The following is a 230,686-nucleotide window of genomic DNA, read 5'->3' as shown; positions in this document are numbered from 1 at the left end:
GCTGCGACGCAGCGGGGGCACCGGCGAGGCGGCGGACGTGGCATCGCGGGTGTTGTGGATCCGCCGCCTGGCGATCCTGTTCCTGGCGCTGATCGCCTATACGTACTACCGCAGCAGCGGCAACGACAACTCGCTGGCGTCCTATGGCTTGATGGCGTTCGCGGCGGTGGCGCAGTTCGCGCCCGGGCTGATCGGTGGGTTGTACTGGCGAGGGGCCAGCCGCCGCGGCGTGGAAACCGGCATCGTGCTGGGCTTCGCCACCTGGATCTACACCCTGCTGTTGCCCGCGCTTACCCAGTCCGGCCTGATGGATGCGGCGTGGTTGAGCGACGGGCCGTTCGGCGTGGCATGGCTGCGGCCGCAGCAGCTGTTCGGCATGAACGGGTGGGATCCGCTGACCCACGGCACGTTCTGGTCGCTGCTGGTGAACGCAGCGACGATGATGCTGGTGTCGGCACGCTGGCGGCCCAGCGTCGACGAGCGCCTGCGCGCGGCACCGTTCCTGGATCCGTATGCGCAGCGGCCGTCGGTGGCCAGTGGCTGGCCGGGCCACGTGCACGTGGGCGACCTGCTGGCGCTGGCATCGCGGGTGGTGGGCGAGCGCCACGCGCGCCGGTCGTTCTTCGAACAGGCGCAGTCGTTGGGGCGCGAACTGCAGACCCAGGTGCCGGCGGATCGGCCCTGGGTACAGTTCACCGAACGCCTGCTTGCCGCCTCCATCGGTGCCGCGTCGGCCCGCCTGCTGCTGACCAGCCTGCTGCGCGGTTCGGGCATGGACCTGGGCGAGGTGGTGGCGGTACTGGATGAAGCCGGCCAGGAGCTGCGTTTCAATCGGGAAATCCTGTCCACCACGCTGGAGAACATCAGTGCCGGGGTCAGCGTGGTCGACCCGGACATGCGGCTGACCGCATGGAACCGGCGCTACCAGGACATGTTCGGCTATCCGGACGGCATGCTGTACGTGGGCCGCCCGGTGGCCGACCTGATCCGCTACAACGCCGAACGCGGTGAACTGGGCGAGGGCGACATCGAACGCCAGATCAGCCGTCGCATCCGCTACATGCGCGCCGGTTCGCCGCATGTGTTTGAACGTACGCGCAGCGATGGGAAGGTGATCGAGATGCGCGGACAGGCGTTGCCCGGCGGCGGCTACGTCACCAGCTACAACGACATCACCGACTACAAACACGCTGAAAAAGCGCTGCTGGAAGCCAATGAGACACTGGAGCAACGCGTGGCCGAGCGCTCCAATGCTGCCGAGGCGGCGCAACAGTCCAAGACCCGCTTCCTGGCGGCGATCAGCCACGACGTGCTGCAGCCGCTGAATGCGGCGCGGCTGTTCGCCTCGGCGCTGCGCGAAAGCCACCACAACAACGAAGAGCAGCGCCATCTGGCCGAGCGCGTGGACGCCTCGCTGCGTGCCGCAGAGGAACTGCTCGATGGCCTGCTGGACGTTTCGCGACTGGACGCTGGTGGCCTGCATCCAGTGATCGGCGAGTTCGATGCCAGCGCCCTGATGCGCGAGCTGGCGGCGCAGTATTCGCCGGTCGCCGCAGGCCGCGGATTGCGCCTGGACCTGTTCGCGCGTCCGGCCTGGGTACGCAGTGACCGCCGGCTGTTGCGGCGGGTGATGCAGAACTTCCTGGCCAATGCGCTGCGTTACACCCGGCAGGGCCGCATCGTGCTGGCCGTGCGCCTGCGTGGCGAGGAAGTGGAACTGCAGGTGTGGGATACCGGTCCCGGCATTCCCGAACACCACATGCAGCAGATATTCGATGAGTTCCATCGCTACCAGCAGCCCTTCGACTGGGGCGAACAGGGGCTGGGGCTGGGCTTGTCCATCTGCCAGCGCATCTCACGCCTGCTCGACCATCGACTGAATGCACGCAGCCGGGTGGGTAGCGGGTCGATGTTCTCCATCACCCTGCCACGGGTAGCGGCGACCCCGGGTGCCAGCGAACAGGAACTGATGGCCGCGGCGGCGCCGGCTTCGCGTCCGGATTCACTGGCCGGCATGCGCGTGCTGTGCGTGGACAACGATGAGGAGATCCTGGATGGCATGCGCGCGCTGCTCGGACGCTGGCAGGTGCAGGTGATCACCGCCAGCACCGTGGACCAGGCGCTGGAGAAAATCAACGCGCACCCCGACGTGATGCTCGTCGATTACCACCTGCATGACCGCCTGGATGGCCTGGACACGCTGGTCGCGCTGCGCGAGGCGGCTGGCAGCGACCTGCCCGGTGCCCTGCTCACGGCTGATGGCCGTGATGAGCTGAAGCGGATGGCACGCGACCGCGGCTATCGGGTGCTGACCAAGCCGATCAAGCCAGCATCGCTGCGTGCCTTCCTGGCCGCTTACGCACGTTCGGACAACTGAGTCGCCGCCATCGAAGCGTTGCGCGCTTGGTGGTGGCAGCCAGGCTGGCTGGCCGGTATACAGAGCGTTTCTGCGGCGGACGATAGACCATGCATGTGTCCTCAACCGGGCCTGTGCCGAGCGTATCGGTGACCACGTCCCGGTTATCCACGGCACCGACATCACCATCGCTGCGCGGTGCGCTGCAGGGTGTGCTGAACACTCCCGTGGATTCGCCGCGCGCACCCGTCTTGGCGGTGGCGCTGGGTGGGGGCGCAGGTGCGGGCCTTTCGCTGCTCTGCAACGGCAGCAGCCGGCTGCTGGGGGACACCGTTTTCAGCGCTGTACTGGGCCTGATATATCACCAGTTCTCGCGCGACCGCTACCTTGATGACACGGCCCACCAGCAGCGGTGGAGGGTACTCAACGAGTTCCCGAAGATGCGAGCATGGCTGCAACACAACAATGTCCGCTTCAGTGACCGGGCCGAGGTCAAGCAGCTGCACGCCTGCATGCAGCGGTTGGCGCAGGGCATGGTGGATCACTACCGCGCTTACTGCGTGCAGCACGGCCTGTTCTGCGATCCGCAGGCGATCCACGCCATCACCCGATTCTGCATGGCGCAGTGCCTGGACCGGGGACCGTTCATGGCGCTGCAGCCGCACCAGGGCCATTACTATCTGGCGGCAATCGACGAGGCGTCGGCAGACGCGCTCACCCGGGAGCTGAAAGCAGGCCGCCCCGCCTGCCTGGCGTTCCGCCAGCGCGGCTGCATCTTCATGCAAGGAGAGCTGGCATCGGCTCCGAGTCCGGATCGCAGACCCGCGCAGCGGGTGTTGCCTGCCGCCGAACGCGATATCCGCCCGCCGGCGGACTGTTACCGGCCCACCGTGGAATCGGTGGTGACCATCCGTCATCGACGCACCAGCAACCTCCCCTTGGATGGAACCCCACGCCGGCCAGGCCGCTGGTGGGAAGGGTGAACCGCGCGGTGCCGGTCACGCAGCGCCGCTGAGGTGCTCGTACAGGATGGTGGCGCCGATGATCATCAGGATCACCCCGCCGATGATCTCCGCGCGCTTGCCGACCATGTCGCCGAGTACGCGGCCAAGCATGATGCCTGCGGTGACCATGACCAGCGTGCACAGGCCGATGACCGCCGCCACCACGCCGATATGCACATCCATGAAAGCCAGTCCGACGCCCACGGCCATGGCGTCGATGCTGGTGGCCAAACCGGTGACCGCCAGCTGCCAGAAGCCATGGTGGCGCTGCGGGTCTTCGTCGGCATCATCGTGCTGCGGACGCAGGCCGTTGACGATCATGTGCAGCCCCAGGGCGATCAGCAGGCCGAAGGCGATCCAGTGGTCGAAGGCCTCCACGTACTCCAGTGCCGCGCGCCCGAGCATCCAGCCGATCACCGGGGTGATCGCTTCGATGGCGCCAAAGATGAGGCCGGCGCGCAGTGCATCGCGGAACACCGGCCTGCGCATGGCGGCGCCCTTGCCGATCGCCGCAGCGAAGGCATCGGTGGACATGGCAAAGCCGATCAGGAGGATCGAAAGAGGGGACATGAAGTTCACGACAGGTCGGGCGAAGACGGACGCACGGCCCACGTTCGCGCCCAACCTCTCGTTGCGCACGCGGGCCGCTGGTCTCGCCAACCAAGATGGTTGCCCGCACCACGGCGCACTGGCCGAGCATGTTGATACGGGCGTTTCCTGCAGCAGGAAACCGGCTACTCCCCAAGGGGACGCGAAGCTTAGCACCGGGGTCCCGGTCTGTGGCGTCACCCTGCGATTGCGCAGGTGAAGCTGGTTTTCATAGCTGTGGCTATAACCGGCGGCGTACAGTGCCGCGGGCATGGCTCGGCGCTACCGGAGGCGGCTCAATCCTCTTCCGGCGGCAACACGATCTGCTCGTCGTCGATGGCCAGCTTGCCGGCCATCAGCACGGCCTGGGTGCGGTTGGTCACGCCCAGCTTGCGCAGGATGGCGGTGACGTGCGCTTTGATGGTGGCCTCGGACACATTCAGGTCGTAGGCGATCTGCTTGTTCAAGCGCCCCGCGCCCAGCATCTGCAGTACGCGGAACTGCTGCGGGGTGAGTTCGCGCAGGCGTTGGCCGACCTCGCGCTCTTCGCGGCCGGTGGGTGGCTCGTTGTGCGCCTCCGGCGGTGCCCACGTTTCGCCGTCCAGGATCATTCCCAGCGCATGGCCGATGGTGTCCGAATCAGCCGATTTGGGGATGAAGCCGAACGCGCCATGATCAAGCGCACGGCGCATCACCTTGGGTTCCTCGCGCGCGGACACCACCACCACCGGCAGGTGCGGGTGCAGCGATCGCATGTGCACCAGTGCATTGAATCCCTGGGCACCGGGCATGTTGAGATCCATCAGGACAAGGTCGGCATCGTTGTGCTGGTCGGCCAGCGCGTACAGCGCTTCCACGCTGTCGGCTTCGAACAGCTGGACGCCGGGGATGACGCGCTTCACGGCGCCCCGCAGGGCCTCGCGGAACAGGGGATGGTCGTCGGCAATCAGGAGGGTGGGCATGGGATCAGCTTACGGAAAACAGGAGGGCAGGGGCGGACACAGCGCGCTTCGCCACGCGAAAGCAGCTGGATCCAACGTGCGGACCGGGCCCTCCTCCCGGTCCGCCGCGTGGCGCATTACTTGACCTTGCGTTCGTCCACCAGCGAGGCCACCACCGACGGATCGGCCAGGGTAGAGGTGTCGCCCAGCTGATCCGGCGCGTTCTCGGCGATCTTGCGCAGGATGCGGCGCATGATCTTGCCCGAACGCGTCTTCGGCAGGCCGGGGGCCCACTGCAGGTGGTCCGGCGTGGCGATCGGGCCGATTTCCTTGCGCACCCACGCCACCAGTTCCTTGTGCAGTTCGTCGCTGGGCGCCTCATCGGCGATCAGGGTGACATAGGCATAGATGCCCTGGCCCTTCACCTCGTGCGGGAAGCCGACGACGGCGGCTTCGGCCACCTTCGGATGCGATACCAGCGCGCTTTCCACTTCGGCGGTGCCGATGCGGTGGCCGGATACGTTGATGACATCGTCGACGCGGCCGGTGATCCAGTAGTAGCCGTCCTCGTCGCGACGGCAGCCGTCGCCGGTGAAATAGGCGCCCGGATAGGTGCGGAAGTAGGTATCGATGAAGCGCTGGTCGTCGCCGTACACGGTGCGCATCTGGCCCGGCCACGAATCGCGGATGATCAGGTTGCCTTCGGTGGCGCCGTCCTTGATCTCGCCATCGGCATTGACCAGGGCCGGCTGCACGCCGAAGAAGGGCAGGCTGGCCGAGCCCGGCTTCAGGTCCACCGCACCGGGCAGAGGGGAGATCAGGATGCCGCCGGTTTCGGTCTGCCACCAGGTATCGACGATCGGGCAGCGGCTGTCGCCGACCACCTCGTAGTACCAGCGCCAGGCCTCCGGATTGATCGGCTCGCCGACGCTGCCGAGCAGGCGCAGCGACGCGCGCGAGGTGCGCTTGACCGGCTCTTCGCCTTCGCGCATCAGCGCGCGGATGGCGGTCGGTGCGGTGTAGAAGAGGCTGACTTTGTGCTTGTCGATCACTTCCCAGAAGCGCGAGGTGCTGGGGAAGTTCGGCACGCCTTCGAACATCAGCGAGGTGGCGCCATTGGCCAGTGGCCCGTAGACGATGTAACTGTGGCCGGTGACCCAGCCGACGTCGGCGGTGCACCAGTAGATGTCATCTTCGCGCAGGTCGAACACTGCCTCATGGGTGTAGGCCGCATACAGCAGATAGCCACCGGTGGTATGCAGCACGCCCTTCGGCTTGCCGGTGGAACCGGAGGTGTAGAGGATGAACAGCGGATCCTCGGCGTTCATGCGCTCTGGCTCGCACTCGGCCGGTTGGCTGTCCACCACGTCATGGAACCAGCGGTCGCGCGGGGCCTGCATGTCCACCGCGCCGCCGGTATGGCGCACCACCAGTACGGTTTCCACCGTGTTGGTGCCGGGCAGCTTGAGCGCCGCATCGACGTTGGCCTTCAGCGGAATCTTCTTGCCACCGCGCAGGCCTTCATCGGCGGTGATGATCAGTTTGCTGGCGCAGTCGCTGACGCGATCGGCAATCGAGTTCGGCGCGAACCCGCCGAACACCACCGAGTGGATCGCACCAATACGCGCGCAGGCCAGCATGGCCACGGCCGCATCGACAATCATCGGCAGGTAGATGGTGACGCGGTCGCCTTTCTTGACCCCGAGGTTGCGCAGCGCGTTGCCGAGGCGGCAGGTGCGCTCGTACAACTCGCGGTAAGTGACGTGCTGGGCCGACACATCCGGACTGTCCGGTTCGAACAGCAGGGCGGTCTTGTCGCCGCGCGTGTCGAGCTGGCGATCCAGGCAGTTCACGCTGGCATTGAGCTCACCATCTTCGAACCACTTGATGTGGAAGTCGGCCAGGTCATAGCTGACATTCTTGATGATGCTGGGTTGCTTGAACCACTGCAGCCGCTGCGCCGCTTCGCCCCAGAACGCATCCGGATCGGCGATCGAGGCCTGGTACTGCTGCTGGTAGGTGGTTTTGTCGATCCGCGCGTTCTTGGCGAACTGCGGGTCGACGGGATAGAGATCAGCCATGGCGCCCTCACTTGCACGTGGACTTTGATGTGCGGTTGCAGCATGCGGCGCAACCGTTGCCATCCAGTTTGCCCGATCTATCCCCGCCCGCGACACCGCCGTGCTTAGACGATGGTCGCAGGCCGACAGGCGCAGAGGCCGTGCCCGGTGAACACGGCCCGGCCCGCCGCAGCAGGTACGACTAATGGCCAATAGCCGCCGTGCGTCAACCGGTCGCACCCTCGGCTTCGACCGTGCCCCACGCGCGTCTTTCGATTTGCCACTTGGGAGAGAGGGCAACATGAACCACCGTACGTTGAAGACGCTGCGCAAGCCGCTGGCTGCCTGCATGCTGGTCGCACTGGCTGCACCGGGCATGGCCTTGGCCGAAACCGCGAGAGAAAAGGCCCTGGAAGCACGCGTGGGCGAGCTGGAGCGCCAGGTTCAGCTGCTGCTGTCATCGCAGCAACAGCAGCAGAGCCAGATCAGCCAGACCCAGCAGGCCGTGACCGAAGTGAGGACGGTGCAGGCCGAGCAGAAACCCGCAGTGCCGGCAGGCAAGCAGCCGATCCAGGTCACCACCATCACCCCCGGCGCCGCGCCGGGCACCACGGTCAAGATCGGCGGCTTCATCAAGGCCGATTTCCTGGCCACCCAGACCGGCGATGGCCAGCTGGCCGACGATGCGACCGGCCGCGCGCTGTACCTGCCGGGCCAGACTCCGGTGGCTGGCGCCGGCGGCACCGGTGAGCGTTCGGACGTGGACTTCAACGCCCACGCGAAGTTCTCGCGCTTCAACCTGGGCATCGACAACGTCAGCGAAAACGGCAACAAGGCCGGTGCGTTCTTCGAGATGGATTTCTTCGGCAATTCGCTGGGCAACCAGACCGCCACCAATACCTATGGCGTGACCCTGCGGCACGCTTACATGTACTGGAACAAGTGGACGGCCGGCCAGACCTGGACCAACTTCATGGACGCGGCCTCGCTTCCCGAAGCCGCCGATTTCGTCGGTCCCACCGACGGCGTGGTGTTCGTGCGCCAGGCACAGATCCGCTACACCACCGGCGGCCTGAGCGTTGCGCTGGAAAACCCGGAAACCACCACGTTGACCGGCGTGCGCAACCCGGTGACCGGGGCGTGGACCAACGCCAGCGCCAACTCCGATCGTGGCAGCCTGCCCGACCTGACCGTGCGTTATGCCTGGAAGGGCGATTGGGGCACCTTCGGCGTGGCCGGCCTGGTCCGCCAGCTGAAGGTCGACAACCAGACCACCGGCGCGGATGCGGACAAGATCGCCGGAGGCCTGACGCTGGGCGGCAAATGGGTGATGGCCGACTCGGACACCCTGCATTATCAGTTGACCGGTGGCGAGGGTATTTCGCGCTACATCGGCCTGGGTATCACCGCCGATACCGCTTATGACGTCGCGCGCGACGAGCTGGCGACTACCGGCGTGCTGGCCGGTTACGTGGGCTGGCGGCATGCGTTCACCCCCAAGCTGCGCACCAACCTGATCTACGCGCGCAGTGACTACGACAACGACGGAACGCTGGGCCCGCTGGTCACAAAGAGCGTGCAGAGCATCCGCGGCAATGTGTTCTATACGCCGATGCCGAAGGTCGATATCGGTGCGGAATACATGTACGGCGTGCGCGAAATCGAAGACGGTCGCAAGGGCGACATCAACCGCGTGCAGTTCACCACCAAGTACAGCTTCTAACTGAGTGCCGACCCAGGTCGGCACCCACTGTCACCATGCTTCGGAGGGGAAGCTTCCCATGTCAACAACACCTGCAACAGCACAACTCACCAAGGGTCACAAGAAGGTCATCTTCGCCTCGAGCCTTGGCACCGTCTTCGAGTGGTACGACTTCTTCCTGTACGGCTCACTCGCCGCCATCATCGCCAAGCAGTTCTTCAGCGGGGTCAATGAAACCACGGGCATGATCTTCGCCCTGCTGGCCTTCGCGGCCGGCTTCTTCGTGCGTCCGTTCGGCGCGGCGTTCTTCGGCAGCCTCGGCGACCGTATCGGCCGCAAATACACCTTCCTGGTCACGATCCTGATCATGGGCATCTCGACCTTCCTGGTCGGCGTGCTGCCCAACTACGCCTCGATTGGTTTCGCCGCACCGGTGATCCTGATCATCCTGCGGCTGGCCCAGGGCCTGGCGATGGGCGGTGAGTACGGCGGCGCGGCCACCTACGTGGCCGAACATGCCCCGGCCAACAAGCGTGGCCTGTACACCAGCTTCATCCAGTGCACCGCCACGCTGGGTCTGTTCATGTCGTTGCTGATCATCCTCGCCTGCCGCTACTTCCTGGGCAACGAAGCCTTCGAAGACTGGGGCTGGCGCATTCCCTTCCTGGTGTCGATCCTGCTGCTGGGTGTCTCGGTGTGGATCCGCCTGCAGCTGAGCGAATCCCCGCTGTTCCAGCAGATGAAGGCCGAAGGCAAGGGCTCCAAGACCCCCTTCCGTGACAGCCTGAAGGACGGCAACCTGAAGCTGATGCTGCTGGTCCTGCTGGGTGCTGCGGCCGGCCAGGCAGTGGTGTGGTACGGCGGCCAGTTCTACGCGCTGTTCTTCCTCAGCAGCATGCTGAAGGTCGACGCCACCACGTCCTACCTGCTGATCGCCGCGGCGCTGGCGCTGGGCGTGCCGTTCTTCATCTTCTTCGGCTGGCTGTCCGACCGCATCGGTCGCAAGTGGATCATCCTGGCCGGCTGCCTGCTGGCCGCGGTCACCTACATCCCGGTGTTCAAGGGCCTGACCCACTTCGCCAACCCGGCCATCGAAGAAGCACGCACCAATTCGCCGGCGCTGGTCGTCGCCGATCCGAACACCTGCTCGTTCCAGTTCGATCCGGTGGGCCTGCGCAAGTTCACCAGCTCCTGCGACGTGGCGACCGCCGCGCTGACCAAGGCCGGTGTGCCGTATGACGTGCAGCCGGCACCGGCCGGTTCGCTGGCGGTGGTGAATGTCGGCGCGTCCAAGGTGAGCTCGTATGAAGCGGCTGGCCTGACCAAGGAAGACGGCAAGGCCAAGGCCGATGCCTTCGGTACCGAGCTGAAGGCCGCGCTGGTGGACGCAGGCTATCCGGCCAAGGCGGACAACGCGCGCATCAACATCCCCGGCACGATCTTCATGCTGTGGATCCTGGTGCTGTACGTGACCATGGTCTACGGCCCGATCGCCGCCTACCTGGTGGAACTGTTCCCGACCCGCATCCGCTACACCTCGATGTCGCTGCCGTATCACATCGGCAACGGCTGGTTCGGTGGCTTCCTGCCGGCGATTTCCTTCGCGCTGGTGGCCGGCACCGGCAACCTCTACTACGGCCTGTGGTACCCGATCGCCATCGCGTTGATGACGGTGGTCATCGGTGGCCTGTTCCTGCGCGATACCAGGAACGTGGACATCACCAAGTAACGGTGATCGACACGAAGTGAACCGGGGGCCGCGGCGAAATCCGCGGCCCCTTCGCGTTTGCGCCCCACACGCACGGCCGCCGGCCCCGGTAGTGACGGCCGCTGGCCGTCCTGTTTCGACCGCCGGTGGGTGACGACCGTTGGTCGTCACGCCGCTGCCCCTGCCGTGCCGCTGCGCTCGCCGAGCATGGCTCCGGCGCTACCTCCCGTTCAGCCTGTTCAGGCACAATCGCGGAAACCTTATCCGGTACTCCGCCATGCGCTTCCTGCTGATCTCCACCCTGCTGCTCGCCACCACTGCCTGCACCTGGGTACCGATCGAGTCGTCCGGCAAGACCGTGCGCGTGCTGGCCCCCGGCGCGGTCCCGGCCGGTTGCCAGACCAAGGGCGAGGTGGTGGTGACCGTGAAGAGCAAGGTCGGCTTCTATAACCGCAACCCGCTGCGCGTGCAGGAAGAGCTGGAAACCCTGGCCCGCAACGAGGCGCCCAGCGCCGGCGCCAACGCCGTGCAGGCCGCCGCGCCGCCGGCCGATGGCAGCCAGCGCTTCGCCGCCTTCCAGTGCCCGCCGCGCTGAAACGCACCATACGGTAAAGCTGAATCGGTAAAGGTGCGGTCAGGCCAAGAGGGTTATAGAATGACGCCCCCTTTGCCTGAGCCTTGGCGCTAACTCGATGCTCTTCAAGAATGTCTCGATCGCCGGCCTGGCGCATGTCGACGCGCCCCACACGCTAACGACCAAGGAAATCAACGAACGCCTGCAGCCCACCCTGGACCGCCTCGGTATCCGTACCGACGTGCTGGGTGACGTTGCCGGGATCCATGCGCGCCGTCTGTGGGACGAGGGCACGCTGGCTTCCGACGCCGCCACCATGGCGGCCCGCAAGGCGCTGGAAGACGCGAACATCGGTCCGGCCGACGTCGGCCTGGTGATCAACACCTCGGTCAGCCGCGACTACCTGGAGCCGTCCACCGCCAGCATCGTGTCCGGCAACCTGGGCGTGGGCGAGGAATGCGTGACCTTCGACGTGGCCAATGCCTGTCTTGCCTTCATCAATGGCATGGACATCGCCGCGCGGATGATCGAGCGTGGCGAGTTGAACTACGCGCTGGTCGTCGACGGCGAAACCGCGAACCTGGTGTACGAGAAGACCCTGGAGCGGATGACTGCCCCGGGCGTCACCGCCGAAGATTTCCGCAACGAGCTGGCGGCGCTGACCACCGGGTCGGGCGCGGCGGCGATGGTCATGGCCCGTTCGGAGCTGGTCCCCGATGCCCCGCGCTACAAGGGCGGCGTCACCCGTTCGGCCACCGAATGGAACCAGCTGTGCCTGGGCAACCTGGACCGCATGGTCACCGATACCCGCCTGCTGCTGATCGAAGGCATCAAGCTGGCCCAGAAGACTTTCGCCGCAGCGAAGATCGCGCTGGGCTGGGCGGTGGAGGAGCTGGACCAGTTCGTCATCCACCAGGTCAGCCAGCCGCACACCGCCGCATTCATCAAGAACTTCGGCATCGATCCGAAGAAGGTGATGACCATCTTCGGCGAGCACGGCAACATCGGCCCGGCCTCGGTGCCGATCGTGCTGAGCAAGCTGAAGCAGCTGGGCAAGCTGAAAAAGGGCGATCGCATCGCACTGCTCGGCATCGGCTCGGGGCTGAACTGCTCGATGGCTGAAGTGGTCTGGTGAGCCAGGCCCGGTAACGTCTTCCCAAGGGCCGGTACTACCGGCCCTTTTTACAGGTGCACCGCATGCGCGATCTTCCCGGCTACCCGTCCACTCCCCATCGGTTCGAGGTCCGTCCGGGCCTGTCGATGAACTACCTCGACGAAGGCCCGCGCGATGGCGAGGTGGTGGTGATGGTCCACGGCAATCCGTCGTGGAGCTATTACTGGCGCACGCTGGTGGCCGGCCTGTCCGACCGCTACCGCTGCATCGTGCCGGACCACATCGGCATGGGCCTGTCGGACAAGCCGGCCGACGACCGCTACGAATACACCCTGCAGTCGCGCGTGGATGACCTGGACGCGCTGCTGGCGCACCTGGGCATCACCGGTCCGGTGACCCTGGCCGTGCACGATTGGGGCGGCATGATCGGCTTCGGCTGGGCGCTGTCCCACCACGCCCAGGTCAAGCGCCTGGTGGTGTTGAACACCGCGGCGTTCCCGATGCCGGCGGCGAAGAAAATGCCGTGGCAGATCGCACTGGGGCGGCACTGGAAGATCGGCGAGTGGATCATCCGCACCTTCAATGCGTTCTCCTCCGGTGCGTCGTGGCTGGGCGTGGAGCGGAAGATGCCGGCCGATGTGCGCCGCGCCTACGTGTCGCCGTACGACAGCTATGCCAACCGCATCAGCACGATCCGCTTCATGCAGGACATCCCGCTGTCGCCGGCCGACAAGGCGTGGCCGCTGCTGGAGCGCTCCGGCCAGGTGCTGCCGTCCTTCGCCGACCGGCCCGCCTTCATCGGCTGGGGCCTGCGTGATTTCGTCTTCGACCACCACTTCCTGAAGGGCTTCCAGGCGGCGTTGCCGCAGGCGGAAGTGCACGCGTTCGAGGATGCCGGCCACTACGTGCTGGAAGACAAGCATGAAGTGCTGGTGCCGCGGATCCGCGCGTTCCTGGATGCGCATCCGCTCGGCTGAGCGGGCTGCGAACGGCGGAGCCCCTCGCGGGTGGGCTCTGAAAGCAGGCATCGTGCTTGGCGTCGGGCGGTGGGGCTGGGCGGGGGACGGCAAAAGCCGCTCCTGCGGGCCTCGTTTCGCGCCACCCATGGCGCTCAACGCCCCCGCCCAGCCCCACTGCCCGCCCCCGACAGTCGGCGCTACTCAGGCCGCGATCGGGGCCTGCGGCGAGCCGTTGTCATCCGGGTGGTCGTCATCGTTGCCGGCGGCGTCGCGCCAGCGCCAGTCGGCCGGCGTCAGCGGGTCCAGGCCGTAGGCGATGCGGGCTTTCTCGCACTGCGCGCTGGGCTTGCCGTATTCCCATGAAGCGTCCACCTCGCGGCACACGCTGGGCCGGTTGGGATGGATCGTGCACCGCGAATACACGCCGATCTGGGCGTCGAGCGCCACGCAACGAACCGGCGCCGAATGGGTGCCCTGCATGCACAGGCGATGCGGGTCCAGCACTTCGGTCAGCTGGTGCGGCACGCCGCCGGGGGTGACTTCATCCGATTCCATCCAGTGGAATGCCACGCGGTACTGGGTGCAGCAGGCGCCGCAGGTCATGCAGGGGTGTTGCATGGGCAGGGCGCCTCGGGCGGCCGTTAGCGACATGAAAAGAGAGTGCGGATTTTCCATGATGCGGGCCGGCGCGCAAGAATTTCCGTATCCGGCGACAATGAACGGATGAACCTATACAGCAACATCGCCGCACGATTGCCCGAACTGGCGCGTGAACGCCCCGACCAGATCGCCATCCGCTGCCCCGGACGGCGCGGTCCGGGCAATGGCATGGCGGCCTATGACGTGACCCTGGATTACCGTCAGCTGGATGCGCGCAGCGATGCCATGGCCGCCGGCCTGGCCGCCTACGGCATCGGCCGCGGCGTACGTGCGGTGGTGATGGTGCGGCCTTCGCCCGAGTTTTTCCTGCTGATGTTCGCGCTGTTCAAGCTGGGTGCGGTGCCGGTGCTGGTGGATCCGGGCATCGACAAGCGCGCGCTGAAACAGTGCCTGGACGAGGCGCAGCCGCAGGCCTTCATTGGCATTGCGCTGGCCCACGTGGCCCGGCTTGCGCTGCGCTGGGCGCCGTCGGCCACGCTGCTGGTGACCGTCGGCCGCCGGCTGGGCTGGGGCGGCACCACACTGGCCGCGCTGGAGCGGGCCGGCGCCGGTACGCCGCCGATGCTGGCCGCCACCGATGGCGAAGATACCGCTGCGATCCTGTTCACCAGCGGCTCCACCGGCGTGCCAAAGGGCGTGGTCTACCGCCACCGCCATTTCGTCGGCCAGGTCGAGCTGCTGCGTTCGGCGTTCGGGATGGAACCGGGCGGGGTGGACCTGCCGACCTTCCCGCCGTTCGCCCTGTTCGACCCGGCACTGGGGCTGACGTCGGTGATTCCGGACATGGACCCGACGCGCCCGGCCAGCGCCGATCCGCGCCGCCTGCACGATGCGATCAAACGCCACGGCGTCACCCAGTTGTTCGGCTCGCCGGCATTGATGCGGGTGCTGGCCGACCATGGCCAGCCGCTGCCGGGGGTCAAGCGGGTGACCTCGGCGGGGGCGCCGGTGCCGCCGGACGTGGTGGCCAGGATCCGCCGGCTGTTGCCGCCCGATGCCCAGTTCTGGACGCCGTATGGCGCCACCGAATGCCTGCCGGTCGCGGTGATCGAAGGGCGCGCGCTGGAAAACACCCGCGCGGCCACTGAAGGCGGTGCCGGGACCTGCGTGGGCGGGGTGGTGGCACCGAACCAGGTGCGCATCATCGCCATCGACGACGCGCCGCTGCCGGACTGGTCGCAGGTGCGTGAGCTGGCGGTGGGTGAAGTGGGCGAGATCACCGTGGCCGGACCCACTGCGACAGACAGCTATTTCAACCGTCCGCAGGCCACCGCGGCGGCGAAGATCAACGAGACGCTGGCCGATGGGAGCACCCGCGTGGTGCACCGCATGGGCGATGTCGGCTACTTCGATGCGCAGGGCCAGCTGTGGTTCTGTGGGCGCAAGACCCAGCGCGTGGAAACCGCGCAGGGGCCGCTGTACACCGAACAGGTCGAGCCGGTGTTCAACACCGTGGCCGGCGTGGCGCGCACTGCGCTGGTCGGCGTCGGTGCGCCGGGTGCGCAGGTGCCGGTGCTGTGCGTGGAGCTGCTGCGCGGGCATTCCGATTCCGCCGCCCTGCAGGAAGCGCTGCGCACCAAGGCGGCCGTGCGCCTGCCCGAGGCGCGACTGCAGGACTTCCTGGTCCATCCGGGGTTCCCGGTGGATATCCGCCACAACGCCAAGATCGGCCGCGAGAAGCTGGCGATCTGGGCCGCTTCGCAACGGGAAAAACACGCATGAAGATCCTTGTTACCGGCGGCGGTGGATTCCTCGGCCAGGCGCTGTGCGCTGGCCTTGCCGAACGCGGGCACCAGGTCCTCAGCTTCAATCGCGGTCATTACCCGGCGCTGCAGGCCATGGGCGTGGGCCAGATCCAGGGGGATCTCGCCGATGCGCAGGCGGTGCTGCACGCCGTGACGGGCATGGACGCGGTGCTGCACAACGCGGCCAAGGCAGGAGCGTGGGGCAGCTATGACAGCTACCACCGGGCCAATGTCGTCGGCACCGACAACGTCATCGCCGCCTGCCGTGCGCAGGGGGTTTCGAAACTGGTCTACACCTCCACGCCCAGCGTGACCCATCGGGCTACGCATCCGGTGGAAGGGCTGGGTGCGGACGAGGTGCCGTATGGCGAAGACTTCCAGGCGCCGTATGCCGCGACCAAGGCGATTGCCGAACAACGCGTGCTGGCGGCCAACGATGCCACGCTGGCCACCGTGGCGCTGCGCCCCCGGTTGATCTGGGGGCCAGGCGATCTGCAGCTGGTGCCGCGGCTGGCGCAGCGTTCGCGCGCTGGACGCCTGCGTCTGGTCGGCGATGGCAGCAACCTGGTCGATACCACCTACATCGACAACGCCGCACTGGCGCATTTCCTGGCGCTGGATGCATTGGCACCCGGTGCGGCGTGCGCGGGCAAGGCGTACTTCATTTCCAACGGCGAACCGCTGCCGATGCGCGAGCTGCTAAACAAGCTGCTGGCTGCGGTAGGCGCGCCCCCGGTGACGAAGTCGGTAAGCTTCAAGACCGCATATCGCATCGGTGCGGTGGCCGAAAAACTGTGGCCGCTGCTGCGCCTGCCGGGTGAGCCGCCGCTTACCCGTTTCCTTGCCGAACAGCTGTGCACCGCGCACTGGTACAGCATGGAACCGGCGCGCCGTGACTTCGGTTATGTGCCCGTGGTGAGCATTGACGAAGGGCTCACGCGGCTGAAAGCTTCATCAATCGGCGAGATTTCCATCACCAGATGAACACCGCTGGCACGTGAGTATGGTCCCCAACGCCACCCCGGCACGTTAACCGCGAGGAACGCCATGCTGCATTACGCCGTCATCTTTTTCGTCATCGCCCTGATTGCCGCAGTGCTTGGCTTCTCCGGTATTGCCGGTGCCGCCAGCAACATCGCCTGGATCCTGTTCGTGGTCTTCCTGGTGCTGGCCATCATCTCGATGTTCCGCAAGCGAACCTGACCTCCGGTCGGGTTGCTTGAAATACAAAGCCGGGCATTGCCCGGCTTTGTTGTTTCTGCACGATCACGGCCAGCGGCCGTCACTACCGGAATGGCGGTAGCGCCGAGCCATGCTCGGCGAGCGCAGCGGGAACAGCGTGACGACCAACGGTCGTCACCCACCACAGCGGGCGTCACTACCTCATCAGGCAGGTAGAATGCCCGCCATGCCTCTTTCCCTGCTCAAGTCGCTCAAGCCGGTTGCCGGCCGCGCCCTGCAAGCCGCGCTCAACCGCGCGCTTGCGCTGGACCCTGATACCCGCCAGGCGCTGACCGCACTGGATGGCCGCCATATCGACCTGACCCTGGAAGCGCCCGCGCTGGCGATGCGCATCAGCGTGCACGGCGAGGCGCTGGAAGTGGGGCCGGTTGACCATCGCGAAGCCGACCTGGCCGTGCGCAGCAGCCTGTCCGGGGTGTTGGCACAGCTGCCGCTGCTGGCAAGATCACGCGGCGCCCAGGCCAACACGGCCGGGCGCGTGCGGGTGGCCGGCGATGCAGAACTGGCGCGCCGCCTGCAGCAGCTGGCCAAGGGCTTCGATCCGGACTGGCAGCTGCCCTTCGTGCGCGTGTTCGGCGAAGTGCTGGGCGTGCAGGTGGCCAATACCCTGCGCAGTGCCCTGCAGCAAGCACGCCGCGGCGCGTCCGACCTCGCGCATACGGCCGCCGAGTTCGTCACCGAGGAATCGCGTGACGTGGTGCCGCGCGGCGAGCTGGATGCCTTCCATGACGACGTGGACGTGCTGCGCGACGACGTCGAGCGCATCGCCGCGCGCGTGCAGCGCCTGCGGGGTGCCGCGTGAAGGCGCTGCTGCGGGCCAGCCGCATCGGCCGCATCATCCTGCGCTACCGGCTGGACGACCTGCTGCAGGGCACCCCGGCCGAGCGCTGGCTGCGGCTGGCCAAACCCTTCGTGCCACGCGCATCGGCGGACATCGCCGCGCAGTCCCGCGGTGCGCGGCTGCGCTTGGCGCTGCAGGACCTCGGCCCGATCTTCGTCAAGTTCGGACAGATCCTCTCCACCCGCCGCGACCTGGTGCCGCCGGATGTAGCCGTCGAACTGACCTTGCTGCAGGATCGGGTCAAGCCGTTCGACGGTGATACCGCACGGCGCATCGTCGAACAGGCGCTGGGCATGCCGGTCAGTGCGGCGTTCGCCAGTTTCGATACCGAGCCGCTGGCCTCGGCATCGATCGCCCAGGTGCACGCCGCCACGCTCGGCGATGGCCGGCAGGTGGTGGTGAAGGTACTGCGCCCGGACATCGAAAAGCAGATCGTCGCCGACATCGCCCTGCTCAACTCGCTGGCGACGCTGGTCGAGCGCACCCATCCGCGCGCCGACAAGATCCGCCCGCGCGAAGTGGTGGCCGAGATCGAAAACACGCTTTCGGCAGAACTGGACCTGCAGCGCGAAGGGGCCAATGCGAGCGTGCTGCGCCGGTTCTGGGAGAACTCCGACGACCTGTACGTGCCCGAGGTGATCTGGAGCCACACGGCCGAACGCGCGCTGACCCTGGAACGCGTGTGGGGCATCCCCTCGGACGACATCGAAGCGCTGGACCGCGCCGGCATCGACCGCGTCGCGCTGGCGGCCAAGGGCGTGCGGGTGTTCTACACCCAGGTGTTCCGCGACAACTTCTTCCACGCCGACGCGCACGCCGGCAACATCTGGGTCGATATCGATCCGCAGCGCCGCGCCAATCCGCGCTTCATCGCGCTGGATTTCGGCATCATGGGGCAGCTCTCGCAGGAGGACCAGTACTACCTCGCCGAGAACTTCATGGCCATCTTCAACCGCGATTACCGGCGCATCGCCGAACTACATGTGCAGGCCCGGTGGATGCCCGACCACGTGCGCATCGACGAGCTGGAGTCGGCGGTGCGTTCGGTGTGCGAGCCGTACTTCACCCGCCCGCTGTCGCAGATTTCGCTGGCGGAAGTGCTGATGAAGCTGTTCCGCGTGGCGCAGCGCTACCAGCTGACCCTGCAGCCGCAGCTGATCCTGCTGCAGAAGACCCTGCTCAACATCGAAGGGGTGGGGCGCCAGCTGGATCCGCAGATCGATATCTGGGCGGTGGCCAAGCCGGTGCTGGCGAAGATCCTGCGTGCGCGCTACAGCCCGCGCCGGGTGCTGCGCGAGATCGGCAAGCGGGTGCCGGAAATCATGACCCATGCGCCGGACATGCCGCGGCTGGTGCACGCCTGGCTGAGCCAGCAGGTGGAAGGACGGCATGAGCTGTCGATGCGCTCGCGCGATTTGGCCGCACTGGATGCCAGCCTGCGACGGCTGCAGAAGCGCGCCGTGGGCGCAATCACCGGTGTCGGACTGTTGGCGATCGCCGCGCTGATGTACGTGCTGCAGCCGCCGGGCCTGTACTTCGGTGACATGCCGATCTGGAGCGCGGTGTCCGGCGTGCTGGGTGGGTTGGCGCTGGCGCGGGCGTGGTGGCGATGACGGGGGGCGGGACGGTGATCGAGGAAACGATCCAGGACGATGCGGCGGCCGTCGCGGCAGCGGAACCGCTGCAGCTGCTGCACCAGGACGAACGCCTGGCAGTGGTCGACAAACCCGCCGGGCTGATGGTCCACGACAGCAAGCTGGCGCGCGGCGAGGATGATTTCCTGGCCGATCGGCTCCGCGAGCAGCTGGGCCGGCAGATCTTCCTGGTGCACCGGCTGGACCGTGCCACCAGCGGCTGCCTGCTGCTGGCCTTCGACCGCGATACCGCCAGCGCGCTGGGCAAGTCGCTGATGGGCGGGGAGGTACAGAAGGATTACCTCACCGTGTGCCGTGGGTGGCCGGCAGAGGAAAGCTGGCAGGTCGACCATGACCTGGACGGCGGCCCCGGCAAGCCGGTGAAGAAGCGGGCGGTGACGGATTTGCAGCGCCTGGCGACCGGCGAGCTGGCGGTGCCGAGTGGTGAGTTCAACACCTCGCGCTATGCGTTGCTGCGCTGCCAGCCGCAGACCGGGCGCTTCCGCCAGATCCGCCGCCACCTCAAGCACCTGTCGCACCACATGATTGGTGACACCAGCCATGGCGATGGGCGGCACAACCGCATCTTCCGCATGCAGGGCGTGCACCGCATGCTGTTGCATGCCGAGCGCCTGCGTTTCCCGCATCCGGACGGTGGCACGGTGGTTGTGCGCGCACCGGTCGACGCCGCATTCCAGAAGGCGCTGGATCTGTTCGGCTGGGACGTCCCGCCGGCCTGAAGGCGGGTAGCGCCGAGCCATGCTCGGCGGAACATATCCGTAGTCTTCGGCAAAGAGCCGCCGAGCATGGCTCGGCGCTACCGGGCCGCACCACCGGGCGGGCTACAATCCCCGCCATGAAAATCGCCTCGTGGAACGTCAATTCCCTCAACGTCCGCCTGCCGCACCTGGAGCAGTGGCTCAAGGACTTCGGCCCGGATATCGTCGGCATCCAGGAAACCAAGCTGGAAGACCACAAGTTCCCGGATTCGGCGCTGATCGCCGCCGGCTACCGCAGCGTGTTCGCTGGCCAGAAGACCTACAACGGCGTGGCACTGCTGTCGCGCGAGCCGGCCCAGGACGTGCAGATCGGCATCCCCGGCTTTGAAGACGAGCAGAAGCGCGTCATCGCCGGTACCTTCGGCGAGCTGCGGGTGATCAACCTGTACGTGGTCAACGGCCAGGACGTGGGCACCGACAAATACGCCTACAAACTGCGCTGGCTGGAGGCCGTGCACGCCTGGATCGCCAGTGAACTGCAGCGCTACCCGAAGCTGATCGTGATGGGCGATTTCAACATCGCCCCGGACGAACGTGACGTCAACGACCCGCTGGTCTGGAACGAAAACCACATCCTGACCTCCACCGCCGAACGTGGCGCGCTCAACAAGCTGCTGCAGCTGGGCCTGCACGATGCGTTCCGCCTGCACAGTGACGAGGCCGGGGTGTTCAGCTGGTGGGATTACCGCGCCGCCGGCTTCCGCCGCAACCTGGGGCTGCGCATCGACCTGACCCTGGTATCGGACGCGCTGAAGGCGTCGGCAGTGGCCTCGGGCGTCGATCGCGAACCGCGCACCTGGGAGCGCCCCAGCGACCATGCCCCGGCGTGGGTGCAGCTGGCTTGAAACAACGAGGCCCGGCAGTGACCGGGCCCCGTCGTGTTGCTCCATCCGGCCAGCGGCCGGTACCAGCGCGGCGTCAGCGTATGCTCTTGCGGGTGAACAGGTTGACGATCGCCAGCAGGATCACCGCGCCGATCAACGAGTACAGGAAGGTGCGCAGCGTGATCGCGTCGTTGATCCCGCCACCGAACAGAAAACCGGCAATGAGCGCGCCGACGATGCCGACCACCACGTTGAGGATGATGCCCTGCTGGCCATCACGCCTCATGATGAGGCTGGCCAGCCAGCCTACGATGCCGCCTACGATCAACCAGATGATGATGCCCATCGCCGCACCTCCACGTCCCAAGGGACTTCAGTTGACGCGCCCGGCCGTGAACCGCTTGTGCAGTCGTGCTGGCAGGAGCGCATCGTGACCCCGCAGCTGCCCCTCGATGGCCCGTGGCAGTTCGGTCCGGTGACGGTCTGGCGCCGTCCCCACGTGCCCGGACAACGCGGCGAACCGCAGGCGCGACAGGTGCTGGCAGAGGCGTTGGGGGGCGATCCGCTGGCGCTGCCGCTGGTCCGTGACCCGCGTGGCCGCCCGGAACTGTCTGCCGCGTTGTCCGGCTACGGCACCGGCTGGAGCCACAGCGGCGAGCTGCTGCTGGTGGCGCTGGGCGAAGGCGTGCGGCTGGGGGTGGACCTGGAACTGCTGCGGCCGCGGCCGCGGCTGCTGGAAATCGTCCGCCGCTTCTTCCATCCGGCGGAAATCGAATGGCTGGAAAGCCTGTCCGAGGCTGATCGCGAACACTGGTTCTTCCGTGTCTGGTGTGCCAAGGAGGCCATGCTGAAGGCAGACGGGCAGGGTATCTCCTTCGGCCTGCATCGCCTGCAGTTCGCCCCCGCCCGCGACGGCAGCCTGCAGCTGCACTGGTGCGATCCGGCACTCGGACCGGCCGCACGCTGGCACCTGCACGAGTGGCAGGCGCGCGCCGATTTCCGCGCTGCGCTGGCCTGGCACGCGGCCTGAAGCGCTCGTGGCCGGGTGAAACCGGCGATAATGCCGGCATGAGCGAACACAACCTTCCGCCTGCCGTCGCCGACACGCTGCAGCGTGGCCTGGCCGACATGGGCCTGGCCGCCGAGCTGGCGCCGCCGCTGCTGCGTTACCTGGCCCTGCTGCATCGCTGGAACCAGACCTACAACCTCACCGCCGTGCGCGATCCGCAGGAGATGGTCACCCGCCACCTGCTGGATTCGCTGGCGATGCAGCCGCACGTAACCGAGGGCACCTTGGCCGACCTCGGCACCGGTCCGGGGCTGCCTGGCATTCCGCTGGCCATCGCTTGTCCCGGCCTGCAGGTCACCCTGGTGGAAAGCAACGGCAAGAAGGCGCGCTTCATGCGCGAAGCCGTGCGCCAACTACAGCTGGGCAATGCGCGGGTCGCCGAATCGCGTGCCGAAGCGCTGGACGAGCCCGGCCGGTACGACCAGATCACCGCGCGTGCGATGGACACGCTGGAAGGTATCGTGCGCGTGGGTGGCCACCTGCTGCGCCCGGGCGGGGTGCTGCTGGCCATGAAAGGCCTCCATCCGCACGATGAAATCGCCGCACTGCCGGCGGGCTGGACCGTGCGCGAGGTGGTGCCGCTGCAGGTTCCCGGGCTGTCCGGCGAGCGCCATCTGGTGACCATTACCGGTCCTTGAACGGCTGCGCCGGTCCTTGTTCGGCAAGGCCCTGGCGCATCCCGATTTCCGCCCGGGGCTGGTTGTACGCATAATGACCAGCCCCAGCAACCGTCGACGAGGCTCACCCGCATGGCCCGCATCATCGCCATCGCCAACCAGAAGGGTGGCGTCGGCAAGACCACGACCGCCGTCAACCTGTCCGCCGCCCTGGCCCACGCCCCCAAGCGCGTCCTGCTGGTGGACCTGGATTCGCAGGGCAACGCGACGATGGGCAGCGGCGTGGAAAAACGCGATCTGGTCTCGTCCACCTATGACCTGCTGCTGGGCGAAAGCACCGCGGCGGAAGTGCGGGTGAAATCGGCCGAAGGCTATGACCTGCTGCCCGGCAACATCGACCTGACCGCCGCCGAGATCCAGCTGATGGGCCAGGGCGAGCGCGAACAGCGCCTGAAGCGCGCACTGGCACCGATCCGCGATGAGTACGATTACATCCTGATCGACTGTCCGCCGGCGCTTTCGCTGCTGACCTTGAATGCCCTGGCCGCCGCCGATTCGGTGCTGGTGCCGATGCAGTGCGAGTACTACGCCCTGGAAGGCCTGAGCGCGCTGGTGGAAACCATCGAAGCGCTGCGCGGCAACCTCAATCCGGCCCTGGAAATCGAAGGCGTGCTGCGCACCATGTTCGACGTGCGCAACAACCTGGCCAACGCGGTGTCCGGCGAGCTCACCGAACACTTCGGCGACCTGGTGTTCCGCACCATCGTACCGCGCAACGTGCGCCTGGCCGAAGCGCCCAGCCATGGCCAGAGCATCGTCGGCTACGACCGTGGCTCGCGCGGTGGCGTGGCCTACCTCGGCCTGGCCGGGGAGATCATCCGTCGCAACAACGATCGCAACAAGGCCGCCAAGGCCGTGGAGACTGCCTGATGACCACCAAGCCCGCCGCAGGGAAGAAGCGTGGCCTCGGCCGCGGCCTGGATGCCCTGCTGGGACCGAAGGCTTCGGTGAGCCAGGTGCAGGCCACGGCGGTGATCGAACCGCTGCCTGGTGAGGTGCTGCGCAGGCTGCCGATCGGCCAGCTGCAGCCGGGCAAGTACCAGCCGCGGCGCGAAATGGACCAGGCCAAGCTCGCCGAACTGGCTGATTCCATCCGGTCGCAGGGCGTGATCCAGCCGATCCTGGCGCGCCAGCTGCCGGGCGGCAACTACGAGATCGTCGCCGGCGAACGCCGCTGGCGTGCGTCGCAGCTGGCCGGCCTGGACGAAGTGCCGGTGGTGGTGCGTGAGCTGGAAGACCGCACCGTCATCGCGATGGCGCTGATCGAGAACATCCAGCGCGAAGACCTCAACCCGCTGGAAGAAGCCGAAGCGCTGCATCGGCTGATCAGCGAGTTCACCCTGACCCACGCCGAAGCCGCCGAAGCGGTGGGCCGTTCGCGTGCATCGGTGTCCAACCTGCTGCGCCTGCTGGAACTGCCGATCGCGATCCGCGTGCTGCTGGAATCGCGCCGCCTGGAAATGGGCCACGCCCGCGCGCTGCTGACGCTGGCCCCGGAACTGGCCGGCAAGCTGGCCCAGGAAGCGGCCGATGAAGGCTGGTCGGTGCGTGAAGTGGAGCGCCGCGCGCAGGCGTTCGCCGCCGGCAAGGTGCCGGGCAACCGCCCGCAGCCGGCGCCGCGCAGCGCGCCCCAGGCGGATATCGCCTCGCTGGAAACCGAGCTGAGCGAATCGCTCGGTGCCAAGGTGGCGATCAACCACGGCCGCGGCGGCAAAGGCAAGCTGGTCATCCACTACACCGATCTGGACACGCTGGATGGCGTGCTGGAACGGTTGCGGGCCCAGCGCGGCTGAGCGACCGCATGAAGATCCTGCTTACCGGTGCTGCGGGATTCATCGGGGCCTACACCGCGCAGGCGCTGCTGCAGGCCGGCCAGCCGATGGTCGGCCTGGACAATTTCAATGATTACTACGATCCCCAGCTGAAGCGCGACCGCGTAGCGGCGCTGTGCCCGCAGCTGGACCTGCGCACGCTGGATCTGACCGACCGCAACGGCCTGGCTGCGCTGTTCGAAGAGGTCCAGCCGCAGGCGGTGATCCACCTGGCGGCGCAGGCCGGCGTGCGTTATTCGCTGGAAAATCCGCAGGCCTACGTCGACAGCAACCTCAGTGGCTTCGTCAACATCCTGGAAGCCTGCCGCCACCACCGCGTGGAGCATCTGGTGTATGCCAGCAGCAGTTCGGTGTATGGCGATTCGGCCACCCCGCCGTTCTCCGAAGACCAGCGCGTGGACCAGCCGCGCTCGCTGTACGCAGCCACCAAGGTCGCCAACGAATTGATGGCGTACAGCTATGCGCAGCTGTATGGCCTGCGCGCCACCGGTCTGCGCTTCTTCACCGTGTACGGCCCCTGGGGGCGGCCGGACATGGCGCCGCTGCTGTTCGCCCGCGCGGTGCTGGCCGGGAGGCCGATCGAGGTGTTCAACGAAGGCCGGATGCAGCGCGATTTCACACATGTTTCCGACATCGTGGCGGGCATCCTTGGTGCGCTCGCGCATTCCAGCACCGAGCCGGTGCCGCACCGCGTGTTCAACCTGGGCAACCACACCCCGGTGGAGCTGGAGCGGTTCATCGAGGTGATCGAGCAAGCCGCCGCTCGCCCTGCACGCAAGGTCTACAAACCGATGCAGGCCGGCGACATGGTGCGCACGATGGCTGACACCCGCCGTGCCCATGACGCGTTCGGCTATTCACCGTCCCTGCCGATCGAACAGGGTCTGCCGCCGGTGGTGGCGTGGTGCCGGGACTATTTCGGCGAACGCGCCTGAAGCGAGGATGCTGGGCAGCCGGGTTCATCTTCGGATAACCTCGGCAGCGGAGAATGCGCGCTGTTTTACTTTCCCTTGGCCGAGTTCCCGATGAGTCATCCCGAGCTTTCCGTCGTCGTCCCGGTATTCAACGAACGCGACAACGTCGCCCCGCTGGTGGCTGAAATCACCGCAGCGCTGCGCGGCCGCGTAGCGTTCGAGATCGTCTACGTGGACGATCATTCGCAGGACGACACGCTGGCGGTGCTGCAGGCCCTGAAGGCCAGCACCCCGGAGCTGCGCGTGCTGCACCATGTCAGCCAGAGCGGCCAGAGCACGGCGGTGCGGACCGGCGTCAAGCATGCCCGCGGCGCATGGATCGCCACGCTGGACGGCGATGGCCAGAACGATCCCGCCGATATCCCCAAGCTGCTCGATGCGCGCAGGGCGGCGGACGCCCAGGTCAAGCTGTTCGCAGGCTGGCGGGTCAACCGCAAGGACAGCGGCAGCAAACGCTGGGCCAGCCGCTGGGCCAACGCGATCCGCGCACGCGCGCTGCACGACGCCACCCCCGATACCGGCTGCGGCATCAAGCTGTTCGAGCGCGACGCCTTCCTGGACCTGCCTTACTTCGACCACATGCACCGCTATCTGCCCGCGCTGATGCAGCGTGCCGGCTGGACCACGCAGTGCGTGGCGGTCAACCACCGCCCGCGTACCGCCGGAGTGTCCAAGTACAACAACCTGCAGCGGGCGCTGGTCGGCCTGCGCGACCTGCGCGGGGTGGCGTGGCTGATCACGCGCAGCCGCCGCACCGCCGTGGAAGAACGCTGATGGACCTTCCCCTGCTGGACCAGCCGCTGACCTGGCTGTACTGGACCGGGCTGCACGTCACCGGCTGGAAGCTGATCGGCTACACCGGCGCGCTGATGTTCGGCGGCCGCTGGCTGGTGCAGTTCGTCGCTTCGCGGCGCGCCGGCAAGCCGGTGATCCCGCGGTTGTTCTGGTACATGAGCGTGGTCGGCAGCCTGATGACGCTGAGTTACTTCCTGTTTTCCGCAAAACAGGACTCGGTCGGCGTGCTGCAGAACCTTTTCCCTGCGTTCACTGCGCTGTACAGCCTGAAGCTGGATATCGCCCACCGCGGCTGGAAGCGCGACAAGGCCGCTCACTAGTCCGCGGGCAGGACGTTCGACCCATGTAGCGGGGCAGCATCGGTGCCATCATCGAAGGCCTGCCTCCCCGGGAATCCTGCGCTCGTGAAAACCCGCCTTGCCGTTGCCCTGCTGCTCGCCCTGTCCGCTCCCTTGCTCGCCCACGCGGCCCCGCCGGTCGCCACGGCGGCGCCGGCCAGCGTTGCCAATGAAAGTGCCGCCGACGCCGCGTTCCGCGCGATCTATGAAAAGGAATGGGCGTGGCGCCAGGCCGGTGGAGGTGAAGCCAGCGAAGACGGCGACGCCCCGGAGAGCGCCGCGCGCATGCCCGATGTAGGCCCGGCCGCACAGCAGGCGCGGCTTGCGGTCTGGGACGGCGTGCTCAAGCAACTGGATGGGCTGGATGCCAAGGCCCTGTCAGCGGTGAACCAGGTCAACCTGGCGATCTACCGCGACCAGGTGTTCAACCTGGCCGAGGACGTGCGCCTGCGCACCTACGAGATGCCGTTCAATTCGGATTCCTCGTTCTGGTCGAACCTGTCCTTCATGGCCCGTCGCGAAATGAAGACCGCGCAGGACCATCGCAACTACATCGCGCGCCTCAACGACGTGCCGCGTTATTTCACCCAGCAGACCGACAACATGCGTGCCGGCCTGGCGCGTGGTTTCAGCGTGCCGCGCGCCGTGCTGGATGGCCGCGAAGTGGCGATCTCCAACGTCGCCGACCTCACCGACCCGACCCGGTCACCGTTGTACGCGCCGTTCAAGAAACTGCCTGCCAGCATCCCCGCCGCCGAGCAGGCCCAGCTGCAGGCGCAGGCGCGCGAGGCGATCGCCGGCAAGGTCATCCCAGCGTTCCAGCAGCTGCGCCGCTTCTTCCTGCAGGAGTACGTGCCACAGGCGCGCACCACGCTGGCCGCCGAAGCGATGCCGGACGGCAAGGCGTTCTACAAACAGCAGATCCACGAATACACCACCCTGGACCTGGGCCCGGATGAGATCCACACGATCGGCCTGGCCGAGGTGGCACGCATCCAGGCCGAGATGAACGCCATCATCAAGCAGGTCGGTTTCAAGGGCAGCTTCGGCGAGTTCCTGACCTTCCTGCGTACCGATCCGCAGTTCTACGCCAGGACACCCGATGAACTGCTGCATCGCGCGGCGTGGATCTCCAAGCGGGTGGACGGAGTGATCGGTAAATACATGACGCTGCCGCGCGCACGCTTCACCATCGTGCCGGTGCCGCCGGACATCGCCCCGTTCTGGACCGCCGGCCGCGGTGGCATGGGCACCTATTGGCTCAACACCTACAACCTGCCGGCGCGACCGCTGTACAACCTGCCCGCGTTGACCCTGCACGAGTCCGATCCGGGCCATGCGCTGCAGGGCGCGCTGGCGGCCGAGCAGGGCGAGCTGCCGGAGTTCCGTCGCAACAGCTACATCTCCGCCTACGGCGAAGGCTGGGGCCTGTACTGCGAAAAGCTTGGCGTGGAGATGGGCATCTACGAGACCCCGTACGAAGACTTCGGCCGGCTGACCTACGAAATGTGGCGTGCGGCGCGGCTGGTGATCGATACCGGCTTGCACAGCAAGGGCTGGAGCCGCGAGCAGGCACTGGCCTATCTGCGCGACCACACCGCGTTGAGCGAACACGAAGTCACCACCGAAGTGGATCGCTACATCTCCTGGCCGGGCCAGGCACTCAGTTACAAGCTCGGCGAGATCGCCATCGTGCGGCTGCGCGCGCAGGCGGAGAAGGAACTGGGCGACTCATTCGACATCAAGGCGTTCCACGACGCCGTACTGCAGCAGGGATCGGTGCCGCTGCCGGTGCTGGAACAGCAGATCCAGGCCTTCATCGCAGAGCGCCGCAAAGGCTGATTGCTGGTAGCGGATTTTCTGCAGCAGGGCAGGCTTGTCTGGTCCAACAGACAGGCCTGCCGCATGCTCCCCTCCCTGCAAGACAGTCCCGCCACGCCGGTTGCAACCGCGAACCGCGACGTGCCGCCAACGCTGCCTCCGCGCCCATCGAGCGTGCCCCGCGCGATGGCCAACGCGCCGGATGCCTCCGGCATCATCTGGATGGTGGGCATGCCGTGCTACGGCGAGCATGCACCGCCAGGCATCGCCCACGTGCTGGCGGCTGCGGAACGCGCCGTCATCAAGGACGATTACAGCCGGCATCGCGGTTATCTCAACAAGCCCGATTACGTGTTCAACATCGATGCCTGCAAGGCGACGGCCCACGTAGCCTATCGGGTGTTGTGTACGGAGTTCGAGCGGCCCGGCCGCTACGCCATACGGCATGCGGAGCAGGGCGCCTTCATGCTGGTGCATCGCTCGCAGCGGACACCGCAGCTGGTGCGCACCGCGCTGGAGCATTCGGCCAGTGGCTGGCATCTGGACGTCGCCGATACCGCGAACAGCGGCTGGAACGGCGTACGCGGCAGGCATTTCGCGACACTGGACGCGCTGAAAGCTGCCTTGCCGCCCGGCATGCACGAAGTCACTGGCGCTTCCCTGCACGATCTGGAGACCCCCCTCTAGCACCGGTCGCCTGCGCTGCGATTGTGTAACGCCTCGTGCGGCCGCTACCCTGACGATGATGATCCGTACTGTCCGCCGACGCCCGCTGTTCCTGATCCGCCTGCTGATGCTGGTGGTGGTGGCGCTTGGCACGGCCGGTGGCGCGTTGGCGTCGGCGCTGGGTGACCTGCATGAGTTGTCCCATGCCGATCATCCCGCCGCGCCGCATGGCGATGCCGGAATGGAGACCGGCCACGATGATGACGATACCGGCGCACGCCTGCTGCATGCACTCGTGCATTGCGGCCACTGTCATGGCCAGGGCGGCGTGCTGCCCTTTGCATACGCAGGCTGGGAACTGATCACTGCACCGACCGGCGTGCGCCACGCTCCGCATGACGCGACCTGGCGTCCCGCGCCACAGGACAGCCCGCTGCGTCCCCCGATCCAGGCCTGATCCGCGGTCCGCACGCAGCGGACGACCCGATCCTGTCCTGAGATTGCTGGAGAAATCCCATGTGGAAACGCCTGGCCGCGCTTGCGGCCCTGGCGATGGCACCGTGCGCAGGCGCACAGGTGACATCGCCCGCCGTCCCGTTGACGCTCGATGCTGCCATCGAACGTGTTTCGCGCACCCACCCCGACCTGCGACTGCTGCCCCTGCAGCAGCAGGCCGCCCGCGCCCGCTACGACGCCGCCGGGCTGGCACCGCCGCTGGTGTTCGGGGTGGACATCGAGAACGCGCTTGGCAGCGGCAACAGCCGCGGCATCGACGCGCTGGAAACCACCGTGTCGCTGGCCGGTGTCCTGGAACGTGGCGGCAAGCTGGATGCCCGCCGCGCCCTGGCCCAGGCCAACATCGACGCCCTGGCACCACAGCGCGAGATCATCCGGCTGGACATGATGGCCGAAGTGGCCCGTCGCTACCTTGCGATCACCGTCGCCAGTGGCCGTCAGCGCATCGCGCTGGATGACATCGAGCAGCGCCGTCGCGCGGTCGACGCAGCGCGCCGGCGGCTCAGCGCTGGCGCATCACCGTCCTCGACCCTGATGACCGCGCAGGCGGCGATGGCCCAGGCCGAGCTGGATCTAGATCGTGCCCTGCAGGAAGGCAGCACTGCGCGCCTTTCGCTGGCGGCGCTGTGGAACGCGCGCAGCGTGGATTTCGATGTAGCCAGTGGTGATCCCCTGCGCTTGCCCGCCTTGCAGGACTTCGCCGGGCTGGCCGATCTGCTCGAGCGGACCCCGGAGCTGGCGATGATCGCCGGTGAGCAGCGCGTGCGCGAAGCGCAGGTGCAACTGGCCCGCAGCCAACAGCGCAGCGATGTGTCCTGGCAGTTCGGGCTGCGCAATGACCGCGCCAGCCGCGATTCCTCGCTGGTGGCGGGCTTCAGCGTGCCACTTGGCAGTGTGCGGCGCGCCGATGCGGACATCCGCGCGGCACGCAGCGAACTGCAGATGAGTGCCGTGGAGCGGCAGGCGCGCGCCCTGCAGTTGCATGCCACCTTGGCCGAAGCGCATGGGCGCTACGAAAACGCGCGTCTGGAGGTGACCCGCATGGACCGTGATGTCCTGCCGCAGCTGCGCCGTGCGGAGAAGGCTGCCGAAACCGCGTGGCGCGCCGGCGCCATCAGTTACCTGGAATGGGCCCAGCTGCAGGCGATGCGCATCCAAGCGCGGCAGCGCCAGCTGGATGCAGCGGTGTCCGCGCAGAGTGCCCTGATCGAGATCCAGCGGCTGACCGGACAGCCACTGGTCGCCAATGCAACCCAAGGAGCTGCACCATGACCCCCATCATCGTGGCCACGCGCCGCACGCTCGCGATCCTGTTGCTGTCTGCCCTGCTGGCGGGCTGCGTTGGCAAGGCCGAGGACTCCGCCGAAGACGCACACGCGCACGCAGAAGGTGAATCGCACGATGATGAAGCGCCCGCCGACAGCACCCGTATCAGCGACGCACAAGCCCGCGCCGCCGGCATCGTCAGCGCAGCCGCAGGCCCGGGCACCATCGCCGACGAGCACGAAGTGCAGGGCCTGCTGGCGCCTGTCGATGGCCGCAGCGCACAGGTGACGGCGCGCTTCCCCGGACCGGTGCGTGCACTGCGCGCCAATGTCGGTGACCGGGTGCGCGCCGGCCAGCCGCTGGCCAGCATCGAGAGCAACCTCAGCCTGACTCTCTACAGCATCGCCGCGCCGATCTCCGGCGTGGTGTTGTCGCGGCAGGTGCAACTGGGCGCAGTCGCAGCCGAAGGCCAGGTATTGTTCGACATCGGTGACCTGTCGCAGCTGTGGGTGGACCTGCATATCTTCGGTGCCGATACCCAGCACATCACTGCAGGGGTGCCGGTCACCATCACCCGCATGACCGATGGCGTCGCGCAGACCGTAACCCTCGAACGCGTGCTGCCGGGCACCGCCACCGCCAGCCAGAGCACCGTTGCCCGGGCCACCATCGACAACGCCGATGGCCTGTGGCGACCCGGTGCGGCGGTGCGCGCACGGATCGTCGTCGCCAGTACGCCGGCGCCGCTGGCGGTACCGCTGAGCGCGCTGCAGACCCTGGAGGGCAAGGACGTGGTCTTCGTCCGCGACGGCGACGCTTATCAGGCACGCGAGGTCCAGCTGGGTGCACGCGACGCACGCCAGGTTGCGGTCATCGGCGGGCTGCGGGCGGGCGAACAGGTGGTGGTGGAGCAGAGCTATACGGTGAAGGCGGACATCGGCAAGGCGGGGGCAGCGCATGAGCACTGAAACGATGGCCGGACGCGCCACGCCTGGCGTGCTGGAACGTCTGATCAGCGGCGCCATTGCCCAGCGCTGGCTGATGATGGCGCTGACCGTGGTGCTGGTGCTGGTGGGTGCGTGGAGCTTCGGCCGGCTGCCCATCGATGCCACGCCGGACATCACCAACGTGCAGGTGCAGATCAATACCGCGGCACCCGGTTACTCGCCGCTGGAGAGCGAACAACGGATTACTTATGCGGTGGAAACCGTGATGGCCGGGCTGCCGGCACTGGAGCAGGTCCGTTCGCTGTCGCGCTATGGGTTGTCACAAGTGACGGTGGTGTTCGAAGACGGCACGGACCTGTACTTCGCCCGCCAGCAGGTGGCCGAACGTCTGCAGCAGGTCCGCTCGCAGCTGCCTGACGGCCTGGATCCGCAGCTCGGGCCGATCGCCACCGGCCTGGGCGAGATCTTCATGTACACCGTCGACGCCGCGCCCGGAGCGCGCAAGCCCGATGGCACGGCCTACACCGCCACCGACCTGCGCACGCTGCAGGACTGGGTGATCCGCCCGCAGCTGCGCAACGTGCCCGGGGTCACCGAGGTCAATACCATCGGCGGCTTCCAGCGCCAGGTCCATATCACGCCGGACCCGGCACGGCTGCGCGCGCTGGGCTTCACACTCGAGGATGTGGCGGCCGCGGTGGAAGCCAACAACCAGAACGTGGGCGCCGGCTACATCGAGCGCAACGGGCAGCAGTTCCTGGTGCGCATACCCGGCCAGGTGGCCAACCTGGAAGAGATCGGCAACATCGTGCTGGACCGCCGCGAAGGGGTGCCGATCCACGTGCACGATGTGGCCGAGGTGGCCGAAGGGGCGGAGCTGCGCAGCGGCGCGGCCACCCAGGACGGTCATGAGGTGGTGATGGGCACGGTGGTGATGCTGGTCGGCGCCAACAGCCGCGAGGTGGCCCAGGCTGCTGCCGCGAAACTGGCGCAGGCACAGCGCAGCCTGCCGGAAGGGGTCACCGCCACCGCCAGCTACGACCGCACCGCGCTGGTGGACCGCACCATCACCACCGTGGCCAGGAACCTGCTGGAGGGCGCGCTGCTGGTGGTCGTGGTCCTGTTCCTGCTGCTGGGCAACGTGCGTGCCGCGCTGATCACCGCGGCGGTGATCCCACTGGCGATGCTGTTCACCTTGACCGGCATGGCACGCGGTGGGGTGTCGGCCAACCTGATGAGCCTGGGCGCGCTGGATTTCGGCCTGATCGTCGATGGCGCGGTGATCATCATCGAGAACTGCCTGCGCCGCTTCGGTGAGCGCCAGCATGCGCTGGGCCGCGACATGAGTGCCGCCGAACGCTTCGCCGAAACCGCCAGCGCGACCGCCGAAGTGATCCGTCCGAGCCTGTTCGGCCTGGGCATCATCACTGCGGTCTACCTGCCGATCTTCGCGTTGACCGGGGTGGAAGGAAAGATGTTCCACCCGATGGCAATCACCGTGGTGCTGGCGCTGACCGGCGCGATGCTGCTGTGCCTGACCTTCGTGCCGGCCGCCATCGCGCTGTTCCTGGGTGGACGGGTGCAGGAGAAGGAAAACCGGGTGATGGCCTGGCTGCGCCGGCGCTACCAGCCGCTGCTGGGCTTCGTGCTGCGGCGTGGGCGCTGGGCAGTGGCCGCCGCGCTGGTGCTGGTGGTGGGCTGCGGCGTGCTGGCCAGCCGCCTCGGCAGCGAGTTCGTTCCCAGCCTGGACGAGGGTGACGTGGCGATGCACGCCATGCGCATTCCGGGAACCAGCCTGGGCCAGTCGGTACGGATGCAGACGCAGATTGAAACGCGCCTGCTGCAGTTCCCCGAGGTAGCCAAGGTGTTCTCCAAGATCGGCACGCCGGAAGTGGCGTCTGATCCGATGCCGCCATCGGTGGCCGACACCTTCGTGATGATGAAGGATCGGCGCGACTGGCCCGATCCGCGCAAGCCGCGCGGCGTGGTGCTGGACGAGCTGGAAGCGGCGGTGGAGCAGCTGCCGGGCAACAACTACGAGTTCACCCAGCCGATCCAGATGCGCATGAACGAACTGATCTCCGGTGTGCGTGCGGATGTGGCGGTGGTGGTGTACGGCGATGACCTGGATACCCTGGCGCAGATCGGCCGGCAGGTGGAACAGGTGGTTTCCGCCGTGCCCGGCGCCGCCGATGTGCGACTGGAGGAAACCAGCGGCCTGCCGCTGCTGACGGTGCGGCCTGATCGCCAGGCATTGGCCGGCTACGGGCTCAATCCGGGGCAGGTGCAGTCGACCGTGGCCACCGCCGTCGGCGGCACGGTGGCGGGGCAGCTGTTCGAAGGCGATCGCCGCTTCGACATCGTGGTGCGCCTGCCCGAAGCCCTGCGCCAGGACCCGGCGGCGTTGGCGGACCTGCCGGTGTCGCTGGAACCGGCGCTTGCCAGTGGCGACGCCGATGAGCTGAGCCGTGGCGACAGCGCGGCCAGTGGCGGCCCGCGCACGGTGCCGCTGCGCGAACTGGCCCGCATTGAAACCAGCGAAGGGCCGAACCAGGTGAACCGTGAAAACGGCAAGCGGCGCATCGTGGTCACCGCCAACGTGCGTGACCGTGACCTCGGCGGTTTCGTCGCTGACCTGCAGTCAGCGGTGGGCACGCAGGTGGAGGTCCCCGCCGGTTACTGGATCGACTACGGCGGCAGCTTCGAACAGCTGATTTCAGCCAGCGAGCGGCTGGCGGTGGTGGTGCCGGTCACCCTGGTGCTGATCTTCGCGCTGCTGTTCTGGGCCTTCGGCTCCAGTCGGGACGCGCTGGTGGTGTTCAGTGGCGTGCCGCTGGCATTGACCGGTGGCGTGCTGGCGCTGGCGCTGCGCGGCATGCCGCTGTCGATCTCCGCCGGAGTGGGTTTCATCGCGCTGTCCGGCGTTGCGGTGCTCAACGGGCTGGTGATGATCAGCTTCATCCGCCAACTGCGCGGGCAGGGACTGGCGCTGCCGGACGCGGTGCGCGACGGTGCGCTCGGCCGGCTGCGGCCGGTGCTGATGACCGCGCTGGTAGCCTCGCTGGGCTTCGTGCCGATGGCGTTCAATGTCGGTGCGGGTTCGGAAGTGCAGCGGCCGCTGGCAACGGTGGTGATCGGCGGCATCGTGTCGTCCACGCTGTTGACCCTGCTGCTGTTGCCGGTGCTGTACCGCTGGCTGCACCGCCGCGAACACTGACGACCGCTCTGGTGGGTGACGACCGTTGGTCGTCACCGCTTCTGCTTTCCCATGGCCGCTGGAAGGGCGTGACGACCAACGGTCGTCACCCACCCACCTGCGCCGGCAGCTTGGCGATCACCTTGATCTCGAACTGGAATCCATACAGCCAGGTCACGCCGATGCCGGTCAGGGTGGGGTGGGGCGCCTCCCCCCAGTACTCCGGCACGATCGCCCAGGCCTTCTCGAAGTTCTTCTCCGGGTCGACGATGAACACCGTCACGTCGACCACGTCATCGAAGCTGCAGCCGGCTGCGTCCAGCACTGCGTTGAGGTTGTCGAAGGCGCGGCGGACCTGCGCATCCAGTTCGGGCTCGGGCGAGCCGTCTTCACGACTGCCGACCTGGCCGGATACGAACAGGAAGCCGTTGGCGCGCACCGCCGGGGAGTAGCGGTTGCGCTCATACAGGGCCTGGCGGCCAGCGGGAAACACGACGTCACGGTTCATGGGATTGCTCCGTCAGGGGCCCGGCAGGCTGCCGCAGCACGAGATTCATACTGGACCGGCTGGTCTGCTGGATAAACCGACCCAGAGCGCCTAGATTGTTCGGCATATCCAACAAATAGGGGCCCGGCATGGACCGCTTCGACGCAATGCGCGCGTTCGTGCGGGTGGTGGAGACCGGCAGCTTCACCCGCGCGGCGCAGACCCTGCAGCTGGGCCGGACCGGGGTGACCGAACGGGTGCAGCAGCTGGAAGCGCACCTGCGCGTGCGCCTGCTCAACCGCACCACCCGACAGGTCAACCTGACCGCGGAAGGGGAGGTCTACTATCCGCGCGTGGTGCGCCTGCTGGCCGAACTGGAAGACACCGAAGCCAGCCTTTCCACTGCCATCGCCGCCCCGCGTGGCCGCCTGCGCATCGACGTGCCCAGCCCGTTCGCACGCCTGCTGCTGGTGCCGGCGCTGCCCGACTTCCATGCGCGCTATCCGGACATCGAGCTGCAGATCGGCGTCAGCGATCGCGAGGTCGACCTCATCGGGGACAGCGTGGACTGCGTCATCCGCGGCGGTGCGCCGGTCGAACAGTCGCTGGTGGCGCGTCATATCGGTGACCTCGGCTTCGGCATTCATGCATCGCCTGGTTACCTGCAGCGCCATGGCAGGCCCGCCCATCCAGACGAACTGGAAGGGCCGCATCAGCTCACGGTTGGTTTCCTGCGACCGCGTACCGGCCGCACGCGCCGCTTCGTGATGCAGCGTGGCGCAGAGCAGATCGACCTGCAGGGACGCCACGTGATCGCCGTCGACGATGGCGACGCCTATCTCGCCGCTGGCCTGGCCGGGCTCGGCATTGTCTGCGTGCCGGACTACATGGCCGCCGCGCCTGCTGCGCGCGGCGAACTGGTGCGCCTGTTCGAGGACTGGCAGATCGAGTCGATGCCGATGCACCTGATGTTTCCACCGAACCGGCACGTGAACCAGCGCCTGCGGGTGTTCATCGACTGGGTGACCGCGCTGATGCAGTCCTGAACTGACCCGGTTGCCTCTGGCGGCCGCCAGCGCGCCGCACCTACGCTGGGTACGAGGCGCGCGGCCGGCGTCGAAGGGGTTGCCACCTTGCATGTAGACGCCATCCGCATCCAGCACCTGCGTGCCTTCAGCGACGCACGGATCGACTTCGCGGCGGCCGACGATCCTGGCGTGCCCGGCGCACTTTCCAACATCCATGTGCTGCTCGGCGGCAACGGTACGGGCAAATCCACCGTGCTGCGTGCCATTGCGTTGGGTGTACTGGCGCCGGTGATCGAGCGCGATCCCACCCTGGAGGGCACCGCCTGGGTACGCAGGGCACCACGCGCCGGCGCAGGCAGGGACCGGATGGCTGCCGACTTCGCCTTGATCGATATCGACCTGCGGCTGCACGGCCAGGACCTGCTGCGGTGCGCCGGGCAGCCTCCACGCATGTTGCCGATGCAGGCGCGGATCGAGCGTGTCGGCGAGCTCGACCTGATCGACTGGCATCGCCCGCAGGATCACGTACTGGCACGTGAGCTGCGCCTGATCCAGCAGGTGCGCGAACCCAGTGCGTTCTTCCTGGTGGCTTACGGCGCCTCGCGTTGGGTCGATCACGCGCAGGCAGGGACGAGCACAGCATCGATGCCGCTGGCGACACAGCGACGGCAGCGCGTGGCCAGCCTGTTCGACAACCGCGGCCTGTTGCCGCTGGCTGCCTGGTTGCCTGCGTTCGCGCTGCAGAACCCGGGCCGCTACCGGCAGGTGGTCACCCTGATGGATCGCCTGCTACCGGCGGGATGCCGTCTGGCGGCGGCCCCCCCCGGTGAGGCTACCCGGTTCGATATGGAGGGTATCCTGCTTCCGTTCGAAGGCTTGTCCGACGGCTACCAGGCGTATGTGGGCTGGATCGGCGACCTGCTACATCAGCTGTGCATGGGCGCACCGTCTGGGCGCAGGCTGGTGGACAATCAGGGCGTTGTGCTGGTCGATGAGATCGACCTGCACCTGCATCCGGCATGGCAGCGCGTGCTGCTGTCCACCCTGTCGCAGGCGCTGCCGAACCTGCAGTTCATCGTGACCACCCACAGTCCGCTGGTGGTGGGCGCGCTGCAGCCGTCGAACCTGCTGGTGCTCGAACACGCGGGCAGCGAGGGCACCCAGTGCCGCCGCCTGCCCGAACGGATACACGGCCAAAGTGCCGACCAGGTGCTGCTCAGCCCGTACTTCGGATTGGCCACCACCCGACCCGCGGAGGTGGGTGAGGCGCTGGACAGATTGCGGTTGGCCAGCGAGCGGGGCGATCCCGCTGCGGCAGCAGCGTATCTGCAGTTGCTTGCCTGCGGGGAGGGCCTGGCATGATCCGCATCCCGGTGACCGAAGCCGAACTGGTTGCCCTCATCGCTGCCCACGATGGCCGCTGGCTGGAAAAGGCGCGGCAGCGCACCGCCGAATACCGAGGCCAGGGTCACTACCTGGAAGGCAGGGAATTCTGGGGCGACATCAAGCAGGTCTACATCGAACTCCAGCATGAAAAATGCGCCTACTGCGAGAGCCGTCTCGCTGGCCGCGCGCTGGCCAGCAAGGTCCACGAAGTCGAGCACTTCCGGCCCAAATCGAAAGTGGGGGCGTGGCCGCCCGCCACCGGCAGGGGGGCCGTCGGCTTCATTCCGCCGTGCCCGGTCGGCAGGCCCAGCACGCGCGGCTATTACCTGCTTGCCTACCATCCCCTGAACTATGTCATCGCCTGCACCCGCTGCAATTCGACGTTGAAAGCGGACTACTTCCCGGTGCGGGGCAGGCGCCGCACGCGCGCGTCCACGCCGCAGTCGGCACGGAGCGAAGATCCGCTGCTGGTCTATCCGCTCGGCACCCTGGACACCGATCCGGCACGGATCATCCGCTTTGACGGCGTGCTGGCCGTGCCGCGCCGCAAGCGCGGCCGCGACCACGAACGTGCGCGGGTGACGATCGAATTCTTCCAGCTCAACCACCAGGACCTCACCAGCCGGCGCGCGCGCTTGCTGGGGGCGCTCTGGCTTGCGTTGCGCGCCCTGCAGTTGCCGGGAGTGCCGGATGACCTGCGGCAGCTGCAGCAGCAGTCGATCGCGCAGGCGCAGTCCGATCAGGCCGAGTTCGCCGCCTGTGCGCGCGACTTCATCGTGCTTCATGGGTCTGATCGGGAACGCGCGGACGTGCTCGGCGGCATGGCACTGCAGCTGGCCGTCGGCTGAGAGAGCAGCTGCGCCACCGCCGCCACACCGGTGGCCACACCGTCTTCCGTCGCCATCCGCCGACCCAGTGCCGTCGCGCGCGCATGCACGTCCGGATGCTCGGCGATGGCCAGTGCGGCCGACAGTCGCCGGCTGTCCAGCCGCCGGGGCGAAAGGGGCCGCGGCGCCACGCCGAGCCGATGCAGGCGGTCGGCCCAGAAGAACTGATCGGCCGCGAACGGCATCACCATCGAGGGCACGCCGGCGCGGCAGGCCGAGTGCGTGGTACCGCTGCCGCCATGGTGGATGACCAGCGAGGTAAGCGGGAACAAGGCTTCATGCGGCACCGCCCCCACCACATGTACGTTGCCGGGAAGGGCCAATGCCGGCGTGCCGGACCATCCGGGCGACAACAGCACGCGGCGTCCTTCCAGCATGCGCAGCAGGGCCGACAGCACCGCGTCGCGGTCGAAGCCGGTCATGCTGCCGAAGCCCACGTAGACCGGTGGTGGGCCGGCATCCAGGAACCCCTGCAGGGCGGGCGCCGGCGACCAGTCGGTGCTGTCGGGCAGTCGCCACTGGCCACACACTCGATGGTCGGCCGGCCAGTCCGCGGGCGTGGCGACCAGGCTCGGCGACACCCCGTACAGCATCGGCGCATCGATCCACGGCGTGGTGGCCGGCGGCAGGCCCAGCACGGCGCGGCGGGCCTGGTTGATCGGCCCGCGGAACTGTTGCCAGATCAATCGGGTCACCAGCCGGTGGCTGAGCCGGTTCAGGGGAGCCGGCGTCCAGCCGGGCGGCAGGAACGGCGAGGGGAAGGCGCGGGTCGGGGTGATCGGGATCATCCCGGTACCGATCACAGGAATGCGGTGGCGTTCGGCCACGCTCATGCCGACGAAGGCGGCCAGGCCACCGGCCAGCACCGCATCGCAGCCTGCCGCGGCGTGGTCGGCCTGGCGCATCCAGTCGGCCACGTGGCGGCGCGCCATCCGGGCCAGTCCGCTGCTGGCGGCCCGTGGGCTGTTGCCGCGCGACAGCAGCGCCACCACCTCTTCGTGGATGTCGCCCTGCAGGGCGGCATGGGGGACATCCAGGTCCCGCGCGCTGCCCAGCGTGCCGCCGTCGGCGAGCAGCAGCACCTGGTGCCCGGCGTCGATCAGCCCGCGGCAGAGCAGGGTCAGTGGGCGGGTGTCGCCTTCGGTGCCGTAGGTCAGCGCGAGGAGTCTCATGTGCCCTGTGTAGCAGGGACCGGGCGAGGGCTCCGTAAACCGGCGCCCGCTGCCGGGCAGGCTTGCAGGTTTCCCCGCTTCGCGGCATAATTCGCGGCTCGCTGTGTCCGGTCAACCCCGGATGGCGGTGCCGGGAATACGTCCTCCGGTGCGCCTAGGACAGCGTAACCCTTTGATTCTCTTGACGTGTGGTGGGCAACCATCGAGGCCGCCGTCGCCCGGGCTACGGGCTGACAACATGTGCGGATCCTTCCGCAGAAGCTCGGCCTTCCCTGGCCGGACTTTCAATACAAACTTATCGAGGTGCGCAATGTCCCGCGTATGCCAAGTTTCCGGCAAGCGAGTGCAGACGGGTAACAACGTCTCGCACGCAAACAACAAGACCCGTCGTCGTTTCCTGCCCAACCTGCACGAGCGCCGCTTCTGGGTCGCCAGCGAAAACCGCTGGGTCAAGCTTCGTGTTTCCGCGCATGCACTGCGCACCATCGACAAGAACGGCATCGACTCCGTTCTGGCTGAGCTGCGTTCGCGCGGCGAAAAGGTCTGAGGAGTAAATCATGGCAGGCAAGCGCGACAAGATCCGTCTGATTTCGACGGCCGGTACCGGCCACTTCTACACGACGGACAAGAACAAGAAGAACACCCCCGGGAAGATGGAATTCCTGAAGTACGATCCGGTCGTGCGCAAGCATGTCCCGTACAAGGAAGGCAAGATCAAGTAATCCGCCAGGATGCTTGAGCTTCCCGAATGAAGAAACCCGCCGCGAGGCGGGTTTCTTTTTTGCCGTGGCCCAGCCCGTGGCAGAATGCGGCTTCCTTCGGGCAGGTGGCGCGATGCTCTTCGAGTGGATGCTGGGATCATGGCTGCTGCTGCTGGACTGGCTGATCCGGCTGGCCGCGCTGTTGTGGATCCCCGCCCGCACCACGCCCGGCGCCGCACGCAGCTGGCTGCTGCTGGTCGGCTTCGTGCCCTTGCTGGGCCTGCCGCTCTATCTGTTGTTCGGCCATCCGTGGCTGTCGGCCGAGCGCCTGCGCCGCCAGGCCGAAGCCTCGCAGGTGATCCGCGAAGAACAGGCGCTGCAGGCGGCCCTGCGCTGGCAGCCGGACGCGGACACCACCGTCGCCGAAATGGTGCCACTGGTGGAACGGCAGGGCGATTTCATGCCGGTGCACGGCAACGCGCTGGACCTGCTGACGGGTTACGACGACTCGCTGGCCCACCTGATCGCCGACATCGACCAGGCCGAAGAGCGCGTCCACCTGCTGTATTACCTGATGTTCGACGACGCAGTGGGCGATGCCATCGTGGAGGCGCTGCAGCGTGCCGCCGCGCGCGGCGTGCACTGCCGCCTGCTGCTGGATGCGGTGGGCGCCAAGCGCGGCCTGCGCGCCTACCGCAAGCGCCTGCTGGCGCGCGATATCGATGTCCGCGCGATGCTGCCCGGTGGATTGCGCTGGCGCCGCAGTGGGCGCATGGACCTGCGCAACCACCGCAAGATCGCCGTCATCGACAACAAGGTCGGCTATATCGGCTCGCAGAACCTGGCCGATGCCGGTTTCGTGCGCGGCCGTCCGAACCGCGAGCTGGTGGCGCGGGTGCGCGGCCCGGCCGTGGCCCACCTGGAAGCGGTGTTCGCCAGCGACTGGTACATGGAAACCGGCCAGCGGCTGGAGGTGATGGCCGATGTGCCGGTGTGCAGCGAAGACGTGGCCACCCAGCTGCTGCCCAGTGGCCCGGCCTACCCCTTCAGCAACGCGCGCGATGCGGTCAATGCGTTGATCCACCTCGCGCGCCGGCGCATCGTGCTGGTCACCCCGTACTTCGTGCCCGACGAGGCTACCCTGAGCGCACTGCGCATTGCGGCCCTGTCCGGGGTGGATGTGCAGCTGATCGTATCGGCCACCAGCAACGCACGGCTGACCGCGTGGGCGCAGGAAGCCTACTACGATGAACTGCTGCGCAGCGGCGTGCGCATCGCCTTGTACGAACCCCATTTCCTGCATGCCAAGCACCTCAGCGTGGACGAGGACATCGCCCTGTTGGGATCGATCAACCTGGATATCCGTTCGTTCGCGCTGAATGCCGAAATCGGCCTGCTCTGCTATGACCGGAAGATCGTGCGCCAGTTGCTGGATATCGAGGACAATTACCTGCGCAACTCGCGGCCCTTGGAGCTTTCGCAGTGGCGCAAGCGCCCCACCTGGCGGCGCAGCCGCGAAGGCATCGCGCGGCTGGCCGATGCGCTGATGTAAAGGCGCTGGCCGATCCATCGCCTACAATCAACGCATGAACGATACAGCGACTCCGCACCGCATCGACCTGGCCATCATCGGCGGCGGCGCCGCCGGTGTGCTGACCGCCCTGCACGTGCTGCGCACTGCGCGGATGCCCCTGCAGGTACGTCTGTTCGAGCCGGCATCGACCTTGGCCGAGGGCATCGCCTATGCCACGCCGGCACCGCAACACCTGCTCAACGTGCCGGCCGGGCGGATGAGCGCGCTGCCGGACCAGCCCACCGATTTCACCGGCTACCTGCGCCAGGTCGACGCCTTTCCGCAGGATGACGATGCGACGTTGGCGGGCCGCTTCGTGCCGCGCCGGCATTACGCTGCCTACCTGCGCCAGCGGCTGGCCGAAGCCGAGCAGGCCAGCAGCGCGCAGCTGCAGGTGGTCGCGCAGGCGGTGCTGTCGCTGCGCCAGCAGGACGACATGGCACGGCTGCAGCTGGCCGACGGCAGCGCCGTCGATGCCCGCCAGGTGGTGCTGGCCTGCGGCAACAGCGTACGGCCGATTCCGCTGGCTGGCGCCGATGCCCTGCCGCACGAGTCGATCGCCGAGGCCTGGGATTACGATGGGGTACGGCTGCTGGCGGGTGACCAGGCGATCGGCATCATCGGCTCCGGGCTGAGCATGGTGGACAGCGTGGTGGCATTGTTCGCGGCGGGCCAGAGCGGCGTGCTGCACGTGTTTTCGCGTCACGCGCTGATGCCGTTGCCGCATGCCCACGGCGCGCCCGCCACGTATGATCCGCAACCGCTGCTGGCGATGGGGCTGCGTGCGCGGCTGCACACGCTGCGCCGGCATGCCCGCGAGGCGGCCACGCACGGCATTCCCTGGCAGAGCGTGATGGAGCGCATCCGCCCGCTGGGCAAGGCCCTGTGGCAGACCCTCGATGAGGCTGACCAGCGGCGTTTCCTGCGCCACGTGGTACGGCATTGGGACGTGCACCGGCACCGTATCGCTGAAGAGGTCCATGTGCAGCTGCGCGATGCGCTGGCCGATGGCCGCCTGCAGCTGCACCGCGTGCGCCTGCAGGGTGTCGTGGAAACCGAGGCGGGCCTGCGCCTGGCCGCTTTGTCGCACGGCGCAGCGGTGCAGTGGGACCTCGGCGCGCTGGTCAATGCCACCGGCGTGGAGACGCGTGCGCAGGGCCTGCGCAATCCCTTGCTGAGGCAATTGCTGGCTGAAGGCATCGCGCGCCCGGGGCCGCATGGCCTCGGCCTGGACAGCGAGGCTGCAGGTGACCGGTTGATCGATGCCGACGGCACCGCGCATGGCGCCATCGGCGTGCTGGGCAGCCTGCGCATCGGCACGCTGTGGGAGAGCCTGGCCGTGCCTGAACTGCGTCAGCAGGCCGAAGATGCGGCACGCCACGCGGTGCGGGAGCTCGAAGCAGCGATGCCGTAAAATGGGGGCATGGATGTCTCCCACCTGCTTGATGGCCTGAACCCGGCCCAGCGCGATGCCGTGTCCGCCCCCCCTGGCCACCACCTGGTGCTGGCCGGCGCGGGCTCTGGCAAGACCCGCGTACTGACCCACCGCATCGCCTGGCTGCACGAAGTGTTCGGCGTGCCGACCCATGGCATTTTCGCGGTCACCTTCACCAACAAGGCGGCCGGCGAGATGCGCCACCGGATCGACGCGCAGCTGCCCAATGGCAGCCGTGGCGCCTGGATCGGCACCTTCCACGGGCTGGCCAACCGGCTGCTGCGCCTGCACTGGGCCGAAGCCAGGCTGCCCGATTCCTTCCAGGTGATGGACTCCGACGACCAGCTGCGGCTGGTCAAGCGCGTGGTGCAGGCACTGGAGCTGGACGACGGCAAGTATCCACCCAAGCAGATCGCCTGGTGGATCAACGAACAGAAGGACGAGGGCCGCCGGCCGCAGCACATCCAGCCCGAGCCGAATGACGCCTGGCTGGACACCATGCGCCAGGCCTACACCGAATACCAGGCGCGCTGCGACCGCGCCGGCCTGGTCGACTTCGCCGAACTGCTGCTGCGCGCGCATGAACTGCTGCGCGACAACCCGGCCCTGCTGGCGCATTACCGTGCCCGCTTCCGCGAGATCCTGGTCGACGAATTCCAGGACACCAACTCCATCCAGTACGCCTTCGTGCGCGTGCTGGCCGGCGATACCGGGCATGTGTTCGTGGTCGGCGACGATGACCAGGCCATCTATGGCTGGCGCGGCGCGAAGGTGGAGAACGTGCAGGGCTTCCTGCGTGATTTCCCCGGGGCGCAGACCATCCGCCTGGAACAGAATTACCGTTCCACCGCCAACATCCTCGGCGCGGCCAACGCGGTCATTTCGCACAATCCGGACCGCATCGGCAAGGAGCTGTGGACCGACAGCGGCGACGGCGATCCGATCGACCTGTACGCGGCCTACAACGAGATGGACGAGGCGCGTTACATCGTCGAACGTGCGCGCCAGTGGGTGCGCGACGGCGGCAGCCATGGCGAAGTGGCGGTGCTCTACCGCAGCAACGCGCAGTCGCGCGCGCTGGAAGAAGTGCTGCTGAGCGAGCAGGTACCGTATCGCGTCTACGGCGGCATGCGCTTCTTCGAACGCGCCGAAATCAAGGATGCGCTGGCCTACCTGCGGCTGCTGTCCAACCGCAACGACGATGCGGCCTTCGAGCGTGCGGTCAATACCCCGACCCGTGGCATCGGCGACCGTACCCTGGACGAGGTGCGCCGGGAGGCGCGCGCACAGGGCATTTCGCTGTGGGAAGCCACCATGCTGGTCACCCAGGGCAACGCGCTGGCGGCACGCGCGCGCAATGCGCTGGCCGGCTTCCTGGTGCTGGTCAACGAGCTGCAGGCGCAGACCGTGCACATGACCCTGGCCGAGCGCATCGACCACGTGCTGGCGCGCTCGCTGCTGCGCGAGCACTGGAGCAAGGAAAGCCGCAACGCGCTGGACTCCGAATCGCGCACCGACAACCTCGACGAACTGGTGTCGGTAGCCTCGCGCTTCGTGCGCCGGGCCGACGATGTCGAAGAAGTGGAGGACATGGACGAGCTGGTCGCCTTCCTCGCCTATGCCGCACTGGAAGCGGGCGAAGGACAGGCCCAGGCCAACGAAGACGGGGTGCAGTTGATGACCCTGCATTCGGCCAAGGGCCTGGAGTTTCCGCTGGTGTTCCTGGCCGGCATGGAAGACGGGCTGTTCCCGAGCGCACGTTCGCTGGAAGAAAGCGGGCGGCTGGAGGAAGAACGCCGACTGGCCTACGTCGGCATCACCCGCGCCCGGCAGAAGCTGGTGCTGTGCTACGCCGAATCACGGCGCATCCATGGCCAGGACAACTACGGGGTGCCGTCGCGCTTCCTGCGCGAGATCCCGCGCGAGCTGCTGCATGAAGTGCGGCCGAAGGTTCAGGTGTCGCGGCCGGCATCGCTGGGCGCCAGCCGCGGCGGCGGGCATGCCGCGCTGGAAGCACCGCCGCTGAAGCTCGGGACGATGGTCACCCATCCGAAGTTCGGCGAAGGCATGGTCACCGATTACGAAGGCAGCGGCGCGCATGCACGCGTGCAGGTGGAGTTCGCCGATGCCGGCAGCAAGTGGCTGGTGATGGCCTACGCCAACCTGACCGCGCTGTAAGCTCGGCGGCCGCGCATTGACCCGCCACGTGCTGTTCCTGTGCAGCCAGAACCGCCTGCGCAGCCCGACGGCCGAGCAGGTGTTCGCCGACTGGCCCGGTGTTGAAACCGCGTCGGCCGGGCTGCTGGCCGATGCGGACGAACTGCTGGGGCCTGAGCTGCTGGAATGGGCCGATCTGGTGTTCGTGATGGAGCGCGCGCACCGCACGCGGCTGTCGGCACGCTTCGCCCCCTGGTTGAACGGCAAGCGCGTGGTGTGCCTGGATATCCCGGATGACTACGACTACATGGACCCGGTGCTGGTCGAACTGCTCAAGCGCAAGGTCAGTCCGCACCTGCGCTGAGTGGCCGGCGTGGACGCATCGTGTCTCCATCTCCCCGGGCGGGTGACGGTGTCATCTGACCAGCGCCGCATTTATGAAAGCTTGCGCCTATGGCTAGAGGCAGTATTTGCTTCTTGTTCATGGAAGGAAGGCGTATGCCCGTGGGTGGCACCTCGTCGCAGACAACGCCCGCAGTGATTCGAGACGGGCGCCATCCAGCCGATCCTCTGCAGGAGCGCGCTGCGGGGAACGCAATCAGCGACGTGCATGTCCGCAATGCGGCACCCGTCCGCCCCCGCCATTGGTCTGCGCCCACCGCCACTGGACGGGTCTCGGCGGAACGCCGCCTGCCTGTTGCCGGATCACCCGATGCGATGCGCCAGTCGACCACCCTGGGCATGTTCCATCGTGCGATGGACGCGGTGCGCCAGGCATTGCAGATGGGAGATGCAGCGGCGAGCGGGCGTGCCGCGGCGGCACTGCTGGACAATGGCGTGCATCGGCGGCTGATGCTCGACCTGGAGCTGTCTTCCGCCACGCCGGAGTTCCGGCAAGCCGGCGTGGACGCCAACCAGTACTTGCTCCAGACCGTGACGGGCCTGGTAAGGGAACAGGTGCTTCCGGCAGGCAAAGTGGTCGACTATCTACTGGATCCGGCACCGGATGGACGCAGTGCACCCTCCACCAGGCGCTATCTCCGTGATCCGGAACTTGGCGCGGCCTACGTCGCGTTGCTCGATACGCTGCATGAAAGAGACACTGGCAACGCCGCCCTGACTGCCCTGCGCACGCGCGCGCGCGGCAACCTGGTGCCAGCGGCGCCGACGGACCCGCCCCGGCGTGCTTTGGACGAGACGCTGCAGCAGGCCTGCGAGGCAACCTGTCCGGTACGCCTGGCAACGCTGGAGTCTTCGCTGCTGCGGCGTAGCGTGGACGCCAACATGCCAGCGCTCATCACTGCTTCCGAAGCAGAGTGGGTAGGCCGCATGGTGTCGATGGAGTTCCAGCGCGGCGGGCCCGGCGGTCTGCGCGACAGCCCGTTCTTCCAGTCCACGCCATCACGGGCGCACTCGCTGGAATCGCAGAGGCGCGATGCCCTGGCCACCTACACGCGAGAAATAGGTGGCCTGCGACGCGTGCAGGGAAACCTGCTGCTTGCCGATATCCAGAACGAATATGTAGCTGCTGTCGCCGGGTCGGGCCCTTCGCTGTCCAGCATCCAGCGCGGTGCGCTGCTGCGGCAGCTTTCCGGAGAAGCCGTGCAGGGAGTCGACCAGCTGGTTCATCTGTTCCATCCCGATGCAGATTCCGATGCGAAAGGTGACGGCCAAGGCCCGGCAGCGGCCCGCGCATGGACCGGCGCCGGCAGTCGTCCCGCCGCGCTGGTTTTCCTCGATGGCGCAGACTGGAGGGTGAAGGAAACCGGGGACACCGGGCTCAGTGCGATGGAGGCCAGCCTGTCCCGCGTGTTCCAGCTTACCGGCCTGGTCGCGCCGGACGCGCGCGTGATGGCAGCGGACGCCTCGCTGCCGGGTGACAGCCTGCGCTTTGCTTCGCGTTACGAACCCAGCTTCAAGGATCTTGGCAGCTACCTTGACTCGCCTTCCGCCGAAGCGCTGGCCGCCGCAGGCGATGAAGGTGCCCGGCTGCGTTATGCGCAGCTGCGTGGCGACCATGCAGCGGCTGTTTCCGCCTGCGATGCGGTGCTGCAGCGCGCCGGGGTCGCGCATTTCTGGCAGGTGCAGGACGCTGGACTGCAGGCCGAGCACGCAGCGGCCGACAGGCAACGATTCGATGCGCTGGAGGCGATGAACCGCTTGTTGCCGACCGCGGTGCGCAGCGACCAGGTCCGCCATTTCATCGCCTCGCGATGGCTCGGCAACTGGGATCATCTCAACGTCCGGATGGAGAATTTCGGCTACGCCGAGCGCGATGGACAGCCCGTGGCGATGACCGTGGATTTCGGTTCGTGCGGGCCGCTTGGATTTGCCACGCTCGATGCGCGCAGGGTGATGCTGCCCAAGCAGGTCAGTGGCGATATCGCCATGCTGCAGCGGCCCGCCTCGCTGTTTCCGATACCGGATGCCTTCGTTGAGAACGCTGCGGATTTCGATGCCATGGCGGCAGATCCCGGCCGGTTGCATGACACGCTGGGCTGGCCCTATGGATTCCAGTCGGAGAGCGTCGCCGAGCTCATGCGTGCGCCTGCCGTGCCCGACCCGGCCATTGCCGATGCGATGGCTGAAATGGGTTATCGGCTCGCGCTGGTTCCTGCAATGACCGTGCATGCGGTCGTCGGCGCAGGATGGCAGGTTCCCGCTGGCGCGCCGGAAGGCCACTGGCCAGACGCCGCACGGATGGCCGGCACCCTGGTGCAGCGCCGGCAGGCCCTGCTGGCACAGTATGCGCCCGCGCAGATCCGCGACTGGATCAGCGCCGACCCCGAGCGCGCCGCGCGGGTCCGGCAGCAGATGCTGGACGGCATCGGTGCTGCCTTGGGCGGTGATGCCGACCCCATGGCCCTGCAGGAACACATCAACGCCCTGCACGCCGGGCATCAGATGCTGCTGGACGGCGATCTTGCCCCGGTGATGGGTGACGCCACGGCGCACGCGCCCAATGCCACGACGGCACGGATCAGGACGCTGCAGCAGCTGCATGACTGCAATCGAAGACTGGCGGCCGCGCTGGACACCAACGAGGAGACGGACATCCGTGCAATCGGCGAAGAACTTTTGTCCCCATTGGTGTTCGGGCAGCTGTTGAGGGACCTGGAACTGGGTCCGGGCTCGGATGCTCTCGGGCACGCCAGCTTCGAGGCAAACCGCGATTGGCTGTTGCTGGTGACCCGCCTGGTGGACGCGGATCACCTCGATGCCACGCGGGTCACGCGCTGCCTGTTGGAGCCGTTCGAAGGATCCGCCTATCCGCCCAACGTCGGCGCGCACGCCCATCGTGACCCCGCGCTCGGGATGGCCTTCATCGAGCTGCTGGAGACCCTGATGGCCAGATCGGCGGAGATCACCCCGACGATGCTGCGCGAGGGGCTGCTGACGGCGAAGGAGAAGGGCTATCCCAACTATTACGCCGCGTTGGCGGCATCAGGCGCATCGATCGCGTGGGATCGTCGCCTGCAACAGGCCGAGCTGTTGCCGGGAAACGCGGAGTACATCCGACTGCGGTCGTGGCGCAGCTGGGCGGCGAAGAAGCTGTCCTACGAGCCGCGCCGCAGTGACGAACCGATCAGGGTCGCAGCGGACGCAGGAGCGCTCCGCGTTACCGCTGCGCGCCCTCGTGCAGCATGTCGAAGGCGCGTATGGTGTCCGCCGCATGATCGAACTGGAGCTGCCCGTCATGCGCGGAAACCTGCACACGAAGCTGACCAGCCATGCCGAGGACGAGGCGTTGCAGGCGTTTGTCCAGGAAAGCGTGGAAAGCGCCTGGACGGAGGCGCTGGAAAAAAACCGGCTTCCACGCAACGCCCCCGTGCCGCCCGGGATGATCGAAAAGCTCAAGGGCGAAGCACTGGACGACTACCGGATTCGAATGAGAAACCTGCGCAAAGCCGACGCCGAGCTACGGGTGCAGGCTGGTGAGCGGCGCTACACGGACGCGGTGCTGGCGCAGCCGGGACTGTCGCTGCCGGACAGGCGTCAGTTGCTCAAACAGTGTGCCGCGGAGATCGAGGTCGACATCCGCAACATGGTGCGTGACGCTGGCGGCACCGGCAATGAGGCCCTGGATGCAGTGGGCATCGGCCAACGCGCGCAGCAGCACGCAGCTGCCACCGCAGGCGACATGGCAGCCCGTGCAGTGGCCCAGGCGCAGCGGGATACGCAGGTACAGGCCGAACAGCAGGCGCGCAGCAAGGTCAGGGAATCGGCTCAGCGGGCATCCGCCCGTGCTGCTGGAAGCGCTACCCGCGCTGCGGCTCTTGCCGCCTCCTCGCAGGCAAATGCGCAGGCCAGTGCGCAGGCCCAGGCCACCGCGCACAAAGAGGCCGAGCGTCGCGCAGGTGCAAAGGCCGCCAGCGAAGCCTCGGCCCGCGCCACGCGTGATGCGATCGTCCAAAGCCGCGGATTCAAGAACGAGGTTGAAACACGCCTTGCAATGCTGCGCAGTCCGGATGTTGCCGGCGGCTCCGCGTCCTCTGTCAGGCACACCGATGCGCAGCTTGAAAGGCGCCTGCGGGCGCTGCGGGAAGACAGCGCCACGGCCAGGCTGGAACAACGATTGCGGGCGCTCAGGGAAGGCTCTCCACGCGCAGAGGCGGCGCCTGGCTCCCGCCCCGGGCGGCAACGCACCCGGCAATACGTGGACCCTCACAGCGGCGCGTCGGGCAGCGCGACCCGATGACCCGCACGCTGCCGTCAGCAGTGCGGGGACGCTCCGCTGGCGTAGGCCAGTCCCCGCCGCAGCATCGCGCGCACATCGGGATCGGCGTACACCGCCGCATCGTGGCCGAAGCCGGTATACCAGCTTCGGCCGCGGCCCATCGGCCGGCACCAGGTGATGGGATGGTCATCGCCCATCGTGCCGCCTTCGTATCCGGCTTCATCCACCGTGGCCAGCACCTGCACCCACGGACGTGGATTGCGGCGATAGTTGTAGATCTCATCGGTGATCGACCACTGCACGCCCTCATGGCCCTGGCCGTGCAGCGTCACCCGCGCAGATTGCAGGCCGGGTGGATGCTTGTGGAACCAGGCACCGACCAGTTCGCCATAGAACGGCCAGTCGTACTCGGTGTCGGCCGCCGAATGCAGGCCGAGGAAACCCCCGCCCCCTTCGATGAAGGCCTGGAGCGCGGCCTGCTGCGGCTCATCCAGCACGTCGCCGGTGGTATTGGCGAACACCACGGCGCGAAAGGCTGACAGCCCTTCAGCAGTGAATACGCCGCTGTCTTCGCCGTGCACCACCCGCAGTCCCTGCTCGGCGGCCAGCGATGCCAGCGTATCCACGGCTACCGGGATGGAGTCATGGCGGAACTTCGCGGTCCGGGTGAAAACCAGGACCGCATCGTCGGCATAGGCCGGCCAAGGGAGCAGCAACAGGGCCAGGCAGCAGGAGATGAGGGTGCGCATGCGACCGATTCTGGCACGCACCGCCCGCTGCGCCATGCTGCACTGCATTGATCGTGCTCAAGGCGTGGCCTGCACGCGGGGTATGTAATGCTCCTGTTCCCACACGGCGGACTACCAAGGAGCCTGGCCATGTACAAGCGCATCCTGATTGCCACCGACGGGTCCGAACTGTCGGAAAAAGGCCTGATGAAGGGTCTGGAGCTGGCCAAGGACCTGGACGCGGAGGTCGATATCGTTACCGTATCCGAGCCTTGGGCCGTTGGCATGTATGACGCCATGGGCTGGAGCGTCGGCTACATGAACAGCCCGGAATACAAGGCCGACCGCGAAGAGACGGCGCAGAAGATCCTGCAGCCCGCGCTGGCTACCGCGCAGGCGCAGGGCGTGCGGGCCAACGGCGTGCACGTGCTGGACCGCTATGCGGCCGACGGTGTGATCGACGTGGCCGGCGAGCGCAGCTCGGACCTTATCGTGATGACCTCGCATGGCCGGCGCGGTATGACCCGCGTGCTGCTGGGCAGCCAGACCGCCGAAGTGCTCGCGCGCAGCAGCATACCGGTGCTGGTCATCCGCTGAGACAGCGTTCCCCGGGGAGGGGACCCGGCGTCGGTCGCAGGAAGCGGCCGGCGCCGTTCTGCTGCCTTGTGGGTGGCGCCCGGCGCGGTGGTGGGTGACGACCATTGGTCGTGGTGGTTGACGACCGTTGGTCGTCACGCTGTTGCCAGCCGCGCCACGCTCAGTCGCGCAGCTTCAGGGTCTGTGATTCGTCCAGGCTGCCATCGGACTGCAGCACCACGTAGCGCTCGCCAGTGCGGTCGAACAGCACTGGGATCGGATCGCGGAACAGCGGCCGCCGCACGAAGCGCAGCTGCCAGCCGAAATGTTCCAGGGTCTGCACGGCGGACAGCTGCTCGGCCGTCAGCCCCTGGCGAAGGGCGGCCTGGTCGATCGGCAGGTTACGGCGTTCTACGTTGCTCATCTCGAAAGAACGTGCATCACCAGCTGTAGAGCTTCCAGTACACCGGCGACACGCCGTCCTTGGAATCATCCATGCGGCCATCGCCGTTCTGGTCGTACATGAAATAGGGGGCACCGCGCAGCGGGGTCACCTTGACCATGCGCAGCTGGCCCGCCACGCGGTACTCCTCCAGCACGTCGCCGTTGTCCAGCGTGCGCTTGGCGATGTCGGCACCGGCCACGTCGACCGGCGGTGCACCGGCGCCACCAGAGGTCGCGCAGCCGGCCAGCAGCAGGGCCAGCAGCAGCGGCGCGGCGAGCATCATGGGTTTCATGGGCAGGAGTCCTTGGCCGGGTGTGTAGGGGATTATGCCCCAGCCGGCGTGACCGACGTGCAGGCGCGGGGCGCGTAGAATCGTCGCATGAGCAGATTAGTCCTTATCGACGGGTCCAGTTACCTGTATCGCGCGTTCCACGCGCTGCCGCCGCTGTCCAATCCGCAGGGTGAACCGACCGGCGCTTTGTTCGGCGTGGTCAACATGCTTCGCGCAACGCTGAAGGAGCGCCCCGCCTACGTGGCGTTCGTGGTCGATGCGCCGGGCAGGACCTTCCGCGACGACCTGTACGCCCAGTACAAGGCCAACCGCCCGCCGATGCCGGACGAGCTGCGCAGCCAGGTCGAACCGATGTGCCGCATCGTCGACGCGCTGGGTATCAGCATCCTGCGCATCTCCGGCGTGGAAGCGGACGATGTGATCGGCACGCTGGCCCTGCAGGGCGTGGCGCGCGAGCTCAGCGTGACCATCTCCACCGGGGACAAGGACTTCGCCCAGCTGGTGCGCCCGGGCATCGAACTGGTCAACACCATGACCGGCAGCCGGATGGATTCAGACGCTGCGGTGATGGAAAAGTTCGGCGTGCGCGCCGACCAGATCGTCGACCTCCTGGCCTTGATGGGCGACGCGGTGGACAACGTGCCCGGCGTCGAGAAATGTGGCCCCAAGACCGCCGCCAAGTGGCTGGGCGAGTATCAGCACCTGGACGGGGTGATCGCCGCCGCGCCGACCATGAAAGGCAAGATCGGCGAGAACCTGCGCGCGGCGCTGGAACGGCTGCCGCTGAACCGCGAGCTGGTCACCATCCGTACCGACGTGGCGCTGGAAGCCGGGCCGCAGGACCTGCCGCTGCGCGAGCGCAACGTCGAGGAACTGCGCGAACTGTACGCGCGGTACGGCTTCACCCAGGCGCTGAAGGAACTGGAAGGCAGCGCGGGCTTGGCACCGTCGCTGGCCAGCGAGACGGTGCCGAGTCTGCGCGGCACCGCGGCTGGATTCGCCCGGGGTGGCGGCGAAGATGCGCCGGTGGCTGATCTGGACCCGTCGCTGTCGTTGCCGGGCGAGTACGAGACCGTGCTGGAGCCGGCCCAGCTGCAGGCCTGGATCGAGCGATTGCAACAGGCCGACCTGGTCAGTTTCGATACCGAAACCGACGCCCTGGATGCGATGCGTGCACGGCTGGTGGGCATCAGCCTGGCGGTGGAGCCGGGCAAGGCGGCCTATATCCCACTCAACCATGACTACCCCGGCGCGCCGGCCCAGCTGCCGATGCAGCAGGTGCTGGATGCGCTGCGCCCGGTGCTGGAAGACCCGGCGAAGAAGAAGCTCGGCCAGCACGGCAAGTACGACCTGCACGTGCTGCGCCGGCATGGCATCGAGGTGCGTGGATACCACGACGACACCATGCTGGAAAGCTTCGTGCTGAACTCCACGGCAACCCGGCATGACATGGATTCGCTGGCGCAGCGCTACCTCGGCTACACCACGATCAAGTTCGAGGACGTGGCCGGCAAGGGCGCCAAGCAGATTTCCTTCTCCCAGGTGGGCATCGACGAGGCCAGCCGCTACGCTGCCGAAGATGCCGATGTGACCCTGCGGCTGCATCGCGCGCTGGCGCCCCAGTTGCTGGCGCTGCCGTCGCTGGACCAGGTGTACCGGGAAATCGAAATGCCGTTGGTACCGGTGCTGGCCAGCATCGAAGCCAATGGCGTGCAGGTGGACGTGGCCGAACTGCGCCGCCAGAGCCAGGACCTGTCCACCCGCATGCTGGCCGCGCAGCAGAAGGCCACCGAACTGGCCGGGCGCAGCTTCAACCTGGATTCGCCCAAGCAGCTGCAGGCGGTGTTGTTCGACGAACTCAAGCTGCCGGCCCTGGTGAAGACGCCGAAGGGCCAGCCGAGCACCAACGAAGAAGCCCTCGAAGCGATCGCCGAACAGCACGAGCTGCCGCGGGTGATCCTGGACTACCGTGGGCTGGCCAAGCTGCGCAGCACCTACACCGACAAGCTGCCGGAGATGGTCAACGCCGATACCGGCCGGGTGCACACCAGTTACCACCAGTCCGGCGCGGCCACCGGGCGGCTGTCCTCGTCCGATCCGAACCTGCAGAACATCCCGATCCGCACCGACGACGGCCGCCGCATCCGCCGTGCCTTCGTCGCACCGGAGGGCAAGCTGCTGCTGGCCGCAGACTACTCGCAGATCGAACTGCGGATCATGGCCCACCTGTCCGAAGACCCGGGGCTGGTACGGGCCTTCGAACAGGGCGCGGACGTGCACCGCGCCACCGCCGCAGAAGTGTTCGGGCGCAGCCTGGAGGAAGTGACCAGCAACGAACGTCGCGCCGCCAAGGCGATCAACTTCGGCCTGATGTACGGCATGAGTGCGTTCGGCCTGGCCCGCAACCTTGGCATCGACCGCGGCCAGGCTCAGGATTACGTCGCGCTGTATTTCAGCCGCTATCCGGGCGTGCGCGATTTCATGGAACGCATGCGCCAGCAGGCACGCGAGCAGGGCTACGTGGAAACCCTGTTCGGCCGGCGCCTGTACCTGAACGACATCAACGCGCGCAACCAGGGCCTGCGTGCCGGTGCCGAACGGGCGGCCATCAACGCACCGATGCAGGGCACCGCCGCCGACATCATCAAGCGGGCGATGGTACACGTGGACGGCTGGCTGAAGGCGTCTGCGGCGCCGGCCAGGATGATCCTGCAGGTGCACGATGAACTGGTGTTCGAGTGCGAAGCCGGATTCATCGACGAGCTGCGTACGGCGGTGGTTCTCCATATGTCGCAAGCGGCACAGCTGAAGGTGCCGCTGGTGGTCGATACCGGACACGGTCACAACTGGGACGAAGCCCATTGAGTCGTGTTCAGCGCCTTATGCCGCTGAATGGGTTAATCGACGTGATTTAGCTGACTAAATGATGAATATTCTGGTGGGGGAGGTCGGCTAAATGGGCCGCCTTCACGATTCATCAATGTTCGAAGTGCTTCCATAGGCTCCAACAGGCGCAACGCCTGTTGTGGATCTCTCCCATCCCCTGGAGCAGATCTCGGAACGGGGGCTCCTCCCCAAGCACCCGTTCCCCGGCCCCGTTGACCTCCCCCTGGTCAGCGGGGCTTTTTATTTGGGGCGTCTGCAGGGCCTCGCCGTTACAGCCAGTCGCGCGGCACCAGGTAGTCGGCCAGTCGCGCTTCGGCGCTGCCGGATTCGGGCTGGAAGCCATACTCCCAGCGCACGCGTGGCGGCAGGCTCATCAGGATGCTTTCGCTGCGGCCGCCGCTCTGCAGGCCGAACAGGGTGCCGCGGTCGTAGACCAGGTTGAACTCCACGTAGCGGCCGCGCCGGTACAGCTGGAACTCGCGCTCGGCCTCGCCGTACGGGGCATCCTTGCGCCGCGCCACGATCGGCAGGTAGGCGTCCAGGAAGCCATCGCCGACCGCGCGCAGGTAATCGAAGTCGCGCTCGAAATCGCCATGCAGGTCATCGAAGAACAACCCGCCCACGCCGCGCGTCTCGTTGCGGTGGCGCAGGAAGAAGTACTCATCGCACCAGCGCTTGTGCGCCGGATAACGCTCGGCGCCGAACGGCGCGCACAGGTCATGCGCGGTCTGGTGCCAGTGCCGCACGTCTTCATCGACGGGGTAGAACGGGGTCAGGTCGAAGCCGCCGCCGAACCAGCTGGCCACCACCCGGCCGTCCCGTTCGGCCTGGAAGAAGCGCACGTTGGCATGGGTGGTGGGCACCCGCGGATTGAGCGGGTGGAACACCAGGGAGACGCCGGTGGCGCGCCACGAGGCGCCGGCCAGCTCCGGCCGGTTGGCCGAGGCCGAAGGCGGCAGGCGGCTGCCGGCCACGTCGGAAAAGCCGATGCCTGCCTGCTCGAACACGGCGCCATCGCGCAGGATGCGGGTGCGCCCGCCGCCGCCTTCGGCGCGCTGCCACAGGTCTTCCTGGAAGCGGGCCTGGCCGTCGACGCCTTCGATGGCGGCGCAGATGCGGTCCTGCAGGTCGGTAAGGTAAGCGCGGACGCGGTCGAACTCGTTCATGCGTGCAGTTTAGCCGGTGCCCGCCGCCCGCTGCAGCGCTGGCAGCGCCGAGCCACGCTCGGCCGATGCCATCAGCGCTTGTGGTTGCGCGTGCGCGACGGTGCCGGCGCGTCGTCCTTGCTGCTCTCCTCGGCGGCGTCCTGCAGCGCCCGGCCCAGTTCCATCAGTGTCCAGTTGCGCGTGGCCACGACATCGCAGGCCACGTGACGGCCGCTGCGGTCGGCCTCGCACAGCTGCTGCAACTGCTCCCGCGCATCCACCTCGGCGCTGTTTTCCTGTGCACTGGCCAGGTTCTCGCAGCCTTCGCGCACGCCCGCGCGGCATACCTGCAGGTAGCTGCCGGCGGCCTTTACCCAATCACCGGCCAGGGCCTGCTGGTTGCCCAGTGTGTTGCAACCCTGCAGGCTGCCGGCCTTGCAGCAGGCTGCGGCGCCGTCCCCGCTGGCGGCCTGCGGGCAGTCCCTTGGCAGCGGCACGACGTTGAACACGACCGCTTCGGCACACTGCGCCTTGCCACCGGTACGCTGGAAAACCCGCATCCGGGTCCACTCGTCCATGCCGACCAGCCGGCCGCCGGGCAGGGTCTGGAACACGAAGTCCCCGCCCTTGTCGTGGCGCAGCCGGATCGCGCCGTCTTCCAGCCGCGCGCGCGCCTGTGCGCCCAACCCCAGTCCAACCAGGCCGCCGTCGCCGAAGTCCAGCGTGTCCAGCAGGCCGCCCTCGCTGCGATACTCGCCGCACGGCACGGTGGTGGCCGGCTGCGGCCGCGCCGCGCCACCGAGCGCCTGCAGTGGGGCATGCAGCTCGCAGCCGCGCTCATCGCCGCTGCGGCAGCTGAGCTGCAGCGCCGCCACGGCCTGCGCGAAGCCACCGGCTTTCCACTGTTCTTCGGCGACCTCGCGGCAGAAGTCGCCATGCGGATGCGCCACGCAGAACGACTGCAGCGCCTCCAGCCGGGCCGTCGGCAACACGATCTCACGCTGGTCGAACACTCCGGTCAGCGCCATGCCCATCGCCTTGGACAGCGCCGCCTTGGCCGCCACCTCGCAGGCCTGCTCGTCGTAGGCGGGGTCGGCTTCCTTGCACACTGCCGGTTCCTGCAGGTCCGGGTCGTCGTTGGGGGCGCGGGTGTCGGCCTGCCGCGCCTCGCTGGCCCATTCGCGCAGCAGGCCGCTGCAGGCCACGCCGGTGCCCTGCTCGCACCATTGCTGCAGGCGCGTTGCATCGGCGCTGTACAGCTGGTTGCCACAGGTGGCCTCATCGTAGACAGCACAGTCCTGTGCGCTGGCCACGGCAGTGGCGGACAGAAGGAAAAGCGCGGTGATCGCGCGCAGCGGCAACGTCATCACTGACATGCAGACTCCGGGGGAAAGGAAAGAAGGAAGAGGGGAGGTCAGTAGCGCGAACGGATGTCCGGGCGCATCAGCCGCCATGCCAGCCAGCCCTGCAGCACCGCGAACAGCACGCAGCTGCCGAGCACGGTGGCAGTGAACAGGATGCGCTGGGCATTCAGCGCCTCGACCACGTCGGCCTCGCCGAGCATGCCGATCAACACGGCGGCGACGCGATCCATCCACCACGCCACGCCGATGTTGCCGATACCGGTGATCACCAGCAGCCAGACGAAGCTCAGCAGTCCCCAGCGGGTGCCCTTGTACAGGCCCCAGCTGGAGACCAGTGACGGCACGCAGGCCGCGCCCAGCAACAGGCTGGTGGCCACCGGGTGGGCCAGCATCCAGCGCAGGCTGGGTGGCCACCCGCTTTCCTCGGCCAGTTCCACCAGCATCTGCCAGGGCTGGCTGGCGCCGATCGGCCAGGCCACCAGTGCCTGCAGCAGGAACCACACGATCATGGCCATGCAGACCAGCAGGGTGGTCAACGCGATGGGGCGCACGAAGTCCGTGCGCGGGGGTGTGCCATGGCCCGGCGTGGCCAGGGAAGGGGGGCGCTGTGACATCCGGTGTCCTTGCAGGGGGAGACGACGCCAGCCGGGTCGTGCCGATCGCAACCGGCACGACCCGCTGGATTACTTCACGTTTTCGTTGAACAGCTTGAGGATGCGCTTGTACTGGTCCAGCCAGGAATCGGCACGGGTGTAGCCATGGCGTTCCAGCGGGTACGGCGCGATGGTCCAGTTGTCCTTGTGCAGTTCGATCAGGCGCTGGGTCAGGTTGACCGAATCCTGGAAGAACACGTTGTCGTCCATCATGCCGTGGCCGATCATCAGGTGGTCCTGCAGGTTCTGCGCGTACTCGATGGGCGAAGAAACGCGGTAGGCCTCCGGGTCGATGTCCGGCGTATTGAGGATGTTGGCGGTGTAGGCGTGGTTGTAGTTGTGCCAGTCCACCACCGGACGCAGTGCAGCGCCGGCCTTGAACGTACCCGGCGAACGGAACAGCGCCATGAAGGTCATGAAGCCGCCGTAGGAACCGCCGTAGATGCCGGCGCGGTCGCGGTCGCCCTGCTGGGTTTCGGCCAGCCAGTCCAGCCCATCCTTGTAGTCTTCCAGCTCCGGGTGGCCCATGTTGCGGTAGATCGCGGTACGCCAGTGGCGGCCGTAGCCCTCGCTGCCGCGGTAGTCCATGTCCAGCACGATGTAGCCCTGCTGGACCAGCAGGTTGTGGAACATCTGTTCGCGGAAATAGGCCGGATAGCGCTGGTGGACGTTCTGCAGGTAGCCGGCGCCGTGCACGAACATCACGATCGGATACTTCTTGCCGGGTTCCTTGTTTTCCGGCTCGTAGTACTTGGCCCAGACCACGCCGGCACCGTGCTTGGACGGCACCGCCACCAGCTTCGGCTGGATCCATTCGCGTGCCTTGAATTCGGTGCTGCGGGTGTCGGTCAGCACGCGCGCCTGCCCGCCTGCGGTCGGCACCACGGCCAGCTGGGCCGGCAGATAGGCACCGGAGTAGCGCACCAGCAACTGCTGGCCATCCGGGGAGACGGTGAAATCCTCCACGCCGTTGAGGCTGGTCAGCTCGCGTACCTGGCGGCTGGCCACGTCGACGCTGCACACTTCATAGTCGTGCGGGGCCTGCTGGTTGCACAGGAAGTAGAAGCCCTTGCCATCGGCCGACAGTGCCGGCGCGGAGGTCTCCCACTTGCCGCTGGTCAGCGCCTGCGGCTTGCCGGTGCCGGCCTGGGTGTACAGGTGCGAGAAACCGGATTCCTCGGACAGCAGCCACAGCGTGCGGCCGTCGGCCATCCAGCCGTAATCGTTGAAGCCCCAGTTGATCCAGGCCGCATCGGTGAGCCGGTGGCGGCTCTGCAGGCGGCCATCGGCCGCGCCCACGCTGACGATCCAGCGGTCCTTGTTGTCGTTGGCGCGCAACATGATCGCGGCCTGCTGGCCATCGGCGCTCCAGCGGATGCCGCCGCCCATGAAGTCGCTCATCAGTTCCAGCGGGCGGTTGCCCTTCAGCGCGTCCTTGCCGGCCTGCCTGCGCAGGCTGGCCAGCGGATCGGTGCCGATACCCGGCAGGGTATCCAGCGAGACCTTGTCGACCTTGCCGGTGCGTGCATTGACCAGCCAGAAGGTATGCGGTTCCGGCTCATTGCGGCCGACGCGGGTGCGGGTGTCTTCGGTTTCTTCGTAACCGGATTCGGTCACGTACAGCGGCATCTTGCTGGTGCGACCTTCTTCGAAGCCCTTCGGCTTGGTCACCACCACCAGGTGCACGCCATCGGGCGACAGCACGCTGTCGACGATCTCCACATCGGCACCGAGGAACACCGGGCCCGGCGCGCGGGTCGGGTCGGTCTCGCGCCAGCGTTGGTCCTGTTCCTTCAGGGCTTCGCGCTGTTCGCGGTCGCGGCGCAGGGTTTCCAGCGTGCGCAGCTGCTGTTCGCGCAGGGTATCGGCCTTGGGCGCGTCGGACGGATTCTTCTCCGCCTTCAGGCTGGCCACCTGGGCCACGCCCTTCGCGGCGGTCCAATGGAACCAGTTCTGTCCGTTGCGCCAGATCACCCCGCCGTCGGTGGCGAAGTTGATGCCGCTGGAACGTTCGTTGCCGCGGGTGAGCTGGGTCAGCGCGCCGCTGCGCAGGTCGCGCACGAACACATCGCCGTTGCGGGCGAAGGCCATGCGGCTGCGGCTGCTGTCATAGACCGGATCGGCCACGTCCAGGCTGCCGCGCTGGTCGTCGGCCACCTGGGCGGCGACGCCCCCGCTGAGCGGCTGGCGGAACGTGTCGCGGACCGGGCTGCCCTTGCGCTTGAGCTGGTATTCAACCTGCTGGCTGTTCCAGGACCACCAGGCGCGTTCCACCGGCGGCCCGATCCAATCGGGGTCGGCCATGGCCTGTTCGATGGTGATCGGGGTCGGCGCGGCCTGAACGGCCGGAGCGGCCAGCAGGGCGGACAACAACAGGGACAGCGGCAGCACTCGGGACATGGACGGGACGCACCGTGGAGGAGAAAACCGGCCAAGGGTAGCAGCCCCTCCCCGGCAGGGGCTGGCCCACAGGTCATGCAAGGGCTGGTTTGCTCTGGGACGGCGACGGGCGGGTGGGCTGTCCGGGACACGCCGCAAGTACGTCCTTGTAGGCTACTGTTCGGCTCCTGCCTCACAGTGTCCCCGACAGCCCACCCGCCCGTCGCTCTGACAGTTCCCGTGGCCGCCAGCAAGCAAGCGGTAGCGCCGACCCATGGTCGGCGGAGACCATCAGATCCTGTTCCCCCAACGATCCGCCGACCATGGGTCGGCGCTACCAGAGCCGCATGTTCCAAGGCTGCCATGGACCTGTCGAAGGTGGGGCGGGGTGGGTTGGCGGGGGCGTTGAGCGCCATGGATGGCGCGAAACGAGGCCCGCAGGATGCGGTTGTTGCCGTCCCCCGCCAACCCACCCCGCTCCACCAACACGCAGCCCTGCACGCTTTTGATGCTGCTGGCACCCCGCGACAAAGTGAAGCAGCGCGTCACCCGGTCGCATCCCTTCTTCACGCAAATCCACCCAGACTGGTCCGGTATCCCCACCCGCGCCCGGCAGGAGGACGTCCCCTTGGACGCATTGCTGTTGTCCCGTTTCCAGTTCGGCTTCGTGGTCAGTTTCCACGTGCTGTTCCCCGCCTTCACCATCGGCACCGCCAGCTGGCTGGCGTTCGTGGAATGGCGCTGGCTGCGTACCCGCAACCCGATCTGGCGCGAGCTGTTCTTCTTCTGGCAGAAGATCTTCGCCGTGTCTTTCGGCATGGGCGTGGTCAGCGGTATCGTCATGGCCTTCCAGTTCGGCACCAACTGGCCGCGCCTGATCCAGGTGGCCGGGTCGGTGATCGGCCCGCTGCTCACCTATGAAGTACTGACCGCCTTCTTCCTGGAGGCCAGTTTCCTCGGCGTGATGATGTTCGGCTGGGGCCGGGTGTCGCCGCGGCTGCACTTCCTGTCCACCTGCATGGTGGCCCTGGGCACGCTGGTGTCCACCTTCTGGATCCTGGCCTCCAACAGCTGGCTGCATACCCCCGCCGGCTATGAAATGGTCAACGGCATCGTGCATCCGGTCGACTGGTGGAAGGTGGTGTTCAACCCGTCTTTCCCGTATCGCCTGACCCACATGGCGCTGGGCTCGTTCATCACCACCTGCTTCGTGATCGGCGGCATCGGCGCGTACTACCTGCGCCGCGGCGTGCACGTGGAAGCGGGCCGCCGCATGCTGACCGCCGCCGTGATTTTCGCCGCGATCACCGTGCCCGCGCAGATCTTCGTCGGCGACATGCACGGCCTGAACACCCTCAAGCACCAGCCGATGAAGATCGCGGCGGTGGAGGCGCACTGGCATGACACCGCGCCAGGGGAGGGGGTGCCGCTGGTGGTGTTCGCGCTGCCCAACGAGGAACAGGAACGCAATGATTTCGAGGTCGCCATCCCCACGCTCGGCAGCCTCATCCTGACCCATTCGCGCGAGGGAACCATCGCGCCGCTGACCTCCGTGCCGGCCAGCGAGCGGCCGCCGGTCACCCCCGTCTTCTTCGCCTTCCGGATCATGGTCGGGCTGGGCACGCTGATGCTGCTGCTGGCGCTGGTGTCGGTCATCGCCCTGTTGCGTGGCAGGCTGCTGCAGTCGCGCTGGTTGCTGCGTGGCTGGAACTGGATGTTGCCCAGTGGCTTCATCGCGCTGGTGTCGGGCTGGTTCGTGACCGAAATGGGGCGCCAGCCATGGGTGGTGTACGGCCTGCTGCGCACCGCCGATGCGGTCGGGCCGCAGAGCGCATGGATGACCGCGCTGTCGCTGGGCGTCTACGTGGTCGGCTATGCCTTCGTGTTCGGCTGGGGCATCTGGTATCTGGTGAAGATCCTGCGGCAGGGCCCCAGACCGCATGAAGACGGCCCCTCGCTGGATGGCGGCCACCACACCCCGGCGCGTCCATTGTCCGGCGCGGATGAACCCCTGGAGGAGCGCTGACATGGACCTGATGACCTGGCTGCCGGTGGCGTGGTTCGCGGTGATCGGCTTCGGCGTGCTGATGTACGTGGTGCTGGACGGTTTCGTGCTGGGGATCGGCATCCTGGCCCCGTTCGCCCATAGCGAAGAAGAACTGGACCAGATGATGAACACCGCCGCGCCGATCTGGGACGGCAACGAGACCTGGCTGGTGCTGGGCGGTGCGGGCCTGCTGGCGGCCTTCCCGAAGGCGTACGCCGCGCTGCTGTCGGCGCTGTACCTGCCGGTGCTGCTGCTGGTGATGGCGCTGGTGTTCCGCGGCGTGGCCTTCGAATTCCGCTTCAAGGCGCATCGCTCCAAGCGGCTGTGGAGCGTGGCGTTCGGGCTGGGTTCGCTGCTGGCCACCTTCGCCCAGGGAATCATCCTGGGTGCGTTGGTGCAGGGCCTGCCGATCGTCGACGGGGTCTATACCGGCGGTGCGCTCGGCTGGTTCAGCCCGTTCGCGATGCTGACCGGTGCCTCGCTGGTGGCCGGCTACGCCTTGCTCGGCAGCACCTGGCTGATCCTCAAGACCACCGGCCCGGTGCAGGTGCTGGCCCGGCAGGTGACCCGGCCGCTGGTGGTGGCGGTGATCGTGGCGATGGGGCTGGTCAGCAGCTGGCTGCCGTTCCTGCAGTCGCACCTGATGCAGCGCTGGTTCTCCGACGGCAATTTCTGGTGGCTGTCGCCGGTGCCGATCCTGACCCTGGCGGTGGCCGCCGCGCTGTGGCGCAGCGCCGTCCATCCCAAGCGCGATCTGCCGCCGTTCCTGCTCACCCTGGCGCTGTTCGTGCTTGGTTTCGCCGGGCTGGTGCTGGGCATGTGGCCCTACCTCCTGCCGCCCACCATGACCCTGTGGGATGCGGCGGCGCCGGCGTCGTCGCTGGGCTTCAGCCTGGTCGGCCTGGTGGTGCTGCTGCCGGTGATCCTGGGTTACACGGCGTGGTCGTACCGGGTATTCCGCGGCAAGGTGGAAGCCGACGCCGGCTATCACTAGGCGCGATGAGTGACGACCGTTGTCGTGGTGGGTTTGGACGTTCTTCGTCACGCTCTCCGCCCCGGCCGTGCTAGCGTGCGGCGCTCCGCGCAACCGCAGCAGTTGTTCCGCAATGATCGAGTTTTCCGTTGTCGACTGGGCCGCCTGGGCGCCCGGGCTGGCCACCCGCAGCGCCTGGCAGGACTGGGCGCAGGCACCTTGGCTGCCCGAAGGCGAGGACACGCCCGGGCTGCCGGAGGTACCGGCCATGCAGCGTCGCCGGATCGAGCGGCTGGGCCGCATGGCGATCCAGGCCGCCTGCTGGTGCGAAGCCGGCGAGGGGGCGGACAGCCGCGTGCCACTGGTGTTCGCCAGCCGCCATGGCGATGTCGCCCGTTCGATGGAGCTGCTGGCCGCGCTGGTGGCCGAACAAGCGCTTTCACCCACCACCTTCGGCCTGTCGGTGCACAACGCGATCGGCGCGCTGTACTCCATCACCCGTGGCCACCGCGGCAACAACCTGGCATTGGCGGCGGGCAAGGCCACGGCCGAAGCAGCCTGCCTGGAAGCGGCCGGGCTGCTCGCCGATGGCGCCGAGGAAGTCCGCATCGTGGTCTACGACCCGCCGTTGCCGGCACTGTATGCGGAGTTCATCGATGAGCCGGCTCCGTTCCACGCCTGGTGCTGGCGCGTCCGGCGCCCCGATGCTCCGGGCATGCGCCTGCAGCTGGGCTGGCAGGCCACCGGGCAGGCCGATGATCTGCCCGGGCTGCTGCCGCATGCGCTGGACCTGCAGCGTTTCCTGCTGTCCGCGCAGCCGTCCTGCGAGCGGGTGATCGACGGCCAGCGCTGGACCTGGAAGCGTGTCCGCTGAGGCGCTGCTGCGCGGTCTGGACCGGGCCTGGCGGGTGTTGGCCACCGGCCTGAGCTTTGCGGCGTTCGGGCTGGGCGGGCTGGTTGCCGGTGTAGTCGTGGCGCCGTTGATGCTGGTCCTGGTGCGCGACCCCGCGCGCCGCCGCCGGCTCGCGCGCCGGGGCGTCCAACGGGGATTCGCCCTGCAGGTGGCGATCATGCGCCGCCTCGGCGTGCTCACGGTTTCGGTCAGCGGCGCGGCACGGCTGCAGCGCGAAGGCCTGCTGGTGCTGGCCAATCATCCGACCCTGATCGACGTGGTGCTGCTGGTCGCGCTGCTGCCGGATGCGGACTGCGTGGTCAAACGCGCGGTGGCCCGCAATCCATTCATGCGCGCCACCGTCCGGGCCGCCGGCTACATCGTCAACGATGACGGGCCGGCGCTGGTGGAAGCGGGCATCGCCACGGTACGCGGCGGAGGCTGCCTGGTGATCTTCCCCGAGGGCACCCGCAGCGAGCCCGGCCAGCCGCTGAAACTGCGCCGCGGCGCGGCCAACATCGCCGTGCGCGGCCGGCGGGACATCACCCCGGTACGGATACGCTGCACTCCGCCGACGCTGGAAAAGGGGCGGAAATGGTATCGTGTGCCCCCGCGACGCTTCCACGTTTCGCTGGAGGTCGGTGAGGACATTCCGATCGGCACGTTCATCGACGAAGACGCAGCGGCAGGAGGGGAAGCCCTGGCCGCGCGGCGCGTCACCGACCATCTCACCCGATACTTCCAACCCTGTGGAGAGCTGCCCCGTGCAGGAACTTGAGCACGAGATCAAGGAGCTGATCATTTCGGCGTTGTCGCTGGAAGACATCTCCGCCGCCGAAATCGATGCCACCGCGCCCTTGTTCGGCGAAGGCCTAGGCCTGGATTCAATCGATGCACTGGAGCTGGGCCTGGCCCTGCAGAAGCAATACGGCGTGAGCCTGTCCGCGGATTCGGAAGAAACCCGCCGCCATTTCGGCAGCGTGCAGGCGCTGGCGGCCTTCGTCGCCGGCAGCCGCGCGTGAGTGACCTCAACGCCATGACCAAGACCGACCTGTTCGACCACATCGCCCGCCTGCTGACGACCAGCTTCGAGATCGATCCGGCCCTGATCGTGCCTGGCGCGCGGCTGCATGCCGACCTGGACATCGACAGCATCGATGCGGTGGACCTGATCGTGCAGTTGAAGCCGCTGCTGGGCCGCAACCTGCAGCCGGATGCCTTCAAGACGGTGCGCACCGTGCAGGACGTGGTCGATGTGGTGCATGGGCTGCTGCCCGACCCGGCCGCTGCCTGACCGCGCGCGCCGGACCTCCCTCGTGTCCCATCCGCGCAGGCTGGCTTTGGTGCTGCTGTCGCTGGCCTATCCGCCGCTGATGTACCTGGCGATGGGCCGGTTCGAGCCGCGCTGGCTGTCGCTGCTGTTGTTCGCGGTGGCGCTGCTGCGCGCGCTGGGCACGCGCGAACGGCTGTGGATCTGGTCGGCGGCCGGCACCGGCGTGTTGGCCGTGGTGGCCCTGCTGGGCAATGAAGCGCTGCCGCTGAAACTGTATCCGGCGCTGGTCAATGCGGTGCTGCTGGTGTTCTTCCTGGTCAGCCTGCGCCATCCCCCGACCGTGGTCGAGCGCTTCGCACGCCTGCAGGATCCACAGTTGCCGCCGTTCGCCATCGTCTACACGCGCCAGGTCACCCAGGTCTGGTGTGGCTTCTTCGTGCTCAATGGCAGCCTGGCGCTGGCCACTGCGCTGTGGGCCTCAGATGCTACGTGGGCGCTGTACAACGGCCTGCTGGCCTATCTGCTGATGGGCCTGCTGCATGCCGGGGAATGGACCGTGCGGCGCCGGGTGAAGGCAGCGCATGGCCATGTCTGAGTGGATCCCGCTGCACCTGCTGCTGCAGTCCGCACGGCCTGGCCGCACGGTCGGCGCGCTCGACGGCGCAGCGCTGGACCACGCCGGGCTGCTGGCACGGGCACGCCGCTGGCAGGCTGCGTTCGCGGCCGCCGAAGGGCGTGACTGGGCGCTCTACTTCAACGACAGCCTGGCCTTCGCCGCCGCGTTGCTGGGGGCGTGGGCGGCCGGCAAGCGGGTCCACCTGCCGGGCGACGACCTGCCCGGTACGTTGCAGGCGCTGCGACCGCATGTGGACGGCTTCGTCGGCGATGTCGATGCGTGCTGGCAGCCTCTGCACGCGGCACTGCCCACTGACATTCCCCCCACCGGCGTCGTGCTGGATCCACACGCCTGCCGGCTGGTGGTGTTCACCTCCGGCAGCACCGGCCAGCCGGCCGCGATCGAAAAACGCCTGGACCAGCTGGCCAGCGAAGTCGAGGCACTGCAGCAGGCCTTCGGCGCGCTGCTGGCCGGTGCGCAGGTGCAGGGAACGGTCTCCCACCAGCACATCTACGGCCTGCTGTTCCGCGTGCTGTGGCCGCTGGCAGCGGGCCGGGCGATCCAGCCACGGCGTTTCTTCCATGAAGACCTGGTAGCCGCGCTGGCCGCCGCACCCAGTGTGCTGGTGGCCACGCCGGCGCACCTGAAACGACTGCCGCCGCAGCTGGACTGGGCCGCCGCGCGCGGCCAGTTGCGCGCGGTGTTTTCCTCCGGCGGGCCGCTGCCGGCACAGGCCGCCGCGGACGTGCGCGAGATGCTCGGCATCGCGCCGATCGAAGTGTTCGGCAGCAGCGAAACCGGTGGCATCGCCTGGCGCCGTTGCGCGGATGACGCCCCCGCGTGGCAGCCGTTGCCCGGCGTACAGTGGCGCATCGACGACGGCCAGCTGGCGGTGGCATCGGCCCATCTTGCGCAGGGCGGCTGGTGGCGCAGCGAAGACCGTGCCGAAGCCAGTGCTGGCGGCGGCTTCCGCCTGCTCGGGCGGGCCGACCGCATCGTCAAGATCGAAGAGCGCCGGGTTTCGCTGGGGGCGCTGGAGCAGGCCCTGTGCCGCGATGCGGGCGTGGCCGAAGCGCAGGTGCTGGTGCTGCCGGGTACGCGCGAGCAGCTGGCCGCGGTGATCGTGCCGGGTGACCCGGCGTTGGCGCACGCCGGTGATGCCGAGCGGCGTGCTTTCATCGGTCGTCTCACCGCGTTGTTGGCACAGGGCCATGACGCGGTGACCCGGCCGCGGCGCTGGCGGCTGGTTGCCGCACTGCCCGTCAATGCCCAGGGCAAACCGACCCAGGCACTGCTGCAGGCGCTGTTCCAGAAAACGCTTCCGTCACCGCAGTGGCTTGCGCGCGATGCCGCCACGGCACGGGTGCAGCTTGTACTGGAGCCCGACCTGGGCGCCTTCGAGGGTCATTTCCCCGAAGTCGCCGTGCTGCCGGGCGTGGCCCAGCTGGACTGGGCGATCCGCCTGGGCCGCGAGGCATTCGACTTGCCACCCCGCTTCCTGCGCATGGATGCGCTGAAGTTCCACCACGTTGCGCGCCCGCACGACGTGCTCATGCTGCAGCTGGACTGGGACGCGGCGCGCGGCGTGCTGGGATTTCGGTTCAGCTCCGATCACGGCATCCACGCCAGTGGCAAAGTACTGTTCGCCGATGCCGATTGATTCCCTGGTTCCCGCCGCCGAGTACGCCCTGCTGGTCGTGGTACCGGTCTATGACCATGAGCACGCCATCGCCGAGGTGGTCGCCGGAATCCGCGCTGCGGGACTGCCGTGCCTGCTGGTGGACGACGGATCGCACGCGGACTGCGCGGCCGCGCTGGCCGGGCTGGCACGGCAGCCGGGCGTCGGCCTGCTGCGGCTGCAACACAACCAGGGCAAGGGCGGGGCGATGCTGGCCGGCTTCAGCGAAGCCGCGCGCCTGGGCTACACCCACGTGCTGCAGATCGACGCCGATGGCCAGCATGACACCACCGAGCTGGGCCGTTTCGCCGCGCTGTCGCGCGAGTGTCCGGATGCGGTCATCTGCGGTATCCCGGCCTACGATGAAACCGTGCCGAAGATCCGCCTCTACGGCCGCTATGGCACCCATGTGTGGGTCTGGATCAACACCCTGTCGCTGCACCTGCGCGACTCGATGTGCGGCTTCCGGGTCTATCCGTTGGCACCGGTGCTGCAGGTGATGGCCGAGGAAACCATCGGCCGGCGAATGGATTTCGACACCGAGATCCTGGTGCGTCTGTACTGGCGCGAGGTGCCGGTGCATCACCTCGCCACGCCGGTCACGTACCCGAAGGACGGCGTCTCGCACTTCGATGTGTGGCGCGACAACCTGCGCATCAGCGGCATGCACGCGCGGCTGTTCGGGGGAATGCTGCGGCGAGCTCCTCGATTGCTGCGGCGGCGCCTGCGGGGGCTGCCCTGATGGCCGCCCGTCCCGGCCCTGCCGCGCCGCACTGGGCGGACATCGGCGAGCGCACGTCGGTACGCGGCGTACTGGTCCTGTGCTGGATCCACCGCTGGTTCGGGCGCTGGCCGTACCGGGTGTGCGCCTGGCCGGCGGTGGCCTGCCACTGGCTGGGCAACGGCCTGGCGCGCCGCGCCTCGCTGCAGTACCTGCAGCGGTTGCAGGCGCACAGCGGGGCACTGGGGCGCGCGCCGAACTGGCTGGACAGCCTGCGTCACTTCGCGCTGTTCGGTGACACCATGCTGGACAAGCTGCTGGCGCTGGGACGGCGCTACCCGCCGCAGCGCCTGCAGCTGCACGACAACGACGCGTTGCAGCGCATTGGTCGCGCGCAGGGCGGGGTGTTCCTGACCGCACATGTCGGCTGCCTGGAGCTGTGCCAGGTGCTGGCGGAAAAAGTCCCGGGCCTGCATCTCACCGTGCTGGTCCACACCAAGCACGCGCAGCGCTTCAACAGCCTGCTGGCACGGCTGGATCCGCTGGCGTCGGTGGAGCTGGTGCAGGTGACCGAGGTAGGGCCGGCGATGGCGATGACGCTCGGCCAGCGGGTTGCCGCTGGCGGCTTCGTGGCGATCGTCGGCGACCGCGTGCCGGTGCACAGCGAGCGCGTGGTGCATGCCGGTTTCCTCGGCCATCGCGCGCCGTTCCCGGTGGGCGGCTATGTGCTCGCCGCCGCGCTGGCCTGCCCGGTGTACACGCTGTCCTGCCTGCACCAGGGCGACGGTTACCGGGTCCGCTTCGATCTGTTCGACGAACGCATCGTGCTGCCACGCGGTGCCCGCGAGGGCGCCCTGCAGGACTGCGCGCAACGCTATGCCGCATGGCTGGAACAGCAGGTGACTCAATCGCCGCTGGACTGGTTCAACTTCTTTCCGTTCTGGGACCAGGCCGCCGATGCCGAATGACCCGCTTCCCCCCTGCCGCTTCGGCGCCGGTCCGCTGAGCATCGAAGATGTCGTCGCGCTGTCCGACCGCCGCGCGCTGGCCGTGCTTGACGATGCGCCGGCGTTCCGCGCCCGCATCCAGCGCGGCGCGGATTTCCTTGACCGCCTGCTGCGCGAAGACGGCGTGGTCTACGGGGTGACCACCGGTTACGGGGATTCCTGCACCACGGTGATCCCGCCTTCGCTGGTAGCCGAACTGCCGCACCATCTGTACACCTACCATGGCTGCGGGCTGGGTCGTTTCCTCGATGCACAGGAAACGCGCGCGGTGCTGGCGGCGCGGCTGGCCTCGTTGTCGCAGGGCATGTCCGGCACCAGCGTAGCGCTGCTCGAAGGCCTCGCCACCCTGCTGCAGCATGACGTGCTGCCGCGCATCCCGGCGGAGGGCTCGGTGGGTGCAAGCGGCGACCTGACCCCGCTGTCCTATGTGGCGGCGGTGCTGTGCGGTGAGCGCGAGGTGCTGTTCGAAGGCAGTGTGCAGTCCGCCGCCGAGGTGCTGCCGCGGGTAGGCATGCAGCCGTTGCGGCTGCGGCCGAAGGAAGGCCTGGCGCTGATGAATGGCACGGCGGTGATGACCGGCCTGGCCTCCCTGGCCTGGCAGCGCGCGGATTACCTGTGCCGCCTGGCCACGCGCCTGACCGCCTTCAACGTGCTGGCCAGCGATGGCAACGCGCACCATTTCGACGAAACGCTGTTCGCCGCCAAGCCGCACCCGGGCCAGGCGCGCATCGCCGCGCGGCTGCGTGCCGACCTGCACAGCGATCGCCCGCCGCGCAACGAACAGCGCCTGCAGGATCGTTACTCGCTGCGCTGCGCCCCGCATGTCATCGGCGTACTGGAAGACACCCTGCCGTTCCTGCGCCAGTTGATCGAGACCGAGCTCAACAGCGCCAACGACAACCCGCTCATCGACCCGGACGAAGAACGCGTCCTGCACGGCGGGCACTTCTACGGCGGGCATATCGCACTGGCCATGGACACGCTGAAGAATACCGTGGCCAACCTGGCCGACCTGTTGGATCGCCAGCTGGCGCTGCTGGTGGATGCGCGCTACAGCCACGGCCTGCCGGCCAACCTGTCCGCTGCGACCGGTTCGCGCGCGGCCATCAACCACGGCCTGAAGGCGCTGCAGATCAGCGTCTCGGCGTGGACCGCCGAGGCGCTGAAGAACACCCTGCCGGCGTCGGTGTTCTCGCGTTCCACCGAATGCCACAACCAGGACAAGGTCAGCATGGGCACCATCGCCGCGCGTGACTGCCTGCGGGTGATCGAACTTACCGAACAGGTGGTTGCCGGCATGCTGATCGCCGCGCGCCAGGCGGTGGCCCTGCGCCAGCGCGTGGGCCTGCAGGCGCAGCTGCAGGGCGGGCTGGCCACGATGCACGATGACATCAGCCAGCGCATCGCACTGATCGAGGAAGACCGCGCGCTGGATGGCGAGCTGCGGCAACTGCTGCAGGACATCCGCAGCCGTCAGTGGGAGCTGTATCCCGATGCATGAGATGGTCGAAGAGATCACCCTGGCGCCCGCCTTCCACGACTGCGACCCGATGCAGGTGGTCTGGCATGGAAACTATTTCAAGTACTTCGAGATCGCGCGCTGCGCGCTGCTGCAGCGTTACGGCTACGACTATCCGCAGATGCAGGAATCGGGCTATCTGTGGCCGGTGGTGGATGCACGGGTCAAGTACGTGCGCCCGCTGCGTTTCCAGCAGCAGGTGCGGGTGGTGGCGCGCATCGTCGAATGGGAAAATCGTTTGAAGATCAGCTACGAAATCTTCGACGTCGGCAGCGGTGAGCGGCTGACCCGTGCGCACACCGTGCAGGTGGCCGTCGATGCCGCCAGCGGTGAAATGCAGTACCTGTGCCCGCCGATCCTGTGGCAGAAACTCGGAGTTCCCGCGCCATGAAATCCCGCCATGTCCTGCGCCTGCTGGCGCTGTCCGGCCTGCTGGTCGTTTCGTTCGTTGCCAGCGCCGCCGAGGACGCGGTGCAGGCGATCGCCCGCGATGTCGCACGGCCGGCGGTGCTGCGCGGCGAGTTCAGCCAGGAAAAGCAGGTCGCCGGCTTCCGCAACCCGCTGCGTTCGCAGGGCCGCTTCGTGGTGGCGCGCGAGCGCGGGGTGATCTGGACCACGCTGAAACCGTTCCCGTCGGAGATGGTGATCACTGCCGAGCGCATCCTCAGCCGACAGCCCGACGGCAGTACCCGGGTCGAACTGGATGCACGCGAACAGCCTGCCATGCGCTCGGTCAACGCGATCCTGTTCGCGCTGATGAGCGGCGACGTGCAGGCGCTGTCCGGCCAGTTCACGGTGGATGCGCAACGCGATGCGAAGGGCTGGACCCTGTCGCTGACACCCAGGTCGCCGATGCTGGCCAAGGCGTTCAGCGCGCTGCAGCTGCGGGGTGACCGCTACGTCCGCCAGGTCGACATCGTGGAGGCCAGCAAGGACCGCACCCGCCTCACCTTCAGCGCCCTCACCGAGGCACCGCCCACGCTGGCGGCGGACGAGGCGGCACGCCTTGACTGATCGCGGACCGTTGGCTGATACCCCCCATCGCGGCTGGCGCTGGCTGGCCCTTGTCTGGCTGCTGGTGTTGCTGGGGCTGGGCGTGCAGCAGGCCCTGCAGTGGCGGCAGCATGCGCCGATCGATACCGATATCCTCGCGCTGCTGCCGCAGGACGCGCAGGACCGTCTGCTGTCCGATGTAACCCGGCGCATCGCCGATGCGAACTCGCGTGACGTGGTGGTGCTGCTGGGCAGTGCGGAGGCGGCCGCCACGCTGCGCGCGCAGGCGGCCTTCGCCGATGCGATGGCAGGCGATACCGATGCCGCGCTGCTGCAGCCGGCCGCTGCACTCGACGGATGGTTCGATGAGGCACGCACGTTCTACGCGCCGTACCGTGACCGCCTGTTGACCCCCGCACAGCGCGACACGCTGCAGCACACCGCGCCGGATACGTTGGCGCAACAGGCGTTGGCCCAGTTGTACGGCCCCATGGGCGGACCACGGCTGACCGCCTGGCTGCAGGATCCGCTGGGCCTGTGGCCGGCATGGTGGCAGCAGCAGGCGAAGGCGGCGGGGTTGCGACTGGGCGAAGACGGCCTGCTGCAGGCGGAAGGAAAGCAGTGGGCGGTGCTGCGCTTCGATACCCGCGATTCGGCCTTCAAGCTCGATGGCGAGGCGCACATCGGCGCGCTGCTGGAACGCGCGGGGCAGGCCGCGACGAACGCCACACCGGGGGTGGAGATCCTGCAGGCAGGCGTGCCGCTGCATGCCGAAGCCGCGGCCGTGCAGGCCAACCGCGAGATCAACACCATTGGCTGGGGCTCGTTGGCCGCGGTGCTGCTGCTGGTGTGGCTGGCATTCCGTTCGCTGCGCCCGATCCTGCTGGTGGCGATGTCGCTGCTGGTCGGCTGTGGCGTGGCGTTGGCCGTGACCGTGCTGGTGTTCGGCAAGGTGCATCTGTTGACGCTTGTCTTCGGTGCCTCGCTGGTGGGCGTGGCCGAAGACTATGGCATCCACTGGTTCGCCTCGCGCCAGGCAGCGCCGCGGCAGAGTCGCTGGTCCCTGCTGCGCCATCTGCTGCCCGGCCTGTGGCTGGCGCTTCTGACCAGCGCCCTGGCCTATCTGGCGCTGGCCATCACCCCGTTCCCCGGGCTGCGCCAGATGGCACTGTTCTCGGTGGTTGGGCTGGCAGCCGCGTTCGTCACCGTGATCCTGTGGTTCCCGTGGCTGGATGGTGGAACGGTGCGACAGACCCGCTTCTCGCACTGGCTGGGCAACACGCTGCAGCGTTGGCCGCGGCTGCGCGGCCGGTCGCTGGGCGGTGTGATCGCGGCCCTGCTGCTGTTCTCCGCAGGCGGCATGCTGTTCCTGCACGTGGACGACGACCTGCGCAGCCTGCAGTCTTCGCCACCGGCGCTGATGGAACAGCAGATCCGCGTTTCGCGCCTGCTCGGCATGCCCAGCCCGGCGCAGTTCTTCCTGGTGCAGGGCGCCGATGCCGGCCAGCTGCTGCAGCGCGAAGAAGCCTTGACCGCGCGGCTTCGCGCACTGGAGGGCGAGGGCCGCATCGGCAGCCACCGCGCGCTGAGTGACTGGTTGCCGTCTCCGGCGCAGCAGGATGCCGATGCCCGGCTGGCCGCGCAGGCCGAGTCGGCCGTGCTGCAGGCGGTCGGCGCGGTCAGTGGCGAGGTGCTGCAGCGACCGGCATTCGCCAGCACCCCGATCGACCTGCAGGCCTTCCTCGCTTCGCCGGCCTCGGCACCGTTCCGTCCGTTGTGGATCGGTGCACTGGGCGAGGGCGTGGCCAGCGTGGTGCTGGTCGATGACCTGTCACAGCCACGTGCGTTGGCCGACCTCGACCAGGCCGGCGCCGGTCTGCCCGGCGTGCGCTGGGTCGACCGCACCGCCGATTTCTCGCGCCTGCTGGGGCATTACCGCAAGCTGATGAGCGGCATGCTGCTGGCAGGTATCGCGCTGGTGTTCGCCGCGTTGTGGTGGCGCTACCGCCGTGATGCCTGGCGGGTGATCGTGCCGACCCTGCTGGCCGGCAGCCTGACCCTCGCGGTGCTGGCCCTGCTTGGCTATCCGTTGCAGTTGTTCAACGTGCTGGCGCTCATGCTGCTGCTGGGCATGGGCATCGACTACGGCATCTTCCTGCTGGAACACCGCGGCGACCCCAGCGCCTGGGTCGCAGTGTGCGTGGGTGCGGCCAGTACCTGGCTCTCGTTCGGCCTGCTCGGCCTGTCCGATACGCCGGCGCTGCGGGCCTTCGGCATGACCCTGCTGCTCGGCATCGGGCTGGTATGGCTGCTGTCGCCGCTGTTCCGCCCCGCGCCCCCTTCAACGACAGGAACCCCGTGACATGAGCCGTCTCCTGCCCGTGATCCTGCTCACCTTGCTACTTGCCGCCTGTGCCGGCCGGCCGGCGCGGACCGATGCGGCGCTACCGCCGCTGCGCCTGTCACCGGCCAGCCTGCAGGGAACGCTCGCTTTGCAGCAGCATCTGCATTTCCGCTTCGGTCGCGCCGAACGCGACCTGGATGCGCTGCTTGAAGCCGATGCCGACCGGGTGCAGCTGCTGGTGCAGGCAATGGGCCAGACCGGCTTCCGCGTGCAGTGGGATGGCCGGAACCTGCAGGAGCAGCGCGCTGCCTGGTTGCCCAGGCAGGTACGTGCCGACCGCGTGCTGGACGATCTGCAGTTCGCGCTGTGGCCGACCACGGCGATCGCCGCGGTGCTGACCGACGGATGGCAGGTGGTCGACGATGGCCGCGTGCGCCGGCTGCAGCGTGGCGGGGTCGAGGCTCTGCGGCTGCAGCGCAACGACGATGGCAGCCTGCAGCTGGACAACCGCATCGAAGGCTATTCGCTGACCATCCGTTCGGTGCCCACCGGCGAGGAAGCCCCGTGAGCGCGCCGATTTTCCTCAACGACATGGGCATCGTCTGCGCGCTCGGCGCCGGCCGCGCGCCCGTCGCCGCCGGCCTGTTCGCCGACCACCCCGGTGGGCTGAGCGACTGCGACGACGTGCTGCCCGGACGCACCCTGGCGCTGGGTCGGGTGCACGCCACGCTGCCGGATCTGTCCGCGCTGCCCACCGCGCTGCGGGGCCGCAACAATGCCTTGCTGGACCTTGCGCTGGAACAGATCGCCCCCGCCGTACAGTCCGCCATCGAGCGTTACGGTGCCGGGCGGGTCGCGGTGGTGATCGGCACCAGCACCTCCGGCATCGGCGAAACCGAGCCGGCCCTGCGTGCGCGCGAGGAGAGCGGTCGCTGGCCGGACAGCTTCGCCTATGGCCAGCAGGAAATGGGCAGCGCGGCGGCATTCGTACGGCATCGCAGCGGTGCAACGGGACCGGCGTGGACGCTGTCCACTGCCTGCTCTTCAGGTGCCAAGGCGATGGCTTCGGCGGCGCGCCTGCTGCGCGCCGGCATCGTGGACGCGGTGATCGCCGGCGGTGCCGATTCGCTGTGCCGCTTCACCGTGGCCGGTTTCAATGCGCTGGAATCGATCTCCACCACCCGCTGCCTGCCGTTCTCGGCAACGCGGGCGGGCATCAACATCGGCGAAGGGGCCGCGCTGTTCCTGCTGACCCGCGAGCCGGGCCCGGTACAGCTCGCCGGCTGGGGCGAAAGCTCGGACGCCCACCACATGTCCGCCCCTGAACCGAGCGGTGCCGGTGCCATCGCCGCCATGCGCGAGGCGCTGCAGCGCGCCGGCTGGGCAGCGACGGACGTGGACTACATCAACCTGCATGGCACGGCCACCCGCCACAACGATGCGATGGAATCGCGTGCGGTGCATGCCGTGCTGGGCGGGCAGGTGGCGGCCAGTTCCACCAAGCCGTTGACCGGCCACGCACTGGGCGCGTCCGGGGCGATCGAAGCGGCGCTGTGCTGGATCGCGCTCGCCGAAAATCCGGCAGGCCGCCTGCCGCCGCACTGGTGGGATGGCCAGCCTGATCCGGAGCTGCCCGCGCTGGCCCTGGTGGCCCCGGGCACGGTGGCGGTCGCCTCCCTGCAGCGCGTCCTCAGCAGCTCGTTCGCCTTTGGTGGCAGCAATGCCGTGCTGGCCCTGCAGCGGACGCCCGGCGCATGAGGATCCATCCGATCGAAAACGTGGTGCCGCACCGTGGCAGCGCCCTGCTGCTGGACCAGGTGCTGCGCTGGGACGAGGACAGCATCGAGGTGGCGCTGGTGGTGCCGGCCTCGGGCCTGTTCAACCAGGCAGGCGGCGTGCCTGCGTGGATCGGCATCGAGTACATGGCGCAGGCCATCGCGGCGTGGGCGGGCTGCCGTGCGCGGCGTGACGGGCGCCCGCCGCAGATCGGTTTCCTGCTTGGCAGTCGCCGCTACAGCAGCCAGGTTTCCGTGTTCCCGGCGGGTACCGCGCTGGTGGTCCACGCGCGGCGCGAGCTGATGGGTGACAATGGCCTGGGCCTGTTCGCCTGCCGTATCAGTGCAGGCAGCGAAACATGGGTGGACGCCAACGTTTCGGTGTTCGAACCGGCCGATGCGCAGGCTTACCTGGAGAGTGGAAACGCATGACAGCCAATCTTGCCGTGCTGGTGACCGGTGCAAGCCGCGGCATCGGCCGCGCGATCGCCCTGCGCGCGGCCCGCGACGGCTTCGACGTGGCGGTGCACTGCCGAAGCCGCATCGACGAAGCGCAGGCCGTGGTCGCGGAGATCATCGCGATGGGCCGGCAGTCGCGCGTACTCGCCTTCGACATCAGGGACCGCGCCGCCGCGCGCACCGCGCTGGAAGTGGACGTGGCCGCCCATGGCGCGTACTACGGCGTGGTGTGCAATGCCGGCATCGCCCGCGACGGCGCCTTCCCGGCGCTCAGCGAAGCGGACTGGGACCAGGTGCTGCATACCAACCTGGATGGGTTCTACAACGTGCTGCACCCGCTGGTGATGCCGATGGTGCGGCGCCGCCAGCCGGGGCGCATCGTCACCCTGGCCTCCGTGTCCGGGCTGATCGGCAACCGCGGCCAGGTCAACTACAGCGCCGCCAAGGCCGGCATCATCGGCGCCACCAAGGCGCTGGCGCTGGAACTGGCCAGTCGCCGGATCACCGTCAACTGCGTAGCCCCCGGGCTGGTCGATACCGAGATGCTGGACGCTGCGGTGGTCGAGCACGCGCTCAAGCTGGTCCCCGCCGGCCGTGTCGGCACGCCGGATGAAGTGGCCGCGGCGGTATCGTTCCTGCTGTCGGCCGATGCCGGTTACATCACCCGCCAGGTGATATCGGTCAACGGAGGCCTGGCCTGATGCAGCGCGAAGGACGCCGCGTGGTGGTGACCGGTGCAGCGGCGATCAGCCCGCTGGGCCAGGACTGGCCCAGCATCCACGCGCGCCTGCGTTCGTTGCGCAACGCCGTGCGCGCGATGCCGGAATGGGATGTCTACGAAGGGCTGAACACCCGGCTGGCCGCGCCCGCCGAAGCCTTCGAGCTGCCTGCGCACTACAACCGCAAGACCACCCGTTCGATGGGGCGCGTGGCGCTGATGGCCGTGCGTGCCAGCGAACTGGCGCTGCAGCAGGCCGGCCTGCTCGACCATCCGGTGCTGCACGGTGGACGCACCGGGGTGTCCTATGGGTCGTCCGCAGGCAGCCACGAGGCGATCAGTGAGTTCGGCCGCATGCTCAACAGCTTCACCACCGCCGGCATCACCGCCACCACCTACCTGAAGATGATGAGCCATACCGCACCGGTCAACATCGGGGTGTTCTTCGGCCTGAGCGGGCGCATCCACACGACCTCCAGCGCGTGCACGTCCGGCAGCCAGGGCATCGGCGAAGCCTACGAAACGATCCGCGCCGGCCGGCAGACGGTGATGCTGGCCGGTGGCGCCGAGCAGCTGGACGCCACGGCGGCCGCCGTGTTCGACACCCTGTATGCCACCAGCGTGCGCAATGACGCGCCGCAGACCACGCCGCGCCCGTTCGATGCCGGCCGCGATGGGCTGGTGCTGGGTGAAGGTGCCTGCACCCTGGTGCTGGAAGAGCGCCAGCATGCGCTGGAGCGCGGAGCGCCTATCCTGGCCGAAGTACGCGGCTACGGCAGCAACAGCGACGGCCAGCACGTGACCCAGCCGAGCAGCCCGACCATGGCGCGCGCCATGCAGCTGGCGCTGGAAGACGCCGGTCTGGCGCCGTCGCAGATCGGTTACATCAACGCCCATGGCACGGCCACCGACCATGGTGACATCGCTGAAAGCCAGGCCACGGCCGCGGTGTTCGGGGCCGGCGTGCCGATCAGTTCGCTGAAGGGCTACGTCGGCCACATGCTGGGTGCCTGCGGCGCGTTCGAAGCCTGGCTGAGCATTGAGATGATGCGCGCGGGCTGGTTCGCCCCCACCTTGAACCTGGACCAGGTGGACCCGCGCTGCGCTCCGTTGGACCATGTCCGCGGACAAGGACGCATGCTGCAGGTCGACCATGTGATGAGCAACAATTTCGCCTTCGGCGGGATCAACACTTCGCTCGTGTTTGCCCGTCATCCGCTGGCGGAAGACTGAACCGCGTCCTGACATTGATGAACTTCGTGTCGGGAAACAACGCGTGGCGGGGCTTTGCCTGGCCTGACGCCTTCCGCCGGTGACGGGTTTCCGACACAATCATGCCTTAAAGGGTAAACCTGAAAGCATGCAAGCCTACGTCTACAAGAGCCAACGCAAAGACGATACCTACGTCTACCTCGCCGAACGGGATGGCTTCGGCGTGCTGCCCGGGCCGTTGGCCGAATCCCTGGGCCGGCTGCAGCTGGTGCTGGAAGTGGAACTGACCGAGGGCCGGCAGCTGGCGCGTGCGGATGCCGCGCAGGTGCGCGGCGAGCTGGCCAGCCGTGGGTTCTACCTGCAGGTGCCCCCGAGCATCACCAGCATGATGCCGCGCCACAATGACTGAGCCGCAGCCGCGCATGGTGCCTGCCGCACTGGCCCTGGGCGCGCTGCTCGCTGCGGCTTCGGCGATCGGCGGCCTGCCCGGCGCGCTGCTGGCCGCGCTGGCGCAGCCGGCCTTCGCGCTGGGCGTGTCCTGGCTGCGTCGAAGCCGTGTCCTGCGTCCACTGCCGCAGGTGGTGCGCGAAGAACTGCCTGCGCTGCTGGCCTTGTGGCTGGCCGGTCCAGCGGTGCTTGCGCTGCTGATGGCCTGGCCGCTTGCCGCCCTGCGCGAAAGCGGCAGCCTGGCCGCGGCGCTGGGCCTGGCGGTATTGCTGGGCGTCGGCTTGCTGGCGGTATGGCGCACATGGCCGCTGTGGAGTGATGTGGAACGCCTGGCCGGTGGGCTGCAGCGCCACGCCGCGGGGCTGGCCGGGCGCGAACTTGGCGCCTGGCGTGGACTGGCCGTCGCCGCGCTGGTGCTGGCGCTGTGCGCGCTGGTGGTGATGCCGGCCTGGCCGGAGCTGCTGCCGGCAGGCCTGCGTTGGCCAGCGGTGGGCGCCACCGTGCTGCTGTCGCCGCTGCTGCACCTGCTGCTGCAGCGTGTCGCCCCGGCGGGCACCACGCATCCCGCGCCGGCCCACGGCATGCAGGAGCTGCGCAGTGCCTGGCAGGCGCGCGAGCAGTCCGACGCCGATCCGGCACCGGTCGCACTTGAAGCCATGCCGGCCGACGCGCTGGCGCCGGCACTGTACGAAGCGGCGCGCCACGGCCGGATCGACCGCGCGCTGCAGCTGTTGCAGGCCGGTGCCGACCCGCACGCCACGCCGGATCCGCAATGGCGCGACCAGCGCAACCTGCCCGTGCTCGCCGCGGTGCTGCCGGACCTGCGCCTGCTGCGCGAACTGATCGCGCGCGGCGTGGATGTGAACGCCCCGCACAAGGGCATGACGCCGCTGCTGGCGGCCACCCGTGACAGCTGGCATGGGCGCCCGGAAGCGGTGATGACCCTGCTCGCCAACGGTGCCGATTCGCGTGCCACTGACGCCGACGGCAATACGCCGCTGCACCACGCAGCGCGCAGTTCCGACCCCGGCGTCGCCGCGCTGCTGCGCGATGCCGCCGCCGAAATCGACGCGCTCAACAACGAAGGTTGGTCGCCGCTGGCGGTGGCCTGCCAGGTCGGCAACTGGCGCCTGGCGCGGTTCCTGCTGGAGCGCGGCGCCCGTACCGAACCGGCCGAAGGCATTCCGGTGCTGTTGGCCGCCGCGGCAACCGAAGATGATGATCCGGCCGGCGTGCAGCTGCTGCTGAAGCACAAGGCGCGTGCCGATGCGCGTGATCGCCAGCGCCGCAGTGCGCTGCACGAAGCCGCCCTGGCCGGGCACACCGCGATCCTGGACGCCCTGCTTGCCGCCGGTGCCAACCTGGAAGCGCGCGATGCGCTCGGCCGGACCCCGCTGCTGGAGGCCGCCGCCGGTGGGCGCGCGGCGGTCATCGAGCACCTTCTGCGCCACAACCCCGATGTAGCGGCGGTCGATGCCGACGGCCGCAACGCCCTGCTGCTGGCCGCCATGGCGACCGATGTGCCGCCGTTGGTGGTGAAGCGGCTGCTGGAGCTGGGGCTGGTTGCCGACCTGGACGATCCGTTGGCGCGGCGCGCGGTGGACAGCGCGGCCGAAGCCGGGCGCTGGGCCATCGTGGCCATGCTGGATCCTGCCTACCCGTTGCCCGCCGCAGTCAGCGACGGTCTGGTGGCGGCCAGCGAAGGCAGCGACGTGGCGACGTCGCTGTTGCCGGACCGGCCACCGCTCGAGCTGCTGCGCGAATCGCTGCGCTTTGGCAACCTGGACGGGATGGAATCGATGGCGCGCCTGTGCCGTGCCGAAGAACTGGGCAGCCTGTTGCACGAACCGGAACTGGCGCTGGAGCCGCGCGCCATCGGTTGGCTGCTGCAGCAGGGCGCGTCGCACGACGTACTGGATGCCTGCACTGATACGCCGATGTTCGCGCTGCTGGCACGCGGCGTGGATGCGGTGCCGGCGCTGCAGGTGATGCTGGAGCAGGGCGTTTCGCCTGCCGGCAGTGGTGGTCTGGCGCGCTTCCTCGCCGCCTGCGCGCAGCATGACCAGGCCAGTCGCGGGCTGGAGCAGCTGGCGCTGGAACTGCTGGAGCGCGGCGCCGATCCGTTCGCTGCATCGCCCGCCGGCGATCCGCCGCTGGCCTTGGCCGTGCGCTTGGGCTGGCTGCGCCTGCAGCAGTCGCTGCTGGGTCTGGGCGTGGATCGCGAGGCACGCGACAGCCATGGCATGACCGCCCTGCACCTGGCCACTGCGCTGGGACGCGAAGCCGCGCTCAAGCTGCTGGTGCGCCACGGCGCCTCGCCGGAAGCGCGTGCGGCTGATGGACAGACGCCGCTGGGTGTGGCGCTGTCCAGCGGCCGTCGTGACCTGGCGGATTGGCTGGACTGGCGCGTCTGGTCGTTGCCACGACGGACACTGCGCGAATCCGACCTGGCCGCTGCCGCCACGGCCGGTGACGTGGATGCCGTGCGCCGGCTGATCGATCTTGGCTTCGCCGTGGACAGCGTCGACGCGCAGGGCTGCACCGCCCTGCTGCGTGCGGCCGGTGGTGGGCACCTTGCGGTGGTGGACCTGCTGCTGGCGCGCAATGCCGATCCGCAGCATGCCTCGGCCAGTGGCGCCACGCCGCTGTCGGCGGCAGTCAGCATGCGCCAGATGGATATCGTCTCCGCGTTGTTGGATGCCGGTGCACAGCTGGAACACCGCCTGCCCGGCGGGGTCACGGTGCTGATGCTGGCCTCGGCGCTGGGCCTTCCGGATATCGTGGCGCGGCTGTTGAGCGCCAGTGCCGACGTCCATGCGAGCGACGCGCAGCAGCTGGCCGCGCTGCATTGCGCTGCGCTGTACGGGTTCTCCGCTCGTGACCGCTCGCGCCTGCTGGCGCTGCTGGATACCCTGCTGCTGGCCGGCGCGGAGCCGGACAAGGCGGCTGCCGGCGAGGTGACGCCGTTGCTGCTGCTGCTCGGCGCGCGTGCCGAACCGGGGACCGCCTGCGACGAACAGGTGGTACTGGCCGGTGTTGAACGTCTGTTGGATGAAGACGTTTCGCTGGAGGTGCGTGATCCGCGCGGCTTCGGCCCGCTGCACCTGGCGGCGTTGCACGGACTGCCGCTGCTCGTGCAGCGCCTGCTGCGTGCCGGTGCCGATCCAGAGGCACGCGACACGCTCAACCGCAGCCCCCGCGAAATCGCCGTGATGCGCGGCTTCATCGACGTGGCCGCCGAGTTCCAGCCACGCGTGCCCGGCGTGTCCTCGATGGCGCGGTTCCTGCGCGAATGAATCTGCGGTAGTGACGGCCCCGGTGGGTGACGACCGTTGGTCGTCACGCTCTTCGGCTACCGCTCCGGCGGCGCGTCCTTTCCGCTTCCCGCATCCGCTTCAAACAGGTGCATCAGGTCATTGCGTGCATCGCGCGAGGTCTGGATCACTGCCGCCTCGTCGTCATACACCAGGTATTGATCGCGCAGCAGCTTCTCATCATGTTCGCGGAACCGCTGCACATGCCGGCGGGCCGTCTCCTCGGACACCCCCAGCAGCTTCAGCACCTGTTCGCTGAGTTCCAGGCTGGTGCCGAACACCTCGCGGAACGGCTCGGCCCCCATGTCCATCAGCCGCCACGCATGCTGGCGGTTGCGTGCCCGCGCCAGCACCCGCGCGTCCGGATACAACCGCCGGATCATCCGCGTCGCGCGCAGGTTGGTTTCCGGATCATCCATGGTCACCACGAACACCGCGATCTCCGCCCCGCCGGCCGCACGCAGCATCTCCGGCCGGGTCGGATCGCCGTAGTACAGCTGGTTGCCGAAGCGGCGCAGGTCGGCCACGGTATCCGGATTGACCTCCAGCGCGACGAACGGCACTTTCTGCGCGGTCAGCAGTCGCGCCACCACCTGGCCGAAGCGCCCCACCCCGGCGATCAGCACCTTCGGACGCTGGTCCGGGTTCACCTCATCGGCCGGGGCGGCGTCGGGCTTGGCCACGGTCTCGCGGCCGATCAGCCGCAGCAGTGCGATCAGCAGCAGCGGGGTCAGCCCCATCGACAGGCCGACGATGGCCACCAGCCGGTCATGGTTGGCACTGCCCAGCAGCAGCGCACGCTGGGCTTCGTTGAACACCACGAAGGCGAACTCACCGCCCAGCCACAGCACGCTGCCCAGCATCAGTGCCTGGCGCGCGCCGAGCCGGGCCAGCCGTCCAATCGCATACAACAGGCCGAACTTCACCACCAGCAGCACGCCCACGCCGGCGGCGATCATGCCCGGTTCGGCGGCGATGCGGTCCAGGTCGATGCCCATGCCCACGGCGATGAAGAACAGGCCCAGGAACAAGCCCTTGAAGGGTTCGATCTGCGCTTCCAGTTCATGCCGGAACTCCGAATCGGACAACAGCACACCGGCCAGGAACGCGCCCAGGCTGGGGCTCAGGCCGGCCTCCTGCAGGAACCAGGCGGTGCCCAGCACCACCAGCAGGGCGGTGGCGGTGAACATTTCCGGGCTGCGCGTGCGCGCGACCATGCCGAACACGCGGCGCAGCAGCGGCCGGCCACACAGGATCACCACCGCCAGTGCGCCGACGGCCACCGCCACGTCCTGCCAGTGCAGGGTCTGGTTGCGCGCACCCCCCAGCAGTGGAATGGCGGCCAGCAGCGGGATGGCGATCAGGTCCTGGAACAGCAGGATCGCGAACGCCAGCCGGCCATGATCGCTGTTGAGCGCCTTGTGTTCGGACAGCAGCTGCAGGCCCACCGCGGTGGAGGACAGCGCCAGCGCCACACCGACCACCAGCGCGCTCTTCCAGTGGAAATGATCCAGCATCAACAGGCCGCCCAGCACCAGCGCGCAGGTCGCCACCTGCAGCGCCCCGGCACCGAACACCGAACGCCGCATCACCTTCAAGCGCGATGGCGACAGCTCCAGCCCGATCACGAACAGCAGCATCACCACGCCGATTTCGGCCGCGCCCAGGATCCGGTCCGTATCCTGCACGAAGCCCAGCCCATCCGGCCCCAGCACCACGCCGGCGGCCAGGTAACCAAGCACTGCGCCGAAGCCCAGCCGGCGAAACACCGGCACCGCGATGACGGCCGCAAGCAGCAGGACCAGGGCAAGTTCGAGCACGCCGCTATGCATGGGAAGTCGAGGTCATGGCCGCAGGAGGAAGGGCACGCCGGGTGACGGCCGGCCCTTGCGCGACATTATGCGCCGCCCGCCGCCGCCCGCACGGTGGTGCAGCTGAGCCACGCCAAACCCGGCCGCCACACCGGGGTTGACCCATGCTGCCCACGGGTTCATCCTGCCCCCCGCCACGGCCTGCCCGCTGGCACCACCCTTCCGGAATCCAACCCCCATGTCCAGCGACAGTAGAAGTCGACCTCGTTCGACGCCAGCGACGGCGACCGCCTGACAGGGACGGTTCGCCTGCGTTGGCGTTGCAGCTGCAACGACGAAAGGCGAACCACGATGAACCAGAAGCAGATGCTGCGTCCCGCCACCGACGCCGCCACCACGGCCGCACCGCTGGCCAACTTCAACACCGCCGACGCGGTGGAATACCTCAACCCGCTGCCCATCGCCGCGGCGGTCGACCTGCTTGCCGCACTGCCGCTGCCGCGTGCGGTGAAGCTGCTTGAAGCGCCCGAACTGCAGCGTGCCGGCGCGCTGGTGGCGGCCTTGCCGCCGGCGCGGGCGGCCGCGCTGCTGGGGCTGATGGCTGACGACCGCGCCACCGATATCGTCCACGAACTGGACCAGGACGAGCGCGCGCGGCTGGTGCCGCTGATCGGCGCCGAGGCGCGCCAGGTCATCCAGACCCTGCTCAGCTATCCGCCGGATACTGCCGGCGCATTGATGACCACCGAGTTCGTCAGCGTGCCGGCCAACTGGACGGTGGGCCAGACCCTGCAGCACATCCGCGAAGTGGAGCGCACGCGCGAGACCGTCTATGCCATCTACGTGCTCGACCCGACCAGCCGCCAGTTGCGCCAGGTGGTGACCATGCGCCGGCTGATCACCGGCCTGCCTGACGCATCGATCCTGGACGTGGCGCAGGTCAACGCACCGGTGACGGTGGACGTGGCGATGGACCAGGAAGAAGTGGCGCAGCTGATCCGCCGCCACGACCTGCTGGCGATCCCGGTGGTGGATGCCGGCATGCAGATGCTCGGCATCGTCACCGTGGATGACATCCTGGACGCGTTGATCGAGGAATCCACCGAAGACGCGCACAAGTTCGGCGGCATGGAAGCGCTGGAAAAGCCCTACATGCAGATCAGCTTCCTGGAAATGCTGCGCAAGCGCGGTGGCTGGCTGAGCGTGCTGTTCCTCGGTGAGATGCTGACTGCCAGTGCGATGCAGCATTACGAAGATGAGCTGGCGCGCGCGGTGGTGCTGACCCTGTTCATCCCGCTGATCATGAGCTCCGGCGGCAACTCCGGTTCGCAGGCCACCTCGTTGCTGATCCGCAGCCTGGCACTGCGCGAACTGCGGCTGCGTGACTGGTGGAGGGTCGCCCTGCGCGAACTGCCGACCGGCATCGTGCTGGGCACGATCCTGGGCAGCCTGGCGATGACCCGCATCGTCATCTGGCAGCTGGGCGGCCTGCACGATTACGGCGAACACTGGCTGCTGCTGGCGCTCACCGTGGCGGCCGCACTGGTCGGCATCGTCACCTTCGGGTCGCTGTCCGGATCGATGCTGCCGTTCGCGCTCAAGCGCCTCGGCTTCGACCCGGCCAGTGCCTCGGCCCCATTCGTGGCCACTCTGGTCGATGTGACCGGCCTGGTGATCTACTTCAGCATCGCCGCCAGCATCCTCCACGGCACCCTGCTGTAACCCCTTTTTTGCTCTACTAGCGGCATGAGCACTTACAACCTGCAGTCCGTGTTCCGCCCGCAGTCGGTCGCCGTGATCGGCGGCAGTCCGCGTGATCGCTCGGCCGGTCGGGCGGTGATGCGCAACCTGCGCGGGGCGGGATTCGCCGGCAAGGTCGCCTGGGTCAATCCGCGCCACGCGGAGATCGATGGCACCCGCACCATCAAGCGGCTCAAGGACCTGGACTGGGTACCGGAGCTGGTGGTGGTGACCGCCCCGGCCAGCATCGTGCCGCAGGTGATCGCCGATGCCGCCGCGCTGGGCGTGGCGGCGGCGATCATCCTCACCGCGCACCTGGGCGAGGGGCCCGGCTCGCTGGCCGCGCAGGTGGAAGCCAGTGCCCGCGGCAAGGGCCTGCGCATCCTCGGGCCGCATTGCCTGGGCGTCATCGCCCCGCATGCGCGTTTGAATGCCAGCATTGCCGCCCACGTTCCCCAGGCAGGCGACCTGGCGCTGATTTCCGAGTCCAGCGCGATCGCCGCCGCGCTGGTGGAATGGGGCGTCGCGCGTTCGGTGGGCTTCTCGGCGGTGGTGTCGCTGGGCGACACGATGGACGTGGACTTCGGCGATCTGCTGGACTACTTCGCCACCGACTACCGCACGCGCGCCATCCTGTTGTACGTGGAACAGATCAAGGATGCGCGCAAGTTCATGTCGGCCGCACGTGCCGCCGCGCGCTCAAAGCCGGTGATGGTGGTCAAGTCCGGCCGGGCCGAGCGCATCATGCCGGGCAACGATACCCACGTGCAGGCGCTGGCGCGCGCCGATGATGTCTACGGTGCGGCGTTCAACCGCGCCGGCCTGCTGCGCGTGAGCGCGCTGGACGAGCTGTTCACCGCTGCCGAAACACTGGGGCGGCTGGGCTCTTTCCCGGGACGCAGGCTGGCCATCCTCAGCAACGGCGGCGGCGTCGGGCGGCTGGCGGTGGACCAGCTGGCGGCGCTGCGCGGCACCCTTGCCACGCTGTCGGAGAGCACCGTGCAGCAGCTCGATGCGGTGTTGCCGCAGGGCTGGTCACGTTCCAATCCGGTGGACATCGTGGTCGACGCCGATGGCGAGCGCTATGCCGCCGCCATCGAAGCGCTGCTGGCTGACAACGAAAACGACGCGCTGCTGGTGGTCAACGTGCCGACCGCTTTCACGTCCTCCGCAGATGCGGCGCAGGCGCTCACCCGCACCCTGGGCCTGCGTCCGCGGCACCAGCGTGACAAGCCGGTGTTCGCGGTGTGGCTGGGCAACGACGAGCGCGCAACGGCAACCCTCAACGCCGCGCGCGTGCCGACCTACCCCACCGAAGCCGAAGCAGTGCGTGGCTTCCAGCACCTGGTCCGCTACCGCGATGCGCAGAGCGCACTGATGGAGACCCCGCCCAGCCTGCCACAGGATTTCGTGGTCGACGCAGGGGCCGCGCGCGCGATCGTCGACGCGGCCCTGGCGGCCGGCCAGCGTTGGCTGGACCCGCTGGCCACGCATGCGCTGCTGAAGGCGTACGGCATTCCTTCGGCGCCGGTGCTGCATGCCCGCGACGCGCATGAAGCGATGGACCTGGCCCAGCCGCTGCTGGAACAGGGCGCCAGCGTGGCGCTGAAGATCCTCTCGCCGGACATCCCGCACAAATCCGAAGTGGACGGCGTGCGCCTCAACCTGTCCACGCTGGCAGCGGTACAGGCAGCAGCCACCAGCATCCTGGCGCGTGCGCGCGAACTGCGCCCCGATGCGCGCATCGATGGCCTGCTGGTGCAGCCGACCATCGTGCGGCCGAAGTCGCGCGAGTTGATCGCCGGTATCGCCGATGACGCGACGTTCGGCCCGGTGATCGTGTTCGGCCGTGGCGGCACCGCAGTGGAAGTGATCAACGACAAGGCGCTGGCATTGCCACCGCTGGACCTGCGGTTGGCGCACGAGCTGATCGGCCGCACCCGGGTCTCGCGCATCCTCAAGCCGTACAGCGATTTCCCGGCCGCCGATGAGCGCGCCGTCGCCCTGGTGCTGGTCAAGCTGGCGCAGCTGGCGGCCGACATTCCCGAAGTACGTACGCTGGACATCAATCCGCTGTTGGCCGATCGGGACGGCATCCTGGCGCTGGATGCGCGGGTCGCCATCGCGCCCTCGCGCATCCTGCACAAAGGCCGCGGCCACCCGCGTTTCGCGGTATTTCCGTATCCGAAGGAGTGGGAGCGTACGTTGCAGCTGTCCGATGGCAGCAACGCCTTCGTGCGGCCGGTGCGGCCGGAAGACGACGCGCTGTTCCGCGCGTTCTTCGCCCGCGTCAGCGATGAAGACCTGCGCCTGCGCTTCTTCCAGTCGGTCAAGCATTTCAGCCACGAGTTCATTGCCCGCCTGACCCAGCTGGACTACGCGCGCTCCATCGCGCTGGTGGCGATCGATCCGCGCAGCGGTGACATGCTGGGTGCCGTCCGCCTGCATGCAGACGCCGACTACCATCGCGGCGAGTACGGCATCCTGATCCGTTCGGACCTGAAGGGCCACGGCATCGGCTGGCGGCTGATGACGATCATGATCGAGTACGCGAAATGGCTGGGGCTGGACGTGGTGGAAGGGCAGGTACTGCGCGAGAACAGCACGATGATCGCGATGTGCCAGAGCCTGGGCTTCAGCACCCGGTTGGATCCGGATGATTCGACGGTGATGATGGTGAGCCTGCCGGTGCAGCAGGTGGCCGCGCAGCTGCTGGAATGATCCCGCCGCGCTTGGTAGTGACGGCCGCTGGCCGTCAGGCTTGAGCCCTGCCGCTGCGCTCGCCGGGCATGGCTCGGCGCTACCTGTCGCCCTCTTACAATGGCAGCATGAAAGAACGCATTCCCCTGCTGCTGCTTCCCGGCCTGCTCAACGATGCCGAGTTGTGGCGCGGCCAACTGGCCGACCTGGCCGATATCGCCGATCCGACCGTCGGTGACCTTACCGCTGGCGACACGATGCAGGCGGTGGCCGATGCCGTGCTGGCGCAGGCGCCGCCCCGCTTCGCGCTGGCCGGTTTCTCACTGGGCGGCTTCGTGGCCCAGCAGATCCTGCGCACCGCACCGCAGCGCGTGCTGCGGCTGGCCCTGATCGATACCTCCATCCACGCCGATTCGCCGCAGCGTGCCGCACAGCGCGCCACGCAGATCGCCAGCGTCCGGCTGCCCGGCCGGTTCCACGGCTTCGGCGACACGCTGATGCGCAGTTATATCGACGCTTCGCGGTTGGACGATCACGAACTGGTACAGCGCGTGCGCGAGATGACCGCACGGCTCGGTGCCGAGGTGTTCCTGCGGCAAAGTGGACTGGACCGCGAGGATGGCCATGCGGTACTTGCGGCCTACCGCGACCCGATGCTGATCGTCTGCGGTGAGAACGATCGCATCACGCCGCTGCCGATAAGCCAGGAGATGCAGGCGCTGGCGCCGCACGCCATGCTGGTGGTGGTGCCCGACTGCGGGCACCTGTCACCGATGGAAAAGCCGGCAGAGGTCAGTGCGGCGATGCGCGGATGGTTGTTGAGGGATTGATCCTGCGGCGGCACTCCGCCGAGCATGGCTCGGCGCTACCCCGGGTCCGTCAATCCCAGGCGGGGGCGATGCCGTCCGGGTTGGCCAGTCGATGGCCGCGATCGAGCGTGGCGATCTGGGCGAGGTCTTCGTCGGTCAGGCGCAGGCGGGCCGCTTCCAGGTTGCTGGCCAGGTTCTCGCGCCGGGTGGAAGAGGGAATGACCGCCAAGCCCTGCTGCAGTGCCCAGGCCAGCGCGACCTGCGCCGGGGTGGCCTGGTGGCGGCCGGCGATCGCCTGGATCACCGGATCCTTGATCACCTCGCCGTAGGCCAGGCTCATGTACGCGGTGATGTGGATGCCCTGTTCCTGCAGGAACGGCACCAGCAGGCGGTTCTGCAGGTACGGATGGATCTCCACCTGGTTGGTGGCGATTTCAGTCGCGCCCAGGATGCCGATCGCGCGGCGGGTCTGGGCGATGGTGAAGTTGGAGATGCCGATCTCGCGCGTAAGACCCTGCGCCTTGGCCTCGGCCAAGGCCGACAGGTACTCCTCCATCGGCACCGCATCATCCGGCGACGGCCAGTGGATCAGGGTCAGCTCGACGCGGTCGGTGCGCAGTTTCTCCAGGCTGCCCTGCAGGCTGGCCAGCAGCGCATCGCGCTTGAATTCGCTGATCCAGATCTTGGTGGTGAGATGGATGTCATCGCGTGGCACGCCGGATTCGGCGATCGCCTTGCCGACCTCGGCTTCGTTGCCGTAGATCTGCGCGGTATCGATGGCGCGGTAGCCGACGTCGAGCGCGTTGCGTACCGAATCGATCACCGCCTGTTCTTTCAGGCGGAACGTACCAAGGCCAAAAGCAGGAACGGTCATGGGGATACTCCAGTGGGGGACGGACAGAGGGTAGGGCAGGGAACGTATGCATGCGGGCAACGCGGCGTGGCGACCCCGTGCGCCAGCGGAGGCATCAATGCGCCGCCACGCTGATGCCTTCGGCGCGGTCGTCGATGCCATCGCGGCGGTCCAGCCGGCCACTCAGCGCGGTAAGGGCGAAGGCACCCACCACCACCAGCGCGCCCAGCCATGGGGTGTGCATCAGGCCGATGTGTTCGACCACCAGCCCACCCAGCGAGGCGCCGAGGGCGATGCCGATGTTGAACGCGGCGATGTTCAGTCCCGATGCCACGTCCGTTGCCTGCGGTGCATGGCGCTGCGCCTGCTTGACCACATAGACCTGCAGGCCGGGTACGTTGCCGAAGGCCACCGCGCCCAGCGCCAGCACCGTCAGCAGCACCAGCCAGGTGTTGTAGGCGGTAAAGGTCAGCACCAGCAGCACCAGCGCCAGCAGCGCGAAGATCCGCTTCAGTGCGGGGATCGGCCCGAGCCGGTCGGCCAGGCGGCCGCCCCACACGTTGCCGAACGCCACCGAGATGCCATATACCAGCAGCATGCCGCTGACCGCATTGGCGGACAAACCGGTGACCTCCTGCAGGATCGGCGCAAGGTAGGTGAAGGACAGGAAGGTGCCGCCGTAGCCCAGCGCGGTCATCGCATACACCATCAACAGCCGCGGCTGCGCCAGCACGCCGAGCTGCTGGCGGAAGGTGGCCGGCGCGCTCTGCGCCAGGTTGCGCGGTACGAAGGCCAGGCTGCCCAGCAGCGCCACCACGCCCAGCCCGGACACCGCCAGGAAGGTTGCGCGCCAGCCCAGGTGCTGGCCGATGAAGGTGCCCAGCGGCACGCCGGTCACCAGCGCGACGGTCAGGCCGGTGAACATGATGGCGATCGCGCTGGCGGCCTTTTCCTTCGGCACCACCGAGGTGGCGATGATCGAACCAATGGAGAAGAACACGCCATGGGCCAGGCCGGTCAGGATCCGTGCGACGATCAGCGCGTTGTAGCCAGGGGCCAGGAAGGCGACCAGGTTGCCGATGGTGAACACCAGCATCAGCGCCACCAGCAGGGTCTTGCGCGGCACGCGCCCGGTCAGCGCGGTCAGCACCGGTGCGCCCACCGCCACGGCAAGGGCGTACAGGGAGACCAGCAGGCCAGCGGAGGGCAGGCTGACCTGCAGGTCGGCGGCGATGGTGGGAAGCAGCCCGACGATGACGAACTCTGTGGTGCCGATGGCGAAGGCACCGAGGGTCAACGCCAACAGGGCGAGAGGAATGCCACGGGTCATGACAGGGTCCGGCAGGAAAGGAAGGAGCGCAGTCTGCGCCGCTGACCTTTGCTGAAAAACCAGCCTTCACGCCAATCACTCTTGCCTGGTGGTCAATAATGCAGCCATGAAAATCACCCTGGACGAAATGCAGGCGCTGCTGGCCGTCATCGACAGCGGCACCATCAGCGCGGCGGCCGAACAACTGGGCCAGACCCCCTCAGGGGTCAGCCGGGCCCTGGGCCGGCTGGAAGAAAAGCTGGGCACCACGCTGCTGACCCGCACCACCCGCCGCCTGCACCTGACTGCCGAAGGCGAGGCGTTCGTCCGCCAGGCGCGGCAGATCGTGGAGGCAGTGGAGACCGCGGAAGAACAGATGGCGCTGCGTCGTCAACGCCCGGCCGGTCGCCTGCGCGTCGATGCGGCGATGCCGTTCGTGCTGCATGTGATCGCCCCGCTGGTGGCGCGCTATCGGCAGCAGTTCCCGGAGGTGGCGCTGGAAGTGAACAGCTCCGAGCGCTACATCGACCTGCTGGAGCGGCGCACCGACCTGGCCATCCGCATCGGTCCGCTGGCCGATTCCACCCTGCATGCACGCCTGCTGGGCCGCTGCCGCCTGCAGCTGGTGGCCAGCCCGGACTACCTGCGCCAGCACGGTACGCCGGACGGCATCGCTGCCTTGTCGGCGCACACGCTGCTGAGCTTCAATGAGCCCGAATCGCTTAACCGCTGGCCGCTGCCCGGTGACGACGACGGGCAGCTGCGGATACACCCGGACATCGCGGCGTCCAGCGGCGAAACCCTGCGCCGGCTGGCAGTGGAAGGGGTGGGCATCACCTGCCTGTCCGATTTCCTGACCCACGGTGACCGGGCCAGCGGTGCGCTGGTGCCGGTGCTGGCTGCGCAGACCCTGGATGTCTACCAGCCGATCCACGCGGTGTACTACCGCAACACGGCCGTGTCGGCGCGCGTGCGTTCCTTCGTGGATGTGTTGGCCGAAGGCATGCAGCGCGAGCCTTTCGTGGTGTAGGCCGGATCGTGACGACCCGCGGTCGTCACCCACCAACAGCAGCAGCCGTCACTACCGGAGCAGGTAGCGCCGAGCCATGCTCGGCGAGCGCAGCGGCAGAACGCAACGCGTGACGACCAACGGTCGTCACCCACCGATAGCAGCGGTCGTCACCCACCACGGGGCAGGCCTTCAGGCCAGGGTGAACACGCCCACAGATTCGACCAAGCGGGCGGCCTGCTGTTCCATGCTGCGCGCGGCAGCAGAGGCTTCTTCCACCAGCGCGGCATTCTGCTGGGTGGCGCCATCCATCTGCACCACGGTCTGGTTGACCTGTTCGATGCCTGCGCTCTGTTCCTGCGAAGCGGCGGAGATCTCGGCCATGATGTCGGTCACGCGCTGCACCGAGGCAACGATCTCGCCCATCGTGCTGCCCGCCTGACGTACCAGCGCGGAGCCATCGGCCACCTTCTCCACCGATTCATCGATCAGCCCCTTGATCTCCTTTGCAGCCGCCGCCGAACGCTGTGCGAGCGTGCGCACTTCACTGGCCACCACGGCGAAGCCGCGGCCCTGGTCGCCTGCGCGCGCGGCTTCCACGGCCGCGTTCAGGGCCAGGATGTTGGTCTGGAAGGCGATGCCGTCGATCACCGTGATGATGTCGGCGATGCGCCGCGAAGACGTTTCGATACCGCCCATTGTCGCCACCACCTGGCGCACCACCTCGCCGCCCTGCGATGCCACGCTCGCCGCGCTGTGGGCCAGGTCGTTGGCGGTGCGTGCATGCTCTGCGTTCTGGCGCACGGTGGAGGTAAGCTCCTCCATCGAAGCGGCGGTTTCTTCCAGGTTGGCGGCCTGCTGTTCGGTGCGCTGGGACAGGTCGCTGTTGCCGCTGGCGATCTCCATCGCGGCTTCGCGGACGCCGCCGGCCACCTGCTTGATGTCGGCGACGATCGTCGCCAGTTGCGCCGCCGTGGTATTGGCGTCGCCGGCGATACGCGCGAACACGCCATGGAATTCACCTTCCATGCGCGCACGCAGGTCGCCATCGGCGATCGCGCGCAGCATGCTCGACACTTGTGCCAGGTTGCCGTCGGTGACCTGCATCAACCGGTTGAGGCCACCTACCATGTCAGCGAAGTCGAACTGGAAGCGTGCCACGTCGCCGCGACGACTGAAATCACCGGCAGCCGCAGCAGCTGCAAGCTGCTTGATCTCGGCGTTGATCGCACCAAGGTTGGCCTTGGCGGCATCCAGCGCATCGGTGATGACGCGCTTCTCGCCCGGCAGGCGGTCCATGTCTTCGGAAAGATCACCGACTGCGTAACGGCCCATGACGGCGATGGCACGCATCTTCACCTGTATGTGCGCTGCGACCAAGGCATTGCAGTCGGCCACCATCCGCCCGTAGGCACCGGGGAAGGCATCGGCGTCCATGCGGTGGCTGATCTGACCCGCTTCGTGGGTGCGGGCCATCTCCGCCTGTGCCGCCAGCACACCGCGCAGCGTTCCCTGCACGTCCTGCATGGCCTTGGCCAGGCGGCCGATCTCATCCCGCCCTTGCACCTGCACGCGGTACTCCAGGTCGCCGGCGGCCACGGCGCGCGCAGCGGCTTCCACCGCCACCACCGGCCGCACGACAGCGCGGCGCAGCCACCATGACAGCGCAAGCAACAGCAGCACGGCGGTGATGACCGTCACTACGGCACTGGTCACCAGCAGTTCGCGTGCATGGCTTGAGCGGCGCGAGATGGCCGCATCCGCGACCTGCGCGGTATGCGCGGCCAGGCCATCCAGCGCCTGGGCCAGCGGGCGGTCGCGTCCGCGCACCGGCGCATCGCCGGCGGCCGGGTCGTAACCCGATGCGATATAGGCCTGCAGCGCAGTCTGGTAGTCACGCTGCAGCGCGGCCTGGTCGGTCATGAACGCTGCGACCAGCTCACGCGTCCGGCCATCCTCGGCACGGCCGACCCTGGCAGCCAGTTCCGCTACCTTGCGTCCCTCTTCGGTCAAGGCGGCTGCGTGCTTTTCGCGCAGCGCATCATCGGCGCCCCGCAGCAGCAGGTTCTTCCACTCCTGCACCTGCAGGCGGAACTCCCGTTGCAGCTGTTCGGCATCGCGGCTGACCGCATAGGACGCCGGCATCGCCGCACCCAGGTCGAACCAGGCCGACGCCAGGCCGGCCAAGGCGCTGGCCACCAGCAACAGCACGCCGAGCGAGGTGGCGCCGATGAGTTTGAACTGGATGCCACGAGCAGGTGGGGGAGAAGCGGGCGAGGCGTTCCGCATGAGCGCATGGTTCCGGGAAGGGGAGACTTCCTTATCGGGTGCGTCCTTCAATGCTTAAGTGCGAAGCGCGTCACGGTTATCGTTCCATTCAACGACGTGAAAGCTGTGTGATTCCCGCTATTGGCCAACATTGGAACGATGCGCAGCGTATGGGCTCGCCATGCAAGATATTCGAAAGTGCGCGTAGAACGGCCTCCGCACACTAAAGTCAGGTTCTTCCACGCCTCGTCCCATCCGCCCGCCGCTGCCATTGCGTGCAACGCAGCAGCCTCTCCCTTGCCACGATGACGCCTCTCCATCACCTTTCCGCAGCCGCAGCCGCAGCCGCCTTTGGTGGGAACGGGGCTGGCAGGACATGATTGCCGCGGCCGTGCCGGCGTCCGACCCGACAACGTCGACGGCGTGCGGCACGCCCGGTTCCTTGAACGTGGCCCGCATGCTGGCCGACTTCGTGTCGCCATTGCTGCCCGGCAACCTGCGTCCGCTAGTTCGCAACCGGCCGCTGCCGTCGCCCTGCGAGCCTGGGGCGGGGCGCAGGCGGCCTCTCGTCCGTGAAGCCGGCGCGATCATCGATGGCGCATGCTGCGAGATGATCGGCTGGGGGGCCGCGATCGGCTTCTCGCGGCTGCTGGCCGTGGCTGAGCAGGTATCGCCGGGCCTCTCCTTTCCATGGACCACATGGCAGTGTTTCTGCGCCCTGTCCGATGCGGCGCGTGGCAACCTGCTGTGTGCCCTGCAGGGACTGCCGCTTGGTGCAGTGCTGCCGGCCGCGCTGCGTCAAGCAGTGGGGCGGGCGCTCCAGGGCGTGGTTCCCTCCGGCCTTGGCAGCGTCCGCGGGCACCAGGATCTGGTCATCGGGATCGCATGCTGCGCGGTGCTGTACGAGCTGGCCCGGCAGCGGCCGGTGGAAGCCGTGGGTTCGGCCGCCGGTCGAGCGCTGCTGCATCGGTTGCGCCAGTTGCGTGCCGTGCTCAACATCGCAGGTGGTCTGCAGCACCCCGCTGTCCCTACAACCACCGGCGATCGCGCGTTGGCGGCGGTGCCGCAGCCTGCGGTCCTGCGACCAATCCATTGCAGCCGGTTGGGGACGTGGAAGGGTCGGGATGACGAGGCGCAGCTGCGCCTGCCGATGAGCGGTAGCTGGCTGCTTCCCGGTGCCCTCGCCAAGTCAGGCAAGGGCAAGGCCGGGCCACCCGGGAAGCCGCCGCCGCCCAAGCCCGTGTCAGGGAAAGGGGGGCGCCGGCCCACGTTGGCCAAGCCTGCCTCACCTGTCCAGCGCGCCCGCCCGGCGAAGGGCGTTGTAGCCGGTGTAGGGGCCGCCGCGGGTGGCAGCGGTGGCGGTGCCGAATCCGGTGCGGCGGCGGGGTCGGCTTCGGCCTCGGCCTCGGCTGCTGCAAGCAGCAGCGCGGGCGGCGCGGCTGCAGGCGATGCGAACAAGGAGGTGTTGTTCGCGGTGATGCCGGCTAAGGCCGAAAAACCACCCACTGCTCCGCTCTTCGGCGGCCAGGCCTCCCTCAGGCCGCCGTCGCCGCCGTCGCCGTCGCCGTCGCCAGGAACGGCCAAGGTGGGGCGCGCATCGCACGGCGGCACCGTGCTGCATGTATCGCCCATGCCCACCGCACGCCTGTTTCCGTCCTGCGTTCGTTTCCATCATGTCGGCGAGGCAGCCAGGCAGGTGAAGAAGGCACGATTCGACGTGCCCACGCCGCGGTTCTGCGTCCACTACCGGGCGCGTCCTCTCTTCGAGTCCCAGTTCGACACAGCTACCGATCCCGTAGCACGCCAGGACGACTGGATCGTCGGGTTGCCGATCCGCGAGCGCTATGCGAACCCGCTGCGCCAGGCCGAAATCAGGAAATACAGCGGGCTCGGCCAATTGGACAGGCAGGCGCCGCAGGCTCCGGTCGTCCTGGGCGACGACGAAATCCATGTGGTGGCCAGTATCTCGGTGGTGCCCGACCACGCCTTGCAGCGACATCGGCCTAGCGTGGCGCAGCTGCTTGAACCGGACACCTTCCGACTTCTCGAGCATATCCAGCTGGACGGTCTCCGAAGGTTGTTCCTGGCCTACGTCGTCCGCGCTTGCGCGCAAGCCATGCCCCCCGTCCACGCTGGACTGCTTGAAATCGAGCAAGGTCCCCAGGGGTTGCTCATCCACGACCCCGGCTCCGGTTTCACCTTGCAGGACGACAGCCTGGCGAACCTGGTGATCGGCATCGAGCGGGTCTCCGGCTTGCGCTTCCATCCGGATGCGGATGCGCTGACGGCGATGGATGCGGGAGGCGACGCGGTCCCTGTCGGGCTGCCGGCGTCATTGAGTCTGTTCGTCCGCAAGGAAGCGATGGCGAGCGCCAGCCCCTGCAGCGCCAAGACACGTCTGCAGCGCAGGTCGCAGTTCTTCGAACCGATAACGTTCGGCCGCCCGGCTGCTGGCCATCGCTTGTTGCGCAACTGCTTCAGTGTGGTGGACGCCATGATCATCGCAGTGGATGCGGAGGGACTGCTGCATACGCTGGTATTCACACCCTCAGATGCTGATGCAGGCGTAGTCAGGCTCAACGCCCAGCGCGGCGTCGGACGCGAATTCCTGCACACGCTGGGATTGCAGCCGGGCCAGCCCTGTACGCTGAAGGAAGTGGGCGTTGTGCTGCGGGCACATGGACTCAGCGAAGTACGTGGCGATGCTGCGGCGCACCGGTCCGGCAGCGGCTTCCAGGTGTACCGCAGCGATGGCGCGACCGGGCAGTCGGTGGATCCGCCCGCCGAGCAGCCGGCAGGATTGCCGCCGGGACAGGACGTCGAGGTAATCGAGCATCCGGTGCCGTCCACCTTCCGCCTCCACGGTGACCGCATCCAGTACGTTGACCACGAAGCCGGATCCGGCGTGCTGTTGCTGAGCCGACAAGGCCCCGCTCCTTTCCGTTGGTTGCTTGCAGCTGACAACCCCCCGGCTGCGCTGCTGTTCGCACGCAGCAATGGCATCCAGCCCGGGATGCCCTATACGCCGGAAGAGCTGACCTGGCTGTTATACGGCAATGGCTTCGTGCAGCAAGCCCACTGAGGACAGCCCGTCGTGCGGGTGCAGGCAGTGCGGCTAGGCGCTGGCTTCGTCCAGCTCGGCAATGTCCTGCGCCGACAGCGCCAACGTCGCCGCTGCCAGGATCTCGCGCAGCTGCTCGACGCTGGTGGCGCTGACGATCGGCGCGGTGATCGAAGGACGCGCGACCAGCCAGGCCAGCGCAACCTGGGGCGCGGTCGCGGCATGCTTGCCGGCAATGTCATCCAGTGCCCCGAGGATGCGGTGGCCGCGCGGGTTGAGGTACTTCGCCACCACGGCCTGGCCCCGTGCGGGGCTCCTAACCGCGTCCTCGCTGCGGCGGTACTTCCCGCTCAGGAAACCACTGGCCAGCGAGTAATAGCTGATCACGCCAAGCTGCTCTCGCTGCACCAAGGCCTCCAGGCCGGCCTCATAAGCGGAACGGTCGTAGAGGTTGTATTCCGGCTGCAGCGTTTCATACCGCGGCAGCCGGTAGTCGGCCGATATTTTCAGCGCGTCAGCCAGCCGCTCGGCACTGTAATTGGAGGCCCCGATGGCGCGGACCTTGCCCTGTTCGACCAGCCGCGCGAAGGCCCCCAGCGTCGTTTCCAGCGGCGTGGATTCGTCATCCTCATGCGCCTGGTAGAGGTCGATGACGTCGGTCTGCAGGCGACGCAACGAGCCTTCCACCGCTGCGGTGATGTTGTCTGCCGACAGGCCGGGCTGTTCCGACCACTTCGCCACCTTGGTGGCCAGGACCACCTTGTCGCGTTTGCCGCTACGTGCGAACCATCTGCCGATCAGGGTCTCCGATTCACCGCCCTGGTTGCCCGGGACCCACGCCGAATAGGCATCGGCGGTATCGACCAGGTTGAAGCCGGCATCGACAAAGGCGTCGAGCAGGGCGAAGGTGGTTTTCTCGTCCGCACTCCAGCCGAAGACATTGCCACCGAAGGCGATGGGATGCACCTGCAGGCCTGAACGGCCGAGTTCGCGGGTTGCTGTCATGCGGAGTCTCCTTGTATAGCCATGCCAGCAGCATAAGGGGAGGGAGATGACGCTGCTGCGGCACCGGCCGCAAAACTGTGTTCCGGAGCGCCACGCGGCGCTAACGCTTTGTGAACACCGAAGCGGTGCGGGCTGCTAGTCTGCGCCCACCATCCAAGGGAGCCCGCCATGAAGAACCTGCTCACTGTGTCTGCCTGTTGCCTCGCCGTGGCAGCGGCGCTGTCCGCATCGCCGCTGTATGCCCGCTCGCCGGTGGCCGCCAGCGCGGCGTCGCAGGTACAGGTCAGCCCGGCGATCGAGGCGGCGATCAAGTCCGCAAACCGCGACCCGGCCAATGTCACCCGCGACGGCTTCCGTCATCCGGCACAGACGCTCTCGTTCTTCAAGCTGACCCCGACCAGCACGGTCATCGAGATCACTCCCGGCAATGGCTGGTATTCGGAAATCCTGGCACCGCTGGTGCGCCAGCAGGGCCACTACATTGCCGCGGTGGTGGATCCGGCGTCCGTGCCGGAAGGGCGTGGGCGCGATTACCAGCAGCGCAGCCGCGATGGCCTGCAGAAGAAGTTCGCCGCCTCGCCCGCGCAGTTCGACAAGGCCGAACAAGTGGCCTACGACCCCGCTGCGCCGGTATTCGGCAAGCCCGCTTCGGCCGATGTGGTGCTGACTTTCCGCAATGTGCACAACTGGCGCAAGTCCGGCCAGGCGCCGGGCATGTTCAAGGGCTTTTACGACGTGCTGAAGCCGGGCGGCGTGCTGGGCGTGGTCGAACATCGCGCCAAGGCCGATGTCGGCGACGACGACGGGTCCGGCTATGTCGGCGAGCAGCAGGTGATCGCGATGGCCGAAGCGGCCGGGTTCACACTGGATGGCAGCAGTGAAGTCAACGCCAATCCGCGTGATACCAAGGATCATCCCAACGGCGTGTGGACGCTGCCGCCGTCCAACAACCACGACGCGGCCGATGCGGCGAAGTACAGGGCCATCGGCGAAAGTGACCGGATGACGCTGCGCTTCATCAAGGCGGCACGCTGATCCCTTTCGCACGGGGGGTCTGCTGCGGTCAGCGGGGCGCCCCGGCGTCTTCCGCTGGCTGTTTCGGGGCCTGGGAGAGTGCGCTCCGCAGTAAGACGACGGGATGCGTGTCTGAGTTGTCCGGGTCCGGAAGAACGGTGTTGAACAACACGGTGACATAGCCGGTGGCGGCCAGCTCGGCGGGAGGGCCTGTCAACGGCAGCTGGGCGATGAATCCGCGCGCCGCACTGTTGGGAGTACGCCGTGCCAGGGTGGGCTGGCCGAGCGCGTCCGCATGGCGGATCACCCATTCGCCGAAGGCCACCAGACGACCCTGCGCAGAGGGCATGGCGACGTGACCTCAGCGACCATGGGCCTCATCGCGGTGGCGCGTATCAGGTTTGTGTAATGCGCATCCCGTGCCTCGGCGACGCCGCTGCCTGGCCCGGCATTGCTGGCTGCGGGCGCGGACATGGACTGCACGTGCAGGGGGCGGTTCCCGATGCGACCTGGTCCCGGTATGGCCGACGTGCTGGCCCCGGGCGCTGGCGCCGGTGGAGGTGTCTGGGTCTGGGGTGGCGGGCCGTTTGCAGCGACGGGTGCGGGCATGGGGTGCTCCTGATGTTTCTTGTTGCTGTGACGAACGGCACGGCATGCGTCAGACTTGGCACACCCGCTTTCCCCCAGCCTGTCCCGCCGACGCGCGGTCCACCATGGCCATCTGCGTCAGATCCCCGAATAGGACAGAAAACTGCAACCATGTCCTTGATCCTGTTCAACAAACCCTTCAACGTGCTGTGCCAGTTCACTGACCGCAGCGTGCCGCCCCGTCCCACGCTGTCCGGTTTCGGCCTCCCGCCGCAGGTCTATGCGGCGGGGCGGCTGGACCATGACAGCGAGGGGCTGCTGCTGCTCACCGATGACGGTGGCCTGGCGCACCGGCTGACCGATCCACGGCACAAAGCGGACAAAACCTACTGGGTGCAGGTGGAGGGCGAACCGACGCCGGAAAGGCTCGATCAGCTGCGCCGTGGCGTGCTGCTCAACGACGGGCCCACCCTGCCTGCCGGAATCGAGCAGATCGATCCGCCTGCCCTGTGGGCGCGTGATCCGCCGGTGCGTTTCCGCAAGACGGTGCCCGATGCGTGGCTGGCCGTGACGTTGCGCGAAGGGCGCAACCGCCAGGTGAGGAGAATGACGGCAGCCGTAGGCCTGCCGACGCTGCGGCTGGTGCGCATCTCGATGGGCCCGTATCAGCTTGAAGGACTCCAGCCTGGGCAATGGCGGCAGGAGGCATGAGGGCTGGCGCGGGCGTGCGCAGCCCGAGGGCCCGTGCGATGGGTTCCACATACAGGCCGGAATAGTCATCGCCCAGATCCTCCGCCATGTGGTACAGGATGAAGACATAGGCCTGAGCGCACTGGCGCGCCGCTTCTCCCGAGCCTGGCAACCAGGCGAGCAGTCTGGCCCCCGCCAGCAGGGCGTTGTCATGCGGTCCGATGTCCAGCCCCAGCGCGTGCTGATTGGCGTGCGCCCAGCGACCGAACACTTCCAGGCGCATTGGCTCGAAGGCGTAGGTGGCGTGTATCTGCTGCACCAACGGCCTGTGGATGGCATCCACCATGCTGGTGTAACGCATGTCCTTTGAACCGGCAAGGGAGAGATCCGCTGCCGTCAGCGGCGGGCCCAAGGGGCGCAGCGACGTTGCTGGGCGGGGCGCGCCGAGCAGGCGCAGGTCGAAGTCCGCCACCGGTGCATTTTCAACCGAACAGGGCCTGGCCGCAACAGCAGGGCAACGGCTCGCGCTGGGCGGTGCGGTGGGCTGGCCAGGCGGGAGAGATGCGGCCAAAGCGCCGCTCGTGGTTGCTGCGAACATGCGTTGCCTTTCTGCGCGCGAGGGAGCTTGTTGCCCGAACATGCACGCGGCTTCCGGTCTGGCGCAATTGTCATTGGCGACACCATTGCACTGGAAACGACGAAGGGCGCGACTCTCGCCGCGCCCCTCTTCCACACCTGCCACGCAGGATCAGGTCTGGGCGGGCATTCAACCCGCCCACCTACTCAGGCGTCGCTGCCGATATCGCTGTGTTCGTCCTGGATCGTGCTGGCACGACGATCGCGCGCCGCGACGCGCTCTGCCTGTCCGTTGACGACATGACCACCAGCAAGCTTCTTCTTCTGCTGCTTGCGATACAGCGCATAGCCCAGCAGGCCCACGCCAACGGCAGCAGCGGCGATGGTCACCGCCGGGTTGCGGCGCGCGGCCTTGGTCGCGATCCGGCCGCCGGTCTTGACCGCGCCCAGTGCGGCGCCGGTTTTCAGCCAGTCGGCGGCGGTGGGGCCGAAGTGGCGCAGGCTGCCGCCCAGGTTGCCGCCAGCGTGCTTGATGCCATCGCCGGCGCTATGGGCCAGGTCCAGCGCGCGTTCCAGTGCACGATCGGTGATTACGGTCAGTCTGCTCATGTGGGGTCCTTTGCCTCGGGTCGAAGTCCAGTGTCGCGCGGTCACTGTAAACGGCATGTCAGGCAAGCAGGCGCGCGGCGTGACTCTACCGAAGCCGTTCAGGATAGGCTTGGCAAAGAGACGCTGCCTAGGTCCCGCGCGGCTTGGCGCGGTGGGTCGCGGTGGCCGTCCATGGATCATCTGGCCAGGGATGGCGGGGATAACGGCCCTTCATTTCCTTTTTTACCTCGGCATACGTATTCGCCCAGAAATTGCGCAGGTCCTGGGTGACCTGCAGTGGGCGACCGCCGGGCGAGAGCAGATGCAGGGTAAGTGCGACGCGGTTGTCGGCAATGCGCGGCGTGTCCGCCAGCCCGAACAGTTCCTGCAGCTTCACCGCCAGCACCGGTGGAAGCGGCTCGCCGGTTTCGCTGTCCAGTGCGTAGCTGATCGTGCGCTCCAGCCCGGATGGCACGCTGATGCGGGTGGGTGCATGGCGGTCCAGCAGCTGCCGCTGCGACCATTCCAACGGGGTCTTCAGTGCCTCGCCGAAGCTGGCTTCGTCCAGCGCATCCAGCCGCGTCCTGCCGGTGAAGGCAGGCTGCAGCCACGCGGTGCGCGTGGCCAGCAGGGCCGCGTCGCTGACATCCGGCAAGCCGAGCTCCGGCATCCAGCGGCGCAGCGCTTCCACCCGCGCCTGCCATTGCCGCAGGCCCTCGGTCCATGGCAGGGCCTGCAGGCCGAGTTCGGCCACCGCCTCGGTCAGGGCCGCAGCCGCATGCGCTGGATCGACGCGTCCGGCCGAGCGGCTGTCGAACACGATGCGCTCGAAGCGGGTTTCGCGCAGCGCCACCAGCGCCCGGCGCTCGGCGTCCCAGCGCACGATGTCTTCGCTGACGAAACGCGAAGCGAATACGCGGCGCAGGTACTGCTCATCCACCGGCGAGGCGCGCAGCAACAGCCCATCGCGTGCTTCGAAGCGCAGTTCGCTGGCCACCAGCCACGGCTCGCCGCGCAGGTCGCTCAACTCGTGCAGGCGCGCGCTGCGGCCATTGGCCAGCAGATAGCGCAGCGGATCGTTCGGATGGCGGAAGGCGATGCGGTCCGGGAACGCATGCGCCAGCAGGTCACCCACCTGGTGCGCTTCGATGCTCGACGGCGGCGCGGCGTCGCAGCGCAGGCGTCGCCGCCACTCCCTGGCGGCGGCATCGATGGCGGCCAGCCCGCTGCGGTTCGCCTCATGCGGTGCCCGGCCATTGCGGAATGCGGCCAGTGCGCGCCAGCGGGGTGCCAGTGCGTTGCCGCCCTGGCGCAGTGGGTCCCGCGCCTCCAGCAAAGCGGCGATATCGGCCGCCAGCGCCTGCTCGGCGCCGGTGCCTGCGGCGAGCAGCATTGCCGCAAGCCGGGGATGGGTGCCGATCGCCAGCATCCGGCGGCCCTGTGCGGTGATCGCATGGGAGGGCGACAACGCACCCAACCGCTGCAGCAGCTCGCGCGCGGCGGCCAGCGGCCCGGCCGGTGGCGCGTCAACGAAGCGCAGGTCACTGCTGCCCCATGCCGCCAGTTCCAGGGCCAGCCCGGTCAGTTCAACCTGTTCGATTTCCGCCCGGCGTTGCGGTTCGAGCCGCTGCGACTGCGGCCACAGGCGCCACGCCCAGCCTGCTGCCACGCGGCCGGCACGCCCGGCGCGCTGGTCGGCCGATGCCTGGGCCACGCTCACCACGTCCAGCCGCGTGAAGCCACTGTTGGGGTCGTACTGCGGCTCACGCGCCAGCCCGCTGTCGATCACCACGCGCACGCCGGGCAGGGTGACCGATGATTCGGCTACGTTGGTGGCCAGCACCACGCGGCGGCGTCCATCGGCCGCCGGCTGCAGCACCCGGCCCTGCTGTTCCACGGGGAGTTCGCCATGCAGCGGCAGCACCTCGGTGGCTGCGTCCACTGTGTCCTGCAGGCCGGCCAGCACGCGCTGGATTTCGCGTTGTCCGGGCAGGAACACCAGCACGTCACCGGGATGGGTGGCCAGCGCCTGCTGCACCGCGCGGCGCACCTGCAGCTCGAGGGCTTCGTCGCGGCGGGCGGGGAAGTGCGAGACCTCCACCGGGAAACTGCGGCCCTCGCTGGACAGGCGCGGCGCATCAAGGAAGCGCGCCAGTCGCTCGCCGTCCAGCGTGGCCGACATCACCACCAGGCGCAGGTCGTCGCGCAGCTGCGCCTGCACGTCCAGCGCCAGCGCCAGACCGAGATCGCCGCTGAGATGCCGCTCGTGGAACTCATCGAACACGATCGCACCGATGCCCTCGAGCATCGGATCGTCCTGCAGCATGCGGGTCAGGATGCCCTCGGTGACCACCTCCACACGGGTGCGTGCGGACACCTTGTTTTCGAAGCGGATGCGGTAGCCGACGGTTTCGCCGACTTCCTCGCCCAGCTGCCGTGCCATGAACTGGGCGGCACTGCGCGCGGCGACCCGGCGGGGTTCCAGCACGATGATCTTCTGCCCGCCCAGCCACGGCGCGTGCAGGAGCGCCAACGGCACCTGGGTGGTCTTGCCGGCGCCGGGCGGGGCTTCCAGGACCAGCCGCGGGTGCAGGTCGAGGCTGTCCTGGACCTGCGGCAGCAGCGCGGAAATCGGGAAGTGCGGGGTACTCATCGCACAAGGATAAGGGCCCATGGGGCCGGCAGGTACAATGAGCCGGCGTTCCCCACTGCGATGACCATGCAACTGATCGATATCGGCGCCAACCTCACCCACGACTCCTTCGACCGCGACCGCGATGCCGTGCTGGCGCGTGCGCGCGAGGCCGGCGTGGCGCAGATGGTGATCACCGGCGCCAGCCGCGAACATTCACCGTTGGCACTGCAGCTGGCGCGCCAGCATCCCGGCTTCCTGTATGCCACCGCCGGCGTGCACCCGCACCATGCGGCGGAATACACCGACGAATGCGATGCGGAAATGCGCGCGCTGCATGCACACCCGGAAGTGGTGGCGGTGGGCGAGTGCGGGCTGGATTATTTCCGCGACTTCTCCCCGCGTCCGGCGCAGCACCGTGCGTTCGAGCGGCAGCTGCAGCTCGCTTCTGAAGTCACTGCGGCCGACGGTGCGCGCAAGCCGCTGTTCCTGCATCAGCGCGATGCGCATGCCGATTTCATGGCGCAGATGAAAAATTTCGAGGGCCGCATCGGCGCGGCGGTGGTGCATTGCTTTACCGGTGAACGCCAGGAAATGTTCGATTACCTGGACCAGGACTGGTACATCGGCATCACCGGATGGCTGTGCGACGAGCGCCGCGGCGCGCACCTGCGCGAGCTGGTCAAGCACATCCCGGCCAACCGCCTGATGATTGAAACGGATGCGCCGTACCTGCTGCCGCGCTCGCTGAAGCCGATGCCCAAGGACCGCCGCAACGAGCCGATGCATCTGGCGCATATCGTGGAAGAGCTGGCCCGCGACCGCGGTGAAGCGACCGACGTCGCGGCGGCCAATACCACGGCGGCTGCGCGCGCCTTCTTCCGCCTGCCGGGCTGACCAACGACGGTTGGCCGTGGTGGGTGACGACCGTTGGTCGTCACTTCCTGCGCGGCGCTAGCGCCTGCCATCCCCCTGGTCCCACGCATCCTGCAGCCCCTCGCGGTAGCTCGGAAAGCGCGGCTGCCACTGCAGCATCGCGCGCGTGCCGCGGCTGTCGATGCGCTTGTTGCCCTCGTAGAAGCGCCGCAGCGAAGGGCTGACCGCCGGATCGTCCCACTGCTGCTGAGGTGGCAGGGCATAGCCGCCCAGCTGCGCGGCATGGGCCAGCACGTCCTGCGGCGGCGCCGGTTCGTCATCGGCCGGCAGATACCGTCCGGCAGGCCGTGGATGCTGCAGGGCCGCCATCACCACATCGGCCAGGTCCTCCACGTGCAGGCGGTTGAAGACCAGTCCCGGGCGCACCACGTGGCGTGCACGTCCGGCAGCCAACTGGACCAGCGCATTGCGACCGCGCCCGTACAGACCCGGCAGCCGGAATACCGCCGAGTCGATGCCACGTTCGCTGGCCAGCGCCTGCCACTGCCGTTCGGCGTGAAGCCGCTGCAGCGCCGACGGCGTGGTGCCGTCGGCCAGCGAGGCCTCGTCGATCCAGCCGCCATCCCGGCTCGCGTAAACCGCCGTGGAGGACAGATACCCGACCCAGCGCAGTGACGTGCTGCTGGCAAGTGCATCGCGCAGCAGGCGCAGCGCTGGGTCGCCGTCGGCATCGGGCGGGATCGTGCACAGCACGGCCTCGGCACGCGCCAGCATGTCCAGCAGCGGCGCGTCGAGCGGATGATCGGCGGCAAGGCAGTGTCTGAGCAGGGCATCGCCACGGTGTGCGGCTGGATCGCGCACGGTGCCGGCCACCTCCACGCCCTGCGCGAGCAGGCAGCGTGCTACGGCCTGGCCACTGTAGCCAAGCCCGAGGACCAGCACGGTCTTCGGAAGGTCCCCCACCTCGTTCAGCCCGCGCGGTGCGCCTGGTAAGCCTGCAGGGAGTCGAAGGCCTGCGCCAGCAGCGGAGCATGCTGGCCGAAACCGTGGGCACGCGCGAGCATGTCACCGACGATGTGCTCCGCTTCGACCTGCTGCCCCGCCTCCAGGTCGCGCAGCATGGAGGCTTTCAGCGCGGAGCCCGGCTGGGTCAGCGCGGCCAAGGCGGTTTCCTGTGCCGTGGCCGGTATCGGCTGACCGGACGCGTCGGCGACGGACACGCACTCGGCGTACAGCGCACGCAGGAAGTCCTCACCGCCCTCGCTGTCCATGATCGTGCCGATGTCGGCACGGCGCAGGCAGGTAGCGGCCGCCAGTGCGGTCAGGAAGGTGTACTTGACCCACTGTTCCTGGCGGATGTCTTCGCTGGCGAGGTGGTCCACGCCGCCCTGCACGCAGGCAGCAGCGAAGGCCAGCACACGGGCGCTGAGGCCGACGTCATCGCGCTCGCCGAAGGTCAGTCTGGCCGGCTTGGCCAGGTGCAGCACCGCGCCATCGGCATCCTTGGCCGCGCTGATGAAGCACAGTCCGCCCATCACGGCGTCGCGGCCGAAGCGTGCATCCAGCGCAGCGTAGTGGTGCAGCCCGTTGAGGATCGGCAGCACGCTGGTGCGCGGTCCGACCGCCGGCGCGATGGCCTCGATCGAACTGTCCAGGTCATAGGCCTTGCAGCTCAGTACCACCAGGTCGAACGGGTGCCCGGCGACCAGCGCCGGCAGCGCATCCGCAGTGACATGCTGCACCGGGAAGGCGGCATCGCCGAGCGGGCTGCGGATGACCAGGCCATCGCGCTGCAGCTGGTCCGCGCGTGCGGGGCGAACCAGGAAGGTCACGTCCACCCCGGCCTGGGCCAGGCGTCCGCCGAAGTAGCCACCGGTACCGCCGGCGCCGAGGATCAGGATGCGCATTGCCGTCTCACCACGTTGTCAGTAATCGCTGTGGAGATTGTGCCTGTTTCGCGCGTGTCGGGTTGGTTGTGCTGGTATCGGGCTGGGTCGTGCGGGTGGGGGGTGCGGGGCACGCGCAAGTACGTCCATGTAGCTCTTCGCGGCTCCTGCCGCTCAAGGCCCCGCACCCCCCACCCGCACGACCCACGGACAGTCCGCGCGTGTTCCCGCCAAGCTCAAGCCAAGCCTTGACCAAGCCAAGCCAAGCCAAGTCCAGCCAAGGCGTTCTTGCTCTGCTATCTCGTGGCCACCGGGGTGTGTCGGGGGGTGGGGGGCAGGGGATTGCGGGGGTGTGAGCCGCATGGATGCGGCGACCAAGCCCCCACGGATGGGTTTACGGCGTCCCCCGCAATTCCCTGCCCCCCGCCCGGCCCGCAGCCGCAGCCGCAGTTGCAGTTGATTGTGAGGCGGGGTGCCGGAACGCAGGCCCGGCGTCCTCCCTCAGCTGCGCAGACCGACGCCACGGCGCAGCAGCCACAGTGCCACGAAGGTGAGCGCCACCACGAAGCCCAGCATCAGCGCGTAAGCCACCCACAACGGCACGTCGCTGGTGCCGAGCAGACCGTAGCGGAAGGCGTTGACCATGTAGAAGATCGGGTTGGCGTGGGTTGCCGCTTCGGCCCAGCCCGGCAGCAGCTTCACCGAATAGAACACGCCGCCCAGGTAGGTCAGCGGGGTCAGGATGAAGGTCGGCACGATCGCCACGTCATCGAACTTCTTCGCGTAGACCGCGTTGATGAAGCCGGCCAGCGAGAAGATCGTCGCGCCCAGCAGCACGGTGGTCAGCGTCACCAGCGGATGCGGGATGCGCACCGGGGTGAAGAACATGGCGATGATCAGCACGATCACGCCGACCATCAGGCCGCGCAGCACCGCGCCGGCCACGTAGCCCCACAGGATCACCCAGTTCGGCATCGGGCTGACCAGCAGTTCCTCCACGTGGCGGCCGAACTTGGCGCCGAAGAACGAGGAGCTGATGTTGCCGTAGCTGTTCTGGATCACGCTCATCATCACCAGGCCCGGCACGATGAACTGCATGTAGCTGTAGCCGCCCATCTCGCCGACGCGCGAGCCGATCAGGCCGCCGAAGATCAGGAAGTACAGGGTCATGGTGATCGCCGGCGGCACCAGAGTCTGGCCCCAGATGCGCAGGATGCGCGCCACTTCGCGGCGCACCACGGTGGCCAGTGCGATGCGGTTGCGCTGGCCATCGGTCAGGACGGGGGTCGGGGTGCTGCTCATGCCACGTTCTCCGGGTTGCCGGTGAGGCGCACGAACAGCTCCTCCAGGCGGTTGCTCTTGGTCCGCATCGAACGCACGCGGATACCCGAGGCGTTGAGTGCGGCGAATACACGGTTGAGGTCCATCGCGCGCGGCATGTCCACGTCCAGCGTGTGCCCGTCGATGGCGATCAGCGTGGCGCCTTCGATCTGCGGCAGCTCGGCCGGCAGGCTGCCGTCGATGTCGAACAGGAAGCCCTCCACGTCAAGCTTGGCCAGCAGCTCGCGCATCGGCCCCTGGGTGACGATCTGGCCATGGTTGATGATCGCCAGGTTGCGGCACAGGTGCTCGGCCTCTTCCAGGTAATGCGTGGTCAGGATGATGGTGGTGCCGGCGGTGTTGATCTCTTTCAGCACCCGCCACATGTCGCGGCGGATCTCGATGTCCACGCCGGCGGTCGGTTCATCCAGGATCAGCAGGCGCGGCCGGGTCATCATCGCCCGGGCGATCATCAGCCGGCGCTTCATGCCGCCGGACAGCGTGCGGCTCATCACCTGCGCCTTCTCCCACAGGTGGGCGCGCTTGAGCTCTTCCTCGGCGCGCTTTTCCGCTTCGGCGCGGTCCACGCCGTAGAAGCCGGCGTAGTTGACCAGGATGTCGAACGGTTTCTCGAACAGGTTGAAGTTGATCTCCTGCGGCACCAGGCCGATCAGCCGCATGGAGGCGCTGCGTTCACCCACCAAGTCGGTGCCGAACACCTCCACCTGGCCCTCACTGAGGTTCACCAGTGAGCTGACGATGCCGATCAGGGTCGACTTGCCGGCGCCGTTGGGGCCCAGCAGGGCGAAGAAATCGCCCGGGGCGACTTCCAGCGAGACGCCCTTCAGGGCAACGGTGCCGTTGTCGTAGGTCTTGCGCAGGTCGCGCACGCGCAGGGCGGGCGCACTGTTGTTCAGGGAAGCCAAGCGGAAAGCCTTTGCGCCTGCGGGTGGCGCATGGAGGAGTGCAGGGAGGGCTATTATAGATCCCCCCACGGGCTTGCCCCGGCTACACACTGTTCCCACTGCCGTGCCAGTCCAATTTCCCATGAAGCTGGTCGACCGCCGCATGCTGGCGCCGACCGTAGGCCATTACCAGTTCCTCCGCGATGACGGCCAGCCGCTGGATTTCCAGCCCGGCCAGTTCATCCAGGTCCATTTCCAGTACGCCGATGGCACGCAAACCAAGCGCAGCTACTCGCTGGCGACCCTCCACGACCACGCGCTGGGGCCAGGCGAGGCGGTGGATATCGCGGTCAGTTTCGTCCCCGGCGGTGCCGCCACGGCGCTGTTCGAAGGCCTGGACATCGGCGGTCAGCTGAGCGCCAGCGGGCCGTATGGCCGGTTCTGCCTGCAGCCGGGTGACCAGAACGGCCGCTACCTGCTGATCGCCACCGGCACCGGGGTCACCCCGTATCGCTCGATGCTGCCCCTGCTGGCCACCGCCATGGCCGAGCGTGGGCTCCAAGTGGTGCTGCTGCAGGGCGCCCGGAGCCCGGCCGAGCTGTTGTACAGCGAGGATTTCGAAGCGTTTGCCGCGGCCCAGCCGAACTTCCGCTACATCCCGTGCCTGTCGCGCGAGCTGCCGGCCGATCCCGGTCCGGACGTGCGGCATGGTTACGTGCAGCAGCAGCTGGCTGATCTTGCGCCGGATGCCGCCACGGACATCGCTTACCTGTGCGGCAACCCGGACATGGTGGATGCCTGCGTGGACGCGCTGAAGCTGGCGGGTCTGGGTAATCCGCAGATCCGGCGCGAGAAGTACGTTTCCAGCAAGTAGGCTGGTCGAACGGGTGGGACCCCCTCGCGGGTGGCTGTTGTTTGAAGCCGCAGCTGGGGGTGGGCCGGGCGGTGGGGCTGTGCGGGGGACGGCAAAAACTGCGCCCATGCGGGCCTCGTTTCGCGCCATCCATGGCGCGGGTCCACGCCATCGCATTCGCGCTGTCGCTCCCACGCTTTGCTGCGCAAACCGCGGGCCCCATCTCACTGGCACCCACACCCCGCCGCTTCGCGGCCGCCCCTGACTCAGGGGCTCCCTCCTCCCGACACGCCACTGCGCCCTGGTAGCGCCGACCCATGGTCGGCGGAATGTTCCCGCCAGCGGCCCGCTGCGCTCGCCGACCATGGGTCGGCGCTACCGATGTCCGCAGGTCCCATGGCCCACATGGACCTGTCGAAGGTGGGGCGGGGTGGCTGTGCAGGACCGTCTTTTCGCATGGATGCGAAAAGCGAGCCTCCATGGACGGATTCACGGCGTGTCCTGCACAGCCACCCCGCCCCGCCAACACACAGCCCTGCAGGCCCTTGCCGTTGCTGTGGCTTTGCGCTTCTAGCCCTGGCCCGCCCACAGCGGTACGTCGTACACCACCATCACCCGGTTCTCTTCGGCATCGCGCTGGTAGTTGGAACGGAAGAAGCCGTTGCGCCAGCGCACCGACAGGTGCTTCAACGCTTCGCTCTGGAACGTGTAGCCGATTTCAACATCCCGCTGCCACTGCCGGCCCTCGCCGCTGAACGTGGCCGGGCGGGCGTCGTCACCCTTTACGTAGCGCACCAGGAACTTCAGGCCCGGCAGGTTGATCTGCTTGCCGTCCAGCTGGTAACGCAGCTGCCAGCTGCGCTCGTCGCGTTCCATGAAGTCGTTGATGAAGGTCCAGTTGAAGACGTTGCCGTCGGTGCCACCGACGAACGGCATCGCGGTGTCACCGTTCATGTCCTGCCACATGACCGCGAATTCCTGGCCGGCGTGCTGCCACGCCACCAGCGCGTTCAGCGCCCGGTTGTCGACCCGCCCCGCCAGCGCAGGGCCCACATCATCGGATACGTAATAGCGCACTTCCGTGCTCAATTTACCCAGCGCCAGCGGCTGCTTGAACGCCACCGAGGCGACCTGCTGGCGATAAAGGTCGTGCAGTTCGCCGTGTTCGTAGTGCAGCTTGAACCGACCATCCGGCGCCCACGACGCGGTGACCAGTTCGAAGCCATCGGCATCCGGTGTGCCACTGAAGCGACGGTCCTTGTTGGTGAGGGTCAGGTCCACCCGCTCGGTCCCATCGCGGTACCAGGACCGGTCGTAGCGCGCATAGCCGAGCTCCACGCCGTTGGCCCATGCCGCGCCCAGCGAGGCACCTTCGAAGGTCTGCGGCAGCAGACGGCTGGTGTTGGATTTCAGCAGCAGGTCCGAGGCGATATGGCTGCCCACGCGCAGTTCGGCCGGGCCGGCCTTGGCCTTGCCGGTCAGCGCGATGCGGCCGAACGCCGAGCGTGCGCCTTCTTCATCGTAGGGCAGGATGCCGGTGCCCACTTCCGACTGCAGTCCATCCAGCTTGAAGTCGGCCAACCCGAGCACGTCGATACCGAAGCCGACCACGCCCGGCGTGTAGCCGCTGCGTGCATCCAGCAGGAAGCCCTGCGCCCATTCCTCGCGCTTGCCCTGGCCGCTGCCGCTGCGGAAATCACGGTTGTAGTAGAAGTTGGTCGCGGTCAGGTCTGCGCTGGCACCGGCCAGGAAACCTTCGCTTTCGGCGGCCAGTGCAGGCGCACTGGCCAGCCCGAAGGCGATCAGCATTGCATTGCGTGTGATGTTCATGGGTCCGGCCCCTCCGCCGTACACAGATGAAAAAAAGGATCGATCAGAAGATCGCGCTGGCCACCAGGATCAGCAGCAGCGACACCACCGAGGCCAGCGACACCGGCAGGCTCAGCGTCTTCAACGTGCCGCGCAGGGTCATGCCGAAGGTGGTCTGCATCAGCCAGAACGTATTGCTGGTGACATGCACCAGGAACAGCGAACCGGACCCTGCGGCCAAGGCCACCAGCACCGGCGGCACATCCAGCGAATGCAGTGCCGGGGCCAGCATGCTGGCGGCGGTGATCGCCGAGGCCGACACCGAACCGATGGCGATGTGCAGGATGGCCGCGACCACCCACACCAGCAGCAGCGGGGCGGCCGCGTTGGCGCTGAAGTAACCGGACAGGATGTCACCCAGGCCGGTGGTGGCGACCACCGCCGACAGCGAACCGGCCACGCCGGTCAGCAGCAGGATCTGTCCGCTTTCCTTGAATGCATCGGTCACCGCGCCAGTGCGGTCCTGCGCGGGCACGGTGAAGCGGGCGATCACGAACGCCAGCACCAGGCCGCAGAACAGGGCGAAGGTGGAGTTGCCCACCGCAGCCAGCGCCGGGATATCCAGGTCCAAAGCGCGGTCCAGTGCGCCGGTGGCGATCATCAGCAGCGGCACGATGATCGGCAGCAGCGACAGCTTCAGCGGCACCGCGTTGTCCTCGTCCCTGACCTCGGCGGCGACCACCGCCGGGGCCTGGTCGTCGGGCAGTTCGTCGGTTTCCGGATTCCAGAAGCCGCGACGCAGCAGGAAATGGAAGCCCCACAGGGTCAGGAACACGGTCGGGACCGCGATCGCCAGGCCGACCAGCAACATCGTGCCCAGCTCCACGTCGAGCACCGCCGACAGTGCCAGTGCGGCCACGCCCGGCACCACCATGGTCAATGCCAGGTAGATGCCTACGCCCACCGCGCCCGCCATTTTCGGCAGTGCGTCGCCGCCGATGCGCTTGGCCGTGGCACGGGCCAGCGGCGCGGACATCAGCAGCAGCACGTCGGTATAGATCGGCGGGAAGATCGAGGTCAGGATGGTGGCGAACGCATACGGCATCTGCGTCGGCTTGAAGGTGCGCACCAGCAGGCGTACGACCTGCTGGAAGGCACCCATGCGATGCAGGAACGCGCCGATCATCACGCCGAAACCGATCAGCAGGCCGATCTTGCCCATCAGGTCGCCGAAGCCATCGGTGATGGCCTCGATGGTGGAGCCGAAGCCGAGCCCGGACGACAGCCCCAGGTACAGCGGGCCGGCGATCAGCGCGATCATCGGGTTGACCTTGAAATAGATGATCAACAGGACGATCAACAGAATGGCGAACAGAGCGTTCGCCAGCACAAACCACTCGTGCATGATTCCCTCCCAGGAATGAAGCGTTGTCGATTTCGCAGGGCGATGCCCTGCGCGATGAAGGACGAAAGGCTTACGCGGCGCGCAGCCCCGGCGGTGCGGTATGCAGGTCGGCGACGCGGCCGGCCTTGGCCACCTGGCCGGCGGTTTCATGGCCGATCAGCGCCGGCAGTCCGCGCGACAGGGCGATCAGCGCAGGCAGGTCCAACCCGGTCGGGATGCCCATCTCCTCGCACATCGCCACCAGATCTTCGGTGCAGATGTTGCCGGAGGCACCGGGTGCGAACGGGCACCCGCCGAGCCCCCCCAGCGCGGCATCGAAACGCTGTGCACCGGCATCGTAGGCAGCCACCACGTTGGCCAGGCCCAGCCCGCGCGTGTTGTGGAAATGCAGGGTCAGCGCGTCGGCGCCGACCAGCGGCAACGCCTGCTCCACCAGCGCGGCAACCTGGCGCGGATTGGCCATGCCGGTGGTGTCGGCCAGGGTGATCCCGGTGCAGCCCAGGTCCAGGTAACGGCGCACCAGGTCAAGCACCTTGGCCACCGGCTGCTCGCCCTCGAACGGGCAGCCGAACGCGGTCGCCACGCTGCCGTTGAGCAGCACATCGCCACGCGGCAGCGCGGCAATCCGCGCAAAGCCGTCGAAGCTCTCCTCGGTGGTCATGCGCATGTTGGCCAGGTTGTGGGTCTGCCCGGCCGACATCACCAGGTTGAGCTCACCGGCACCGGCGGCCAACGCGCGCTCGGCGCCCTTCAGGTTGGGCACCAATGCCACGTACACCGTGGCCGGCGCGCGTCGCATGCCGGCGAATACCTCGGCCGCATCGGCCAGTGCCGGTACTGCCTTGGGTGAGACGAAACTGCTGACCTCGATGCGCGCAAAGCCGAGTGCGCTGAAGGCATCGGCCAGGCGGATCTTGTCGGCCGTGGGCACGAACACCGGTTCGATCTGCAGGCCATCGCGCAGGCAGACTTCCTGCACGATCAAGGGACGGACAGTGCTCATGCGGATTCTCCGGTGCGGCCACTGGCGGTCGCGATGGCGGCCGCGGTCATGCCCAGCGTGGCCAGTACCTGGTCGGTGTGTTCGCCGAGTGCCGGGCCGGTCCAGTGCATCCGGCCCGGTGTGGCCGACAGCTTCGGCACGATGCCCGGCAGGGTGATCGGCTGGCCATCGGGCAGGGTGGTTTCCAGCAGCATGCCGCGCGCGCGGTAGTGCGGATCGGCGACGATATCGGCGGCCGAGTAGATGCGTCCGGCAGGCACGTCGGCGGCATCCAGTGCGGCCAGCACTGCATCGATGTGCAGCCCGCTGGTCCAATGGGTGATGGCCGCATCCAGCTCGGCATTGCGCAGCACCCGGCCCGGATTGGTCGCCAGCGCGGCATCGTCGGCCAGGTCGTTGCGGTCGATCGCGCGCATCAGGCGGCGGAAGATCGGATCACTGTTGCCGGCGATCACCACGAAGCTGCCATCGGAGGTGGGATAGGTGTTGGATGGGCTGATCCCCGGCAGCGCGCCGCCGGTGCGTTCACGCACCGTGCCGAACATCGCGTGCTCGGGCACCAGGCTTTCCATCAGGTTGAACACGCTTTCCACCAGCGATACGTCCACCACCTGGCCGCCGCCCTGGCCGGTCTTGACCCGTAGCAGCGCCATCAGCGCGCCCATGACCCCATGCAGCGAGGCCAGCGAGTCGCCCAGGCTGATGCCCACGCGTGCCGGCGGCGTGCTCGGGTCACCGGTGGTGTAGCGGATGCCGCCCATCGCCTCGCCGATCGCTCCGAAGCCCGGCCGGTCGCGGTACGGGCCGTCCTGGCCATAGCCGGAGATGCGCACCATCACCAGGTCCGGATTCAGTGCGGACAGCACGTCCCAGCCCAGACCCAGCTTTTCCAGGCCGCCGGGACGGAAATTCTCGATCACCACATCGGCGCTGGCAGCCAGTTGGCGCGCCGCCTCGGCGCCCTCGGCGGACTTCAGGTCCAATGCCACCGACTTCTTGTTGCGCGCCTGCAGCGACCACCACAGTGAAGTGTCGCCATGCAGTTTGCGCCACTTGCGCAACGGGTCGCCGCCCTCGGGCGACTCGATCTTGATCACCTCGGCGCCGAACTCGGCGAACAGCCGCGCGGCAAACGGCGCCGCGATCAGTGTTCCGAATTCAACAACGCGGATGCCGTGCAATGGACCGGACATCTTCTACCCTCCCAGGACTAGACCGGCAGGGTAGGTCGCAATCATCGGATGACGCCATGCCTTTCTGACGAAAAACCGTTCGCGAAACGCGAACGCCTACGCCTTTGGTCGAAGGTGCTCGACCAGCTGCTGGGCGGCGGTGGACAACGGCCGGTCACCGCGCCAGACCAGTTTCAGTTCGCGCTGGGCCCAGCCATCAGTCAGCGCTTCCACATGCAGGTGCATGGCCCGGCCGAACAGCGCGAACACCGGCTCGGGCACCACGCCGATGCCCAGCCCGGCCTGCACGGTGCGGCAGATGGCGTCGAAGCCGGGCACGTGGATGCGCCGCCGCAGCGGCCGGCCTGCATCGCGCGCGGCCATCTGCGAACGGGTGAAGATCGAGCTCTCCGCATGCAGCGCGATCTGGTCGAAGGGCAGCGTATCGGCGAACGCCAGCGGCCCGCTGCCGGCCAGCGGATGGTCCGGCCGCATCAGCATCACCAACCGATCGCGGCGGAAGGTCACGGCGGTCAGGTCGCCCAGTTCGCCATCGCCGGAACACACGCCGATTTCCGCCCAGCCTTCCTGGATGCCGCGCACCACGCCGCCGGTGGGGCGTTCTTCCAGCTCGATGCGCAGGTCTGGATGGGTCAGGAAGAACTGCTCCAGCTCCTCCGGCAGGTAGGCCACGATGGCCGACAGGTTGGCCAGCATGCGGATATGCCCGCGGATGCCGCGGCGGTATTCCAGCAGCTCCGATGACAGTGCGGAAGCTGCCAGCAGCATGCGCCGCGCGTGCTGCAGCAGGCTCTCGCCGGCCAGGGTCAGCTGCATGCCGCGCGAGTTGCGGGTGAACAGCGCCACATCCAGCCCGCTCTCCAGGTCATTCAGGCGACGGCTGGCGGCGGAGGTGGCGATCGCCTCGCGTTCGGCCGCACGGGTCAGCGAGCCTTCCTCGGCCACGGCCACGAACAACCGCAGCGTGGTCAGGCTGATCCGGTCGATGGACATCGGCTGGCTGATGGCGGTGGTCCTGCGGTGTGGCGTGAACGGCATTGTACGACCCCCCCACCGGCCGGCCCCGTAGTGTCGAGCCTGCTCGACACCGGCCAGAACATCCCTCCGCCGCCGCCGCCCATCGCGGCGCCGACTCCCTTCGGTGTAACTTGGTCACATCCGCGCCGGGGCCCCGTCCTTGTCGCATGACTATCAGCAAGGGGAAGCAAGGAAGATGTCCAGAAACCACCTGAAACTGGCCGGGGTGTTGGCCAGTGTCCTGTGTGCTGCGTGCAGTGCGCCACCCTCGGGAACCGAAGGTTCGGCCAGCGGGCGCCACTACGGGCAGATCGAGTTCACACCCTGCACGCTGACCGGCGCGGTCGCCGCGGCGAATGTCGAAGCGTTGTGCGGCACCTTCAGCGTGCCGGAAAACCCCGCCGCGCCGGAAGGCCGGAAGATCGACCTGCGCATCGCCTGGCTGGATGCGGACAAGGCCGCCACCGGCCTGCCGGATCCGGTGTTCTTCCTGGCCGGTGGTCCGGGCCAGGCAGCCAGCGACGTGGCGTTGCCGGTCAGCACCGCGCTGCGCCAGGTGCGCAAGCAGCGCGACATCTTCCTGATCGACCAGCGCGGCACCGGCGGCTCCAATCCGCTGAGCTGCCTCGGCGCGGACGGCAAGGAACTGCCGATGGACGAGCACGCCGATCCCACCGAGGCGTACATCCAAGGCTACGCCGCCCAGTGCGCCACGTCGCTGGAAGGCCGTGCGGACCCGCGTTTCTACACCACCTCGCAGGCCATCGATGACCTGGACGCGGTGCGCAAGGCACTCGGTGCCGGGCAGCTCAACCTGGTCGGCGGCTCCTACGGAACCCGCGTGGCCCAGCGCTATGCCGCGCGCTATCCGCAGCACGTGCGCAGCATGGTGATCGACGGCGTGGTGCCAAACGATCTGGTGGTCGGCGGTGACTTCGCCAACACCTTCGAGGACGCGATCATCCTGCAGTCCGCGCAGTGCATCAAGGACGCGGCCTGCGCCAAGCGTTTCCCGGTCAATACCCGTACCCAGCTGCGCAGCGTGCTGGACACCCTGGCCGCTGCGCCGGTGACGGTCGACTACCGCGACCCGGCCACCGCCGAGGCCCGCCAGGATGTGCTCAAGCCGGACAGCGTGCTCGGCCTGATCTTCGCCTTCTCCTACATTCCCGAACTGTCCTCGCTGCTGCCGGTGGTGCTCGACGAAGCCGCACAGGGGCGCTACGGTCCGCTCGCGGCGCTGACCCGCAACGCCTCGCGCGCGATGGACCTGCAGATCAGCCGGGGCATGCAGTGGTCGGTGATCTGCAGCGAGGACGCACCGCGCTTCCAGCCGGCTCCGCAGAGCGATCGCCTGCTGGGTCCGAACGTGGCGCAGATGTTCTTCGCTGCCTGCACGGTGTGGCCACATGACAAGGCCGCCGCCGACGCCGCCACGCCGTTCAAGAGCGATCTGCCGGTGCTGCTGCTGTCCGGCGAGCTGGATCCGGTCACCCCGCCGCGCTACGCCGAGCAGGTGCTGAAGGGCCTGCCCAACGGTCGCCACATCGTCGCCCGCGGGCAGGGCCACGGCAGCATCAACGCCGGTTGCATGCCGCGCGTGCTGGGCCAGTACATCGACACCGCAGACGCCAAGGCAGTGGATGCCAGCTGCCTGGATTCGCTGAGCCACGTGCCGGCGTTCACCTCGTTCAACGGATGGGAACCATGATCGTCGCAGAGGGCCTGCACAAGGCATTCAACACCAAGACCGGCCGCATCCAGGCGGTGCAGGACGTCAGCTTCCGTGCCGAGGATGGCCGCATCACCGGCCTGCTCGGGCCGAACGGCGCCGGCAAGACCACCACCCTGCGCATGCTGTACACGCTGATGAGCCCGGACCAGGGCCGGGTCACCGTGGACGGTATCGACGCGAACGTCGACGCCACCGGAGTGCGCCGCCGGCTGGGCGTGCTGCCCGACGCGCGCGGGGTCTACAAGCGGCTGACCGCGCGCGAGAACATCGCCTATTTCGGCGAACTGCACGGACTGGACGCGGGCACCATCGCCCAGCGCACCGAAGCGCTGTCGCGCGCGCTGGACATGGGCGACATCCTGGACCGGCAGACCGATGGCTTTTCGCAGGGCCAGCGCACCAAGACCGCGATTGCCCGTGCGCTGGTGCATGACCCGCGCAACGTGATCCTGGACGAGCCGACCAATGGCCTGGACGTGATGACCACCCGCGCGATGCGCCGGTTCCTGCATGGCCTGCGCGACGAAGGCCGCTGCGTGATCTTCTCCAGCCACATCATGCAGGAGGTGTCCGCGCTGTGTGACCACATCGTGATCGTCGCCAAGGGCACGGTGATGGCCGCCGGCAGCGCCGATGAACTGCGCGCGCAGGCCGGCGAGAGCAACCTCGAAGACGCTTTCGTCAAACTGATCGGCACCGAAGAGGGCCTGCACGCATGAGCATCATGTCCACGTTGTTCACCGTGATGCGCAAGGAACTGCGCGACCTCTCGCGTGATCGCCGCACCCTGGCCCTGACCCTGCTGATGGGCCCGCTGTTGTACCCGATCCTGATCCTGGGCATGGGCAAGCTGGCCGAAAGCCGGGTCAAGTCGCAGATCGAGCAGCCGCTGGAAATCCCGACCATCGGCGCGGAGAACGCACCCAACCTGGTGCGGTTCCTGGCCGCGCAGGGCCTCAACGCGACCGCTGCCCCCAAGGACCTCAACGAGGCGATCAGTGACCAGCGCATCGACGTGGCACTGCGTATCAGCGAGGCGTTCGACGAACGCTGGCGCGATGGCCGCCCGGCCCTGGTGGAGATCCTGCAGGACAGCACCCGACGCGCCGCCGACGTGCCCACCGCGCGCCTCAAGGCAGCCCTGCAGACCTACAACGGGCAGGTCGGTTCGTTGCGGTTGATGGCACGCGGCATCGACGCGCAGGTCGCCCGTCCGCTGGACGTGGCGACCCAGGACCTGGCCTCGGCCGAGGCCAAGCAGGGCATGATGCTGTCGATGCTGCTGCCGCTGCTGCTGACCATCACCTCGTTCCTGGGCGGTGCCTACCTGGTGATGGACACCACCGCCGGCGAGCGCGAACGGCAGTCGCTGGAGCCGTTGCTGGCCACCCCGGCCAAGCGCAGCGCCATCGTCAGCGGCAAGATCGCCGCCGCCTGCGTGGTGGGTATCGCCTCGCTGGTGCTGACCCTGGTGGCGTTCAAGCTCAGCGCCCAGCTGTCCGACAGCAGCGTCGGCCGCCAGCTCAACATGGGCCTGGGTTCGATGCTGCAGATGCTGCTGGTGATGCTGCCGATGCTGTTGATCGGCACCTCGCTGCTGACCTTCCTGTCGGCCGCCTCCAAGAGCATGAAGGAAGCCCAGAGCCACATGACCTGGCTGATGCTGCTGCCGATGCTGCCCAGCTACGCGCTGCTGGTGTATCCGCTTAAGAGCGTGGTGTGGCAGTACGCCATCCCGTTCCTGTCGCAGAACCAGATGCTGCTGAAGGTGATCCGCCACGAGCACATCAGCCCGACGATCTGGGTGATCTACCTCGGCGCAAACCTCGGCCTGGCCGCCCTGCTGTGGTTCGCCGCGATCCACCGCTACCGCCAGGAACGCCTCGCGATCTCCGGCTGAGCAAAAAGGGGACGGAGGGGATTAAGTCGTTTTCGACTCGTCCTTTCCGTCCCTCCATCACGATTCGCTGCCTGGCTTGCGCGGGCGGCCCCGTGGCCGTGCCGCTACGGGGCGCCCCAGGGTTTCAGTCAGCATGTCCAGGAACCGCGCACTGCCCAGCGGGCACTGCTTCTTCCCATGCTCGCGGATTGCCGGCGCGTCCGCGCAGGCGCGACGATGATCGCGGAGGAACGCCCGATAGCCGACACGGCGTTGCGCGGGGGTGCCACCCAGCATCAGCAGGGTGGGATGGGGGGTCAGCAACGGGTCACGGCGCAGGCCCAGATTGCCGTGCACGCTGGACCAGGCTGCCTGCTCAGGGGCGGCCACCAGGCCGGCGCGCACCGGATTGAGTTCGATGTAGCGGTAGACCGCCAGCAGGTAGGCGTCGTTGTCGATCATGCTGGAATGGAAGCGACCCTGCCAAAGCGGACCGGATCGACCGTGTCGCTGGTTGAAGGCCTGCACGTAGCCCGTACCGAGGGCCCGCATCGCATGGGCCAGACCACCGGTGGTCTTCGGCGTAGCCAGCAGGTGCACATGGTTGTCCATCAGCACATATGCATGCAGCGCAACGTCATGCTTGACGAAGGCCTTGTGCATCACGCGCAGGAAATGGTCGCGGTCCAGATCGTCGGCGAATATCGCGCCTTTGTTGACGCCGCGCTGGACGACGTGGAACGGCAGGCCTGGCACCAGCAGGCGGGCATGGCGGGGCATGGCGCGGGCTTCCATGTTGGATGGAAGCCCAGCCTGCGGGGCGAGGACGCGCGGCGTTATCAGGCCACGTCGTGCCACGCTGTGGCAGCAAGGCACACGGTGGTGGAAACGAGGGGATTACGACTTAATCCCCTCCGTCCCCTTTTTCAGCCGCCCGGGCTGAAGGCTAGCGTGCGGCGCGTGGTGACCGGTGCGGCGACCGGTTCGAAGCGCCAGCGCTTCACCGCGGCCAAGGCTTCGCGGTCGAAGGTGCGGGCCGGGGTGGCGCGCAGCACGCGGGCGCTGGTGACCGAGCCGTCGGTGCCGACGGTGATCTCCACCAGCACTTCGCCGGAGGTATTGGAACGCAGCGCGTCGGCCGGGTAGCGCGGGGCCGGCGTGCTGACCGGACGCAGGGTGGGCGCTGCGGTCTGGCGTGCGGCGGCGGCAGCGGCGGCCTGTGCGGCGGCCTGCTGCTGGCGCTGTTCGGCTTCGCGGCGAGCGGCGGCCTGGCGTTCGGCATCCTGCGCGGCCGGCGCGGGTGCAGCGGCCGCCGGGGTGGCAGCGGCCTGCTGTGCCGCGATCTGCTGGGCCGCGGCGGCCTCGCGGGTGCGCTGCTCGGCCAGCTTCTGCTGTTCGGCCAGCTGCTTGGTCTTGGCTTCGGCTTCGCGCTTGACGCGCTCGGTTTCTTCGGTGGTGCGCAGCGCGGCCACTTCCACGCCGCGGGTGATGCCCTGCTTCAGGCGCGGCAATGCCGGCGCCTTCGGGTCCACTTTCTCGATCAGCGCGATCAGCCGCTGGCCTTCCTCGAAGTCCTCGCGCGCCATGTTCTGTTCGGCGGCGATCAGCGTGTACGGCAGCAGGTCGGTCAGCGCGCTTTTCACCGACGCATCGTCCGGGGTCTTGTCGCGCAGCGCCAGGTAGTACTCGATCGCATTGTCGCCGGCGGGGGCGTACATGCGGTTGTCGCGCAGTGCCTGGCTGGCCGCTTCGCGCAGTTCCTCGCTGCCCATCGCCTGGACCTTGCTGGACACGGCCGGTTCGGCGGCGGGCGCGGTGGCGGCAGGCGCGGCGGCGGCGGGCTTGGCATCGGTAGCGGGTGCGGCGGTCTCGTCCTTGCCTGAACAGGCGGCGAGGCCGATCAGCAGGACGGCAGGCGCGAGCAGGCGCGCACGAACAACGACGGATTTCCTGGCGTACGACATCCTGTTTCCCCCTTTGAAACGACGATACGAAAGACCTGGCAATGGTCCCAGGCACGAGCCTGCGGCGTTTCCCGACGCCGTAGGCAGATACTGTCAGCTGTGCAATCTAGCATCCCCCGGGGGGGAAGGGCAGGGGCGGATCAGCCACCCCTGCCACCAGGTCAGTGGGGGTCCCGGGCGGTGCTGGTGCCGCCGCCCATCAGCTTGTCGGTCCAGGCGATGCCGATCGCCGACAGGATGAATACGGCGTGGATGATGGTCTGCCACAACACCCCGGTGGAGGTCAGCGTGGCGCACTTGGCAGCGCCGGCGTTGGCGGCCGAAGCGGCGGCGTTCATCAGCTCCGGCGGGCACAGCGGCAGGCCATCCAGCGCGCCAGCGGCGATGAAAGTCTTCAGCAGGTGGATCGAGGAGATGCCGATGATCGACAGCGCCAGCTTCACCTTCAGCACGCTGGCGTTGACGTGGCTCAGCCATTCCGGCTGGTCCGGGTGGCCTTCCAGACGCAGGCGCGAAACGAAGGTCTCATAGCCACCGACGATCACCATCACCAGCAGATTGGAGATCATCACCACGTCGATCAGCCCCAGCACGATCAGCATGATCTGCTGCTCGCCCAGGTTGCTGGCATCCATGATCAGGTGCCACAGCTCCTTGCCGAACAGGTAGACATAGACGCCCTGGGCGACGATCAGGCCCAGGTACAGCGGCAGCTGCAGCCAGCGCGAGGCGAAGATCAGGGTGGACAGGGGGTTGGGGCGGTGCTGAGGGGTCATGGACGGCATGCTGCGTTGCAGGAGAGGGCGCAGAGTACTGGTCCAATGAGACAGTGCCAAGCGGGTCCACCTACTACACTCGCAGCACATCCCCGATGAGTGACCCGCCATGATCGATCTGTATTACTGGCCCACCCCGAACGGCCACAAAGTGACCCTGTTCCTGGAAGAGGCCGGGCTGGAGTACCGCATCCATCCGGTCAACATCGGCACCGGCGACCAGTTCAAGCCGGAATTCCTCGCCATCTCGCCCAACAACAAGATGCCGGCGATCCTCGACCCGACCCCGGCCGGTGGTGGCGCGCCGCTGAGCGTGTTCGAGTCCGGCGCGATCCTGTTGTACCTGGCCGAAAAGACCGGCAGCTTCCTGTCCCGCGACCCGCGCGAGCGCGTGGAAACCCTGGAGTGGCTGTTCTGGCAGATGGCCGGGCTGGGCCCGATGAGCGGGCAGATGGGGCATTTCAACGTGTATGCGCCGGAGAAAATCCCGTATGCCATCGAACGCTATGGCAACGAAGTCAGCCGCCTGCACGGGGTGATGGACAAGCGCCTGGCCGAGCACGAATGGCTGGCCGGCAGCGCGTACAGCATCGCCGACATGGCCAGCTATCCGTGGATCGGGGCCTACGACAAGCTGCCGCCGGACTTCGCCGCGTTCCCGAACCTGCAGCGCTGGCACCAGGCAATCGCCGCGCGGCCGGCCACCCAACGCGCCTACGCGTTGCGCCAGCAGGTCAATCCGGATGCGGGCAAGCCGCTCAGCGATGAGGAACGCAAGCACCTGTTCGGCAAGCGCTGACGCCGGACCCTGCCTGGTGCTGCCGCGCAGGCGGCGGCGCCGGGTTAGGATTGGGGCAGCCGTATACCGGAACCTTTCATGCGCCACCTGTTCGCTGCCCTTGCCCTGATGCTCGCTACCGCCACCACCGCCCACGCTGAAAAACTTACCCTGGAAGCCATCACCGGCGCGTTGCCGCTGTCCGGCCCGACGTTGATGAAGCCCAAGGTGGCGCCCGATGGATCGCAGGTCAGCTTCCTGCGCGGCAAGGACAGCGACCGCAACCAGCTGGACCTGTGGACCTACGATATCGCCAGCGCGCAGACCCGCCTGCTGGTGGATTCCAAGGTCGTCCTGCCCGGCACCGAAACGCTGAGCGATGAAGAAAAGGCACGCCGCGAGCGCCAGCGCATCGCGGCCATGACCGGCATCGTGGATTACCAGTGGTCGCCCGATGCGCGCACCCTGCTGTTCCCGCTCGGTGGCGAACTGTATCTGTACGACCTGGGCAAGCAGGGCACCGCCGCCGTGCGCCAACTGACCCATGGCGAGGGCTTCGCCACCGATGCCAAGCTGTCCCCACGCGGTGGCTTCGTCAGCTTCATCCGCGCCCGCAACCTGTGGGTGATCGACCTGGCCAGCGGCCAGCAGCGCCAGCTGACCGGCGACGGTAGCGCGACCATCGGCAACGGCGTGGCCGAGTTCGTGGCCGACGAGGAAATGGATCGCCACACCGGTTACTGGTGGGCGCCGGACGATTCGGCGATCGCCTTTGCCCGCATCGACGAAAGCCCGGTGCCGGTGCAGAAGCGCTACGAGGTCTACCCCGACCGCACCGATGTCATCGAACAGCGTTACCCGGCCGCCGGCGATGCCAACGTGCGCGTGCAGCTGGGCGTGATCGCGCCGGCGCTGGACGCACAGCCGCGCTGGATCGACCTCGGCAAGGAGGCGGACATCTATCTGGCGCGCGTGGACTGGCGCGATCCGCAGCACCTCAGCTTCCAGCGCCAGAGCCGTGACCAGCGCCAGCTGGAGCTGGTGGAAACCACGCTGGCCGACGGCCGCCAGCGCGTGCTCGCCCGTGAGACCAGCAAGACCTGGGTGCCGCTGCACAACAGCCTGCGTTTCCTTGATGACGGCAGCCTGCTGTGGTCGTCCGAACGCACCGGTTTCGAACACCTGTACCGCATCGACAAGGCCGGCAAGGCGCACGCGCTGACGACGGGTGACTGGTCGGTGGATGAGCTGCTGGCCGTGGATGAAAAGGCCGGGCTGGTGTTCTTCCGTGCCGGCATGGAATCGGCACGCGAGAGTCACATCTACAGCGTGCCGCTGCAGGGTGGAGCGCCGAAGAAACTATCTCAGTCCCCGGGCATGCACAGTGCCAGTTTCGCGCGCAACGCGAGCGTCTACGTGGACAGCTGGTCCAACACCGGCACGCCGCCGAAGATCGAACTGTTCCGCGCCAAAGGCGAGAAGATCGCCACTCTGGTGGAGAACAACCTGGCCGATCCGGCGCATCCCTATGCGCGCTACCGGGACGCACAGCTGCCGGTGGAGTTCGGCACGCTGACCGCCGCCGATGGCCGCACGCCACTGAACTACAGCGTGATCAAGCCGGCCGGCTTCGATGCCGCCAAGCGCTATCCGGTGGCGGTGTACGTGTACGGCGGCCCCGCTTCGCAGACCGTCACCAACGCCTGGCCGGGCCGCGGCGATCACCTGTTCAACCAGTACCTGGCGCAGCAGGGCTACGTGGTGTTTTCGCTGGACAACCGCGGCACCCCGCGCCGTGGTCGCGACTTCGGCGGCGCACTGTATGGCAAGCAGGGCACGGTGGAAGTGGCCGACCAGCTGCGTGGCGTGGAATGGCTGCAGAAGCAGCCGTGGGTGGACCCGGCGCGGATCGGTGTGCAGGGTTGGTCGAACGGCGGTTACATGACCCTGATGCTGCTGGCCAAGGCGTCCAACCGCTATGCCTGCGGCGTGGCCGGTGCACCGGTCACCGACTGGGGCCTGTATGACACCCACTACACCGAGCGCTACATGGACCTGCCCGCGCGCAACGAAGCGGGTTACACCGAAGCGCGCGTGCTGACCCATATCGATGGCCTGCGTTCGCGCCTGCTGCTGATCCACGGCATGGCCGATGACAACGTGCTGTTCAGTAATTCCACGGTGCTGATGAGCGCGCTGCAGAAGCGCGGCCAGCCGTTTGAACTGATGACCTACCCGGGCGCCAAGCACGGCTTGTCCGGTGCGGACGCGTTGCACCGTTATCGCGTGGCAGAGGATTTCCTCGGCCGCTGCCTGAAGCCCTGATCGCCTGGCCCCGCTGTTGGCGGGGCTGCGCCTTCGGCCGTGACCTCCGGCGCATTGCCGCCCCGGCCATGAATGCGTAGGGTGCTGGCATTGCCCGCATCCTGGAGTGTGTGATGAAGCCGCTTGTCCTTGCCATTGCCCTCGCGTTGGGTGCTGCCCCGCTGCTGTCCATCGCTCCGGCCCATGCGGCCCCGGCCGCCGCTTCCAAGAAGCCCGCCGCGGCCCCGGCCTGGGTGGCGCGCAGCAACCAGCTGGCGCAGATCCTGCTGGATGCGCAGGGCCCGTTCCAGCCGGAAAGCACCGGCTTCTTCGGCGTGCCCGGCTACGACGACAAGGTTGCCGACCTCGGCCCGGACAACGCCAGGCGCTATCGCGAGGCGATGACCAAGGCGCGCGGCGAACTGCAGGCCAAGCTGGCCAGCGAGAAGGACCCCAACGTCCGCCAGGACCTGGAGATCATGATCGGTGCGGCGAGCGAAAGCATCGAGGGCAGCACGCTGGGCGAGCAGTACTTCCTGCCGTGGAGCGACGCGCCGCAGACCATCTTCAGCGGTCTCAACCTGCTGCTGTCCGACCAGGTGCCGGCCGAGCGCCGCGCCAAGGCGGTGGATCGCCTGAAGGCCTATGCCGGCCTGCAGCCGGGCGGTACGCCGCTGACCACGCTGGCCCGCCAGCGTTACGAAGAACGCCTGTCCAACAGTGCGCTGCTGCAGCCGACGAAGATCGAAGTGCAGCAGTCGCTGGACAACGTGGAGACCTACATCAGCGGCATCGAATCGCTGCTGCAGAAGTACAAGGTTGCCGGTGCCGACGAGGCGATGAAGACCCTCGCTGGGCAGCTGAAGGACTACGCGGCGTGGACGCGCAGCACGGTGCTGCCGAAGGCGCGCGAAGACACCCGCCTGCCCGCGCCGGTGTATGCCTACCAGCTCAAGCAGGTCGGTATCGACATCGACCCCAAGCTGCTGATGCAGCGCGCCCAGCTGGAGTTCATGGAAACCCGTTCGGCGATGCGCCAGCTGGCACCGCTGGTGGTGCAGGCCAAGGGCCTGAAGGTCAGCGATCCGACCGATCCGGTCGCGGTGATCCGCGCGCTGAAGAAGGAAACCATCGCCAACGACCAGCTGGAAGGCCACTACCGCAAGGTCATCGATGCGATCGATCCGCTGATCCACGAACACCAGATCGTCGATGTGCCGCAGCGTGCGATGCAGATGCGACTGGGTTCGGCGGCGGAAAGCGCGGCCAGCCCGGCCCCGCATTTCCTCCCGGCACCGCTGGTCAACAATACCGGGCAGCAGGGCACCTTCGTGCTGCCGCTGGGCAACCCGGCGGCCGGCGAAGGCGCGCAGTACGATGATTTCAACTTCGGCTCCGCGGCCTGGACGCTGAGCGCGCACGAAGGCCGTCCCGGCCACGAACTGCAGTTCACCGCGATGGTCGAGCGCGGCGTCTCGCTGGCGCGCACGATGTTCGCGTTCAATTCGGTCAATGTCGAAGGCTGGGCGCTGTATGCCGAAGCGGAAATGGTGCCTTACGAACCGCTGGACGGGCAGCTGATCGCGCTGCAGTTCCGCCTGCTGCGCGCCGCGCGCGCGATGCTGGATCCGATGCTCAACCTGGGCCTGATCGAACGCGCCGACGCCGAGCGCGTGCTGATCGACGAAGTGAGCCTGTCCAAGGCGATGGCCACCCAGGAACTGGACCGCTACACCGTGCGCATGCCCGGCCAGGCCGGCAGTTACTTCTACGGCTACACCCGCATCCTGGAACTGCGCATGCAGACCGAGCTGGCGCTGGGCGCGAAGTTCGACCGCAAGGCCTTCAACAACTTCCTGCTGGACCAGGGCCTGCTGCCGCCGGACCAGCTGGCCAAGGCGGTCAACGAAGCCTTCATCCCGAAATACCGCTGACCCGCAAAAAAGGGGACGGAGGGAATTAAGTCGTTTCTGGCCCGTTTAAGGCTGAAAACGACTTAATTCCCTCCGTCCCCTTTTTGTGGATCAGCGTGCCGGGATCTGCTGGGCCGGCAGGCGCGGGACGGGCGGCGGGTTGGGCACCCAGATCGCCACGCCGGCCGCCTTGCGCTGGGTGGTCGGAATGCCGATGCCCACGCCGCCGCCGACGCGCGAACCGTAACTGCCGGCACCCACCGACATGCCCACCGGCGAGCCGCTGGAGCCCACGCCCATCAGGATCACGCCGTTGGCGCCGAGCGCGGCGGCATCGCGCTTGAGGCGGGCCACGGCCGCATCGGTCTGGCCCTGCGTGCCGAAGCCCACCGCGCTGGACGATTCCAACTGGGCGATCTCCACCGAACCGGCCGGCGGGGTGGAATACACCTGCACCTGGGCAGGGTCGATGGGCGCGCGGGCCTGGCCCAGCATCACCCGCGAAGTGCTGGCACAGCCGGCCACCACCAGCAGCACGGCGGCAGCGGCGGTCCAGCGGAATGTCGTGGTGGTCATCTTCATGGCTCGAACCCCTGTAGGTAGGCAGCGGATCATCGGTCCATCGATCTGAATCGGCCCCAACGCCGGGGCCCTGCAGGCACGCTAGCACCGCAGCGGTGAGCGCGGCGGCAAGCCCATGCGGGCCTATCCGACGCCCACGCGAACGGCTATGGTGGGCCCCAATCCATCGGCGAGGAGGGCGTATGGGACTGATCAGTCTGTTGTGGGGCATCGTGGCACTGGTATGGATGGTGGTCGCGCTGGTGCCGCTGCTCGGCTGGGGCAACTGGTTCCTGATCCCGTTCGCCGCCGTGGGTGCGTTGATCGCAGCGATCGGCATCCTGTTCACCCATCCCAGCAAGCGCGGCCGGGCCTGGACCGGGCTGATCCTCAACGGCATCGTCATCGTGGTCGGCATCTTCCGCCTGGGGCTGGGCGGCGGCATCGTCTGAGGCTGCGGTGCGACCCTCGGTCGCAGGTGCGCAGGGAGGGCAGGGTGGGGGGCGTACAATGACCAGCCCGAGGGCCGCCCGGCCCTGCCCAGCGCCAGATCGGCGCGCAACGCCCCCTAAGCCCCATGATCATCCGCCCACGTCCGCACGGCTGGCAGCTGCTGTACATCCTGCGGGGTTCCATCGTTCCGGCGGTGGCGCCCAAGGTGCTGGCGATCCTGCTGCTGGCCATCGCCGTTTCCGCCGTGGTCGAACTGGGCAACGTGCCGGGCATGGAACGGGTGTCCTCCGCGCCGTTCGCGCTGCTTGGCCTGGTGCTGTCGATCTTCCTCAGTTTCCGCAACAACGCCTGCCATGAACGCTGGTGGGAAGGCCGCAAGCTGTGGGGCCAGCTCATTTTCGAATCGCGCTCGCTGGCCCGCCAGGTGCAGCAGCTGCTGCCCGACGATGCGCCACGCCGCACGCGTATCGGCCATCTCGCCATTGCCTTCGCGCACGGCCTGGCCGCGCGCCTGCGCGGCGCGGACGAAGCGCAGGCGGCACGCCGATGGCTGGATGCCGACCAGCACGTGCTGCTGCATGACCGTCGCAACACCCTGGACGCGCTGCTGTCGATGATCGCCGCCGAGCTGGCCGTGCCGCTGCACGCCGGCCGGCTGTCGCCGATCCTGTATGCCCAGCTGGAAGAGCGCCTGCATGCGCTGTCATCCATCCAGGCCGGCTGCGAGCGCATCCTCGCCACCCCGCTGCCGTTCGCCTATACCCTGTTGCTGCACCGCTGCGCGTGGCTGTTCTGCGTGCTGCTGCCGTTCGGCCTGGCCAGTTCGCTGGGCTGGGCCACGCCGGTGCTGTCGGCGGTGCTCGCCTATGCCTTCTTCGGCCTGGACCAACTGGGCGAAGAGATGGAAGACCCCTTCGGTACCGAGCCCAACGACCTGCCGCTGGATGCGATGGTGCGTACCGTTGAAATCGACCAGCTGGACGCGCTCGGCCAGCGCCCGCTACCCGACCCCCTGCTGCCGCGCGACTATCGCCTGCAGTGACCTGATGCCTTGACGGAGCCCCCCATGTCGCACCCCCTGTACCGCCCCCGTCGCATGCGCCGCGATGATTTCTCGCGCCGGATGATGCGCGAAAACACGCTGACCGTGGATGACCTGATCCATCCGGTGTTCGTGCATGAGCATGCCGGCCGCACCGCGATCCCGTCGATGCCGGGCGTGGAGCGCCTGTCCATCGAAGAACTGCTGAAAGTCGGTGAAGCGGCGGTGGAGCTGGGCATCCCGGTGCTCGACATCTTCCCGGTGATCGATCCGGCGTTGAAGTCGCTGGACGCCGAAGCCGCTTGGGCCGATGACGGGCTGGCGCAGCGTGCCGTGCGCGCATTGAAAGAACGCTTCCCGACGCTGGGCGTGATGACCGACGTGGCGCTGGACCCCTACACCACCCACGGCCAGGACGGCATCATCGATGACAGTGGTTACGTGCTCAACGACATCACCGTGGCAGCACTGGTGAAGCAGTCGGTGTCGCATGCGCGGGCCGGCGTGGATGTCATTTCGCCGTCGGACATGATGGACGGGCGCATCGGCGCCATCCGCCGCGGGCTGGACGAGGCCGGCTTCATCAACACCCGCATCATGGCTTATTCGGCCAAGTATGCATCGGCCTTCTACGGTCCGTTCCGCGACGCGGTGGGCAGTGCCGGCAGCCTCGGCAAGGCCGACAAGAAGACCTACCAGATGGATCCGGCCAACGGTGACGAGGCTCTGCGCGAGATCGCACTGGACCTGGAAGAAGGCGCGGACATGGTGATGGTCAAGCCGGGCATGCCGTACCTGGACGTGGTGCGGCGGGTCAAGGAAACCTTCGGCGTGCCAACGTTCGCCTACCAGGTGAGTGGCGAGTACGCGATGTTGAAGGCGGCCGCGGCCAATGGCTGGCTGGACGAACGTGCCTGCGTGATGGAATCGCTGATGTGCTTCAAGCGCGCCGGCGCCGATGGGGTGCTGACCTATTTCGCGCCGCAGGTGGCGCGCTGGCTGCACGAGCGCTGACAATAGCGGCTTCTGCACGAGGAGGACGGAACGATGGAGATCCTGGGCGTTGGCCACTGGATGATCTGGATCATCGGGGTGGTAGTGTTCGGCGCGCTGATCGTCTGGCTGGCGCTGGCGTCGTTCCGCGAAAAACGGCGTGCACCGGAACTGCCGTCAGCGGCCGCCCGCGTATCGCGCGAGATGCAGCTGCCCGAAGCGGTGCAGGCCGAACTGGCCGCGTTGAACCGGCGCAAGGACGAGGGCCGCATCAGCGAAGCAGAGTACGAACAGGCCCGCGCCAGCCTGCTGGACCGGTAAAGACGGCCGCTGGCCGTGTACCGTTACCCACGCGCCGGCCACTGCCCGCCGAGCATGGCTCGGCGCTACCGGGCCGGTTTCCGCACCCCACACCCGGCCACCGCCACCGCCCGTGGCGCCATCATCCGATACACATCGCTACCGCCCGCGCGTGGTGCGCGTGCGCTGCTGCTCACCAGCAACAGCTCACCCGGCTTGGCCGCATCGACCACCGCGGCACGGGTCATCCCGTCGGCCGTATTGAACGACAACGCCACCGGCTGCACCGCCGCCGCGGACCACGCGCAGTCGCTGCGCCACAGCTGCGCCGTGCCCTCGCCGGCACGCGTGAACACCACCGCACCGTCGCTCCCCAACCACTCGCCGTCGGTTTCGTCGGCCGCGCTGTTCAGTGCCTCCAGCGCAACCGCCGGGCCGCGCTTTCCATCGCTTATGGTCGCGAAATGCAGGTCCCAGCCGCGTCCCGTGCCGGCCTGCCGCGCGAACAGCAACCGCTCCCCGTCCGCACTCAAGGCCGCGCCGCGCTCGGCCGACTGCACCCCGGCCTCCTGCCAGCGCTCCGCTGCGCCGAAGCGACCGTCCGCATCGATGGCCACCCGGTACAGCGCCATCGTCCCATCGCGGTCGGAGGCGAACAGCAGCCAGCGCCCGTCGTGGCTGAAGTATGGGTCCAGGTCATCGGCCGTGCTGTTCAAAGCCAGCGGCTGCGGCGCCTGCCAGCGGCCCTCGCGCAGCTCGGCCTGCCACAGGTCCCAGCCACCGCTGCCGCCGACGCGGTCACTGGCGAACACGATGCGCTGGCCGTCCGGGCGGAGGCTGGCGCGGCCTTCCCCGGCCTTGGTCGAGACAACGCCCATGCCTTCGATGCCGAACTCATTCAACGCCATCGCCACGGGGGTGCAGAGTAAACTGGCGGCCACAACCAGCAGGGGCAGGGCAGATCGCATCGTCCAGGTCCAGGCAGTACAGGGAGGCCCAGTGTAGGGCGTCCCCTTCGAACCATCCGAGGATTCCATGACCGATCGCTACGCTGTCTTTGGCCACCCCATCGCCCACTCCCTGTCGCCGGACATCCACGCCGCGTTCGGCCGGCAGGAAGGCATCGCGGTGGACTACCGTGCCATCGACGCAGCCCCGGACGGCTTCCTTGCCGCGCTGGAAGCGTTCGCGGCCGAAGGCGGACGTGGCGCCAATATCACCCTTCCGCACAAGGAAGCGGCCTTCGCGGTGTGCACCACGCGCACCGCGCGCGCCACCCGTGCCGGCTCGGTCAACACGCTGCTGCGCAAGGGTGACCGCTGGCACGGCGACACCACCGATGGTGCCGGGCTGGTGCGTGACCTCACCGACCGCCACGGCCAGGACCTGCGCGGCCGCCGCGTCCTGCTGCTGGGTGCCGGCGGTTCGGCACGCTCGGTGGCGCCCTCGCTGCTGGATGCCGGCATCCGGGAACTGGTGGTGGTCAACCGCACGCCGGAACGCGCCGATGAACTGATCGATGCGATGGGCGAGCCGGGCCGTGCGCTGAGCCGCTACTGGGACGACCTGCACGACCTGGGCGACTTCGAACTGATCGTCAACGCGACCTCGGCCGGCCGTGACCCCAGTGCGTCCTTCAAGCTGCCGCTGTCGCTGGTCAACAGCATGACCACCGCGGTGGACCTGAACTACGGTGATGCGGCGATCGCCTTCCTGGCATGGGCGCGTTCGGCCGAATGCCGCAACACCGTCGACGGCCTGGGCATGCTGGTTGAGCAGGCCGCCGAGAGCTTCCAGCAGTGGCACGAAGTCCGCCCGGATACCGACGCGGTGTATGCCGGGCTGCGTGGCAACACGCGCCTCACCGGAGAGGAATGAACATGGAAAGCACCGATCTGCTGATGACCGTGTTGAGCATGGCGGCGGTGCGGCTGCCGGTGCTGATCGCATTGACCATCGGCGTGGTCTGGGTGATGGACGTACCCCGTGGGCCGGTACGCACCGGCGCGCTGGCCGGGCTGCTGCTGCTGGCCGCCACCAGTGTGTTCGGCCTGCTGGCTTCGCTGCTGCCGCTGTGGCTGATCAACAGCGGGCAGTACGGATCGATTGCCGGGCTCGGCATGATCCTCAATGGAGTCCATTTCGCGCTGTCGCTGGTCGAAGCCTTCGGCCTGGTGCTGGTGGTGTGGGCGCTGACGCGCGCCCTGCGCGGTGGCGTGCCGCGCCCGGCCTGACCGTTGACAGGTCCCTGCGGCAGCGCAGGGACCGGCCCGCAGCGGGCTGACAGGTTCAGCGTCGCCGAACCGGGTGGGGCGGTCCAGCGTGCGACAATACGCAGCCTGATCCCGTACCGGTAATCCTGGCGTGACCGAACCCGTCGCCGTGCCGCGCATGCTTGATGACGCCCTGAAGGATGCAATCCGCAAGGCGTACACCACGCTGCAGGCCAACACCCCCGGCTTTGCCACACGCCGCTCACAGAGCCAGATGATCGGCGTGGTGTCGCGTGCGTTGGCCAGGAGCGGCGGCGTGGGCGTGGTGGAGGCACCGACCGGCGTCGGCAAGAGCCTGGGTTACCTCACCGCCGGCGTGCCCATCGCCATCGCCACCAAGAAGAAGCTGGTGATCAGCACCGGCACCGTGGCGTTGCAGTCGCAGCTGGTCGAGCGTGACATCCCGAACTTCCTCAAGGCCACCGGGCTGGAAGCCACCGTGGCGCTGGCCAAGGGCCGCACCCGTTACCTGTGCACGCGCAATGCCGCCGAAGCGCAGGGCGAGGCGGCGCAGGGCGGCATGTTCGAAGACGAGCAGCCGTTGTACGACCGGCCGTTGGCCCCGATTGAAATGGACATCGCCGCGCGGCTGACGGTGGCTTTCACCTCCGGCAGCTGGGACGGTGACATCGACAACGCCCCGGAAACCATCAGCCCGGGGCTGCGCGGTCGCATCACCACGCCGGCCTCTGCCTGTGCCGGACGGCGCTGCGCCTATTCGGCGCAATGCGCGGTGCTGCGTTCGCGCAACACCGTGCGCGATGCGCAGATCGTGGTCACCAACCATGCGCTGCTGCTGTCAGCGCTATCCATCGGCGAGAGTGAGAACAACCAGCCGTTGATCGCCGCGCCTTCGGACATGCTGCTGGTGCTGGACGAAGGCCACCACATCGGCAACGTGGCCATCGACCAGGGCGCGGCCAGCCTGGCCCTGGATGACATGGCCAAGCGCGTGGGACGCCTGCAGATCCTGATCGCCGGTGCTTACCGTGCGGTGGACAAGGACCGTTTGGGCAACCTGCTGCCGAACGAGGCCATCGATGTCGCCACCAACGTGGCCAAGCAGCTGCGCGCGTTCCGCGATCACGTGGAAGCCCTGTGGATGCCGGCGCCGGCCGACGAAGAACCGATGTGGCGCGCGGCCAACGGGCGCCTGCCGGAGGCCTGGCGCGAGCCGATCGAAGCGCTGGCCGATGACACCCGCAGCCTGTTCAACTGGGCGCACGCGGCCAATGCACAGGTGGCCAAGGGCAAGCAGGACGACCCCGCCCGCGAGCGCCTGCAGCGCAACCTTGGCATGGCGCTGGAAATGATCGAAGGCCAGTACAACCTGTGGCAGGCCTGGCGCCGCGAAGACAGGGAAGGCGCGCCGCCTATGGCACGCTGGATCACCGCCACGCGCGAAGGCGACCTGGTGTTGCACGGCTCGCCGGTATCGGCCGCGCATGTACTGCGCAAGCTGCTATGGGACGAAGTGGACTCGGTGGTGATGACCTCGGCCACGTTGACCGGCGGCGGTGATTTCCAGTCACTGGCGATCGACAACGGCATCCCGGAGGACGCCGAAATGGTGTCGCTGTCCTCGCCCTTCGACCTGCCCAACCAGGCCGAGCTGATCGTGCCGCCGTTCCCGGTGACGCCGGATGACCGCGAGGGCCACCCGCGCGAAGTGGCGCGTTACCTCGGCAAGGAACTGGACTGGAAGAAGGGCTCGATGGTGTTGTTCACCTCGCGCTGGAAGATGGAAAAAGTGGCTGGGCTGATGCCTGCCGCCAAGCGCAAGCAGGTGCTGGTGCAGGGTGAAATGTCCAAGACCCGGCTGATCGACGAGCACCTGCGCCGGGTTGCCGCTGGCGAAGGCTCGGTGCTGTTCGGGCTGAACTCCTTCGGCGAAGGCCTGGACCTGCCGGGCGAGGCCTGCACCACGGTGGTGATCACCCAGGTGCCGTTCGCGGTGCCGACCGATCCGCAGACCGCCACCCTGAGCGAGTGGTTCGAGGCACGCGGGCTGAATGCCTTCAACCTGATCGCCGTGCCGCACGCGCTGCGCACGCTGACCCAGTTCGCCGGCCGCCTGATCCGCACCTCCACCGACACCGGCCGCGTGATCATCCTCGATTCGCGCCTGCTCAGCCGCCGCTACGGCAAGCGCATCATCGACGCACTGCCCCCGTTCAAGCGCATCATCGGCTGACCGCCTTCGCTCGGATTCGGTAGTGACGGCCGCTGGCCGTCACGCTCCTGCCTTCCGCTGCGCTCGCCGAGCATGGCTCGGCGCTACCACGGCTGCCGGTAGTGACGACCGTTGGTCGTCACGCTCCTGCCTTCCGCTGCGCTCGCCGAGCATGGCTCGGCGCTACCGTGGCTGTCGGTAGTGACGGCCGTTGGCCGTCACGCTCCTGCTTCGGTGGGTGACGACCGTTGGTCGCCATGCTCCTGCCTTCCGCTGCGTTCGCCGAGCATGGCCCGGCGCTACTGTGCTCGCGCCCGCTCGTCAGTCCAGCAGCGCGGTATTGCGCACGGCACCCTTGTCGGCGCTGGTGGCCAGCAGCGCGTAGGCCTTCAGCGCGCTGGTCACCTTGCGCGGGCGTGCTTCCCGTGGCTTCCAGCCGCGTGCATCGGCGGCAGCGCGACGCTCGACCAGGGTGGCTTCGTCCACCAGCAGGGTGATGCCGCGGGCGGGGATGTCGATGCGGATGCGGTCCCCATCCTGCACCAGGCCGATCACCCCGCCGCTGGCGGCTTCAGGCGACACGTGGCCGATCGACAGGCCCGAAGTACCGCCGGAGAAGCGCCCGTCGGTCAGCAGGGCGCACTGCTTTCCCAGACCCTTCGATTTCAGATAACTGGTCGGGTACAGCATCTCCTGCATGCCCGGTCCGCCCTTCGGTCCTTCGTAGCGGATCACCACCACGTCGCCCGCTTTCACCTCGTCGGCGAGGATGCCCGCCACCGCCGCGTCCTGGCTTTCGAATACGCGTGCGTTGCCCTCGAATACATGGATGGACTCGTCCACGCCGGCGGTTTTCACCACGCAGCCGTCCACCGCCAGGTTGCCGCGCAGCACCGCCAGCCCGCCTTCCAGCGAATAGGCGTGCTGCAGCGAACGGATGCAGCCTTCGGCGCGATCCAGGTCCAGCGACGGCCAGCGCGTGGCCTGGCTGAAAGCCACTTGGGTGGGAATGCCGCCCGGGCCGGCGGCGAAGAACTCATGCACCTTCGCGTCATCGGTGAGCGTGGCATCCCAGCGCTTCAACGCATCGGCCAGCGAGGGGCTGTGCACGGTCGGCACCGCGGTATCCAGCAGGCCGGCGCGGTCCAGTTCGCCGAGGATGCCGAACACTCCGCCGGCACGGTGCACGTCTTCGATGTGGTATTCCGGCGTGTTCGGCGCCACTTTGCACAGCTGCGGCACGCGCCGCGACAGCGCGTCGATGTGGGTCAGGTCGAAGTCCACGCCGCCTTCCTGGGCGGCTGCCAGCAGGTGCAGGATGGTGTTGGTCGAACCGCCCATGGCGATATCCAGCGTCATCGCGTTGCCGAACGCCGCGGCGGTGGCGATGCCGCTCGGCAGCGCGCGCGGATCTTCGCCGCCATACCAGCGGTGGCACAGTTCCACGATCACCCGGCCGGCGCGGCGGAACAACATCTCGCGGTCGGCGTGGGTGGCCAGCGTGGTGCCGTTGCCCGGCAGCGACAGGCCCAGCGCTTCGGTCAGGCAGTTCATCGAATTGGCGGTGAACATGCCCGAACACGAACCGCAGGTGGGGCACGCGCTGCGCTCGTACTCGGCGACCTTTTCGTCGGAGGCGCTGTCATCGGCGGCAATCACCATCGCATCCACCAGGTCCAGCTTGTGGTCGGACAGCTTGGTCTTGCCCGCTTCCATCGGGCCGCCTGAAACGAAGATCACCGGGATGTCCAGGCGCATCGCGGCCATCAGCATGCCGGGGGTGATCTTGTCGCAGTTTGAAATGCAGACGATGGCATCGGCGCAATGCGCGTTGACCATGTATTCCACCGAGTCGGCGATGATCTCGCGGCTCGGCAGCGAGTACAGCATGCCGTCGTGGCCCATGGCGATGCCATCATCCACCGCGATGGTGTTGAACTCCTTGGCCACGCCGCCGGCCTGTTCGATCTCGCGCGCTACCAGCTGGCCAAGGTCCTTCAGGTGCACGTGGCCGGGCACGAACTGGGTGAAGGAGTTGGCGATGGCGATGATCGGCTTGTGGAAATCGCCGTCCTTCATGCCGGTGGCGCGCCACAGGGCGCGGGCGCCGGCCATGTTGCGGCCGGCGGTGGAGGTGCGGGAACGGTACTCGGGCATGGGCTGGCAGGAACGGGCGGGCCGTACGACGTGGGTGTCTCCCGATGATGCCCAATTTTTCCGGTTGCGTTTGCAACCACTCCGCGAGCGCGGTTCTGACCCGCCGTTCATCTTGCTTGCTTTGCCGACTTTGGTTGCAGGCGCTGATACGGCATTATTGGCGGGTTGATCCGCATGAGGCATGAGGCCATGAAACGTTCCCGCACCACCGCGCTGCTGTTGATGAGCGCCGCACCGCTGCTGTTCACCGCCTGCCAGAAGGACGAACCGGTGCAGGTGCAGGAAGGGCTGTATACCTCCGTGCAGGCCTGTACCGAGGCCACCGGCGATCCCTCCTCGTGCCGCACTGCCTTTGCCGAGGCGCAGCGGCAGTCTGCCGATGCCGCGCCGAAGTACGCCGACAAGGCGGCCTGCGAAGCCGATTACAAGCCGGAGCAGTGCGTGGAACAGCGCACCTCGGCGGGCACTTCGTTCATCGGTCCGATGATGATGGGCTTCTTCATGTCGCAGATGATGAACAGCGGACGTGCCGGCCTGGCCCAGCAGCCGGCCGCCGCCAGTCCCGCTTACCAGGACAAGAGCGCCGGTTGGGCGCGCGCGGCCCCCGGTGGCAGCGGCGGGCTGAACACGGCCAGCGGCATCGGTGCCGGCAAGGCCGGCCTGGCCCCGGTCAGCAACGTGCCGAACCGCGCCACCACCGCCAGCCGTGCCGGCTTCGGCAGCACCAGTGCGCGCCGTAGCGGCGGCAGCTTCGGCGGCTGATCGATGCAGCGTGTACGCATTGCCGAGCGCGCCCAGTGGCGCGCTCGTGCCGAAGAAACCGGCTTCCGCTTCCACACCATCGATGGCCAGCCGTACTGGGATGAAACGGCCTATTACGCCTTCACCCTGCGCCAGATCGAACAGGACATCGAAGACCCCAGCGCCGAGCTGCACCAGATGGCGCTGGCTTTGGTCGATGAGATCGTGGCGTCCGATGCGCTGATGGACAAGCTGGCGATCCCGGCGCATTACCGCGACTGGATCGCCGACAGCTGGCGCCAGCGCCAGCCGCACCTGTACGGCCGCCTTGACTTGGCCTATGACGGCAGCGGCCCGGCCAAGCTGTACGAACTGAACTACGACACCCCGACCTCGCTGTTCGAAGCCAGCTTCTTCCAGTGGCAGTGGCTGGAAGACCAGCGCAATGCCGGTCGCCTGCCGCAGCACGCCGACCAGTTCAACGCCCTGCATGAAGCCCTGGTGGAGCGTTTCGGTGAGCTGGCCGCCAAGCTGCCGCCGCCGCTGTTCTTCAGTGCCGTGGGCAGTTCGCAGGAAGACGTGGGCACGGTGGAATACCTGCGTGACTGCGCCGCGCAGGCCAACCTGCATGGCCAGGGCATCGCCATCGAAGACATCGGACTCTCCGAAGATGGACGCTTCACCGCGCTGGATGACACGGTGATCGGCACGCTGTTCAAGCTGTATCCGCTGGAAGACCTGATGGCCGAGGAATTCGGCCGCGCGCTGCCGGCTTCCGGGGTGCAGCTGCTGGAACCGGCATGGAAGGCGGTGCTGAGCAACAAGGGCATCCTGCCGCTGCTGTGGGAGCGACACCGAGGGCACCCGAACCTGCTGGAATCGCACTTCGACGACGGCCGTACGTTGGGCGCCGGCTGGGTCCGCAAGCCGTTGTTCTCACGCGAAGGCGCCAACATCGAAATGCACCTGGACGATGGCAGCGTGCAGCGCAGTGACGGACCCTACGATGGCCCGGCGATCCTGCAGAAGGCGCATCCGTTGACCCGTTTCGAAGGCGGTTATCCGCTGATCGGCAGCTGGGTGATCGGCGACCACGCCTGTGGCATCGGCATCCGCGAGGATGACAGTGCGATCACCCGTGACAGTGCGCGTTTCGTGCCGCACGCGATCATCGATGAAGCGCCGACGCAGATCTACGTCTGACCCAACGCGGTGACGACCAGCGGTCGTCACTACCGCTTACAGCAGGCCGTCGCGCTTGACCGACAGGTAGCGCTCCACCAGCGCGCCGGGCAGGGCTTCGGCGGTGACATCCAGCACCATCACGCCATGGCTGCGCAGCGCATCATGTGCCTGCGCACGCTGTTCCAGGTACATCGCCGCGGCACCGGCATGGGCGGCATCGGTAATCTCGTCCACCGGTTGCAGCAGGGCCTGGTCCAGCACCTGTTCACGCAGGCTGGCCACGCACACCAGGTGGCGCCGCTGCAGCAGCTTCACCGCCGCCAGCAGGTCCTCGATGTCCTCATCGCGCACGTTGGTCACCAGCATCACCAGCGCGCGCCGCCGCTGCAGCACCGACAGCCGGGTGGCGGCCGCCAGGTAGTCGGTCGCCACTGGCTGCGGCTGCAGGTCATGGCTGGCGCGCAGCAGGTCGTCGATGGTGCCCATGCCACGCTTGGGGGCCACCCAGCGCGGCTCGCCACCAATGGCATGCAGGCCCACGCCGTCGCCCTGCCGCAGCGCCAGGTAGGACAGCACCAGCGCGGCATTCAGTACCTGGTCGAAGTGCGAAAGCCCGCCGTCGCTGGCCATCATCCGGCGGCCGGTATCGAGCATCAGCAGCATCTGCTGGTTCTTCTCGTCCTGGTACTCGCGCGATACCAGCCGGCGCGCGCGCGAGGTGGCTTTCCAGTCGATCTGGCGCAGGCTGTCACCGATGCGGTACTCGCGCATCTGGTGGAAATCGGTACCTTCGCCGCGCCGGCGCTTGAGGTGCGCGCCGACCATGCGCGAGGCCTGTTCGGCACTGAACAAGGCAAAGCGGGTCAGCGGCACGAAGTTCGGGAACACCCGAACATCGAGTGCAGGCGGTACGGTGCGCCGTTGCCTCCACAACCGCCACGGCGATTGCAGGCGCAGCTGCACGCCGTCGAAGCGGAACGCGCCACGCTGCGGCGGCTGCACGTGGTACGCCAGCGTGGTCGCAAAGCCCGCACGCAGGCGCAGCCGTCGCGGCAGGCCTTCGCTGTGCCACCCACCGGGCACCAGATCAAACACCTCCAGCCGCACCGGCTGCTCGGCCTGCAGGCTCAGCTGCACCTCGCGGCGCACGTCCAGCGCCAGCGATTCCGGCATGTGCCGCTGCACGCGTGGCGAGGGTAGCCGGCGCAGCCGCAGCAGGTCGACCAGCCCGACCACCAGCAGGGCCGCCAGCAGCGCCCACCAGCCCCAGCGCGGCAGCCAGCCGGCCAGCACCGCACCACCCACGCCGGCCCAGGCCAGCAGCAGCCACAGCAGGGGCAGGGCAGGCCTCATCGGCGCGGCGCGTCCACCTTGGCCAGCAGGGCCGAGAGCACATCGTCGGCATCCTGGCCTTCGATCTGCAGCTCCGGGGCCAGCGCGATGCGGTGGCGCAGTGCCGGGCGTGCGATATCGCGCACGTCGTCCGGGGTGACGAAATCACGGCCGGACAGCAACGCCTGTGCACGTGCGGCACGCACCAGTGCGATGCTGCCGCGCGGCCCCGCGCCGAGCGCGATGCCCGGCCATTTGCGGGTGGCGGCGACGATGCGCACCGCGTAGTCGATGACTTCGGCATCCACGGTGATCGCGGCCGTGGCCTGCTGCAGCGCGACCACGTCGCCGGCGCTGAGCACGCGCGGCACCCGCTGCAGGTCGAAGTCGCTGGCGCTGCGGCCGGTGGTGACTGCATCGACCATGCGCTTCTCTTCTTCCAGCGCCGGGTAATCGATGATGATCTTCAGCAGGAAGCGGTCCAACTGTGCTTCCGGCAGCGGGTACGTGCCTTCCTGTTCCACCGGATTCTGCGTGGCCAGCGCCATGAACGGCGGGGCCAGCGGGAACGACTTGCCTTCGATGGTGACCTGGCCTTCCTGCATCACTTCCAGCAGCGCCGACTGGGTCTTGGCCGGCGCGCGGTTGATCTCATCGGCCAGCAGCAGGTTGGTGAACACCGGCCCGCGGCGGATCTTGAAGCTCTCGCTTTTGGGGTCGTATACCGCGTGGCCGCTGACATCGCTGGGCATCAGGTCGGGGGTGAACTGCACCCGGCCGTGGTCCAGCTCCAGCGCCTGTGCCAGCGCGCGCACCAGCAGCGTCTTGCCCAGTCCGGGCACGCCTTCGATCAGCACGTGGCCACCGGCCAGCAGCGCGATCAGGATCTGGTCCAGCACCTCCTGTTGGCCGATGAAGGCATGGCCGACCGCTTCGCGGATCGCGTCCACGCGTTCGACCAGGTCACCGGCAACCGGCGAAGGCCCACCCAGCGGTGGCGGGGTCGTAGGGGTGTTTTCCAGTTCGGTCATAGCAGGCGTCTCATCTGCAGCAGGAGGGCAATCCGCTCTTTCAGGGCGGTGAGGTCGTTGGCAGCGGGCGCGGCCAGCGCGGTGTGCACGCGACTGGCCGGCCACTGCAGCAGGGTGGCGATGGCATGTTCCTGGGCGGCACCTTCCAGTGCGGCGGCGATCGGCGCGCGCGCCTGCAGCCGGCGCAGGAACAGCCCGCGTACCGCGGCATGCAGGCGCGGGCCCTGGCGCTGGCGCAGCAGCAGTTCGCCGCTGGCGCGCACGTGTTCCAGCAGCGACCGGCGTTCGGCCAGCGGCGAGGGCAGTTCGCTGCCGAAGCGCTGCGAACGCATCCACAGCCAGCCCAGCAGGGACAGCAACAAGGGCAGCCAGACCGGCCATCCTTCGAACAACATCCGCGCCCACAGCGATGGCGGCCGGCTGGCGTACACCAGCCACATGGTGCCCTTGCCGTAGTTCGGTTGCAGCAGGTAGCGGGTCAGGTCGCGGTGCGGACGGTCGTGCAGGCCATCGACAGCGGCGGTCTGGATTCCCTTCGGGCGCAAAGCGGCCGGCAGGAAGGAGTCGGTGTCCGTCTGCCCCTTCATGAACTCCATGTCCGCCAGCACATCCACCACGCCGCGGCCGTGACCGATGCGGGCAAACACATAGCCGTCTTCGTTGCCCCACTCGCGCTGCACGTTGGCGTAGGCGGCATCGCTGACGTCGAAACGGCGTCCGCTGCAGAACTCCCGGTGGCGGTCCTCGCCTTCCACCTGGAACGGTTGGCAGGCACTGCCGAAGCCCAGGCTGCCCACGCCCAGCGCTTGCAGCAGGGCCGGTTCCTGGCGCTTGTCATCGTCGCCGGTAGGGGGCGTGCGCACCAGCAGGTGGCCGCCGCGCTGGACCCAGGCCAGCAGTGCGGCCACTTCCGGTGCGGGCAGTTCGCCGCTGTCCTGCAGCAGCACCACGGTATCGCCGGCAGCGGGAGACATCGCTGCCATGTCCAGCCGCGCGCGTGCCTGCACCTGCAGGCCATCGGCGCGCAGCGCCTGGCCCAGCACGTACAACGGGTTGTAACTGGCCTCGCCCTGCGGCGGCAGCGTTTCGGTCCTGCTCACCTGCTCATGGGTACGCAGGAACCACACCACCAGCGGCACGCTGACCAACACCGCCAGGCCGATCAACAAAGGCCACAGCACGCGCGCCTTCATGCCGGCCACCGGTACTGCGCCTGCAGGCTGTCAGCCAGTGCCTGGAAGGCATCGCGCGAGGGCAGGCGGTTGCCGTAGGCGGCGTATTGCCACATGCGCACGATGGCACCGAACAGTTCGCGGTCGCGCGCGTCGGGCATGCGGCGCGATGCACGCAGCACCTGCGCTTCGGTGGCGCCCGGCGGCAATACCACGCCGCTGCGGTCGACCACCGTCCCCACGCTGGCGCGGTACAGCAGGGCCAGCGCCTGGCGCGGCAGCCCGCGATCCCACAATTCGCGTGCGCGGGTCGCCACGTCGGGCGGCACCACCTCTGGCAGGGTGATCGAATCTTCGACCAGCGCGCCCGGAGCGGCGGCTTTGCGCCGGCCGGATCCGCGCAGCCACGGCAGCCAGCGCCGCGCGGTCAGCAGCAGGATCAGCAGCAGCACCCCGAGCAGCAGCCACAGTCCCCATTCCATCGCCAGCGCGACCATCTTCGCGGCCGATCCCACCAGCTCTTTGGATTTCCCTGCGTCGGTTTCGCGCTTCAGCCGCTCGCGTTCCTTGCGCTCGGCTTCGTCCTCGGGTTCACGTGTCTTCCACTCCGTGACCTCCCGCGTGGGACTCTGCAGCGGGTCTTCATACGCGCGCTGCACGGCCTGGCGGAAGCCGGCGGTGTCGACCGGTGCATCACCGAAGATGCCGGCCGGGGTGTCGTCGGGGTCGATCGGCGAAAGCGTCTCTTCTTCTGTCTCTTCTTCTTCTTCTTCGGCTGACGCTGCCGCTTCGTCGGCCACGTCCTGTGGGGCGTCCTGCGCGTGCACCGGGGCGTAGGTCCCCGGCAGCGCGAACAGCAGCACCAGCAGCAGCAACGGCGCGGCCTGCTGCAGGCGCTCGCGCAGGCGGCGGAAGCTGATTTCCACGTCCCACGCTTCCATCTGCGTGCGGCGGTTGAGATACAGGCCGAAGCCCGCCCCGACATGCAACGGCCCGATCACGCTGGCGACCAGCCAGAACACGCCATTCAATCCAAGTTTCGCCCAGGCCGGGGTGTCCTGCCGCACCAGTTCCCACGCCGCGCGCCAGGAATCGCTCAACAGTTCCACCGGCACGAACAGGAAGATCGCCGACAGCGCGCCGATCACCAGCACCGCTTCGAAGCCGAGGCACAGCAGCGTGAGCAGCATCGACGGACCGGCCGCCGCGCTCAGCACCGCGCGCCGGCGCAGGCTGCGCAACGGCGCGTCGGCGCCTTCCAGCAGGTTCACCGGCAGGCACACGTTGCGTACCGGGCTGAAGCGCCGCCAGCCGAGGTAACCCCAGAACCCACTGACGCCCCAGCCGCGCTGCGCGCGCAACGCCTGCCACGCGGTCACCGGTTCGCCGAAAACATCGCGTGAGAGCACATACAGCACCACGCGATCAAACGCCGGCTTGCACCACCACAACAGCAGCCACGCCCAGCCAAAGGCATCGCCGTGCCACCACGCCAGTGCATTGAACAGCACGAACAGCGGCGCACTGGCCAGCAACCATGCGCCCCACGCCGCCCGCGGTTGGCGGCGTACCAGCGCCATGCCCAGTTCCATCGCCTCCCAACTGCTGCGTGCGCGCAGCGCTACGTTGAGCTGGTCAATCCGCATGCGCACCCCCGCGGCCACCGCGCCACAGCCACAGCAGTACCAGCGTCCACAGGACTGCGGCGACGCTGTACTTGCCCCACGCCGGAACGCTGGCGATGGAGGACCAGAATGCTTCGATGAAGGCGGCCACCAGCAGCATCGCGGCGATGCCCAAGCACAGCCGTGCGCCGATCCGTCCGCCTTCCACCAGTGCATCCAGACGGCGCCTGCGCCCGGGCGCCACCAGCCGCAGGCCCAGCTGCAGGCCGGCGCCGCCGGCGATCACGATCGCGGTGAGTTCGAAGGCACCATGGCCCACCACGAAACGCCAGAACGGATCGCCGTGGCCGACGTGCTGCAGGTGCCCGGCCACCGCGCCGATGGTGATGCCGTTGAACAGCAGCACCAGCACCGTGCCGACACCGGCCAGCAGGCCGCTGGCGAAGGTGCGCAGGCCGATGCTGATGTTGTTCATGATGTAGTAGCCGAACATCATCCAGTCGGTGCCGCTGTCGCGGCCCAGGTTGGGTGAAGACGGGTCGTACATGCGTTCCACCTGCGCCAGGCGTGCGTTGTCCATCAACAGGTGGACCAGCTCCGGCCGCAGCTGCACGGCCACGAAGCTGCCCACCAGCGGTACCGCGAACAAGGCCAGCGCCACCCACATCACCGTGGCCTGGCTGCGCACCAGCTGCGGGAAATCGGCGAGCAGGAACTCCAGCACCCCGCGCCAGCGGAACGCGGGCGTGCGGTACAGCAGCGTGTGGCCGCGCTGCATCAACTGCTGCAGGTGTTCCACCAGCTGCGGGCTGTAGCCGCGCTGGCGGGCCAGCGCCAGCTGCTGGCACAGGCGCCGGTAGCGCTGCGGGAACTCCGCATCGGCCGGCAACGCTGGATCCAACGGTGCACGCGCGCGGCGACGACGGCCCAGGTGCGCACGCTGCTCCAGCCAGGCTTCCAGGGCCTGCCATTCGGGTTGGTAACGGCTGACGAACTGTTCCTGCTTCATCGCCGTCCCAGCAACCAGTGGGCCATGGCATACAGGCGCAGCACGCCGACCTGCCCGTTGGCCTGGGTCAGGGGGCTGGCGATGGCTGCCAGTTCCTGCTGGCGGGCCGGTGTCAGCAGTGGCGCGCGTTCGGCAAAGGCGATCACTGCCGATTGTTCCAGCGGTTGCAGCGGAACCGGGGGCGGCAGCGCGCTGTCGATGGTGGCGGCCGGCGCCCGGATGCGCGCATCGCCATGCACCACCAGGGTGCCGGCGACCAGATCGCCCAGCCGCCGTCCATTCGCATCGAACAGGCTGCTGAGCAGGCCCAGCGCGTAGCCGAACGGCAGCATGTCCACGGTGCGCAGCAGGTTGCGCGTGACTGATCCGCTCCAGCCCACCGGTGCCCCATCGCGGGCGATCACCCGCAGGCCCATCGCCCGCTTGCCCAGGGTCTGGCCCCAGATCGCTTCCAACACGATGGTGTAGGCCCAGTAGAGCAGGAACATCAACGCCAGGTGCAGCCCGCGCCCGAACTCGTCCAGCAGTGCCAGCGGGAAGGCGAGCACGATCAGCACCGCCGCGCGGATCGCGAAATCAATCAGCCAGGCCAGCGCCCGCGGTAGTGGGCCGGCGGCACGCAGCTGCAACGGCACGCCTTCCGGCGTGACCACTTCGCGGTAGGTATCCAGCATCGGCGTTGCGGTCATCTGTGCCGGATTCCTCTCCGGCAGGCGGCCACGGGCATGTGAGTCTCGACGTCATCCTGGGTCGGAGTCTGACTTTAGCAGGTTGTCGCGTTCACCGAGCCCACTGAAGTCGGCTCTACCGCAGCTGGGCCTCAGCCCAGGTACTTGTCCTTCAGCCGCACGTAGTGGTCGGCCGAATAGTGCAGCGCTTCGATCTCGCTGTCCTTCAGCATGCGCGCCGGGCGGGCCGGGTTGCCTACCCACAGTTCGCCTTCACCGACCACCTTGCCCGGACCCACCACCGCGCCGGCGCCGACGAAGCCGTGCTTCTCCACCCGCGCCCCATCGAGGATGCAGGCGCCCATGCCGATCAGGCTGTAGTCGCCGATGCTGCAGGCATGGATGATGCAGCCGTGGCCGACGGTCACCCCTTCGCCGATCAGCGTGGGATAGCCGGCCTTGTTGAACGGGCTGTGGTGGCTGACATGGATGATGGTGCCGTCCTGCACGTTGGTGCGTGCACCGATGCGCACGAAGTTGACGTCACCACGGATCACCGTGCCCGGCCACACCGAAGCATCCTCGCCTATTTCCACATCGCCGATGATCGTGCAGGCGGGATCCACGTAGGCACGCGCGCCGAGTACCGGCATCTTGTCGCGGAAGGGGCGTAGCGGGTTCATCGGGTTCTCCGGTACAGCGCCGAGCCCTGCCCGGCAGAAAAGGTAGCGCCGAGCCATGCTCGGCCATAAGGGTAGCGCCGAGCCATGCTCGGCGAGCGCAGCGGCGGCCTTACGCCACGCGCCCGCGGCGCGAACGCTCCAGGTGCACCAGCAGCAGCGAAATCGCCGCCGGGGTCATGCCGGGGATGCGCTGGGCCTGGCCGATGGTCTGCGGCCGCACGCGTTCGAGTTTCTGCAGCGCTTCGGCCGACAACCCACGCACGATCGCGTAATCGAAGCCCTCGGTGATCGGGGTGGATTCATGCCGCTGCTGGCGCTCGATCTCATCGCGCTGGCGGTCCAGGTAACCGGCGTACTTGACGCCGATCTCCACCTGTTCGGCCACTTTGGCATCGTCCACGCCCGGGCCCAGCGACGGCACCTGCATCAGCTTGGCGTAGTCCAGCTCCGGGCGCTTGATCAGGTCCAGCACGTTGGTTTCCCGGCTCACCGCCACGCCCAGCACCTGTTCCACTTCGCGGCCCAGGGCATTGCCCGGCGTTGCCCAGAGCGCACGCAGCCGCGCACTTTCGGCACCCACTGCGGCCTGCTTGGTCTCGAACGCCGCCCAGCGGCGGTCGTCCACCAGGCCCATCTGCCGGCCGACCGGGGTCAGGCGCTGGTCGGCGTTGTCTTCGCGCAGCTGCAGCCGGTATTCGGCGCGGCTGGTGAACATGCGGTACGGCTCGGTGGTGCCGTGGGTGATCAGGTCATCCACCAGCACGCCGAGGTACGCTTCATCGCGGCGCGGGCACCAGCCGTCCAGCCCACGCACCTGGCGGGCGGCATTCAGCCCGGCCAGCAGGCCCTGCGCGGCGGCTTCTTCATAGCCGGTGGTGCCGTTGATCTGGCCGGCGAAGAACAGCCCGCCCACGGTCTTGGTTTCCAGCGATGCCTTCAGCCCACGCGGATCGAAGTAGTCGTATTCGATGGCGTAGCCGGGGCGGGTGATATGCGCGTTCTCGAAGCCGCGGATGCTGCGCACCATCGACAGCTGCACATCGAACGGCAGCGAGGTGGAAATACCGTTGGGGTAGATCTCCACGATGCCCAGGCCTTCGGGTTCGACGAAGATCTGGTGGCTTTCCTTTTCGGCGAAGCGCACCACCTTGTCCTCGATGGACGGACAGTAACGCGGGCCGATGCCTTCGATCTGGCCGCTGTACAGCGGCGAGCGATGCAGGGACTCGCGGATGATGTCGTGGGTGCGCGCGCTGGTATGGGTGATCCAGCAACTGACCTGCGGCGGATGCTCATCCACCGAACCGAGGAAGGACATCACCGGCCGCGGATCGTCGCCGGGCTGCTCGTCCATCACGCTGTAATCCAGCGAACGGCCATCGATGCGCGGCGGCGTGCCGGTCTTCAGCCGGTCCACCTGGAACGGGCGTTCGCGCAGGCGCGCGGCCAGCGTGGTGGCCGGCGGATCGCCCATGCGGCCGGCGGCGTACTGGGTGGGCCCGACGTGGATCTTGCCGGCCAGGAAGGTGCCGGCAGTCAGCACAACCGCTGCCGCATCGAAGCGCAGGCCGGTCTGGGTGAGCACGCCACGCACTTGGTCGCCCTCGATGACCAGGTCATCCACGGCGGCCTGGAACACGGTCAGGTTCGGCTGCGCTTCCACGATGGCGCGGATCGCCATGCGGTACAGGTTGCGGTCGGCCTGGCAGCGGGTAGCGCGCACCGCCGGTCCCTTGGACGCGTTCAACGTGCGCCACTGGATGCCGGCGCGGTCGGCGGCATGCGCCATCGCCCCGCCCAGTGCATCGATTTCCTTGACCAGGTGGCCCTTGCCGATGCCGCCGATCGCCGGGTTGCAGCTCATCGCGCCCACGGTTTCGATGTTGTGGGTGAGCAGCAGGGTGCGCGCGCCACCGCGTGCCGCGGCGAGGGCCGCTTCGGTGCCGGCGTGGCCGCCGCCGATCACGATGACGTCGTAGCGATGGAAGGAGTCGGTCATGGGGAACGCAGGGGGTGGCCGCAGCCATCGGTTGGGCAGGCGCAGGCGCCTTGGAGGGTGGCGATTTTAACGCCAATCGTGGCCGGGGTCAGACTCCGTTCGCCCCGCTGGACAGAAATCCGGGCAGATTTCGTGAATCGACCCTAAAGTTGGCATGGAACCTGCAGATATATCCTTAGCACCCAGCGTGATCGGCGCCATTGGCGCTATGGACCGGAATTGGAACAGGGGCTGGTCCAGATGCACATTGGGGAAGCGTAGGGCCGGCAGTCGGGGGACTGTCCGGCCCTGTTTTTTTCCGGAACACCAGAGCAAGGCCGTTCCACCTGCAACAGACGCTGAAACAACAAGGCCCCGCTTGCGCGGGGCCTTGTCTTTTTAGGTGCCGACATCCGACAGGGCCGGAACAGGGGGGATCCAGATGTTCCTGGCGGATATCGACGTAGATCGTATGACCGGCTGCGTCGACTTTGTCACTTTTGGACGCGGCGGGTCAATCCGGGCCTACTTTGAACCTTCCCGGCGGAAGGTTCAATAGGCGATCACCGCTCCTGCTGTCGTTCTGTGGCGCGGTTCAAATTTCGCCACGGCGAACCACTGGGACGCGGTGCCGACGCCGGGCGTGGCGGCGGTGACGGACGTACCTGCTGCGGCTGTGGACGGCTCATGCCCTGGCCCTGCGGCGGACGCGACGGACGGGTGTTGGAATCCAGGTTGCGCCACGGCGAGCCGCCGTTGTTGCCCGGCGGGCGGGTGTTCGGCGGACGCGGACGGTCCGGCGGACGATTGCCCGGCGGACGGTGGCCATGATGCGGCGGACGATAATTCGGGTAGGGACGATAGACCGGGTAACCATAGCCATAGCCGCCACCGTAATAGCCACCACCGTAGTAGCCGCTGCCGTAACCATAGGGGCTGCTGCCGTAGCCGTAGGGATAACCCGCCGGGTAGCGGTACTGCGTGGACGGGGCGCCATGGTAATACCCACTGCCGCCGCCACCACCGCCACTGCCGACATAGTCATACGTGGCGCAGCCGGACAAGGCCAGCAACAGGCCTCCGGCAACGATCAAGCGCATCTTCATGGTACGGCCCCCCAAGGGTAAGGTCTCCAGCTTAGCCTTTCGCATTGAATCGCCGCTAAATTCGCCCGCCCAAGCATGAATGGTTGGCAATCGGCCCGAGGGGGCCCGCGGTAGGCGCTGCGAGCGGGTGGGGGCATACGTTAATCTTTGCAGATGAACGAGGCGCCACCACCCCCCGCCCATGCCGTACTTGAAGCCGCCGCGCGGATCGCGCCGCATGCGGCCGTGACGCCCGTGCTGCGCTCGCAGACGCTCGACGCGCTGGCCGGCGCGCAGCTGGCGTTCAAGGCCGAACACCTGCAGCGCAGCGGCGCGTTCAAGTTCCGCGGTGCCTGCAATGCGGTGTGGTCGTTGCCTGCCGAGCAGGCGCCGGCTGGGGTGGTCACCCATTCGTCCGGCAACCACGGTGCCGCGCTGGCGCTGGCCGCGGTCACCCGCGGCATTGCCTGCCACGTGGTGGTGCCCGAAGGGGCGGTGGCCGCCAAGCTGGCCAACATCGCCCGCCACGGCGCCACGCTGTGGCAGTGCGCGCCGACCATCGCCGCACGCGAAGCGATGTGCGCCCAGGTCCAGGCCGATACAGGCGCCACGCTGGTTCACCCGTATACCGACGCGGCGGTGATTGCCGGGCAGGGGACTGCCGCACTGGAACTGCTGCAGGCCGAAGGGCCCTTTGACGTGCTGGTGGTACCGGTAGGCGGCGGTGGACTCGCCGCAGGCACGGCACTGGCGCTGCAGCAGGTGTCCCCGCAGACCCGGCTGGTACTGGCCGAACCGGCCGGCGCTGCCGACACCGCGCGCTCGTTGCAGGCCGGTGAGCGTCGCATCGACTTCGTGCCCGATACGGTCTGCGATGGGCTGCGTGGCACGCTCGGGGCACCCAACTTCCAGGTGCTGCAGGCGGCGGGCGCAGAGGTGATCGTGGTCGACGATGCCGCCATCGTGGCCGCCATGCGCCTGCTGTGGCAGGTGCTCAAGCAGACCGTGGAACCGTCCTCGGCGATTGCCCTGGCGGCGGTACTGGCGCAGCCGCAACGATTCGCGGGCCTGCGCGTGGGGCTGGTGCTGTCCGGCGGCAACGTGGACATCGATGCCTTGCCTTGGGCGGCCGCATGAGCCGCCACCGTGTCGGCCTGATGGGCTGGATGTGGCGCCTGTTCGTGCTGGTGGTGGTGTGGCTGCTGGGCGTGACCGGCTGGATCATGTGGATCGGCGAACGCGACCAGGCGGCCAAGGCCGATGCGATCATCGTGCTCGGTGCCGCCGCTTATGATGCCAAGCCGTCGCCGGTGTTCCAGGAGCGCATCCGCCACGGGCTTGACCTGTACGAAGCCGGCTATGCGCCGCTGCTGATTTTCACCGGCGGCTATGGCGGCAGTGGTGCGCGCTTTTCCGAATCGCAGGTGGCGCGGCGCTACGCGCTGAAGCAGGGCGTACCGGCGAAGGCGATCCTGATCGAAACGCAGTCACGCAACACCGTACAGAACCTGGTGGAAGCGAAGCGGCTGATGGACCAGCGCGGGCTGCACCGGGTGATCATTGTCAGCGATCCGCTGCACATGGCACGCGCGCTGCGGCTGAGCCAAGCGATGGGCATCGATGCGCTGGCCTCGTCCACGCCGAGCACGCGCTTCCGCAGCTTCCACACCAGCTGGCGCTTCCTGGCGCAGGAAATCTATTACTTCCACCGCGACCTGTTCGTGCAGGCCACGCGGTAGCCCGCCGTGGTAGCGCCGAGCCATGCTCGGCGAGCGCGCAGCGCGGGCTGTATCAGAGGTGGCGCGCGGTTCGGACGACGAGCCGCCGAGCATGGCTCGGCGCTACCGCGAGCGCGGAGCGCGGCCGGTATCAGCCGGCGCATTGTCCGGACGAAGAGCCGCCGAGCATGGCTCGGCGCTACCGCGAGCGCGCAGCGCGGCGGTTTCAGCCCGGGCGGCGGCGGATCGGGATCGCCGACACCGGCACCGCCGCGATGTCCTGGCCCTGTTCGCGGATCGGCGCGCCGGCCTGTGGCGCCCATGCGTGGGCATAGATGACATCCCAACTGCTGGGCAGCTTGCCGTCGGCGCGCCGCATCGGCTCATACGCCGCTGCCGCCGCCTTGAAACGCCCCGGCCCGGTCAGTGCGCGCCGCCGATCAAGCCGCGCGTTGGTCGCGCCCAGCGCGCGCAATTCGGCCATCAGCGCGGGCAGGTCGTCGTAGGTCAGGGTGAACAGATCGCGGTCCAGCACCGGGTCGCGGAAGCCGGCCATCATCAACGCATCGCCGAACTGGGCGATGGGCGCGAAGCGGCTCACGTGCGGTTGCTCGTCGGCGGCGTGGAAGGCCTCGGCCAGTTCGATCAGGGTCTCCGGCCCATAGGTGGAACACAGCAGCAGCCCGCCGGGCTTGAGCACGCGGCGGAAGCCGGCGAACACCGCCGGCAGGTCATCCACGTACTGCAGGCAAAGATTGCTGAAGATCACATCCACGCTGTTGTCGGCCAGCGGCAGCGCGGTGGCACTGGCGCACACGCGCTGGAACGGCTTCCACCAGCCGGCCTGGCGCTTGGCCTGGGCGAGCATCGGTTCGGCCACGTCCAGCGCGATTACCTGCGCTTTCGGCCAGCGCTTCTTCATCAGCGCACTGGCATGTCCGGTGCCTGCACCCACGTCCAGCACCACCTCCGGCACGCGGGCTTCCAGGTACTCCAGCGATTCCATCAGGCGCTGCTGCACCTCGCGCTGCAGCGCGGCGGCCGCATCGTAGGTGGCGGCGGCGCGGGAAAACGCGCGGCGCACGTGGCGGGGATCGGGACGGGGATCGGTACGCTGGTTCATGCGGGTCTCGGTGGAGCAGGGTGCGGCGTCAGAACGTGCCGGGGTAGGCGCCGCCGTCGATGAGCAGGTTCTGTCCGGTCAGGTAGCCGGCCTGTGCACTGCACAGGAACGCGCAGGCCGCACCGAACTCATCGGGCTGACCGAAACGCCCGGCGGGAATGTGGCGGCGTTTCTGCTCGGCGATGGCCTCCGCATCGGCATCCTGCTGCTTGGCCATGAAGGCAAAGTTGCCGCGCAGGCGGTCGGTGTCGAACTGTCCCGGCAGCAGGTTGTTGACGGTGACATTGGCCGACACCGTGCGCCGGGCCAGCCCGGCGACGAAGCCGGTCAGCCCGGAACGCGCACCGTTCGACAAGGCCAGGATGTCGATCGGCGCCTTCACCGACGAAGAGGTGATGTTGACGATGCGGCCGAAAGCGCGCGCGATCATGCCATCCACCGTGGCGCGGATCAGGGCGATCGGCGCGAGCATGTTCGCATCCAGTGCGGCGATCCAGTCATCGCGCTCGAACTGGCGGAAGTCCCCGGCCGGCGGGCCGCCGGCGTTGGTGACCAGGATGTCCACCTGCGGGCAGGCAGCCAGTGCCGTGGCACGGCCGGCATCGGTGGTGACATCGGCAGCCACCGCGACCACCTGGCCGGCACCGGACAGGGCGCGCAGGGCGTCGGCCGCCTGCTGCAGGGCCTGCTCGCCGCGGGCGACGATGACCACGTTCACACCCTCGGCCGCCAGCGCACGCGCGCAGCCCAGGCCGAGGCCCTTGCTTGCGCCACACACCAAGGCCCAGCGGCCTGCGATTCCAAGATCCATGTCAGTCCACCTTCTGTTGCGGACAGCGGTTGGCCGTCAGTGCTGCATTGTCGGTTGACGGCCAGCGGCCGTCACTACCTGGGCCATGATGAAGTGTTGCAGCTGCGCGGCAACCTCGTCGGCCTGGCCGAGGAACGGCGCATGGCCCCCATGGGCGATGGTCTGCGCCTTCGCTGCACCGGCCGGGCACAACGCTGCGGCGGCATGCGCTGCGGCCGGTGGCACCAGTCGGTCGCGGTGGCCGGGCAACCACAGACTGGGCGTGCGCAGCGACGGCAACACACCGCGCAGGTCGGCCGACTGCAGCAGCCGCGCGCCTTGTTCCAGCACGCGCGGGGCCGGTGCGCCGGCCTCCACCACGCGCTGGCGCAGGCCACGCAGGTCGGCGCGTGCCGGGTCTATGTTCATCAGGTCCAGTGCGAGAAAGCGATCCACGGTGGCCGGGAAATCATCGGCCAGGTCACTCGCGAACTGCGCGAACACCGGTGCCGGCACCGCATGCGGCCAGCTGTCCTCACGCACGAAGCGTGGCGAGGAGGCCAGCATCACCAGCCCCTGCACCTGCGGCCGGGTCGCGGCGGCGTGCAGCGCGAACAGGCCGCCCAGCGACCACCCGCACCACACCGCCGGCGGCGTGGACGCGGCAATGGCAGCCACCACGGATTCGCATTCCAGCGGGGTGGCATCGTCGCGGCTGCGGCCATGCCCGGGCAGGTCCACCACGTGCAGGGTGAACTGACCGGAAAGGCGTTCCACCAGCGGCGCGAAGACCTCGCCCTGCAGGGCCCAGCCATGGATCAGGACCAACGCCGGGCCGCTGCCGCTGACGGCGATATGCATGCGCGGGGTCAGGCCAGCGCGGCGGCGGGCAGCAGCGTGCCGGCGTGCAGGCCATCGCGTGCGCGCGCAATCGCATCCACCAGGGCCTGAACCTGCGCAGGCACGTGCAACGCGGACAGGCTGACGCGCACACGCGCGGCGCCATCGCCGGTAAGGCTGGCCGGCACCGTGCCGACCCACATGCCGGCCTGCTGCAGGTTCTGCGCCAGCGCGATGGCCTGCTGATCGGTGGCGAAGGACAACGACTGGATCGGGGTTTCGGCAGCCATCAGGCCCAGCCCGTGGCCGCGCGCGGCGCTGCGGAACACGCCCACCAGCTCCACCAGTTTCTCGCGACGCCAGTCATCGCGGCGCGCCAGCCGCATTGCCTCCAGCGATGCAGCAGTCAATGCGGGCGAAAGGGCGGGGGAATACAGATAGGGCCGCGCGGTGGCGGCCAGATGCGCCAGCAGCGCGGCGTCACCGACCACCAGCGCGCCGGAGCCACCGAGTGCGGCATCCAGCGCGAACACCTGCAGCGGGACATCGGCGGTGCCCAGCCCGGCGGCCAACACGCTGCCACGGCCGCCCTCGCCGAGCACGCCGATGCCATGCGTATCGTCCACGCACAGCAACGCCTCCTGCATGCGCGCAACCAGCGTCAACGAGCGCAGCGGCGCACTATCGCCATCGATGCAGAACACCGCATCGGTGGCCAGCATCGCCGCGCCCTCGGCGGCATGCTTGAGCTGGCGCATCGCGCCTTCGGCATCCAGGTGCGGGTAGCGGCGCAGGCGCGCACCGGCCAGTGCGGTGGCATCGAGCAGGCTGGGATGGTTGAGCTGGTCCTGCGCGCAGACGTCACCGTCTTCGCACAGCAGCACCTGCTGCACGGCCAGGTTGGCCAAGTAGGCACTGCTGAACAACAGGGCACGCGGATGGCCCAGCCACTCAGCGGCTTCGATTTCCAGCGCCTGGTGCAGCGCATGGCGGCCACCAGCGGACGGTGTGGCACCGCCATTGACACCTTCGCGCGCGACGGCATCCTGCAGCGCATTGACCACGCCGAACTGCTGCGCCAGGCCGAGGTAATCGCTGCCGCGGAAGCTGGTCAGCGCATGGCCATCGACATCGACGCGCACGCCATCACGACGGCCCACGGCCTGCACCGGCGCGCCCGAACGCAGGCTATCCGCGCTGGCGCGCAGGGTCTGGATTCGCTCGAACAGATCAGGACGGGCCATCGGGGGGCACTACAGATGAACGGGCCGATAGCGTAACAAACCCACCGCCAACGGGTCCGTGAGCCGACCCCACCGCCGGTCGGTAGTGACGACCGCTGGTCGTCAATGCATCCGGGTAGTGACGGCCGCTGGCCGTCAGCCCAGTCCGGTAGTGACGGCCGCTGGCCGTCCACACATCCCGGTGGGTGACGACCGTTGGTCGTCACAGGCGGGGCATAGCCCCGCTGCACTCCGCGCCGTCCTCCGATACCAGACACCCCCCACCAGCCGCATGCTGATCCCCACCATGCCGCTGCCCACCTTCCGCACCCTCGCCAACTCCCTGCTGGGCAGCCTGCTACCCCCGGTCTGCCAGATCTGCGCCGACCCCGGCGAGCGCGGCCACGAACTCTGCGGTGCCTGCAGCTTGACCCTCCCTTGGCACAGCGACGGATGCGCGCGCTGCGCACTTCCGCTGCACGAAGACGCGGACGAGCTCTGCTTCCACTGCGAAGAATCCCCGCCACCGCTGGATGCCTGCTGGGCCAGCCTGCGCTACGAAGACCCCGTGTCCGGGCTGCTGCTGCGCTATAAATTCCATTCCGACCTGGCCGCAGGGCGATTGATGGCGCAGCTGATGGCCCTCAATCCACCGCCGTGGCCGCTGGCGCCACTGGTCGCCGTGCCGCTCCATCCCCGCCGCCTGCGGCAACGCGGCTACGACCAGGCCGCAGAGCTGGCCCGCCTTATCGGCGCACCGCGCTGGAAAGGACTCCGCCGGATCCGCGCTACCGCACCGCAGTCCGAGCGCAACGCCGATGCGCGTCGGCACAACCTGGATGGTGCGTTCGGTGTTGTGGGCGAGGTGCCGGAGACGGTGGTGCTGGTGGATGACGTGATGACCACGGGCAGCACGCTGCATGCGTGTGCGCAGACGTTGCGGAAAGCAGGGTGCAAAGAGGTGAACGCGTGGGTTTGTGCGCGGGTGCCGTGATGGGGCAGGGCGGCGCGGACGCCAAACAAGACCCTGTCATGTCAGGAAGGCTTTATTGGCCTTATCCGCCCCGATGATGCCCGCAGGTGCGGAATGGAGTAGATCGAGCCACGACTGGTGAGCCGAACCAGCTGCCGCATCTTGGGCCACCATTCCAGCAGCCTCGCTGCGCGGTCGTAGTGGTTCAGTTGACGCCACCCCTTGCTCAGCACGAATACGGTCAGCCCCAAGCGGGCCACCGCTTCACGCTCCGCAGCGCGGCGCTGGTGGTGATCCTGAGTGACATGAGCCTCGATTCCGGCCTTCGCGGCTAACTCGAATAGTTCGACATCCTTGGTTCCGGAATCGACAAGGTCGCGCACGTGAACGACCTCATCGTCGTCCAACTGCGCAATGGCGTGCACTGCGCGTGCCAGCGAACGCGGAAGGTTCTCGTCTATCTGCGCCTTCACCGCGCAATCATCCGTTCGAACTCAACGGCCTTGCGAACGGCTGCAAGGGGGACCTCGAACAACCGGGCGACGCGCGATTCGTCGCCGTCTTCTCCCGCCAAGGCATCTGCGATTGCTGCGGTGGGGACGCCGGACGCGGAAAGGATCGGCTGGCCGAACTGGCGCTCCGGATCGAGCACCACCACATGACTGCCCTTCAACGGGAACCACCGCGTCGCAGCATCGTCTACCGACAGCTCGATGCCTGCCCGCAGTGAGGGGGCGACTACCTTGCGGATGACATCCTGGCGTTTGACTACGTCAACCAGGGCACGATCACCGCTGCCATCCACCAACTCCATGAAAATGCGCCGGCCGTCGGTCTTGAAGGAGGTACGAGTGAAGGGATAGTCCCGCCCCAGGCGCTCATGGAGTTCGGCGATTGTCCGGCGGACCAGATTGAGCGGAACCCCGCATGCGACGAAGGTGCGGACAAAGCGAAGTTCCACCAGATCGCGGAAGCCGATGCCGTCGATGCCTGATCCTTCCCACTGCGGAGTCCACAACGGGGGGTGATCAACCAGCTTGTCGTCCCGCCCAGCGCTGTAGCCCTTCAGCCAGCGGCGCAGGTCTGCCGGCTTACCTCCGATGAATCGCGATGCGTCGGCGAACGAGTACAGGCCTCGGCCGAGCAGTTCTAACGGTGGCAGGGCGGTTCCGATGGGGCGAGTGTAATCAATGCAGCAGCGAGCCGGGTGCGGACGGCAATCCAAAGTTCCTATGGGGACTGAAGCGGCGATCGGCCCGATAGTTGACCTACAGAAAAGCCGACGCTGGCAGGCAGCGTCGGCTTTCAGAAAGATGCAGCGTGAGGCCTTACGACTTCATTGCATGCTTGCGGGCGCGCATGACCGCATGGGTCTCCTGCACTTCCGGCAGCAGGCGGGTGACTTCGGTGCGCACCGGGGCCGGCACGTCGTTGTCGGTCAGCACGTCCTTGAAGGCCTTCAGCAGGCGATCTTCGGACTCTTCCAGTTCGGCAACGTAACCGTACTCGGTGTCGCCCAGGGTGGCGCGGATGTTGCCGTACATCTTCTGCACCGAACCGACGAAGGTGCCGTGTTCCGCCGGCTCACCGCCGGTGGCGGCAACGGTCGCGCTCAGCGAGGTGACGATGTCGGCCTTGCTGCCGGCGATGCGGGTGAACAGGGCGGCAAGTTCGGCGTCCTTCACCTTGGTGGCGGCTTCGCTGTAGAACTTCTGACCATCACGGGCGATCTCAATCAGGTCATTGAGGCTGTGTTCGATCTTGGACTGGGTGCTCATGGATAGTGCTCCGTGTGAGTGGTCGAATGGAACGGCGGGAGTGATGCCGTGCCGTTGGAGACCACCTTGGACAGGAGCGAGTCCACTGCAGGTGAGCACCGTTTGATGCGCCCGTCATGTGGCCCAACGGGGGCTGACGCTGCAGGCGTGAATCCCTTGAATGGCCACCTGCTTGGGCTCAGGCGGAGGCCTCTACCCGCAGCTGGATTCCCAGTGCACGCATCACACCCAGCACGCTGTCGAAATACAACGGACGCGTGCCGTTCAACTGCCGTCGCATGGCCTCGCTGCTGAGGCCGCACTGCTGCGCAACCAAGCTTATGCCGTGCAATTCGGCTACCAACAGCAACGAGCGCGCGAACGTGCTCTCATCGTAGTGGGCCATGTGCAGACGGCCGTCGAGGTACTCGGCCATCTCAGCGGCACGGCGGTTGGCCAGATGCGCCTTTGCCTGCTGATAGGGCGTCATTCCTGCCTCCCCGTGTCCTGCCGGGCGTCGCATCCGTTGTCAGGGTCAGCTTGCGGGTGCAGGACGACGTGGGCGCTCGTCAGGGAGGTTTCGAACTCTTCCAGCCGCCGCTCAAGACGTTCGATGAAGTGGGGCGGGAAGTCGTGCGTCTTGTCGCCCATCAGCGCGTACAGGCGTTTGGCGCTCCGGGGATGTTGCGATTCAGTCGGCGTATCCATGACGAACCTCACAAGGCTGGGGCCACCTGCGCCGAAGCGTCAGGTGGCGGGCGATGCGGGTTGGCATACCGGGTGGGTGTATAAAATGGCCGGCGGATCAGGGATCCCCACGCATCGCCCACCGTATGACCGGTGCGCGATGCAGTGCATTCTCCGCCGTGCCCAAAGGGCAAAACAGAGCCAAAAACACCCACAGACAGGATGCCAATCCCGGCTGGCGCTCTTCGTCGCCAGCAGGTTCATCCCATCAGTCAGGCGCCTTTGCGTACATGGGCAAAGTTGCAGTTTTGTGGGTGCGGTATAGGGCCGGCGCGTCGCATGGACGGCGGCGCAGGGCGTCAGTGGAAGACGACGCGTCCGGGGGGGGCTGTGATGCGGAATGCGCCGCCGATTCAAGGCAGGCCCCCGCATGACGCGGGGGCCGCCGGGCTCAATCGCGGTCGAGCTTGAGCTCCAGACCATCTGCTGTGTTGCGTACGATGATCACATCGAAATCTCGATTGCCATTGACGGCCTTGATCTCGACTTCGTCGGTGTCGTCGGTCTTGATGCTGTAGACGCCCGCACCGAACTCCTTGGATAGAGCATTGGAGATCAGCACGGCGGCCGCTTCGTGATTGGTGGCGGCCGGGATGGCGATGGCGACATTGGTGGCTTCGCCCGCTTGCGGCGTCACCGCGAGGGTGATCTCGCCATCGATCTTGGATCGGCCCTTGAGCTCGACGTTCCACTTGTTCGACGGCGCAGCGAAAGCGGGAACGGCCATGGCGAAGGCGACAGCTACGGCCAGGGACCGGGCAAGCGGGGTACGCAGGATCTTCATCGATGCCACTCCTCTGCAGGCGGGCAGGCGCCCGCGGGAGGCCGATGCTGTCGCAGGGGAGTTGGAGGGGGTGTGAAGCGTCGCTGCCCTGGCTGAACAGGCCTTCAGGAGGCCTGTTCGCGGCGTCCGGGCGATGGGCCTGGGACGCTGGGGGGAAGCAAGGGAGATGGTGCGCCCGGAGGGATTCGAACCCCCGACCAATGGCTTCGGAAGCCACTACTCTATCCGGCTGAGCTACGAGCGCATGCTACCGCATTAGCTAAAACAAAGTCTCGCAGCCATAGCTAAGTGCATAGCGGGCTACGAGGTCTGCATTCTAACGGCTTTTCTAGGAGAAATCTTCCCCTCTGTACCGCACGCTTGAGCCATCCACGTAACTGACGCATTGCAGTGCCGAACGTGCTTAGCGTCACCGCCAACGAACTAGGGTGCCAAATGAATCCGCTGCGGGCCGTAGGCGACGTCGCAGGCGGGTCGGCTTGTGCCAGTAGCCTGGCTACTCACATCAGATCTCCAGTAGGCCGCTGAAGATCGCATGGCCTACCACGATGTGCGACAAGCGAGCAGAAGTTCTGACGAACAACGCAGGCTATATCAAGTCGGCTCGCCTGCCATAAAGCGGGCCAACGGACTGCACATACGTCCCGCCAAGCAGTGCCGCTGGGCGGACTCACGTACGGGGAAAAGAATTGATGTCTGCGGATTGGGGGGCAGTCTAGATGCGGGTTTGACTTTCACGCTGGGACGGCCGAGCAGATGAGCGATGCGATCAGACGAACCCCTGTGCTGCACAAGATAAGTGACTACGTCGTTGAAAGAACGGGTGCCGTATACGGCTCCGCCCAGCCGGAAGATTTGGATCGCATATGGATCATAATCCTTATCGATCATTTGCCCTTCCCAATTCCGTGCGCCTGAAAAAAAAGGTGTCAGATAATCAAACGCCTTCTGGAGGGTAGCCGGACTACCTTCATCAGATCCTTCCTGCCAGAGAGAATGTCCAAGATGTTCAGAAATGCGGGCAAGAGCAATGAAGGACCGCAATCCGTATATTGCGTACATAAACGAGTTGGATCGCTTCATCTCACGTGGGAGCTTGCCTTCTGAATCAAATTGATCCCTTAGATTTCGCCGCGCAAGGTCCAGCATGCTGACCGCCCTGGCGCGATTGCCTCCATACAAGGAAAAGGCCATTACCTGTGCGGTATACCATGATCCATGGTTATTTCCCGACCGGCGCTCTCTTAACCCAAATTCACTTGAGACGAGCCATGTTGAAAGTTGCGAGAACCACGTTCTCAGCGAGCTGTACTCAGATGTTGACAACGCATTGCTACCCTCGAGCAGCTGAACATAGTCCAGCATCTCAATGAGCACAACGCCTTCGATAATGCCGCCGTAATACCCATCGTTGACACCAGGCTGCACAGCCGCGTGCCGAAAGTTAGGATTCATTCTCGTCTTCGGTGAAATGAACCATGACCTGAGAAGTGCTCCCGCCTTAACCGCGTACTTCGAGTCGTTAGTGTAATAATATGCGAGGGACAATGTGTTCACATCATTGACCATGGCATTGAAGCGGCCCTTATCGTACTCGGATCCATATGCTTCAGGATTTTTGAAGCCGTCTCGACGGATGTAAGGAGCTCTATCGCCGCCATCTGGAGCTGGCCAAGAGTAGGCGCCAATGGAATAAAAGTCTTGCTTCTTGCCAGATGGTGCGATTCCTCGTTTGTCTAGAACAGAGGTGACCTTCGACGCCAGTCTTGCGTCTGCCTTGGCAACCAGTTCGATCAAGGCCCGTCGTTCAGAAGAGTTCCGATCGCTGTTGATTTGATTTTTTACCCACGCCAGGTCAGATGGCTCAAAAGAGCTGAACGCATGGGCGGATAGATGCCCATCTGCAGCCGTCGCGGCCAGCGGCATCATGATGAAAATCAGGGCCAAAACAAGTCGGGTCATCTCAGTACCATCTTTGAATTTACGAGCCAGAGGATCGTCCCAAGCGTCAAGGCGACCACATGTCAATTGGGAAAGCTTCAAGCAAAGGCGTCGGATCCCAGCGCGGTGGCGGCTCGCCTCCCATTGCAATAGCCTGTTTCACAGATGTCGCAAAATTGAAGTCCTCCCTCCCACTGCCGTTGTAATAATCCTGATACTTGAATTCGGGCTCAGCGCCTGATCTCATTAGTCGTGCAGGAATGCCAAAAGATTCTGCGACGACTATGGCGTGCAGTGATGACCCTATCACGAACTCGCTGTTCTTGATGCGGCTTAGGCATTCTGCAAGCGGCTTTGTTGGTAGGAGTATCCGCGGATCTGACAGGTCATAATGGGGAAGATCATTCAGGTTGGGCACGATGGTGACGTCTGAAGCCGGTCCAGCCAGTTCATTATCTGACCATAGGCGTGAGACCAGTAGGCCGGGATCCCCATATACCTCAGGGCAACTACCGCCGTGTTCCACGACAAACCTGCGTGTCAGTGGCCCACGTACTGCCCGGAATGAAATATCTCCAAGCGCGTACTCTTTTTCGAGCGATTTCCCATTAGCTCCAATTCCCCATGCCACGTCGCCTGGACGGGCCATTGCCAGTATGGAGCCAACAGCGAGAAGGCGGCCTGAGCCTGCAACTGAGCGGCGGGATGCCAAGCGCTGACTAAGCATGCGCCTTACTATCTCCGGGCCGAGCAGGTCGCCAAAATTATTGACTTTTCTCCTTATCGGCAGGAGACGCCCAATAGGCCCCTCAAAGAGCGGCCGGCGCGGATTCCAGTGTACTACTTCGACGGGCACAGTTAGTTTTCCTTATCGTCTCGTACTTTTTTGGATTGCATCTTACTGCGGATCAGGATCTTTGCATGCACCAGCATCGATCGAGCGTTTTGTGAGACAGTGAGCGTGCCCAGGATCCACGCAGTGTAAATTCCCGCGCACGCCGAAAGGCCGGCGATGGAAGTCACGTTGTTCAGCCAAAAGCTTAATGCGTAGGAGAGTAAAGCAGGGACAGCAATCCATCCGACTGGAATCAAAGTGGTTCGCAGCAGAACGCCTGCATCCAAGCCCAAGCGCGGCATCGCTAGGCAGGTGAGAATGAGCCAGTTCAAGCAACTTCCCAGGGCTGCTGCAGAGGCCACTCCTAAAATTCCCCAATGAGAACCTATGATCATCAGGGCAATAGCAATCACCTTTGTAAAAACGCTGAATCGAAGCTGGAGCCCGGTCTCTGCTCTGGAGAGGAACACCCAGAAGTAGGGGTATGTCAGTGCCTGGAAGAAGCCGCCCAACGTCAGGATCGAGAGTACAGGGCCCGATTGCGTCCATCCAGGGCCAAAGACAATCGGAACCAAGAAGCTGGATGTAGCCGATACGAATAAGAAGAGGAGTCCGACACTAAAAACCAATGCCAAGCGACCTGTGTCGAGAAGCTCTCGGAACTGAGCGGCCGTCCCGCTTCTGGAAAGAACCGGTACCGCAACGCGGGTCATAGGCGCGGCAATTTGATTTAGGGGCACTTTAAAGAGTTGGTAGGCGCGATCATAGTAGCCCAGCTCGGTGGCACCCCAGCGTCGGCCAATTAATACACTGTCCACGTTTGATGTTGCATAGTTCAGGATCTGTACAAGACTTGTATTGATACCGAACCGCACATACGGCTTCAGATTGGCTAGCTCTCGTGGACGAGACGGTGCCCAAGGCACAGCCCATACAAGCAGTAGGCTGCTGACCAAGGCCATTGTGATCTGCTGCCATACCAGCGCCCAGTAGCCCGCGCCATTCAGCGCTGACAAGACAGCCACTCCGGTGGACACAGCGGCAGAAAGCACGTCACACCTGGCTAGCGCCCCAAAACGCAGCTGCCTGCTCAAGTCCGCCCTGTGCTGAGCCGTGGCGCATGTCAGCAGGAAGACGAACGAAAGGGCTTGGCAAACCTCCACCAGTCTTGGGTCACGGTAGAGGGTGGCCAACTGCTCCGCACAAGCATAGGACAGGCAAAAGAGCAGAACTCCCGCAGATAGGTTGAGCCAATAGAGATTGGTGCGCTCCTGTTCCGTAACTTTTTCCGCCTGCACGTAAGCTAGAGAAAGTCCAAAGTCAGAGATAACGAGTGCTAGTCCCGTGACGGCAGTCACCATCGCTACGACCCCAAAGTCATCGGCATCGAGAAGTCGCGCCAGAGCGACCATGGATCCAGCCTGCAGTATGAAACGAGCAGCCTGCCCGACCAGCGTGACAGCTGCGCCCTTCTGGGCAGTCCGCAGGAGGCTCATGCGAGGCCGTCTTTACGACTGGTCCGGCCCGCTCCGAAGGTCTGGATAAGCCTATGTGCGACCGAACGCATGACAAACCCTAGGCTCGTTTTGTGCTGAACCAGAAAACGAACCGCGAGGGAGGTGAACCGGCGCCACCGGATCTCCATAGGATACTTGCCCATGACGTGGAAATGGATCATCAGCTTCTCGATCTCTGAAACCCTGGTATCCTCCGCGATCTTGATAAGCCAGGGATGAGAGCGCGAAGGGTCGTACGTCCGCGACAACGAGCTCTTGTCACTCCTGTCAAAGAGACTGACGCCTGGGCAATTTATAAGCGAAACACCGGACAGTGCAGCGGAAAGAACGAAATCCCAGTCCTGGTGCTTCGGCAGGCTTTCGTCAAAACGAAGCCGTAGATCCCGGTGGAACACGAGACTTGATGTCTGGCAGATGTGCGGATAGCGAAAAAGAAGTGATGCGATCAGGTCGTCTCTGGATAGCGTCATCGGGAAGCGAGGCTCCCTCTCCGAGCCCACGCTGCAATAGTGCAAGGAAGTCCTGTCTAAATGCTTATGGTCGGATTGAAAGTCTCTTTGCAGAAACATGTCATCGCTGTCAAGGAGGTAGATGAACTCACCTTGAGCCTTCGTCATGCCCACGTTACGGCCTACCGCTGCACCACTGCGGCTAGAGAGGCGAATGATTCGGTCCTGAGGACGCAGACTTTTGACCGTTAAAGGTGGGATCGAACAGTCATCGACGAGGATTATCTCAACATGGTCTCCTAAGTCGCATTTAATTACAGACTTGACCGCTCTCTCTACAAGCTCCGTGCGCCCATGAGCAGGTATTACTACGGTGGCCAAGAAGCTCGCAGCCTCAGATGTAGACATCGCTGAAGCCTTTGAGCAGCTTATGACGCTGGGCATCGCCCTGCGCCAAGATGGGTTTGCCACCGGTGCGATGGTCGAACGCGTCCGTAAATGTGATCGAAGAAACGCCTATATCTTCGAAAAGGCCCTTCACCTTAGCGTTGACCATCTCGTCCACCACTGGCTGAACACGACACCCCACACTTCCAGCTACCAGAAGTACATGCAGGCGATTGGATAGGACGACTGTTCCCTGAGACAAGATCTGCTGCGCCATTTCGACAGATCTATGCTCCGAAATGAAAGTCGAATTTACATTTGAAGAAAGGACTTCGGCATCAGTCGCAAGCTCGGCCATAAACTGATCATCGCGGACGACCTGGCTGTAAAAAATTACTCTTGCAGATTCTTCAAGTGATCCCATCACGCGACGAACGAGTCGCCTTACCTGTTCGCGCGCATCGTCCGTCTGGTCGCAACGGAAGGAAAATACCAAGGTGGTTCGGTCTGGCTGGGGAATTTCATTTTTATGCTCGAGATCGAACAGGTTGAATGCGAGATCAGGAACAACTGCATCCACGGTAATGGAGCGGTCGCTTAGATATTGTTGCGAGAGGGTATCCCGGGCCAGAAGCCGATGGATCAGCATACGACGTATGCGGAACAACGTGAGATACGCGGGTGAAAACCGCTCTGCTGAAACGCCCGCAAGCACGATTCTGACGCCAGCCAGTCGCAAGCCACACAGCACGAGTGTGTTCATCACGCGTGACGGCAGTTCGCGTGCGCGAAGCGTGCCAAAATAGCCTCCTGGACTCAGGAAATAATAGCACTCGTCGCCATGTAGTCGACGCTTCAGAAGGCTAAGGAACAGTGATGCGGAACTGTCTGAGTACTCGGCACCTTCACAACTGGTAGATATCGAGTTGGCGAAGGACTCTTCGCATCTGGAGAGATCAACGAGTACCGTGGAGTATCTTGACGCGATGCGAATAAGCTCGATATTGATGAGGGCGTCGCCGAGATTCTCAAACTGGGTCTTCAGGCTGAAGAATGAATATCTTCCCATTTTATTTGGCCTCACGATTTTCTGATCCACGCGCTTTCGGGTTGGCAGATCTTTTTCTAATTAGTAAACGCATGGCCGCTCGATAGAAGTTGGAGTAATCGACGAGATATCGTTTTGAAAGCCTTTTGGGCTCTTTGAAAAGTCGATAAGGAGCTCGCAAGTTCAGTCGCTCAATGATCTTTGGGTAGTATTCGATCTCACCTTGGCTCAACTGATCGAGATAGCCTCCACAGGTGAATGCGGCGCCTCGAAAGCCGCCGTCTCGAAGGCGCAGTAGGAAGGACTCCTGATGCGGTGCGCCCATGCCGACGATCACCAAGTTGACTCCCGCCGCTACAATTTCGGGGATGAAGTCTTCAATCTCGGCTGAGTCGGCAAAAAAACCATGCCTGAGCACGGGTATCTGCAGCGAGGGGTAGGATTTGCAGATGACCCTTGCCCCGCGTTCCGCAATGCCTTTTTCAGCACCAACTAGTGCGACTCTAAGGCTGTGCTGTTCGCAGAAAGAAAAAACGAGTTGCGCGATGGAATTTCCATCGAAAGAGCGGCGATTTATTCTCTTTCCCCGGATCCGGCTGGCGAGTGACGCGAGCAGGGATCCATCGACTAGCACCTCATCAATTGCACGGAGGGAATCGAGATACGACGGCGAAGTCGACGCAACTCTAACTGAGTATGGATTGATAAAGGACACAAACCATCCGTCTCTTTTTCCCAATGCAGCATCTTTCCATTGAGTACTCACTTCGGGGGAGGCAAGTTCACTCAGCGTCCGTGTAATCTCAGTATTCATTCCTTCCCTGCAAGCTTCATTGCATCTGCGTATGCCAGATAGTGCTGGTCTGCTACCACGGCCCAGTCCCGCTTGCTCAAGAGGGGTGCACCGTGGGGGCGGTCGCAGGATCGAACTTGGTTCACTGCGTGCTCTATGATTGGAACGGACAGGTCACCGTCGTACATGTAAATCCAACCAGCACCTACCTCTGCAGCCAAGAGCTCATTGCTGCGTGAGCGAGGTACAAGGACCGGGCGTGACAGTGACAATGCAACCAGTACTGCCCCCGAGTTGTGCATCTCTTTGTAGGGTAGGATTACAAGTTCAGCCAACTGCAGTTCGTTTCCAAGCACGTCGTCTGGAACAAAACGTAGGTCGCTGCTTACGCGCTGGTCTGTCACGCACGCGCGTTCGACTAAGGTTCGAAGTTCCGAGGTGGGATTGCCGAGGATCCGCAGTGAGAGACCTTCCGCCCTAAGCTCCGAAAAAACTTCAATTAGGCGTTCTACCCCTTTGTAGGGGCGAATGAGGCCGAAGTAGAGGAGTCGCCCCTGGGTGGAGGCACTACGTTGATCGACGCTGAAGCGTCCTATGTAGTGACCGTGCAGGATAGTGCGTAGCGGCTTTTTTCTGGGCGGTGTGTCTTCGTTCAACCTCACATCGAGAGTTGTAAGCGCGTCGCACCAAGCGAGCAGCTTTTTCTCCAGCGCCGTACCTGACTCGTGGGGCTTGAGATTGTGCAGCGTCCTGACGACAGGGATTCGAGCTACCTTAAGACGAAGCATGAAGGCAGCGAACAAAGCCGCTCGAACCAGTCGGACTGGGAGATGAGGCGATCTAAGCAGAAACTCGGGCCAGTGGACATGGAAAACGTCATAGCGCCCTAGTAGGGCGGTGCGCCAAGAGAAAAACGAGAATCGCGAAGCAATGGGTGCTTCGACGGTCAGTTGATCAACAAATCTTGTGGTTCCATCTGGTGGCGCGAGTGAGAGTAGCGTGTGTATGACCGGCCTGCGGTCTATTTCAAAAGATGTCATTGCAGGTAGCTCCTGACGTGGGCGAGGGGGTATATGGTTCAGACCTTATTGAGGCCTTTGTGAACCCCACGCTGCCCCTACAATTGCCCAGAGCGCAACGATCACTCCCGGCCCGGTGAGATGGCTATGAATGAAGCAGGCGATCAGCAGTCCTGCTATGAATACCTTTAGCGGAAACAAGTGCGCGCTTGAAGGGCCCTTTGCGGAGACGCTTCCCAGCATGGCCAGAAGAAGCAGCACTTCCAGGAGTAGTCCGGGTGCGCCCGCGCTTATCAGAGTCCGAAGCCACTCTGACTCGGGAGACATCCAGCTGAGCTCGCTGGGGGACACCGGCCAACCATTCTCGGCTGATTCATAAACACCATATCCCCAGCCGCTCATGGGTCTATGCATCGCTGCAGGGATCGTCTCTGTTATCCACTTGCTCACCCTGAATCCCAGCGTTTCTGGGAGCCACGCATATTGACTGACACTATCAAAGGATCCCGCAGCCTGCTGATCCACGCGCTGCGCGATGAAAGCACCGAAAACCTGCCATCCCAGCGCTATACCGACGAGGGCGGTCGTCACCATCCACAACCGGACCCTTACTTTGGCGGCAATGGCCAATCCGATCGCCAACGATAGCGCGGTCGTCGCAAAGGTGACCGTTGCTAGCTGACCAACGAATGCGGTTACCCACATCGCCGCTGTGCGGATTGTCTTGACGCGCTGCTGCCTGCCAAGTATGAGTGCACCGCCGAGCAAGGCAAGGACCGCGCACAGATAGGCCCCGAGTCCTATCTGATGCCCGATTAGACTGGTGGCACGGATTTCTCTGGAAATTGCCAATCGCTGTTCCAGTCCGGACGTTCGCACGACCTGGAGCATCAGTTCATTGACGCCGGGAAGCCGAAGCATCTGTGCGATAGCAATGGCAGCGACGAGCACTGATGGAATGCAGAAGAACATGGCAAAGCGAATGAATCCTCGTTCGTCGGCGACTGTTAGCCTTGCTGGCCAGCTCGACAGGTACGCAAGTGCCCACAGCGCAATTGACCCCATATTAGGTGTATGACGAAGTGTTGCCGCGTTGTACATCTCAATGAGAGTAATCCAGCCGAGGAACGCTACGGCCAAAAAGTCGATTCTGCGCCAGTTGCGGATTACTGCGCTGATGCCATGGCGGGCCAGCGTTAGAGCTATCGCGATGCAAACGAATATTGCAGTGACCGCGTAGGTGCCCGCGACATTAACGCCGATCGTTGCTCCGCCTATTCCGAGACAGAGTGCTACAGTAGAGCCGACGGGAAGGGCCAGTGTGGCTTTTCCATGTGCGCGCACGTTTGAGACATTCATCGAATTAGTCCTTCCGGAACAAATCGCGCGTGTAAACCTTCGATTTGACATCCGTAAGGTCATCGGTCAGACGATTTGCAATGATGATGTCGACGTCTCTCTTGAACTTGGCAAGGTCTGTTTCAACTCTGGAGCTATAGAATTCGGTCTGGGCAAGAACCGGCTCATAAACGACCACTTCTATCCCCTTTGCCTTGATTCTTTTCATTACTCCCTGGATGGCAGAGGCGCGGAAATTGTCCGATCCCGCCTTCATGACCAGGCGGTAGATGCCAACGACCTTCGGCTTACGGCGGAGGACTTCCTCAGCTATGAAATCCTTGCGGGTGCGGTTGGATTCCACGATTGCGTGGATGATGTTCTGCGGCACGTTGCTGTAGTTAGCCAGCAACTGCTTGGTATCCTTCGGCAGGCAGTAGCCGCCGTATCCGAATGATGGATTGTTGTAGTGGTCGCCGATGCGGGGATCAAGGCTGACGCCCTCGATGATCTGGCCCGTATCCATGCCGGCAGCAGCGGCATAGGTATCCAGTTCATTGAAATAAGCTACCCGCATTGCCAAGTAGGTGTTGGCGAAAAGCTTGATCGCCTCCGCCTCACTTGCATCGGTGAAAAGGATCGGCACGTCCTTGCGGATTGCGCCTTCCATCAACAGTCCGGCGAAAGCGGTCGCGCGTTCGGATCGCTCTCCTACGATGATCCGACTCGGATGCAGGTTGTCGTGGAGCGCTTTGCCCTCGCGCAGGAATTCGGGCGAAAACAGGATGTTCCGGGTGTTGAAACGTTCGCGCAGCTTTGTGGTGCAGCCCACCGGGATGGTTGACTTGATCACCATCACGGCATCCGGGTTGATTTCCAGTACGTCCCTGATGACCGACTCAACCGAGGAGATGTTGAAGTAGTTGGTCTGGACGTCGTAGTCCGTCGGGGTTGCGATGATGACGAACGTTGCCCCCTCGTACGCCTCGCGACGATCAAGCGTGGCTACAAGGTCCAAGGGCTTGTTACGCAGGAAATCCTCGATCTCGCGATCTTCGATCGGTGCCTGTCGCGCGTTGATCTTGTGCACCCGCTCTGCATTGATATCAAACGCAACAACCTGATGATGCTGTGCAAGCAACACGGCGTTGGATAGGCCGACATATCCTGTCCCGGCCACGGCAATCTTCATTGCGGGGGAATCCTTCGTCTCTTTGACGCACTTCTGTGGGGAGGCAGGAATGGCAAGCCCAGCTACGATGCGTGTCCCCTCACACGCACCTCTGTTCGCCATTACCCGTTACTGATGGAACTTGTCGCGCGAGTACCCCTGTAGGGATGTCTCTGGCGAGCGTAGGGAATCGTACTACAGGCAGATGCGACAGCGCCTACCGGACAACGCCTCAATTATGTTGACGCACTGGCGTGATTCATTCTTGGGCTCCAGTGAATGAACTCGGTTGCTTCTTGTGCCGGTCTTTCCAGCTCGCCTGGCATCGTCCAATTGACGCCACTCGGTAGCGGGCGTGGAACTCCAATCACCGCACGGCGCTCTTAGCAGGAATGATACCAACCGTGCGTCCCGCGTGGCTTGGACGTGTGGCTGCGGCAGGAGGGACAATCTCGTGGGTACAGTGGAACTGAGTCACACTTTTTCGGGCTGCGTCCCACGGCGCGCGTCCGATCGCTCGCTGCAATGCGGTAAACTGACCCGCTTGGCGCTCGATGTCCATAAGTAAGTATTTGATGCAAAAGATTAATTTCGCTTTATCCGGGCTTGCGAGCGGCCCTTGAAGTGCGCGTACGCGGATTGGTTGCCTCGTGGCCGCGCTCTAGAAGAAATCCGACTGATCAGCCCGGCAAGGCGCGCGGTTGGTCCTGAATTAAGTGGACGCAATGACAAAGCAAACGGGATCTAGTGTGGCCAAGGACGATGAGATCGATCTGCGCGAGCTGCTGGGTGTTCTGCTCGATCGTAAGTGGTGGATCATAAGCGTCACAGCGGTGTGCTTCGTCGTGGGCGTGGCCTATGCGCTGCTGGCTCCGCCGGTTTACCAAGCGCAAGCCATGGTGCAGGTCGAATCGAAAGTTCCTTCGATTCCTGGGTTGGCTGATCTCTCCTCGCTGGGCGGTGGTGGAAGTAGCGCAGCAACCACCGAAGTTGCGCTGTTGACTTCACGTAGCGTGATAGGCACAGCCGTCGATCAGTTGAACCTCGAGATCGCTGTCGAGCCACGTCGCTTGCCGCTGTTCGGTGGCTTCTTCGCACGCCGCTTCAGTCCTGAAAGTGAGGCTGACGTCGCTCCGGCTAAATTGGGCCTGTCCAGCTATGGCTGGGGTGGCGAGTCACTCGTTGTGCACCGCCTCGACGTGCCACCGGCGCTGATCGGTGACACGTTGATGTTGGAATCCACCGCGGACGCAGGTGGATACACGCTCTATAACAGTGATGGAGATGAGCTATTGCGTGGCCAGATTGGGCAACCCGCGCAGGGCCATGGAGTATCTATTGAGGTCGCTTCGCTGCGTGCCAATCCAGGCATGCGTTTCAATGTGACCAAGCTGCGCCGGCTTGATGTCCTGGCAAGTCTACAGGAAGGGATCAACGCTGCAGAGCAAGGCAAGGAATCAGGCATCCTGCAGCTGACCTACGAAGACCAGGATCCCGTTCTGGCCCAGGCGCTGGTCCAGCGCGTCGCCGAGGCCTACACGCGTCAGAACGTTGACCGCAGTTCCGCGGAGGCTGCGTCGCAGCTGCAGTTCGTGAAGGATCAGCTCCCCACGGTCCGTCGCGACGTGGAGCAGGCACAGGCCGCCATGACGGCGTACCAGTCGCGTGCCAACTCCGTCGACATCACCATGCAGACCAAGGGCCTGCTGGAGCAGGAAGTCGCGGTCGAAAGCAGCATCCAGACGCTGCGCCTGAAGCAGGCAGAGATGGATCGCAGCTTCACTCGCGAGCATCCCGCGTACCGCGCACTGCTCAATCAGCTGGGTGAGCTGGAAGGCCGCAAGGCTGGCTTCAAGCGTCAGGTTAGTGATCTTCCCGATACCCAGCAGGAACTGCTGCGCCTGACCCGTGACCTTCAGGTCAGCAACGAGCTGTACACGGCGCTTTTGAACCAAGCGCAACAGCTGGACGTTGCACGTGCCGGTGCGGTTGGCAACGTGCGCATAGTCGATTCTGCTGTGGTAGATACCGCTAATCCGGTTAAGCCACGGAGGAAGCTGATCGTCATCATCGCCACCCTGCTCGGTGCCTTCCTCGCCACGGCCTTCGTCTTCCTGCAGCGCATGCTCAATCCGGGCATCGAAGATCCGGCAGAACTCGAAGAACTTGGCCTGCCGGTCTACGCCGCCATTCCACTGAGCGTTTCGACGTCCATGCCCAAGCTGCGCAAGGGCAAGCATGGCACCCGCGTGATCGCCGATGGCCGCCAGCATCTGCTGGCCGTGAGCTCCCCGGCAGATCCCACGGTGGAAGCGCTGCGCAGCCTGCGGACCAGCCTGCACTTCGCCATGCTGGAAGCCAAAAACAACATCCTGACCATCTCCGGCCCGCGTCCGGGTGTCGGCAAGACGTTCGTTTCCAGCAACCTGGGTGCGGTCATCGCACAGGCTGGCCAGCGCGTGCTGGTGATCGATGCGGACATGCGCAAGGGCACCCTGCACAAGCTGCTGGGTATCTCGCACCAGAAGGGTCTTTCGGACGTGCTGGGTGGCAAGCTGGCAATCGAGGCGGCCATCCATCCTGTGCCGGGCCTGGACAACATGCACTACATGGTGCGTGGTGACATTCCGCCGAACCCGGCCGAGCTGCTGATGCACCCGCGTTTTCAGCAGATGCTGGAGTCGCTGTCGGCGCAGTACGACCTGATCATCGTGGATACCCCGCCGATCCTGGCCGTGACCGATGCGGCGCTGGTCGCGACGCATGCCGGATCGAGCCTGCTGGTCACCCGTTTCGGCGTGAACCAGGCGAAGGAAATCCTGCTTACCCTGCAGCGTTTTGAACAAAACGGCGTGCAGATCAAGGGCGCGATCTTCAACGCGGTGGAAAAGCGTGCGACGGGCTATTACAGCTACGGGTACTACGAGTACAAGTCTGACGGCAAGGATTGAGGCTGTTGTTCTGAGGGTCAAGGCGTGACGACCAACGGTCGTCACCCACCGATTGCTGACGCATGACGGCCAGCGGCCGTCACTACCTGGGCCTTTGTCCGGCGGGAGTATCATTTCCCCATGTCACACACTCCCCTTGATGCGTCCCGCGCGGACGCGACGCCGCGCTGGCGGCATTACTGGAAACTGATGCGCGCCGATCGCCCGATCGGTACGTTGCTGCTGCTGTGGCCCACCTGGTGGGCACTGTGGCTGGCGTCGGGCGGTCTGCCGCCGCTGTGGACGCTGTTCGTGTTCACCGCCGGGGTCTGGCTGACCCGCTCGGCGGGCTGCGTGATCAATGATTACGCCGACCGCTGGTTGGATCCGCACGTCAAGCGCACCAAGGATCGTCCGCTGGCCAGCGGGGCGGTACGTGGTCGGCACGCGCTCATGCTGTTCGCGGTGCTGATGCTGGTGGCGTTCGCGCTGGTACTGACGATGAACTGGCTGACCGTCGCGCTGAGCTTCGTCGGCATCTTCCTGGCGGCGAGCTACCCCTATCTGAAGCGTTATACGCACCTGCCGCAGGTGTACCTGGGCATGGCCTTCGGCTGGGGCATTCCGATGGCCTTCGCTGCCGTGCAAGGTGAGGTGCCGGCACTGGCGTGGCTGCTGTATGTGGGCAACATCCTGTGGTCCACCGCTTATGACACGTGGTACGCGATGGTGGACCGCGATGACGACCTGAAGATGGGCTCGCATTCCACCGCGATCCTGTTCGGGGATCTGGATCTGGTGATCCAGGGCGTGTTGTACGCGCTGTTCCTGGCGGCGATGACGCTGGTGGGCGTGCGGGCGGAGCTGGGGGTGTACTACTTCGTTTCGGTAGGCGTGGCGGCCGGGCTGGTGGGGTATGAGTTCTGGCTGTGCCGCAAGCGTGAGCGCGACCCGTGCTTCAAGGCGTTCCTGCACAACAACTGGGTGGGGGCGGCGCTGTTCGTGGGGATCGCGCTGGCACTGGCAGTCAGGTAGCGCCGAGCCACGCTCGGCGAGCGCAGCGGGAAGAGCGTGACGACCAACGGTCGTCACCCACCCATGCAACGGCGTGGTGTCCCTTGGTCGGCACGCTTGGTGGAGGCCGTCATCGGAACGTCACGATCCAGGCTACGGCTGAATAGGCCAAAGCACGCCGCGCCATGAACACATGCAATCCCAGTATGAACTTTTAAGGTGCTTGTGCCATAAGGGTTCCGGGGTGTTTTGCAGGCGCGGAAACGACGTCGTGACGCCGTCCTCCACACATGCGCACACATGGTTAACCAGCGTCTGCAGAGGATGGCCATGACCGCGGCATTCCGCATGCGGCTTTAGGGAGACATCCAGATGGCCAATCAGCAGAATCAGCAGAACCAGAAGAACCAGCAGGGTCAGCACAACCAGCAGGGCCAGCAGAACCAGCAGGGTCAGCAGGGTCAGCGCGACCAGCAGCAGCAACAGCAGCAGGAACAGCAGCAGCGCAACCAGAACCAGCAGCAGGGCACCAACGAAGAAGAAGAATGAGTTGTTGCACTGAGCTGAAGAAGCAGAGCCCCGCACCCGCGGGGCTTTGTTTTTGAGGGCCCTCAGCGGCTGCGCACGCTCCAGCCTTGGCCGGCATCGGCCACTTCCGCAGCCCCACTAGGCGCTTCAATCTCCACCACCAGTCCCTGTGCATTCGGCAGGTCCACCTGTTCGGGGAACCAGTGACGCGTGGCATCCACCAGGATCAGCAGGCCTTCGTCATCGCCCATCGGTGCGAACACCGGCGAAGGTTCCGACAGCGGCTGCAGCCCGAAGCGCTCGCTCAACACACGCTGCGTCGCCGGCACATCGGCAACCGGCAGTCCGACCTCGCTCAGGCAGGTGAGCTCGCTGCCATCGAAGGCCCCCACGCGCGATGACGCGGGCAGGCGCCGCCGGCCGATCAATTCCAGTATCAGCCCATCCGGGCCAGTGAAGTACACCGACTGGGACTGCCAACTGCTTTCAAGCGCGAAGTAGTCCTTGCCATCGGGCGAACGCTGCAACGGCGTGCGCGCGCGCAACCATGCCATCGCCTCGACAAAGCGGTTATCCGGCACGTTGAAGGCCAGGTGCACGCCGCCGACCGGCCGTCCATCGGCGGGAGCGAGGGTGATGGTGCTCCAGCCAATCACTACCTGGTATTCGTGCACGGGCAGCTGCAGCGTGTCGCGAAAGTAGCGGGCGACGCTGTCGGGATCGGATACGGGAAGGGTGAGGTTTCGGATACGCATGGCCCCCACTGTATCGCCAGCGCCCTCACGAGGCATAAGTGTGACGTACACCTCACTTTGTTGACGACGCCAATCACACATTGTTAGGATTGCGTTGTTCGGTAGACCAGTGGATGGTTGAGCAGTGCCAAGGAGTCTGGCTTTCGCCCTCGTGCGTACGCCGGCAACCCGCACTTTCAAACCTCCCCTGGCCTGGCGATCGGTAACGATCCATTCGGGTCGTACAGGGGGCAATTCCTTATGTCGCAGTACCCAACGTCGCGCGAAAGCGCGTGCGGTGCTTTGCTTCGCCTTGAATTCGCCATGCACGGGCCCTGCGGGCCTGTCGATGTCCTGTGCGCGCGTGGTTTCCACCAAGCGATTCGCTGCTGTTCGCCCTCCGACCACCGGTTAGCCCGCCAGCTGGCGCGCTCCTGCGGATCGCAGCTGCTATGTGCAGCGGCGGCCGCGCCTACGTGCGGCCACCAGCAGCGTGCCGTCGACTTCGTCACTCCCGTAGAGAACCTTCAATGAACAAGATTTACCGGAAAATCTGGAACAAAGCGCTCGGCCGGATCGTGGTCGCCTCTGAGTTGGCCAGCAGTGACGGCGGCGGCGCCACGGTCGGTGCGGTCGGCACGCAGCGCGGTGGTGCGCATGCGCGCCTGGCGCTGGGTGTGGCATTGGCATTGGTCTCCATGGGCGCACATGCTCAGGACATGGATCTCGGCCCGGATGGCTCGGTGACCGCCGGCCAGACCGTGCTGGACAACGATGGTCTGCGCGTCGGCGCGGCCGTTGCGATCGGTGCCAACGCGATCAACGTGGGAAACCTGGTAATGGACGCCGGCAACAACGAACTGCGTGGCTTGTCCAACACCGCGTGGAACGCCAATGGCAGCTACACCGCTGGTCGCGCAGCCACCGAAGAGCAGCTGAAGGTGGTCAGTGATTCGGCCAACGCTGGCTGGAACGTGGCCGTCGGCGGCAGCCAGACCAACATCGGCCCGGGCGGCACCGTCACCTTCCAGGGCGACGACAACATCACGCTTTCGCAGAACAACGGCACCGTTTCCGTGGCACTGGACAAGGCGCTGGACCTGGGCGCGACCGGCAGCGTGACCACCGGTGCGACCTCGATAAACAATACCGGCCTGCGCATCACCAACGGCCCCAGCGTGACCACCACGGGCATCAACGCGGGTGACCGCAAGATCACCAACGTGGCAGATGGCGCGCTCACCGCCGGTAGCAAGGAAGCCGTCAACGGCGGCCAGATCTATAGTCTGCGCGAGAGTCTGTACACCGTCGGCGCCGGCGTGAAGTACTTCCATGCCAACTCCGCAGCGGCCGATTCGCAGGCTCTGGGTGGACAGTCGGTCGCCATTGGTCCGAACACGATTGCCGAAGGCTGGCACAGCATCGCCGCCGGCGACGGCGCGTCCACCGCGTCCACCGCGCAGGCCGCCATTGCCATCGGCCAGCTGGCCACCACGCCGGCAGCCGGTTCCATCGCCATGGGTGAGCAGGCAACGGTGGAGTCGCGCTTCGCCGAAGATGCCATCGCGCTAGGCACCGGCTCTGCCGTGACGGGTGTCACCGCCGCACGTGCGGTCGCCATCGGCGCGGCAACGCGCGTTAGCGGCGCCAATGCCGTGGCAGTGGGCGCAGCGGCACAGGCGCTCGCCGCCAACGCCGTGGCGCTGGGCAACGGTGCCATTGCAACCGGCGCAGGTTCGCTGGCTGCCGGCAACGGCGCCGAAGCCGATTCACCCAATGGCATCGCCCTGGGTAGCGGCGCTGGCGTCGGCACCACCGGCACCACGGCAGCGGATCGCACCTCGCACATCGCCATCGGTACGGGCGCGGGCACCGGCGTGGTCGGCAACCAGACCACGGCGATGGGCTACCAGGCCGGTACCGGCGTGGTTGGTGACCAGAACATCGCGATCGGTAGCCGCGCAGGTACCGGTATCACCGGCGACCAGAACGTTGCCCTCGGTTTCCAGGCCAACACGGCCGCGGGAAACCGCAATCGGGCCGTCGCCGTAGGCGCCAACAGCCAGGCAGAAAGCGAATCTGCAGCCCTTGGTTACAACGCGCGTGCGCTGACCAACGGCCTGGCCCTGGGCACCAACAGCAGCGCCGATGCATCGGCGGTCGCGCTCGGCCGCAACACCACCGCTGAAGGCGGGCACATCGCAGTGGGTGCTGGCTCCAGCGCCCTCGCAACGGACTACAGCGGCGCCGGTTTCCTGACCGCCAGTCCCGCGGTCGTGGGCGGCAGCGTGGTATCGGTTGGCAACACGTCCAGCAACCTCCAGCGTCGCATCGTCAACGTGGCTGACGGCGCCACTGGCTACGACGCAGTAAACGTGCGTCAGTTGCAGGCGTCGCAGGACAAGGTTGCAACCTTCGTTGGTGGCGGCGTCACCGTGGACGTTAACGGCAACTTCACGCCGATCACGCTTACCACGCAGGGCGGGCAAACGCTTGAGTTCAACACGGTCACCGGTGCGCTGAGTGCGTTGTCCAGCGGCCAGGTCAACATCCTGCCCGCCACGGCGGTCACTACCGATGCTGCCGGCCGCATCAACAACATCACCGCGGGCGTCGCCAACACCGATGTTGTCAACGTGGGCCAGCTTGACCAGGCGATCGCGGACAACAAGAGCCAGTACGTCAGCATCAACTCGACCGATCCGACCAATCGCAACAATGCGGGCGCCACCGGCACCGACGCGGTCGCGATCGGCGCGCGCTCCGATGCCGCCGGCCGCCAGGCGCTGGCCGTCGGCTACGAAGCCAGTGCCGACCAGGAAGGCTCGGTTGCGCTGGGCCGCGACGTCAAGGCGATCGGCGAATCGTCCACGGCAATCGGCGATGGCAGCGATGCGCTGGGTGACAGCAGCGTGGCCATCGGTAACGGGGCACGCAGCTCAGGCAACAATTCGGTGGTGATCGGCACGGATGCCCAGGCCGATCCGAAGGCGCCGGGCCTGACCGTGAACGATGCGGTGGTCATCGGCACCGGTGCCGAAGTCAGTGCGGACTCGGGTACGGCCATCGGCCGCAGCACCGTTGCTTCCGAGGAGCGCGCGCTGGCCATCGGCGACGATGCCCACGCGACCAACTTCGACGCCATGGCGCAGGGCACCCGTGCGCGGGCCAGCGGCCTGCGTTCGCATGCCAGCGGCACCGACGCCTCCGCAACCGGCACCGATGCGATTGCATCGGGCACCAACTCGCGCGGCTATGCCACCAGCGCGCTTGCACTGGGTACCGGCGCCATCGCCGGCGTGTCCAGCCCGGTGCCGGGTGAGGAAGCCAACAACGTCAACACCACGGCCATCGGCAACAGCGCGCGGGCGATCGAGCGCAATGCCACGGCCATGGGTGCCTCGGCCAATGCCACGGCGCAGTCCGCCCTTGCGCTGGGCGACAGCGCCAGTGCGCGCGGTGTCCAGGCATCGGCGGTAGGCACGCGCGCCGTGGCTACTGGCACCTCCTCCTTCGCTGCAGGTACCGATGCAAATGCAAGCGGCGTCTCGGCGGTTGCGACCGGTACCGGCGCCACCGCCAGCGGTGCGTCATCCATTGCAACGGGCTCCGCCGCAGTTGCCTCGGCCCAGAACTCTGGTGCCATCGGCAACAACGCGCAGGCTACCGGCGTCAACAGCTTCGCGGCCGGCTTCAATGCCCAGGCCAGCGGCGCCGATGCCTATGCACTGGGCCGCGGCAGCCGCGCCAGCGCAGGCGATGCCATCGCCTTTGGTCGCGATGCAATCGCCTCGCACGCCGATTCGGTGGCACTGGGCCACAATTCGGTCACCGCAGCGGCAGTGCCGACCACCGGCATCACCGTGGACGGACGCGGCTACACCTTTGCCGGTGCTGCCCCGGGCAGCACGGTCAGCGTCGGTACCGATACGATCAAGCGCACCCTCACCAACGTCGCAGCCGGCCGTATCAGCGGCTCCAGCACCGATGCCATCAATGGCAGCCAGCTGTTCGCGACCAACACTGCAGTGGACGCCCTGGGCAACGATCTGGACACCGCCGGACGCTCCATTGCAAGCAGCCTGGGCGGCACGTCGTTCTACAGCGGGCATACGGTCAACGCGCGACTCACCGTGGGCAACACCGCTCACACGACGGTGCAATCAGCCCTGTCGCAGCTGGATGATGGGATCAACCTGAGTGCACAGGGTGCCAACGGTACCAATGTTGGTCCCGCCAGCCCGCTGGGCAATAACATCGACCTGCGTTCAACCAATGGCAACCTGGGTGTCCGCAAGACCACCGCAAGCAACACGGTGGAGTTCGAGCTGGCCGAAGACATCGACCTGGGCGGCGACGGCAGCCTGAAGACCGGTGACACCCGGATCGACAACGCCGGCGTCGCGATCACCGACGGCTCGGTGTCGAACATCATCAACGCAGGTTCCTCGGTGGTGCGCGATGGCGCCTCGAACACTACCGTCAGCGCGGGCAACGTGGCAGTGACCACGGGTGGCAACACCACCAACATCGGTGCCACAAGCGTGGTCGTTGGCGGTGCCAACCCTCTGGTGGTGGACGGTTCCACCGGTACCGTCACCGGCCTGAGCAACAAGGACTTCACCCCGGGCAGCATCACCAGCGGTCGTGCCGCCACTGAAGACCAGTTGCAGCTGGTCAGCAACGTGGCCAATGCCGGCTGGAACGTCACCGATGCAGACGACAGCGCGGCCAACATCGGCCCGGACGGCAAGGTCACCTTCACCGGTGACAACAACCTGACCGTGGCCCAGACCGGCGTGGACGACGCCGGCGTGGTGGGCATCACGCTGAAGAAGCAGATCGACCTGGGCAGCGCCGGCAGCGTCACCACCGGCGACACGGTGGTCGACACCAATGGCGTGCAGGTCAACAACGCCATGGGCAGTACGATGATCGGTGGCGGCATGGCGATGCTGACCGATGGCACCCGCTTCACCACCGTGGCGCCGGGCGCGGTAGCGCTGTTCGACGGCACCAACACCAGCCAGCTGACCACCACCGGCCTGCAGGTAGGCGGCAACAATCCAGTGGTCATCGATGGCATGGTGGGCACGGTGAACGGGTTGAGCAACAAGAGCTTCGACCCGACCAAGATCGTCAGCGGCCAGGCCGCCAGCGAAGACCAGCTGCTGCAGGTCAGCAACGCGGCCAACGCCGGCTGGAACGTCACCGATGCGGACGGCAACGTCGCCAACATCGGTCCGGACGGCAAGGTCACCTTCACCGGCGACAACAACCTGGCCGTGGCCCAGACCGGCGTGGACGATGAGGGTGTGGTCGGCATCACGCTGAAGAAGCAGATCGACCTGGGCAGCACCGGCAGCGTCACCACCGGCGACACCGTGGTGAACAGCACCGGCGTATCGGTCGGCAACGGTGTGAACACCACCACCCTCGGCGCCGGCAGCGTCGTGGTGGGCGGTGCCAACGCGATCGTGGTCAACGGTTCCAACGGTACCGTCACCGGCCTGAGCAACAAGACCTTCACTCCGGGCAGCATCATCAGCGGTCGTGCCGCCACCGAGGACCAGTTGCAGCAGGTCAGCCAGACCGTCAGCGCCGGCTGGGACATCAGCGCCGATGGCCTGAACGTATCCAAGGTGTCTTCGACCAGCCCGACCGGCAGCAGCGTGGACCTGGGCTCGGCCGACGGCAACGTGGTACTGACCAAGACCGACGACAGCAATGACGTGTCCTTCGGCCTGGCTGAAGACATCAAACTGGGTGCCAACGGCAGCTTGACCGCCGGCAACAGCACGCTGGACACCAATGGCCTGACCGTTACCGGCAGCACCGGTGCCACCAGCATCGGCGCAACCGCGATCAACGTGGGCGGCACGATCGTGCTCAACGGCGCCACCGGCACCATCGGGGGGCTGAGCAACACGGCGTTCGACCCGACCGGCATCACCAGCGGCCAGGCCGCCACTGAAGACCAGCTCAAGCAGGTCAGCGATGTCGCCAACGCCGGCTGGAACGTCACCGATGCGGGTGGCAACACCGCCAACATCGGCCCGAACGGCAAGGTCACCTTCACCGGCGACAGCAACCTGGACGTGGCCCAGACCGGTGCGGATGATGCCGGCGTGGTGGCGGTCAGCCTGAAGAAGAACCTGGACCTGGGCAGCACCGGCAGTGTCACCACCGGCAACACCGTGGTCGACAACAGCGGCGTGGTGGTCAACGACGGCACCTCCTCCAGCGTGCTCGGTGCGGGCAATCTGGCGGTCAGCGATGGCACCTACAGCAGCAACGTCGGTGCGACGGCGATCACCGTCGGCGGTGCGAACCCGCTGGTGCTCAACGGCTCAACCGGCACCATCGGCGGGCTGAGCAACACCTCGTTCGATCCGACCGGAATCACCAGCGGCCAAGCGGCCACCGAAGACCAGCTCAAGCAGGTCAGCGATGTCGCCAGCGCCGGCTGGAATGTCACCGATGCGGCAGGCAACACCGCCAACATCGGCCCGAACGGCAAAGTCACCTTCACCGGCGACAGCAACCTGGACGTGGCCCAGACCGGTGCGGACGATGCCGGCGTGGTGGCGGTCAGCCTGAAGAAGAACCTGGACCTGGGCAACACCGGCAGCATTGCCATCGGCAACAGCCTGCTGAACAACAACGGCCTGACCCTGGTCGGTGGCCCGAGCATCACCAGCGCCGGCATCGATGCGGGCGGCAGCCGCATCACCAACGTCGCTGCAGGCGTGGATGGCACCGATGCGGTCAACGTGGACCAGATGGGCGATGCCATCGAAGCCGGTCGTACGCGTTACTACAGCGTCAACTCCACCGGTGGCGGCAACGAAGCCAACGATGGTGCGACCGGTGCCGATGCGATCGCCGCGGGCCGCGATGCGCAAGCCGATGGCGACCAGGCGGTTGCGATGGGCGTGGGCGCAGTGGCCGCGGGTACTGGCAGCCTGGCACTCGGTGCAGGCGCGAATGCGCAGGCGGCCAACAGCCTGGCCTTCGGCAACGGCGCGGTAGCCAGCCATGGCAACAGCATCGCGATGGGCGCCGGCTCGGCCACCACGGTGGGCGCGCAGGCGAACTACCAGGGTGCCTACGTCGGCAGCTCCAGCTCGACCGGCGAAATGAACCTCGGTGGCCGCCAGGTCACCGGCGTGGCAGCCGGTTCGGCGGCGACCGATGCGGTCAACGTCAGCCAGCTCAATGCCGGTGTTGCCAGTGCGGTGGGCGATTCCAAGCAGTACACCGATACCCAGATCGGCGTGGTCAACACCCGCATCGACGGCATCGACAACCGGGTCACCACCATCGAGGGCGACCTGATCGATATCCGCGGCGACATCACCGACATCCGCAACGATGTGGTGGACATCCAGGGCGATATCACTGATCTGGATGGGCGCATGAGCAGCGTGGAAGGCGATATCCGCAACGCAAATCTGGTTGCGGGTACCACCGCGGCCAAGGTCACCGACATCGAGTACGGTGCCGACGGCATGTTCCAGGTCAGCCAGGATGGTGATCTGAACAAGCCGCAGGTCACCGGCCAGAATTCGGTGGGCGGCGGCAAGGGCGCGGTGGCATCGGGCGCCAACAGCACGGCACTGGGCAACCAGGCCGTGGCCAGCGGCGCCAATAGCACCGCCATCGGCCAGGGGGCCGTGGCCAGCCATGACAACAGCGTGGCACTGGGCCAGGGCTCGAAGACCACGGTGGGCGCACAGACCGGCTACAACGCCGCGTACGTGGGCAGCAGCACCTCCACCGGTGAGGTCAACATCGGCGGCCGCACGATGACCGGCGTTGCGGCGGGTATCGCCGGCACCGATGCCACCAACGTCAACCAGCTCACCGCCGGCGTCAACCAGGCCATCACCTCGGCCAACCAGTACACCGATGCGCGCATCGGCAAGGTGGAAGACGACCTGTGGCAGCTGGACCGCGGCTACCGCAGCGCCACTGCCGCGGCGATGGCGATGGCCGGCCTGCCGCAGGCCTACCTGCCGGGCAAGAGCATGTTGTCGATGGCCTTCGGTGGCTACCAGAGCGAGTACGGCATGGCGCTGGGCCTGTCCGGCATCACCGACAACGGCCGCTGGGTCTACAAGGCCCAGGCCAGCGGCAACACCATGCGCGACTGGGGCTTCTCGGTCGGTGCCGGTCTGCAGTGGTGATGTCGTTGTGACCTGGGGGAACGGGGCCGGCCATGCGCTGGCCCCAGTTCCCACGCTGTATCCCATTCGAATTCGAAGGATTGTTTGATGAATATCGCAAACCGTTTCAAAGCCGGCGCAACCGCCGCGCTGGTCCTGGCTCTCGCGGCCTGCACCACCCAGGCCACCAAGCAGGGCCCGGGCGCAGTGAGCTTCCCGGACCGCGACCGCATCGTGTTGAAGGAAGGCACCTTCCCCAACGTGGCCAACCTGCGCAGCGTGGGCCCGGGCGTCACCAAGGACCAGCTGTACGACCTGCTGGGCCGCCCGCATTTCAGCGAAGGCTTCGCGCCGAAGGCCTGGAATTACCTGTTCCACTTCCGCACGCCCGAAGGCGTGGTGACCTGCCAGTACCAGGTGCAGTTCGACGAGGAAAAGCGCGGCCAGTCGTTCCATTGGGCACCGGCATCCTGCGCCGACGTGCTGAACCCGCCGGCCGCCCCGGTGGCGCCCGCGGCCGTTGACGGCGTGGCGCGTTTCTCGCTGTCGGCTGACGCCTTGTTCGCGTTCGGCCGTGCTGGCGTGGCCGACATCAAGCCGGACGGCAACGCCGAACTGAAGCGCATCGCCGCCGAAATCCGCGCCGCCAAGGAAAGCCAGGTGACGGTGGTCGGGCATACCGACCGCATCGGCAGCGATGAGAGCAACCAGCGCCTGTCGCAGGCACGCGCAGACACCGTGCGTGGCGTTCTGGTAAGCCAGGGCGTGGCAGCAGCCAGCATCCGTGCCGAAGGCCACGGCGAAGCAGAGCCGGTAACGCGTGACTGCGCTGATTCGCTGGCACACCGCGCCCTGGTGGCCTGCCTGGCCCCGGACCGCCGCGTGGAAATCGCCGTCAGCGGCTCACGCTGACCGCACCGGTAGTGACGGCCGCTGGCCGTCATGCTCCTGGTGGGTGACGACCGTTGGTCGTCACTCGCTTGCCATCAGATCCCGCTCTTGGCGAATTCCTGATTCAACGCATGCGTCATCCGCGCAATCTCAGGCGTCAGACATGTATTGAACTGCGCCGGATCCTTGCACCGCGCCGCCACCTCGGTGGAGCGCTGCTTCAACCCGAACGTCCCCAATATCCCGCGCGCGCGGACGAAACACGCCGCACCCGGTGAGCCCTGCTGCAGCTCGCCATGGCGTGCCGTGCAATGGGTGATGGCCGCAGCCAGTGCAGCCGCATTGACCGCATACAACGCACCTTCGCTGGTATCAGCAGCACGCGCCTGGTGGGGCAGGGCGATCGCCACGCTCAACAGCATCGTCGTCCAGATCGATTTCACATCAACGCTCCGGCACAGGCAGACGGCCCATGCATCTTCTGGACGCGATTCTAGCGCACACGCGCTGGCTCATTGCCCCGCCTGCCGCGCCACCTCCGCCGCTCGCAGCACGAAGCGCTGCACCTTGCCACTCGGCGTCTTCGGCACCTCGCTGACGAACTCCACCAGCCGCGGATAGGCATGCGCGGACAGGCGTGTCTTGACGTACTGCTGCAGCTGCGCGGCCAAGGCTGCATCGCCCTCGATCCCGCTACTGGTGATCACGAAGGCCTTCACGATCTCGGTGCGCTCCGGATCCGGTACGCCGATCACCACTGCCTCGGCGACAGCCGGATGCTCCAGCAGTGCGCTTTCCACGTCGAACGGACCGATCCGGTAGCCGGACGAAATGATCACATCATCGGATCGCCCGATGAAGCTGATCGAACCGTCGTCCTCGCACTCCACGGTGTCGCCGGTCAGGTAGTAGCCATCGCGGATGGCCGGTGTATCAGTACCGTAGTAGCCGGTGAACCACATCAGCGGCGAGCGCGCGATGTCGATCGCCAGGATGCCCGGCGTGCGTGCGGGCAGCTCGCGGCCGTCGTCGTCCAGCACCGCCACCCGGTAGCCCGGCATCGCAAAGCCGGACGACCCCGCACGCACCGCGTGGTCCAGTGCGTGATGGTTGTTCACCACCATGCCGGTTTCGGTCTGGCCGTAATGGTCCAGCACGGTGGTGGACAGGTGGGCAGCGAACCAGCGGGCAATCTCGGCATTCAGCGGTTCACCGGCACTGCTGACTACACGCAGCTGGCCAGCGACGCGCGCGGCCGATGCCTCGCCCGCCGCAATGATCTGCCGGTAGGCGGTCGGCGAGCCCGCCAGGTTGGTCACGCCCAGCCGGTCGATCACCTCGTGCAGGCCCTGCACGGTAAAGGGCGCCTCGTTGAAGGTGGTGGCCTCGCCGAGCATCAGCGGGCCGATGACGGCGTAGTACAGCCCGTAGGCCCAGCCGGGATCGGCGATGTTCCAGAACACATCACCGGGGCGGAGATCCACCGCCAACTGCATGTAGCTGGCGAAGGACATCAGCGCCCGCAGCGGCACCGGAACGCCCTTCGGCGCGCCGGTGGTGCCGGAGGTGGACAGCAGCACCATCAGCTCATCGCCGCGCAGCATCACCGGTTCGAAGGGGGCGCTGCCGGCGTCGGCCAGGCGCGCGCGCCAGTCGATGTCCGCGGCATCGGCGGACTGGCCGGCGGGAAGAATTGTGGCGACCTGCGGGCAGTCTTCGACATCATCCAGCTTGTGCCGGTTGGCGTGGTCGGTGACGACCAGCTTGGTGCGACCGGTGCGCAGCCGCGATTCGATGGCCTTGGCCCCGAAGGCAGTGAACAGGGGCTGGTACACAGCGCCCACGCGCCACGTGCCGAGGATCGTGGCCAGTAGTTCCGGGGTGCGCGGCAGCATGCCGGCCACCACGTCGCCGCGGCCGATGCCCTGTGCGCTGAGCACATGCGCGACCCTGGCTGCGGCGGCGCGCAGGTCTTCGAAGGTGTACAGGTGCAGGCTGCCGTCAGTGCTGATCCAGCGCAGCGCCAAGCGATCACTGCCGCAATGGCGGTCGCAGCATTCCACGCAGGCATTGATGCCGTTCTGCAGGTCGCCGTGCAGGCGGCCTTCCCAGTCGTGGAGGTTGAAGTCATCCACGGCACGTTGATAGGTCATGGGCGGGCTCCGGGGCGTGACTAGCACGATACGCGGTTGAGTGGCGGTGTGGGTGGCGGCCGCCTACGCGCCCCGATCCAACTGCCGATAACTGATCGCCTCCGCCAGGTGCGCGGTATCAATGCCATCGCATCCCGCGAGGTCCGCAATCGTTCGCGCCACACGCAGGATGCGATGCATCGCCCGCGCAGACAGCTGCAGTCGCTCGATGGCCTGTTCCAGCAGATTCTGGTCGGCCTCGGAAAGATGCGCGCACAAACGGAGTGCCTTGCTGTCCATATGTGCATTGAGCGCGCCACGCTGCAGTTGGCGTTCACGTGCCGCGATCACCCGTGCGCGTACATCCGCACTGCACTCGCCTGCCGGAGCCCCCTCGCGCAGTTCTTCTGGCGAAAGCCGCGTCACCGTCACATGCAGATCAATGCGGTCCAGCAACGGTCCGGATACCCGGCCGCGATAGCGCTGGATGCGCTCGCTGGTGCACAGGCAGCGGTTGCTGCGATCCCCAGCCCAACCACAAGGGCAGGGGTTCATCGCGGTGACCAGCTGGAAACGCGCGGGGAACACCGCACTGCGCGCCGCGCGGCTGATGCGGATATGGCCCGATTCCAATGGCTCACGCAGGATCTCCAGCGCCATGCGTGACCACTCCGGCAGTTCGTCCAGGAACAGCACACCGTTGTGCGCCAGCGAGATCTCACCGGGGTGCGGCGGGTTCCCTCCACCGGCCAAAGCGGCCGGGCTGGCGCTGTGGTGTGGCGCACGGAAGGGGCGCTGTCGCCAACGCCGCGGATCCAGCCCACTGCCGCTGATCGAGGCGATGGCCGCGCTCTGCAGGGCCTCGGCCTGGCTGGCTTCGGGCAGGATGCCGGCCAGCCGGGAGGCCAGCAGGGTTTTGCCGCAGCCGGGACTGCCGATCAGCAGCAGGTGGTGACCGCCGGCCGCAGCGACCTCCAGCGCACGCCGCGCATGCGGCTGCCCGCGCACATCGGTGAGGTCCAGCGGCGGATCGGCCTCGATGCTGGCACGCTCCGCGCGGGGCAGCCGCGAGGGATTTTCCACCGATGCGCAGACTTCCAGCAGCGTGCGCGCCACGCGGACGTCGGCATGCTCGGCCAGCGCGGCTTCGGCGGCATTGGCGGGCGGCACGAACAGCGTGCGGTTGGCCTCCGCTGCGGCAATGGCGGCCGGTAGCACGCCATCGACCGGGCGCAGTTCGCCGGTCAGCGCGAGTTCGGCCACGTACTCGTGGCGGACCACCTGCTGCGGGTCCAGCTGGCCACTGGCGGCCAGGATGCCCATCGCAATGGCAAGATCGAAGCGGCCGCCCTCTTTCGGCAGATCCGCCGGGCCCAGGTTGATGGTGATGCGCCGCTGCGGATAGTCGAACCGCGCGCAGAGCAGCGCCGCGCGCACGCGTTCACGCGATTCGCGGACGGTGGTTTCCGGCAGGCCGACGATCTGTGTAGCGGGCAGGCCACCAGACAGATGCACCTCGACACGAACCAGCGGCGCATCGGCGCCGGCCCGGGCGCGGCTGTGGACCAGCGCGAGGCTCATGCGGTGACTCCCTCGGATGCAGGAACCCAGTGTGGTGCTATGGCGGCAGGGTGTCCGTCGGTGTATGGATCACAGGCCCATAAGCGTAAGCCGCCTGCGTAGTGTCGAGCTTGCTCGACACGCGACATAGCTCAGGAGCTCAACTGCTTCGCCATCTGCTTGATGACCAACTCGATGACCGTACGCAGCATGCGCATCTCGCCTTGGAGCGCTGGACCCGCTATTCCGGCCCACTGCGCGTTCTCCGATTCAATCTCTGCCAACACCGACGCGGCCAGCGGGACGATCTCGGAAGTCATCTCGGCAAGACGGCGCTGCGCCATGCGCGGTGGAAGGCGCAGCTTGACGCCTGCTTCGATCAGCAATCCGGGCGTGATCTCAGCAAAGCGCTCTACACCCAACAGGTCCCACGCAAGCGTAGATGCTTGCGGCCAACTCGCACCGTCCTGCTTGTAGGCGTAACTGCGTCCTGCCACCGTACTCAGAAGATCGTAATGTGGCGCCAGGCTTATGCCGTCTGCGTCGATCAGGAAGCTGAGGTTCTTCAAGTGGGCGTCGTCGTTGCCGGTCAGTACGTTGAACACCAGCCAGTCAAACAGTCGCCTGCGCGTGCTCAGCCTCTCGCGACAGTGGGTGATCACGGATTCCAGTGTCTGGATGTTACCTGCTCTGTACTTGTCATTGCGTTGAAGGTTCAACAGTTGGCAGGCGTCGATGGCATGCAGGCGGCGTGTGCCGCCCTCATCCGATACACGATCAAAGCGTTCGATCAGAAACGCAGGCTCCGGCACGTAACGTCGATTAACCTGCGGCACCATCAGCCCCATCGCCCTAGCCAGTCGCATGACGAAGTACTCGTTGATGACCGTATGGGGGTAGTCGGGATCGGTACTGTCTGGCTTGAGGATATGGGTGGACGCCTCCACGCCGATCGGCTGGTACAGCATGCCGCGATCTTCGATGACAGCGAGTTTGTGCTGTGCGCCAGCAAGCGACATTCGTTTTTCCGCGCCGCCAGCCAGTGAATGCCGTGGCAGGTCGCGTATGCGCCGCGCGAGTTCCTCATCCGGCAGCGGTGCCCGACTGCCCGGTTCAAGCGTTACCTGCGGGGGTAGCAACGTCAGCGAGCCTGCAGATTCAGCCCCGTAGCAGGTGAGCAGGGCGAAGTCGTCGCTACCGCGGACACCGGCATCGTGTGCCATGCGTGCGCGCTGTTGGTCTTCCGGTAGCAAATTGTCGAAGTACCACTGGACTGGGCGCGAGGTACTGCCATCAAGAATGTTACCCCGCATGCGCGGAAGCCACGGAGACAAATCGAAGCTCCTTGGATGTTCCAGCCATGCCGACGCGTATTCGAACCGCCACAGGTTGCGATGTTCGCGAAGGGTGCCGACATGTTGGCCGTCCCATGTGGCCAATAGCGAACGGTCCTGATACTGCAATCCGTCCAAAGAGACTTCCACTATTGTCGGAGCCGCGGCCTTGATGGAGTGGCGGCTCATCGCGGGACTCCGCGCTTCTTCACCTGCTTCTGCAGCATGGCCATTGCCGTGTCTGGCACGTCGATTTCTACGCGGATGCCCATTTCAGTGAGAACCTGAAACAGCTTCTGCCACTGCACGGTGCCTCCGCCCCGCTCCACCTTGGCCAGGAAGTTCTCGCTGACGCCGATACCTTCGGCGGTATCGTCTTGGCGCATGCCTTGGGACTTGCGCGTGGCACGAACCAGCGGGCCCAGTTCCTCGTGGCTTTTAAGCGTGACCTTCATGCTGAATCCTTGCGAGCTCGCGGATTTTCTAGCGTAGCGACGGAGTCTACTGCATTATCCTTATCTTCGTGAGGATTTTGAGCGCCTCGGTCGTCTGTATGGAGAAATCCTGATGGGCGTGAGGTTTTTTCTCTGCCAAGACTTGGATGTCGATAAATCCTCGGCATCGTAAGGACTGTGACGCTATATCGATCAAGAGGTCAGATGCATCGAGAGGTCCGTCTGACCTGGCGCTCACCTCAGCGTTTAGCGGCTTCACTCACGCGGTTTTCCCGCTTCGCCAGATCCTTGCCGGCCAGGTAGCCCGCGAAGAGAACGCAATACCCAAGCGCAACGGCACTCATGATCACGTGGAACGTCTGCCTGCTCTTATCCGTCATATCACTGCCACTCCATTGACTGAAAGGGGCGCGCTCCGCTGCGCCTCGCCGAGTTTGCCACACGGTGTCGAGCAAGCTCGACACTACGTTGCCGCCGCCTGCGTTAGAACGGAGACCGACATCACACGAAGGTTTCCCACCGATGGGCATGTTGGTTGACGGCCAATGGCAGACGGGTACCGCAGGCGGTGCCGGCGAAGACGGGCACTTCCATCGCGAAGAATCCACCTTCCGCCGCTGGCTCACTGCGGACGGCGGCTGCGCCCCGAACGGACAACCGGTGCTGATCGCCGAACCCGAGCGATTCCGGCTGTACGTCAGCCTGGCCTGCCCATGGGCCCATCGCACGCTGATCGTGCGTGCGCTGAAAGGGCTGGAACCGCTGATCCCGCTGTCCATCGTGAACTGGCATATGGGCGACAACGGCTGGAACTTCGCGCCGGGCCCCTTGGTGACGCCCGATCCCGAGCGCGGCGCGCAGTACCTGCATCAGCTGTATCAGGCCGCCAAGCCCGGCATGACCGGAAAGGCGACCGTGCCTGTGCTGTGGGACCGCACGGAGGGGGAGATCGTCAGCAATGAATCAGGCGACATCATCCGCATGTTCAACGACGCCTACGATCACCTGGGCGCACGACCGGGCAACTACTACCCGGCGGCGTTGCGGCAGGAGATCGATCGCATCAACCAGCGTGTCTACGAGACGCTCAACAACGGCGTGTACCAGGCCGGCTTCGCCGCAACGCAGGAAGCCTATGACGAAGCCATCGGGCCCCTGTTCGAGACGCTGGAGTGGCTGGATGGTTTGTTGACGGACCAGCAATGGCTGGTCGGCGGGGTGATGACCGAGGCGGATATCCGGCTGTTCACCACGCTGATCCGCTTCGACCCGGTCTATTACGTGCACTTCAAATGCAACGTCAAGCGCATCGCCGACTACCCCGGCCTGCACGCGTTCGTGCAACGGATGATGGCCATCCCGGAGGTGGAGGGCACGGTCAATTTCGAGCACATCAAGCACCACTACTACGGCAGCCACAAACACATCAATCCGTCCGGGATCGTGCCGGCAGGGCCTGCTGTTGCTTATTGATGAGGGGACGGAAGGGGTCAGAGTCCTTTTCCTGCGGAAAAGGACTCTGACCCCGCGGACGCGGAGTTTCTCGAGCTGCTGACAATGCCCGCCCCAACCTGAACAGGGGCCGGTTCATGTCCGGGTACGCAATGTTCCGGCAATCTTCGGCGACGAGATTGAACCGTGCGGGGACAGCACAACGCCCGCTTCCCGCAACTGATCACCTGTCCTGTTGGAGGATTTGACGATGCTTACCTCAACCGCTTCCGTATTCCGTGGCTTGGCCCTGGCATTGGCACTCACCGCCGGCGTTACCGTCGCCAGCGAAGCCGACGCCATGTCGCGCAAGGACAAGAACACTGCGATCGGTGCAGTGGTCGGTGGTGTCGCAGGTCACGTCCTGTCCAATGGTGATCCGTTGATGACCGTAGGCGGTGCGGTGGCCGGCGGTGCGATCGGCAACGTGACCACCAAGGATCGCCGCGACAACCGCAATTATCGCTACGACCGTGATCGTCGCTATGACCGCGACTACCGCTACGAGCGCAGCAGCCGTCACGACCGTCGCGATGACCGCCGTCATTGGAACAACGGCCGTCGTGGTAATGACCGCCATCATGGTGGTTGGCGCTGAGTTGATTCCGGATCGGGTTGACGGCCAGCGGCCGTCACTACCGGGCCAGCGCGTCCTGCAGGACGCACTCGCAGGCGCGCGCCCGGGCCCGAACGGATGATCACGCTCGCGCTGATAGCAATGCGATCCGTGAATGCCTAGCATCGGGAACCTCCTTTCCCCATGCGAGCGGACCATGACCCGGACCTTCAAGATTGCTGTCATCCCCGGCGATGGCATTGGCCAGGAGGTCATGCCCGAGGGCCTGCGTGTGCTGGAAGCCGCTGCACGCCGCTTCCAGCTGGACCTGCAGTTCACCCACATCGACTGGGCCAGCTGCGATTACTACCAGCAGCACGGGCAGATGATGCCCGACGACTGGAAAGTGCAGTTGCAGGACATGGATGCGATCTTCTTCGGCGCGGTCGGCTGGCCGGACACGGTGCCGGACCACGTCTCGTTGTGGGGTTCGCTGCTGAAATTCCGTCGCGAGTTCGACCAGTACATCAACCTGCGGCCGGTACGTCTGTTTGAAGGTGTGCCGTGCCCGCTGGCAGGGCGCAAGCCGGGCGATATCGATTTCCTGGTGGTGCGCGAAAACACCGAAGGCGAGTACACCAACCTGGGCGGCATCATGTACGCCGGCACCGAGCGCGAGATCGTCATCCAGGAAACGGTGATGAGCCGCCACGGGGCCGACCGCGTGCTGAAGTACGCCTATGAACTGGCGCAGTCGCGTGCGCGCCGGCACCTGACCGTGGCGACCAAGAGCAATGGCATCGCTATCAGCATGCCGTGGTGGGATGGCCGCGCGGATGCGGTCGGCGCGGTCTATCCGGAGGTCACCGTCGACAAGCAGCACATCGACATTCTCACCGCGCGTTTCGTGCTGCAGCCGCAGCGCTTCGACGTGGTGGTGGCGAGCAACCTGTTCGGCGACATCCTGTCCGACCTGGGCCCGGCCTGCACCGGCACGATCGGCCTGGCGCCATCAGCCAACATCAATCCGGAGCGCGATTTCCCGTCGCTGTTCGAGCCCGTGCATGGCTCGGCACCGGACATCTTCGGGCAGGGTATCGCCAACCCGATCGCGATGATCTGGTCGGGCGCGCTGATGCTGAAGTTCCTCGGCTGCGAGGAGGCGCACGACGCCATCATGGCGGCGATCGAGGGCGTGCTGGCGCAGGGGCCGTTGACGCCGGATCTGGGCGGCAACGCGACTACGACGCAGCTGGGTGAGGCGGTGGCAAGGGCGGTGACAGGCTAGGGATGGTCTGAACAAGTCAACCGCTATCTTGGATTCGAGAGCCTAGCGCGGCCCGCGACCGAGAATCAGCCGGATATCGACGACAATCGACTCTTGAAGGTGCCCTTGGGCACCTCCAGCCGGATTTATCCCCGGGGCCGATACGAACTGCTGCGGGTCATCCACAGTTTGGGCAACGCGAACAGCGTCAGCACCTGCGCGCCGTTCTTGGCCAGCCCGCGATAACGGACCTTGGTGTAACCAAAGTGGCGCTTGATCACCCGGAAGGGGTGCTCCACCTTCGCACGCAAGCTGGCTTTGCAGCTCTCCCAGCGCTCGTGCTGCCGGCGGTCCCGCGCGTTCTTGATCGCCTTCACTTTGCCTCGCTTCCTGGCGATCAAGAACGCCGCCTTGGCGTCCTGTAGCTCTGGTCGCGAGTCCGCCCCGGTATAGCCACTGTCGCCCAGCACGCAGTCCTCGTTGCCGTGCAGAAGTTCGTGCGTGACCGTGACGTCACCTACGTTGGCAGACGTGGATTTCACATGGTGCACAAGGCCGGAAAACTCATCCACGCCGATGTGTGCCTTCATGCCGAAGTACCACTGATTGCCCTTTCTGGTCTGGTGCATTTCCGGATCACGCGCCTTGTCGGCGTTCTTGGTCGAGCTGGGCGCATGAATGATCGTGGCATCCACGATCGTGCCCGCACGCAGGCTCAAGCCCTGATGCTGCGGGTGTGCATTGACCGCCTCCAGCATCTTGGCGCCCAGCCCATGGGTCTCCAGCAACCGACGGAAGTTGACGATCGTGGTCTCGTCAGGAATGCGCTCCAGACTGTTGATGCCGGCAAATCGGCGCATCACCGCTGTGTCATACAGCGCTTCTTCCATCGACGGGTCGCTCAGCGCGTACCACTGCTGCAGGAAGTGGATGCGCAGCATGGTTGCCAGCGGATACGGCTGACGTCCGCGGCGGCCTGCAACCGGATAGTGTGGCTCGATCAGTGCCAGCAGTCGCTTCCAAGGCACCACCTGATCCATCTCGTTGAGGAACAGCTCGCGGCGCGTCTTCTTACGCTGGCCCAGGCCTTCGGCATCACCGAATGTCAGCTGCATGGAGGGTCCTTCAACGTGGTCTGATGGACCTCAAGCTTGCCGGCCAGCGGCCGGCACTATCATCGGATTTCGCGCAGATTTGTCCAGACCATCGCTAAACCACATTGCTATGTTCATGAACACGCGGCCTCCTCGTACACTGAAATGGAAAACACCAGCCCACATGATTGACGCAGAAATCACCCACTATAAATAACGTATTGCACTTGCCTCTTGAGGCCGCCCTGCATGTCGCAATTCGCGCTTGACAACGCTCTTCAGCCCCTTGTAGATTCAGATCTCCAACGAAGATGCAAACGACGGACGCAAACGTTGAAAGTGGTTGGGTATTTTGATCTTATGGAATCTTGATTCGGCATGGATTGCTGTCAGTCGTTGATCGCGATCTTTGCCTCGCACGGAAGTGAGGATGATGGACAGAAAAAGAATCTTGCTGATGTCGGAAGCCCTCGATTTCCACGGCCGGGCGGTCCTTTGGGGGTTGCGTCAGCTAAACCAAAGCGTTGACTGGTGGGATAGAACACTGACCCCGGTGCGTGACGAGGTAACTGTCACTCTGACTTCGTGCGGCGATAGTTCGCTGGCCGTTGATGGCACTTCATTGACGCTCGACGAAGGTGCCTACAAATCGATATGGAATCGCCGGGGGCAACAGCCTACCGTTGACCCCGAGCTCTGCGACTCGGACAAGACATTGGCCAGGCACGAAGCCAAGTTTCTGCTTGAGGGTGTGGTCGCATGCATCGAAGACAGAAATCGAGGCGCGATGGCGGTCAATAGCGTCCGTACAAAGACCATTGCCAACTCCAAGCTGCACCAGCTGGTTACGGCGGCGCGGGCTGGATTCACAATCCCCGAAACGATTTTTTCCAACAGCCCCAAGAAAATAAGGGGCTTCGCCGCCACCGCCGGTCAAGGCGTGATCGTAAAAATGCATATTCCTTACAGCTGGCGTGATGCCAGTGGGAATGTCCATATCTCAGGCACCATGCCGATCTCCGATGAGGATCTGAAGTCCGATAGATCGCTCAAAAGCGCGCCGATGATCTTTCAGCACAAGCTGAAGTCCCACTCGGAACTGCGTGTGGTGGTTTTTGGCAGGACGGCACTGGCGATCTCTCAATCACGGCCCGTCAACAGCAAGGGCTTTGTGGACCTTCGATGGGAGGAGGAGGTCGTAGCCACGGAATATGACGTACCTCCTATTCTGAAGGGCATGTGCCTTCGATTCATGGCAGCGGTAGGAATCAATTACGCCGCATTCGATATCCTCGTGGATGAGGACGGAGGCTACACCTTTCTGGAGGCCAATGAGGCGGGTCAATTCCTCTTCCTCGAAGAACAGGTGCCCTCGCTGCCCATGTTGGATGCATTCTGCCAGTATCTGGCAAGTGGATCTCCGGACTTTGAATATCGCGCTGGATCAGGCCTAACCTTGGCACAGTACATGGCTACTGATGACGCGACCGATTGCCGTGAGCTAATCGCGAGGCACTGGCGCGAGTCCGATAAGTTCAGTCCCTTCGAGCTCGCCGAGTAGCTTGGGGATAAGTACACAGGGAGAGCATTAGCTTTCTTCGTGTAAGCGGGGCACCACGCCCCTTTTTTCACTAAAAGGAGTAGACAATGGAAATGGAAAGCAAGAAGCAGGAGCCGCGGGTACTGGCACGTGAAGTCGCACGTCAGCTGACCCCGGCTGAGCTGCTGCAGGCAGCTGGTGCAGGCGGCAAGTCGACGATGGCAAGCACCTGTACTGGCTCGGATCGCAATCCTTGCGATCTGGACTGGCTGCAGCAATAAGACGTAGGCCATATGAGTCCAGCGGCCGCTTACTTCTTGGGCGGCCGCCTTGAACCGGAGCGCCAATGAGCCCCTCACTTACAGCCAGATTGATTGCTCCTAGTCTTGCACTGTCCATGCTCCTATCCATTGGCGCATCATCAGCAGAGGGGACCGTTGACACAAGTCCAGCCCAGAAAATTCTCCTTCTGGGTAACAGTATTCTCTACGCGGGAAATGTCCCCGCAACCTTGTCCAATCTGTCCAGGCGATCCGGGGTTACACTCGACGTGAGCATGTACGCCCAGCCCGGCGCTAAAGTGTCCGACATCGTCAATGACGACCATGCAATGGAGCTTCTGCGTTCCGGACATTTTGACGCGGTGGTTTTCCATGATCAGGGAGGAAACTCCGCATGCGCTTCCGAACCGGTACTCAGCAATGAATGCGTGAGGATAGTTGGAGATCATCGGACGATCACTGAAGCCATTCGAAAGGGCGGGGCGACGCCTTATCTGCTCGGGACTTATCAGAAGTCTATGGAGGCCAGCACACGGATCGAAGCCGCTGAATCAAGGATTGCGAGGGAACTTGATATCGTGCACATCCCGGTAAGCGCAAAATGGCATGAGGGGATGAAGGATCTTCCCGACTCTGCCTGGCTTGCTGCAGATGGCATGCACCCCGGCGGTGCCCTGACGGCACTGATGGCCATCGAGATCCTGGTGGCCACTACAGGTCGCTGTCCATCCCAGATTGCTGCCGATAGCGAAGCAACCCAAGGAGTTCCCGTGGAGCAGCGTGAGAAGAAGCTTTACGTTGCAAACGCGAACCGCGATGCACCCGGCGCAAAAATCTCTGCAGAAGAAATGCGCAAGCTTACGGTAATTGCAAAACCATCGTGTACAGCAGGAGGTGGCTGAGAATGTTGGTAGAAAAGCATCAGTTCATTGACGGTCTTGCGGAAAAAGGTTCGTCCCTCAATTGTCCGTTCTGCAGCAATAGTGACTGGAATCTACTCATTGATGAGCCCGTTGATATGGCTAATCAGCAGCTGCTCAACTTCACCTTGGTAGCCCCAAACCGCCTCGGTGAGGTTACCCAGACATCCGCCGTATCAATGGTCTGCAAGAATTGTGGATTTCTGAGGCAACACTCCCTTTCTGTCTTCTAGAAGATTCTCCACGCGATAGCATTGTCAAGGACGCGGCTACCAATAACATCATGATCAAGTGCCCTGAATTTCTGCCGAACCACCTTGCCGAGGAACTTGTCAAGGAGACACTCCAAGCCAAACTGCTGGTAACCAATCAGTTGCTGATTGGAACAGCGCATAGTGTCGAGTTGATAAGGCAGCGCGTGGGTTCCGTCCTCGGTCAGGATGTGGTGTTCTTCAAGGCCTTCCTGTTCCTGCTAACCGAGACGACATACGAAGGGGTTCGAGTTGATGATGGGGAAGGGTGGCACAACGATGCCAGCTGCAATGACGTCAATGGAGAGTGTATCAACGTATGGATTCCGCTCTATTGCAGTGGTCAATCGAGCGGCGTAAGGGTCGCTACACGTCGTGACAATGAATGGCTCTACTCAGCGCTGCCCCAGGCTGGTGCACGGCTGGATGTGCTCACAAAGGCAAGGCGTCCCGATCTCTTCGAGGGGGATGGCAGCGACGATCTGCTGGTCATTGATGCTGCGAACGGAGCAGGAATATCGCTGAAAGTTTCGGACCTTATTTTGCAGACGGCGGTTGGGTTGTCTGTTGGCGACGCCGTGATATTTAGTCAACGTGATCTGCATCAAGGTATCCACGGTGATGGCGTCCGAATTCAACTTACACTTAAGTTCGTTGTCGACAGCAATGCGGCCATTGCCGAGGAGACAGCCTCGTCGACTTCAATAAAGCCGACATTGAGCAAACATGGCGTCTTGGAGCGACAGCTGATGCGCGAGTTGCTTGGTCTCCAGGCGGTTCATCTCCGTGAGAGCGGTAGAGTGCTCCCCGCGCCCATAAGCTTCCATGAAGCCTGAAGCAGTCTTCATCACAGGATATCTCCGACTGCAGATTCGATCTCGCGATCAGTTGGGCGCACTGATCAATACCTCGCCGTGGGCGAAGTATGAGTGATCTTTTTCGCAAGGAGGTTGCCTCACGGCAGGCTTCGCGTCTGGAGGGTGAGATTCGCCTACGAATTGCGCCCGGATTCGCGGTGGTGACTCTATTTTTGGGGCTGGGGTTGATCGTTTCCTTGATCACCATAAGTCTCTCCAGCTATGCGAAGAAGGCCACCGCATCCGGAGTGGTGCTGCCGTCGTCGGGACTTACAGTGATTCGAGCGCCCAGTGCTGGACAAGTCCAAAATCTGATGTTCGCACAGGGCGACCGTGTGCAGGCCGGAGAGGCGCTCTTGGTGCTCGGTCAGAAGCGCTTTCTTCCCCAAGGCGAGGACACAGAGCAGGGCATGATCCAGGCGCTGCAGAGTCGTGTCGAGAGAATAGACGCTTCAATGCGGGGTGAGAACGCGCGAAATATGTCTGAAATGGAAGCGCTTCGCGAGCGATTGGTAATTCTTGACCAGCGCGCCAGGACATCGGCTCAGAAGATCGGGCTTCTTCGCGAGCGCTCAAGTAATCAGGAAGCGCTCATTGCGAAGTATGAGGAGTTGATCGACGATCGATACGTCTCTGAAGCAGCGCTGGTCCAGCAACGGGACAGTCTATTGTCTCTCAAGGAAGAGCTTATTACTCACCAGCTGGCGTCCCACCAGTTGGCCGAAGAGCGGGTCGACGTTCTCCAGAGGTTGCGTGATGCGCCGCTGCTATTCTCTACCAATAGTGAGCGACTACAGCAACAGCGTGACCAGCTCTCGGACAGTTTGTTAGCGGTCAGGCTGAGAAGCGCCATGCAAATCCGATCGCCGATCAAGGGGACGGTCAGTGCGGTGCTGGCAGTGGAGACCGACTACGTGGAGCAAGGCCAACCGCTGGTTCATATGTACAGCGACGATTCGGATTTTGAGGCGGTGTTGTACGCGCCTAGCGCGTCAATAGGTACGGTGGCCGTGGGGCAAACTGTCAACGTCCGATTCGCGGCGTTCCCCCATGAGAAATACGGCTTCGCCCGAGGGACCGTGACAGGGATAAGTAGGTCGGTGCTGAGGGAGGAGGATCGACCCGAGATCGAGGGCGTGACGGGTCCCGCATACCAAGTGAAGGTGCGCCTCCCAGACCGAGAGGTGTCGCTAAGCGGGCGTCGATACCCGCTCAGGCCCGGAATGATCGTGAAGGCAGAGATCGAAGTCGATCGAAGAACGCTGATTGAGTGGATCTTCGCCCCATTCAGGCGACTAGGTAGTGCCGGCTAACGGATGCGAATGTGGTAAAGACAGGTATCTTCAATCGTCGTGATCTCCCCGTGCTTTTGCAGGGCGAATCCACGGAGTGTGGGCTCGCATGTGTTGCCATGGTTGCCGGTTACTATGGAAAGCGCTACGACATGCCCCAACTGAGGGAAAGTTTCCCTCCATCTTCCAGTGGGAGCACCCTGCTTGACCTCATACGCATTGCCGATGCGCTGGAGCTGTCGAGTCGCGCGGTCAAGGTGGCGCTTGAGGATCTCGATAGGCTTGCTACGCCTGCAGTCCTGCACTGGAACATGAATCACTTCGTTGTCCTGCAGCGCGTCTCAGGTGGGCGGGTACTCATCGTGGACCCTGCGCGAGGTAGCCTCTGGCTTACGATTTCTGAGGTGTCCCAGAGTTACACCGGGGTCGCGCTGGAAATGTCCCCAGTGGCAGGCTTCACTCGTACAGACGAAAGAAGGATAGTGAACTTCTCGACCCTGTGGTCTGGAATTACTGGATTCAAGCGATCTGTCTCGGTACTTCTTGCACTGACATTGTTGATGGAGGCTTTTGTGCTCGCCGCGCCGTACTATCAGCAATTGGTGGTCGATGAAGTTCTGGTGGCGGGAGATCCCGGGTTACTAAAAGTGATCGCATTCGGATTCTCACTCATTCTCGTGTTCGAGGTGGTGGCGATGACGACGCGGAAGTTCGTGCTACTCAGCTTCAACGGGTCTCTGAGCATACAGATGGGAGCAAACGTCTTCCGTCATCTGATCCGTCTTCCGTTGAGCTATTTCAATCGCCGAAGCATGGGTGACGTGGTTACGCGATTCGGATCAATCAATAATATCCGTGAGGTCCTTACGCTGGGCTTGATCGAATCACTGATCGACAGCTTGATGGTGGTGGCGGTGCTCGCGATGCTCTTGGTGTACAGCCTGAAGCTGACCGCAGTGATGGTTGTTGCAGCTTTGGCCTACGTACTGGTTCGGACAATACTGCTCGAACCGGTTCGTGAAGCCTCCCGCCTGGAGCTAGAATCGCGGGCAAGTGAGAGCTCTGCCTTCATGGAGTCTGTCCGTGGGATGCAGACGATCAAACTGTTCAGCGCCGAGGCGCTTAGGGAGTCGATGTGGCGGAACTTGTACATAAGCGTGACCAACAGGATCGTGCGTCTTGGGGTCCTTGAGGCGATAAGCAGTGGCTTCAATCGGGCTATTTTTGGCCTAGGCACCATCGCGACGGTTTATGTGGCGGCAGGCGAGGTGATTTCTGGTACATTCACGATTGGTATGCTCTTGGCATTTCTTGCCTACGCTTTGATATTTGTGGCCAAGATATCGAAGCTAGTGGATATGTATATAAAGTTCAAAATGGTTTCACTACATCTCGAGCGTTTGAGTGACATCGTCTTGACTGAGCGAGAGGACAGGGTGATCGGTAGCGGCACGGCGGCATTAAAAGGGGCAATATCCCTCAAGAATGTGTCTTTCTCCTACGGCCCTGAGCGTGAGAGCGTCGTCGATAATCTTTCGTTCAGCATTGCAGCCGGCGAGTCGGTCGCCTTGATCGGTAGGTCGGGCTGTGGAAAGACGACCATTATGAAGCTAATGCTGGGTTTGATAGCGCCGCAGCGCGGGGAGCTGATCGTGGATGGCGTACCGATGACAAGACTGAATATCTCCAGCTATCGTGATCAGGTCGGTTCTGTCATGCAGGACGACACGCTTTTTGCAGGGTCGATCCGGGATAACATTGCCTTCTTCGAAACCGAAGTTGATATTGAAAGGGTCTACGAGTGCGCGAGGATGTCGAAGATCTATGACTACGTTTCTGCGCTTCCCATGGGTTTCAACAGCTTGGTGGGGGATATGGGGACGAGCCTTTCAGGCGGACAAAAACAGCGCATTCTGCTTGCCCGCGCTCTGTACCGTCGCCCGCACATTCTTTTCCTTGACGAGGCAACAAGCCATCTGGACGTATCAACCGAGAACGCGATTGGGGAGGCGATTGCCGCGCTTAGTATCACGCGGATCATCATCGCGCATCGGCAAGAGACCATAGACAAGGCTGATCGAGTAATCGACGTCAGCGCGCTACGTGATGCTGCTCCGGGGTCGCCATAATGTTCGCAGGACATCTGAGCGAATTGTCCTCGCTGTTGGTTTCATTGGTTGCGGGGACAATGATCTTCGCTTCAGCTCTCAAGCTTGCGTATTGGTCGGATTTCGTTGCCTGGCTGGAATCCATGCAATTTCGGTGGTTGCCTTCTTCGCCTGCTGCTGTCGGCGTGATCGCGGTGGAAGGGCTGGCGGCCGCATTGCTTTTGACTGCCGGCACCGCTGCAAGCGGCTTGGCACTTGCGGCATCCATCGTCCTGCTGATACTTGCGGTCAGATTCCTGACTCGCGAGGTCTCACCCCTGCAATGCGCGTGCTTGGGTAACGCCGGATCGGGCGTCGTCAAGAAGGTGGTGTTTGCAATGGCTGTGCTGGCCACTGCGGCGGTGTCGGCCCTACTTGCCAATGGGATGTTGTGGCCAGGCGTGCTTGATACCGCTCGGATGTCGCCTGTACAAAGTTGTATTGCGATGCTGGTGGGGGCATACATTTTTCGGGACTCGCCCTTGGTTCCCGCTGGCCCTTCTTCCGAGCGGCTCTTGTTGAGCGCAGACGCGCAAGGGATCATCGAAGCGCGGTCCCTGACAGCGCCCGGCGGGCCAACCCTGATCGTTTTCGTGACACCGGGCTGCCAAGGGTGCGCGAAGCTGCTTGAGCTTATACTGGGCATTGAGGCGATGTTGCCAGGGGACTGCCGAACGCTGGTTCATATCGCTGGTTCTCCGCACGGCGGATCTGTCATGGGGGCTCGGCTTGAGATCATCTCCGAAGATGTGACCTTGATGGATGCATTTGCTGTGCGGGCCACTCCGTCGCTGGCGGTTTTGAAGGACGGCGAGTACGCACTTTCGGCAGGCTTGGCGGGATGCATCGCGGCGCTCGGTGGCGTTATTGCAACTGCGTAAGCACGATACTTCATGGCCGAGGAATGGTTTGAAAAAATCTGCGCGAAATTCGATGGTAATGCCGGCCGCTGGCCGGCGAACTTAAGGTCCATGAGATCACGTTGAAGGACTCTCATGCAGCTGATATTCGGTGATCTCGAGGGGCTGGGCCAGCGCAATAAGACGCTCCGCGAACTGTTCCTCAATGAGATGAATCAGGTGGAGCCTTGGGAGCGTCTGCTGGCGCTGATCGAGCCGCACTGCCCTATTGCAGGCCGGCGAGGCCGTCAGCCGTATCGGCGCAATCATGCTGCGCAGGCACTTCCTGCAGTGGTGGTACGCCCTGAGTGACCCTTTGATCGTGGATGCCACGATCATCCACGCGCCAAGCTCGACCAAGACTGCCGACAAGGCGCGTGATCCTGAAATGCATCAGACCGAGATGGGCAATCAGTCGTACTTCGGCATGAACGCACACATCGGCGTGGATGAGGTTTTCGGCGTTGTGCACCAAGTGAAATGCACGGCTTCCATTTTCGGCGACGTCACAGTCACGCACGAACTTCTGCACGGCAAGGAGGACCGCGTGCTAGGCAAAAGTAGCTACACCGGAGCAGATTCGGGGCCGGAGCTTCAGGACTCCAAGGGGCGTTCTTCATCGCCAGGAAGCGAGGAAAAGAAGGCGATCAAGAACGCGTGCGACCGTCGGCAGCGTTGCGAAGCCAGCATGCGAGCGACGGTGGAGCATCCTTTCCGGGTTATCAATCGCCAATTGCGCTACACCATGGTGTGCGATCGCGGCTCGGCCAAGAGCGGCGTGCTGATGCGGTTTGCGCTGTCCAAACTGTGGATGACCCGCCGGCAGTTCGTACCGGCCCGGGGATAAATCCGGCTGGAGGTGCCCAAGGGCACCTTCAAAACCCTACTTTCATCGAAACAAGCCGCAGCAGGTGCTCGCGAAAAGCGCTCGGCTCATGAATCAAGCATTGCGGGTGATCTGCTCAGACCATCCTTAGGACTTGGCGTTTGAGTTCCAACCAAGTCCTATCACCTTGATCATTATTGGTGGCACTGGAGCGGTTGATAGTCCCAGCGCTTCGACGTGGTGGTGGCGAGCAACCTGTTCGGCGACATCCTGTCCGACCTGGGCCCGGCCTGCACCGGTACGATCGGCCTGGCGCCGTCGGCCAACCTCAATCCGGAGCGCGATTTCCCGTCCCTGTTCGAGCCCGTGCGTGGCTCGGCACCGGATATCTTCGGGCAGGGTATCGCCAACCCGATAGCGATGATCTGGTCCGGCGCGCTGATGCTGAAGTTCCTCGGTAGCGAGGAGGCGCACGACGCCATCATGGTGGCGATCGAGGGCGTGCTGGCGCAGGGGCCGTTGACGCCGGATCTGGGCGGCAAGGCGACTACGACGCAGCTGGGTGAGGCGGTGGCAAGGGCGGTGGCAGCCTCCGAGCGCCAGCACGGCTAGATCATCAAGAGAAAGAGAAACAGCAAAGGCGCGGTCACCAGCATGGCGCGAGCGAGATGCAGTCTGGCCCTGAGGCCGAACACGTAATGCCGCTTGGGCATCTCGCGATCCAGAAGCAGCGTTGCGGCAAACAGGGATATTGAAAAATAACCGGCTGCGGGCGCATTCGCGTATTTCCGGTACGAAGGGTCAACGCGATCGACCTCCGCAGCGGCTCGGTCGATTACGAAGAGGTACACGCCCAGGTACACAACCATCGCGAAGAATGCCAGATTCAGATCCATGCGAGCCTCCTGCTCAAAGCGTTCGACGTGGCCAACGCTATAACAGCCTAGCGCGAAGCACGGCCCATCTGGAGCGCCGACAGGCAGGCTGTCCTGCCCGGTCCGAAGGAGAAGGTCACGCGGGACGGGCCGATCACCGTTGCAAGGGAGTAGCTGTCCGCGGGCTGGTCCATCAAGGGGACCCTGGCTGCCTGCAGGGCGGGATAGCGCGCGTGCAACGCAGACAATGGCACGCACGCGCCGGTCAGGTTGAGCGTGAAATAGGTGGTCCGGTCGTGCTCCATCGCCGTGACGGTGCCATTGATGCCGCTGAGCGCTTTGCCGATCCGTATCCGCCCGTTCGATGGATCTGACGCCGCTCTCAGGGTAGTGGAGAAATCGGCGTTGTCCTGTGGCAGCGCGACGGCCAGCGCTTCGGTGAACGCCCACAGGGCGCGCTGATAGTCTACCGATGCGACAGGGGGCGATACCGGGCAGCGCAACCAGGGCGAAGGCGATTGCGGCAATGGCGGTTCCGTGCATCGTGGTTTTCTCGTCGTGTTGCACCTGCCGTGGTGTCGCTGCGGGCGCGGTTCGCACAGGAAACTACAACTTTCCTGATGTACGTCCTGCCCTGGACCATTACCTGAGCCGACCGGCGCTGAGCCTGCCGCCGCTGGACGTGCTGGAAGCCGATCATCTCGTCTACAAGGTGGGCCCGAGCGAACCGCCGTCGGCACCCCAACTGTTGGATGGCCTGTTGATGGCCGGGCGCCAGCTGATCGCCTCCGCCCAGGCCGCGCTGGAGCGCCCATGAGCGGCCCGGCGCCCGCCCACACCGCAGGCCATCGTCGACCCGTTGCAGGCCTGCCTGCAGGACAGCGACGGCGATCCAAAGGTCTTCATTGACGCGCTGGCGGCCATTGCCGAGAACCATGGCCTGGTGACCCTGGCAGCCCAGTGCGGCGGTGTGTCCGCCACGACGCTGCGCCGCCAGCCATGCGGGCATTACCCGACCTCATTGCCGACCGTGATGCGGGTGCTGCGCGTGCTGGGCATCCGCCTGCAGGTGCAGGCGAGGTAGGCGGTTCGGGAATCAGGCCGGAGGCCAGCCATTGCGCGTGGCGAGGTCCCGGTACCAGCTCTTCATTCCACTGTCTTCGGCAGCATATTCCCCATGCGCGCTTCGCCAGATGACCGGTGGACTCTGCTCACGCAGTTTGTTCATGGCGTCGCGCGCGCTGCCGGGACTGAGCGGATCATTCGCCGCCGGGTCCTTGAGCCTTGCATACTCCAACAGGGCATCTTGGGTGAAAACGCCGGCCCCCTGCAGTACACGCGCAAGCATCGCCTGTTGGATCGGCGTCATCGCGCAGTAGGTCGCCGTGTATTCGGCCGCACGCGCGGTTCTGTAGTCCGCCGCTGCCTGATCCAGCCTGTCATGGAACTCGCCCGGCGGGCCGGAGAATGCCGCAGAGGCACGCTGGATCGCGCGGAAGAAAAACTCCGGCTGATGGGCGAATTCGACAAAGGCGTCGTGCAGACGCAGGTTATTGAAGGTCCAGCCAGGTTTCTCCAGCGCGAGCAGCCCGGCAGCGTGATGGACGAACTCCTGGTCAAGCAGTGGAAGCTCGGTGATGTCCGAACCCAGAAAGGGCGCCGCATTCCCGGTGACCAGCCGCAGCAGCTTGTCGCGGTCGGATCCTGACATGATCAGGCCGAACTTCCTGCCGTCCACGTTCAAGGTATCGCGCGCTGATTTCAGCGCGAACATCACCGCCATGGCGCTGTCGCGGGCTATGACGTGCTGGGCTTCATCGATGATCAGCACGATGGGCATGTCCACCACGCGGTGCAGCTCATGCAGTGCATCTGACAGCGCCGCACCTGCGGCCTTGCCCACCGCGCCGAGTTCAAACTCCACGCCTTGGATGCAAACCTTCTGCAGCCCGATGACGGCGGCCGCACGCGCCACCACGCCCTGACGAACCGCCAGCTCCTTGGCCACCACGTGTGCGACCAGCTCAGCCGGATCCGCCTTCTGGTCCTTCCATAGATCAACGTAGATGACACAGACGCCGAGCTCCCTGAGGGCAGGCACCACGTCCCGGTTGATGAACTCGCTCTTCCCCGTCCGGCGGGGCGCTGCAAGGAACAGGCTCGGTTGGGAGAACAGACTGCGCCCAAGCACGGCCGTGGCCAGATCCATGGCGAGTTTTGGTCTGGGGAAATGCAGGCCCATGTATTTACGGTCCGCTTTTGCTCCGATCGTAACTTACGCAGGGTATGGGATGAAGGCAAGCTTATTGCTGCCAGCGTTAGGTAAAAGCTATTGATAAGTATGAATTAAGATGCCGTTTTCTAGAGCGCGTAAGTTACGACACCTAAAAATGTGACCGCCGTCATGGCCGTCACGACTGTCTAAATCGCTTAACAGGTCTCCCGGTATGCTCCATGCACCCGCGCGCCGCCGTAGGCGCGCGAACGACCGATCAGGAGGATCCGTTGTCTCAATCACGCTCTCTCGCGCTGCTGGCGCTCTCGCTGGGCTTGGCCCTTACCGCGTGCAAACCGACCCAGCCGACGACGCCGGCAGGAACAGAGCCGGCCGCCCCGGCACCGGCAACCACTGCGGCAACCACCGCACCCACGGCGCCAACTGACGCCGCCACGCAGTGCCCGCATGCCGACTTCAATACCTTCCTGGCGCATTTCGGCAACGACATCGCCCTGCAGGAGAAGTCCGTCGCCGACCCGCTGCTCACCGAATCCATCGATGCCAACGCCCAGCCCGAGCCGGCCAAGGTGACCAGGCAGGTGCCATTGGCGGAGGTGGAGTGGCCGGTGATTCCGGACCCGGCGGCGCTGTCGCGCCAAGGCCGCGAACTGCAGGTCACACCGCAGGCCGATGGCAGCGTGCAGGTGCTCATCCGCAAGCCGAACACCAGCGACCAGCAGATCTATACGTTCGCGCAGAAGCCGTGCTGGCAGCTGCAGAGCGTGGACGATCAATCGATCTGATGCCATTGGCGGCAGGGCCTGTTGACAGGCCCTGTCGCCGCTTCCCGGAGCACGACGCATGACGTCAAAGTTTGTCGCCCCTGCCCTGATGCTTTTGTTGGCCGCCTGCAGCGATCCGGCGGCTGAACCGTCCACGCCGGCCGCACCGGCTGCACCCGTTGCAGGTGCCACCGCTGCTCGCCCGGCGGCACCCGCCGCTGCTTCCACAACCCCCTCCACCCAGCAGGACGACACAGGAATGCACATCGAATGCCAGGGAACCCGCCTGACCGTGGCGGGGCTGCCTGACCAGGGCAATGACGCCCCGCCGCAGACGCGGCTGGATATTGAAAAGGACGGCCAGCGCCGCACCTTGGACAAGCCGGCCGAGATGACCGACTACACCGCCGTGGGCCTGGCCTGCGTGCAGGACAAGGACAACACGCCGTATTTCGTCGTGCAGTACGGCGAGCTGCCGTTCGGTTGCCAGTTCTGCGAATGGTTCTACCTGTATGACGCCGACGGCAAGCAGCTGACCCACAGCAACCCGCCGCTGCGTGGCGAGGCGCCCTCGCAGGAACCCAACAATGACGAGTATGAGCAGTGGTTGGCCAAGCTCGGCGTGACCCATCCGGAGGTGACCTACTTCAAACCCTGAAAGTGATAGGAAGCACGCTGCACCGTTACACCTGGAGCAACACCCCTTAAGGAAATTCCCTTTTTCATAGAATGGATCGCACCGCTATGCCTGACATCTACCAGAACATGATCCAGCCCCGCGGGGCCGGATACCGCAGTGATCAGATAAAACCCTATAGCCACTACCGCGAGCCTATCGATCAGACCGATGGCCGCTTGCACGGTGAATCGCGCCGTTGGGGCGATGCCTCGCCGGAAGTGCAGTCACGCGTGATCGATACGCTGATTGAGTCTTCCCGCGAAGCCGGGCTTTCCCCGCGCGAGACCGCGCATGTGCTGGCCATCGCCCGCGTCGAATCCGGCTTCAATCCGGATGCTGCCGCCGGCACCACGTCCGCCTCCGGGCTGGGCCAGTTCATCGATGGCACTGGTAATGCCTACCAGTTGAACAACGGCAACCGCTTCGATGTGGAAGCGCAGTCTGATGCGCTGGTGCAGCACTTCATCGACAACCGCCAGCTGGCCCAGCGTCGCGGCCAGGGCGAGGAGTACATCTACAAGTACCACCACGACGGCCCGACCCGCGATTACGGTGGCCTGGGGCTGGCCGAAAGCAAGGTGATGCCGCGCCTTGCCGAGTACGAGCAGTTCGTCAAGGAGCGCCTGGCGCAGTCGCAGGGTCAGTCGCAGGGCCAGAGCCAGTCGCAGACGCAGACGCAGGCTTCGCCGGCGCAGACCGTGGGCGCGGCCGCCGCCGTGGCCGGTGGCGCAGTGGCTGGCGTTGCTGCCGCGCAGGCAGCGCAGCAGCAGAAGGGATCGTTCCAGCACACCATGCAGGTGATGCTGCCGCCGCAGAACGGGGTCAAGCCGCACATCACCGGGCATTACGGTGAGGAACGCGGTGCCAAGGACCACGGCGGTACCGACTTCAACTATGTCGGTGGCCAGACCGGGGTCAATCGGCAGCATCCGACGATCAACGCGCCGATCTCGGGCAAGGTGACCTTCGCCGGTGGCACCTACGGCACGGTGAAGATCCTGGATGCGCAGGGCAACTCGCACGAGATCCTGCATATGAACAACGTGCAGGTGAAGGAAGGCCAGACCATCCAGGCCGGGCAGCCGATCGGCACGATGGGGGGACGCGGCCCGAATGGTGCCGATCAGTACGCCCAGCACGTGCACTACCAACTGAAGGACCCGGCCGGGAGGCTGCAGAGCCCGGAAGCGTTCTGGGACCAGCGCCGCGTGCAGGACGGTGCCGCAGCCGGACAGGGACGCGCCGAGGACGCCTCATCGGTGCTGCGCCACGGCGCACGCAGCGAAGAAGTGGCCAAGCTGCAGCAGGAGCTGAACCGTCAGGGCATCCGCGATGCCAACGGCAACCGGCTGGCCGAGGACGGCCGTTTCGGCGACCACACGCGCGATGCGGTGACTGCCTACCAGCAGGCCAATGGCCTGAAGGCCGATGGCATTGCCGGACCGCAGACGCTGGGTCGGTTGAGTGAGGGTCGGCAGGCCACGCACGGGCATTCGCATGAGGCCCCGGTACGTGGACCGCAGCTGGGCGAGGCCGGGCATGCGGATACCCCGTTGCACGCGGCGATCCGTGGCCAGCTGCCGTCAGCGGTGTCCAACGACATGGCCGCGCACATCACCCACATGGCCAAGCAGGCCGGCATCGACAGCCCGGAGAAGCTGCAGGGCGTTGCGGTGCAGGATGGCAAGGCGTTCGTGATGGGCACCACGCCGGGCTTCCGCGCGATGGTGGACATGAGCCAGCCGGCACCTGCAGCCGAGCAGACCAGTGCCACGCTGCTGGGCGAGCGGATGAGTGCCCAGGTGCAGCAGGGCCAGGAAGAGCAGCAGCGCGCTGCGGTGGCGATGCGCTGAGGCGCGACTCCACCGGTGGGAGTCTGGTGGGAATCCGGTGGGTGACGACCGTTGGTCGTCACCTGCTGGGCGGAAAAGCGTGACGACCAACGGTCGTCACCCACCGAAGCAAGCTGCGCACCCACCGAAGGGCTGGTCCGCCCACCGAAGCAGGGCGGCCCACCTACCGCTATGTCACTCGGCCGGGGGCTGCGGCTTTTCCATCGCGGCGACCACCTGTTCGAGTGCATCAAGCTTCTCGCGCGTGCGCAGCAGCACCGCGCGCTGTACGTCGAACTCCTCCCGGGTGACCAGGTCCAGCTTGGACAGGCCGGCCTGCAGGGCGCTCTTGAAGGTGGACTGCAGCTCTTCGCGCGATTGGCGCAGCCCCGGCGGCACCAGGTCGCTGAGGCGGCGGGCGAGGTCATCCAGCTGGTTGAGGTCGATCATGGGGGCTCCTGGGACTGCCGCGTGGCCGCCACCACAGGCGGGCGCCACGTGCATTACGAATGAGGGATGCCAAGGATACTCTCGCCACTGCAGGCGCACAGGCGCTATCCTCGCGGCCGAGTACAGGAGGATCCACGATGAAGATGGTCATGGCGGTGATCAAGCCGTTCAAGCTCGATGACGTGCGCGAAGCGCTGGCCGAGCGCGGGGTCACCGGGATCACGGTGACCGAGGTGAAAGGCTTCGGGCGGCAGAAGGGCCACACCGAGCTGTACCGCGGCGCCGAATACGTGGTGGACTTCCTGCCCAAGGTGAAGCTGGAAGTCGCCGTTACCGACGATCAGGTGGAGAGCGTGGTCGAATCGATCGTCAAGGCGGCCGGCACCGGCAAGATCGGCGACGGCAAGGTATTCGTGTACGAGCTGGGCAGCGTGGTGCGCATCCGTACTGGCGAACTGGACGCAGACGCGCTGTAAGGCGCCGCTCTGGTAGCGCCGAGCCGTGCTCGGCGAGCGCAGCGGCAAAGGCAAGGGCGTGACGACCAACGGTCGTCACCCACCAGATGCAAAGGGCATGACGGCCAGCGGCCGTCACTACCGGAGCCAGAACGGCAGCGCCGAGCCGTGCTCGGCGAGCGCAGCGGCGCGTCACCCTCCGCCGAGCATGGCTCGGCGCTACCTAACCAACCCGTTTTGCCCACGCGTAGAAGCGCTTCCAGCCCCGGCGGATGGCGGCCACCCAGCCCGGGTCGGCCACGCGCGCGGCCAGCGCGTCGCTGGGCAGCTGGCCGGTCAGGCGCTGGCGCATCTTCACCAGGTTCTTCAGGTCGCTGCGGCTCAGCTGGCGGCTGATCGGGTTACGCCGCAGCCAGCGCGGCGTGCGCCAGGCCGAGGTGAAATCCAGCAGCACCGGCACCCCTCCACTGACCACCACGTTGGTGCCATGCAGGTCGTTGTGGGTGATGCCGGCGGCATGCAGGCGGTCCAGCGCCTGCTGCAGTTGTTCGAACACCTCACCGCCCACCGCCTGCGCGGTACTCAGGGTCTGCCCGGGAATGAACTCCATGCCCAGCGCGAGGCCGCCGATGGTGCCCAGCAGGGCGGGGGCATGTTTCCAGCCGTTCAGGCGCTGCAACATGTGGGCTTCGTGATGCACCAGCACGCGCGCGAGCAGGGACAGCGGCGTGCCCCGATAGCGCGTGTAGTCCTTCACCACGGCCGGCTGTCCGTCCATGCAGGTGCGATAGACGTCCGGTTCGAGGAAACGTTCGCCGCGCTTGAGCAGCAGCGGCATCGCGGCGTCGTCGCCGCAGATCGGAGAGGGGGAAGTAACAGGGGTGTCCATGACGTTCTCTGACAGCCCGGTGGGTGGCGCAGAGCGTCAAGCGAACCGGTGGAAGGGCATTAGCGGAGGCGCTAATTTTAGTACCCGCCAGTTCTCTATTGAATAATTGTGACGGGTTCGGCAGCGCAACAGTGCGTCATACCACTCGGACAATCTTGTCTCATTTGTTTTTTGTTCGTTATCCATCAACAAGTTGCGCCTTGGGCGGCGGTCGCTTCAAGCCAAACCGGACATGAATGCGGACGTGGCAGTCGCCCGTGCAACGCTGCCAACGCCCCGCGGCGCTTGACCGGCGTCGCCCAGCTGCCGACCATTGCGCGTTCCCTGCGCGCCTGGTCGGACCGCCTGGTCGGCACGTCCCCCGTTCCCGTGCGTTACCGGCGCGGCTGCGTGCGCGCCCGTTCCCTGCCCACTGCGTCCGGCCCCCGCCGGAGGAATCATCAATGATCAAGATCGTGCTGGCCGTGCTGTTCATCGCCTGCGTGTTGTACATCCATTATCGCGGCAAGGTCCGCGCGCGCTGGTCGCGCCAGTTGCTGGACCACTCCAGCTTCATGGCGCCGATCAACGTGGTCATGTATCTGTTTTCGAAGGTGCCGACTACGCCGTTCCTGGATCCGGGCAAGGAGTTCCCGCAGTTGGAACCGCTGCGGCAGAACTGGACCGTGATCCGCGACGAGGCGCTGGCGTTGCGCGATGCGCAGAAGATCGCTGCCTCAAGCAGCTTCAACGATGCCGGCTTCAATTCGTTCTTCCGCCGTGGTTGGAAGCGCTTCTACCTGCGCTGGTACGGCCCGTCGCATCCATCGGCCAAGCAGTTCTGCCCGCAGACCGTGGCGCTGATCGAGTCGATCCCGGACGTGCGCGCGGCGATGTTCGCCCAGCTTCCGCCGGGCAGCGAGCTGCGCCCGCACCGCGATCCGTTCGCCGGTTCGCTGCGGCTGCACTTGGGGCTGAGCACACCCAACGATGACCGCTGCTACATCGAGGTGGATGGCGTGCGGAAGAGCTGGCGCGATGGCGAATGGATGATGTTCGACGAGACCTACATCCACCACGCGCACAACGAGACCGAGCAGGACCGCGTGATCCTGTTCTGCGATATCGCCCGTCCGCTGCGTTTCGGCCTGCCTGGCCTGTTCAACCGGGCGGTGGCGTCCACGCTGCTGGCCGGTGGCGCCTCGCCGAACCTGCCGGGCGACCCGACCGGTGGGGTGAACAAGGCGTTCGGCGGCGTCTACAAGGTGCGGCTGAAGGCCAAGGCGCTGCGTGCGCGCAGTGCGTTCGCCTACCACGCGATCAAGTGGGGTCTGGTGGTGGCGGTCATCGCGGGCATCTGGGCGATCTGACGCTGGCTGGTCCGGGCCGGGCTAGATGTCCAGCTCCAGCTGCGTTCCACGGCAACCGGACACACAGGGCAGCATCAGTGATGAATGCTGTCGTTCGTGCTCGCTCAGGATGCCATCGCGGTGGTCGACCTCGCCGCTGACCACCCGGGTGGCGCAGCTGCCGCAGACGCCTTGGTGGCAGCCATTGGGAATGGCGACGCCGCTGCGCAGCAGGAAGTCCAACAGGCTTCCCTGGCCATCGTAATGGAGCCGCGTACGCGAGTGCGCCAGCACCACGTCGTAGCCCCTGGGGGGCAGGCTGCCGGGCAGGCGCGAAGAAGCGCTGAAGCGTTCCACATGGGCACGCGTGATGCCAAGCCGCCTACAGGCCAGCCCAAACGCGTCGAGCATCGGCCCCGGCCCACAGCAGTAGAAATGCGTAGCAGGCGGATGCGCCGCGAGCAGTGGCAGCAGATCGGGCGGGCCCCCACATTCATCGTCGAACAGGCAGGTGAGCGCGTTTCCCAACGGGGTGAGGTCCTGCAGGAAGACCGCGTCCTGCCGCGAACGCGCGCTGTAGTACAGATGCAGCGGACGCTGCCGTGCGGCAAGATGCCGGGCCATGCACAGCAGCGGGGTAATGCCGATGCCGCCGGCGATGAGCACGCTGTTTTCTGCCGGCTCATGCAACGGGAACGCATTGCGCGGCAATGAGGCCTGCAGGGAATCGCCCTCGCGCAGTTGCGTATGCAGGTAGTGCGATCCGCCCCGTCCCTCGGCAGCCAGCAGGATGCCCAACTGGTAACAGCGGGCATGCTCAGGCGCATTCATCAGCGAATAGCTGCGCACCCGCGCATCGGGAAGCGCCAGGTCGACATGTGCGCCCGCGGTGAATCCTGCCAGCGGAAGGGCGGTGGCGGGAACGAGCTCGATCACGATGACGCGGCTGCTGCGACGCTGCAGGCGGTTCACGAACGTGGATTGCCACGCGGCCTGCGGTAATGCCGTGGTGGTGTCGGAAAGGGGGGCGTTCACGGGACACCCTTCAGCGTGTTTGAGGCATCACGGCCTGGAGCGCTGGACATTTCCGCGCAGGCGAGCAACACGCACCCTGCGATGATGGCGGCGGCCTGAGCTGCGTCGGAAGGTGAAAGGCGTGACGGCGCAATGCGCAGGCACCGGTCGCGGGCATCGGTGCCGCTGCAGTGGGTTGTTCCCGCCGGCAGGATCGCCACGCCGGCCTCAGCGGCCAGGCGGACGACGCGGCGGGCGCAACCGGGCGGTACCCAGAGGGTGATGAAGTAGCCGCCGGATGGCCGGCTCCAGTGCACGTCCTGCAGCGCTGAAAGCCGCCGCGCGAAAACCTTCAGGACCTGCGCGAACCGCTGCTGGAGCATGTGGCCGTGCTGCTGCATGTGGCGGGAAACCCCGGCTGCGTCGCCGAAGAAACGCAGATGCCGCACCTGGTTCACCTTGTCCGGCCCGATGGTGCACGCCCGCTGCGCCGCCAGCCACCAGCCCAGCAGGCGCGCACTGCCTCCCAACAGGGCAATACCGGCGCCGGGGATGGTCATCTTCGAGGTGGAACCGAACAGCAGCGCGCGATCCGGATTGCCGGCCGTCGCGCAGGCGTCGTACAGGCCGGGCGGCGCCGGCGCCTGCGGAGCGAAGTCATGGACGGCGTAGGCGTTGTCGCAGAACAGCGTGAAGTCCGCTGCTGCTGTCTTCATCGTTGCCAGCCGGCGCAGCACCTCCTCGCTATAGGTGGCGCCGCAGGGGTTGGAGTGCCGTGGCACGCACCACATCCCCCGGATCAGCGGATCCCGGGCCACCTGTCTCTCCACCTGGTCCATGTCGGGACCATCGACGCCAATCGGTACCGGCACCATCGTTATGCCATGGTCGCGGCATATGGCGAAATGGCGGTCGTACCCCGGAACCGGGCAGAGGAAGCGGATTTGCCTGGCCGCTGCCCACGGGGCGTGGCCGGGCAGGCCAGTACGCCACGCCAACCCGATGGCGGCGTGCATCAGCGCCAGGCTGCTGTTGCCGCCCACTGCGGCCTGAGCGGCCGGCACGCCGAGCAGCAACGGTGCGAGCAGGGCCCGTAGCTGGGGAATTCCCTGTTGGCCGCCGTAGTTGAGCCAATCCTGGCCGTCCTCGCTGTCAAACGGCGCCGGCCCCGGCAGCGACAACATCGCGTGCGACAGCGCGATCTGCTCGGCAGAGGGCAGCCCACGGGTCATGTCCACCGCCAACGGTGCGTCCCGGCAGGCGGCATGCCATGCCTGCAGTTCTCCGAGGTCATCGGAGGGAAGGGCGGGGCCGGTCATCTCAGCCGACTCCCAGCAGCAAGGCCGCCGCGTAGAGTGCGGTGCAGGCCATCAGGGGGCGGAACACACTGCGCAGCCATAACGCCAGGCCGCCCGCGAGGATGACGATTGCCAGCTTCAACAGCGCGTCGGCATCGTGCAGATGCGCCACAGGCCGCGTAAAGAAGGATTCGCCGAACAGGGCCAGGTAGATCACGCTGCCCATCACCGCCGAGGCCGCATGCTGCAGCAACCGGACCACCGGGCTTTCCGAGGAGAGGGTCAGTCGCCGGAACACCAGCAGCGGGATGGAACGCATGAGGTAGGACGCGGCGGCAGCGGTGCCGATCAGGAGCCAGCCGTTCATGGCGCAGCCCTCTGTGAGCGGTTATCCATCGCACATAGCAGAGCGGCAATGCCGATCGGAACCACCAGCACATGCAGGCTTCCCAGTAGCCCGCCTATCAACGGAGTGAGCACGAAGCCGGCCACGGTCGCCTGCAGTGCCCGGTTTCCACCGGCAGCGTGGCAGGCCAGCGCGGTGAAGTGCACCGGCAGGATGATCGTGACGAGCTGCGCTACCAGCGCTGACGGGGTCGCGCCGATGAGGTGGCCGGCTGCAGTGGCCGCGATGGCGCAGCCCAGCGTCGTGGCGCCGCACCCGAGGTAGTAGGCGTACACATCGCCGGGCCCTTTGCCGCATCGGCTGGAAAGCGTGAAGGTGGAAATGGACAGCAGTTGTGCCGACAGCAGCGACCGCCCCAGGCTGACATGCTGGAACTGCTCGGCGAGCACCGAGGACATGATGACGAAGCGGAAATTGACCAGCACCGTGGCCGCCAGCAGGGCGACCAGCCCCAGCGTGTCCGACTGCTGGACGATCAGGGCCTGCAGTGGGGCGGCGTGGACGGTCAGGGTCATGACGGTAGCCTGCAACAGTGAAAATCCCGCTTTGCTGGCCAGCGCGCCGATCGAGGAAAACAGGAATCCGAAGGTAAGGCAGACGGGCAGGGAGTCGCGGCACCCCTGCAGGAAGCTGCTGCGCGCGGCTGGCGAGGCATTCATTCCACGCCTCCCTGATCGCCAACAGGGGGGCGCAGCCCATTGAGCAGTTTCACGCTTTCGGCGAGCGTGCCGCCACGGGTCTCAAACCCCACCACGCCCCGCCAGCGCGCGGCTGAGATGGCGGCTACCAGCGCACCGAAGGGCAGGTTGCCGGCGCCCAACGGCAAATGCGCGTCGCGATCCTGGTTGTTGTCACTGAAGGACATGCCGACGATGCGAGGGCGGAAGCGCCGGAACATCGCCACCGGGTCGCCGCCGTTGACGTAGGCGTGGGACACATCGAAGAAAAGATGCAGGCCGGGGACCTGTTCCAGCACCGTGGCGATTTCATCGGGGGTGGTGCAGATGTAATAGAAGGGATGGAAGCGGGTGTAGTTGCACAGGTTTTCCAGCCAGATCTGCACGCCGCGCGGTGCGGCATAGGCAACCAATGCGCGGAGGTTGGCGATCAGCTGGTGCAGCCCCGCCTGGCGCACGTCGGCAACCAGCCGTGGTTCCACCACCCCGCCGCCATGCACGATCAGTGGCGCGCCGCCCAGCCGGCTGCAGATATCGACTTCGCGGCAGGCATAGTGCAGCGCGGCGGTAGCCAGCGCCGGAACGTCGCTGCCGAGCGGAGATTTGAAATTGCCGTGGTAGATCGGCCGCATGCCGGTCTGCTGCATCAGTTCCAGCAGTGTTTCCAGGCGCTCTGGTGGGAAATCTTCCGGGCGTTCGCCGTGCAGGCTTCCGTCCACGTACCAGTGGCTGTAACCTTGTTGCAAGGCGCGCGCGAGGCCCGACTCGGCGTCCAGGTAGTCCTGTTGGGCGGCCGCGGCCATGAAGTCCGGCCATGACGCGGCGGACGAAGGGGGAAACGCTGCGTAATCGGAAACCGGGCTGTCCATGGTCGACGCTCGCTGCAGGATGTGCAGCTACTCTGCGCGGGGCAGAACGCGTCGTATGTCGGTCAATAACGTCCCAGGCGGTGGCAGTTTGCCGGTGTGCGCGGTAAGTTGGACGCTGCTGCGATAGGGCCGAGGTCGCTCGGCCCTATCCACCCTCGATCCGATCAGCGCTTCAGCGCGGCCTGCACGAACGGCGGCGTCACCAGCACGCCGGTATGCAGCGCGGCGGTGTAATACAGCGTGTCAAAGCCCTTTGCAGCGGCGTCGGACTGGCGGAAATCAAACCCGCTTTCGCCCTTGCGCGCCAGCGTCACGCTCCACCAGCCCGTGGGGTAGCACGGCTGCGGGAACGGCAACGTCTTGAACGAACCGAAGCCGGCCTTGCCCATCTCGGTGCGCATTTCGTTGATCAGTTCCAGCTGCATCAGCGGCGATTCGGACTGCTGCACCAGGATGCCGTCGTCCTTCAGGGCCTTGAAGCAGCTCTCGTAGAAGGCCTTGTTGAACAGGCCTTCGCCGGGGCCGACCGGGTCGGTCGAATCGACGATCACCACGTCCACGCTGCCGGCCGGGCAGTTGGCCATGTAGGCCACGCCGTCGTCGAACATCAGTTCGGCGCGCGGATCATCGTTGGAATCGCACAGTTCCGGGAAGTGCTTGCGCGCCATCACCGTGACCTGCTCGTCGATATCGCACTGGGTCACGCTCTCCACGTTCTTGTGCTTGAGCACCTCACGCAGGGTGCCGCAGTCACCGCCGCCGATGATGACCACGCGCTTGGGGGCGGCGTGGGTGAACAGCACCGGGTGGCTGATCATCTCGTGGTAGAAGAAGTTGTCCTTGCTGGTCAACATGATGGCGCCATCGATGGTCATCAGGTTGCCCCAGTCAGTGGTCTGGAAGATCTCGATCTTCTGGAACGGTGACTGCACTTCGTCCAGCTTGCCGGTGATGCGGTAGCCGATGGCCGAGCCAGTGCGCTCGAAGTGTTCGATATACCAGTTGCTGTTGTCAGTCATGGAGGAGCAATCCTTTTCGGAGGATGGGACGCCGGGCTGGCGGAAGCGGGGCCGCAGGGCGGCCCACCCGTTCAGGTCCAGGGCAGCGACCACGGGCGCGGGCGCGCATGATAACGAACCCTTCGTCGATCAGGGGTTATCATGCACCCCCTTTTTTACCAACCAGGCCGACTTCCATGACCGATTGGTCCCTCGACCAAGCCCGCAAGACCTACTCGATCCCGCATTGGGCGGACGGTTACTTCGACGTGGATCAGGCCGGGCACATGGTGGTGAGGCCGACCGGGGCCGATGGCCCGGTGGTTTCGCTGCCCGATGTGGTCGATGCGGCGCGCGCCAACGGGGCCAAGCTGCCCCTGCTGGTGCGCTTCCCGGACATCCTGGGCCAGCGCCTGGGCAAGCTGCAGGCCGCCTTCGCGCAGGCCCAGGCCGATTGGGAGTACCCGGGCGGCTACACCGCCGTGTACCCGATCAAGGTCAACCAGCACCGCGGCGTGGCCGGCACCCTGGCCAGCCACCACGGTGAAGGCTTCGGCCTGGAAGCAGGCAGCAAGCCGGAACTGATGGCCGTGCTGGCGCTGTCGCGCCCGGGCGGGCTGATCGTCTGCAACGGCTACAAGGACCGCGAGTACATCCGGCTGGCGCTGATCGGCCGCAAACTGGGCCTGCAGACCTACATCGTCATCGAGAAGCCGTCCGAGTTGAAGCTGGTGCTGGAAGAGTCCAAGGCGCTGGACGTGAAGCCGGGCCTGGGCGTGCGCATGCGGCTGGCCTCGCTGGGTGCGGGCAAGTGGCAGAACAGTGGGGGCGACAAAGCCAAGTTCGGCCTGTCCCCGCGCCAGTTGCTGGACCTGTGGAAGTCGTTGCGCGATACCGAATACGCCGACTGCCTGAGCCTGCTTCACTTCCACATGGGCTCGCAGATCTCCAACGTGCGCGACATCGCCAACGGCATGCGCGAAGCCACCCGCTACTACGTGGAAATGTCGCAGCTTGGCGCGAAGATCACCCACGTCGACGTGGGCGGTGGCTTGGGCGTGGATTATGAAGGCACCCGTTCGCGCAGCTTCTGCTCGATCAATTACGGGCTCAACTCGTATGCCAGCAGCATCGTGCAGCCGCTGGCCGATGCCTGCAAGGAACACGGCTTGAAGCCGCCGCGCATCGTCACCGAGTGCGGCCGCGCGATGACCGCCCACCATGCGGTGCTGATCGCCAACGTGTCCGAAGTGGAACAGGCGATGGAAGGCCGCGTGCCGGACCAGCACGACGACGAGCCGGCATCGATCCGCCACCTGCGCGAGATCCATTCCGAACTGGGCCAGCGCCCGGCGATCGAGCTGTTCCAGGAAGCCCAGCATTTCCATGCAGAAGGCCTGTCCAGCTACGCGCTGGGCCAGATCGACCTGCCGCAGCGTGCGCGCATCGACGACCTGTTCTATGCCATCGCCCATGCCGTGCGTGCCCGCCTGAGCTTCGACGAGAAGAGCCATCGGCCGGTGCTGGACGAGCTCAACGAGCGGCTGGTGGACAAGTACTTCGTCAACTTCAGTGTGTTCGAATCGATCCCGGACGTGTGGGCCATCGACCAGGTGTTCCCGATCGTGCCGATCGAGCGGCTGCACGAGCAGCCGGACCGTCGCGGCATCATCGCCGACATGACCTGCGATTCGGACGGCATGGTGGAAACCTACGTCGGCAACGAGAGCCTGGACAGTTCGCTGCCGCTGCATGCGCTGCGTTCCGGTGAAAGCTACCGGATCGGGTTCTTCATGGTCGGTGCGTACCAGGAGATCCTGGGCGACATCCACAACCTGTTCGGCGATACCGATGCAGTGGAAGTGCGTGCCGACGCGGGGGGCTATGCGATCACCCAGCAGCGCCGTGGTGATACCACCGATGTGATGCTGGACTACGTGGGCTACAGCCTGGCCGAACTGCGCGCGACCTACGCCGAGCGGGTGGCCGCAGCGGACCTTACGGCCGAGCGCGCACAGGAGCTGTCCGAGGCGTTGGAAGCCGGGCTGACCGGTTACACGTACCTGTCCGACGAACCGCTGATGTAAGCGGGGTGTGGTGGGTGGACGACCGCCGTGTGGTGGTTGACGACCCTCTTCTGGTGGGTGACGACCGTTGGTCGTCACCCACCAAACCACTACCGGCGGGTCAGCCCGCCGGCAGCCACAGGGTGGCGCGCAGGCCGGGTGAGGCGTTTTCCAGTTTCAGCTCGCCGCCATGACTGGTGGCGATGTCGCCGACGATCGCCAGGCCGAGGCCGCTGCTGTCTTCGCGCTGGTCCAGCCGCACGCCCCGCTGCAGCACGGTCTGCAGCTGCGATTCCTGCAGCCCCGGGCCGTCATCGCGCACGTCGATGCGAAGCCGTTTCCCGTCCACCGAAGCACTGACCTGAACCCGCTGCGCGGCCCACTTGCCGGCGTTGTCCAGCAGGTTGCCGAGCATTTCTTCCAGATCGGCGGCATCACCGGCAAAGCGCAGTGCCGGATCGATGGTATCGCTGCTGAAGTGCACGCCGCGCCCGCCGTGTACGCGGGCCATCAGGCGGCACAGCGACTGCACCACCGGGGCAACGTCGGCGCGCTGCCGGTGATCGACCGCCAGCCCTGCCGCCAGATAGCGTTCGATGCTGGCCTGCATGTGCCCGCCCTGCGCGCGCACGGTCTGCTGCCAGTCGCCACCGGGATGTTCTGCTTCTGCTGCGAGCACGCTCAGCGGTGTCTTCAGCGCGTGGGCCAGGTCCTGTGCGCTGGTACGCGCCCGCGCCACCATGCGCTGGTGATGGTCGAGCAGGGCGTTGAGTTCCTCAGCCAGCGGCGCGATCTCCGTGCTCAAGCCACGGGTGTCCACCCGCTGGGCTTCGCCGCGGCGCACGCCTTCCACCTGTTGCCCCAGACGCCGCAGCGGGCGCAGGCCGAAGTGGATCTGGCTGCCCAGCACCGCCAGCCAGACCGCGACCAGCACCGCCAGGGCCAACGCGCTGCGTTGCCGGAACTGCGCCACCTGGGCCTGCAGGTCGCTGCGATCAAGCGCCACCAGAACCTGCAGCGGCGCCTGTGCGCGCGGCAGGCGGACTTCGCGGGCCAGCACGCGCAGCGGCTGCTGCAGCGGACCGGTGATGTCGGCGGCAATGCCCGCGCTGCTTGCGGTCGGCGCGGTGAGGCTTTCATCCCACAATGAGCGCGACTGCAGCAGGGGCGTTCCGTCGGCCGCACCGACCTGCCAGTAGGCACCGGAGAACACCCGCTGGAAGCGGGCTTCGTTGGGCTCCTGCCGTAGCACCACGCGCCCGTCCGGATTGACTTCGGCCTGTGCCAGCACAGTCAGCAGGTCCTGCTCCAGCGCCGCATCCAGGCTGTCACGCGCGGCGCGTTCGAACAGGTGGCCGAGCAGGGCGGTGGCCAGCGCGGTGACCAGCAGCAGGCCGAGTCCGCCTGCCAGCAGCAGCCGGTTGCGCAGCGAGGCGCGCTTCATTGTGCCGCCTTCATGCGGGTGCCGTCAGGCGCCAGCCCTGGCCGCGCACGGTCTGGATCAGGTCGACGCCGAGCTTGCGCCGTACCCGTCCGAGCAGCACATCCAAGGCATTGGAATCCGGATCGAAGCCGCTGTCGAACACGTGCTCACCCAGCCGCTCGCGGCTGATCACCGTATCCACGTGGTGGATGAAGTAGCCGAGCAGGCGGAACTCCTGCGGGCTGAGTGAGAGCTCGCTGCCGTGCAGGCTGAAGCGCCCCGCGTTGACGTCCAGCTGCAGCGGCCCGCACTGCAGGCGCGGACTGGCATGGCCGGTGCTGCGGCGTATCAGCGCACGCAGGCGCAGCACCAGTTCGTCCGGCTGGAAGGGTTTGGTCAGGTAGTCGTCGGCGCCGGCATCGAAGCCGGCCAGTTTGTCGTGCCAGCGCCCGCGTGCGGTCAGCACCAGCACCGGGAAGGTACGGCCATTGCCGCGCCAGCGTTCGATGATGCTCAGGCCATCCAGGCCCGGCAGGCCGAGGTCCACGATGGCCGCCTGCACGTCTTCGACCTGGCCATGTTCTTCGGCCGCACGGCCATCGGCGAATGCATCCACCACGAAGCCGGCCTGCTCCAGCAGGGGCTGCAGGCGTTGCGCCAGGTCGTGGTCATCTTCGGCGAGCAGGATCCGCATCAATCGTCCAGTTCGGTCTTCAGCAGCGTGCCGTTGCGCGCATCATAGTCCAGCTCCACCACCACGCCGTCGGGGCGCAGGATCTCGACTTCGTACACGCCATCATCCAGTTCCACTTCCAGCAGCTTGCCGGGATGGCGCCGCATGGCATCGCGCACCACGTCTTCCAGCGGCACGTAGCGGCCCTGTTCCACGGCACGCCGCGCCGTCTGCTGGGCATGGTCGTCGCCTGCCGTCACCGGCAGGGCGGGCAGTAGCGCGAGCGCGATCACGACGATGATTTTCAACGGATACATGCGCCTATCAATAGCGCAGTGGACTAACCGTTGGCTAACAGCTGGGGCTAGGTGGCTGTTAGGTGTGCTGGGCAGACTGTGTTGGCCGGACCCGCTGCGGTCCATCTTTCCGGAGAACACCATGAACAAGCTGTCCCTGATTGCTGGCGCCACCGTTGCCGCCCTGCTGGGTACCACCGTGGCGGTCACCGCCCACGCCGCTCCGCTGGGCCTGGCCCAGGTGGAACAGAAGCTGCGTGACGCCGGCTACAGCCGCATCCACGAGATTGAAAAGGATGACGGGCTGTGGGAAGCCGACGTGACCCGCGACGATGGCCGCTTCCGCGAAGTCTATGTCGACCCGAAGACCGGCGAGATCTTCGACGAGTTCGACGGCAGGAGCCAGTTGAACATCGACCAGCTGCTGGCCAAGGCCAAGGAGCAGGGCCTGAAGGACATCCATTCGGTCGAGCGCGATGGTGCAACGTGGCAGCTGGAAGCACGTAACGCGCGCAACCAGAAAGTGGACGTGCGCCTGAGCGGACACGACGGCCGCATCCTGGACAGCGAGCGCGACGGCTGGCTGGATTGATCCACGCGCCACGAACCGCGGACCGGTAGCGCCGAGCCCTGCTCGGCGAGCGCAGCGGCGTTTCCGGATGCCGCCATGCCGGTCGTTGCGCTACCGGACCCCGCTTACCAGCCGAACGGCGGCGGACGGCCCCAGTAACCGGGGCCCGGGCCGTAGCCGCCGCCGAAACCACCGCCATACGGGCCGCCATCCCAGGGACCAAAGAAGCCCGGTCCCTTGCCTTCGCTGACGTGGATGTTGACGTTGACCCCGCGGGTCTTGCCTTCGTCGGTGGTGTAGTTCTTGCTCAGGTTCAGCGTGGCCGCGTTGTAGTGGCTGTTGCCGTAACCTTCGGAATAGCCGATGCCGGTGCTGACACTTCCCGAAACGCGCAGCTTGTCATCGGTGACCTCGGCGATGCCGTTATCGCTGCCGGCACGTGCGCGGGGGCCGCTCTTGTCCCCGTAGTAGGTGCCTGGGGCATCCTGCTGGAAGCTGGGATCGTTGAGATAGCGCAGCGGTTCGCTGGGCACGGCCAGGTTCAGGCCGGTGGCCGACTGCGGGCCGGTGGCGCCGGCAGCGCTCTGCGCAAGCACCGCCGAGGGGGCGCAGGCCAGGCACAGCAGGATCAAGGGGCGGATCATGGCACGACGCTCCAGCAGCGGACGGGGCAGGGCACGCGGGCCCTCATGGCGACGCTAGCAGCTGCTGGTTGAATGATGCCTGTCGTTGCGCCTGCAGGGTAGCGCCGAGCCATGCTCGGCGGGCAACAAAGGCGCCGCTGCGCTGGCCGAGCATGGCTCGGCGCTACCGGGCATCGTGTCGGACGGGAATACGTCATCGTGCGGGACGGCAGGACCGGCGTGCGTTGGCGATCAGCGTTCCAGCCTGCCGAAACCGAACAGCGATTGCAGCGGGTGGCGCCTGCGTTCGATGTTCGCGCGCAGCAGGCCGGCGCCGATCATCGAATAGGTGATGCCGTTGCCGCCGTAGGCCATCGCGAACTGGACGCGGGGCCCCCACTGCGCATGCGGCCCGAAGAACGGCAGGCCATCTGCGGTTTCGGCGAAGGTCCCGGCCCAGGCAAACGCCGGTATCGGGTCCAGCGCCGGGAACCAGTGCTTCAGTCCCTTCATGAGCTTCTTCGACTTGCCGTCAACGCGGCGGTCGCGGCGTGCCGGGACATCCACCGCATCGTCCAGCCCGCCCAGCAGCAGCCGGCCATCGCCGGTGCTGCGCAGGTACAGGTAGGGGCGCGCGCTTTCCCACACCATCGTCGTGGCCAGTGCGCCAAGTTCGTCGGCGTGCAGCGGATCGGTGATCAGCGCATAGCTGCTGCGGTTGCGTGCCACGCGCTGGTCCAGCCACCGCTGGTTGGCGTAGCCCTGGGCCAGCACCACGTGCTTGGCGCGGATCTGGATGCCGTCTTCGGTGCGTGCGGTGACCCCGCGCGCGGTGGGTTGCAGCGCATGCAGCACGGTGCGGTCGTGCACATGGCCGCCGCGCCGCTTGACCCGCTCCAGCAGCCGGTAAGTGAGGCAGTACGGGTCCACGCGCGCGGCCTGGCGGGTCAGCAGCGCAGCGTCGCCGTCCATCCCCATGCGTTCGTGCAGGGCACCGCGGTCCAGCCAGCGTGCGTCCAACCCGTGCTTGCGGCGCGCCGCGCCCTCTTCCCGCAGGACCGGCACATGGCGCGGCTTGCTGGCCAGGTACACGCTGTCCATCTGCTTGAAATCCACCCCGCGCAGGCCGGCGGTGACTTCGCGCAGCTGCGGCAGCGCCTGCGCGCAGGCGTGGTAGGCCAGCGCCGCATCGTCTTGGCCGTACTGGCGGGCCAGGTCGATCAGGTGGGTGTCGATCTCATACTGCAGCAGGGCGGTGCTTGCCGCCGTGCTGCCCCAGCCGATGTCGCGCTGTTCGATCAACGCGACCTCGTGGCCGTGTGCGGACAGTTCGTCGGCGATCAACGCGCCGGTGATGCCGCCGCCCACCACCAGCACATCGCAGTGCAGGTCGGCTTCAAGCGGCGGGAAGGCCTGGATCAGTCCATTGCGGATGGACCAGTACGGATACCCGCTCTTCAGGTCCATGGACTCAGGCCGTCGGCTTGCCGGTGTGGGCGGTATCGATCAGTTTGGACAGATCGAAGCCCTGCTGGCGAGCGGTCGCCAGATAATGATCGCGAACAGTCTTGTCCAGGTGCGGAGTGCGCGAGAGCAGCCACAGATAATCCCGGTCCGGGCTGCCGACCAGCGACACGCTGTAATCGGGAGCGATCTGGATCACCCAGTAGTCGCCCTTGGTGAACGGTAACCAGCGCAGGCCCTTGGGCAGGAAGCTGACCGCCAGCCGCGCGCTGTCGTTATCCACGACGCTCGCCTCGCCGATGGCTTCTTCGATCTCGCCTTCCATGCGGCAGCGGTTGTGGACGCGGATGTTGCCATTGTCCTGCAGGCTGTAATGGGCCGAGACATCGGTGCAGGCTTCGGGTTCGTGGCGCATCGGCAGGCGGGCGATCTCGTACCAGGTGCCGAGGTAACGCGGCAGCTTGAGGTCGGGGACGGTCTTGAGGTCGTTGGGGGTGGTCATGGGGCTCTCGTCCCGGAGGCGGTAGGCCACCTTGCCGCGCTCGCCGCCATGGCCAGGTGAAGCCGCTTTCCCATGGCGTATCCGCAACACTGCGTAGCGGCCCGTGGGTTTATCGGGCCGATATGCAGGTCCATGCTGACGAACAGTTACAAGGAGTGATGCCGATGTACCAGGTGATCCTGTTGAAATCCGAATCCAGCTTCGCGCGGGCGCGTTGGGAGCAGGTCGAAGAGGTGGTCGACCACGAGGGCGTGGCCTACACGCTACGTGCCGGCCCGCGCCAACCGCTGCCCACCGACCGCGCCTGGGACCCGATCGTGGTGTACGCCCCGGAAGAGATTCCCGAAGAGGAGTTCCAGGAGTGGTACGCCGCCCAGCAGCCGCGGGTGGAGGAGCTACGCCTGAAGTACTGATCCGATCCCCACCCGACACGTCGTATAGTCCGCGCAGGCGCGGTGGTCCGCGTATGCCGGTATCGTGTTTTGTCTCTTTCCAGCCTGATTCCAAAGCGCGGTGCCGCCGTCGGCCTGCTGATGTTGCTGTTCCTGGCCGGCGCTCCGGTGCTGGCGCAGGAGCCGGCCGAACTGACACCTGACGCCCAGGTAGCCCGGGCCGAGGCCACGCTGAAGTCGGCGCGGGCCTCGCTGGACGATGCTGAAACGCCCGATACGCTGGCCACCCTGAGCGAGCGGGCCAAGGCGGCCAAGGACGATGCGGACGCGGCCGCCAAGGCGCTGCAGCCGCAGCTGGACCAGCTCAACGAGCAGCTGGCGCCACTGGGCGAAGTGGCGGAGGGCAGCACCGAAGCACGCGAAGTGGCGGTGCAGCGCACCAACTTGACCAAGCAGCGGAACAGCATCGACGGCACCCTCAAGCGGGCCGAACTGGCGGTGGTCAACGCCAACCAGCTGGCCGCGGACATCGAAAAGCTGCGGGCCAGCCAGTTCAGCGAAGAACTGGGTCGCAAGGTGGCGTCGCCGTTGTCGCCGGCCTTGTGGGGCCAGGTCGCCGCGACCGCACCGGCCGATACCACGCGGGTGCTGGCGCTGTACCGGTTGGGCACCAATGCGGTACGCGATGCGTTGAAGCGCGAGGGCTGGGGCCTGCCGCTGCTGGGCCTTGGCGTGTGTCTGGTGCTGTTCTTCCCGGTGCGGCTGTGGCTGCGTGCGCTGGGTCGGCGTTATGCGGCCGCCGAAAACGCGCCGCAGGGGCGCCTTCGCCGGACCGGCCTTGCGGTCTGGCTGCTGCTGGTGGGCACGGCGATACCGGGGCTGGCGGCCTGGGCGCTGGTGGCGGCGATGGACGCGGTCGGTGCCATCCCGCCGCGCCTGCAGTCCCTTTCCAATTACTTCCTGGGCGCCACGTGCTTTGCCGCCTTCATCGTCGCCCTGAGTGCCTGCCTGCTGGCCCCCAAACGGCCGTCGTGGCGCCTGTTGGACCTGGACGACACCGCAGCGCGCAACCTGCGCAAGTACGCGTGGAGCGCGGCGGCGGTGAGCTGGGTGAGCATCATGCTGGCGGCGGTGGATCGCGCGGCGCGCACCAGCGAGATCAACACCATCGCGTTGGACGGGGTGATCGCGCTGATTTACCTGTGCCTGATCATGGCGATGCTGGTCACGCTGTCCCGATTGCACCGGCGGCAGACCGCCGAGGCCGCCGAGCGCGCCGAAGCGCAGGCGGCCGATGCACGCGCTCGTGGCCCGGCGCACCGCAGTGGCTGGATCGTACTGACCCGCGTGGCCGGCAACGTGGTGGTGGCCGCGGCGATCATCGCCTCGCTGTTCGGTTACCTCAATTTTGCCAAGTTCGTGACCTCGCAGCTGGTCTGGGGAGGAATCGTCGCGCTGACCACCAGCCTGCTGCTCAAGTTCGCCGACGACCTGTGTACCTGGATGCTGCATCCGGACAGCCGCATCGGCCGCACCGTGGTGCTGACCACCGGCCTCAGCGCAGCACAGGTGGAGCAGGCCGGCGTGCTGCTGTCAGCCTTCAGCCGCATCGTGCTGGTGCTGCTGGCGCTGCTGATCTTCACCGCGCCGTTCGGCAATGTCGGGTCGGTGCTGGGCAGCATCGAGGCGCTGTCCGATGGCATCCCGATCGGCGGCATCACGTTGGAACCGGGCAAGATCGTACTGGCCATCGTCGTGCTGCTGGCCGGTCTGGCGTTGATGCAGGCCCTGCAGCGCTGGCTGGTGGAGACCTACCTGCCGAAGACAGAACTGGATTCGGGTGCGCAGAACTCGATCAGTACCGTGGCCCGCTATCTGGGCATCATCCTTGCGGTGCTGTGGGCACTGGGCGCGCTGGGCATTGGCATGGGCCAGCTGGCGCTGGTGGTCAGCGCGCTGTCGGTGGGTATCGGTTTCGGCCTGCAGGCGATCACCCAGAACTTCGTCTCCGGCCTGATCCTGCTGGCCGAGCGGCCGGTGAAGATCGGTGACTGGGTGAAGATTGGTGACCAGGAAGGCGACATCCGCCGCATCAACGTGCGCTCCACGGAGATCACGGTGGGCGACAAGTCGACGTTGATCGTGCCGAACTCGGAGTTGATCACCAAGACCGTGCGCAACATGACCATGGGCAGCGCGCAGGGCCGGATCCAGATCCAGTTCACCCTGCCGTTGAACGCGGACGTGGCGGCGGTGAAGCAGGTGTTGCTGGATGCCTACACGGCGCATGCCAGCGTGCTGTCCGACCCGGCGCCGTCGGTGTTCATCGATTCAATCAGCGGTGGCCAGGTGGCGATCAACAGCTTTGCCTACGTCTCCAGCCCGCGTCAGGTGTACGGCGCGCGCAGCGATCTGTTCTTCAGCCTGCTGCAGGAACTGGCGGCGAGAGGCATCGCGTTGTCCGCGCCGACGGATATCCACCTGGTGCGGGATCCTGACGCTGATCGGGTCGGCTGAGCAGGAGCAACGTCAAAAGCGTGCAGGGCTGGGGGCCGGCGGGGCAGGGTGGCTCTGCAGGACACGCCGTGAACCCGTCCATGGGGGCTCGCTTTTCGCATCCATGCGAAAAGACGGTCCTGCACAGCCACCCCGCCCCGCCTTCGACAGGTCCATGGGGGCCATGGACCTGCAGGCATCGGTAGCGCCGACCCATGGTCGGCGAGCGCAGCGGGCCGCTGGCGGGAACATTCCGCCGACCATGGGTCGGC

204 protein-coding genes, 1 tRNA gene and 2 pseudogenes (1 of these 207 cut by a window edge) are annotated in these 230,686 nt (G+C 66.3%); 116 read left to right on the top strand and 91 right to left on the bottom strand.

Translation table 11 applies throughout. The annotated features are described in order from the left end of the window. A protein-coding gene (locus SOM47_RS12775) for a hybrid sensor histidine kinase/response regulator (protein WP_042612004.1) crosses the window boundary here: on the top strand, positions 1-2,377 show its 3' portion. It extends 1,070 nt beyond the left edge of the window; 2,377 of the gene's 3,447 nt are visible here — the last part of the coding sequence; the start codon falls outside the window, past its left edge; it ends in the stop codon at positions 2,375-2,377. Positions 2,378-2,583: 206 nt separating this feature from the next. Further along, positions 2,584-3,339, top strand: a complete 756-nt coding sequence (locus SOM47_RS12770; RefSeq protein WP_042612003.1) for a hypothetical protein — start codon at positions 2,584-2,586, stop codon at positions 3,337-3,339. A gap of 15 nt (positions 3,340-3,354) precedes the next feature. Here the strand turns inward: SOM47_RS12770 and mntP are convergent, their stop codons facing one another. From mntP to acs, 3 genes are all read right to left on the bottom strand, one after another. Further along, the gene (gene mntP, locus SOM47_RS12765; protein ID WP_042612039.1) at positions 3,355-3,930 is read right to left on the bottom strand and encodes a manganese efflux pump MntP; all 576 of its coding nucleotides are present in this window, start codon (positions 3,928-3,930) and stop codon (positions 3,355-3,357) included. A gap of 314 nt (positions 3,931-4,244) precedes the next feature. Continuing rightward, complete coding sequence (locus SOM47_RS12760; protein ID WP_042612002.1) at positions 4,245-4,910, bottom strand: response regulator transcription factor; 666 nt, start codon at positions 4,908-4,910, stop codon at positions 4,245-4,247. A gap of 116 nt (positions 4,911-5,026) precedes the next feature. Beyond that, positions 5,027-6,970, bottom strand: a complete 1,944-nt coding sequence (gene acs / locus SOM47_RS12755) for an acetate--CoA ligase (RefSeq protein WP_042612001.1) — start codon at positions 6,968-6,970, stop codon at positions 5,027-5,029. A gap of 280 nt (positions 6,971-7,250) precedes the next feature. Here acs and SOM47_RS12750 point away from each other — a divergent pair, with 280 nt between their 5' ends. The 5 genes from SOM47_RS12750 (at position 7,251) to SOM47_RS12730 (ending at position 13,024) form a co-directional block, all read left to right on the top strand. Beyond that, positions 7,251-8,672 (top strand): DcaP family trimeric outer membrane transporter, encoded by a 1,422-nt coding sequence (locus tag SOM47_RS12750; RefSeq protein WP_320505793.1) that lies wholly within the window; start codon positions 7,251-7,253, stop codon positions 8,670-8,672. A 58-nt stretch (positions 8,673-8,730) separates the two neighbouring features. Further along, positions 8,731-10,380 (top strand): MFS transporter, encoded by a 1,650-nt coding sequence (locus SOM47_RS12745; RefSeq protein ID WP_320505792.1) that lies wholly within the window; start codon positions 8,731-8,733, stop codon positions 10,378-10,380. Positions 10,381-10,636: 256 nt separating this feature from the next. After that, positions 10,637-10,954 carry a DUF4156 domain-containing protein gene (locus SOM47_RS12740; protein ID WP_192084997.1) on the top strand — a complete coding sequence of 106 codons (318 nt, stop codon included), beginning with the start codon at positions 10,637-10,639 and terminating at the stop codon, positions 10,952-10,954. Positions 10,955-11,051: 97 nt separating this feature from the next. Then, positions 11,052-12,068, top strand: a complete 1,017-nt coding sequence (locus tag SOM47_RS12735; protein WP_057507087.1) for a 3-oxoacyl-ACP synthase III — start codon at positions 11,052-11,054, stop codon at positions 12,066-12,068. 62 nt (positions 12,069-12,130) lie between these two features. Then, positions 12,131-13,024 carry an alpha/beta fold hydrolase gene (locus tag SOM47_RS12730; RefSeq protein WP_320505791.1) on the top strand — a complete coding sequence of 298 codons (894 nt, stop codon included), beginning with the start codon at positions 12,131-12,133 and terminating at the stop codon, positions 13,022-13,024. 183 nt (positions 13,025-13,207) lie between these two features. Here the strand turns inward: SOM47_RS12730 and SOM47_RS12725 are convergent, their stop codons facing one another. Next, positions 13,208-13,624: a YkgJ family cysteine cluster protein gene (locus tag SOM47_RS12725; RefSeq protein ID WP_042613902.1), complete on the bottom strand. Its 417-nt coding sequence runs from the start codon at positions 13,622-13,624 to the stop codon at positions 13,208-13,210. 105 nt (positions 13,625-13,729) lie between these two features. Here SOM47_RS12725 and oleC point away from each other — a divergent pair, with 105 nt between their 5' ends. The 7 genes from oleC (at position 13,730) to xth (ending at position 20,752) form a co-directional block, all read left to right on the top strand. Beyond that, complete coding sequence (oleC, locus tag SOM47_RS12720; protein ID WP_320505790.1) at positions 13,730-15,388, top strand: olefin beta-lactone synthetase; 1,659 nt, start codon at positions 13,730-13,732, stop codon at positions 15,386-15,388. Beyond that, entirely contained in the window at positions 15,385-16,395 is a 1,011-nt protein-coding gene (oleD, locus tag SOM47_RS12715) for a 2-alkyl-3-oxoalkanoate reductase (protein WP_192085000.1), read from the top strand. Before oleC ends, oleD begins: the two co-directional genes overlap by 4 nt. A 63-nt stretch (positions 16,396-16,458) precedes the next feature. Next, a complete protein-coding gene (locus SOM47_RS12710; RefSeq protein WP_042613899.1) occupies positions 16,459-16,614 on the top strand; it encodes a DUF1328 domain-containing protein in 156 nt (51 codons plus the stop codon). A 205-nt stretch (positions 16,615-16,819) separates the two neighbouring features. After that, complete coding sequence (locus SOM47_RS12705) at positions 16,820-17,455, top strand: ubiquinone biosynthesis accessory factor UbiJ (protein ID WP_320505789.1); 636 nt, start codon at positions 16,820-16,822, stop codon at positions 17,453-17,455. After that, the gene (gene ubiB, locus SOM47_RS12700) at positions 17,452-19,107 is read left to right on the top strand and encodes a ubiquinone biosynthesis regulatory protein kinase UbiB (protein ID WP_320505788.1); all 1,656 of its coding nucleotides are present in this window, start codon (positions 17,452-17,454) and stop codon (positions 19,105-19,107) included. Before SOM47_RS12705 ends, ubiB begins: the two co-directional genes overlap by 4 nt. Then, the gene (locus SOM47_RS12695; protein ID WP_320505814.1) at positions 19,104-19,868 is read left to right on the top strand and encodes a pseudouridine synthase; all 765 of its coding nucleotides are present in this window, start codon (positions 19,104-19,106) and stop codon (positions 19,866-19,868) included. The genes ubiB and SOM47_RS12695 overlap by 4 nt, the downstream gene beginning before the upstream one ends. Positions 19,869-19,984: 116 nt before the next feature. Further along, complete coding sequence (gene xth, locus SOM47_RS12690) at positions 19,985-20,752, top strand: exodeoxyribonuclease III (RefSeq protein WP_320505787.1); 768 nt, start codon at positions 19,985-19,987, stop codon at positions 20,750-20,752. Positions 20,753-20,825: 73 nt separating this feature from the next. On the opposite strand, the gene SOM47_RS12685 is transcribed toward xth, so the two are convergent. After that, on the bottom strand, positions 20,826-21,077 hold the full coding sequence (locus tag SOM47_RS12685; RefSeq protein WP_320505786.1) for a GlsB/YeaQ/YmgE family stress response membrane protein: 252 nt from the start codon (positions 21,075-21,077) through the stop codon (positions 20,826-20,828). An 84-nt stretch (positions 21,078-21,161) separates the two neighbouring features. Here SOM47_RS12685 and SOM47_RS12680 point away from each other — a divergent pair, with 84 nt between their 5' ends. From SOM47_RS12680 to SOM47_RS12620, 13 genes and pseudogenes are all read left to right on the top strand, one after another. Then, positions 21,162-21,761, top strand: coding sequence for a 4'-phosphopantetheinyl transferase family protein (locus SOM47_RS12680; protein WP_320505785.1), 600 nt, complete (start codon positions 21,162-21,164; stop codon positions 21,759-21,761). 38 nt (positions 21,762-21,799) lie between these two features. Next, the gene (rsmG, locus tag SOM47_RS12675; protein ID WP_042613909.1) at positions 21,800-22,438 is read left to right on the top strand and encodes a 16S rRNA (guanine(527)-N(7))-methyltransferase RsmG; all 639 of its coding nucleotides are present in this window, start codon (positions 21,800-21,802) and stop codon (positions 22,436-22,438) included. Positions 22,439-22,549: 111 nt separating this feature from the next. Continuing rightward, positions 22,550-23,347: a ParA family protein gene (locus tag SOM47_RS12670; protein ID WP_042613895.1), complete on the top strand. Its 798-nt coding sequence runs from the start codon at positions 22,550-22,552 to the stop codon at positions 23,345-23,347. Beyond that, positions 23,344-24,270 (top strand): ParB/RepB/Spo0J family partition protein, encoded by a 927-nt coding sequence (locus tag SOM47_RS12665; protein ID WP_372487481.1) that lies wholly within the window; start codon positions 23,344-23,346, stop codon positions 24,268-24,270. The genes SOM47_RS12670 and SOM47_RS12665 overlap by 4 nt, the downstream gene beginning before the upstream one ends. A gap of 8 nt (positions 24,271-24,278) precedes the next feature. Continuing rightward, on the top strand, positions 24,279-25,244 hold the full coding sequence (locus SOM47_RS12660) for an NAD-dependent epimerase/dehydratase family protein (protein WP_042613893.1): 966 nt from the start codon (positions 24,279-24,281) through the stop codon (positions 25,242-25,244). A 90-nt stretch (positions 25,245-25,334) separates the two neighbouring features. After that, a complete protein-coding gene (locus tag SOM47_RS12655) occupies positions 25,335-26,057 on the top strand; it encodes a glycosyltransferase family 2 protein (RefSeq protein ID WP_320505784.1) in 723 nt (240 codons plus the stop codon). Next, the gene (locus SOM47_RS12650) at positions 26,057-26,398 is read left to right on the top strand and encodes a lipid-A-disaccharide synthase N-terminal domain-containing protein (protein ID WP_101099439.1); all 342 of its coding nucleotides are present in this window, start codon (positions 26,057-26,059) and stop codon (positions 26,396-26,398) included. Before SOM47_RS12655 ends, SOM47_RS12650 begins: the two co-directional genes overlap by 1 nt. Before the next feature lie 84 nt (positions 26,399-26,482). Further along, positions 26,483-28,258, top strand: coding sequence for a DUF885 domain-containing protein (locus tag SOM47_RS12645; RefSeq protein ID WP_414715802.1), 1,776 nt, complete (start codon positions 26,483-26,485; stop codon positions 28,256-28,258). A 63-nt stretch (positions 28,259-28,321) separates the two neighbouring features. Next, the gene (locus SOM47_RS12640; RefSeq protein WP_320505783.1) at positions 28,322-28,924 is read left to right on the top strand and encodes a hypothetical protein; all 603 of its coding nucleotides are present in this window, start codon (positions 28,322-28,324) and stop codon (positions 28,922-28,924) included. Positions 28,925-28,979: 55 nt separating this feature from the next. After that, positions 28,980-29,360, top strand: a complete 381-nt coding sequence (locus SOM47_RS12635; protein WP_320505782.1) for a hypothetical protein — start codon at positions 28,980-28,982, stop codon at positions 29,358-29,360. A gap of 59 nt (positions 29,361-29,419) precedes the next feature. Further along, complete coding sequence (locus SOM47_RS12630; RefSeq protein WP_320505781.1) at positions 29,420-30,691, top strand: TolC family protein; 1,272 nt, start codon at positions 29,420-29,422, stop codon at positions 30,689-30,691. 173 nt (positions 30,692-30,864) lie between these two features. After that, positions 30,865-31,653 (top strand): annotated as a pseudogene (locus SOM47_RS12625) (efflux RND transporter periplasmic adaptor subunit); the annotation flags it as partial. Further along, a complete protein-coding gene (locus SOM47_RS12620; protein WP_414715801.1) occupies positions 31,643-34,849 on the top strand; it encodes an efflux RND transporter permease subunit in 3,207 nt (1,068 codons plus the stop codon). The pseudogene SOM47_RS12625 and the gene SOM47_RS12620, both read left to right, overlap by 11 nt. Before the next feature lie 85 nt (positions 34,850-34,934). Here the strand turns inward: SOM47_RS12620 and SOM47_RS12615 are convergent, their stop codons facing one another. Continuing rightward, on the bottom strand, positions 34,935-35,336 hold the full coding sequence (locus SOM47_RS12615) for a RidA family protein (protein WP_320505780.1): 402 nt from the start codon (positions 35,334-35,336) through the stop codon (positions 34,935-34,937). A 128-nt stretch (positions 35,337-35,464) separates the two neighbouring features. Here SOM47_RS12615 and SOM47_RS12610 point away from each other — a divergent pair, with 128 nt between their 5' ends. The 3 genes from SOM47_RS12610 to SOM47_RS12600 all read left to right on the top strand — a co-directional run bounded on the left by SOM47_RS12610 (position 35,465) and on the right by SOM47_RS12600 (position 38,577). Further along, a complete protein-coding gene (locus tag SOM47_RS12610; protein WP_320505779.1) occupies positions 35,465-36,361 on the top strand; it encodes a LysR family transcriptional regulator in 897 nt (298 codons plus the stop codon). Positions 36,362-36,448: 87 nt separating this feature from the next. Beyond that, positions 36,449-37,705 (top strand): AAA family ATPase, encoded by a 1,257-nt coding sequence (locus tag SOM47_RS12605; RefSeq protein ID WP_320505778.1) that lies wholly within the window; start codon positions 36,449-36,451, stop codon positions 37,703-37,705. After that, positions 37,702-38,577, top strand: a complete 876-nt coding sequence (locus SOM47_RS12600) for an HNH endonuclease family protein (RefSeq protein WP_042613884.1) — start codon at positions 37,702-37,704, stop codon at positions 38,575-38,577. Before SOM47_RS12605 ends, SOM47_RS12600 begins: the two co-directional genes overlap by 4 nt. Here SOM47_RS12600 and SOM47_RS12595 read toward each other — a convergent pair. Then, positions 38,511-39,788, bottom strand: coding sequence for a glycosyltransferase (locus SOM47_RS12595; protein WP_320505777.1), 1,278 nt, complete (start codon positions 39,786-39,788; stop codon positions 38,511-38,513). The two genes, SOM47_RS12600 and SOM47_RS12595, sit on opposite strands and share 67 nt — an antisense overlap. Before the next feature lie 310 nt (positions 39,789-40,098). Here SOM47_RS12595 and rpmB point away from each other — a divergent pair, with 310 nt between their 5' ends. The 8 genes from rpmB to SOM47_RS12555 all read left to right on the top strand — a co-directional run bounded on the left by rpmB (position 40,099) and on the right by SOM47_RS12555 (position 50,353). Beyond that, positions 40,099-40,335 carry a 50S ribosomal protein L28 gene (gene rpmB, locus SOM47_RS12590; protein ID WP_019185625.1) on the top strand — a complete coding sequence of 79 codons (237 nt, stop codon included), beginning with the start codon at positions 40,099-40,101 and terminating at the stop codon, positions 40,333-40,335. Between the two features lie 7 nt (positions 40,336-40,342). Beyond that, the gene (gene rpmG / locus SOM47_RS12585; protein ID WP_182339464.1) at positions 40,343-40,510 is read left to right on the top strand and encodes a 50S ribosomal protein L33; all 168 of its coding nucleotides are present in this window, start codon (positions 40,343-40,345) and stop codon (positions 40,508-40,510) included. Between the two features lie 112 nt (positions 40,511-40,622). Then, entirely contained in the window at positions 40,623-42,041 is a 1,419-nt protein-coding gene (gene cls / locus SOM47_RS12580) for a cardiolipin synthase (protein WP_320505776.1), read from the top strand. Between the two features lie 34 nt (positions 42,042-42,075). Further along, positions 42,076-43,476 carry an FAD/NAD(P)-binding protein gene (locus SOM47_RS12575; RefSeq protein ID WP_414715800.1) on the top strand — a complete coding sequence of 467 codons (1,401 nt, stop codon included), beginning with the start codon at positions 42,076-42,078 and terminating at the stop codon, positions 43,474-43,476. A 9-nt stretch (positions 43,477-43,485) separates the two neighbouring features. Continuing rightward, entirely contained in the window at positions 43,486-45,675 is a 2,190-nt protein-coding gene (gene uvrD / locus SOM47_RS12570) for a DNA helicase II (protein ID WP_042613880.1), read from the top strand. 16 nt (positions 45,676-45,691) lie between these two features. Next, the gene (locus tag SOM47_RS12565) at positions 45,692-46,018 is read left to right on the top strand and encodes a low molecular weight protein tyrosine phosphatase family protein (RefSeq protein WP_192085018.1); all 327 of its coding nucleotides are present in this window, start codon (positions 45,692-45,694) and stop codon (positions 46,016-46,018) included. A gap of 353 nt (positions 46,019-46,371) precedes the next feature. Next, complete coding sequence (locus SOM47_RS12560) at positions 46,372-49,593, top strand: hypothetical protein (RefSeq protein WP_320505775.1); 3,222 nt, start codon at positions 46,372-46,374, stop codon at positions 49,591-49,593. After that, on the top strand, positions 49,496-50,353 hold the full coding sequence (locus tag SOM47_RS12555; protein ID WP_320505774.1) for a hypothetical protein: 858 nt from the start codon (positions 49,496-49,498) through the stop codon (positions 50,351-50,353). The genes SOM47_RS12560 and SOM47_RS12555 overlap by 98 nt, the downstream gene beginning before the upstream one ends. Positions 50,354-50,367: 14 nt before the next feature. On the opposite strand, the gene SOM47_RS12550 is transcribed toward SOM47_RS12555, so the two are convergent. Then, on the bottom strand, positions 50,368-51,081 hold the full coding sequence (locus SOM47_RS12550) for a ThuA domain-containing protein (protein ID WP_320505773.1): 714 nt from the start codon (positions 51,079-51,081) through the stop codon (positions 50,368-50,370). Positions 51,082-51,210: 129 nt separating this feature from the next. On the opposite strand from SOM47_RS12550, the gene SOM47_RS12545 reads away from it, so the two are divergent. Beyond that, the gene (locus SOM47_RS12545) at positions 51,211-51,657 is read left to right on the top strand and encodes a universal stress protein (RefSeq protein ID WP_320505772.1); all 447 of its coding nucleotides are present in this window, start codon (positions 51,211-51,213) and stop codon (positions 51,655-51,657) included. A 160-nt stretch (positions 51,658-51,817) separates the two neighbouring features. Here SOM47_RS12545 and SOM47_RS12540 read toward each other — a convergent pair whose 3' ends face one another. Next, positions 51,818-52,060, bottom strand: a complete 243-nt coding sequence (locus tag SOM47_RS12540; RefSeq protein ID WP_320505771.1) for a hypothetical protein — start codon at positions 52,058-52,060, stop codon at positions 51,818-51,820. Between the two features lie 16 nt (positions 52,061-52,076). Further along, the gene (locus tag SOM47_RS12535; protein ID WP_042613875.1) at positions 52,077-52,373 is read right to left on the bottom strand and encodes a DUF2782 domain-containing protein; all 297 of its coding nucleotides are present in this window, start codon (positions 52,371-52,373) and stop codon (positions 52,077-52,079) included. Positions 52,374-52,460: 87 nt separating this feature from the next. On the opposite strand from SOM47_RS12535, the gene polA reads away from it, so the two are divergent. Beyond that, positions 52,461-55,238: a DNA polymerase I gene (gene polA, locus SOM47_RS12530; RefSeq protein ID WP_192085023.1), complete on the top strand. Its 2,778-nt coding sequence runs from the start codon at positions 52,461-52,463 to the stop codon at positions 55,236-55,238. A gap of 290 nt (positions 55,239-55,528) precedes the next feature. Here the strand turns inward: polA and hemF are convergent, their stop codons facing one another. From hemF to SOM47_RS12510, 4 genes are all read right to left on the bottom strand, one after another. Further along, entirely contained in the window at positions 55,529-56,425 is an 897-nt protein-coding gene (gene hemF, locus SOM47_RS12525) for an oxygen-dependent coproporphyrinogen oxidase (protein ID WP_320505770.1), read from the bottom strand. Between the two features lie 71 nt (positions 56,426-56,496). After that, on the bottom strand, positions 56,497-57,780 hold the full coding sequence (locus SOM47_RS12520) for a hypothetical protein (protein ID WP_320505769.1): 1,284 nt from the start codon (positions 57,778-57,780) through the stop codon (positions 56,497-56,499). 38 nt (positions 57,781-57,818) lie between these two features. After that, on the bottom strand, positions 57,819-58,382 hold the full coding sequence (locus SOM47_RS12515) for a hypothetical protein (protein ID WP_042613872.1): 564 nt from the start codon (positions 58,380-58,382) through the stop codon (positions 57,819-57,821). Between the two features lie 69 nt (positions 58,383-58,451). Further along, on the bottom strand, positions 58,452-60,821 hold the full coding sequence (locus tag SOM47_RS12510; RefSeq protein WP_320505768.1) for a S9 family peptidase: 2,370 nt from the start codon (positions 60,819-60,821) through the stop codon (positions 58,452-58,454). Positions 60,822-61,428: 607 nt separating this feature from the next. Between SOM47_RS12510 and SOM47_RS12505 the strand changes: the two genes are divergently transcribed. The 21 genes from SOM47_RS12505 to SOM47_RS12405 all read left to right on the top strand — a co-directional run bounded on the left by SOM47_RS12505 (position 61,429) and on the right by SOM47_RS12405 (position 82,770). Next, positions 61,429-62,826 carry a cytochrome ubiquinol oxidase subunit I gene (locus SOM47_RS12505; protein WP_320505767.1) on the top strand — a complete coding sequence of 466 codons (1,398 nt, stop codon included), beginning with the start codon at positions 61,429-61,431 and terminating at the stop codon, positions 62,824-62,826. Position 62,827: 1 nt separating this feature from the next. Next, complete coding sequence (gene cydB, locus SOM47_RS12500) at positions 62,828-63,841, top strand: cytochrome d ubiquinol oxidase subunit II (RefSeq protein WP_042612469.1); 1,014 nt, start codon at positions 62,828-62,830, stop codon at positions 63,839-63,841. Positions 63,842-63,953: 112 nt separating this feature from the next. Beyond that, a complete protein-coding gene (locus SOM47_RS12495) occupies positions 63,954-64,694 on the top strand; it encodes a beta-ketoacyl synthase chain length factor (RefSeq protein ID WP_320505766.1) in 741 nt (246 codons plus the stop codon). Beyond that, positions 64,684-65,490: a lysophospholipid acyltransferase family protein gene (locus SOM47_RS12490; protein WP_320505765.1), complete on the top strand. Its 807-nt coding sequence runs from the start codon at positions 64,684-64,686 to the stop codon at positions 65,488-65,490. The genes SOM47_RS12495 and SOM47_RS12490 overlap by 11 nt, the downstream gene beginning before the upstream one ends. Continuing rightward, a complete protein-coding gene (gene apeE / locus SOM47_RS12485; RefSeq protein WP_042612466.1) occupies positions 65,477-65,734 on the top strand; it encodes an ApeE family acyl carrier protein in 258 nt (85 codons plus the stop codon). The genes SOM47_RS12490 and apeE overlap by 14 nt, the downstream gene beginning before the upstream one ends. Next, the gene (locus tag SOM47_RS12480; protein ID WP_235305984.1) at positions 65,731-66,006 is read left to right on the top strand and encodes an acyl carrier protein; all 276 of its coding nucleotides are present in this window, start codon (positions 65,731-65,733) and stop codon (positions 66,004-66,006) included. Before apeE ends, SOM47_RS12480 begins: the two co-directional genes overlap by 4 nt. A gap of 22 nt (positions 66,007-66,028) precedes the next feature. After that, positions 66,029-66,580: a COG4648 family protein gene (locus SOM47_RS12475; protein WP_320505764.1), complete on the top strand. Its 552-nt coding sequence runs from the start codon at positions 66,029-66,031 to the stop codon at positions 66,578-66,580. Then, a complete protein-coding gene (locus tag SOM47_RS12470) occupies positions 66,573-68,261 on the top strand; it encodes an ApeI family dehydratase (RefSeq protein ID WP_320505763.1) in 1,689 nt (562 codons plus the stop codon). The genes SOM47_RS12475 and SOM47_RS12470 overlap by 8 nt, the downstream gene beginning before the upstream one ends. Continuing rightward, the gene (locus SOM47_RS12465; RefSeq protein ID WP_320505762.1) at positions 68,251-69,021 is read left to right on the top strand and encodes a glycosyltransferase family 2 protein; all 771 of its coding nucleotides are present in this window, start codon (positions 68,251-68,253) and stop codon (positions 69,019-69,021) included. Before SOM47_RS12470 ends, SOM47_RS12465 begins: the two co-directional genes overlap by 11 nt. After that, entirely contained in the window at positions 69,021-69,968 is a 948-nt protein-coding gene (locus SOM47_RS12460) for a lysophospholipid acyltransferase family protein (protein WP_320505761.1), read from the top strand. Before SOM47_RS12465 ends, SOM47_RS12460 begins: the two co-directional genes overlap by 1 nt. Next, positions 69,958-71,508 (top strand): HAL/PAL/TAL family ammonia-lyase, encoded by a 1,551-nt coding sequence (locus SOM47_RS12455; protein WP_320505760.1) that lies wholly within the window; start codon positions 69,958-69,960, stop codon positions 71,506-71,508. The genes SOM47_RS12460 and SOM47_RS12455 overlap by 11 nt, the downstream gene beginning before the upstream one ends. Next, positions 71,501-71,917 carry an acyl-CoA thioesterase gene (locus tag SOM47_RS12450; RefSeq protein WP_414715799.1) on the top strand — a complete coding sequence of 139 codons (417 nt, stop codon included), beginning with the start codon at positions 71,501-71,503 and terminating at the stop codon, positions 71,915-71,917. The genes SOM47_RS12455 and SOM47_RS12450 overlap by 8 nt, the downstream gene beginning before the upstream one ends. Beyond that, positions 71,914-72,540 carry an ApeL family LolA-like protein gene (gene apeL / locus SOM47_RS12445; RefSeq protein ID WP_320505759.1) on the top strand — a complete coding sequence of 209 codons (627 nt, stop codon included), beginning with the start codon at positions 71,914-71,916 and terminating at the stop codon, positions 72,538-72,540. The genes SOM47_RS12450 and apeL overlap by 4 nt, the downstream gene beginning before the upstream one ends. Positions 72,541-72,550: 10 nt before the next feature. After that, entirely contained in the window at positions 72,551-74,881 is a 2,331-nt protein-coding gene (gene apeM / locus SOM47_RS12440; RefSeq protein WP_320505758.1) for an ApeM family transporter, read from the top strand. A gap of 1 nt (position 74,882) precedes the next feature. Continuing rightward, positions 74,883-75,431, top strand: coding sequence for an ApeN family LolB-like membrane protein (gene apeN, locus SOM47_RS12435; RefSeq protein WP_320505757.1), 549 nt, complete (start codon positions 74,883-74,885; stop codon positions 75,429-75,431). Then, positions 75,428-76,621, top strand: coding sequence for a beta-ketoacyl-[acyl-carrier-protein] synthase family protein (locus SOM47_RS12430; protein ID WP_320505756.1), 1,194 nt, complete (start codon positions 75,428-75,430; stop codon positions 76,619-76,621). Before apeN ends, SOM47_RS12430 begins: the two co-directional genes overlap by 4 nt. Further along, a complete protein-coding gene (locus tag SOM47_RS12425) occupies positions 76,618-77,070 on the top strand; it encodes a hotdog family protein (protein ID WP_320505755.1) in 453 nt (150 codons plus the stop codon). Before SOM47_RS12430 ends, SOM47_RS12425 begins: the two co-directional genes overlap by 4 nt. Then, on the top strand, positions 77,067-77,798 hold the full coding sequence (locus SOM47_RS12420; protein WP_320505754.1) for a 3-ketoacyl-ACP reductase FabG2: 732 nt from the start codon (positions 77,067-77,069) through the stop codon (positions 77,796-77,798). The genes SOM47_RS12425 and SOM47_RS12420 overlap by 4 nt, the downstream gene beginning before the upstream one ends. Further along, entirely contained in the window at positions 77,798-79,048 is a 1,251-nt protein-coding gene (locus tag SOM47_RS12415) for a beta-ketoacyl-ACP synthase (protein WP_042612455.1), read from the top strand. Before SOM47_RS12420 ends, SOM47_RS12415 begins: the two co-directional genes overlap by 1 nt. Positions 79,049-79,175: 127 nt before the next feature. Beyond that, the gene (locus tag SOM47_RS12410) at positions 79,176-79,436 is read left to right on the top strand and encodes a YcgL domain-containing protein (RefSeq protein WP_320505753.1); all 261 of its coding nucleotides are present in this window, start codon (positions 79,176-79,178) and stop codon (positions 79,434-79,436) included. Beyond that, complete coding sequence (locus tag SOM47_RS12405) at positions 79,429-82,770, top strand: ankyrin repeat domain-containing protein (RefSeq protein WP_320505752.1); 3,342 nt, start codon at positions 79,429-79,431, stop codon at positions 82,768-82,770. The genes SOM47_RS12410 and SOM47_RS12405 overlap by 8 nt, the downstream gene beginning before the upstream one ends. A 56-nt stretch (positions 82,771-82,826) precedes the next feature. Here SOM47_RS12405 and SOM47_RS12400 read toward each other — a convergent pair whose 3' ends face one another. Next, entirely contained in the window at positions 82,827-84,620 is a 1,794-nt protein-coding gene (locus SOM47_RS12400; protein ID WP_320505751.1) for a monovalent cation:proton antiporter-2 (CPA2) family protein, read from the bottom strand. 330 nt (positions 84,621-84,950) lie between these two features. On the opposite strand from SOM47_RS12400, the gene mgtE reads away from it, so the two are divergent. The 3 genes from mgtE to SOM47_RS12385 all read left to right on the top strand — a co-directional run bounded on the left by mgtE (position 84,951) and on the right by SOM47_RS12385 (position 89,869). Beyond that, the gene (gene mgtE / locus SOM47_RS12395) at positions 84,951-86,321 is read left to right on the top strand and encodes a magnesium transporter (RefSeq protein WP_320505750.1); all 1,371 of its coding nucleotides are present in this window, start codon (positions 84,951-84,953) and stop codon (positions 86,319-86,321) included. A 24-nt stretch (positions 86,322-86,345) separates the two neighbouring features. After that, entirely contained in the window at positions 86,346-89,060 is a 2,715-nt protein-coding gene (locus SOM47_RS12390; protein ID WP_320505749.1) for a bifunctional acetate--CoA ligase family protein/GNAT family N-acetyltransferase, read from the top strand. 107 nt (positions 89,061-89,167) lie between these two features. After that, on the top strand, positions 89,168-89,869 hold the full coding sequence (locus tag SOM47_RS12385; protein ID WP_320505748.1) for an alpha/beta fold hydrolase: 702 nt from the start codon (positions 89,168-89,170) through the stop codon (positions 89,867-89,869). Positions 89,870-89,918: 49 nt separating this feature from the next. Here SOM47_RS12385 and dkgB read toward each other — a convergent pair whose 3' ends face one another. Then, on the bottom strand, positions 89,919-90,722 hold the full coding sequence (dkgB, locus tag SOM47_RS12380) for a 2,5-didehydrogluconate reductase DkgB (RefSeq protein ID WP_320505747.1): 804 nt from the start codon (positions 90,720-90,722) through the stop codon (positions 89,919-89,921). A 94-nt stretch (positions 90,723-90,816) separates the two neighbouring features. Next, the gene (locus tag SOM47_RS12375; protein WP_320505746.1) at positions 90,817-92,031 is read right to left on the bottom strand and encodes an MFS transporter; all 1,215 of its coding nucleotides are present in this window, start codon (positions 92,029-92,031) and stop codon (positions 90,817-90,819) included. 106 nt (positions 92,032-92,137) lie between these two features. On the opposite strand from SOM47_RS12375, the gene SOM47_RS12370 reads away from it, so the two are divergent. Then, positions 92,138-93,040 carry a LysR substrate-binding domain-containing protein gene (locus tag SOM47_RS12370; RefSeq protein WP_320505745.1) on the top strand — a complete coding sequence of 301 codons (903 nt, stop codon included), beginning with the start codon at positions 92,138-92,140 and terminating at the stop codon, positions 93,038-93,040. 171 nt (positions 93,041-93,211) lie between these two features. Here the strand turns inward: SOM47_RS12370 and SOM47_RS12365 are convergent, their stop codons facing one another. Further along, positions 93,212-95,308 (bottom strand): methyl-accepting chemotaxis protein, encoded by a 2,097-nt coding sequence (locus SOM47_RS12365; RefSeq protein WP_320505744.1) that lies wholly within the window; start codon positions 95,306-95,308, stop codon positions 93,212-93,214. 355 nt (positions 95,309-95,663) lie between these two features. On the opposite strand from SOM47_RS12365, the gene SOM47_RS12360 reads away from it, so the two are divergent. Continuing rightward, positions 95,664-98,369, top strand: a complete 2,706-nt coding sequence (locus SOM47_RS12360; RefSeq protein WP_320505743.1) for a hypothetical protein — start codon at positions 95,664-95,666, stop codon at positions 98,367-98,369. Between the two features lie 33 nt (positions 98,370-98,402). On the opposite strand, the gene SOM47_RS12355 is transcribed toward SOM47_RS12360, so the two are convergent. Next, complete coding sequence (locus SOM47_RS12355) at positions 98,403-99,353, bottom strand: aldo/keto reductase (protein ID WP_320505742.1); 951 nt, start codon at positions 99,351-99,353, stop codon at positions 98,403-98,405. A 168-nt stretch (positions 99,354-99,521) separates the two neighbouring features. Here SOM47_RS12355 and SOM47_RS12350 point away from each other — a divergent pair, with 168 nt between their 5' ends. Next, positions 99,522-100,388: a class I SAM-dependent methyltransferase gene (locus tag SOM47_RS12350; RefSeq protein WP_320505741.1), complete on the top strand. Its 867-nt coding sequence runs from the start codon at positions 99,522-99,524 to the stop codon at positions 100,386-100,388. A 28-nt stretch (positions 100,389-100,416) separates the two neighbouring features. Here the strand turns inward: SOM47_RS12350 and SOM47_RS12345 are convergent, their stop codons facing one another. After that, positions 100,417-100,716, bottom strand: coding sequence for a hypothetical protein (locus SOM47_RS12345; protein ID WP_320505740.1), 300 nt, complete (start codon positions 100,714-100,716; stop codon positions 100,417-100,419). Positions 100,717-101,126: 410 nt separating this feature from the next. Here SOM47_RS12345 and SOM47_RS12340 point away from each other — a divergent pair, with 410 nt between their 5' ends. Next, entirely contained in the window at positions 101,127-101,666 is a 540-nt protein-coding gene (locus SOM47_RS12340) for a pseudouridine synthase (protein ID WP_320505739.1), read from the top strand. 762 nt (positions 101,667-102,428) lie between these two features. Here the strand turns inward: SOM47_RS12340 and SOM47_RS12335 are convergent. Further along, on the bottom strand, positions 102,429-102,830 hold the full coding sequence (locus SOM47_RS12335) for a hypothetical protein (RefSeq protein WP_042612440.1): 402 nt from the start codon (positions 102,828-102,830) through the stop codon (positions 102,429-102,431). A 127-nt stretch (positions 102,831-102,957) separates the two neighbouring features. Continuing rightward, entirely contained in the window at positions 102,958-105,462 is a 2,505-nt protein-coding gene (hrpB, locus tag SOM47_RS12330) for an ATP-dependent helicase HrpB (protein ID WP_320505738.1), read from the bottom strand. Between the two features lie 66 nt (positions 105,463-105,528). Between hrpB and SOM47_RS12325 the strand changes: the two genes are divergently transcribed. Continuing rightward, entirely contained in the window at positions 105,529-106,338 is an 810-nt protein-coding gene (locus SOM47_RS12325; RefSeq protein WP_042612471.1) for a TatD family hydrolase, read from the top strand. A gap of 57 nt (positions 106,339-106,395) precedes the next feature. Here SOM47_RS12325 and SOM47_RS12320 read toward each other — a convergent pair whose 3' ends face one another. The 4 genes from SOM47_RS12320 to SOM47_RS12305 all read right to left on the bottom strand — a co-directional run bounded on the left by SOM47_RS12320 (position 106,396) and on the right by SOM47_RS12305 (position 110,413). Then, the gene (locus SOM47_RS12320) at positions 106,396-107,280 is read right to left on the bottom strand and encodes an NAD-dependent epimerase/dehydratase family protein (protein WP_320505737.1); all 885 of its coding nucleotides are present in this window, start codon (positions 107,278-107,280) and stop codon (positions 106,396-106,398) included. Positions 107,281-107,285: 5 nt separating this feature from the next. Further along, positions 107,286-108,224: a 2-dehydropantoate 2-reductase gene (panE, locus tag SOM47_RS12315; RefSeq protein WP_320505736.1), complete on the bottom strand. Its 939-nt coding sequence runs from the start codon at positions 108,222-108,224 to the stop codon at positions 107,286-107,288. 480 nt (positions 108,225-108,704) lie between these two features. Next, positions 108,705-109,505 carry an ABC transporter permease gene (locus SOM47_RS12310; protein WP_042612435.1) on the bottom strand — a complete coding sequence of 267 codons (801 nt, stop codon included), beginning with the start codon at positions 109,503-109,505 and terminating at the stop codon, positions 108,705-108,707. After that, positions 109,502-110,413: an ABC transporter ATP-binding protein gene (locus tag SOM47_RS12305; protein WP_455431319.1), complete on the bottom strand. Its 912-nt coding sequence runs from the start codon at positions 110,411-110,413 to the stop codon at positions 109,502-109,504. Before SOM47_RS12305 ends, SOM47_RS12310 begins: the two co-directional genes overlap by 4 nt. A 139-nt stretch (positions 110,414-110,552) precedes the next feature. Between SOM47_RS12305 and SOM47_RS12300 the strand changes: the two genes are divergently transcribed. Next, complete coding sequence (locus SOM47_RS12300; RefSeq protein WP_320505735.1) at positions 110,553-111,302, top strand: ferredoxin--NADP reductase; 750 nt, start codon at positions 110,553-110,555, stop codon at positions 111,300-111,302. Positions 111,303-111,851: 549 nt separating this feature from the next. On the opposite strand, the gene SOM47_RS12295 is transcribed toward SOM47_RS12300, so the two are convergent. The 5 genes from SOM47_RS12295 to SOM47_RS12275 form a co-directional block, all read right to left on the bottom strand. Next, positions 111,852-113,111 (bottom strand): OprD family outer membrane porin, encoded by a 1,260-nt coding sequence (locus tag SOM47_RS12295; protein ID WP_320505734.1) that lies wholly within the window; start codon positions 113,109-113,111, stop codon positions 111,852-111,854. A 43-nt stretch (positions 113,112-113,154) separates the two neighbouring features. Next, entirely contained in the window at positions 113,155-114,495 is a 1,341-nt protein-coding gene (locus SOM47_RS12290) for a GntP family permease (RefSeq protein ID WP_320505733.1), read from the bottom strand. Positions 114,496-114,565: 70 nt separating this feature from the next. After that, complete coding sequence (locus SOM47_RS12285; RefSeq protein ID WP_042613189.1) at positions 114,566-115,498, bottom strand: hydroxymethylglutaryl-CoA lyase; 933 nt, start codon at positions 115,496-115,498, stop codon at positions 114,566-114,568. Next, a complete protein-coding gene (locus SOM47_RS12280) occupies positions 115,495-116,691 on the bottom strand; it encodes a CaiB/BaiF CoA transferase family protein (RefSeq protein WP_320505732.1) in 1,197 nt (398 codons plus the stop codon). Before SOM47_RS12280 ends, SOM47_RS12285 begins: the two co-directional genes overlap by 4 nt. A gap of 96 nt (positions 116,692-116,787) precedes the next feature. After that, entirely contained in the window at positions 116,788-117,729 is a 942-nt protein-coding gene (locus tag SOM47_RS12275; protein ID WP_320505731.1) for a LysR family transcriptional regulator, read from the bottom strand. Between the two features lie 175 nt (positions 117,730-117,904). Between SOM47_RS12275 and SOM47_RS12270 the strand changes: the two genes are divergently transcribed. From SOM47_RS12270 to SOM47_RS12260, 3 genes are read left to right on the top strand one after another with little or no spacing between them, the layout of a single operon-like run. Continuing rightward, positions 117,905-119,419: an alpha/beta fold hydrolase gene (locus SOM47_RS12270; protein ID WP_320505730.1), complete on the top strand. Its 1,515-nt coding sequence runs from the start codon at positions 117,905-117,907 to the stop codon at positions 119,417-119,419. Further along, the gene (locus SOM47_RS12265; RefSeq protein WP_320505729.1) at positions 119,416-120,162 is read left to right on the top strand and encodes an ABC transporter ATP-binding protein; all 747 of its coding nucleotides are present in this window, start codon (positions 119,416-119,418) and stop codon (positions 120,160-120,162) included. Before SOM47_RS12270 ends, SOM47_RS12265 begins: the two co-directional genes overlap by 4 nt. Next, on the top strand, positions 120,159-121,343 hold the full coding sequence (locus SOM47_RS12260) for an ABC transporter permease (protein WP_042613194.1): 1,185 nt from the start codon (positions 120,159-120,161) through the stop codon (positions 121,341-121,343). The genes SOM47_RS12265 and SOM47_RS12260 overlap by 4 nt, the downstream gene beginning before the upstream one ends. 57 nt (positions 121,344-121,400) lie before the next feature. Here SOM47_RS12260 and SOM47_RS12255 read toward each other — a convergent pair whose 3' ends face one another. The 3 genes from SOM47_RS12255 to SOM47_RS12245 form a co-directional block, all read right to left on the bottom strand. Next, a complete protein-coding gene (locus tag SOM47_RS12255) occupies positions 121,401-122,102 on the bottom strand; it encodes a transposase (RefSeq protein WP_320505728.1) in 702 nt (233 codons plus the stop codon). A gap of 146 nt (positions 122,103-122,248) precedes the next feature. Further along, positions 122,249-123,286, bottom strand: a complete 1,038-nt coding sequence (locus SOM47_RS12250; RefSeq protein WP_192085055.1) for an energy transducer TonB — start codon at positions 123,284-123,286, stop codon at positions 122,249-122,251. 161 nt (positions 123,287-123,447) lie between these two features. Next, positions 123,448-124,062, bottom strand: coding sequence for a TIGR00645 family protein (locus tag SOM47_RS12245; RefSeq protein WP_042613196.1), 615 nt, complete (start codon positions 124,060-124,062; stop codon positions 123,448-123,450). Between the two features lie 109 nt (positions 124,063-124,171). Between SOM47_RS12245 and SOM47_RS12240 the strand changes: the two genes are divergently transcribed. The 3 genes from SOM47_RS12240 to SOM47_RS12230 all read left to right on the top strand — a co-directional run bounded on the left by SOM47_RS12240 (position 124,172) and on the right by SOM47_RS12230 (position 129,078). Further along, positions 124,172-124,861: a glutathione binding-like protein gene (locus tag SOM47_RS12240; protein WP_101099372.1), complete on the top strand. Its 690-nt coding sequence runs from the start codon at positions 124,172-124,174 to the stop codon at positions 124,859-124,861. 78 nt (positions 124,862-124,939) lie between these two features. Further along, a complete protein-coding gene (gene dap4, locus SOM47_RS12235) occupies positions 124,940-127,165 on the top strand; it encodes a dipeptidyl aminopeptidase 4 (RefSeq protein ID WP_320505727.1) in 2,226 nt (741 codons plus the stop codon). A 113-nt stretch (positions 127,166-127,278) separates the two neighbouring features. After that, the gene (locus tag SOM47_RS12230; RefSeq protein WP_192085058.1) at positions 127,279-129,078 is read left to right on the top strand and encodes a DUF885 domain-containing protein; all 1,800 of its coding nucleotides are present in this window, start codon (positions 127,279-127,281) and stop codon (positions 129,076-129,078) included. Positions 129,079-129,168: 90 nt separating this feature from the next. Here the strand turns inward: SOM47_RS12230 and SOM47_RS12225 are convergent, their stop codons facing one another. Further along, positions 129,169-129,633, bottom strand: coding sequence for a hypothetical protein (locus SOM47_RS12225; protein WP_249404503.1), 465 nt, complete (start codon positions 129,631-129,633; stop codon positions 129,169-129,171). A 188-nt stretch (positions 129,634-129,821) separates the two neighbouring features. Between SOM47_RS12225 and SOM47_RS12220 the strand changes: the two genes are divergently transcribed. The 4 genes from SOM47_RS12220 (at position 129,822) to SOM47_RS12205 (ending at position 132,427) form a co-directional block, all read left to right on the top strand. Then, positions 129,822-130,070 (top strand): hypothetical protein, encoded by a 249-nt coding sequence (locus SOM47_RS12220; protein WP_042613201.1) that lies wholly within the window; start codon positions 129,822-129,824, stop codon positions 130,068-130,070. A 125-nt stretch (positions 130,071-130,195) separates the two neighbouring features. Further along, on the top strand, positions 130,196-131,113 hold the full coding sequence (locus SOM47_RS12215; protein ID WP_320505726.1) for a bestrophin family protein: 918 nt from the start codon (positions 130,196-130,198) through the stop codon (positions 131,111-131,113). A 24-nt stretch (positions 131,114-131,137) separates the two neighbouring features. Continuing rightward, positions 131,138-132,127, top strand: coding sequence for a porphobilinogen synthase (gene hemB / locus SOM47_RS12210; RefSeq protein ID WP_042613203.1), 990 nt, complete (start codon positions 131,138-131,140; stop codon positions 132,125-132,127). 33 nt (positions 132,128-132,160) lie between these two features. Next, complete coding sequence (locus tag SOM47_RS12205) at positions 132,161-132,427, top strand: gas vesicle protein GvpG (RefSeq protein ID WP_320505725.1); 267 nt, start codon at positions 132,161-132,163, stop codon at positions 132,425-132,427. A gap of 65 nt (positions 132,428-132,492) precedes the next feature. On the opposite strand, the gene SOM47_RS12200 is transcribed toward SOM47_RS12205, so the two are convergent. Continuing rightward, positions 132,493-133,374: a hypothetical protein gene (locus tag SOM47_RS12200; RefSeq protein ID WP_320505724.1), complete on the bottom strand. Its 882-nt coding sequence runs from the start codon at positions 133,372-133,374 to the stop codon at positions 132,493-132,495. A gap of 67 nt (positions 133,375-133,441) precedes the next feature. Between SOM47_RS12200 and aroE the strand changes: the two genes are divergently transcribed. From aroE to dinG, 3 genes are all read left to right on the top strand, one after another. Continuing rightward, on the top strand, positions 133,442-134,284 hold the full coding sequence (gene aroE / locus SOM47_RS12195) for a shikimate dehydrogenase (RefSeq protein WP_042613206.1): 843 nt from the start codon (positions 133,442-133,444) through the stop codon (positions 134,282-134,284). A 2-nt stretch (positions 134,285-134,286) separates the two neighbouring features. After that, positions 134,287-134,640, top strand: coding sequence for a hypothetical protein (locus SOM47_RS12190; protein WP_319274205.1), 354 nt, complete (start codon positions 134,287-134,289; stop codon positions 134,638-134,640). A 157-nt stretch (positions 134,641-134,797) separates the two neighbouring features. Beyond that, positions 134,798-136,873, top strand: a complete 2,076-nt coding sequence (gene dinG / locus SOM47_RS12185; protein ID WP_200888413.1) for an ATP-dependent DNA helicase DinG — start codon at positions 134,798-134,800, stop codon at positions 136,871-136,873. 300 nt (positions 136,874-137,173) lie between these two features. Here the strand turns inward: dinG and ilvD are convergent, their stop codons facing one another. Continuing rightward, positions 137,174-139,009, bottom strand: a complete 1,836-nt coding sequence (gene ilvD / locus SOM47_RS12180; RefSeq protein ID WP_192085065.1) for a dihydroxy-acid dehydratase — start codon at positions 139,007-139,009, stop codon at positions 137,174-137,176. A 189-nt stretch (positions 139,010-139,198) separates the two neighbouring features. Between ilvD and SOM47_RS12175 the strand changes: the two genes are divergently transcribed. Next, positions 139,199-139,771 (top strand): DUF1190 domain-containing protein, encoded by a 573-nt coding sequence (locus SOM47_RS12175; RefSeq protein ID WP_042613210.1) that lies wholly within the window; start codon positions 139,199-139,201, stop codon positions 139,769-139,771. A gap of 3 nt (positions 139,772-139,774) precedes the next feature. Next, a complete protein-coding gene (locus tag SOM47_RS12170; protein ID WP_320505723.1) occupies positions 139,775-140,953 on the top strand; it encodes a glutathionylspermidine synthase family protein in 1,179 nt (392 codons plus the stop codon). 36 nt (positions 140,954-140,989) lie between these two features. On the opposite strand, the gene SOM47_RS12165 is transcribed toward SOM47_RS12170, so the two are convergent. The 9 genes from SOM47_RS12165 to SOM47_RS12125 form a co-directional block, all read right to left on the bottom strand. Next, complete coding sequence (locus SOM47_RS12165; RefSeq protein WP_320505722.1) at positions 140,990-142,288, bottom strand: DUF58 domain-containing protein; 1,299 nt, start codon at positions 142,286-142,288, stop codon at positions 140,990-140,992. Beyond that, positions 142,285-143,298 (bottom strand): AAA family ATPase, encoded by a 1,014-nt coding sequence (locus SOM47_RS12160; RefSeq protein ID WP_249404504.1) that lies wholly within the window; start codon positions 143,296-143,298, stop codon positions 142,285-142,287. The genes SOM47_RS12165 and SOM47_RS12160 overlap by 4 nt, the downstream gene beginning before the upstream one ends. Further along, a complete protein-coding gene (locus tag SOM47_RS12155; RefSeq protein ID WP_320505721.1) occupies positions 143,295-144,491 on the bottom strand; it encodes a DUF4350 domain-containing protein in 1,197 nt (398 codons plus the stop codon). Before SOM47_RS12155 ends, SOM47_RS12160 begins: the two co-directional genes overlap by 4 nt. Then, positions 144,488-146,116 carry a DUF4129 domain-containing protein gene (locus tag SOM47_RS12150; protein WP_320505720.1) on the bottom strand — a complete coding sequence of 543 codons (1,629 nt, stop codon included), beginning with the start codon at positions 146,114-146,116 and terminating at the stop codon, positions 144,488-144,490. Before SOM47_RS12150 ends, SOM47_RS12155 begins: the two co-directional genes overlap by 4 nt. After that, a complete protein-coding gene (locus SOM47_RS12145) occupies positions 146,106-147,104 on the bottom strand; it encodes a stage II sporulation protein M (RefSeq protein WP_320505719.1) in 999 nt (332 codons plus the stop codon). The genes SOM47_RS12150 and SOM47_RS12145 overlap by 11 nt, the downstream gene beginning before the upstream one ends. Then, complete coding sequence (locus SOM47_RS12140) at positions 147,101-147,793, bottom strand: RDD family protein (protein WP_320505718.1); 693 nt, start codon at positions 147,791-147,793, stop codon at positions 147,101-147,103. The genes SOM47_RS12145 and SOM47_RS12140 overlap by 4 nt, the downstream gene beginning before the upstream one ends. A 131-nt stretch (positions 147,794-147,924) precedes the next feature. After that, the gene (locus SOM47_RS12135; RefSeq protein ID WP_320505717.1) at positions 147,925-148,455 is read right to left on the bottom strand and encodes a gamma carbonic anhydrase family protein; all 531 of its coding nucleotides are present in this window, start codon (positions 148,453-148,455) and stop codon (positions 147,925-147,927) included. Positions 148,456-148,564: 109 nt separating this feature from the next. Next, entirely contained in the window at positions 148,565-150,454 is a 1,890-nt protein-coding gene (gene mnmG, locus SOM47_RS12130) for a tRNA uridine-5-carboxymethylaminomethyl(34) synthesis enzyme MnmG (RefSeq protein WP_320505716.1), read from the bottom strand. Between the two features lie 542 nt (positions 150,455-150,996). Further along, the gene (locus SOM47_RS12125) at positions 150,997-151,539 is read right to left on the bottom strand and encodes a hypothetical protein (RefSeq protein ID WP_192085071.1); all 543 of its coding nucleotides are present in this window, start codon (positions 151,537-151,539) and stop codon (positions 150,997-150,999) included. Between the two features lie 153 nt (positions 151,540-151,692). Between SOM47_RS12125 and SOM47_RS12120 the strand changes: the two genes are divergently transcribed. Both SOM47_RS12120 and SOM47_RS12115 read left to right on the top strand, forming a co-directional pair. Then, positions 151,693-152,655 carry a pyridoxal-phosphate dependent enzyme gene (locus SOM47_RS12120; RefSeq protein ID WP_320505715.1) on the top strand — a complete coding sequence of 321 codons (963 nt, stop codon included), beginning with the start codon at positions 151,693-151,695 and terminating at the stop codon, positions 152,653-152,655. After that, complete coding sequence (locus SOM47_RS12115; protein ID WP_042613218.1) at positions 152,652-153,257, top strand: YdcF family protein; 606 nt, start codon at positions 152,652-152,654, stop codon at positions 153,255-153,257. The genes SOM47_RS12120 and SOM47_RS12115 overlap by 4 nt, the downstream gene beginning before the upstream one ends. A 205-nt stretch (positions 153,258-153,462) precedes the next feature. Here SOM47_RS12115 and bioC read toward each other — a convergent pair whose 3' ends face one another. Genes bioC through SOM47_RS12095 form a run of 4 tightly spaced genes read right to left on the bottom strand, consistent with a single transcriptional unit; the run spans position 153,463 to position 157,233 of the window. Next, positions 153,463-154,359 (bottom strand): malonyl-ACP O-methyltransferase BioC, encoded by an 897-nt coding sequence (bioC, locus tag SOM47_RS12110; protein ID WP_042613219.1) that lies wholly within the window; start codon positions 154,357-154,359, stop codon positions 153,463-153,465. 28 nt (positions 154,360-154,387) lie between these two features. Continuing rightward, on the bottom strand, positions 154,388-155,170 hold the full coding sequence (locus SOM47_RS12105; protein WP_320505714.1) for an SDR family oxidoreductase: 783 nt from the start codon (positions 155,168-155,170) through the stop codon (positions 154,388-154,390). 36 nt (positions 155,171-155,206) lie between these two features. Further along, on the bottom strand, positions 155,207-156,010 hold the full coding sequence (bioH, locus tag SOM47_RS12100; RefSeq protein ID WP_320505713.1) for a pimeloyl-ACP methyl ester esterase BioH: 804 nt from the start codon (positions 156,008-156,010) through the stop codon (positions 155,207-155,209). Between the two features lie 8 nt (positions 156,011-156,018). Next, positions 156,019-157,233, bottom strand: coding sequence for an aminotransferase class I/II-fold pyridoxal phosphate-dependent enzyme (locus SOM47_RS12095; protein ID WP_320505712.1), 1,215 nt, complete (start codon positions 157,231-157,233; stop codon positions 156,019-156,021). A 271-nt stretch (positions 157,234-157,504) separates the two neighbouring features. Between SOM47_RS12095 and SOM47_RS12090 the strand changes: the two genes are divergently transcribed. After that, a complete protein-coding gene (locus SOM47_RS12090) occupies positions 157,505-158,206 on the top strand; it encodes a ComFC family protein (RefSeq protein WP_320505711.1) in 702 nt (233 codons plus the stop codon). A gap of 41 nt (positions 158,207-158,247) precedes the next feature. Here SOM47_RS12090 and SOM47_RS12085 read toward each other — a convergent pair whose 3' ends face one another. The 16 genes from SOM47_RS12085 to SOM47_RS12010 form a co-directional block, all read right to left on the bottom strand. Further along, positions 158,248-158,658 (bottom strand): PIN-like domain-containing protein, encoded by a 411-nt coding sequence (locus SOM47_RS12085; protein ID WP_320505710.1) that lies wholly within the window; start codon positions 158,656-158,658, stop codon positions 158,248-158,250. Further along, a complete protein-coding gene (locus tag SOM47_RS12080; protein ID WP_320505709.1) occupies positions 158,655-159,410 on the bottom strand; it encodes a DUF433 domain-containing protein in 756 nt (251 codons plus the stop codon). The genes SOM47_RS12085 and SOM47_RS12080 overlap by 4 nt, the downstream gene beginning before the upstream one ends. A gap of 103 nt (positions 159,411-159,513) precedes the next feature. Next, positions 159,514-159,963 (bottom strand): PA2169 family four-helix-bundle protein, encoded by a 450-nt coding sequence (locus SOM47_RS12075; RefSeq protein WP_042613224.1) that lies wholly within the window; start codon positions 159,961-159,963, stop codon positions 159,514-159,516. Positions 159,964-160,141: 178 nt separating this feature from the next. Further along, positions 160,142-160,432, bottom strand: a complete 291-nt coding sequence (locus tag SOM47_RS12070; RefSeq protein WP_320505708.1) for a helix-turn-helix domain-containing transcriptional regulator — start codon at positions 160,430-160,432, stop codon at positions 160,142-160,144. Further along, on the bottom strand, positions 160,429-160,650 hold the full coding sequence (locus SOM47_RS12065; RefSeq protein ID WP_152620605.1) for a hypothetical protein: 222 nt from the start codon (positions 160,648-160,650) through the stop codon (positions 160,429-160,431). The genes SOM47_RS12070 and SOM47_RS12065 overlap by 4 nt, the downstream gene beginning before the upstream one ends. 430 nt (positions 160,651-161,080) lie before the next feature. Continuing rightward, complete coding sequence (locus SOM47_RS12060; protein ID WP_320505707.1) at positions 161,081-161,473, bottom strand: hypothetical protein; 393 nt, start codon at positions 161,471-161,473, stop codon at positions 161,081-161,083. A gap of 167 nt (positions 161,474-161,640) precedes the next feature. Beyond that, positions 161,641-161,717: transfer RNA gene (locus SOM47_RS12055), tRNA-Arg, on the bottom strand. 350 nt (positions 161,718-162,067) lie between these two features. Continuing rightward, positions 162,068-163,435: an alginate lyase family protein gene (locus tag SOM47_RS12050; protein ID WP_320505706.1), complete on the bottom strand. Its 1,368-nt coding sequence runs from the start codon at positions 163,433-163,435 to the stop codon at positions 162,068-162,070. A 46-nt stretch (positions 163,436-163,481) separates the two neighbouring features. Beyond that, a complete protein-coding gene (locus SOM47_RS12045; protein ID WP_320505705.1) occupies positions 163,482-164,270 on the bottom strand; it encodes a polysaccharide pyruvyl transferase family protein in 789 nt (262 codons plus the stop codon). Positions 164,271-164,272: 2 nt separating this feature from the next. Next, positions 164,273-165,745 (bottom strand): lipopolysaccharide biosynthesis protein, encoded by a 1,473-nt coding sequence (locus SOM47_RS12040; protein ID WP_320505704.1) that lies wholly within the window; start codon positions 165,743-165,745, stop codon positions 164,273-164,275. Next, complete coding sequence (locus SOM47_RS12035) at positions 165,742-166,623, bottom strand: glycosyltransferase family 2 protein (RefSeq protein WP_320505703.1); 882 nt, start codon at positions 166,621-166,623, stop codon at positions 165,742-165,744. The genes SOM47_RS12040 and SOM47_RS12035 overlap by 4 nt, the downstream gene beginning before the upstream one ends. Further along, a complete protein-coding gene (locus SOM47_RS12030; protein WP_320505702.1) occupies positions 166,610-167,701 on the bottom strand; it encodes a polysaccharide pyruvyl transferase family protein in 1,092 nt (363 codons plus the stop codon). The genes SOM47_RS12035 and SOM47_RS12030 overlap by 14 nt, the downstream gene beginning before the upstream one ends. Then, positions 167,673-168,464, bottom strand: coding sequence for a WecB/TagA/CpsF family glycosyltransferase (locus SOM47_RS12025; protein WP_320505701.1), 792 nt, complete (start codon positions 168,462-168,464; stop codon positions 167,673-167,675). The genes SOM47_RS12030 and SOM47_RS12025 overlap by 29 nt, the downstream gene beginning before the upstream one ends. Then, entirely contained in the window at positions 168,461-169,483 is a 1,023-nt protein-coding gene (locus SOM47_RS12020; protein ID WP_320505700.1) for a glycosyltransferase, read from the bottom strand. The genes SOM47_RS12025 and SOM47_RS12020 overlap by 4 nt, the downstream gene beginning before the upstream one ends. 45 nt (positions 169,484-169,528) lie before the next feature. Then, complete coding sequence (locus SOM47_RS12015; RefSeq protein WP_320505699.1) at positions 169,529-170,821, bottom strand: O-antigen ligase family protein; 1,293 nt, start codon at positions 170,819-170,821, stop codon at positions 169,529-169,531. A 4-nt stretch (positions 170,822-170,825) separates the two neighbouring features. Continuing rightward, on the bottom strand, positions 170,826-171,992 hold the full coding sequence (locus SOM47_RS12010; RefSeq protein ID WP_320505698.1) for a nucleotide sugar dehydrogenase: 1,167 nt from the start codon (positions 171,990-171,992) through the stop codon (positions 170,826-170,828). A gap of 704 nt (positions 171,993-172,696) precedes the next feature. Here SOM47_RS12010 and SOM47_RS12005 point away from each other — a divergent pair. The 3 genes from SOM47_RS12005 (at position 172,697) to SOM47_RS11995 (ending at position 176,464) form a co-directional block, all read left to right on the top strand. Then, the gene (locus SOM47_RS12005; protein WP_320505697.1) at positions 172,697-174,922 is read left to right on the top strand and encodes a polysaccharide biosynthesis tyrosine autokinase; all 2,226 of its coding nucleotides are present in this window, start codon (positions 172,697-172,699) and stop codon (positions 174,920-174,922) included. A 120-nt stretch (positions 174,923-175,042) separates the two neighbouring features. Continuing rightward, positions 175,043-175,936 (top strand): 4-hydroxybenzoate octaprenyltransferase, encoded by an 894-nt coding sequence (gene ubiA / locus SOM47_RS12000; protein ID WP_320505696.1) that lies wholly within the window; start codon positions 175,043-175,045, stop codon positions 175,934-175,936. A 351-nt stretch (positions 175,937-176,287) separates the two neighbouring features. Next, positions 176,288-176,464, top strand: coding sequence for a hypothetical protein (locus SOM47_RS11995; RefSeq protein WP_320505695.1), 177 nt, complete (start codon positions 176,288-176,290; stop codon positions 176,462-176,464). A 62-nt stretch (positions 176,465-176,526) separates the two neighbouring features. On the opposite strand, the gene SOM47_RS11990 is transcribed toward SOM47_RS11995, so the two are convergent. After that, complete coding sequence (locus SOM47_RS11990; RefSeq protein ID WP_320505694.1) at positions 176,527-177,198, bottom strand: VOC family protein; 672 nt, start codon at positions 177,196-177,198, stop codon at positions 176,527-176,529. Positions 177,199-177,707: 509 nt separating this feature from the next. Between SOM47_RS11990 and SOM47_RS11985 the strand changes: the two genes are divergently transcribed. After that, on the top strand, positions 177,708-185,366 hold the full coding sequence (locus SOM47_RS11985) for a YadA-like family protein (RefSeq protein WP_320505693.1): 7,659 nt from the start codon (positions 177,708-177,710) through the stop codon (positions 185,364-185,366). An 87-nt stretch (positions 185,367-185,453) separates the two neighbouring features. Then, complete coding sequence (locus SOM47_RS11980) at positions 185,454-186,257, top strand: OmpA family protein (protein ID WP_320505692.1); 804 nt, start codon at positions 185,454-185,456, stop codon at positions 186,255-186,257. 74 nt (positions 186,258-186,331) lie between these two features. Here SOM47_RS11980 and SOM47_RS11975 read toward each other — a convergent pair whose 3' ends face one another. From SOM47_RS11975 to SOM47_RS11950, 6 genes are all read right to left on the bottom strand, one after another. Then, complete coding sequence (locus SOM47_RS11975; protein WP_320505691.1) at positions 186,332-186,646, bottom strand: hypothetical protein; 315 nt, start codon at positions 186,644-186,646, stop codon at positions 186,332-186,334. Positions 186,647-186,748: 102 nt separating this feature from the next. After that, positions 186,749-188,389 (bottom strand): AMP-binding protein, encoded by a 1,641-nt coding sequence (locus tag SOM47_RS11970; RefSeq protein WP_320505690.1) that lies wholly within the window; start codon positions 188,387-188,389, stop codon positions 186,749-186,751. Between the two features lie 63 nt (positions 188,390-188,452). Next, positions 188,453-189,949, bottom strand: a complete 1,497-nt coding sequence (locus tag SOM47_RS11965) for a YifB family Mg chelatase-like AAA ATPase (protein ID WP_320505689.1) — start codon at positions 189,947-189,949, stop codon at positions 188,453-188,455. Between the two features lie 131 nt (positions 189,950-190,080). Then, positions 190,081-191,451: a HipA domain-containing protein gene (locus SOM47_RS11960; protein WP_320505688.1), complete on the bottom strand. Its 1,371-nt coding sequence runs from the start codon at positions 191,449-191,451 to the stop codon at positions 190,081-190,083. Next, positions 191,448-191,717: a type II toxin-antitoxin system RelB family anti-toxin gene (gene relB / locus SOM47_RS11955; RefSeq protein WP_042613236.1), complete on the bottom strand. Its 270-nt coding sequence runs from the start codon at positions 191,715-191,717 to the stop codon at positions 191,448-191,450. Before relB ends, SOM47_RS11960 begins: the two co-directional genes overlap by 4 nt. Positions 191,718-191,956: 239 nt before the next feature. Further along, positions 191,957-192,097, bottom strand: a complete 141-nt coding sequence (locus SOM47_RS11950; protein WP_320505687.1) for a hypothetical protein — start codon at positions 192,095-192,097, stop codon at positions 191,957-191,959. 142 nt (positions 192,098-192,239) lie between these two features. Between SOM47_RS11950 and SOM47_RS11945 the strand changes: the two genes are divergently transcribed. The 3 genes from SOM47_RS11945 to SOM47_RS11935 all read left to right on the top strand — a co-directional run bounded on the left by SOM47_RS11945 (position 192,240) and on the right by SOM47_RS11935 (position 195,052). Continuing rightward, positions 192,240-193,190: a glutathione S-transferase family protein gene (locus tag SOM47_RS11945; protein WP_320505686.1), complete on the top strand. Its 951-nt coding sequence runs from the start codon at positions 192,240-192,242 to the stop codon at positions 193,188-193,190. A 229-nt stretch (positions 193,191-193,419) separates the two neighbouring features. Next, positions 193,420-193,806: a glycine zipper 2TM domain-containing protein gene (locus SOM47_RS11940; RefSeq protein WP_042613238.1), complete on the top strand. Its 387-nt coding sequence runs from the start codon at positions 193,420-193,422 to the stop codon at positions 193,804-193,806. A 175-nt stretch (positions 193,807-193,981) separates the two neighbouring features. After that, positions 193,982-195,052 (top strand): tartrate dehydrogenase, encoded by a 1,071-nt coding sequence (locus tag SOM47_RS11935; RefSeq protein WP_320505685.1) that lies wholly within the window; start codon positions 193,982-193,984, stop codon positions 195,050-195,052. Positions 195,053-195,177: 125 nt separating this feature from the next. Here the strand turns inward: SOM47_RS11935 and SOM47_RS11930 are convergent, their stop codons facing one another. Further along, positions 195,178-196,146 (bottom strand): IS5 family transposase, encoded by a 969-nt coding sequence (locus tag SOM47_RS11930; RefSeq protein ID WP_320505684.1) that lies wholly within the window; start codon positions 196,144-196,146, stop codon positions 195,178-195,180. Between the two features lie 436 nt (positions 196,147-196,582). Here SOM47_RS11930 and SOM47_RS11925 point away from each other — a divergent pair, with 436 nt between their 5' ends. The 9 genes and pseudogenes from SOM47_RS11925 to SOM47_RS11885 all read left to right on the top strand — a co-directional run bounded on the left by SOM47_RS11925 (position 196,583) and on the right by SOM47_RS11885 (position 205,750). Continuing rightward, a complete protein-coding gene (locus SOM47_RS11925) occupies positions 196,583-197,686 on the top strand; it encodes an MvdC/MvdD family ATP grasp protein (protein ID WP_320505683.1) in 1,104 nt (367 codons plus the stop codon). A gap of 86 nt (positions 197,687-197,772) precedes the next feature. Next, positions 197,773-197,946: a hypothetical protein gene (locus tag SOM47_RS11920; protein WP_320505682.1), complete on the top strand. Its 174-nt coding sequence runs from the start codon at positions 197,773-197,775 to the stop codon at positions 197,944-197,946. A gap of 269 nt (positions 197,947-198,215) precedes the next feature. Continuing rightward, positions 198,216-198,848, top strand: a complete 633-nt coding sequence (locus tag SOM47_RS11915; protein ID WP_320505681.1) for an SGNH/GDSL hydrolase family protein — start codon at positions 198,216-198,218, stop codon at positions 198,846-198,848. Between the two features lie 301 nt (positions 198,849-199,149). Then, a complete protein-coding gene (locus tag SOM47_RS11910) occupies positions 199,150-199,953 on the top strand; it encodes a hypothetical protein (protein WP_320505680.1) in 804 nt (267 codons plus the stop codon). Between the two features lie 89 nt (positions 199,954-200,042). Further along, positions 200,043-201,287 carry an HlyD family secretion protein gene (locus SOM47_RS11905; protein ID WP_320505679.1) on the top strand — a complete coding sequence of 415 codons (1,245 nt, stop codon included), beginning with the start codon at positions 200,043-200,045 and terminating at the stop codon, positions 201,285-201,287. Between the two features lie 11 nt (positions 201,288-201,298). Further along, positions 201,299-203,395 (top strand): peptidase domain-containing ABC transporter, encoded by a 2,097-nt coding sequence (locus SOM47_RS11900; protein WP_320505678.1) that lies wholly within the window; start codon positions 201,299-201,301, stop codon positions 203,393-203,395. 23 nt (positions 203,396-203,418) lie between these two features. Then, positions 203,419-204,294: a MauE/DoxX family redox-associated membrane protein gene (locus tag SOM47_RS11895; RefSeq protein ID WP_320505677.1), complete on the top strand. Its 876-nt coding sequence runs from the start codon at positions 203,419-203,421 to the stop codon at positions 204,292-204,294. Between the two features lie 114 nt (positions 204,295-204,408). Further along, positions 204,409-205,159 (top strand): annotated as a pseudogene (locus SOM47_RS11890) (transposase). A gap of 216 nt (positions 205,160-205,375) precedes the next feature. Further along, a complete protein-coding gene (locus SOM47_RS11885; protein WP_320505676.1) occupies positions 205,376-205,750 on the top strand; it encodes an isocitrate/isopropylmalate family dehydrogenase in 375 nt (124 codons plus the stop codon). Here SOM47_RS11885 and SOM47_RS11880 read toward each other — a convergent pair. Both SOM47_RS11880 and SOM47_RS11875 read right to left on the bottom strand, forming a co-directional pair. After that, positions 205,747-206,034, bottom strand: a complete 288-nt coding sequence (locus SOM47_RS11880; protein ID WP_320505675.1) for a hypothetical protein — start codon at positions 206,032-206,034, stop codon at positions 205,747-205,749. The genes SOM47_RS11885 and SOM47_RS11880 overlap by 4 nt on opposite strands. 47 nt (positions 206,035-206,081) lie before the next feature. Then, a complete protein-coding gene (locus SOM47_RS11875; RefSeq protein ID WP_320505674.1) occupies positions 206,082-206,540 on the bottom strand; it encodes a hypothetical protein in 459 nt (152 codons plus the stop codon). Between SOM47_RS11875 and SOM47_RS11870 the strand changes: the two genes are divergently transcribed. Together SOM47_RS11870 and SOM47_RS11865 are read left to right on the top strand one after the other, a co-directional pair. Further along, positions 206,540-206,830, top strand: coding sequence for a hypothetical protein (locus tag SOM47_RS11870; RefSeq protein WP_320505673.1), 291 nt, complete (start codon positions 206,540-206,542; stop codon positions 206,828-206,830). The genes SOM47_RS11875 and SOM47_RS11870 overlap by 1 nt on opposite strands. Positions 206,831-206,860: 30 nt before the next feature. Further along, a complete protein-coding gene (locus SOM47_RS11865) occupies positions 206,861-207,097 on the top strand; it encodes a helix-turn-helix domain-containing protein (RefSeq protein ID WP_341850247.1) in 237 nt (78 codons plus the stop codon). A 12-nt stretch (positions 207,098-207,109) separates the two neighbouring features. Here SOM47_RS11865 and SOM47_RS11860 read toward each other — a convergent pair whose 3' ends face one another. Then, the gene (locus SOM47_RS11860; RefSeq protein WP_320505671.1) at positions 207,110-208,255 is read right to left on the bottom strand and encodes an AAA family ATPase; all 1,146 of its coding nucleotides are present in this window, start codon (positions 208,253-208,255) and stop codon (positions 207,110-207,112) included. 263 nt (positions 208,256-208,518) lie between these two features. Between SOM47_RS11860 and SOM47_RS11855 the strand changes: the two genes are divergently transcribed. The 3 genes from SOM47_RS11855 (at position 208,519) to SOM47_RS11845 (ending at position 211,545) form a co-directional block, all read left to right on the top strand. Continuing rightward, the gene (locus SOM47_RS11855) at positions 208,519-209,034 is read left to right on the top strand and encodes a hypothetical protein (RefSeq protein WP_320505670.1); all 516 of its coding nucleotides are present in this window, start codon (positions 208,519-208,521) and stop codon (positions 209,032-209,034) included. 58 nt (positions 209,035-209,092) lie between these two features. Continuing rightward, positions 209,093-209,671: a hypothetical protein gene (locus tag SOM47_RS11850; protein WP_320505669.1), complete on the top strand. Its 579-nt coding sequence runs from the start codon at positions 209,093-209,095 to the stop codon at positions 209,669-209,671. A gap of 86 nt (positions 209,672-209,757) precedes the next feature. Continuing rightward, the gene (locus SOM47_RS11845) at positions 209,758-211,545 is read left to right on the top strand and encodes a peptidoglycan-binding protein (RefSeq protein ID WP_320505668.1); all 1,788 of its coding nucleotides are present in this window, start codon (positions 209,758-209,760) and stop codon (positions 211,543-211,545) included. Positions 211,546-211,719: 174 nt separating this feature from the next. Here SOM47_RS11845 and ubiK read toward each other — a convergent pair whose 3' ends face one another. Further along, complete coding sequence (gene ubiK / locus SOM47_RS11840; RefSeq protein ID WP_057508499.1) at positions 211,720-211,974, bottom strand: ubiquinone biosynthesis accessory factor UbiK; 255 nt, start codon at positions 211,972-211,974, stop codon at positions 211,720-211,722. A 137-nt stretch (positions 211,975-212,111) separates the two neighbouring features. Between ubiK and SOM47_RS11835 the strand changes: the two genes are divergently transcribed. After that, positions 212,112-212,450 (top strand): P-II family nitrogen regulator, encoded by a 339-nt coding sequence (locus SOM47_RS11835; RefSeq protein WP_042613243.1) that lies wholly within the window; start codon positions 212,112-212,114, stop codon positions 212,448-212,450. Positions 212,451-212,652: 202 nt separating this feature from the next. Here the strand turns inward: SOM47_RS11835 and SOM47_RS11830 are convergent, their stop codons facing one another. Next, positions 212,653-213,318, bottom strand: coding sequence for a BUD32 family EKC/KEOPS complex subunit (locus SOM47_RS11830; RefSeq protein WP_320505667.1), 666 nt, complete (start codon positions 213,316-213,318; stop codon positions 212,653-212,655). 443 nt (positions 213,319-213,761) lie between these two features. On the opposite strand from SOM47_RS11830, the gene SOM47_RS11825 reads away from it, so the two are divergent. After that, entirely contained in the window at positions 213,762-214,667 is a 906-nt protein-coding gene (locus SOM47_RS11825) for an aspartyl/asparaginyl beta-hydroxylase domain-containing protein (RefSeq protein WP_182656265.1), read from the top strand. Positions 214,668-214,688: 21 nt separating this feature from the next. Here the strand turns inward: SOM47_RS11825 and SOM47_RS11820 are convergent, their stop codons facing one another. The 6 genes from SOM47_RS11820 to speE form a co-directional block, all read right to left on the bottom strand. After that, positions 214,689-215,681 (bottom strand): PDR/VanB family oxidoreductase, encoded by a 993-nt coding sequence (locus SOM47_RS11820; protein WP_191771147.1) that lies wholly within the window; start codon positions 215,679-215,681, stop codon positions 214,689-214,691. Then, complete coding sequence (locus SOM47_RS11815; RefSeq protein ID WP_320505666.1) at positions 215,678-216,979, bottom strand: aspartate aminotransferase type Ic; 1,302 nt, start codon at positions 216,977-216,979, stop codon at positions 215,678-215,680. Before SOM47_RS11815 ends, SOM47_RS11820 begins: the two co-directional genes overlap by 4 nt. 1 nt (position 216,980) lies before the next feature. Then, on the bottom strand, positions 216,981-217,325 hold the full coding sequence (locus SOM47_RS11810; protein WP_320505665.1) for a branched-chain amino acid transport AzlD family protein: 345 nt from the start codon (positions 217,323-217,325) through the stop codon (positions 216,981-216,983). Continuing rightward, a complete protein-coding gene (locus tag SOM47_RS11805; protein WP_320505664.1) occupies positions 217,322-218,023 on the bottom strand; it encodes an AzlC family ABC transporter permease in 702 nt (233 codons plus the stop codon). Before SOM47_RS11805 ends, SOM47_RS11810 begins: the two co-directional genes overlap by 4 nt. Next, a complete protein-coding gene (locus tag SOM47_RS11800) occupies positions 218,020-218,910 on the bottom strand; it encodes a sugar phosphate isomerase/epimerase family protein (RefSeq protein WP_320505663.1) in 891 nt (296 codons plus the stop codon). The genes SOM47_RS11805 and SOM47_RS11800 overlap by 4 nt, the downstream gene beginning before the upstream one ends. Before the next feature lie 164 nt (positions 218,911-219,074). Beyond that, the gene (speE, locus tag SOM47_RS11795; RefSeq protein WP_042613250.1) at positions 219,075-219,929 is read right to left on the bottom strand and encodes a polyamine aminopropyltransferase; all 855 of its coding nucleotides are present in this window, start codon (positions 219,927-219,929) and stop codon (positions 219,075-219,077) included. A 176-nt stretch (positions 219,930-220,105) separates the two neighbouring features. Between speE and speA the strand changes: the two genes are divergently transcribed. Then, on the top strand, positions 220,106-221,995 hold the full coding sequence (gene speA / locus SOM47_RS11790) for an arginine decarboxylase (protein ID WP_192085110.1): 1,890 nt from the start codon (positions 220,106-220,108) through the stop codon (positions 221,993-221,995). A gap of 100 nt (positions 221,996-222,095) precedes the next feature. Here speA and SOM47_RS11785 read toward each other — a convergent pair whose 3' ends face one another. The 3 genes from SOM47_RS11785 to SOM47_RS11775 are packed head-to-tail and all read right to left on the bottom strand — an operon-like array spanning position 222,096 to position 224,387. After that, on the bottom strand, positions 222,096-223,418 hold the full coding sequence (locus tag SOM47_RS11785) for a sensor histidine kinase (protein ID WP_320505662.1): 1,323 nt from the start codon (positions 223,416-223,418) through the stop codon (positions 222,096-222,098). 10 nt (positions 223,419-223,428) lie between these two features. Beyond that, the gene (locus SOM47_RS11780) at positions 223,429-224,091 is read right to left on the bottom strand and encodes a response regulator transcription factor (protein ID WP_042613253.1); all 663 of its coding nucleotides are present in this window, start codon (positions 224,089-224,091) and stop codon (positions 223,429-223,431) included. Further along, positions 224,091-224,387: a PepSY domain-containing protein gene (locus SOM47_RS11775; RefSeq protein WP_042613254.1), complete on the bottom strand. Its 297-nt coding sequence runs from the start codon at positions 224,385-224,387 to the stop codon at positions 224,091-224,093. Before SOM47_RS11775 ends, SOM47_RS11780 begins: the two co-directional genes overlap by 1 nt. Positions 224,388-224,508: 121 nt before the next feature. On the opposite strand from SOM47_RS11775, the gene SOM47_RS11770 reads away from it, so the two are divergent. Continuing rightward, positions 224,509-224,958, top strand: a complete 450-nt coding sequence (locus SOM47_RS11770; RefSeq protein ID WP_152620607.1) for a PepSY domain-containing protein — start codon at positions 224,509-224,511, stop codon at positions 224,956-224,958. A gap of 104 nt (positions 224,959-225,062) precedes the next feature. Here SOM47_RS11770 and SOM47_RS11765 read toward each other — a convergent pair whose 3' ends face one another. From SOM47_RS11765 to SOM47_RS11755, 3 genes are all read right to left on the bottom strand, one after another. Next, positions 225,063-225,581, bottom strand: a complete 519-nt coding sequence (locus SOM47_RS11765; protein ID WP_320505661.1) for a hypothetical protein — start codon at positions 225,579-225,581, stop codon at positions 225,063-225,065. Positions 225,582-225,812: 231 nt separating this feature from the next. After that, positions 225,813-227,027 carry an NAD(P)/FAD-dependent oxidoreductase gene (locus SOM47_RS11760; protein ID WP_320505660.1) on the bottom strand — a complete coding sequence of 405 codons (1,215 nt, stop codon included), beginning with the start codon at positions 227,025-227,027 and terminating at the stop codon, positions 225,813-225,815. Between the two features lie 4 nt (positions 227,028-227,031). Beyond that, positions 227,032-227,526 carry a lipocalin family protein gene (locus tag SOM47_RS11755; RefSeq protein ID WP_320505659.1) on the bottom strand — a complete coding sequence of 165 codons (495 nt, stop codon included), beginning with the start codon at positions 227,524-227,526 and terminating at the stop codon, positions 227,032-227,034. A gap of 164 nt (positions 227,527-227,690) precedes the next feature. Between SOM47_RS11755 and SOM47_RS11750 the strand changes: the two genes are divergently transcribed. Both SOM47_RS11750 and SOM47_RS11745 read left to right on the top strand, forming a co-directional pair. Next, on the top strand, positions 227,691-227,939 hold the full coding sequence (locus SOM47_RS11750) for a hypothetical protein (protein WP_320505658.1): 249 nt from the start codon (positions 227,691-227,693) through the stop codon (positions 227,937-227,939). A gap of 120 nt (positions 227,940-228,059) precedes the next feature. Continuing rightward, positions 228,060-230,435 (top strand): DUF3772 domain-containing protein, encoded by a 2,376-nt coding sequence (locus tag SOM47_RS11745; RefSeq protein WP_320505809.1) that lies wholly within the window; start codon positions 228,060-228,062, stop codon positions 230,433-230,435. Positions 230,436-230,686: the final 251 nt, after the last annotated feature.

Origin of the sequence: Stenotrophomonas sp. CFBP8980 (genome assembly GCF_034046095.1) — a bacterium.
In the GTDB taxonomy this organism is placed as follows: domain Bacteria; phylum Pseudomonadota; class Gammaproteobacteria; order Xanthomonadales; family Xanthomonadaceae; genus Stenotrophomonas; species Stenotrophomonas lacuserhaii.
Note: the sequence above shows the minus strand (reverse complement) of the source record. Positions and strands in the feature narration are given on the sequence as shown.

Bases quoted from the DNA above. Each gene is read 5' to 3' on its own strand.
- mntP (WP_042612039.1), bottom strand. From the start codon at position 3,930: ATGTCCCCTCTTTCGATCCTCCTGATCGGCTTTGCCATGTCCACCGAT.
- SOM47_RS12760 (WP_042612002.1), bottom strand. From the start codon at position 4,910: ATGCCCACCCTCCTGATTGCCGACGACCATCCCCTGTTCCGCGAGGCC.
- acs (WP_042612001.1), bottom strand. From the start codon at position 6,970: ATGGCTGATCTCTATCCCGTCGACCCGCAGTTCGCCAAGAACGCGCGG.
- SOM47_RS12750 (WP_320505793.1), top strand. From the start codon at position 7,251: ATGAACCACCGTACGTTGAAGACGCTGCGCAAGCCGCTGGCTGCCTGC.
- SOM47_RS12745 (WP_320505792.1), top strand. From the start codon at position 8,731: ATGTCAACAACACCTGCAACAGCACAACTCACCAAGGGTCACAAGAAG.
- SOM47_RS12740 (WP_192084997.1), top strand. From the start codon at position 10,637: ATGCGCTTCCTGCTGATCTCCACCCTGCTGCTCGCCACCACTGCCTGC.
- SOM47_RS12735 (WP_057507087.1), top strand. From the start codon at position 11,052: ATGCTCTTCAAGAATGTCTCGATCGCCGGCCTGGCGCATGTCGACGCG.
- SOM47_RS12730 (WP_320505791.1), top strand. From the start codon at position 12,131: ATGCGCGATCTTCCCGGCTACCCGTCCACTCCCCATCGGTTCGAGGTC.
- SOM47_RS12725 (WP_042613902.1), bottom strand. From the start codon at position 13,624: ATGCAACACCCCTGCATGACCTGCGGCGCCTGCTGCACCCAGTACCGC.
- oleC (WP_320505790.1), top strand. From the start codon at position 13,730: ATGAACCTATACAGCAACATCGCCGCACGATTGCCCGAACTGGCGCGT.
- oleD (WP_192085000.1), top strand. From the start codon at position 15,385: ATGAAGATCCTTGTTACCGGCGGCGGTGGATTCCTCGGCCAGGCGCTG.
- SOM47_RS12710 (WP_042613899.1), top strand. From the start codon at position 16,459: ATGCTGCATTACGCCGTCATCTTTTTCGTCATCGCCCTGATTGCCGCA.
- SOM47_RS12705 (WP_320505789.1), top strand. From the start codon at position 16,820: ATGCCTCTTTCCCTGCTCAAGTCGCTCAAGCCGGTTGCCGGCCGCGCC.
- SOM47_RS12695 (WP_320505814.1), top strand. From the start codon at position 19,104: ATGACGGGGGGCGGGACGGTGATCGAGGAAACGATCCAGGACGATGCG.
- xth (WP_320505787.1), top strand. From the start codon at position 19,985: ATGAAAATCGCCTCGTGGAACGTCAATTCCCTCAACGTCCGCCTGCCG.
- SOM47_RS12685 (WP_320505786.1), bottom strand. From the start codon at position 21,077: ATGGGCATCATCATCTGGTTGATCGTAGGCGGCATCGTAGGCTGGCTG.
- rsmG (WP_042613909.1), top strand. From the start codon at position 21,800: ATGAGCGAACACAACCTTCCGCCTGCCGTCGCCGACACGCTGCAGCGT.
- SOM47_RS12670 (WP_042613895.1), top strand. From the start codon at position 22,550: ATGGCCCGCATCATCGCCATCGCCAACCAGAAGGGTGGCGTCGGCAAG.
- SOM47_RS12660 (WP_042613893.1), top strand. From the start codon at position 24,279: ATGAAGATCCTGCTTACCGGTGCTGCGGGATTCATCGGGGCCTACACC.
- SOM47_RS12655 (WP_320505784.1), top strand. From the start codon at position 25,335: ATGAGTCATCCCGAGCTTTCCGTCGTCGTCCCGGTATTCAACGAACGC.
- SOM47_RS12650 (WP_101099439.1), top strand. From the start codon at position 26,057: ATGGACCTTCCCCTGCTGGACCAGCCGCTGACCTGGCTGTACTGGACC.
- SOM47_RS12640 (WP_320505783.1), top strand. From the start codon at position 28,322: ATGCTCCCCTCCCTGCAAGACAGTCCCGCCACGCCGGTTGCAACCGCG.
- SOM47_RS12635 (WP_320505782.1), top strand. From the start codon at position 28,980: ATGATGATCCGTACTGTCCGCCGACGCCCGCTGTTCCTGATCCGCCTG.
- SOM47_RS12630 (WP_320505781.1), top strand. From the start codon at position 29,420: ATGTGGAAACGCCTGGCCGCGCTTGCGGCCCTGGCGATGGCACCGTGC.
- SOM47_RS12620 (WP_414715801.1), top strand. From the start codon at position 31,643: ATGAGCACTGAAACGATGGCCGGACGCGCCACGCCTGGCGTGCTGGAA.
- SOM47_RS12615 (WP_320505780.1), bottom strand. From the start codon at position 35,336: ATGAACCGTGACGTCGTGTTTCCCGCTGGCCGCCAGGCCCTGTATGAG.
- SOM47_RS12610 (WP_320505779.1), top strand. From the start codon at position 35,465: ATGGACCGCTTCGACGCAATGCGCGCGTTCGTGCGGGTGGTGGAGACC.
- SOM47_RS12600 (WP_042613884.1), top strand. From the start codon at position 37,702: ATGATCCGCATCCCGGTGACCGAAGCCGAACTGGTTGCCCTCATCGCT.
- SOM47_RS12595 (WP_320505777.1), bottom strand. From the start codon at position 39,788: ATGAGACTCCTCGCGCTGACCTACGGCACCGAAGGCGACACCCGCCCA.
- rpmB (WP_019185625.1), top strand. From the start codon at position 40,099: ATGTCCCGCGTATGCCAAGTTTCCGGCAAGCGAGTGCAGACGGGTAAC.
- cls (WP_320505776.1), top strand. From the start codon at position 40,623: ATGCTCTTCGAGTGGATGCTGGGATCATGGCTGCTGCTGCTGGACTGG.
- SOM47_RS12575 (WP_414715800.1), top strand. From the start codon at position 42,076: ATGAACGATACAGCGACTCCGCACCGCATCGACCTGGCCATCATCGGC.
- uvrD (WP_042613880.1), top strand. From the start codon at position 43,486: ATGGATGTCTCCCACCTGCTTGATGGCCTGAACCCGGCCCAGCGCGAT.
- SOM47_RS12560 (WP_320505775.1), top strand. From the start codon at position 46,372: ATGCGCCAGTCGACCACCCTGGGCATGTTCCATCGTGCGATGGACGCG.
- SOM47_RS12555 (WP_320505774.1), top strand. From the start codon at position 49,496: ATGATCGAAAAGCTCAAGGGCGAAGCACTGGACGACTACCGGATTCGA.
- SOM47_RS12550 (WP_320505773.1), bottom strand. From the start codon at position 51,081: ATGCGCACCCTCATCTCCTGCTGCCTGGCCCTGTTGCTGCTCCCTTGG.
- SOM47_RS12545 (WP_320505772.1), top strand. From the start codon at position 51,211: ATGTACAAGCGCATCCTGATTGCCACCGACGGGTCCGAACTGTCGGAA.
- SOM47_RS12540 (WP_320505771.1), bottom strand. From the start codon at position 52,060: ATGAGCAACGTAGAACGCCGTAACCTGCCGATCGACCAGGCCGCCCTT.
- SOM47_RS12535 (WP_042613875.1), bottom strand. From the start codon at position 52,373: ATGAAACCCATGATGCTCGCCGCGCCGCTGCTGCTGGCCCTGCTGCTG.
- polA (WP_192085023.1), top strand. From the start codon at position 52,461: ATGAGCAGATTAGTCCTTATCGACGGGTCCAGTTACCTGTATCGCGCG.
- hemF (WP_320505770.1), bottom strand. From the start codon at position 56,425: ATGAACGAGTTCGACCGCGTCCGCGCTTACCTTACCGACCTGCAGGAC.
- SOM47_RS12520 (WP_320505769.1), bottom strand. From the start codon at position 57,780: ATGTCAGTGATGACGTTGCCGCTGCGCGCGATCACCGCGCTTTTCCTT.
- SOM47_RS12515 (WP_042613872.1), bottom strand. From the start codon at position 58,382: ATGTCACAGCGCCCCCCTTCCCTGGCCACGCCGGGCCATGGCACACCC.
- SOM47_RS12510 (WP_320505768.1), bottom strand. From the start codon at position 60,821: ATGTCCCGAGTGCTGCCGCTGTCCCTGTTGTTGTCCGCCCTGCTGGCC.
- cydB (WP_042612469.1), top strand. From the start codon at position 62,828: ATGGACCTGATGACCTGGCTGCCGGTGGCGTGGTTCGCGGTGATCGGC.
- SOM47_RS12495 (WP_320505766.1), top strand. From the start codon at position 63,954: ATGATCGAGTTTTCCGTTGTCGACTGGGCCGCCTGGGCGCCCGGGCTG.
- SOM47_RS12470 (WP_320505763.1), top strand. From the start codon at position 66,573: ATGTCTGAGTGGATCCCGCTGCACCTGCTGCTGCAGTCCGCACGGCCT.
- SOM47_RS12465 (WP_320505762.1), top strand. From the start codon at position 68,251: ATGCCGATTGATTCCCTGGTTCCCGCCGCCGAGTACGCCCTGCTGGTC.
- SOM47_RS12460 (WP_320505761.1), top strand. From the start codon at position 69,021: ATGGCCGCCCGTCCCGGCCCTGCCGCGCCGCACTGGGCGGACATCGGC.
- SOM47_RS12455 (WP_320505760.1), top strand. From the start codon at position 69,958: ATGCCGAATGACCCGCTTCCCCCCTGCCGCTTCGGCGCCGGTCCGCTG.
- SOM47_RS12450 (WP_414715799.1), top strand. From the start codon at position 71,501: ATGCATGAGATGGTCGAAGAGATCACCCTGGCGCCCGCCTTCCACGAC.
- apeL (WP_320505759.1), top strand. From the start codon at position 71,914: ATGAAATCCCGCCATGTCCTGCGCCTGCTGGCGCTGTCCGGCCTGCTG.
- apeN (WP_320505757.1), top strand. From the start codon at position 74,883: ATGAGCCGTCTCCTGCCCGTGATCCTGCTCACCTTGCTACTTGCCGCC.
- SOM47_RS12425 (WP_320505755.1), top strand. From the start codon at position 76,618: ATGAGGATCCATCCGATCGAAAACGTGGTGCCGCACCGTGGCAGCGCC.
- SOM47_RS12420 (WP_320505754.1), top strand. From the start codon at position 77,067: ATGACAGCCAATCTTGCCGTGCTGGTGACCGGTGCAAGCCGCGGCATC.
- SOM47_RS12415 (WP_042612455.1), top strand. From the start codon at position 77,798: ATGCAGCGCGAAGGACGCCGCGTGGTGGTGACCGGTGCAGCGGCGATC.
- SOM47_RS12410 (WP_320505753.1), top strand. From the start codon at position 79,176: ATGCAAGCCTACGTCTACAAGAGCCAACGCAAAGACGATACCTACGTC.
- SOM47_RS12405 (WP_320505752.1), top strand. From the start codon at position 79,429: ATGACTGAGCCGCAGCCGCGCATGGTGCCTGCCGCACTGGCCCTGGGC.
- SOM47_RS12400 (WP_320505751.1), bottom strand. From the start codon at position 84,620: ATGCATAGCGGCGTGCTCGAACTTGCCCTGGTCCTGCTGCTTGCGGCC.
- mgtE (WP_320505750.1), top strand. From the start codon at position 84,951: ATGAACCAGAAGCAGATGCTGCGTCCCGCCACCGACGCCGCCACCACG.
- SOM47_RS12390 (WP_320505749.1), top strand. From the start codon at position 86,346: ATGAGCACTTACAACCTGCAGTCCGTGTTCCGCCCGCAGTCGGTCGCC.
- SOM47_RS12385 (WP_320505748.1), top strand. From the start codon at position 89,168: ATGAAAGAACGCATTCCCCTGCTGCTGCTTCCCGGCCTGCTCAACGAT.
- dkgB (WP_320505747.1), bottom strand. From the start codon at position 90,722: ATGACCGTTCCTGCTTTTGGCCTTGGTACGTTCCGCCTGAAAGAACAG.
- SOM47_RS12375 (WP_320505746.1), bottom strand. From the start codon at position 92,031: ATGACCCGTGGCATTCCTCTCGCCCTGTTGGCGTTGACCCTCGGTGCC.
- SOM47_RS12370 (WP_320505745.1), top strand. From the start codon at position 92,138: ATGAAAATCACCCTGGACGAAATGCAGGCGCTGCTGGCCGTCATCGAC.
- SOM47_RS12365 (WP_320505744.1), bottom strand. From the start codon at position 95,308: ATGCGGAACGCCTCGCCCGCTTCTCCCCCACCTGCTCGTGGCATCCAG.
- SOM47_RS12360 (WP_320505743.1), top strand. From the start codon at position 95,664: ATGATTGCCGCGGCCGTGCCGGCGTCCGACCCGACAACGTCGACGGCG.
- SOM47_RS12355 (WP_320505742.1), bottom strand. From the start codon at position 99,353: ATGACAGCAACCCGCGAACTCGGCCGTTCAGGCCTGCAGGTGCATCCC.
- SOM47_RS12350 (WP_320505741.1), top strand. From the start codon at position 99,522: ATGAAGAACCTGCTCACTGTGTCTGCCTGTTGCCTCGCCGTGGCAGCG.
- SOM47_RS12345 (WP_320505740.1), bottom strand. From the start codon at position 100,716: ATGCCCTCTGCGCAGGGTCGTCTGGTGGCCTTCGGCGAATGGGTGATC.
- SOM47_RS12340 (WP_320505739.1), top strand. From the start codon at position 101,127: ATGTCCTTGATCCTGTTCAACAAACCCTTCAACGTGCTGTGCCAGTTC.
- SOM47_RS12335 (WP_042612440.1), bottom strand. From the start codon at position 102,830: ATGAGCAGACTGACCGTAATCACCGATCGTGCACTGGAACGCGCGCTG.
- hrpB (WP_320505738.1), bottom strand. From the start codon at position 105,462: ATGAGTACCCCGCACTTCCCGATTTCCGCGCTGCTGCCGCAGGTCCAG.
- SOM47_RS12325 (WP_042612471.1), top strand. From the start codon at position 105,529: ATGCAACTGATCGATATCGGCGCCAACCTCACCCACGACTCCTTCGAC.
- panE (WP_320505736.1), bottom strand. From the start codon at position 108,224: ATGCGCATCCTGATCCTCGGCGCCGGCGGTACCGGTGGCTACTTCGGC.
- SOM47_RS12310 (WP_042612435.1), bottom strand. From the start codon at position 109,505: ATGAGCAGCACCCCGACCCCCGTCCTGACCGATGGCCAGCGCAACCGC.
- SOM47_RS12295 (WP_320505734.1), bottom strand. From the start codon at position 113,111: ATGAACATCACACGCAATGCAATGCTGATCGCCTTCGGGCTGGCCAGT.
- SOM47_RS12290 (WP_320505733.1), bottom strand. From the start codon at position 114,495: ATGCACGAGTGGTTTGTGCTGGCGAACGCTCTGTTCGCCATTCTGTTG.
- SOM47_RS12285 (WP_042613189.1), bottom strand. From the start codon at position 115,498: ATGAGCACTGTCCGTCCCTTGATCGTGCAGGAAGTCTGCCTGCGCGAT.
- SOM47_RS12280 (WP_320505732.1), bottom strand. From the start codon at position 116,691: ATGTCCGGTCCATTGCACGGCATCCGCGTTGTTGAATTCGGAACACTG.
- SOM47_RS12275 (WP_320505731.1), bottom strand. From the start codon at position 117,729: ATGCCGTTCACGCCACACCGCAGGACCACCGCCATCAGCCAGCCGATG.
- SOM47_RS12270 (WP_320505730.1), top strand. From the start codon at position 117,905: ATGTCCAGAAACCACCTGAAACTGGCCGGGGTGTTGGCCAGTGTCCTG.
- SOM47_RS12265 (WP_320505729.1), top strand. From the start codon at position 119,416: ATGATCGTCGCAGAGGGCCTGCACAAGGCATTCAACACCAAGACCGGC.
- SOM47_RS12260 (WP_042613194.1), top strand. From the start codon at position 120,159: ATGAGCATCATGTCCACGTTGTTCACCGTGATGCGCAAGGAACTGCGC.
- SOM47_RS12255 (WP_320505728.1), bottom strand. From the start codon at position 122,102: ATGCCCCGCCATGCCCGCCTGCTGGTGCCAGGCCTGCCGTTCCACGTC.
- SOM47_RS12250 (WP_192085055.1), bottom strand. From the start codon at position 123,286: ATGTCGTACGCCAGGAAATCCGTCGTTGTTCGTGCGCGCCTGCTCGCG.
- SOM47_RS12245 (WP_042613196.1), bottom strand. From the start codon at position 124,062: ATGACCCCTCAGCACCGCCCCAACCCCCTGTCCACCCTGATCTTCGCC.
- SOM47_RS12240 (WP_101099372.1), top strand. From the start codon at position 124,172: ATGATCGATCTGTATTACTGGCCCACCCCGAACGGCCACAAAGTGACC.
- dap4 (WP_320505727.1), top strand. From the start codon at position 124,940: ATGCGCCACCTGTTCGCTGCCCTTGCCCTGATGCTCGCTACCGCCACC.
- SOM47_RS12230 (WP_192085058.1), top strand. From the start codon at position 127,279: ATGAAGCCGCTTGTCCTTGCCATTGCCCTCGCGTTGGGTGCTGCCCCG.
- SOM47_RS12225 (WP_249404503.1), bottom strand. From the start codon at position 129,633: ATGACCACCACGACATTCCGCTGGACCGCCGCTGCCGCCGTGCTGCTG.
- SOM47_RS12220 (WP_042613201.1), top strand. From the start codon at position 129,822: ATGGGACTGATCAGTCTGTTGTGGGGCATCGTGGCACTGGTATGGATG.
- SOM47_RS12215 (WP_320505726.1), top strand. From the start codon at position 130,196: ATGATCATCCGCCCACGTCCGCACGGCTGGCAGCTGCTGTACATCCTG.
- hemB (WP_042613203.1), top strand. From the start codon at position 131,138: ATGTCGCACCCCCTGTACCGCCCCCGTCGCATGCGCCGCGATGATTTC.
- SOM47_RS12205 (WP_320505725.1), top strand. From the start codon at position 132,161: ATGGAGATCCTGGGCGTTGGCCACTGGATGATCTGGATCATCGGGGTG.
- SOM47_RS12200 (WP_320505724.1), bottom strand. From the start codon at position 133,374: ATGCGATCTGCCCTGCCCCTGCTGGTTGTGGCCGCCAGTTTACTCTGC.
- aroE (WP_042613206.1), top strand. From the start codon at position 133,442: ATGACCGATCGCTACGCTGTCTTTGGCCACCCCATCGCCCACTCCCTG.
- SOM47_RS12190 (WP_319274205.1), top strand. From the start codon at position 134,287: ATGGAAAGCACCGATCTGCTGATGACCGTGTTGAGCATGGCGGCGGTG.
- dinG (WP_200888413.1), top strand. From the start codon at position 134,798: ATGCTTGATGACGCCCTGAAGGATGCAATCCGCAAGGCGTACACCACG.
- ilvD (WP_192085065.1), bottom strand. From the start codon at position 139,009: ATGCCCGAGTACCGTTCCCGCACCTCCACCGCCGGCCGCAACATGGCC.
- SOM47_RS12175 (WP_042613210.1), top strand. From the start codon at position 139,199: ATGAAACGTTCCCGCACCACCGCGCTGCTGTTGATGAGCGCCGCACCG.
- SOM47_RS12170 (WP_320505723.1), top strand. From the start codon at position 139,775: ATGCAGCGTGTACGCATTGCCGAGCGCGCCCAGTGGCGCGCTCGTGCC.
- SOM47_RS12165 (WP_320505722.1), bottom strand. From the start codon at position 142,288: ATGAGGCCTGCCCTGCCCCTGCTGTGGCTGCTGCTGGCCTGGGCCGGC.
- SOM47_RS12160 (WP_249404504.1), bottom strand. From the start codon at position 143,298: ATGACCGAACTGGAAAACACCCCTACGACCCCGCCACCGCTGGGTGGG.
- SOM47_RS12155 (WP_320505721.1), bottom strand. From the start codon at position 144,491: ATGAAGGCGCGCGTGCTGTGGCCTTTGTTGATCGGCCTGGCGGTGTTG.
- SOM47_RS12150 (WP_320505720.1), bottom strand. From the start codon at position 146,116: ATGCGGATTGACCAGCTCAACGTAGCGCTGCGCGCACGCAGCAGTTGG.
- SOM47_RS12145 (WP_320505719.1), bottom strand. From the start codon at position 147,104: ATGAAGCAGGAACAGTTCGTCAGCCGTTACCAACCCGAATGGCAGGCC.
- SOM47_RS12140 (WP_320505718.1), bottom strand. From the start codon at position 147,793: ATGACCGCAACGCCGATGCTGGATACCTACCGCGAAGTGGTCACGCCG.
- SOM47_RS12135 (WP_320505717.1), bottom strand. From the start codon at position 148,455: ATGAACCCGCTACGCCCCTTCCGCGACAAGATGCCGGTACTCGGCGCG.
- mnmG (WP_320505716.1), bottom strand. From the start codon at position 150,454: ATGACCGACTCCTTCCATCGCTACGACGTCATCGTGATCGGCGGCGGC.
- SOM47_RS12125 (WP_192085071.1), bottom strand. From the start codon at position 151,539: ATGAAGATGCGCTTGATCGTTGCCGGAGGCCTGTTGCTGGCCTTGTCC.
- SOM47_RS12120 (WP_320505715.1), top strand. From the start codon at position 151,693: ATGAACGAGGCGCCACCACCCCCCGCCCATGCCGTACTTGAAGCCGCC.
- SOM47_RS12115 (WP_042613218.1), top strand. From the start codon at position 152,652: ATGAGCCGCCACCGTGTCGGCCTGATGGGCTGGATGTGGCGCCTGTTC.
- bioC (WP_042613219.1), bottom strand. From the start codon at position 154,359: ATGAACCAGCGTACCGATCCCCGTCCCGATCCCCGCCACGTGCGCCGC.
- SOM47_RS12105 (WP_320505714.1), bottom strand. From the start codon at position 155,170: ATGGATCTTGGAATCGCAGGCCGCTGGGCCTTGGTGTGTGGCGCAAGC.
- bioH (WP_320505713.1), bottom strand. From the start codon at position 156,010: ATGCATATCGCCGTCAGCGGCAGCGGCCCGGCGTTGGTCCTGATCCAT.
- SOM47_RS12095 (WP_320505712.1), bottom strand. From the start codon at position 157,233: ATGGCCCGTCCTGATCTGTTCGAGCGAATCCAGACCCTGCGCGCCAGC.
- SOM47_RS12090 (WP_320505711.1), top strand. From the start codon at position 157,505: ATGCTGATCCCCACCATGCCGCTGCCCACCTTCCGCACCCTCGCCAAC.
- SOM47_RS12075 (WP_042613224.1), bottom strand. From the start codon at position 159,963: ATGAGCACCCAGTCCAAGATCGAACACAGCCTCAATGACCTGATTGAG.
- SOM47_RS12070 (WP_320505708.1), bottom strand. From the start codon at position 160,432: ATGACGCCCTATCAGCAGGCAAAGGCGCATCTGGCCAACCGCCGTGCC.
- SOM47_RS12065 (WP_152620605.1), bottom strand. From the start codon at position 160,650: ATGGATACGCCGACTGAATCGCAACATCCCCGGAGCGCCAAACGCCTG.
- SOM47_RS12060 (WP_320505707.1), bottom strand. From the start codon at position 161,473: ATGAAGATCCTGCGTACCCCGCTTGCCCGGTCCCTGGCCGTAGCTGTC.
- SOM47_RS12050 (WP_320505706.1), bottom strand. From the start codon at position 163,435: ATGACCCGACTTGTTTTGGCCCTGATTTTCATCATGATGCCGCTGGCC.
- SOM47_RS12040 (WP_320505704.1), bottom strand. From the start codon at position 165,745: ATGAGCCTCCTGCGGACTGCCCAGAAGGGCGCAGCTGTCACGCTGGTC.
- SOM47_RS12035 (WP_320505703.1), bottom strand. From the start codon at position 166,623: ATGTCTACATCTGAGGCTGCGAGCTTCTTGGCCACCGTAGTAATACCT.
- SOM47_RS12025 (WP_320505701.1), bottom strand. From the start codon at position 168,464: ATGAATACTGAGATTACACGGACGCTGAGTGAACTTGCCTCCCCCGAA.
- SOM47_RS12020 (WP_320505700.1), bottom strand. From the start codon at position 169,483: ATGACATCTTTTGAAATAGACCGCAGGCCGGTCATACACACGCTACTC.
- SOM47_RS12015 (WP_320505699.1), bottom strand. From the start codon at position 170,821: ATGAATGTCTCAAACGTGCGCGCACATGGAAAAGCCACACTGGCCCTT.
- SOM47_RS12010 (WP_320505698.1), bottom strand. From the start codon at position 171,992: ATGAAGATTGCCGTGGCCGGGACAGGATATGTCGGCCTATCCAACGCC.
- SOM47_RS12005 (WP_320505697.1), top strand. From the start codon at position 172,697: ATGACAAAGCAAACGGGATCTAGTGTGGCCAAGGACGATGAGATCGAT.
- ubiA (WP_320505696.1), top strand. From the start codon at position 175,043: ATGTCACACACTCCCCTTGATGCGTCCCGCGCGGACGCGACGCCGCGC.
- SOM47_RS11995 (WP_320505695.1), top strand. From the start codon at position 176,288: ATGGCCAATCAGCAGAATCAGCAGAACCAGAAGAACCAGCAGGGTCAG.
- SOM47_RS11990 (WP_320505694.1), bottom strand. From the start codon at position 177,198: ATGCGTATCCGAAACCTCACCCTTCCCGTATCCGATCCCGACAGCGTC.
- SOM47_RS11985 (WP_320505693.1), top strand. From the start codon at position 177,708: ATGAACAAGATTTACCGGAAAATCTGGAACAAAGCGCTCGGCCGGATC.
- SOM47_RS11980 (WP_320505692.1), top strand. From the start codon at position 185,454: ATGAATATCGCAAACCGTTTCAAAGCCGGCGCAACCGCCGCGCTGGTC.
- SOM47_RS11970 (WP_320505690.1), bottom strand. From the start codon at position 188,389: ATGACCTATCAACGTGCCGTGGATGACTTCAACCTCCACGACTGGGAA.
- SOM47_RS11965 (WP_320505689.1), bottom strand. From the start codon at position 189,949: ATGAGCCTCGCGCTGGTCCACAGCCGCGCCCGGGCCGGCGCCGATGCG.
- SOM47_RS11960 (WP_320505688.1), bottom strand. From the start codon at position 191,451: ATGAGCCGCCACTCCATCAAGGCCGCGGCTCCGACAATAGTGGAAGTC.
- relB (WP_042613236.1), bottom strand. From the start codon at position 191,717: ATGAAGGTCACGCTTAAAAGCCACGAGGAACTGGGCCCGCTGGTTCGT.
- SOM47_RS11950 (WP_320505687.1), bottom strand. From the start codon at position 192,097: ATGACGGATAAGAGCAGGCAGACGTTCCACGTGATCATGAGTGCCGTT.
- SOM47_RS11945 (WP_320505686.1), top strand. From the start codon at position 192,240: ATGGGCATGTTGGTTGACGGCCAATGGCAGACGGGTACCGCAGGCGGT.
- SOM47_RS11940 (WP_042613238.1), top strand. From the start codon at position 193,420: ATGCTTACCTCAACCGCTTCCGTATTCCGTGGCTTGGCCCTGGCATTG.
- SOM47_RS11935 (WP_320505685.1), top strand. From the start codon at position 193,982: ATGACCCGGACCTTCAAGATTGCTGTCATCCCCGGCGATGGCATTGGC.
- SOM47_RS11930 (WP_320505684.1), bottom strand. From the start codon at position 196,146: ATGCAGCTGACATTCGGTGATGCCGAAGGCCTGGGCCAGCGTAAGAAG.
- SOM47_RS11925 (WP_320505683.1), top strand. From the start codon at position 196,583: ATGTCGGAAGCCCTCGATTTCCACGGCCGGGCGGTCCTTTGGGGGTTG.
- SOM47_RS11920 (WP_320505682.1), top strand. From the start codon at position 197,773: ATGGAAATGGAAAGCAAGAAGCAGGAGCCGCGGGTACTGGCACGTGAA.
- SOM47_RS11910 (WP_320505680.1), top strand. From the start codon at position 199,150: ATGATCAAGTGCCCTGAATTTCTGCCGAACCACCTTGCCGAGGAACTT.
- SOM47_RS11905 (WP_320505679.1), top strand. From the start codon at position 200,043: ATGAGTGATCTTTTTCGCAAGGAGGTTGCCTCACGGCAGGCTTCGCGT.
- SOM47_RS11880 (WP_320505675.1), bottom strand. From the start codon at position 206,034: ATGGATCTGAATCTGGCATTCTTCGCGATGGTTGTGTACCTGGGCGTG.
- SOM47_RS11870 (WP_320505673.1), top strand. From the start codon at position 206,540: ATGGCGGTTCCGTGCATCGTGGTTTTCTCGTCGTGTTGCACCTGCCGT.
- SOM47_RS11860 (WP_320505671.1), bottom strand. From the start codon at position 208,255: ATGGGCCTGCATTTCCCCAGACCAAAACTCGCCATGGATCTGGCCACG.
- SOM47_RS11850 (WP_320505669.1), top strand. From the start codon at position 209,093: ATGACGTCAAAGTTTGTCGCCCCTGCCCTGATGCTTTTGTTGGCCGCC.
- SOM47_RS11845 (WP_320505668.1), top strand. From the start codon at position 209,758: ATGCCTGACATCTACCAGAACATGATCCAGCCCCGCGGGGCCGGATAC.
- ubiK (WP_057508499.1), bottom strand. From the start codon at position 211,974: ATGATCGACCTCAACCAGCTGGATGACCTCGCCCGCCGCCTCAGCGAC.
- SOM47_RS11835 (WP_042613243.1), top strand. From the start codon at position 212,112: ATGAAGATGGTCATGGCGGTGATCAAGCCGTTCAAGCTCGATGACGTG.
- SOM47_RS11830 (WP_320505667.1), bottom strand. From the start codon at position 213,318: ATGGACACCCCTGTTACTTCCCCCTCTCCGATCTGCGGCGACGACGCC.
- SOM47_RS11825 (WP_182656265.1), top strand. From the start codon at position 213,762: ATGATCAAGATCGTGCTGGCCGTGCTGTTCATCGCCTGCGTGTTGTAC.
- SOM47_RS11815 (WP_320505666.1), bottom strand. From the start codon at position 216,979: ATGACCGGCCCCGCCCTTCCCTCCGATGACCTCGGAGAACTGCAGGCA.
- SOM47_RS11810 (WP_320505665.1), bottom strand. From the start codon at position 217,325: ATGAACGGCTGGCTCCTGATCGGCACCGCTGCCGCCGCGTCCTACCTC.
- SOM47_RS11805 (WP_320505664.1), bottom strand. From the start codon at position 218,023: ATGAATGCCTCGCCAGCCGCGCGCAGCAGCTTCCTGCAGGGGTGCCGC.
- SOM47_RS11800 (WP_320505663.1), bottom strand. From the start codon at position 218,910: ATGGACAGCCCGGTTTCCGATTACGCAGCGTTTCCCCCTTCGTCCGCC.
- speE (WP_042613250.1), bottom strand. From the start codon at position 219,929: ATGACTGACAACAGCAACTGGTATATCGAACACTTCGAGCGCACTGGC.
- speA (WP_192085110.1), top strand. From the start codon at position 220,106: ATGACCGATTGGTCCCTCGACCAAGCCCGCAAGACCTACTCGATCCCG.
- SOM47_RS11785 (WP_320505662.1), bottom strand. From the start codon at position 223,418: ATGAAGCGCGCCTCGCTGCGCAACCGGCTGCTGCTGGCAGGCGGACTC.
- SOM47_RS11780 (WP_042613253.1), bottom strand. From the start codon at position 224,091: ATGCGGATCCTGCTCGCCGAAGATGACCACGACCTGGCGCAACGCCTG.
- SOM47_RS11775 (WP_042613254.1), bottom strand. From the start codon at position 224,387: ATGTATCCGTTGAAAATCATCGTCGTGATCGCGCTCGCGCTACTGCCC.
- SOM47_RS11770 (WP_152620607.1), top strand. From the start codon at position 224,509: ATGAACAAGCTGTCCCTGATTGCTGGCGCCACCGTTGCCGCCCTGCTG.
- SOM47_RS11765 (WP_320505661.1), bottom strand. From the start codon at position 225,581: ATGATCCGCCCCTTGATCCTGCTGTGCCTGGCCTGCGCCCCCTCGGCG.
- SOM47_RS11760 (WP_320505660.1), bottom strand. From the start codon at position 227,027: ATGGACCTGAAGAGCGGGTATCCGTACTGGTCCATCCGCAATGGACTG.
- SOM47_RS11755 (WP_320505659.1), bottom strand. From the start codon at position 227,526: ATGACCACCCCCAACGACCTCAAGACCGTCCCCGACCTCAAGCTGCCG.
- SOM47_RS11750 (WP_320505658.1), top strand. From the start codon at position 227,691: ATGTACCAGGTGATCCTGTTGAAATCCGAATCCAGCTTCGCGCGGGCG.
- SOM47_RS11745 (WP_320505809.1), top strand. From the start codon at position 228,060: ATGTTGCTGTTCCTGGCCGGCGCTCCGGTGCTGGCGCAGGAGCCGGCC.